The 230686-nt window shown below is 36.5% G+C and carries 207 protein-coding genes, 1 tRNA gene, 1 pseudogene, 1 riboswitch and 3 other annotated features (2 of these 213 cut by a window edge); of the genes and pseudogenes, 47 read left to right on the top strand and 162 right to left on the bottom strand.

Going from position 1 to position 230686, the window contains the following annotated elements:
- The 5 genes in view from IGK81_RS03200 to IGK81_RS03180 are tightly spaced (at most 17 nt apart) and all read right to left on the bottom strand, a layout consistent with a single transcriptional unit that may run on beyond the window.
- On the bottom strand, positions 1 to 187 hold the 5' end (the start) of the coding sequence (locus IGK81_RS03200; RefSeq protein WP_010719840.1) for an ABC transporter substrate-binding protein. 893 nt of this gene lie to the left of the window's left edge; only the first 187 of its 1080 coding nucleotides appear in the window; it begins with the start codon at positions 185 to 187; the stop codon falls past the left edge of the window.
- On the bottom strand, positions 184 to 1011 hold the full coding sequence (locus tag IGK81_RS03195) for an ABC transporter permease (protein ID WP_034699851.1): 828 nt from the start codon (positions 1009 to 1011) through the stop codon (positions 184 to 186). The genes IGK81_RS03200 and IGK81_RS03195 overlap by 4 nt, the downstream gene beginning before the upstream one ends.
- Positions 1011 to 1817, bottom strand: coding sequence for an ABC transporter permease (locus IGK81_RS03190; protein WP_010719842.1), 807 nt, complete (start codon positions 1815 to 1817; stop codon positions 1011 to 1013). The genes IGK81_RS03195 and IGK81_RS03190 overlap by 1 nt, the downstream gene beginning before the upstream one ends.
- A gap of 13 nt (positions 1818 to 1830) precedes the next feature.
- On the bottom strand, positions 1831 to 2916 hold the full coding sequence (locus IGK81_RS03185; protein ID WP_010719843.1) for an ABC transporter ATP-binding protein: 1086 nt from the start codon (positions 2914 to 2916) through the stop codon (positions 1831 to 1833).
- Positions 2917 to 2933: 17 nt separating this feature from the next.
- Positions 2934 to 3476 carry a helix-turn-helix domain-containing protein gene (locus IGK81_RS03180; protein ID WP_010719844.1) on the bottom strand — a complete coding sequence of 181 codons (543 nt, stop codon included), beginning with the start codon at positions 3474 to 3476 and terminating at the stop codon, positions 2934 to 2936.
- A 240-nt stretch (positions 3477 to 3716) separates the two neighbouring features.
- Between IGK81_RS03180 and IGK81_RS03175 the strand changes: the two genes are divergently transcribed.
- The 6 genes from IGK81_RS03175 to IGK81_RS03150 all read left to right on the top strand — a co-directional run bounded on the left by IGK81_RS03175 (position 3717) and on the right by IGK81_RS03150 (position 8731).
- Positions 3717 to 4706, top strand: a complete 990-nt coding sequence (locus IGK81_RS03175) for an acrylyl-CoA reductase family protein (RefSeq protein ID WP_034699798.1) — start codon at positions 3717 to 3719, stop codon at positions 4704 to 4706.
- Positions 4703 to 5449 carry a phosphopantothenate--cysteine ligase gene (locus IGK81_RS03170; protein ID WP_034699795.1) on the top strand — a complete coding sequence of 249 codons (747 nt, stop codon included), beginning with the start codon at positions 4703 to 4705 and terminating at the stop codon, positions 5447 to 5449. Before IGK81_RS03175 ends, IGK81_RS03170 begins: the two co-directional genes overlap by 4 nt.
- A gap of 85 nt (positions 5450 to 5534) precedes the next feature.
- Entirely contained in the window at positions 5535 to 6086 is a 552-nt protein-coding gene (coaC, locus tag IGK81_RS03165; RefSeq protein ID WP_010719847.1) for a phosphopantothenoylcysteine decarboxylase, read from the top strand.
- A gap of 16 nt (positions 6087 to 6102) precedes the next feature.
- Positions 6103 to 6735: an ECF transporter S component gene (locus tag IGK81_RS03160; protein ID WP_010719848.1), complete on the top strand. Its 633-nt coding sequence runs from the start codon at positions 6103 to 6105 to the stop codon at positions 6733 to 6735.
- A 361-nt stretch (positions 6736 to 7096) separates the two neighbouring features.
- On the top strand, positions 7097 to 7744 hold the full coding sequence (locus IGK81_RS03155) for an NAD(P)-binding oxidoreductase (RefSeq protein WP_034699794.1): 648 nt from the start codon (positions 7097 to 7099) through the stop codon (positions 7742 to 7744).
- A gap of 3 nt (positions 7745 to 7747) precedes the next feature.
- The gene (locus IGK81_RS03150; RefSeq protein WP_034699793.1) at positions 7748 to 8731 is read left to right on the top strand and encodes an NAD(P)H-quinone oxidoreductase; all 984 of its coding nucleotides are present in this window, start codon (positions 7748 to 7750) and stop codon (positions 8729 to 8731) included.
- 103 nt (positions 8732 to 8834) lie between these two features.
- Here IGK81_RS03150 and IGK81_RS03145 read toward each other — a convergent pair whose 3' ends face one another.
- Complete coding sequence (locus IGK81_RS03145) at positions 8835 to 9368, bottom strand: isoprenylcysteine carboxyl methyltransferase family protein (protein ID WP_034699792.1); 534 nt, start codon at positions 9366 to 9368, stop codon at positions 8835 to 8837.
- A gap of 210 nt (positions 9369 to 9578) precedes the next feature.
- Positions 9579 to 11090, bottom strand: a complete 1512-nt coding sequence (locus IGK81_RS03140) for a flavocytochrome c (RefSeq protein WP_010719853.1) — start codon at positions 11088 to 11090, stop codon at positions 9579 to 9581.
- A 237-nt stretch (positions 11091 to 11327) separates the two neighbouring features.
- Here IGK81_RS03140 and IGK81_RS03135 point away from each other — a divergent pair, with 237 nt between their 5' ends.
- Positions 11328 to 12167, top strand: coding sequence for a hypothetical protein (locus IGK81_RS03135; protein ID WP_034699789.1), 840 nt, complete (start codon positions 11328 to 11330; stop codon positions 12165 to 12167).
- 220 nt (positions 12168 to 12387) lie between these two features.
- On the opposite strand, the gene IGK81_RS03130 is transcribed toward IGK81_RS03135, so the two are convergent.
- From IGK81_RS03130 to IGK81_RS03115, 4 genes are all read right to left on the bottom strand, one after another.
- Positions 12388 to 12693 (bottom strand): bacteriocin immunity protein, encoded by a 306-nt coding sequence (locus IGK81_RS03130; protein ID WP_010738298.1) that lies wholly within the window; start codon positions 12691 to 12693, stop codon positions 12388 to 12390.
- 281 nt (positions 12694 to 12974) lie between these two features.
- Positions 12975 to 13559, bottom strand: coding sequence for a GNAT family N-acetyltransferase (locus tag IGK81_RS03125; RefSeq protein ID WP_412003956.1), 585 nt, complete (start codon positions 13557 to 13559; stop codon positions 12975 to 12977).
- Between the two features lie 107 nt (positions 13560 to 13666).
- Positions 13667 to 14587: a UDP-N-acetylmuramate dehydrogenase gene (murB, locus tag IGK81_RS03120; RefSeq protein ID WP_412003955.1), complete on the bottom strand. Its 921-nt coding sequence runs from the start codon at positions 14585 to 14587 to the stop codon at positions 13667 to 13669.
- A 71-nt stretch (positions 14588 to 14658) separates the two neighbouring features.
- Entirely contained in the window at positions 14659 to 15579 is a 921-nt protein-coding gene (locus IGK81_RS03115) for a Gfo/Idh/MocA family protein (protein WP_010738300.1), read from the bottom strand.
- 114 nt (positions 15580 to 15693) lie between these two features.
- Here IGK81_RS03115 and IGK81_RS03110 point away from each other — a divergent pair, with 114 nt between their 5' ends.
- The 4 genes from IGK81_RS03110 to IGK81_RS03095 all read left to right on the top strand — a co-directional run bounded on the left by IGK81_RS03110 (position 15694) and on the right by IGK81_RS03095 (position 18453).
- On the top strand, positions 15694 to 16446 hold the full coding sequence (locus IGK81_RS03110; protein ID WP_010738301.1) for an exodeoxyribonuclease III: 753 nt from the start codon (positions 15694 to 15696) through the stop codon (positions 16444 to 16446).
- 190 nt (positions 16447 to 16636) lie between these two features.
- Positions 16637 to 17170 (top strand): 3'-5' exonuclease, encoded by a 534-nt coding sequence (locus tag IGK81_RS03105; protein WP_010719861.1) that lies wholly within the window; start codon positions 16637 to 16639, stop codon positions 17168 to 17170.
- 196 nt (positions 17171 to 17366) lie between these two features.
- A complete protein-coding gene (locus IGK81_RS03100; protein WP_232622361.1) occupies positions 17367 to 17987 on the top strand; it encodes a hypothetical protein in 621 nt (206 codons plus the stop codon).
- Positions 17950 to 18453 (top strand): hypothetical protein, encoded by a 504-nt coding sequence (locus tag IGK81_RS03095; protein WP_232622360.1) that lies wholly within the window; start codon positions 17950 to 17952, stop codon positions 18451 to 18453. The genes IGK81_RS03100 and IGK81_RS03095 overlap by 38 nt, the downstream gene beginning before the upstream one ends.
- A 97-nt stretch (positions 18454 to 18550) precedes the next feature.
- On the opposite strand, the gene IGK81_RS03090 is transcribed toward IGK81_RS03095, so the two are convergent.
- From IGK81_RS03090 to IGK81_RS03075, 4 genes are all read right to left on the bottom strand, one after another.
- Positions 18551 to 19075 (bottom strand): GNAT family N-acetyltransferase, encoded by a 525-nt coding sequence (locus IGK81_RS03090; protein ID WP_034699781.1) that lies wholly within the window; start codon positions 19073 to 19075, stop codon positions 18551 to 18553.
- Positions 19068 to 19541 (bottom strand): tRNA (adenosine(37)-N6)-threonylcarbamoyltransferase complex ATPase subunit type 1 TsaE, encoded by a 474-nt coding sequence (tsaE, locus tag IGK81_RS03085; RefSeq protein ID WP_010738304.1) that lies wholly within the window; start codon positions 19539 to 19541, stop codon positions 19068 to 19070. Before tsaE ends, IGK81_RS03090 begins: the two co-directional genes overlap by 8 nt.
- A 257-nt stretch (positions 19542 to 19798) precedes the next feature.
- Positions 19799 to 20779: a phosphate acetyltransferase gene (gene pta, locus IGK81_RS03080; RefSeq protein WP_010719866.1), complete on the bottom strand. Its 981-nt coding sequence runs from the start codon at positions 20777 to 20779 to the stop codon at positions 19799 to 19801.
- A gap of 152 nt (positions 20780 to 20931) precedes the next feature.
- Positions 20932 to 21612, bottom strand: coding sequence for a uracil-DNA glycosylase (locus IGK81_RS03075; protein WP_010719867.1), 681 nt, complete (start codon positions 21610 to 21612; stop codon positions 20932 to 20934).
- A 124-nt stretch (positions 21613 to 21736) separates the two neighbouring features.
- Here IGK81_RS03075 and IGK81_RS03070 point away from each other — a divergent pair, with 124 nt between their 5' ends.
- Together IGK81_RS03070 and IGK81_RS03065 are read left to right on the top strand one after the other, a co-directional pair.
- Positions 21737 to 22606: a Cof-type HAD-IIB family hydrolase gene (locus IGK81_RS03070; RefSeq protein WP_034699778.1), complete on the top strand. Its 870-nt coding sequence runs from the start codon at positions 21737 to 21739 to the stop codon at positions 22604 to 22606.
- A 23-nt stretch (positions 22607 to 22629) separates the two neighbouring features.
- Positions 22630 to 23145, top strand: coding sequence for an LURP-one-related/scramblase family protein (locus tag IGK81_RS03065; RefSeq protein ID WP_010719869.1), 516 nt, complete (start codon positions 22630 to 22632; stop codon positions 23143 to 23145).
- Between the two features lie 165 nt (positions 23146 to 23310).
- Here IGK81_RS03065 and IGK81_RS03060 read toward each other — a convergent pair whose 3' ends face one another.
- The 5 genes from IGK81_RS03060 to gloA2 form a co-directional block, all read right to left on the bottom strand.
- On the bottom strand, positions 23311 to 25035 hold the full coding sequence (locus IGK81_RS03060) for a collagen-binding domain-containing protein (RefSeq protein WP_034699775.1): 1725 nt from the start codon (positions 25033 to 25035) through the stop codon (positions 23311 to 23313).
- A gap of 287 nt (positions 25036 to 25322) precedes the next feature.
- Positions 25323 to 25886 carry a GNAT family N-acetyltransferase gene (locus tag IGK81_RS03055; RefSeq protein ID WP_010719873.1) on the bottom strand — a complete coding sequence of 188 codons (564 nt, stop codon included), beginning with the start codon at positions 25884 to 25886 and terminating at the stop codon, positions 25323 to 25325.
- A gap of 52 nt (positions 25887 to 25938) precedes the next feature.
- On the bottom strand, positions 25939 to 26118 hold the full coding sequence (locus tag IGK81_RS03050; RefSeq protein ID WP_010738307.1) for a hypothetical protein: 180 nt from the start codon (positions 26116 to 26118) through the stop codon (positions 25939 to 25941).
- 77 nt (positions 26119 to 26195) lie between these two features.
- The gene (locus tag IGK81_RS03045) at positions 26196 to 26714 is read right to left on the bottom strand and encodes a hypothetical protein (protein WP_010719875.1); all 519 of its coding nucleotides are present in this window, start codon (positions 26712 to 26714) and stop codon (positions 26196 to 26198) included.
- A gap of 92 nt (positions 26715 to 26806) precedes the next feature.
- The gene (gene gloA2, locus IGK81_RS03040) at positions 26807 to 27187 is read right to left on the bottom strand and encodes an SMU1112c/YaeR family gloxylase I-like metalloprotein (protein ID WP_010719876.1); all 381 of its coding nucleotides are present in this window, start codon (positions 27185 to 27187) and stop codon (positions 26807 to 26809) included.
- A gap of 286 nt (positions 27188 to 27473) precedes the next feature.
- Between gloA2 and pnuC the strand changes: the two genes are divergently transcribed.
- A complete protein-coding gene (gene pnuC, locus IGK81_RS03035; RefSeq protein ID WP_010738309.1) occupies positions 27474 to 28232 on the top strand; it encodes a nicotinamide riboside transporter PnuC in 759 nt (252 codons plus the stop codon).
- A 153-nt stretch (positions 28233 to 28385) separates the two neighbouring features.
- Here pnuC and IGK81_RS03030 read toward each other — a convergent pair whose 3' ends face one another.
- From IGK81_RS03030 to IGK81_RS03015, 4 genes are all read right to left on the bottom strand, one after another.
- Positions 28386 to 29681 (bottom strand): hypothetical protein, encoded by a 1296-nt coding sequence (locus IGK81_RS03030; RefSeq protein WP_034699772.1) that lies wholly within the window; start codon positions 29679 to 29681, stop codon positions 28386 to 28388.
- Between the two features lie 90 nt (positions 29682 to 29771).
- A complete protein-coding gene (pcp, locus tag IGK81_RS03025; protein WP_010738311.1) occupies positions 29772 to 30416 on the bottom strand; it encodes a pyroglutamyl-peptidase I in 645 nt (214 codons plus the stop codon).
- Positions 30417 to 30471: 55 nt separating this feature from the next.
- Positions 30472 to 31416, bottom strand: a complete 945-nt coding sequence (locus IGK81_RS03020) for a DUF979 domain-containing protein (RefSeq protein ID WP_010719880.1) — start codon at positions 31414 to 31416, stop codon at positions 30472 to 30474.
- A 1-nt stretch (position 31417) separates the two neighbouring features.
- The gene (locus IGK81_RS03015; protein ID WP_010719881.1) at positions 31418 to 32104 is read right to left on the bottom strand and encodes a DUF969 domain-containing protein; all 687 of its coding nucleotides are present in this window, start codon (positions 32102 to 32104) and stop codon (positions 31418 to 31420) included.
- Positions 32105 to 32575: 471 nt separating this feature from the next.
- Between IGK81_RS03015 and IGK81_RS03010 the strand changes: the two genes are divergently transcribed.
- The gene (locus IGK81_RS03010) at positions 32576 to 32896 is read left to right on the top strand and encodes a DMT family transporter (RefSeq protein WP_010719882.1); all 321 of its coding nucleotides are present in this window, start codon (positions 32576 to 32578) and stop codon (positions 32894 to 32896) included.
- A gap of 162 nt (positions 32897 to 33058) precedes the next feature.
- Here IGK81_RS03010 and IGK81_RS03005 read toward each other — a convergent pair whose 3' ends face one another.
- Entirely contained in the window at positions 33059 to 34483 is a 1425-nt protein-coding gene (locus IGK81_RS03005) for a basic amino acid/polyamine antiporter (RefSeq protein WP_010738312.1), read from the bottom strand.
- Between the two features lie 208 nt (positions 34484 to 34691).
- Between IGK81_RS03005 and nrdI the strand changes: the two genes are divergently transcribed.
- A complete protein-coding gene (nrdI, locus tag IGK81_RS03000; RefSeq protein WP_034699770.1) occupies positions 34692 to 35141 on the top strand; it encodes a class Ib ribonucleoside-diphosphate reductase assembly flavoprotein NrdI in 450 nt (149 codons plus the stop codon).
- A gap of 556 nt (positions 35142 to 35697) precedes the next feature.
- Positions 35698 to 36171 carry a hypothetical protein gene (locus IGK81_RS02995; RefSeq protein ID WP_232622359.1) on the top strand — a complete coding sequence of 158 codons (474 nt, stop codon included), beginning with the start codon at positions 35698 to 35700 and terminating at the stop codon, positions 36169 to 36171.
- Positions 36172 to 36466: 295 nt separating this feature from the next.
- On the opposite strand, the gene IGK81_RS02990 is transcribed toward IGK81_RS02995, so the two are convergent.
- The 12 genes from IGK81_RS02990 to IGK81_RS02935 form a co-directional block, all read right to left on the bottom strand.
- On the bottom strand, positions 36467 to 38455 hold the full coding sequence (locus tag IGK81_RS02990; RefSeq protein ID WP_034699767.1) for a glucose PTS transporter subunit IIA: 1989 nt from the start codon (positions 38453 to 38455) through the stop codon (positions 36467 to 36469).
- Between the two features lie 13 nt (positions 38456 to 38468).
- Complete coding sequence (murQ, locus tag IGK81_RS02985) at positions 38469 to 39365, bottom strand: N-acetylmuramic acid 6-phosphate etherase (protein WP_010738315.1); 897 nt, start codon at positions 39363 to 39365, stop codon at positions 38469 to 38471.
- Positions 39352 to 40428: a DUF871 domain-containing protein gene (locus tag IGK81_RS02980; RefSeq protein ID WP_010719888.1), complete on the bottom strand. Its 1077-nt coding sequence runs from the start codon at positions 40426 to 40428 to the stop codon at positions 39352 to 39354. Before IGK81_RS02980 ends, murQ begins: the two co-directional genes overlap by 14 nt.
- Before the next feature lie 440 nt (positions 40429 to 40868).
- Positions 40869 to 41426, bottom strand: coding sequence for a histidine phosphatase family protein (locus tag IGK81_RS02975; RefSeq protein ID WP_010738316.1), 558 nt, complete (start codon positions 41424 to 41426; stop codon positions 40869 to 40871).
- Positions 41427 to 41512: 86 nt separating this feature from the next.
- Positions 41513 to 43009 (bottom strand): Lsa family ABC-F type ribosomal protection protein, encoded by a 1497-nt coding sequence (locus tag IGK81_RS02970; RefSeq protein ID WP_034699765.1) that lies wholly within the window; start codon positions 43007 to 43009, stop codon positions 41513 to 41515.
- Positions 43010 to 43358: 349 nt separating this feature from the next.
- Positions 43359 to 44480, bottom strand: coding sequence for a glycerate kinase family protein (locus tag IGK81_RS02965; RefSeq protein ID WP_034699763.1), 1122 nt, complete (start codon positions 44478 to 44480; stop codon positions 43359 to 43361).
- A 213-nt stretch (positions 44481 to 44693) separates the two neighbouring features.
- A complete protein-coding gene (locus tag IGK81_RS02960) occupies positions 44694 to 46139 on the bottom strand; it encodes a hypothetical protein (RefSeq protein WP_034699761.1) in 1446 nt (481 codons plus the stop codon).
- Between the two features lie 261 nt (positions 46140 to 46400).
- Positions 46401 to 47327 (bottom strand): glutaminase A, encoded by a 927-nt coding sequence (gene glsA / locus IGK81_RS02955; protein WP_034699759.1) that lies wholly within the window; start codon positions 47325 to 47327, stop codon positions 46401 to 46403.
- 22 nt (positions 47328 to 47349) lie between these two features.
- Entirely contained in the window at positions 47350 to 48780 is a 1431-nt protein-coding gene (locus IGK81_RS02950) for an amino acid permease (protein ID WP_010738322.1), read from the bottom strand.
- Positions 48781 to 48809: 29 nt separating this feature from the next.
- Entirely contained in the window at positions 48810 to 50018 is a 1209-nt protein-coding gene (locus IGK81_RS02945; protein WP_010738323.1) for an ammonium transporter, read from the bottom strand.
- A 403-nt stretch (positions 50019 to 50421) separates the two neighbouring features.
- On the bottom strand, positions 50422 to 51015 hold the full coding sequence (locus IGK81_RS02940) for a YczE/YyaS/YitT family protein (RefSeq protein ID WP_034699757.1): 594 nt from the start codon (positions 51013 to 51015) through the stop codon (positions 50422 to 50424).
- 269 nt (positions 51016 to 51284) lie between these two features.
- The gene (locus tag IGK81_RS02935) at positions 51285 to 52172 is read right to left on the bottom strand and encodes a hypothetical protein (protein ID WP_010738325.1); all 888 of its coding nucleotides are present in this window, start codon (positions 52170 to 52172) and stop codon (positions 51285 to 51287) included.
- Positions 52173 to 52520: 348 nt separating this feature from the next.
- Here IGK81_RS02935 and IGK81_RS02930 point away from each other — a divergent pair, with 348 nt between their 5' ends.
- Together IGK81_RS02930 and IGK81_RS02925 are read left to right on the top strand one after the other, a co-directional pair.
- Positions 52521 to 53858, top strand: coding sequence for an amino acid permease (locus IGK81_RS02930; protein ID WP_010719900.1), 1338 nt, complete (start codon positions 52521 to 52523; stop codon positions 53856 to 53858).
- A 131-nt stretch (positions 53859 to 53989) separates the two neighbouring features.
- Entirely contained in the window at positions 53990 to 54433 is a 444-nt protein-coding gene (locus IGK81_RS02925) for a DUF305 domain-containing protein (protein WP_034699754.1), read from the top strand.
- Positions 54434 to 54502: 69 nt separating this feature from the next.
- Here IGK81_RS02925 and nhaC read toward each other — a convergent pair whose 3' ends face one another.
- The 7 genes from nhaC to mgtA form a co-directional block, all read right to left on the bottom strand.
- Positions 54503 to 55915: a Na+/H+ antiporter NhaC gene (gene nhaC, locus IGK81_RS02920; protein WP_010738327.1), complete on the bottom strand. Its 1413-nt coding sequence runs from the start codon at positions 55913 to 55915 to the stop codon at positions 54503 to 54505.
- A gap of 373 nt (positions 55916 to 56288) precedes the next feature.
- On the bottom strand, positions 56289 to 57524 hold the full coding sequence (locus IGK81_RS02915) for a M20 family metallopeptidase (RefSeq protein WP_034699752.1): 1236 nt from the start codon (positions 57522 to 57524) through the stop codon (positions 56289 to 56291).
- 74 nt (positions 57525 to 57598) lie between these two features.
- The gene (locus tag IGK81_RS02910; RefSeq protein WP_034699750.1) at positions 57599 to 58435 is read right to left on the bottom strand and encodes a MetQ/NlpA family ABC transporter substrate-binding protein; all 837 of its coding nucleotides are present in this window, start codon (positions 58433 to 58435) and stop codon (positions 57599 to 57601) included.
- Positions 58436 to 58448: 13 nt separating this feature from the next.
- Positions 58449 to 59129: a methionine ABC transporter permease gene (locus IGK81_RS02905; RefSeq protein WP_034699748.1), complete on the bottom strand. Its 681-nt coding sequence runs from the start codon at positions 59127 to 59129 to the stop codon at positions 58449 to 58451.
- A 1-nt stretch (position 59130) separates the two neighbouring features.
- Positions 59131 to 60204 carry a methionine ABC transporter ATP-binding protein gene (locus IGK81_RS02900; RefSeq protein WP_034699746.1) on the bottom strand — a complete coding sequence of 358 codons (1074 nt, stop codon included), beginning with the start codon at positions 60202 to 60204 and terminating at the stop codon, positions 59131 to 59133.
- Positions 60205 to 60266: 62 nt separating this feature from the next.
- Positions 60267 to 60504, bottom strand: a binding site (T-box leader).
- A gap of 38 nt (positions 60505 to 60542) precedes the next feature.
- Positions 60543 to 60778: a binding site (T-box leader), on the bottom strand.
- 76 nt (positions 60779 to 60854) lie between these two features.
- Complete coding sequence (locus IGK81_RS02895; protein WP_034699744.1) at positions 60855 to 61526, bottom strand: HAD family hydrolase; 672 nt, start codon at positions 61524 to 61526, stop codon at positions 60855 to 60857.
- A 436-nt stretch (positions 61527 to 61962) separates the two neighbouring features.
- On the bottom strand, positions 61963 to 64611 hold the full coding sequence (gene mgtA, locus IGK81_RS02890) for a magnesium-translocating P-type ATPase (RefSeq protein ID WP_010738332.1): 2649 nt from the start codon (positions 64609 to 64611) through the stop codon (positions 61963 to 61965).
- A gap of 347 nt (positions 64612 to 64958) precedes the next feature.
- Positions 64959 to 65133: riboswitch (M-box (ykoK) riboswitch) on the bottom strand.
- A gap of 219 nt (positions 65134 to 65352) precedes the next feature.
- Between mgtA and ndk the strand changes: the two genes are divergently transcribed.
- The gene (gene ndk / locus IGK81_RS02885) at positions 65353 to 65778 is read left to right on the top strand and encodes a nucleoside-diphosphate kinase (RefSeq protein ID WP_431393467.1); all 426 of its coding nucleotides are present in this window, start codon (positions 65353 to 65355) and stop codon (positions 65776 to 65778) included.
- A 132-nt stretch (positions 65779 to 65910) separates the two neighbouring features.
- On the opposite strand, the gene IGK81_RS02880 is transcribed toward ndk, so the two are convergent.
- A complete protein-coding gene (locus IGK81_RS02880) occupies positions 65911 to 66822 on the bottom strand; it encodes a helix-turn-helix domain-containing protein (protein ID WP_034699742.1) in 912 nt (303 codons plus the stop codon).
- A gap of 502 nt (positions 66823 to 67324) precedes the next feature.
- Positions 67325 to 69400 (bottom strand): LTA synthase family protein, encoded by a 2076-nt coding sequence (locus IGK81_RS02875; RefSeq protein ID WP_034699739.1) that lies wholly within the window; start codon positions 69398 to 69400, stop codon positions 67325 to 67327.
- Positions 69401 to 69517: 117 nt separating this feature from the next.
- Between IGK81_RS02875 and IGK81_RS02870 the strand changes: the two genes are divergently transcribed.
- Positions 69518 to 69733: a hypothetical protein gene (locus tag IGK81_RS02870; RefSeq protein ID WP_010719914.1), complete on the top strand. Its 216-nt coding sequence runs from the start codon at positions 69518 to 69520 to the stop codon at positions 69731 to 69733.
- A gap of 63 nt (positions 69734 to 69796) precedes the next feature.
- Here IGK81_RS02870 and IGK81_RS02865 read toward each other — a convergent pair whose 3' ends face one another.
- From IGK81_RS02865 to IGK81_RS02830, 8 genes are all read right to left on the bottom strand, one after another.
- On the bottom strand, positions 69797 to 70432 hold the full coding sequence (locus tag IGK81_RS02865; protein ID WP_034699736.1) for a hypothetical protein: 636 nt from the start codon (positions 70430 to 70432) through the stop codon (positions 69797 to 69799).
- A gap of 405 nt (positions 70433 to 70837) precedes the next feature.
- The gene (locus IGK81_RS02860) at positions 70838 to 72388 is read right to left on the bottom strand and encodes a bifunctional metallophosphatase/5'-nucleotidase (RefSeq protein ID WP_034699735.1); all 1551 of its coding nucleotides are present in this window, start codon (positions 72386 to 72388) and stop codon (positions 70838 to 70840) included.
- A gap of 356 nt (positions 72389 to 72744) precedes the next feature.
- Positions 72745 to 74025, bottom strand: a complete 1281-nt coding sequence (locus tag IGK81_RS02855; RefSeq protein ID WP_034699732.1) for an extracellular solute-binding protein — start codon at positions 74023 to 74025, stop codon at positions 72745 to 72747.
- 24 nt (positions 74026 to 74049) lie between these two features.
- Positions 74050 to 75348: an MBL fold metallo-hydrolase gene (locus IGK81_RS02850; RefSeq protein ID WP_010738339.1), complete on the bottom strand. Its 1299-nt coding sequence runs from the start codon at positions 75346 to 75348 to the stop codon at positions 74050 to 74052.
- Entirely contained in the window at positions 75332 to 76150 is an 819-nt protein-coding gene (locus tag IGK81_RS02845; protein WP_010738340.1) for a carbohydrate ABC transporter permease, read from the bottom strand. The genes IGK81_RS02850 and IGK81_RS02845 overlap by 17 nt, the downstream gene beginning before the upstream one ends.
- Positions 76147 to 77034, bottom strand: a complete 888-nt coding sequence (locus IGK81_RS02840; RefSeq protein WP_010719920.1) for a carbohydrate ABC transporter permease — start codon at positions 77032 to 77034, stop codon at positions 76147 to 76149. The genes IGK81_RS02845 and IGK81_RS02840 overlap by 4 nt, the downstream gene beginning before the upstream one ends.
- A complete protein-coding gene (locus tag IGK81_RS02835) occupies positions 77034 to 78110 on the bottom strand; it encodes an ABC transporter ATP-binding protein (protein WP_010738341.1) in 1077 nt (358 codons plus the stop codon). The genes IGK81_RS02840 and IGK81_RS02835 overlap by 1 nt, the downstream gene beginning before the upstream one ends.
- A gap of 366 nt (positions 78111 to 78476) precedes the next feature.
- Positions 78477 to 79874: a glycoside hydrolase family 1 protein gene (locus IGK81_RS02830; protein ID WP_010738342.1), complete on the bottom strand. Its 1398-nt coding sequence runs from the start codon at positions 79872 to 79874 to the stop codon at positions 78477 to 78479.
- Between the two features lie 396 nt (positions 79875 to 80270).
- On the opposite strand from IGK81_RS02830, the gene IGK81_RS02825 reads away from it, so the two are divergent.
- Together IGK81_RS02825 and IGK81_RS02820 are read left to right on the top strand one after the other, a co-directional pair.
- Positions 80271 to 80696 (top strand): hypothetical protein, encoded by a 426-nt coding sequence (locus tag IGK81_RS02825; RefSeq protein ID WP_010719923.1) that lies wholly within the window; start codon positions 80271 to 80273, stop codon positions 80694 to 80696.
- A 250-nt stretch (positions 80697 to 80946) separates the two neighbouring features.
- Positions 80947 to 81129: a hypothetical protein gene (locus IGK81_RS02820; protein ID WP_010719924.1), complete on the top strand. Its 183-nt coding sequence runs from the start codon at positions 80947 to 80949 to the stop codon at positions 81127 to 81129.
- A 309-nt stretch (positions 81130 to 81438) separates the two neighbouring features.
- Here IGK81_RS02820 and IGK81_RS02815 read toward each other — a convergent pair whose 3' ends face one another.
- The 17 genes from IGK81_RS02815 to IGK81_RS02735 all read right to left on the bottom strand — a co-directional run bounded on the left by IGK81_RS02815 (position 81439) and on the right by IGK81_RS02735 (position 100503).
- Positions 81439 to 82143, bottom strand: a complete 705-nt coding sequence (locus tag IGK81_RS02815; RefSeq protein WP_010719925.1) for a deoxynucleoside kinase — start codon at positions 82141 to 82143, stop codon at positions 81439 to 81441.
- A 22-nt stretch (positions 82144 to 82165) separates the two neighbouring features.
- Positions 82166 to 82606, bottom strand: a complete 441-nt coding sequence (locus tag IGK81_RS02810; RefSeq protein ID WP_010719926.1) for a nucleoside 2-deoxyribosyltransferase — start codon at positions 82604 to 82606, stop codon at positions 82166 to 82168.
- Positions 82606 to 83181 (bottom strand): TIGR00730 family Rossman fold protein, encoded by a 576-nt coding sequence (locus tag IGK81_RS02805; RefSeq protein ID WP_010719927.1) that lies wholly within the window; start codon positions 83179 to 83181, stop codon positions 82606 to 82608. Before IGK81_RS02805 ends, IGK81_RS02810 begins: the two co-directional genes overlap by 1 nt.
- 1320 nt (positions 83182 to 84501) lie before the next feature.
- Positions 84502 to 85506 (bottom strand): sugar kinase, encoded by a 1005-nt coding sequence (locus IGK81_RS02800; RefSeq protein ID WP_034699846.1) that lies wholly within the window; start codon positions 85504 to 85506, stop codon positions 84502 to 84504.
- Between the two features lie 19 nt (positions 85507 to 85525).
- The gene (gene dagF, locus IGK81_RS02795; RefSeq protein WP_010738344.1) at positions 85526 to 86266 is read right to left on the bottom strand and encodes a 2-dehydro-3-deoxy-phosphogluconate aldolase; all 741 of its coding nucleotides are present in this window, start codon (positions 86264 to 86266) and stop codon (positions 85526 to 85528) included.
- A 20-nt stretch (positions 86267 to 86286) separates the two neighbouring features.
- Positions 86287 to 87393: a DgaE family pyridoxal phosphate-dependent ammonia lyase gene (locus IGK81_RS02790; RefSeq protein ID WP_010738345.1), complete on the bottom strand. Its 1107-nt coding sequence runs from the start codon at positions 87391 to 87393 to the stop codon at positions 86287 to 86289.
- Positions 87377 to 88489 (bottom strand): amidohydrolase/deacetylase family metallohydrolase, encoded by a 1113-nt coding sequence (locus IGK81_RS02785; protein ID WP_034699842.1) that lies wholly within the window; start codon positions 88487 to 88489, stop codon positions 87377 to 87379. The genes IGK81_RS02790 and IGK81_RS02785 overlap by 17 nt, the downstream gene beginning before the upstream one ends.
- Positions 88490 to 88497: 8 nt before the next feature.
- Positions 88498 to 89586, bottom strand: coding sequence for a DUF871 domain-containing protein (locus IGK81_RS02780; RefSeq protein ID WP_034699727.1), 1089 nt, complete (start codon positions 89584 to 89586; stop codon positions 88498 to 88500).
- A 22-nt stretch (positions 89587 to 89608) separates the two neighbouring features.
- Positions 89609 to 90943 (bottom strand): PTS sugar transporter subunit IIC, encoded by a 1335-nt coding sequence (locus IGK81_RS02775; RefSeq protein WP_034699724.1) that lies wholly within the window; start codon positions 90941 to 90943, stop codon positions 89609 to 89611.
- A 496-nt stretch (positions 90944 to 91439) separates the two neighbouring features.
- On the bottom strand, positions 91440 to 92141 hold the full coding sequence (locus IGK81_RS02770; protein ID WP_010719934.1) for a GntR family transcriptional regulator: 702 nt from the start codon (positions 92139 to 92141) through the stop codon (positions 91440 to 91442).
- A 240-nt stretch (positions 92142 to 92381) separates the two neighbouring features.
- The gene (locus tag IGK81_RS02765; protein WP_010719935.1) at positions 92382 to 93143 is read right to left on the bottom strand and encodes a formate/nitrite transporter family protein; all 762 of its coding nucleotides are present in this window, start codon (positions 93141 to 93143) and stop codon (positions 92382 to 92384) included.
- A 336-nt stretch (positions 93144 to 93479) separates the two neighbouring features.
- Positions 93480 to 94922: a glycoside hydrolase family 1 protein gene (locus IGK81_RS02760; protein WP_034699721.1), complete on the bottom strand. Its 1443-nt coding sequence runs from the start codon at positions 94920 to 94922 to the stop codon at positions 93480 to 93482.
- A 14-nt stretch (positions 94923 to 94936) separates the two neighbouring features.
- The gene (locus tag IGK81_RS02755) at positions 94937 to 96805 is read right to left on the bottom strand and encodes a beta-glucoside-specific PTS transporter subunit IIABC (RefSeq protein WP_034699718.1); all 1869 of its coding nucleotides are present in this window, start codon (positions 96803 to 96805) and stop codon (positions 94937 to 94939) included.
- Positions 96806 to 96925: 120 nt separating this feature from the next.
- On the bottom strand, positions 96926 to 97777 hold the full coding sequence (licT, locus tag IGK81_RS02750; protein WP_010738350.1) for a BglG family transcription antiterminator LicT: 852 nt from the start codon (positions 97775 to 97777) through the stop codon (positions 96926 to 96928).
- A gap of 259 nt (positions 97778 to 98036) precedes the next feature.
- Positions 98037 to 98759 carry a class A sortase gene (locus tag IGK81_RS02745; protein ID WP_010738352.1) on the bottom strand — a complete coding sequence of 241 codons (723 nt, stop codon included), beginning with the start codon at positions 98757 to 98759 and terminating at the stop codon, positions 98037 to 98039.
- A 51-nt stretch (positions 98760 to 98810) separates the two neighbouring features.
- Positions 98811 to 99137 (bottom strand): nucleotide pyrophosphohydrolase, encoded by a 327-nt coding sequence (locus tag IGK81_RS02740; RefSeq protein WP_010719940.1) that lies wholly within the window; start codon positions 99135 to 99137, stop codon positions 98811 to 98813.
- A gap of 172 nt (positions 99138 to 99309) precedes the next feature.
- A complete protein-coding gene (locus tag IGK81_RS02735) occupies positions 99310 to 100503 on the bottom strand; it encodes an MFS transporter (protein WP_034699715.1) in 1194 nt (397 codons plus the stop codon).
- A 344-nt stretch (positions 100504 to 100847) separates the two neighbouring features.
- On the opposite strand from IGK81_RS02735, the gene IGK81_RS02730 reads away from it, so the two are divergent.
- Positions 100848 to 101537: an N-acetylmannosamine-6-phosphate 2-epimerase gene (locus IGK81_RS02730; protein WP_034699713.1), complete on the top strand. Its 690-nt coding sequence runs from the start codon at positions 100848 to 100850 to the stop codon at positions 101535 to 101537.
- Positions 101538 to 101819: 282 nt separating this feature from the next.
- Here the strand turns inward: IGK81_RS02730 and IGK81_RS02725 are convergent, their stop codons facing one another.
- A complete protein-coding gene (locus tag IGK81_RS02725) occupies positions 101820 to 102704 on the bottom strand; it encodes a diacylglycerol/lipid kinase family protein (protein ID WP_034699710.1) in 885 nt (294 codons plus the stop codon).
- Between the two features lie 103 nt (positions 102705 to 102807).
- The gene (locus IGK81_RS02720; protein WP_438757486.1) at positions 102808 to 104799 is read right to left on the bottom strand and encodes a VWA domain-containing protein; all 1992 of its coding nucleotides are present in this window, start codon (positions 104797 to 104799) and stop codon (positions 102808 to 102810) included.
- Positions 104800 to 105004: 205 nt separating this feature from the next.
- Between IGK81_RS02720 and IGK81_RS02715 the strand changes: the two genes are divergently transcribed.
- A complete protein-coding gene (locus IGK81_RS02715; RefSeq protein ID WP_034699708.1) occupies positions 105005 to 106507 on the top strand; it encodes a helix-turn-helix domain-containing protein in 1503 nt (500 codons plus the stop codon).
- Between the two features lie 332 nt (positions 106508 to 106839).
- Here IGK81_RS02715 and IGK81_RS02710 read toward each other — a convergent pair whose 3' ends face one another.
- Both IGK81_RS02710 and IGK81_RS02705 read right to left on the bottom strand, forming a co-directional pair.
- On the bottom strand, positions 106840 to 108696 hold the full coding sequence (locus IGK81_RS02710; RefSeq protein WP_034699706.1) for an ABC transporter ATP-binding protein/permease: 1857 nt from the start codon (positions 108694 to 108696) through the stop codon (positions 106840 to 106842).
- Positions 108680 to 110656 carry an ABC transporter ATP-binding protein/permease gene (locus IGK81_RS02705; protein WP_034699703.1) on the bottom strand — a complete coding sequence of 659 codons (1977 nt, stop codon included), beginning with the start codon at positions 110654 to 110656 and terminating at the stop codon, positions 108680 to 108682. The genes IGK81_RS02710 and IGK81_RS02705 overlap by 17 nt, the downstream gene beginning before the upstream one ends.
- An 82-nt stretch (positions 110657 to 110738) precedes the next feature.
- On the opposite strand from IGK81_RS02705, the gene IGK81_RS02700 reads away from it, so the two are divergent.
- Positions 110739 to 111569, top strand: a complete 831-nt coding sequence (locus IGK81_RS02700; RefSeq protein ID WP_010719950.1) for a MerR family transcriptional regulator — start codon at positions 110739 to 110741, stop codon at positions 111567 to 111569.
- A 409-nt stretch (positions 111570 to 111978) separates the two neighbouring features.
- On the opposite strand, the gene aguA is transcribed toward IGK81_RS02700, so the two are convergent.
- The 3 genes from aguA to ptcA all read right to left on the bottom strand — a co-directional run bounded on the left by aguA (position 111979) and on the right by ptcA (position 115703).
- Entirely contained in the window at positions 111979 to 113076 is a 1098-nt protein-coding gene (gene aguA / locus IGK81_RS02695) for an agmatine deiminase (protein WP_034699699.1), read from the bottom strand.
- Positions 113030 to 114448 carry an APC family permease gene (locus IGK81_RS02690; RefSeq protein WP_034699696.1) on the bottom strand — a complete coding sequence of 473 codons (1419 nt, stop codon included), beginning with the start codon at positions 114446 to 114448 and terminating at the stop codon, positions 113030 to 113032. Before IGK81_RS02690 ends, aguA begins: the two co-directional genes overlap by 47 nt.
- A 235-nt stretch (positions 114449 to 114683) precedes the next feature.
- Positions 114684 to 115703, bottom strand: coding sequence for a putrescine carbamoyltransferase (gene ptcA, locus IGK81_RS02685; protein WP_034699693.1), 1020 nt, complete (start codon positions 115701 to 115703; stop codon positions 114684 to 114686).
- A gap of 271 nt (positions 115704 to 115974) precedes the next feature.
- Between ptcA and IGK81_RS02680 the strand changes: the two genes are divergently transcribed.
- Positions 115975 to 116910, top strand: coding sequence for a response regulator transcription factor (locus tag IGK81_RS02680; protein ID WP_438757482.1), 936 nt, complete (start codon positions 115975 to 115977; stop codon positions 116908 to 116910).
- A 368-nt stretch (positions 116911 to 117278) separates the two neighbouring features.
- Here IGK81_RS02680 and IGK81_RS02675 read toward each other — a convergent pair whose 3' ends face one another.
- The 15 genes and pseudogenes from IGK81_RS02675 to arsC all read right to left on the bottom strand — a co-directional run bounded on the left by IGK81_RS02675 (position 117279) and on the right by arsC (position 134144).
- Positions 117279 to 117683 (bottom strand): PTS sugar transporter subunit IIA, encoded by a 405-nt coding sequence (locus IGK81_RS02675; protein WP_010719955.1) that lies wholly within the window; start codon positions 117681 to 117683, stop codon positions 117279 to 117281.
- 37 nt (positions 117684 to 117720) lie between these two features.
- A complete protein-coding gene (locus tag IGK81_RS02670) occupies positions 117721 to 118530 on the bottom strand; it encodes a PTS system mannose/fructose/sorbose family transporter subunit IID (protein ID WP_010719956.1) in 810 nt (269 codons plus the stop codon).
- Positions 118517 to 119413: a PTS mannose/fructose/sorbose/N-acetylgalactosamine transporter subunit IIC gene (locus IGK81_RS02665; RefSeq protein ID WP_010719957.1), complete on the bottom strand. Its 897-nt coding sequence runs from the start codon at positions 119411 to 119413 to the stop codon at positions 118517 to 118519. The genes IGK81_RS02670 and IGK81_RS02665 overlap by 14 nt, the downstream gene beginning before the upstream one ends.
- A 12-nt stretch (positions 119414 to 119425) precedes the next feature.
- Entirely contained in the window at positions 119426 to 119905 is a 480-nt protein-coding gene (locus IGK81_RS02660; protein ID WP_010719958.1) for a PTS system mannose/fructose/N-acetylgalactosamine-transporter subunit IIB, read from the bottom strand.
- 3 nt (positions 119906 to 119908) lie between these two features.
- Positions 119909 to 121687 (bottom strand): glycoside hydrolase family 35 protein, encoded by a 1779-nt coding sequence (locus IGK81_RS02655; protein ID WP_034699684.1) that lies wholly within the window; start codon positions 121685 to 121687, stop codon positions 119909 to 119911.
- 834 nt (positions 121688 to 122521) lie between these two features.
- Complete coding sequence (locus tag IGK81_RS02650; RefSeq protein WP_034699681.1) at positions 122522 to 123460, bottom strand: hexose kinase; 939 nt, start codon at positions 123458 to 123460, stop codon at positions 122522 to 122524.
- Between the two features lie 11 nt (positions 123461 to 123471).
- A complete protein-coding gene (gene lacD, locus IGK81_RS02645; protein ID WP_010719961.1) occupies positions 123472 to 124479 on the bottom strand; it encodes a tagatose-bisphosphate aldolase in 1008 nt (335 codons plus the stop codon).
- Between the two features lie 22 nt (positions 124480 to 124501).
- On the bottom strand, positions 124502 to 125674 hold the full coding sequence (agaS, locus tag IGK81_RS02640) for an SIS domain-containing protein (RefSeq protein ID WP_034699678.1): 1173 nt from the start codon (positions 125672 to 125674) through the stop codon (positions 124502 to 124504).
- Positions 125675 to 125686: 12 nt separating this feature from the next.
- Positions 125687 to 126418, bottom strand: coding sequence for a GntR family transcriptional regulator (locus tag IGK81_RS02635; protein ID WP_010719963.1), 732 nt, complete (start codon positions 126416 to 126418; stop codon positions 125687 to 125689).
- 254 nt (positions 126419 to 126672) lie between these two features.
- A pseudogene (locus tag IGK81_RS02630) lies at positions 126673 to 126906 on the bottom strand (transposase); the annotation flags it as partial.
- A 301-nt stretch (positions 126907 to 127207) separates the two neighbouring features.
- A complete protein-coding gene (locus IGK81_RS02625; RefSeq protein ID WP_034699673.1) occupies positions 127208 to 130321 on the bottom strand; it encodes an AAA family ATPase in 3114 nt (1037 codons plus the stop codon).
- Positions 130311 to 130913 carry an ABC-three component system middle component 1 gene (locus IGK81_RS02620; protein WP_034699670.1) on the bottom strand — a complete coding sequence of 201 codons (603 nt, stop codon included), beginning with the start codon at positions 130911 to 130913 and terminating at the stop codon, positions 130311 to 130313. The genes IGK81_RS02625 and IGK81_RS02620 overlap by 11 nt, the downstream gene beginning before the upstream one ends.
- Before the next feature lie 15 nt (positions 130914 to 130928).
- Positions 130929 to 132200: an ABC-three component system protein gene (locus tag IGK81_RS02615; protein ID WP_232622358.1), complete on the bottom strand. Its 1272-nt coding sequence runs from the start codon at positions 132198 to 132200 to the stop codon at positions 130929 to 130931.
- 20 nt (positions 132201 to 132220) lie between these two features.
- Positions 132221 to 133285 carry a ComEC/Rec2 family competence protein gene (locus IGK81_RS02610; RefSeq protein WP_051641772.1) on the bottom strand — a complete coding sequence of 355 codons (1065 nt, stop codon included), beginning with the start codon at positions 133283 to 133285 and terminating at the stop codon, positions 132221 to 132223.
- A gap of 448 nt (positions 133286 to 133733) precedes the next feature.
- Positions 133734 to 134144: an arsenate reductase (thioredoxin) gene (gene arsC, locus IGK81_RS02605; protein WP_034699667.1), complete on the bottom strand. Its 411-nt coding sequence runs from the start codon at positions 134142 to 134144 to the stop codon at positions 133734 to 133736.
- Between the two features lie 523 nt (positions 134145 to 134667).
- On the opposite strand from arsC, the gene IGK81_RS02600 reads away from it, so the two are divergent.
- Together IGK81_RS02600 and IGK81_RS02595 are read left to right on the top strand one after the other, a co-directional pair.
- On the top strand, positions 134668 to 135363 hold the full coding sequence (locus IGK81_RS02600) for a hypothetical protein (RefSeq protein WP_010719970.1): 696 nt from the start codon (positions 134668 to 134670) through the stop codon (positions 135361 to 135363).
- Between the two features lie 408 nt (positions 135364 to 135771).
- Entirely contained in the window at positions 135772 to 136461 is a 690-nt protein-coding gene (locus IGK81_RS02595) for a hypothetical protein (protein WP_228011830.1), read from the top strand.
- Between the two features lie 559 nt (positions 136462 to 137020).
- Here the strand turns inward: IGK81_RS02595 and IGK81_RS02590 are convergent.
- Genes IGK81_RS02590 through IGK81_RS02580 form a run of 3 tightly spaced genes read right to left on the bottom strand, consistent with a single transcriptional unit; the run spans position 137021 to position 141111 of the window.
- Positions 137021 to 138799 carry a UvrD-helicase domain-containing protein gene (locus IGK81_RS02590; protein ID WP_181914822.1) on the bottom strand — a complete coding sequence of 593 codons (1779 nt, stop codon included), beginning with the start codon at positions 138797 to 138799 and terminating at the stop codon, positions 137021 to 137023.
- On the bottom strand, positions 138792 to 140846 hold the full coding sequence (locus tag IGK81_RS02585) for an ATP-dependent nuclease (RefSeq protein ID WP_181914821.1): 2055 nt from the start codon (positions 140844 to 140846) through the stop codon (positions 138792 to 138794). Before IGK81_RS02585 ends, IGK81_RS02590 begins: the two co-directional genes overlap by 8 nt.
- Positions 140847 to 140862: 16 nt before the next feature.
- Positions 140863 to 141111 carry a helix-turn-helix domain-containing protein gene (locus tag IGK81_RS02580; protein WP_181914820.1) on the bottom strand — a complete coding sequence of 83 codons (249 nt, stop codon included), beginning with the start codon at positions 141109 to 141111 and terminating at the stop codon, positions 140863 to 140865.
- Between the two features lie 93 nt (positions 141112 to 141204).
- Here IGK81_RS02580 and IGK81_RS02575 point away from each other — a divergent pair, with 93 nt between their 5' ends.
- From IGK81_RS02575 to IGK81_RS02565, 3 genes are all read left to right on the top strand, one after another.
- Positions 141205 to 141561 (top strand): hypothetical protein, encoded by a 357-nt coding sequence (locus tag IGK81_RS02575; RefSeq protein ID WP_181914819.1) that lies wholly within the window; start codon positions 141205 to 141207, stop codon positions 141559 to 141561.
- A 93-nt stretch (positions 141562 to 141654) separates the two neighbouring features.
- Positions 141655 to 142338, top strand: a complete 684-nt coding sequence (locus IGK81_RS02570) for a helix-turn-helix domain-containing protein (RefSeq protein ID WP_438718876.1) — start codon at positions 141655 to 141657, stop codon at positions 142336 to 142338.
- A complete protein-coding gene (locus IGK81_RS02565; protein WP_438718875.1) occupies positions 142329 to 143237 on the top strand; it encodes an IS3 family transposase in 909 nt (302 codons plus the stop codon). Before IGK81_RS02570 ends, IGK81_RS02565 begins: the two co-directional genes overlap by 10 nt.
- Positions 143238 to 143428: 191 nt before the next feature.
- Here the strand turns inward: IGK81_RS02565 and sufB are convergent, their stop codons facing one another.
- The 12 genes from sufB to IGK81_RS02505 all read right to left on the bottom strand — a co-directional run bounded on the left by sufB (position 143429) and on the right by IGK81_RS02505 (position 154958).
- A complete protein-coding gene (gene sufB, locus IGK81_RS02560) occupies positions 143429 to 144820 on the bottom strand; it encodes a Fe-S cluster assembly protein SufB (protein WP_034699640.1) in 1392 nt (463 codons plus the stop codon).
- Between the two features lie 4 nt (positions 144821 to 144824).
- The gene (gene sufU / locus IGK81_RS02555; RefSeq protein ID WP_034699638.1) at positions 144825 to 145295 is read right to left on the bottom strand and encodes a Fe-S cluster assembly sulfur transfer protein SufU; all 471 of its coding nucleotides are present in this window, start codon (positions 145293 to 145295) and stop codon (positions 144825 to 144827) included.
- Entirely contained in the window at positions 145282 to 146517 is a 1236-nt protein-coding gene (locus IGK81_RS02550) for a cysteine desulfurase (RefSeq protein WP_034699635.1), read from the bottom strand. The genes sufU and IGK81_RS02550 overlap by 14 nt, the downstream gene beginning before the upstream one ends.
- The gene (gene sufD / locus IGK81_RS02545) at positions 146514 to 147803 is read right to left on the bottom strand and encodes a Fe-S cluster assembly protein SufD (protein ID WP_034699632.1); all 1290 of its coding nucleotides are present in this window, start codon (positions 147801 to 147803) and stop codon (positions 146514 to 146516) included. The genes IGK81_RS02550 and sufD overlap by 4 nt, the downstream gene beginning before the upstream one ends.
- 13 nt (positions 147804 to 147816) lie before the next feature.
- Entirely contained in the window at positions 147817 to 148590 is a 774-nt protein-coding gene (gene sufC, locus IGK81_RS02540; RefSeq protein ID WP_010738387.1) for a Fe-S cluster assembly ATPase SufC, read from the bottom strand.
- Between the two features lie 456 nt (positions 148591 to 149046).
- On the bottom strand, positions 149047 to 149895 hold the full coding sequence (locus IGK81_RS02535; protein ID WP_010738388.1) for a MetQ/NlpA family ABC transporter substrate-binding protein: 849 nt from the start codon (positions 149893 to 149895) through the stop codon (positions 149047 to 149049).
- A gap of 23 nt (positions 149896 to 149918) precedes the next feature.
- Positions 149919 to 150605 carry a methionine ABC transporter permease gene (locus tag IGK81_RS02530; protein WP_010719980.1) on the bottom strand — a complete coding sequence of 229 codons (687 nt, stop codon included), beginning with the start codon at positions 150603 to 150605 and terminating at the stop codon, positions 149919 to 149921.
- Positions 150598 to 151632 (bottom strand): methionine ABC transporter ATP-binding protein, encoded by a 1035-nt coding sequence (locus IGK81_RS02525; RefSeq protein ID WP_010719981.1) that lies wholly within the window; start codon positions 151630 to 151632, stop codon positions 150598 to 150600. Before IGK81_RS02525 ends, IGK81_RS02530 begins: the two co-directional genes overlap by 8 nt.
- A 76-nt stretch (positions 151633 to 151708) precedes the next feature.
- Positions 151709 to 151978 (bottom strand) — a binding site (T-box leader).
- 88 nt (positions 151979 to 152066) lie between these two features.
- Positions 152067 to 152405, bottom strand: coding sequence for a glycine cleavage system protein H (locus IGK81_RS02520; protein WP_034699629.1), 339 nt, complete (start codon positions 152403 to 152405; stop codon positions 152067 to 152069).
- A 1-nt stretch (position 152406) separates the two neighbouring features.
- The gene (locus IGK81_RS02515) at positions 152407 to 152763 is read right to left on the bottom strand and encodes an arsenate reductase family protein (protein WP_010719983.1); all 357 of its coding nucleotides are present in this window, start codon (positions 152761 to 152763) and stop codon (positions 152407 to 152409) included.
- A 5-nt stretch (positions 152764 to 152768) separates the two neighbouring features.
- Entirely contained in the window at positions 152769 to 153965 is a 1197-nt protein-coding gene (locus tag IGK81_RS02510) for an FtsW/RodA/SpoVE family cell cycle protein (protein WP_034699627.1), read from the bottom strand.
- A 174-nt stretch (positions 153966 to 154139) separates the two neighbouring features.
- Positions 154140 to 154958 (bottom strand): LysR family transcriptional regulator, encoded by an 819-nt coding sequence (locus tag IGK81_RS02505; protein WP_010719985.1) that lies wholly within the window; start codon positions 154956 to 154958, stop codon positions 154140 to 154142.
- 318 nt (positions 154959 to 155276) lie between these two features.
- Between IGK81_RS02505 and IGK81_RS02500 the strand changes: the two genes are divergently transcribed.
- Positions 155277 to 156239, top strand: a complete 963-nt coding sequence (locus IGK81_RS02500) for a TDT family transporter (protein ID WP_034699625.1) — start codon at positions 155277 to 155279, stop codon at positions 156237 to 156239.
- 200 nt (positions 156240 to 156439) lie between these two features.
- Complete coding sequence (locus tag IGK81_RS02495; protein ID WP_034699623.1) at positions 156440 to 157480, top strand: YeiH family protein; 1041 nt, start codon at positions 156440 to 156442, stop codon at positions 157478 to 157480.
- Positions 157481 to 157625: 145 nt separating this feature from the next.
- On the opposite strand, the gene IGK81_RS02490 is transcribed toward IGK81_RS02495, so the two are convergent.
- Complete coding sequence (locus tag IGK81_RS02490; protein WP_034699824.1) at positions 157626 to 158111, bottom strand: methylated-DNA--[protein]-cysteine S-methyltransferase; 486 nt, start codon at positions 158109 to 158111, stop codon at positions 157626 to 157628.
- A 216-nt stretch (positions 158112 to 158327) separates the two neighbouring features.
- On the opposite strand from IGK81_RS02490, the gene IGK81_RS02485 reads away from it, so the two are divergent.
- On the top strand, positions 158328 to 159269 hold the full coding sequence (locus IGK81_RS02485) for a glycosyltransferase family 2 protein (protein WP_034699620.1): 942 nt from the start codon (positions 158328 to 158330) through the stop codon (positions 159267 to 159269).
- 226 nt (positions 159270 to 159495) lie between these two features.
- Here the strand turns inward: IGK81_RS02485 and IGK81_RS02480 are convergent, their stop codons facing one another.
- The 3 genes from IGK81_RS02480 to IGK81_RS02470 form a co-directional block, all read right to left on the bottom strand.
- The gene (locus IGK81_RS02480; protein WP_412003928.1) at positions 159496 to 160977 is read right to left on the bottom strand and encodes a helix-turn-helix domain-containing protein; all 1482 of its coding nucleotides are present in this window, start codon (positions 160975 to 160977) and stop codon (positions 159496 to 159498) included.
- 137 nt (positions 160978 to 161114) lie between these two features.
- Positions 161115 to 161510, bottom strand: coding sequence for a hypothetical protein (locus tag IGK81_RS02475; protein WP_034699615.1), 396 nt, complete (start codon positions 161508 to 161510; stop codon positions 161115 to 161117).
- 847 nt (positions 161511 to 162357) lie between these two features.
- A tRNA-Thr gene (locus IGK81_RS02470) sits at positions 162358 to 162430 on the bottom strand.
- Between the two features lie 119 nt (positions 162431 to 162549).
- Between IGK81_RS02470 and IGK81_RS02465 the strand changes: the two genes are divergently transcribed.
- Positions 162550 to 162792, top strand: coding sequence for a hypothetical protein (locus IGK81_RS02465; protein WP_010719992.1), 243 nt, complete (start codon positions 162550 to 162552; stop codon positions 162790 to 162792).
- A 392-nt stretch (positions 162793 to 163184) separates the two neighbouring features.
- Here IGK81_RS02465 and upp read toward each other — a convergent pair whose 3' ends face one another.
- From upp to IGK81_RS02430, 7 genes are all read right to left on the bottom strand, one after another.
- On the bottom strand, positions 163185 to 163814 hold the full coding sequence (upp, locus tag IGK81_RS02460; RefSeq protein WP_010719993.1) for a uracil phosphoribosyltransferase: 630 nt from the start codon (positions 163812 to 163814) through the stop codon (positions 163185 to 163187).
- A 234-nt stretch (positions 163815 to 164048) separates the two neighbouring features.
- Positions 164049 to 164996, bottom strand: a complete 948-nt coding sequence (locus IGK81_RS02455; protein WP_034699612.1) for an alpha/beta hydrolase — start codon at positions 164994 to 164996, stop codon at positions 164049 to 164051.
- Positions 164997 to 165528: 532 nt separating this feature from the next.
- Positions 165529 to 166773: a serine hydroxymethyltransferase gene (gene glyA, locus IGK81_RS02450; RefSeq protein WP_034699610.1), complete on the bottom strand. Its 1245-nt coding sequence runs from the start codon at positions 166771 to 166773 to the stop codon at positions 165529 to 165531.
- A 232-nt stretch (positions 166774 to 167005) separates the two neighbouring features.
- On the bottom strand, positions 167006 to 168037 hold the full coding sequence (locus IGK81_RS02445) for an L-threonylcarbamoyladenylate synthase (protein ID WP_034699608.1): 1032 nt from the start codon (positions 168035 to 168037) through the stop codon (positions 167006 to 167008).
- Between the two features lie 191 nt (positions 168038 to 168228).
- Positions 168229 to 169068 (bottom strand): peptide chain release factor N(5)-glutamine methyltransferase, encoded by an 840-nt coding sequence (gene prmC / locus IGK81_RS02440; protein WP_034699606.1) that lies wholly within the window; start codon positions 169066 to 169068, stop codon positions 168229 to 168231.
- Complete coding sequence (prfA, locus tag IGK81_RS02435) at positions 169061 to 170134, bottom strand: peptide chain release factor 1 (RefSeq protein WP_034699602.1); 1074 nt, start codon at positions 170132 to 170134, stop codon at positions 169061 to 169063. Before prfA ends, prmC begins: the two co-directional genes overlap by 8 nt.
- A gap of 2 nt (positions 170135 to 170136) precedes the next feature.
- Positions 170137 to 170721, bottom strand: a complete 585-nt coding sequence (locus IGK81_RS02430) for a thymidine kinase (RefSeq protein ID WP_010719999.1) — start codon at positions 170719 to 170721, stop codon at positions 170137 to 170139.
- Between the two features lie 233 nt (positions 170722 to 170954).
- Between IGK81_RS02430 and IGK81_RS02425 the strand changes: the two genes are divergently transcribed.
- Positions 170955 to 171551 (top strand): class I SAM-dependent methyltransferase, encoded by a 597-nt coding sequence (locus tag IGK81_RS02425; protein ID WP_034699599.1) that lies wholly within the window; start codon positions 170955 to 170957, stop codon positions 171549 to 171551.
- 140 nt (positions 171552 to 171691) lie between these two features.
- On the opposite strand, the gene lepB is transcribed toward IGK81_RS02425, so the two are convergent.
- From lepB to IGK81_RS02405, 4 genes are all read right to left on the bottom strand, one after another.
- Positions 171692 to 172261 (bottom strand): signal peptidase I, encoded by a 570-nt coding sequence (gene lepB, locus IGK81_RS02420; protein WP_010720001.1) that lies wholly within the window; start codon positions 172259 to 172261, stop codon positions 171692 to 171694.
- A 207-nt stretch (positions 172262 to 172468) separates the two neighbouring features.
- The gene (locus IGK81_RS02415) at positions 172469 to 173242 is read right to left on the bottom strand and encodes a DUF6681 family protein (RefSeq protein WP_010720002.1); all 774 of its coding nucleotides are present in this window, start codon (positions 173240 to 173242) and stop codon (positions 172469 to 172471) included.
- The gene (locus IGK81_RS02410) at positions 173239 to 173739 is read right to left on the bottom strand and encodes a hypothetical protein (protein WP_025480242.1); all 501 of its coding nucleotides are present in this window, start codon (positions 173737 to 173739) and stop codon (positions 173239 to 173241) included. The genes IGK81_RS02415 and IGK81_RS02410 overlap by 4 nt, the downstream gene beginning before the upstream one ends.
- 187 nt (positions 173740 to 173926) lie before the next feature.
- A complete protein-coding gene (locus IGK81_RS02405; protein ID WP_034699597.1) occupies positions 173927 to 174658 on the bottom strand; it encodes an epoxyqueuosine reductase QueH in 732 nt (243 codons plus the stop codon).
- 171 nt (positions 174659 to 174829) lie between these two features.
- On the opposite strand from IGK81_RS02405, the gene IGK81_RS02400 reads away from it, so the two are divergent.
- Positions 174830 to 176212: a TrkH family potassium uptake protein gene (locus IGK81_RS02400; protein ID WP_148282908.1), complete on the top strand. Its 1383-nt coding sequence runs from the start codon at positions 174830 to 174832 to the stop codon at positions 176210 to 176212.
- Between the two features lie 167 nt (positions 176213 to 176379).
- Here the strand turns inward: IGK81_RS02400 and IGK81_RS02395 are convergent, their stop codons facing one another.
- The gene (locus IGK81_RS02395; protein ID WP_034699594.1) at positions 176380 to 177042 is read right to left on the bottom strand and encodes a CPBP family intramembrane glutamic endopeptidase; all 663 of its coding nucleotides are present in this window, start codon (positions 177040 to 177042) and stop codon (positions 176380 to 176382) included.
- Positions 177043 to 177540: 498 nt separating this feature from the next.
- Between IGK81_RS02395 and IGK81_RS02390 the strand changes: the two genes are divergently transcribed.
- The 3 genes from IGK81_RS02390 (at position 177541) to IGK81_RS02380 (ending at position 180642) form a co-directional block, all read left to right on the top strand.
- A complete protein-coding gene (locus IGK81_RS02390; protein WP_412003929.1) occupies positions 177541 to 178383 on the top strand; it encodes a helix-turn-helix domain-containing protein in 843 nt (280 codons plus the stop codon).
- Between the two features lie 221 nt (positions 178384 to 178604).
- Positions 178605 to 179957: a Mur ligase family protein gene (locus IGK81_RS02385; RefSeq protein WP_010738405.1), complete on the top strand. Its 1353-nt coding sequence runs from the start codon at positions 178605 to 178607 to the stop codon at positions 179955 to 179957.
- A complete protein-coding gene (locus IGK81_RS02380; protein ID WP_034699589.1) occupies positions 179950 to 180642 on the top strand; it encodes a type 1 glutamine amidotransferase in 693 nt (230 codons plus the stop codon). Before IGK81_RS02385 ends, IGK81_RS02380 begins: the two co-directional genes overlap by 8 nt.
- A 400-nt stretch (positions 180643 to 181042) precedes the next feature.
- Here the strand turns inward: IGK81_RS02380 and IGK81_RS02375 are convergent, their stop codons facing one another.
- From IGK81_RS02375 to IGK81_RS02280, 20 genes are all read right to left on the bottom strand, one after another.
- Positions 181043 to 182095: a hypothetical protein gene (locus IGK81_RS02375; protein WP_010720010.1), complete on the bottom strand. Its 1053-nt coding sequence runs from the start codon at positions 182093 to 182095 to the stop codon at positions 181043 to 181045.
- 50 nt (positions 182096 to 182145) lie between these two features.
- Positions 182146 to 182646: a hypothetical protein gene (locus IGK81_RS02370; RefSeq protein ID WP_051641771.1), complete on the bottom strand. Its 501-nt coding sequence runs from the start codon at positions 182644 to 182646 to the stop codon at positions 182146 to 182148.
- Positions 182647 to 182687: 41 nt separating this feature from the next.
- The gene (locus tag IGK81_RS02365) at positions 182688 to 184598 is read right to left on the bottom strand and encodes a peptidoglycan amidohydrolase family protein (protein ID WP_034699585.1); all 1911 of its coding nucleotides are present in this window, start codon (positions 184596 to 184598) and stop codon (positions 182688 to 182690) included.
- Entirely contained in the window at positions 184591 to 187041 is a 2451-nt protein-coding gene (locus tag IGK81_RS02360; protein ID WP_051641770.1) for a VirB4-like conjugal transfer ATPase, CD1110 family, read from the bottom strand. Before IGK81_RS02360 ends, IGK81_RS02365 begins: the two co-directional genes overlap by 8 nt.
- Positions 186980 to 187357 carry a PrgI family protein gene (locus IGK81_RS02355; protein WP_010720014.1) on the bottom strand — a complete coding sequence of 126 codons (378 nt, stop codon included), beginning with the start codon at positions 187355 to 187357 and terminating at the stop codon, positions 186980 to 186982. Before IGK81_RS02355 ends, IGK81_RS02360 begins: the two co-directional genes overlap by 62 nt.
- A gap of 33 nt (positions 187358 to 187390) precedes the next feature.
- Positions 187391 to 188233 carry a hypothetical protein gene (locus IGK81_RS02350; protein WP_080704607.1) on the bottom strand — a complete coding sequence of 281 codons (843 nt, stop codon included), beginning with the start codon at positions 188231 to 188233 and terminating at the stop codon, positions 187391 to 187393.
- Between the two features lie 4 nt (positions 188234 to 188237).
- Positions 188238 to 188441 carry a hypothetical protein gene (locus IGK81_RS02345; RefSeq protein WP_010720016.1) on the bottom strand — a complete coding sequence of 68 codons (204 nt, stop codon included), beginning with the start codon at positions 188439 to 188441 and terminating at the stop codon, positions 188238 to 188240.
- 1 nt (position 188442) lies between these two features.
- Positions 188443 to 190140 carry an immunoglobulin-like domain-containing protein gene (locus tag IGK81_RS02340; RefSeq protein WP_034699580.1) on the bottom strand — a complete coding sequence of 566 codons (1698 nt, stop codon included), beginning with the start codon at positions 190138 to 190140 and terminating at the stop codon, positions 188443 to 188445.
- Between the two features lie 76 nt (positions 190141 to 190216).
- Positions 190217 to 193249, bottom strand: coding sequence for a SpaA isopeptide-forming pilin-related protein (locus IGK81_RS02335; RefSeq protein WP_412003931.1), 3033 nt, complete (start codon positions 193247 to 193249; stop codon positions 190217 to 190219).
- A 96-nt stretch (positions 193250 to 193345) separates the two neighbouring features.
- Positions 193346 to 193546 carry a hypothetical protein gene (locus tag IGK81_RS02330; protein ID WP_010720019.1) on the bottom strand — a complete coding sequence of 67 codons (201 nt, stop codon included), beginning with the start codon at positions 193544 to 193546 and terminating at the stop codon, positions 193346 to 193348.
- 339 nt (positions 193547 to 193885) lie between these two features.
- Positions 193886 to 194146 (bottom strand): hypothetical protein, encoded by a 261-nt coding sequence (locus tag IGK81_RS02325; protein ID WP_034699578.1) that lies wholly within the window; start codon positions 194144 to 194146, stop codon positions 193886 to 193888.
- A gap of 123 nt (positions 194147 to 194269) precedes the next feature.
- Positions 194270 to 195151, bottom strand: a complete 882-nt coding sequence (gene rbsU, locus IGK81_RS02320) for a ribose/proton symporter RbsU (RefSeq protein ID WP_010720021.1) — start codon at positions 195149 to 195151, stop codon at positions 194270 to 194272.
- Between the two features lie 23 nt (positions 195152 to 195174).
- Complete coding sequence (rbsD, locus tag IGK81_RS02315) at positions 195175 to 195570, bottom strand: D-ribose pyranase (RefSeq protein ID WP_010720022.1); 396 nt, start codon at positions 195568 to 195570, stop codon at positions 195175 to 195177.
- Positions 195571 to 195587: 17 nt separating this feature from the next.
- Positions 195588 to 196496 carry a ribokinase gene (rbsK, locus tag IGK81_RS02310; RefSeq protein ID WP_010738416.1) on the bottom strand — a complete coding sequence of 303 codons (909 nt, stop codon included), beginning with the start codon at positions 196494 to 196496 and terminating at the stop codon, positions 195588 to 195590.
- A gap of 321 nt (positions 196497 to 196817) precedes the next feature.
- Positions 196818 to 197777, bottom strand: coding sequence for a mannose-6-phosphate isomerase, class I (gene manA, locus IGK81_RS02305; protein ID WP_010720024.1), 960 nt, complete (start codon positions 197775 to 197777; stop codon positions 196818 to 196820).
- 38 nt (positions 197778 to 197815) lie between these two features.
- Positions 197816 to 198841, bottom strand: coding sequence for a serine hydrolase domain-containing protein (locus tag IGK81_RS02300; protein WP_010720025.1), 1026 nt, complete (start codon positions 198839 to 198841; stop codon positions 197816 to 197818).
- 470 nt (positions 198842 to 199311) lie between these two features.
- A complete protein-coding gene (locus IGK81_RS02295) occupies positions 199312 to 200160 on the bottom strand; it encodes a VOC family protein (RefSeq protein ID WP_034699576.1) in 849 nt (282 codons plus the stop codon).
- Positions 200161 to 200369: 209 nt separating this feature from the next.
- Positions 200370 to 202259 (bottom strand): ABC transporter ATP-binding protein, encoded by a 1890-nt coding sequence (locus tag IGK81_RS02290; protein ID WP_010738420.1) that lies wholly within the window; start codon positions 202257 to 202259, stop codon positions 200370 to 200372.
- Entirely contained in the window at positions 202256 to 203983 is a 1728-nt protein-coding gene (locus IGK81_RS02285) for an ABC transporter ATP-binding protein (protein ID WP_034699574.1), read from the bottom strand. Before IGK81_RS02285 ends, IGK81_RS02290 begins: the two co-directional genes overlap by 4 nt.
- 15 nt (positions 203984 to 203998) lie before the next feature.
- Positions 203999 to 204646 (bottom strand): TetR/AcrR family transcriptional regulator, encoded by a 648-nt coding sequence (locus IGK81_RS02280; protein WP_034699572.1) that lies wholly within the window; start codon positions 204644 to 204646, stop codon positions 203999 to 204001.
- A gap of 218 nt (positions 204647 to 204864) precedes the next feature.
- Here IGK81_RS02280 and IGK81_RS02275 point away from each other — a divergent pair, with 218 nt between their 5' ends.
- Positions 204865 to 205485 (top strand): NAD(P)H-dependent oxidoreductase, encoded by a 621-nt coding sequence (locus IGK81_RS02275; protein WP_010720030.1) that lies wholly within the window; start codon positions 204865 to 204867, stop codon positions 205483 to 205485.
- Positions 205486 to 205659: 174 nt separating this feature from the next.
- On the opposite strand, the gene IGK81_RS02270 is transcribed toward IGK81_RS02275, so the two are convergent.
- Both IGK81_RS02270 and IGK81_RS02265 read right to left on the bottom strand, forming a co-directional pair.
- Positions 205660 to 206814: an AI-2E family transporter gene (locus IGK81_RS02270; protein ID WP_034699570.1), complete on the bottom strand. Its 1155-nt coding sequence runs from the start codon at positions 206812 to 206814 to the stop codon at positions 205660 to 205662.
- Positions 206815 to 206822: 8 nt separating this feature from the next.
- Complete coding sequence (locus tag IGK81_RS02265; protein WP_034699568.1) at positions 206823 to 207176, bottom strand: PTS glucitol/sorbitol transporter subunit IIA; 354 nt, start codon at positions 207174 to 207176, stop codon at positions 206823 to 206825.
- Positions 207177 to 207311: 135 nt separating this feature from the next.
- Here IGK81_RS02265 and IGK81_RS02260 point away from each other — a divergent pair, with 135 nt between their 5' ends.
- A complete protein-coding gene (locus IGK81_RS02260; RefSeq protein WP_034699565.1) occupies positions 207312 to 208343 on the top strand; it encodes a lactonase family protein in 1032 nt (343 codons plus the stop codon).
- 1 nt (position 208344) lies between these two features.
- The gene (locus IGK81_RS02255; protein ID WP_010720034.1) at positions 208345 to 208506 is read left to right on the top strand and encodes a hypothetical protein; all 162 of its coding nucleotides are present in this window, start codon (positions 208345 to 208347) and stop codon (positions 208504 to 208506) included.
- Positions 208507 to 208908: 402 nt separating this feature from the next.
- Here the strand turns inward: IGK81_RS02255 and IGK81_RS02250 are convergent, their stop codons facing one another.
- The 6 genes from IGK81_RS02250 to IGK81_RS02225 form a co-directional block, all read right to left on the bottom strand.
- Entirely contained in the window at positions 208909 to 209343 is a 435-nt protein-coding gene (locus IGK81_RS02250) for a hypothetical protein (RefSeq protein ID WP_034699562.1), read from the bottom strand.
- Positions 209344 to 209436: 93 nt separating this feature from the next.
- Positions 209437 to 211287 carry an LTA synthase family protein gene (locus IGK81_RS02245; protein WP_374188439.1) on the bottom strand — a complete coding sequence of 617 codons (1851 nt, stop codon included), beginning with the start codon at positions 211285 to 211287 and terminating at the stop codon, positions 209437 to 209439.
- A gap of 620 nt (positions 211288 to 211907) precedes the next feature.
- Entirely contained in the window at positions 211908 to 212732 is an 825-nt protein-coding gene (gene nadE, locus IGK81_RS02240; protein ID WP_034699558.1) for an ammonia-dependent NAD(+) synthetase, read from the bottom strand.
- A gap of 12 nt (positions 212733 to 212744) precedes the next feature.
- Positions 212745 to 214217 carry a nicotinate phosphoribosyltransferase gene (locus tag IGK81_RS02235; protein WP_034699556.1) on the bottom strand — a complete coding sequence of 491 codons (1473 nt, stop codon included), beginning with the start codon at positions 214215 to 214217 and terminating at the stop codon, positions 212745 to 212747.
- A gap of 422 nt (positions 214218 to 214639) precedes the next feature.
- Positions 214640 to 215362, bottom strand: coding sequence for a hypothetical protein (locus IGK81_RS02230; protein ID WP_034699553.1), 723 nt, complete (start codon positions 215360 to 215362; stop codon positions 214640 to 214642).
- Between the two features lie 1061 nt (positions 215363 to 216423).
- Positions 216424 to 216792, bottom strand: coding sequence for a DUF1827 family protein (locus IGK81_RS02225; protein ID WP_034699551.1), 369 nt, complete (start codon positions 216790 to 216792; stop codon positions 216424 to 216426).
- A 197-nt stretch (positions 216793 to 216989) separates the two neighbouring features.
- Here IGK81_RS02225 and IGK81_RS02220 point away from each other — a divergent pair, with 197 nt between their 5' ends.
- Positions 216990 to 217748 carry a MerR family transcriptional regulator gene (locus tag IGK81_RS02220; protein ID WP_034699548.1) on the top strand — a complete coding sequence of 253 codons (759 nt, stop codon included), beginning with the start codon at positions 216990 to 216992 and terminating at the stop codon, positions 217746 to 217748.
- A 226-nt stretch (positions 217749 to 217974) separates the two neighbouring features.
- Here IGK81_RS02220 and IGK81_RS02215 read toward each other — a convergent pair whose 3' ends face one another.
- From IGK81_RS02215 to groES, 4 genes are all read right to left on the bottom strand, one after another.
- Positions 217975 to 218898, bottom strand: a complete 924-nt coding sequence (locus IGK81_RS02215; RefSeq protein ID WP_034699545.1) for a LacI family DNA-binding transcriptional regulator — start codon at positions 218896 to 218898, stop codon at positions 217975 to 217977.
- A 16-nt stretch (positions 218899 to 218914) separates the two neighbouring features.
- A complete protein-coding gene (locus IGK81_RS02210) occupies positions 218915 to 219187 on the bottom strand; it encodes a hypothetical protein (RefSeq protein ID WP_034699533.1) in 273 nt (90 codons plus the stop codon).
- Positions 219188 to 219920: 733 nt separating this feature from the next.
- A complete protein-coding gene (gene groL / locus IGK81_RS02205; RefSeq protein WP_010720044.1) occupies positions 219921 to 221546 on the bottom strand; it encodes a chaperonin GroEL in 1626 nt (541 codons plus the stop codon).
- Positions 221547 to 221585: 39 nt separating this feature from the next.
- Positions 221586 to 221870, bottom strand: a complete 285-nt coding sequence (gene groES, locus IGK81_RS02200) for a co-chaperone GroES (RefSeq protein WP_010738436.1) — start codon at positions 221868 to 221870, stop codon at positions 221586 to 221588.
- 238 nt (positions 221871 to 222108) lie between these two features.
- On the opposite strand from groES, the gene IGK81_RS02195 reads away from it, so the two are divergent.
- Entirely contained in the window at positions 222109 to 222780 is a 672-nt protein-coding gene (locus IGK81_RS02195; RefSeq protein ID WP_034699529.1) for a CPBP family intramembrane glutamic endopeptidase, read from the top strand.
- Between the two features lie 930 nt (positions 222781 to 223710).
- The gene (gene bacL2, locus IGK81_RS02190; RefSeq protein WP_034699527.1) at positions 223711 to 224319 is read left to right on the top strand and encodes a BacL2 family protein; all 609 of its coding nucleotides are present in this window, start codon (positions 223711 to 223713) and stop codon (positions 224317 to 224319) included.
- Between the two features lie 508 nt (positions 224320 to 224827).
- Here bacL2 and IGK81_RS02185 read toward each other — a convergent pair.
- The 6 genes from IGK81_RS02185 to yycF form a co-directional block, all read right to left on the bottom strand.
- Positions 224828 to 225307: a hypothetical protein gene (locus IGK81_RS02185; protein ID WP_431393406.1), complete on the bottom strand. Its 480-nt coding sequence runs from the start codon at positions 225305 to 225307 to the stop codon at positions 224828 to 224830.
- 241 nt (positions 225308 to 225548) lie between these two features.
- Positions 225549 to 226358: an MBL fold metallo-hydrolase gene (locus tag IGK81_RS02180; RefSeq protein WP_010720049.1), complete on the bottom strand. Its 810-nt coding sequence runs from the start codon at positions 226356 to 226358 to the stop codon at positions 225549 to 225551.
- A 50-nt stretch (positions 226359 to 226408) separates the two neighbouring features.
- On the bottom strand, positions 226409 to 227281 hold the full coding sequence (locus IGK81_RS02175; protein WP_034699525.1) for a two-component system regulatory protein YycI: 873 nt from the start codon (positions 227279 to 227281) through the stop codon (positions 226409 to 226411).
- Entirely contained in the window at positions 227282 to 228595 is a 1314-nt protein-coding gene (locus tag IGK81_RS02170) for a YycH family regulatory protein (protein WP_010720051.1), read from the bottom strand.
- A complete protein-coding gene (gene walK / locus IGK81_RS02165; RefSeq protein ID WP_010738440.1) occupies positions 228592 to 230427 on the bottom strand; it encodes a cell wall metabolism sensor histidine kinase WalK in 1836 nt (611 codons plus the stop codon). Before walK ends, IGK81_RS02170 begins: the two co-directional genes overlap by 4 nt.
- A 3-nt stretch (positions 230428 to 230430) precedes the next feature.
- Positions 230431 to 230686, bottom strand: the end of a protein-coding gene (gene yycF, locus IGK81_RS02160) for a response regulator YycF (RefSeq protein WP_010720053.1). Its footprint extends 449 nt past the window's final position; 256 of the gene's 705 nt are visible here — the last part of the coding sequence; the start codon falls outside the window, past its right edge; its stop codon occupies positions 230431 to 230433.

Genomic DNA, 230686 nt, shown 5'->3' with positions numbered 1-230686 from the left:
TGACCTTATACCCATATTCTTTTTCAAATTTTGTGATCAAGCTAGGATCAACGTAATCGCCCCAATTGTAGATCGTAACGATTTTTGCTCCACTCATTCCACTTGCTTGTTCTAATTGCCGTACACCAAAGAGCAAGATCAAGATGATCACAACGATACCCACAAACAGTGATTGTAATTTTTTCATCGTAAGCGTGCGACCTCCTCACGTCCTCGGCGATTTTTCCTCAGTTTTTTTGAACGATTTTCTTTACTAATGAAATAATAACCGATCACTAAAACCATCGAAAATAGGAACACTAATGCACTTAACGCATTGATTTCTAAACTGATTCCTTGACGAGCACGAGAATAGATTTCTACTGACAACGTAGTGAACCCATTCCCTGTTACGAAAAAGGTCACCGCAAAATCGTCTAATGAATAAGTAAATGCCATAAAGTAGCCTGCAATGATGCCCGGAGATAAGAATGGTAAAATAATATTTTTTACGACTTGAAAATTATTTGCACCAAGGTCTCTAGCGGCATCAACCATCGAATCATTCATTTCTTGTAATTTAGGTAATACCATCAATACAACGATTGGGATACTAAAAGCAATATGAGAAAGCAAAACACTTTGAAAACCTAATCCAAAGCCTAAAAAAGTAAAGAAAATCAAGAAACTGGCACCAATAATTACATCTGGTGAAACTAATAAAATATTATTCATACTTAGTAATGTCGTTCTTGCTTGTCGTTTTTTAGTATAGTAAATCCCCATTGCCCCAAACGTTCCGATAATCGTTGCGATCAGTGCCGATAAAAAGGCTAACATAAAAGTGTTCAATACAATAATGATCAATCGTGTATCTTCAAAAACTGCCTGATAATGGTCCCAAGTAAAACCGGTAAATTTGTTCATGGTACCACCGTCATTAAAGGAGTAAAAAATCAAATAAAAGATAGGCAAATATAATAGTAGAAAAACAATAAAGAGGTAAAGGTAAGACCACTTAAATTTTTTCATCATGCGCGGCCTCCCTTCTTCTTCTCACCTGTCAGCAACATCACAATAAACATTGCAATAATCAAAATAACTCCGATCGTCGAACCCATCCCCCAATTTTGAGTCACGAGAAAATGTTGTTCAATTGCTGTTCCTAAAGTGATCACACGATTTCCACCAATCAGTCGTGTCAACATGAACAATGACAGTGAAGGAATAAACACTGCTTGAATCCCACTTTTTACACCATTCAATGACAATGGGAATACTACTCGGCGAAATGTTTCAAAATTATTAGCTCCTAGATCACGGCTAGCACTGATTAATGACGGATTCATTTCTTCCAATGCATTAAATATCGGCATAATCATAAATGGAATCTCGATATAAGTTGCCACAAATAAAAAACTAAAATCGGTAAACAAAATTTGTCTTGGAGCAATCCCTAAAAATTCAAAAAATTGATTCACACTTCCATGGATACTAAAAATACCAATAAACGCATAAGCTTTTAGTAATAAATTCACCCATGTTGGTAAGATGATCAGCATCAACCACAACTGTTTATGTTTTAATTTAGTTAAAAAATAAGCAGTCGGATAGCTGATGATTAATGTAAAAAAGGTGATCAAAAAGGCATACCAAACAGAATTTAACGCCATGAAAAGATTCGTTCTAGACGTCAAAAAAGTAGCATAATTATTTAAAGTAAAGTGTCCATTCATATCAAAAAAAGATTGGTAAATGATCATCAAAACTGGTGCGATCACGAATAGACCAAGCCAGAGTACATAAGGAACAGAGTAGATTCTACGCATTGCTTTCATTGACTATTCCTCCTTACTCTTCATAACTATCAAGTCGTGCATCAAATTCTTCTTCTGATTCATTAAAACGCATGACATGGATATCTTCTGGATCAAAGGCTAGACCAACTTTGCTACCCTCTTTTGCTTTTTTCGTTGAATGAACCGTCCATTCATTTTGTTGCTCGTCGTAACAGACAATTTCATAGTGGACCCCACGAAACAGTTGCGTATCAACAGTCACAACCAGTTTTCCCTTATCAGGGGTAGTAATCGTTAAATCTTCAGGGCGCAAGACGACTTCAACTGGTTCATTGGGACGCATTCCACCATCAACACATTCAAATCGTTTGCCAACAAACTCTACAAGATTATCGTCGATCATCACACCATCAACGATATTGCTTTCACCCACAAAATCAGCCACAAAATGATTGATCGGTTCATCGTAGATATCGACAGGTGTTCCACTCTGCACGATTTTCCCCTTATTCATCACAAAGATTTCATCGCTCATTGCTAAAGCTTCTTCTTGGTCATGTGTCACAAAAATAAATGTAATTCCCAAACGTTGTTGCAACTCTCTTAATTCATACTGCATATCCGTTCGCAGCTTTAGATCCAGCGCAGACAGAGGTTCATCTAACAACAATACTTTGGGTTCATTAACGATAGCCCGCGCGATAGCCACACGTTGTCTTTGTCCACCAGACATTTCGCTAATTTCTCGATTTTCGTACCCAGGAAGTTGCACCATACGAAGTGCATCTTTGACTTTTTTCTCAATATCGACTTTATTCATTTTTTTGATTTTCAATCCAAAAGCGACATTGTCGAATACATTCATATGAGGAAATAAGGCGTAATCTTGGAAAACCGTATTTACTTGCCGTTTATTAGCTGGCACATCATTTAATCGTTTTCCCTCAAAATACATTTCGCCTTCAGTAGCATCTGTGAAACCAGCAATAATTCGTAAAATCGTTGTTTTTCCACAACCCGAAGGACCTAATAAGGTATAAAATTTCCCTTGTTCGATCTCGAAACTCACTTTTTTCAAAATCGTTTCATCATCATAGCGTTTGACCACCTGATCAAATGAAATAATTGGTTTTCCCACTTTTTAACCCCCTAAAATTACAAGTACGATTCAGTAGCGACAATCAATGCCCTCGTACGTTTTGATTGATGATTCTTCAATTGGTGGTGCTTTGTTGCTTGGTAATAGATCGATTGACCCGCTTTGGCAATATATCGTTCTTCACCTAAGCTTAACTCTAATTCCCCCTCTAACACAAAAATAAACGTTTCTGATAAAGAAGGTTCAAATAATTTATACTCTCCTGCTTCATTGAATGTCAGTAAAACAGGTTCCATTTCTTTTTCATTCGAATCAGAGACCAACCATTCAAGTTGATAACCATTTTCTTCATCTAAATAAACGGTATGATCTTCTTTAGAATAAACAACTTGTAGATTCACTGTTTCTTGATGAAAAAATTCTTCAGGGGAAACACCTAATACTTCAAGAATCGAAAAAAATGTTTCCATGGATGGCGAACTCAAGTCACGTTCTAATTGAGAGATATAGCCTTTTGATAAATCCGTACGTTCACCTAATTCTTCTTGTGTCAAATTTTTCTGGATACGTAAATTTCTTAACTTCTCACCTATTTCCATCTCATTCCTCCTCCATGAAGTTTTCTAATAGTAAACATCAAGTTTACTCTCACTCGTACTAGTATACAAATTTTGATCAAAAACACAACCCTTTTTATTTTAAATTTCACGAAAAACATCTTTTTTATTTGAAAGAATAAGTTTCACTTTTTTTAGTCACTAATCATCAGCGAATCACCATAAAATAGATTGATTTATGGTATGATAAAAGAAAAATTTTGAGAGGAGTTCTGTTTTTACATGAATAAATTTAAAGCGTTTCAAGTAAATAATGTTCCGCATTTTCATACTTCGATCATTGACCAGGAAATGCCTCTTTTATCAGCGAACGAAGTGTTGGTCAAAGTTGCTTATTCTGATGTTAACTATAAAGATGCACTAGCTAGTAGTGAATCTGGTGGTGTCATCCGCTCTTATCCTATGACACCTGGGATTGATCTTTCAGGAACCGTTGTCGAAAGTCGAGATGAACGTTTCAAAACAGATGATTCTGTTCTCCTAACTGGTTATGGCTTGGGCGTCACTCAACCTGGAGGCTATAGTCAGTACCAGAAAGTTTCTGGTGATTGGTTGATTCCACTTCCGAAAACCTTGTCACTTCGTCAGGCAATGGTATTAGGAACTGCTGGCTTTACTGCACTTTTATGCGTGAACGCCCTCATATCAAAAGGGATGAAATCGAGTGACCGTATTGTTGTAACTGGAGCATCTGGCGGAGTAGGCAGTACCGCTGTAGCAATTTTAAAAAAAATGGGTTTTACTTCGATCATCGCTCTTTCACGCAAAAAAGAATCGGTGGAATGGCTGAAAAAATTAGGGGCGAATGAAGTCCTATCCCCAAATGAATTTCTTCCTGAAAAGACAAAACCTTTAGGAAAGCAACAAATCGATTATGTCATTGATACGGTTGGTGGGGACTTATTGACCCAACTCCTTCCTTTGATCGCCTATGATGGTGCTGCGGCATTATGTGGAAATGCTGGAGGAATCAAATTGACCACTACTGTATTACCGTTTATTTTGCGCAATATCCAGTTGATCGGTATCGATTCAGTCAATGTTCCGCATGAAAAACGTTTCTCCTTATGGCAACAATTAGCTGATCTTGCTATTGCTGATGATCTTTTCGTTAAAGAAATCGCCTTGGAGGAATTGCCCGAAGTGATTCAAGGATTGTTAGCTGGGCAACATCAGGGAAGAACACTAGTTAATGTAGGTGAAATGAAATGAAGATATTGATTACGGCTGGTGGCACAAGCGAAAAAATTGATCAAGTCCGTTCAATCACAAATCATTCGACTGGGCAGTTAGGTAAAAAGATTGCTGAAACATTGGTAACTGATTCAACAGTAACGATCGACTATGTCACGACAAACAGTGCTGTCAAGCCAACGTCACAGGACAATATTCGCTTTCATCTAATCGAGTCCACTCAAGATTTATTTGAAACTTTGGAAAGATTACTGACAAGTGACTCTTATGATGCCATCATCCATAGTATGGCAGTGAGCGATTTCACTCCTGCTTTTAGCCTATCTGAAGAACAATTGGCACAGAGCATTGACCAAACACCGCTAACGCCAGAACACCTTTCTTCATGGTTCCGAGACCATGAAATAAATCCTAATAAAGCTGAAAAAATCTCTTCTGACACAGAACACTTGTTAATTGCCTTGAAAAAAACGCCTAAGATCATCAGCTATCTAAGAAAATGGCAACCAGAAGCAACCATCATCGGCTTTAAGTTATTAGTCGATGTTTCAAAAACAGAACTTTTAGCAGTCGCCAAAAAAAGCATCATGAAGAATCAGGTAGACTACATCCTTGCGAATGATCTGACACAAATCGACGGAACAAACCATCACGGCTATCTATTAGGGGCAGACGGAACAATCAAAGAAGCACAATCCAAGGAAGAAATTGCTAAATTATTAGCATCGGTTATAATAGAACCAGTTTCCTTTAACCAATGAAACGCTGAAAAGAATTCTCTGATTTATTTCTTAAAACACAAAAGTTAAGCTTGATTTTAGCAGGGAATGAAAGGAGTAAACAATTATGAAAAAAATTCTATTGGGGGTTACTGGCAGTATCTCTGCTTATAAAAGTGCGGATATTACCAATCAACTCGTGAAACTTGGCTACCAAGTAGACGTAATCATGACAGAAAGCAGCACTCACTTCATCACGCCACTTACGTTACAATCCTTATCAAAACGTGCCGTCCATACCGATGTCATGCAAGAAAAAGAGCCTTCAGTGATTAATCACATCGAACTGGCAAAACAAGCAGACTTGTTCTTGATTGCTCCTGCTACGGCTAATATTATCGGTAAATTAGCAAATGGATTAGCAGATGATCTGCTCTCAACAGTTGCAATGGCACTCCCTGCAGATACTCCGAAGTTGATTGCTCCTGCAATGAATACAAATATGTATCAACATCCGCTCAATCAAAGGAATTTAAATACGTTAAAATCAATCGGCTATCAAGAAATCGAGCCAAGAGAGTCGTTGTTGGCTTGTGGTGATTTTGGCAAAGGTGCTTTAGCTGATACCCAAATAATCATTGATCAAACGGTACAACTGATTAATGAAAGAAACGCTTAATATAAAAGGAGTCATTATGAAAAACACACGTACTTTTGCTTTGACTGCTATGTTTTTAGCAATCATGATTTTATTAGCGGTCACACCGCTTGGGTTTATTCCTATTGGTCCAATCAACGCTACGACCATGCATATCCCAGTGATCATTGCATCAATCGTTTTAGGCCCACGTTTAGGTGGCTTTCTAGGAGGGACATTCGGCTTGATTAGTATGATTCGTAGTACGGTCATTCAAACGCCTTTATCATTCGTCTTCTCCCCATTCATCCCAGTGATTGGCACAGACCACGGAAGTTTGAAAGCATTATTGATTGCTTTTATTCCAAGGATATTGATTGGTGTTGTTCCCTACTTTGTCTATAAAGGAATACTACGGCTAAGTAAAAACAAGTTTCAAGGTGTTTCTTTGTTTCTAGCAGGCTTAGCTGGTTCTTTCGTGAATACGATCCTAGTGATGAATATGATCTATTTCTTATTCCAACAAGATTATGCTCAAGTGGTCGGAAAAAGTATCCATGCGTTATATACTGCTATTTTAGCTGTTATCTTTACGAGTGGTGTTCCAGAAGGAATCATCGCTGGAATTGCTACAGTCGCTGTTGGTAGTGTCTTGCTTCGTTTGATGCATGCGACACCCCAACCTAAATAAGACAATTAGCTGATAGCGAACATGATCTTCTTTGAATCAAAACATCCATCCCAATTTTTGTTGAAATTGGTAGATGGATGTTTTTTACTTAAAAATCATCAATAGTATGAAAGCTTCTACTCCTTGGAGCAAGCCTGAATTTGTCCCATCTAAGTTCCCCATGCTGTTTATTATCCTATCCACGGCGTTCTCAGAGCTGACCTTCGGCAATAAGCCAGAATTTTTCAAAATATGTGAAGCTATTTTAAAAAATTCTTTCTTATTGTCTTCGGAGCTATCGATGCTTTCATAACCTCTTTCTCGCATTTTTTTTGTTTAGTGTTATGATTGATAGTGATTATTATAAGAAAGGATGATTAAAATGAAAATTTTTGTTGTAGGTGCTAATGGCCAAATTGGTCGGCATTTAATCAAAGACCTTGCAACTACTAGACATCAAGTGACAGCAGGTGTACGCGAGATTGCAACACAATCTTTAGTTAAAAAAGATAATGTCACTTATGTTTCTTTCGATCTGACTTGGACAATTGAAGAAATGGCAGATGCTTTTAAAGGTTGTGATCTCGTTATTTTTGTTGCGGGTTCGCAAGGGAAAAACTTATTGCAGATCGACTTAGACGGTGCGATCAAGACAATGATAGCGGCCGAATCAGCACATGTTTCTCGCTACTTTATGATTAGTGCTGTTTTTGCCGAGGATCGCAGCAAATGGCCAGATTCTATGATTGATTACTACATTACGAAACATTATGCTGATGAGTGGCTGAAACAACAAACAACTTTAGATTATGTAATCATCCAGCCAGTGTCATTGACAAATGAAGAAGTCACTACAGTCCAACTGGCAAAACCAACCGAAGCCACTGCTAAAACCGTCTCTCGTCAAACGGTAGCTGCTGTTCTGACAGCTTTAGTGGAACAACCAACTATAACTAAAACAACGCTAGTACTATCTGAAGGAACGCAGGAAATTTCAACTGCGTTGCAACAAATAGTCGAGGAGGAATAAAAAATGCGAGCCATCACGATCAAACATCCCGGTTCTGCCGAAGTACTACAAGAGATCGATGCACCAAAACCAATAGCGGAAAAAGGACAATTACTCATAAAAGTCCACACAGCGGCAATCAATCGAACGGACATCATGCGTCGAGAAACAACGAATCAACAGACTCCTTACCCGATTCTTGGCGTAGAAGTAGCTGGAGAAGTGGTTGAAAACCGAAGTGATAACCCAGCTTTTGTACCAGGTACAAGAGTATGTGGATTAGTCAATTTAGGCGGTTATGCCGAGTACGCAGTGATGCCAGCTGACCGTGCAATTCTACTGCCCGATACATTGGATAATATTGCAGCGGCTGGTATTGCAGAAGTTTTTCTAACAGCTTACCAAACACTCTATTGGCTAGGAAATTTACAAGAAGGTGAAACTGTTTTGATCCACGCTGGAGCGAGCGGTGTGGGAACGGCAGCCATCCAACTAGCAAAACAACTTACTAAGGCAACCGTCATCGTCACTGCTGGTTCATCAGAAAAACTAGCTTTTTGTCAAAAACTTGGTGCAGATGAACAGATCAATTACAAAACACAGGATTTTTCAACCGAAGTAGCAAGAATCACCAATGGAAAAGGTGTTGACGTGATCTTAGATTTCATCGGAGCTTCTTATTGGGAGAAAAATTTAGCTTCTATTGCTATTGATGGACGTTGGGTATTGATCGGAATGTTAGGTGGAACAATTGTACCAGAGATTGATTTAGCTACCTTGATCACCAAACGAATCCAATTAATCGGCACTTTGTTGACTCCTCGAAGTGATCAGTACAAAGCTCAATTGACTCAAGAATTTATGCAAGTAGTTGGACCTTATCTAGCTGACCAACGAGTCAAACCAATTATTGATCGTACCTTTACATTGGCGCAAGTCCAAGAAGCACATGAATATATGGAAGCGAATAAGAATATTGGAAAGATTATTTTGACGATAACAGAATAACCAACTTTTAAATGCAAATAGCAATCAAAAAATAAGCCGTAGAATCTCAAAAATAGGAGCAACTATTTTGGGATTCTACGGCTTTTTTTATTTAGCTAGTTTATTATGACTGCTTTATTTCTTTTTGTTTAATAGATGCAACTAATTGATTTTCCTTTTTTATTCGTAGATAGAGACAGAGACTATAAGGAAGAATAAAAATAATGAGTGTCACATAGGCGTGAAAAAGAAGCACGACTCCAATCAATTCAGGTAAAATATTTAAAAAATAATTGGGGTGCTTGACCCGTTGGAACAACCAATGTTCAATCAATTGATGATCTGGTTCAAAGATCAATTTCACTGACCAATATTTTCCTAATAATTTCATGACCCAAAAGAGCATGATAAACGAAAATAGGATGAGACAAAATCCAATCCAGCTGACCCAATTAATTTGTGTTTTTTGAATGCTTCCCTCAAAGAAAGCAGAAAAATAAAACAGCGTATGTAAGATAGCTAACCATTTCGTAGTTGTTTTTCCATACTCAATCGCTCCTTCATGTAATAATTGGTTCGCATGCTTACTTGAAATTTTTAATACATACAATCGTACGAATGCGATTATCAAAAAGAAATAATATAATTGTTGACTCATTCGTTTCACTCGTTTCTATTTTTATTTATTATCATCTGGAACGACCTGCAAAAGTCACTTATTTTCTATCAAATAATCATTTATTCAAAGTAAAGGAGTAGAACCATGATCGCATGTTCTTCACAGTTTGATAAAAGTATAGGAGAAAACTAACTTTTGACATGCTAGTTTTCTCCTAATTGACCGTCCATTTACTTTATATTTACGTTCTTAATTTTCACTGACGAATTTTGCTGCCTGTTGTCCAGCTTGTCGTCCAAAGATAATAATTTCAGCAACCGAATTACCACCAATCCGATTGTTCCCGTGTAGCCCCCCAGTTACTTCACCAGCAGCATACAAACCAGTGATCGGTTGATTTTCTTTATTCAACACTTCTGTCTTCGTATTGATTTTCACGCCACCCATTGTGTAGTGGATACCTGGTGCAATTTTAATCGCATAGTATTTGGGTTCTGTCAGCCCATTATCCATCGCTGTCGTCCGATTAAAAGCGTCATCCTTTTGAGCATCGACTGCTTTATTCCAGGATTCAAGTGTTTGAGCCAAATTGTCTGCAGGCACATTTACTTTTTCAGCTAATTCTGCCAGATCATCTCCTGAAGTCACGTAACCCTTTTGCTCATAGAAATCAATTGCTTTTGCTCGATCTCTTACTCCTTGATCAAAAATCAAATAAGCAGATTTTTCCGGTAAAGCTGTAATAGCTGCGGAAACTTTGTCTCTTGTATCTAATTCATTCACAAATCGTTGTCCTTCTTGGTTGACTAAAATAGCCCCCTCACCTCGAACAGCTTCACCAATCAAGACGCCTTCATCTTGTTGGACTGTTGGATGTATCTGGATTTTATCCATGTCAACCGTTTGACCACCTAATTTTTCAATCATCGTGATTCCATCACCGGTTGAGCCTACTTGGTTAGTAGTGACATAGCCTGCTAAATCAGGACGGTATTTTTCAATCACTTCTTGATTGGCACCATACCCGCCAGTTGTCACTACAATTGCGTTCCCTTTGATTTCCTTTGGCTCTTCGCCTTGGACTTGTACAGTCACCTCATTGACTTTACCACTATTTTCTTTGATATCAGTTACATCTGTATTCACAAAAATAGGAATTTTACGTTCATGTACATTTTTTAACAATCCGTCAACTAAGTAACCACCGATAGCTGAGCCATCTGAAGGTCGGTGTGTTCTTTTTTCACTCATTCCCCCAGTAATTGTTAAATTATCCAATTTGATTCCATTTTGATCCAACCAATCAATCGCAGCGGCTGAATGATCAACGAAGTAGTGGAGTAATTCTTGATCATTGGTGCCACCTCCGCCTTTTAATGTTTCTTCGTAGAACGCTTCATTGGAGTCATTGATTCCGTCAGCTTGTTGGAATTTAGTGGCTGATGCATTCATTCCACTTGAAGATTTTAAGGTATTCCCACCTGCTACTGGCATTTTTTCAAAGATGACTGGGTTCAATCCAGCATCTTTTGCTTCAATCGCTGCTGTCATCCCTGCTCCACCTGCACCAACAATGATAATATCATAAGAGTCTTTCATTTCAGCTGGGTTGGTATACGTTTGTTCCGATGCACCTGAAGATACCTCTGTTTTTTCAGATGATTTCGTGCTTGTCGTCGTTTTTTCTTTTGAATCTGCACTACAAGCTCCCATTGTTAAAACTGATGTAAAAACCACCAAACTTTTTAGCACTTTTTTCATTCTTTTCCTCCTAAATTTTAGTACTCCTTTATTTTAAGTGAAAAAATTCACAATTCCAACTATTTTTTTATTCTTTTTATCAATAAACAATGACTTTTTCATCTAGCATCTCTAGATAACTATTTTTGCTATTTTTTGTTGGCTGTTTTCTTATTCATTTAGGCGTTTTGGTACAAATAATTTTGGTTTGCGCTTTTACCCTAGTATAATCTTTACTATAGATAAAGGAGTTATTTTATGAACTATCTGAAAATGTTTTTTATGAATGGTACCAAAACCGCTGGAAGAATTACCCATGCGTTTTATATTCTTCTACGGGTCATCGTTGCAGTAATGTTAGTCGATCAAATTTTTCAGCAAAATATGGGGAATACTTTTCTCTTATTGCTAACTCTAGTTTTATTTGAAATTCCTTATCTTCTAGAAAAAATGTTAAAGATCGAAATCCCGAATATGTTAGAAATCATTATTATTTCATTCATTTTTAGTTCAACTGTTTTAGGAGAATTAAGTGACTTCTACGGGTATTTCTCAATGTGGGATACTATCTTACATGCTTTAACTGGTTTTTTAGCTGGTGGGGTTGGTTTTTCACTTGTCTACTTACTGAACAAAAACACGAAAACAATGAATCTAACACCATTATTGTTAGCTATCGTTTCATTTTGTTTTTCAATGACAGTCGGTGTGATGTGGGAATTTGTTGAATTTTCAGCTGATCATTTATTTCAACTGGACATGCAAAAAGATAGCCTTGTCCAACAAATCAATAGTGTGGAGTTAAGTAAAGATGGCAATACTGTCCACTCGATCCCTAATATCGAGCAAACCATCGTGGAATATAAAGATTCAGCTGGAAATACAGAAAAATATGTGATTTCTGGTGGTTATCTTGACATAGGGATTATTGACACGATGAAAGACCTATTCGTCAATTTCATTGGAGCCTTGACGTTTAGTATCTTTGGTTATCTTTATAGCCAGAATGATTATCGGAAGTTTACTTTTATCCGTAACTTCATCCCCAGAAAAAAGAGAGAATCACGAACTGAAAGAAGAAAAGCACCTTCGAAATAAACAAAATTTTATTATCAATTATTCTTTATGTGATTCTATCGATAACTTTAGAAACTAGTATAAGAAAAATTGTCTACTATTAAAAGCCTGGGGCAAGGACGTCCTAGGCTTTTTTGATGAGTATAAAAACAAATAAAGTGTGTTCAGGAATTGTACTACTTACACTTATTAAAGAGATCAGATAAACCAGCTAGCAGTGGTTCCACGCTTCAGGGGATATTTATTGAAAAAATGGACCAAAAGCGATAGGCGTCGAAGCTAATCCTCGACCTAATTCTTGTTCAAATCGCCCTATCGTAGAAATTTTTAAATAAAAAGCTGCGACTGGTGGTGTCAATTGACTCTTGATCGCTAAAGGGCGTAGTTGATATTCCAGATCTTTCATTACTCTTGGAAAATATTCTTGCTTTTCTAGTTTGTTTTTAGCCTCGATCAATGATACTCTTTCCCTTTCTTTGACTTCTTTATTAAGAATCAAGTCGTATAATTCCACTATAATTTGATTGATTTCTTCTGTTTTCTTCATGATATCGCTCCCTTTAATATCATTTGGCTCATCTTTCTCAAAGCTTTAATAAATATTAAATGTATTATAGTCTAGATTTACCTCTTCAGGTCATTCATTTCCTAAATAACTGTTTTCCATTCATAATTGTATCCTATAGTTATATATACATTCTTACATTTCAGCCTAAACCTATTTGAAATGAAACCAGTAGGTCGGAAAAAAGAAAGCCGAAATAACCATGATCACAGAAAATAGCTGATTCTACTTTCCATTATCACGGTTATTCCACAAAAAGAATGTTAGTCTTTTTTAGCTTTTATATTCAATTTTTCCAAAGTGTCCATTGCTAAGGGATACTCGCTATTCGGACGTCCATCAAAATTCTCAGCGATAATCATAAACCCTAGCTTTTGGTATAGTTGAATGGCAGGATGACTCCAAGTTTGCGTATGCAGATACACTGGTCCATGAGATGCCAGCTTTTGGAAAATACGCAATACTTCGATCGTTAATGCTTTGGCAATTCCTTTTCCTTGATACCTCGGATCTACTGCCAGCCAATGAAAAAGCGGATAGCTTCCATCCTTCCGTTTTTTGAACCAAGCGGTACAAGTCGCGATTTTTTCACCTGTATCAGTTACAACGAAAAGCATTCGTTGCTGAAGTTCTTCTTGATAAGGTAAAAAAGCTCTCTGAAAGTAAGCAAGTGCTTCTGTTTCTGTTGCGAACTCTCCGACTGATTGTTCGATTCTTGCCCATTCGGTTTCATCGCCTAGACGGTAGTACTCAAAATGATACCCAGTCGCTAAAGATTGCGTAGGGAGACTGTCACTTAATGGACGAGTCATCCAAATCTCGGCATAAGGAACATGTTTATCTAGCATGAGCTAACTTCCTTTCTAAACAGAATAGCTCTTTCTATCTGTTTTATCACAAAAGTTTGAACATCTCACTGTAGTCATTGATGGCTAGTTCATTCAACTAGCAATGGTTACATGCTTGCATCCACTGTTTTTGCTTCGCCAATGATCCGTACTTCTGTTTCCAAAGACACATCAAATTTTTCTTTGATCACTTCTTGGATATGCGCGATCAATTCTGTATAATCCGTAGCGGTCGCATGATCAATATTGACAATAAAGCCAGCATGTTTTTCAGAGATTTGAGCGCCACCCCATTTTAAGCCTTGTAATCCAGCTTCTTGGATCAATTGACCAGTAAAATGCCCCACAGGACGTTTGAATACACTCCCACAAGAAGGATATTCCAATGGTTGTTTCGATTGACGTAATTCAGTCAGCTCGTCCATCCGCCCTTTGATTACTTCATGCTCTCCTGCAGTTAATTGGAATCGTGCTTCTAAAACGACTGAATCCATTTCTTGGATTTTACTATGTCGATAAGAAAACGCCATTTCTTCGTTGGTTAGAGTTTTCAACGTACCATCTGCTAATAAAACATCCACTTCTGCTAATACGTCTTTGATTTCACCGCCATAGGCACCTGCATTCATATAAACAGCGCCTCCGATACTTCCAGGAATGCCACAAGCAAACTCAAACCCGGTTAAAGAAGTATCTAACGCCGCATAGGTCGTATCGATCAATTTTGCTCCAGCTTCAGCTGTGACCATCGTCCCAGAAACTCGGATTTGTTTCATCTCAGTCAACATGATCACCATGCCACGAATCCCACCATCTTGAACAATCAAATTACTGGCATTACCTAAAACCATCCAAGGTACATCATGGGTTCGGCAATAATCCACTACTTCTTTTACTTCATTTTGTGTTTTTGGGAAAACGAGAACATCCGCTGGACCGCCCGTTTTGGTAAACGTGTAATTCATCAATGGTTCATCAAACAATAGATTGAGTGCTGGTAAATTTTTAACTAAGTCTTCTTTATTCACTGAGGATTTTCCTTTCTATATCAAACATCCCCATTATTCTATCACGCTTAAAACAAACTTGCCAGTTTCCCTCACATTTGTTGTCTTGTATGTTTGCGTAGCATTTCTTCACAAAGTGCATGACTTTGCATGATCCCTTGTTGCTTCAATCCTTCCATTGAAGGTTTTTCTTTGCTAATCTCTGCGAAAAATGTTTGAACCATTGGCTCAAATCCGCGTTTGACTAACGTACTTTCCCAATCGCCAAATTTTTCTATTTCGATACCAGATGCTCGTTGGATCGTCATATCCGTTAATTCCGCCACTTCATAAGTACCACTTTTACTAGTGATCTGATAGTTCTCGCTATTTGCTCCACTTAAAAGATCCATTGTTAAAATTGCTGTTTGATGGGCTGTTTCCAATTGTAATACGGCAAATTCCAAAAATTCTTTTGTTTCACGGATCTGATATTTCGTACGCAAGATCGGTTCGTCCAAAAGATATACCGCCGTATCAACAAGATGTAAAAACAAATCATAGATCACAAATTCCGTTGTTTCCTGAGCGGCAATTCGATTTTTTTGTAACTGGATTAGCCGCTTCTCGGGGACTTGTTTCAAACGTTCGACCATTGGAGCAAAACGTCGATTGAATCCAACCATTAAGACAACTTGATTTTTATCTGCCAGTTCTTGTAATTCGTTGATTTCATTAAGGTCAACACTGAGTGGTTTATCGATATACACATGCACCTGATTTTCAAGACATTTTTTGGCTAATTCATAATGTACCTTTGTGGCTGCATGAATCATACAAGCCTTGATATCCTGAGACAGTAGTTCATCAATTGATTCATATAGATGGTCAAATCCATACATTTCATGGATTCGTTTTTTCGTTTCTTTGTTTCTAGTCGCAAAGTAGAAATCAATCTTTCCTTGATTTTTTGCATAAGTAGGTAAATACGCTTTTTCTGCAATATTACCCACACCAATCACACCAATTCGCATGTTCGTTCCTCCAATCCATTCATTACTCTTATCTTACACTATTTTTTAGTAAAATAAGGTACAATAGAACCACAAATGCTAATCTAAGATCCAAAAGAAAGGATGCGTATTTAATTGAAATTTATCTCCTGGAATGTGAATGGCCTACGTGCAATCGTCAATAAAAATTTTTTAGACGTCTTTCATGAATTAGATGCCGACTTTTTCTGTCTTCAAGAAACCAAACTACAAGCCGGTCAAATCGAATTAGACTTACCTGGCTATCATCAATATTGGAATTATGCAGAAAGAAAAGGCTATTCAGGCACAGCGATCTTTGCCAAAGAACCCGCACTAAATGTCTCTTATGGAATGGGCATTGATTTACATGATCAAGAAGGACGTTTGATCACACTTGAATACCCTGAATTCTTTCTAGTTACTTGTTATACACCTAATTCCCAAAATGAATTAAAACGCTTGGACTACCGTTTACAATGGGAAGAAGCCTTTTACCATTACTTAGAAGAACTAAAAAAACAAAAACCAGTCATTGTGTGTGGCGACTTAAACGTTGCCCACCAGGAAATTGATTTGAAAAATTGGAAAACCAATCAAAAAAATGCTGGCTTTACGATGGAAGAACGAACTGCCTTCTCACACTTGTTAGCAAATGGCTTTATTGATACCTTCCGCTATTTCTATCCTGAACAAACTGGTATTTATTCTTGGTGGAGTTATCGTTTCAATGCTAGAAAAAACAACGCAGGTTGGCGTATCGACTATTTCTTAACTAGTGACGAGTTGAAGCCACGCTTGATAGATGCAAAAATCCATACCTCGATTATGGGAAGCGATCATTGTCCCGTAGAACTAGACTTGAAATAATCTCATTGTTAGCCATCGTCATCCTAGGCAGGGCTGAATATTTTTATTAAAGAGAATGAAGAAAGATCAGCAAAGATGCTTCTTTTTTGAGCGTGGTCTTTCTTCATTTGATTGATTTTTTTACATATCCATCACTTTCTTTTCTTCACTTTTTATGTTAGTGTTTATTTTTTAAGGAGGTTTTATGCACATGAATTTTGTTGCAATGGACTTTGAAACAGCCAACCATCAATCCCACAGTGCTTGTTCATTAGCATTGGTTATGGTCCAAAATAGCCAAATTGTTGATGAATATTACACACTCATCCAGCCAGAAACACCTTTTTTCTGGAGAAATGTTCAAATTCACGGTATTCATCAAGAAGATGTTCGTACCGCACCCAAATTTCCTGAAGTTTGGCAAACGATTCAACATTATTTCCAAAAAAACCGCTTAGTCGTCGCTCATAACGCAGCTTTTGATACGAAAGTTCTAGCTGGTTGTTTAGATTATTACAATTTGCTCCAACCTCATTATTTATCTTTATGTACGGTAAAAACCAGTCGTCGTTTATTTCCAGAGATGCCAAATCATCGATTGAATACTGTCTGTGAAAATTTAAATATCACTTTAGCGAATCACCATGATGCATTAGAAGACAGTCGTGCCTGTGCAGAGATTTTACTTTATCAAGAAAAACACTTTGGAACAGATCCTTTGAAAAAATTAGTTACCCTAAAATGAGCTACTAAAAAACAGGTAGACAAAAAATCCATGGTTGCTTTTTACAGGTAACCATGGATTTTTTGATCGCCTTTTCTAACCTTTATCCCCTTCATTCCAACCATTCACCAATTTTTTCTGATTATTTGAAAAGATGTCCTCGATACAACGGTAAGATATGAGACACTATACTCAATAAAAGTGAAAGGAGTATCATATGCCATACGTTAATGAGTTACACCGTCTCTGTGACATCTGGGCACTTACCTTAGGCTTGAAAGATAATGTTAATTGGATATCAAGTGATGATAAAACCAATTATCCTTTATTACTTTCGATTTATATTGAAACATTGAAACAAGATCACGATAATTTTTTTATTGAAGCAACAAAAAAAGAGAAGTTCATCCAGTCCCTTGAACGAAGTAAGCAATTTTACACATTTGAACATGGTGAAGAACTATCAAATGTCCTTCAAACTATGAGGGATGATGACCCTACAGATTTCATGCTTCTCCCAATTCACTATCTTTTAAAAAAACCGAAGATCGATCTCAACATGGGAGTAATAGATGGCTTTCGCGCTTCTGGATTATTGATTTATAAAGCCCCTACTGGTTATAAAGCAGTAATAGTTGATAAAATGAGACCTATTGATGGACTTCCTGTCTCCTACGTCTTGATTCCGCCAGAAAATTTATCCTCTCTTTGCGAAAAACTACTTCTAAACAATCAAGTTAAAAAGTACACAAAAGCAGAATTACCAACTATCAAAAAAAGAGAAATATTAGAGACAATCATTGATCACTCTGTATCTAAAAAAACTACTTCCTCTTAATGTATATACTGGCTATCAAAAAGTAGCTAATGATACTACCCTTGCAATAAAAGCACCTATCAAAACAGCATTATTTCACTGTCAATACGATATATTTAAATTGAGGGATCCATACTATGAAAAAATCACTTGGAAAAATGTTAGTTCTAATCCTGAGACTAATTCCAATCCTACGATAACCGCTCGTAAATCTTTGTTAGCTACTATAAAAAAATTCAGTGGCGTCTCAAATTGTTTTGATCATTTATTTTCATGGTATTTAACAAAAAAGCAAAGAAAAGTCAACTATGACTATACCGTTGACTTTAACAAAGATCCCTTTATCAACCAAATTTTTACGGGAGAAATCAATGATCAATCATATTTCTATCAAAAAAAGCAACAGTGCATTACAGCTTCAAAGCACATCCAAAAATCTACTGTTTTTCGAAAAATAGAAATAAAAAATGCTAACCCTGTCCGATAAAGTACTAACGGGTCAAATAAACAAATGATTCAGAAAATCTATGTTGCACTCTTTAGATTTAGGAGGAATGAACTGACTATTCCTCCTAAATCTAAGATCAGTCAATCAATAAAGACATCCTATAGACATCCAAAAAGTCCCCATCATCTGTTCGGGCCCCTCTTTTCATAAGCGCTTCGATTTCAAAACCCATTTTTTGATACAAGTGAACCGCTCGTTCATTTCGAGTTTGCACATCTAGTTCTAGTCTAAAAAGTACACCATTTTCTTTCACCCAAATCAATACTTCTTCAAGCAACATCGTTCCTAATCCCAAACCCCAATAGTCCTTTAAGATGCTGATCCCAACCTCTCCCACATGAGAGATGCGGTATTGTTCGCCTGCTTTAACAGAAACAACCCCGATGATTTTTTGACCCATACAAGCTAAGAGTAAAAGATTATTGTTGCTGTCTTGTAGATATTCGATGGATAAAGCTAAGGCTTCAGGTGTTAGCTCCATTCCTTGTTCATCCATAACTAAAAAATCAGTTTCTTCCTCTACTTGTTGCATCATTGCTAATAATTCACTGGCATCATTTGGCTGAGCTTCTCGAATGGTCAATGAGATCTCTTCACTCATTGTTTTGTCTCCATTGTTCCACGATCCGCTGTTTGAAAGCTTCACTTTGCTCTCCATATGCTTGCAATTTCACATATCTATATTCTAAATCTGTATCACTTTTTTCTAAAATCAGTTCCAAATAGTCTTCTGGTAAGGCTTCTTCTAAAAGATTCCCCCATTCAATGACAGATAGACCCTCTCCTTCAAAATACTCATCTAAACCAAGATCCGCACCACTAGCTGCCACACGATAAATATCCATATGATAAAGTGGCAATCTACCTTGATCATATTCCCGAATAATTGTATAAGTGGGGCTCTTGATCATTTGTTCGATTCCTAATCCGCGAGCAATCCCTTTGGTCAGCGTTGTTTTTCCGGCTCCTAAGTCACCAGTTAATACTAAATTATCCCCAGGCAGTGCCACTTCACCGATGACTTTTGCCAATTCTTCTGTCTTATCTAAACCACTTAATTCAATCATTCTAACTTACTCCTTCATCTAGCCTTTTGTGACAGTATATCGTGGATGGAAAATTTTTTAAAGCAAAAAAAAGCTTGGGACAAAGGTCGTCCCGAGCTTTTTCATATGTGTCAAAATGAATAAATGATTTTCAATCATTAGCTCCTTGCAATAAGTCTAGATTTACCAAAACATGAAAACTGTTTCAAAAAATCAGCGCTTATACGCTCGGAGCTGATCGCTTCTTTCACGAACTCTTATTCATTGAGTCTTAGATCTTAATCTAATAATGTTTGGGCTGCAGTAATGATCGCTAATTTATACACATCTTCTTCGTTTGCTCCACGAGATAAATCAGAAACTGGTTTATTCAATCCTTGTAAGATCGGTCCGATCGCTTCAAAGTTACCAAAACGTTGAGCAATTTTGTAACCAATGTTTCCAGATTGCAATTCTGGGAAAACAAAGACAGTTGCTTGTCCAGCTACATCAGAATCAGGTGCTTTTAGTTGAGCCACTGAAGGAACATAAGAAGCATCAAATTGTAATTCGCCATCAATTACATATTGAGGCGCTAATTTTTTAGCAATTTTAGTTGCTTCGACCACTTTATCCACTTCTGGTGCTTTCGCAGATCCTTTAGTTGAAAAACTCATTAATGCTACTTTAGGATCAATATCGAATAATTCAGCAGTCTTTGCTGATTCTACAGCGATTTCTGCTAATTCTTGGGCATTGGGATTGACATTGATAGCACAATCTGAAAAGACATATTTTTCTTGGTCACGTCCACGTACCATAATCATCGCACCACTTGTTCGGCTGACGCCTGGTTTTGTTTTGATGATTTGTAACGCTGGACGAACAGTATCTCCAGTTGAGTGAATCGCACCAGAAACCATCCCGTCAGCAATTCCCATATATGTCAACATCGTACCAAAGTAATTGACATCTTTTAAGATGCTTTCTGCTTGTTCCTTGGATGCCTTTCCATTACGACGTTCCACAAAAGCTTCAACCATTTCATCCCATTTATCATAACGATTTGGATCAATGATCGTAAAACTTGAAGTTTTAATTCCACGAGCATGAGCAGCAGCTGTGATTTCTTCTTCGCTACCAATCAAAATAGGTTCCACTAATTCTTCCGCTTTCAAACGAGCTGCTGCACCTAAAATTCTTGCATCAGTTGCTTCAGGAAAAACGATTTTAATGCTGCGACGTACAATTTTGAATCTCAAACTATCAAACAATTCCACAAGATGACCTCCAGATATTTTCTATGTATCCATCATACACTATTCCTAAAAAAAAGAACAGTTTATTTTATCTGTATCAGTCAAAAAACCATTAGTAATGAAGTCTTTCACATAACATACAATCTGACATATAACAGGAAAACGCTGTCTTATTACACTGTTTCAGGTAATTGCCAATCGATCGGTGTTTCCCCTAATGCCATCAGTGCATCATTGGTCTTAGAAAAAGGTTTAGAGCCTAGGAATCCTCGATGAGCTGATAATGGACTAGGATGAGCAGATGTTAAAATGATATGCCGACTTTTATCAATCATTTTCATTTTTTCTTGAGCCGGTTTCCCCCATAAAATAAAAACGATTGGTTTTTCTCGTTCGTTTAATTTTTCAATGATTTTATCCGTCAATATTTCCCAACCTTTGCCACGATGTGAGTAAGCTTGACCTTCTCGGACCGTTAGTACCGTATTTAATAGTAAAACGCCTTGCTTAGCCCAAGAAACTAAATTGCCATGTTTGACCGGTGAAATACCTAAATCACTTTGCAATTCTTTATAGATATTGTTTAATGATGGTGGAATTTTAACCCCTGGTTGCACAGAAAAAGATAAGCCATGTGCTTGATTGACACCATGGTAAGGGTCTTGACCTAAAATCACAACCTTTACTTTTTCGTAAGGAGTCAATTCCAACGCTTCATAAATATGATACATATCTGGATGAATTTTCTGAGTCGTATATTCTTTTTTTAAAAAGTTTCTTAACTTTTGGTAGTATTCTTTTTCAAACTCATCTGTTAAAATCGTTTGCCAACTGTTATGAATGATTTCTTTCAATCGTTCCACCTCCAACAATCAGGATAACTCACAAATTCTTTCTTAACAAGGGGCAATCTTCGCACGCAGTGTCATCTGGATATGGTAAACTAAGAAGAAGAGAAAGAAAGGAACGATGAGAGTTATGATCAAATTAATCGCATCAGATATGGACGGTACTTTATTAGATGCCCATATGAGTATATCACCCGAAAATGCCGAAGCGATCCGCTTTGCCAATGATGCAGGGATTGAATTTATGGTTGCGACTGGTCGCAATTATCAAGAAGCACGTGCGGCTTTAGATGAAGTTGGCATTGATTGTGCCATGATTACGCTAAATGGTGCGCAAGTTTTCGACAAAACAGGAAACTCCTTGTTCACTGTTCCAATACCGACTCTAAAAACTGCAACTGTCTTAGATATCCTTGATCAAAATGAGATTTATTATGAAGTATCGACCAATCGAGGGCTTTATTCTGAAAGCCAAGCCAAAAGAATTGAAAGCTTTGCCTCAATGATTGGTAGTCATCTCCCCCATTTAACATATAAAATGGCGATTGCGATGGCTTCAGCCAACCTTGAACTTTTGCATATCAATTATGTTGATAGTATTCGTGACTTGCTCCAAGACGAAACATTAGAGGTATTAAAAGTGATTTGTTTCCATACGGAAGGTCCGCGAGTATTGGGTCCAGTTGGAAAAGAAATCAGCGAACTGGGTGACTTAGCTGTTACTTCGTCTGGTCAAAACAATATCGAGGTCAATCACAAAAATGCCCAAAAAGGAATTGCTGTGGCTCATGTCGCACATGACCGAGGAATCAAATTAGACGATGTCATGGCGATTGGGGATAATTTTAATGACGTTAGTATGTTACAAGTGGCTGGTGTTAGTTTTGCGATGGGAAATGCTGAAATCGAAGTCAAAGATTACGCAAAATTTGTCACTGATACTAACCTGGAGTCTGGGGTCGGCAAGGCAATCTTACGGGCAATTTCCGAAAATCTATAATTTTCGAGAAAAGAGGGAGAAAGATGTCAGAATTTTTCATTCAAGAAAAGCATCTCAGTCGTGTCACGAGGACTGTTGTTAAAAATGAATCTGGTAAATCCATCTTCTTAATGGTTGGTCGTTGGGGAACAAAAGGAGATGCTTTGTCTCTTTATGCAATGAACGGAAATCTTGTGGCACATATTAAACAAACGAGTCTAACTTTCGGAACCCGTTTTGAACTTTATAAGGATTTTAAAAAAGTAGGAACGATGCAAAAAATCTTTAACTGGCCCGGGGATTTTTACTATGTACGTCGTCTTCATTGGACAGTTCAAGGAGATATCTATAACCATCAATATCAAATCCATCATTTTAATCAACGAATCATGAAAATGGATAAAGCAACGCTTTTTTCTGGAGATTATTATGTACTTGATATTCCAATGGAAGAAAATGCGCCTATCTGTATCTGTATCGCAGCTGTATTAGACTACTGGTTATATCGTAAAAACCATGACAAAGATACACCTCTTTCTTACCGATTAGACACAAATTAACTTGCTCCTTCTTATAATCAGAATAACTTCAAGAAAAAATAAGCCATCCTCTAGGAAACAAGACCCGCTAGTCAGAGCAAACGAACTTAGCAGATACGCTTCATGTAGGAAGGCTTATTTTTAGTTGGCTCAGTCAAGCACTTGATGAGCCTTTATTTATTCTTCTTATTTATGCTTCTTTCTTCTCATAAATCCCACAATAACAACTAACACAATAATCATTCCACCAACAATTGCTAACCATTTATTGGAAGCACTATTTGTTTTTGGCAAAACTTGCGAATCTTGATCTTGAAAATCCATTGACCGCGATTCATCGGTTACGTTAGTTGTTTCATTTGTAGAACTGTTAAACTCATTTCTATCTAAATCAGTACCCTTCCCTTGTTGTGGGATGGTGCTATTCATTCCATTTGATTGATTAGTTTTATCATTATTATTAGGATACACCTGATTGGTATCCTCTCCGCTCATACTTGGATCAATATGAAATGGAGTTGGCGTGTCAGTATCACTATTACCATTTGTTGGGTTGCTACTGCTGTCACCACTTGTTGGGTTAGTACTACCGTCACTGCTTGTTGTGTCCGTACTGCTGTCACTGCTTGTCGTATCGGTATCACTGTCACCACTTGTTGGGTTAGTGCTACTGTCACTGCTTGTCATATCCGTACTACTATCACTGCTTGTCGTATCGGTATCACTGTCACCACTTGTTGGGTTAGTACTGCTATCACTGCTTGTTCTGTCGGTACTGCTATCACTACTTGTCGTATCCGTACTGCTGTCACTGCTTGTGGTATCGGTACTGCTATCACTGCTTGTTGTGTCGGTACTGCTGTCACTGCTTGTCGTGTCCGTACTGCTATCGCTTGATCCAGAATTATCTGGATTATCAGCAAGGAAAATTTCGTTAGGGTCCCAACGATTGGTTGCTGCATTTAGCGTAACATTTTTTCCGATGATTGTTCCATCCATATTTTGATTGGCTGTGACATCTGCTCGTGGCGCAATAATGGTACCTTGAAAAGGTGCATTTATCGCCAAGTTCGTTACATTACTTGGGAAATTCCATGAAATATTTGCGTCAGAAAAATCTTCCGTTTCATGATTTGCTCGATTATTGTAATGAATTTGTGACTGGATCGTGAAATCAGCTGGTGCATTGATGACATTCATAACCAAAATTTTATTTTCAGAATTTACAATATTCAGTGGTGTATTCATTGATAATACTGAAGCATCCACATTGATGATTACAACATCTGAACTTCCCATTCCTGTTACATCAATCGTTCGATTATTCATATCAGGAAAATCACTTGAAAGATAGGTTTTAGCAGGAGTAATCGACATCAAACTTTCCGAAGCTCCTTCTAATTTTGCAAATTCCGTGTCAAAATCAATATAAGTATTCCCAGGGCGATCTTGATAAAGTTCTGAAGCAGATAAATGGTCGATCCTTGAGCCATTCACCACTGCCCGATCATTTTCGATCCCTGTACTAATTGAAGAACCTACAACAAATTTATTTACTCGGTTACTATCTCCCGAAGTAAAGGATGAGCCAATCAAAGAATCAGTTGCTTGAACATAGTTAATTTCTAGTTGGAGGTCACCTGTGATGATATCTGTCCCAAAATTATTGTTTGCATCTAGCTCTTTTGTTGCAACATTACCATTTGTATGCGCGTTTATCGTCGTTTTTTCTTTTGCGAATATATGGAATTGAGAAGCAATCCCTAATATTCCATAATCACCAGTTAAATCATCATAGATGCTACCAGAATCTTGAGGCGTATAAGTTTCCGCTATTGCAGGTAGAGCAACAAAGAGATTTAAAAATAATAGCATAACACCAAATATATTCCCAATTTTACTTCTTAACATTTCAACGGTCCTTTCCTGTCTCCAAGCCCAGTGACGAGCGATAGAGCATATTTTAATACTTAAAAAAAGACCCGTCATTACAGAATAATTGAAAATAAATGAAAAATATTTTCATAAAAAAGAGATTATAACAACTATCATTTAATATATACAACTGACATTTATGAAAACAAAACAAAAAAAAGAGTGAAAAACCTTGTTTTCACTCAACATTTTATCAAATAATAGTTACAACAATTTAAATGTCTTTATTAAAAAATAATAAGTTTGATTTAATTAAGAAACCATTAAATTTCCTTTTGCATGTGATCATAAAGATGATCACTGATTTTCCTTTTACCTACTACTTTAAATCCGTGACGTTCATACAATCTTTTGGCGTTAGGATTCTGTTCATCTACACTTAAACCAATAACATTTCGCCCAGTTTTTTTAGCTAATTTAGGTAAAGCTTCAAGTAAGTGTGAACCTATTCCTTGTCCTCTAAAAGCTTCCGAAACGGAAATGGAATCCAAATACCATTCTTTAGGAAATGTTTCTTGATCTACAAATAATTGTTCCTTATCTGTAATTCCATGTTTTTCTAAAATTACTTCTAAGGGTTTATCGATAAATGGCTCTTCTTCATCTGTGTAGCCAAATGCTACACCAGCTATTTTGCCATCAATTTCTTCAACAATTCCTCTTGTATAACTGTAACGATAATCGGGATCCATAATGGCTTCTTCTAAGATTTCAATTGTTTTTTCTTTCCCATACTTTTGTAAAAAAGGTAATTCCATATCATTTAAAATAACTAAAATAAGCGGAGCAATCTCTTGAGCATCCTCTTTTTTTGCAAAACGAATCATTTCATTCTCTCCTTTTTTTCATTCTATCACTGAAAAATAAAGATCAAAAGAGTTATTTTAAATAATCCTCGATTTTTTGGGTAACAAAATAACCATGTGAAACGATGCGAGCAGCTTCTGTCCGGCAATAAGGACAAACGATCGGCATTTCTTTATCAACATGTTCAACTACATTGTTGACTTCTTCATAAGTAAACTTTTTCCCGCAATTTGGGCATTTCATCTTTTCCATAGCAATGACTTCCTTTCTTTTTTACACATTTAGCTTACTCTTATATTGTAAAAAAGAAAAATGATAGCTATTGATTTTTAGGCACGAATCAACAAAACAGATTCTTCATTATCCTCTGCTAATTTGATCTCATAGTATAATTTGTCGCTTTTCATTAGCAAAACCCAACTTCTTACTTTAGCATTGCGCTTTCCACTTTGTTTAACAGCTTCTTTCATTGCCTTTTGAGGAGATTTGCTTGAGTAGATCTTTTTGATGTCAAAGAATGGTTGGTTTTCAGCTAATTTACTCGAACGAACAGCTGGCTTTCCGGTTGTAGGATTGACAACAAGCGTTTGTTCAGAATCTACGAAAAGATATTGAAAGGTATTGTTTGTTTGTTGTTGGACATCCTCTTTTGGTACAAACTGAACCATTTGAACTTTTGTTTTATTTGTTTCTTTTTTAAAGATTCCCACTGCTTTTTTCAGTGAGATTTGATATTCTTGTTCACTAATATCATCATAACGAAACGTAGCAGTCAATAATCCTAACGAAGCCGTTAGCCCAATAAGTATGAGAATAGCTGACCCAAATAAAATTTTTTTCATCTTCATCAGTGTCTCCCTTTTCCTTTTTTTACTAGCATATCAAGATTTTTTATTAAAAAAAATCGAATGACAGAAAGAAAAAGTGACAATTTTGTTACTTATTCATGTAATTCTAACGGCAAGCCATCTGGATCAAAGAAAAAAGTCATTTTTTTCCCAGTAAATGTATCGATTCGAATTGGCTCAGTTTCGATCCCTTTTAAACGAAGCTCTTCAATGACAGATTCAATCTGTTCCACTTTAAAAGCCAGATGTCTTAATCCACATGCTTCTGGATAACTTGGACGTTTAGGCGCATTAGCTACCCCGAATATTTCTAATTCAGCTGTTCCAAGCTTTAAATCTAATTTATAATCTTCTCTTTCCGCACGATAATTTTCACGGATTACTTCAAAGCCTAACTTATCAACGTAAAATTCCCGTGATTTTTGATAGTCAGATACAATAATTGCGACATGATGGATAGCAGATAAATTCATTTTTTTACTCCTTTAATCTTTTATTCTTTTTCATATTTTAACATTTTCTTTGGTCAAAAGTTTTTTTATAAAGAAAAAAATGGAAAGTTCACCTACGTCGGTTGACTTCCCATTCTTTCATCAATTCAATGTAAAGTTTTCATGTTTCCAGAAAACAAAGCAAAAAGTATCATAACACATATTATTTTAAATTGAAAGACTAGAAATATTTTTTGAAAGTAATACAATAGGTTGTGTCAACAAATCGAACACATACTATATTTAGTGTTTAAAGGAGCTTTTATCAATGATAAATTATTTTCGCTTTTTAGCACACCAACTCAAAGGTTGGCCTCAACAAAATTACTATCTTTTCTTTTTTAGTCTTGGGTGTCAGATTATGACCCTTGTGAATAGCCCTATTACTTGGTTAGCGGTGATCACTTTTATCGGTACTACACTTGGTGTCTTGTGTATCTTATCAATCAATGCAGCGAAATCTGTTAATGGTATTTTAGGAATTTTATCAGCTATTTGTTTCATCATCGTTGGTTTTTCTGCTAAAAATTACTTGAGTATCGGCGAACAAATCGCCTATATGATCACCTTAGATATCCCTGTTTTATTAAGTAAAGAATGGAATCATAACATGGCAGCAAAAATCCGTAAGTTCAATGGAAAAACATGGTTAGTCGCAATTTTTGCTACAATCTTGGTTTATGCTATTTCAGGTTTCTTGATTGGGCGCTTAACAGACGATCCACGTCCTTGGATCGATGCTATTGCCTTTTCAATCAGTTTGACAGCTGGTGTGATCAGTTTCTTGCGTTACAATAACCAATATTATTGGTGGTTGGCTTCAGGATTAGCACAGATGGTTCTGTGGTACATCTCATTTAGACATGGTTCAGCTAGTTTAGCTATGTTTGTCAATAGTTCCGTTTACCTATTGAATGATGTCTTGGCTTTCACAGTTTCTCCTTGGTATAACCAAAAAGAACGTGAACGAATGCTAAAAATGGAAAAAGAATATGATCAAGAGCATGAAAAGAGTGTGCTGATTTAAGACCGTGCCATGATCATTTTGATCTGAATATAATCGACAGACTTCTGGTAAAGCATGTTTCGATGTTCCCTTTTTCTTGGTACTTATCTAAATAAGCTAGCTGCCGCCAACAATTGATTGGTGGTAGCTAGCTTATTTTTACCCTATCGACTTTCACAATAGTCTTTTTAATAATTGCTTAGTTTTTGAACTTTCTGTTTGCAAAACTTTTTCTAATTGTTGGAAATATTGTAACGCATGTTGCTGTTCTTTCGATAAGGAATAGTCATTTTCATTTAGTTCTGTTAAAATGGTCATCACTTTTTTCGTTTTCAACTCAACAGCAATTTTATCCCATACTTCCTCGGTGACTACCTTTTTCTGTGACACATTTTCGTTGACTATCACTGTTTGCTTCATTTCTTTTTCTTTTCGTAAGACCTTCAAGAAACCATTTCTCATGACTCTAGGAATACTATCAAAGAAGCCTTCTGTGAAACCATAACGACAATATTGCTGCCAGATGAAAAGATACACCTCGGATTGGATAAATCGCTGCTTGCGTGCATATTCGGTCATTTTACTCTGTTGTTCTGGAGTTTGTTGGCGTCCAGTTGCTCTTAATTGCTGGATGAATGTTTCAAAGAAGGTCAATGATAGTTGTTCACCCCCGTCAACAGCGATCAACGCCCAATCTTTTTGCAAAAAAGTTCGGTAATTCGTTAAAAAAGTCTCGACATCTTTCACTAATTCTTCTGAAAAATCTTCAAATAGTTCTTTCTTCCCACGAATTTTTTTAGGGGTTCCCTCTAATTGCGTTGCAATACGTGAGATCTCTTGTTTCAGCGCTTGATAATCAGCAAGATAAATTGGCATATCTGCTTCACGAAAATCCACAACCCTGGCAACTAGTTTTTGATCAGGCAAATAGGGATTTTTTAATTTTCGATTTTGGTAGAGCATAAAACAATATTCTTGCCATAAATCTTCTGGAAACGCCACGTTTTGCTGTTTCAGCCACAATAATTCGTCTAGTGCTAAATCGACTTTAGTCATCCCTTGATTGATAGATGTTGCGATTTGCGGGCTTACGTGTAAATGTTCAGCAAAGTGATTGATCCCTAAAGAAAGGCTCTTACCGGTCTTTGGTGAATGAACGATATATTGCACTTTTAATTCACGACCGCATTCGCAATATAATTTTTGTTGTCGCCGTTTGGTACGAAAAAAAGGATTGATTTTAAAATCGGAAAAGACCCAATCAGTCGCTGCTAAATAATTTTCTTCTAAAAATTGGGAATTGATCAAGTAGCGTCGATGTTGATCAACTAATTGACGTTGTTTCGTCGTCAACTTTTCATAGATTTCCCAACGCTGATTACTTGTATACTGTTTTGATATCTTAATTGGATAGACTTGATTGATTTCTTTGGGATACCATTCTTTAAATACCTTTTGCCAGTCGTTCATTACTTATGTTTCCTTTCAAAAAAAGAATCGACTGGTCTGATTCGACCAGTCGACACAATGATTTGTTTTTCACTACATTATTTGTAAAAATTAGTGAGTTGTTCCTGCATTGCCAGCAATGTCATGATCATTTGTTACGGCTGCTTCTACTGCATAAGTCAAAGAAGCGGCAATATCATCTAATGACATTGATGGTGTGCCTACTGGACGATCAATCACTTGATCAGGTGAAAATGGCACATGGATAAATCCGCCACGAATCGTCGGGAATTTTGTCTCAATCAAGTGAAGCAAACGATACATGATGTCGTTGCAAACAAAGGTACCAGCTGTATACGAAATGTAAGCAGGTAATCCATGTTCATGGACATTTTTTGTCATTGCTTTAATCGGTAAAGAAGTGAAATAAGCAGCTGGTCCATCTGGTTCTAACGCTGTATCAAAAGGTTGGTTTCCTTCGTTGTCAGCAATTCTAGCTTCTGCTAAATTGATTGCTACTCGTTCGAATGAAACAGCTGAACGTCCACCAGCTTGTCCAACACAGATGACGATTTCCGGTTGATGTTCTTCGATTGCTTTTTCCACAACTTGGCTACTTTTAGCAAAAACCGTTGGGACTTCCACTTTGATAATTTGTGCTCCAGCAATTTCATCAGGCATTTTTTTCACTGCTTCATAAGCAGGATTCACTTTATCTCCACCAAATGGATCAAAACCAGTTACTAGTACTTTCATTTTACATTCCTCCATTATTCTCAATATAAACTAACTATTATTATAGAGTTTTTTCTTATTTAAATAAAATCATATAAACGATTTGGAACACTAACATGAAGATCGCTACGAATAATTGGTTCTTGATTACGCCGTATTTGTCTTTCATCTCTAACATTGCCACAGGCACGACATTGAAGTTTGCAGCCATCGGTGTTAACAAGGTTCCACAGAACCCACAGGTCAGAGCAACCATTCCCACTAGTGCTGGATTTGCGCCGTGACTGAATACAAACGGTGCACCGATCCCTACAGTCATTACCGTAATCGCTGCAAAGGCGTTCCCCATAATCACCGTGAAGATAACCATACCCAATGCATAGATTATAATACCGACATTCACATTACCTTCGGGAACGATTTGCCCGACTGCATTAGAAATAACTGTCCCTACTCCTGCACTTGTAAAAACCGCTCCTAATGATGCCAAGAGCATTGGTAACATACTTAAAGGTCCTACTGTTCCTAGCATATCTGCAGCATCATCTAAGAAAGTAGTTGGTCGATTGTCTCGTGAGAAGAACATCATGATCACCATTGCGGCAAAAACACCGACACCAACACCAACTAATGCGCCAAGCTTAGTAAAGAGTGCGAACAAGATCGCAAAGATCCCAATACTCAATGCCGGAATAAAGATTTTCATTCCTAATTTATCAGACATTTTTTCCATGTATTGTTTAGAAGGTAAGCGACTTTCTCCTTTGCTGACTTTCTTTGCAATCGCTGGAACTGTCATGGCAAAAATCAAAAGACCGTTGACGATCGCAGGTAACCATCTTCCACCAGCAATTACGATTCCTAATACTGTCCAGAAAAAAGCAGAACCGTATCGATGAGGATTCGTTTTATCGTTAATGTTTCTGATTCCTGTATAAATCAGAACTAACCCCATGATGATATATAATATTTCTAATAATTTATCCCCTAATAAAATTTCAGGATCTGTAAAAAAGCTCATATTATTGCCCCTTTCCTGAATAATATTTTTTCGCTAATTTCTTTTCTCTTAAGTAGAAATAAATACTTGCAACAATCAGTGCAACGACAGCAACTGGTACTTCAACCAAAGCAAGTTGTCCTAGTGTCACTTCATAACCCAGACCTTTTAAAGTCGATTGAACTAACAACGCACCTGCTCCACCAACGAATAATACTTGACCAAAGAACCAACAAATATTTTCCATCGCAGAAGACATGCCTTTTAATTCTTCCTCATGTTGTGGATCAATTTCCAGGCCTTTTGATTCGACTGTTCCTAAAGCCATTGGCATGATGATTGGGCGAACAAAACCGGCAACTCCACCAAAGCTGACATTGAACGCTGCAAAGATCATACGGAAGACCCCATAGATATCAATGATCATCCCAGCTGATACTTTCTTAAAGCGCTTAATAAGCGAAGCTGCTGATTCTTTCAAACCATTACGTTCCAGTGTACCTGTTGCCAACATAATAATGATAAAAATAGCCATTCCTCGATTATTGACAAAACTTGTTCCTAAAGTTTCTAACATTCCTTCAATTCCTAAACCGCCTGTCAATGCGGTGACAATCAGTGCGACCATTACGATCAAAATTGAATCTAATTTTAGTGCAAAACCGATAATGACGATCAAGACACCTAAAAGACTAAGATAGTTCTCCATTTGACTTCCTCCTTAAAATTACAAGATATTTTTTTATTATAAATCAAAAAGCCATGAAAATATAGATAAAATCCAATTATCTCATTGTATTTTTTTAAAATTCAGTCAATTCAATAAAAAAATTAGAAAAATCACTTACGGTTGAAACAACTCGTTTACAGTTCAAATTTTTTGAGATCTTATTTTTGTTAACTAACAAATGAACAAAAAACAAACAAAAACGTGCTTCATTATCTAAAATAACACTTTAGCATAGGTGTTTTCCTCCAAAAAACGACTTCTAAATCGAATGGCCGATTCAAATTGGTTCACGTTTTAGCTTATCACTACCCTTATTTTTTATTTTGTGTTATCCTTTCAATTAACAAAATAATGACACAACTATCGCCGGGTAGTATTAAGAGGATAAGCATTCCATTAGGTCTTTGGAGGAATGCTACTCCTCTTTTTTGTGTAAATGGGGTGATTAATATGGCATGGTTTGAATTAATCTTAGCGGGAATCTTGGAAGTTTTTTGGTCTACGATGATGAAATGGAGTGATGGTTTTTCTAAATTGAATTATTCTTTCTACACAGTCATTGGCATGATCGCCAGCTTTTATCTCTTATCAAAGGCGATCAAACAGTTACCAATGAGTTTATCCTATCCTATTTGGACCGGAATCGGTGCCGTTGGTTCAGTGATCATTGGTGTCGTCTTGTTTCATGATAAACTGACATTAGCCACTTGGTTTTTCGTTGGCTTATTATTGATTAGTCTGGTCGGAATCAAAATAACCAGTGGACATTGATCCTACATTATCAGGAATGGTTGATCAGACCAAAATAATAGTAGGTGCATGAACACATCAAAAAAAGCCAGATAACCGGTTTTGTTAACGATTCTTTTATTAGAATCATGAATTACCGTTTATTTGGCTTTTTTAATGACTTAATTTAACATATTTGTGTATTTAAACATGTAAAACGCCTGTAGCAAATAGAATCATTGCTGTTAGTCCGATCATTGTGACACCGACTAATAAAAATTTATCTAAGTGAAGATGAGGGATTGGCTCATTTTGTTCTTTCCGGGCTCTTAAATAAAAGAAGATCCCAGGTAAGAAGAGTACTAACACTAACATCACTTCATTGAAAGCAACCACGAGCATTGCCCAGACTTGAAATGCACTGGCTAAAAAGCCAATAAAGAATTGCCCCCATTCTTTTCTTTGATAAGATAGTTTCATCTGATAAAGACCTAAGAATAACCAAGTAAAGAATATCGCTGCTGTCCCAAGTGTGTAAGCAAAATTATACGCACTATCCGTGAACAATAAAGAAAGTAAGAAAACATTAGTACAAATCGTCGTTAAGACAATAGCATATGTTGGCGCACCTTTTTTATTGACTTGACCCCAGCGTTTCGGTAATAAGTTAGCATCTGCCATATTCCTCATGGTTTCAATCGGTAAAATCGTCCAAGATAACCAGACACCGACAAGCGAAATGATCAAACCACCGTTGATCAAGATTGCTCCCCATTTTCCTACCATCATTTCAAACACATAGCCCATCGCTGGCTGTGTTTGGATTCCTTGCAATTCTTTCATTGACATTGTCCCATAAGGTAACATCGAAACTAAAACATAAATGATGATTAAACCAAAAATACCAAGGATCGTTGCTTTCCCTACATCTGATTTTTTCTTTGCACGAGAACCAACCACAGAAGCTCCTTCGATCCCAACAAACACCCATAACATCACCATGATACAGCTCAATATCTGACTAGAAAATGGCACGGGCTGGCCATTCGCACTCAATATGATATCACTAGAAAAATTATCGATAAATTGTTGCAGTGAAAAGGTACTGATTGCTACAACAATAAATAAAAATAGTGGGACAAGTTTACAGATCGTTACAATAGCGTTCACATAACTTGCATTTTCGACCCCACGATTGACTAGCCAAGCATATCCCCATAAAAACAAAGTGCTCATAACGATCGAAGCGATATTCTGACCTCCGTCGAATACTGGGAAAAAGTAACCTAAAGCACTCATTAGCAACGTAGCAAAGGCTACGTTCCCCAACCAACAAGTAAGCCAATAACCCCAACCACTGATAAATCCAGCAAAACGTCCGAAACCAGCTTCTGCATAGCTGAAAATACCACCTTCCAGCTCTGGACGTTTTTTATTGATATTATTGATTGATAACGAGAGCATCAACATAGCTGTTCCAACTAGCACCCAACTAAAAATAGCTGGGGCACCAGCCGATCCGGAGATGTCCGTCATAATACCAAATACGCCACCTCCTATCGCTGACCCAATCACTAAGGCCGCTAGTGGAAACAACCCTATTCCTTTGTTCTGTTGCTCTGTATCCATTTTAAGCATCCTCCAAAATAAACCGCTTTTACCAAAAGTATAACAAATCTTCACCTGTTTTACTTTATTCATAAAAATTCTAATAGAAATATAATTGTAACTATTTTTTTCTAATTATACAAGAATCTTGCATATTCATTTAGGGAAAACCTTTTCCAAAAATTGATAAAAAAATGCTATACTGGAGACAAGAATTGGAGGAAATGTAATGAACATTCTATATATATCGATCTCTGGAAACACACGAGCTTTCGCTAAAAAACTTGCTGAATATGCTGCGAACCAACATGAGTTAAATCCTCAATTACCAGAAATCACGCTAAAAGAAATTCATGAAAATAGTGACTTTCAACAAGAGAGTGAACCTTTCTTAACTTTTGTACCCACTTACTTAGATGGAGGAAATGGGTTAGATAACGGTGATACAGAAATTTTAACAGAAACCATGCGTGAATATCTGGAATACGAAGACAATCATACGCTTTGTCTGGGTGTCGTAGGGAGTGGAAACAAAAATTTTAATAATCAATATTGCTTAACCGCTAAACAATACGCCAGCCGATTTGGCTTCCCTTTCCTCGCCGACTATGAATTACGGGGAACCCCAGCAGATGTTGAGCGAGTATATCAAAAGTTAGTCGAAACAGCTAACCAATAATTTCTAAAAAATTCGATCAAAACAGAGAACAGAGAGGAAACTTAGTTGGTAAGTTTCCTCTCTATTTTTCTTTTTTAGGCTTTATACTCATTCAGTAATCCGCTTATCGAATATCCTTCATCCATCACTTGCGACTATTTTACATTACAATAGAAGTAAACTGTGTCACCTCCAACACTGTGATTTATTGTGTGAACTTGTTACGAAGCTCTGGCTAAGATAAAACACTCGTCATCCACATGATGCCCCATTCATAGACTTCCGTTATAAAAAGTTATCGTATCAGATTCTAATTCTATTTCAATGGATCTCCCCTTCATTTAGATTACTTTTGTCAGAAAAATTTGTTATCAAAAACTTAAACATAGACAGTTCGAAAGAGAATCACTAGTCAAAATGGAAGAAATAAAATTCCCCATACTCTTTTTAAAGCTATTCAGTTCAAATAATCTTAATATAACCAAGCATATTGCAAACGTTAACTTAACAGAACAAAAAGGAAAAGGTATAATAAAAATAGAAATATCCAGATTTTTTATATGTTATTTTATATTTTTTGACACTAGATTATAAACAAGGTGGTGAAAAAACATTAAAAAAAAAGAAATTTCTTGTTGTGTTATTTTCAATGTTTTATTTATTATTTTTAGGTGCTTGCAAGCAAAAGAATGATCCTGTGGTTTCTTTAGAAGAAGTCGATAAAGCAGTGATTTTTGTTAAAGATGACGAAGGAAAAGAAAAAAGTTGGAAAGCTACAGACCCCAATTTTTTAAAAACATTAATAGGAAACCTTAATGTTCTGTTTAATAAATCGGATCAACATGCTCAACGTTATGATATGAAACTGACATCAAAGCAAAAAAGATGCAACTATCAAATAAAGTTTTATAAAAACAATAATGTTGTACAAGAGATTCAGATTTCAAAAGTAAATAAGGTAACTATAGACAAAGAGGAATTCATGATTGGAAAAGAGAAAGAAAACGAACTAGATAGTTTGAAAAATCATTTATTACTTGTTGCTAAATAGATAGGCGATGTTGGGACAATCATCTACCAAAAATGAAATAAGCCTGATTTTACTTTTAGTACATACCATCAAAATCGGGCTTATTTTACTATTCTAGCCACTTTGTCTTCGTGTATTTCTTCTAATTTCTCCAATTGAACTTTTAGCTTGGTTCACCAGTGATTTATCGTCTTAAATGAATCAAACTGTTTCTCTTACAATTATTTTTCCCTCTTATTAATCATAGAAAAGAGCCTGAGACCGCACTTGGTCCCAGGCTCGAATTTTCTCTATTCTTTATCTGTTTTTACTTCGTTCAATTTTTTGTAGCTTCAACAGTCATGACCTTCGCTTTGGCTTTTGTCTCACCTGTTTTTTCTAAAACGAAATTTTTTACTTTCTCCATATTGGTAATTAAAACCATCATCGAAGTTTCTTTACCGGCAGCTTTGATTGCTGCTAAATCGACTTGAGCAACAAGTGTATCGGGTGTCACCAACTGACCTTCTGTTACCTTCACCTCAAATGGTGCACCACCAAGGTCAACTGTATTGATCCCCATGTGAAGTAACACTTCTAATCCGTTAGCGGTTGTGATGCCAATCGCGTGTTTAGTGGGGAACACTGAACTGATTGTTCCACTTACTGGTGAATAAATCTGCCCATTGATTGGCTCAACAAAGTAACCTTCTCCCATCATTTTTTGAGCAAATACGGGATCACTTGCCTTTTCAAGTGATTCAACTACTCCATCAACTACAGCAGCTAATGAAATTTCACTTGTGCTGACTGCTCCTGTATTTTCCGTCATTGGTGTCATTTCAGTTGTTGTTTCTTCAGCTAATTCTTCTTTCTCCAATTGCTCTTTAGGAATACCAAAGAAGAATGTTGCTAGGAAACCACCTGCGTAAGCAGCGAGTAGCCCTAAGACATACCCTAACCATTTTCCATCTGAAATCAATGGGATCAAAGCAGCACCAGAAGGCCCGATCGCAATAGCACCTACATTTCCAATCATCCCAACAACAGCACCACCAATACCACCACCGATACAAGCGGTAATGAACGGACGTCCTAACGGCAGTGTCACACCGTAGATCAATGGTTCACCGATTCCTAAGATTCCTACGGGTAACGCACCTTTGATCATTTCAGTCAATTCTTTATCTTTTTTACAACGAACCCACAATGCTAATGCTGCTCCGACTTGTCCGGCACCAGCCATCGCCAAAATAGGTAATAATAGTGTTTTTCCTGTTTCATCAATCATTTGGACATGGATCGGTGTTAAGATTTGATGCAATCCGAACATAACCATCGGTAAGAATAGTGTCCCCAAGACAAATCCTGAAAAGGCACCACCTACACCTAATACCCAGTTGATTCCGCCAACCATTCCATCTGAGATGAAACCAGCGAGTGGCATGATGAAGAAAATTTCGACTAAGCCAATAGCAATCAATGATAATGTAGGGGTAACAATAATATCAATGGAATCTGGTACAACTTTATGCAATTTTTTTTCAACGATTGCTAATAACCAGACAGCAAAAATAACTCCTAAAATCCCACCTTGACCTGCAGCTAATGCTTCACCAGTGAATAAGTTTTTAAGTGGCGCTTCTGGATTCATGCCTGTTAATAAGACTACCGCACCGATAACTCCACCAAGAGTTGGTGTTGCACCAAAAACTTGAGCTGCATTGATCCCTGTATAAATCACTAAGAAACTGAACATACCATTTTTTAGAATGTTCATGATATCAATGTATTGTTGCCAAGTTGCTGCATCTAATGTACCCGCTGTCACTAAGTTTGCTAGTACCGCAGCAATCCCTGCCACAATCCCAGTACCGACAAATGCTGGGATCATAGGGACGAAAATGTTCGAAATATCTTTCAAGATTGATTTGATTTTTGATGGTTTTTGTTTATTTTTTTGAGCAGCTTTCATCGCTTGCGCTCTCTCATTTACCAAATCTTTTCCTGAGGCTGACGACTTATCAGAAGTTCTATTTCCTGAAGAAATCTGTTCTCCTAATTTTACACCTGCTTGATCTACCATCGTTTGTGCTACTTTGTTCACTTTACCAGGACCGATGATCACTTGCAGTTGTTCGTCCTCAACAACGCCTAATACACCAGGTATCGCTTTCAATTTTGCAACATCGACAAGCTCATCATTAATGATCTTCATTCGAACACGGGTCATGCAGTGGACAATGCTTTCGACATTGCCCATTCCGCCTACACCAGCATAGATCCGCGTTGCTAGTTCTTCTAAAGTCAATTCATTTTTAGCCATTGGTTCTTCCCCCTCATAAGGTTCCCTTTACAAAGCCGTTTGCTTCAACTAATTTTTCTTCTGCTGTCGCTTTATCACTATTGGTTAAAATCATCACGATCGCTAATTTCACATTTTTATCTGCTTCATTAAAATACTTCTCAGCGGTTTGATAGTCAACCTCTGTTGCTTGCATAATGATTCGTTTTGAACGCTCAATCAATTTTTCGTTGGTCGGTTTCACATCGACCATCAAGTTATTGAACACTTTGCCAATCCCGATCATACTAATTGTTGAGATCATATTCAAAATCAATTTTTGTGCTGTACCAGATTTTAGACGAGTTGAACCGGTTAGAAACTCAGGTCCTGCATCAACTTCGATCGGATAATCGGCATGTTGACTGATTTCAGCATTTTTATTACAAGAAATTGTAGCAGTAGTCGCTCCGATTGTACGAGCATAATCTAAACCGCCAATCACATACGGTGTACGACCACTTGCGGCAATCCCGATGACCATATCATTTTCAGTTAATCCTAAGTTTACTAAATCTTCTTTCCCTAACTCTAAAGAGTCTTCTGCTCCTTCAACCGCAACTGTCATGGCTGCTTCACCACCAGCAATCAAGCCAATGACCATCTCAGGTTCTACACCAAATGTTGGTACACACTCTGCAGCATCTAGCACACCTAAACGGCCACTTGTACCGGCACCCATGTAGATCAATCGACCACCTTGTTGGAAAGATTTAATCGTCTGTTGGATCACTGGTTCGATGCTAGCCAATTCTTTTGAAACGGCTTCGGCTACTTTATGATCTTCTTGGTTCATTAGCTGAACTGCTTGGGTAACACTCATTTCATCAAGTCCAAATGTTTGTTGATTTCGTCGCTCTGTTGTTAGATTTTCTAAATTAATTTGCTTCATTTGTTTTTCCTTCTCTTCTAATTATTTTAAAATTTACCCCTGCACGGATTTGCTCAAGTAGCGGTAACTCGGCTTCGCTTATTTGAGCGACCCGATTCACTTTTTCATCTGCTGGTAAATCCTTTTTAGTAATTTGAATTTCCCCCATGTAACGAAGATATCGTTCATTATCTAAAGTAATCGTTCCTTTTGCTCGTTCTTTCGTATCACGAGGAGGAATTTGAGGGATGTTTCTAAACCGTGCATCTGCACTGCGGATAACATCTCTTGCCTCATCTTGCCGATTCATATGGTTTCCTAAAATATACTCGTAAAACTGGGCATCAATTACTTCAGCATGTAGTAAAATTGTTTGTTCTCTTTGATACATGGCAAATTGTTCTTGAACTTCTTCTGAAAGTCCGCCATCACCGATATAAATCAAATCTGTATCGCATGACATCAAATCTAGCGCAGCAGCTAAAGGATGGACATGTCGATGACTTTCTAAAGTAGGTAAACCTTGATATAACGGACCACGTAAGGCTTCGTCGCCTGCCACAAAACCTTGGATTGTAAAGCCTTGTTCTTTTAGCCAATGATTTTTTTCTTGATACCATTTCCGATCTAATCCGGTTTCGGGACGCGGATAGTAATTATGCCATGCTTCAAGTTGAGAAAAATCTGCATTAGCGACTTGTAATTCTGTGACATCTTGTGGAGTGATCGTGCTGGCGTTTAAACTGATTTTGATTTGATGGCTCCAATTCGCAATTTGTTCATTTGAAAGATGATAATCCATTCGTAACCCAGTAACGCCAATCTTTTTTAATGGCTCTAAATCTGCCATCGAAAACCCAGCATGTTTTAAAGCATCTCCAGAAATATCTACCATTAGATCCAATTGATTTTCTTTGGCACATTCGCCTAGTTCTGTTAACCGTTTTTTATATAAACTAGCATCATCTTCAGGAATATGCATAGAAGTAAATATCCCATCAAACCCATTCTTTGCCATCTTTTGGATATAAGCTTTTTTTTCTATCGTTAAAGCTTCATTCATAAAGATCGAAAAACCAAACATCTGTCTCCCCCTCACGCGATGTATCCGTATTCATTTCTATGAACAGAGTATACCTCTTGTGAAATAAAATTTCAACATTTTTATAAAAATAAATTAATTTTATTTCTAAAAGCGTTTTCGTTGATTGATAATGATAGGCGATTTCAAAGATTAATGGCTAATTATATAACTAAAGAAAGAACAACACACCGACTAAAAAGTGTTTCATGCGCTGAATGACAGAACAAAAATACGCATCAATCATTGGTTCATTCTGACCTCTATTTGATTTTATACAACTCATCAGTCCTTATTGACAAAAAGCCACGTAAATAAACGGAAGAATGACAAAAATAGCAAAAACTATTTTTGGATTCTTCCGCTTATCGGTTTCAGAAATCAACTATTTTTTTGATTCATGATACGAATGTTTGACTCCGCTGCTACCCGACAAAAATGAGTTAAGACTTTATGGTGTTCAGCTCATGTTTACTGGGAAAAGTAACTAATTCCGTATTTTCAACAAAAAAATCAAAGAATGTCTCATTTGGCATAGGATGGAAATAAGCGTTCATGATACGAATCAACGCATTATGACAAACTAATAGATAGACATTCTCTTCATCAGCAAGACATTCTTCGATCAATGGAACAACTCGAGCATAAACATCTAACACTGATTCACCATTTGGAAAACGCACCGCAAATTCTTGTCGTGCTTCTTGAAAGATTGTTTCATGACTTGGCATCCCGTCGTATTCCCCAAAATCCATTTCGATTAATCGTTCATCTACTTCCATTGGCAAGTGAAGTTTATCGGCAACGGCTTGCGCTGTATCTTTTGCACGTTGTAAAGGGGAATGGATAATCTTCGTGACTGGGATTTGTAATTCTGAAACTTTTTCAGCCAATTTCTCCGCTTGTTTTTGCCCTTTTTCTGTTAACGGGGCATCTGCTCTCCCGCAGACCCGTTCTGCTGCATTCCAAGTTGTCTCGCCATGTCTAGTTACATATAACATTATTCAACGCTCCTTTGTTTGTTCTGGCTCGATTGTAACATAACCAATGAACAAAACAAGTTTCACTACTTATTGATGACAATGAGTTATTTGAGTGAAATGAGTCGATCAGCTATTTTATTTAAGAAGACTTGGTCATGATCCACAACCAACATTGCAGGTTTAAACGATAAAATCAGTTGCTCCAACTGGACTTGATTGAAGACATCTAAATAGTTCAACGGTTCATCCCAAATATATAATTCCGCTTCTTGAGAAAGCGACTTGGCTAGTTCAACTTTTTTGCGTTGCCCCATACTCATCTGTTCAATTCGGTTATGAAAGACTTCTCTTTCCATCCCTAACTTGCGGAGATTATTTAAAAATGTTTGATAATCAACTTTTTGCTTTTCTGCAAATTCACTGAGCGTACCGCGATTATCTTCATAATTCTGACGCACGTAACTGATCGTTAGTTGATTAGGCTTATGGATCGTACCTGCAGTTATTCCATCAAAATCGTCTAAAAGATAATGGATGATCGTAGATTTCCCTATACCGTTTGCCCCTGTCAACGCCACACATTCGTTTTGGTCAATCGTAAAATTAACGGGCGAAAAAAGCAGCTGTTGATACCCCAGTTGTAAATTCTCCACAGTCAGCAATCGTTTATGATGTGTTTTTTTGACATTCATTGTCAAAGGCTCTACATATTCGATATCCTTCAATAATTTTTCTTTTTCCCCGATTTGCGTTTCCATCCGATTCACGATTGCTTTCGAGCGTTTCATCGTTCGAGCGGCATCCGCACCAATTGCACCACGATTCACTCTACGATTTTCAGTATCGATAAACCCAACGCTTTTTTTCGTCTTATCTCCCTCACGAGAGCGGGACCACTCTGCTTTTTCTGCTGCAGTTTTCTTCAAGCGCGTGACTTCTTTTTTGATTTTTTCATTTTGGGCAATCTCAAACTCATTTTTTAACTGCTTTTGCTCTTCATATACTGAAAAGTTCCCCTGATACAGTTCTAATTGGCTTTTTTCAATTGCTAATACATGATCGACCACTTCATCGATAAATCCGCGATCATGGCTGATCACGATAAATCCTTGATTTTTTTTCTGCAAGTAATTAGCTACTTGTTTTCTTCCGACTAAATCCAAATGATTCGTCGGCTCATCGATCAAAGGAAAATGCTGATCATCAACAAAAAGCAGTGCTAAGAGTACTTTTGTTTTTTCACCACCAGACAGTGTGTGAAATGGTCGCCATAAAATCTCTGGGTCAGTTTCCATTAATTGTAGTTCTCTTTCGATTTCCCAAAGTTCGACATCAGCTATCTCATTCAACGCATCATAAGTAAATTGTGCTTCTTCTCCAATTTCTTGAGGGAAATAGTTAAATTCTTGCTGATGGATAATCTGTCCTTGATAAGGTAGTTTATCTTGTAAAATGTTCAATAATGTCGTTTTTCCACGTCCATTCCGACCGATCAATCCTAATTTCCAAGTGGTATCAAAATTCAATGTAGCTTGATCAAATAAGGGTAGCACTTGATTGTCATAACCAAAAGTTAAATTTTTAATTTCTATCTTCGACATTTATATCCTCCTATAAAAAAGACCAGTCCTATTTTCAGAACTGGTCGCCAAAGAAGGGATACAAAAAGAGACCCCACCAATGAAAACTCGCCAATTCTGAAAATCTGCCTGCTATTTTTTATTGAGTAAGTGTTTTTCACATTAAATTCTGCGTGAGCAAGCTTCAACGGGCAATCGTTAGACCGTTTCTCTTCACTCAAACATCGTGATTAATGTAATTTATGCACTTTTCTCATTAATAAAATAGCCTTAATGCAGCTTTCAATCATTGACTTAGTTTTTCAATGGCAAGATCCCTCACTTCGTTTTATTTTTCATTAGGTTAACATAATTATTTTTAAACTGTCAACTAAGATAAATCATCTTCCACTAATCGGCTGAGATTATGTGTCATAATCGCTACTTTTTCGAGGGTTTCTTGACGATCTAAGGCTTTTTTCAATTCAATCGGTCCTAGCTGGATACTAAAAACACTTGGCAGAAATTCATCTAATCGTCCAAGATTTTTTTCGCGACTGCCACATAACGCAATAACTTTTTTCCCATGTTTCTTTGCCAGTTTAGCTACACCATATGGTACTTTCCCATTGATCGTCTGCTGATCGATTCGTCCCTCACCTGTGATCACGAGATCTGCTTGTTTGATGGCTTCTTCTAAACCAATCAGTTGAGAAACAAGTGAAAAACCAGAAACCATTTTACCACCGACAAGCAATAACGCTCCACCGATTCCACCAGCAGCCCCACTTCCAGAAACAGCATTTAAATCAATATTAGTCGTTTGTTTTATCTGTTCGGTTAAATTCGTTGCCTGTTTGTCAAGAAATGCTAAAGTTGTTTTTGTACCACCTTTTTGCTTACCGTAAATTTGAGCTGCTCCTTGTGGGCCACTGTAAAAACTTGTCACATCAGCAGCAACTAGCAATTGAACCTTTTTGAATTTTTCACGGCTTTTGCCCCACTCGATTCGTTTCGTCGTCAGCAGTGGATTTCCCTCTGTAGCCCCAACTAACTTGGCTCCTAGCGACTGCAACAGACCTAAGCCACCATCTGAACAGCCACTCCCACCTAATGTGACAATCACCTGATCAACCTCTTGTGTCAAAGCATCTTTCAAAAGTTCTCCCAAGCCAAAGCTAGAAGCTGATCGAATCGTTTGATCAGTTGGCTCCTTTAATAAATCAAGACCGATTACTTCAGTTGATTCAATCACTGCCAAGCGTTTTCCCGCATAAACCGTGAGTAAATATCTGCAACTCACTTTTCGAAAAAGCAGATCTACCCCTTCGATGACCCGCCATTGACCACCTAAAGCATGATAGATCGCCTCTGCTGTTCCTTCTCCTCCATCAGCAATCGGGCGATTGATTTTTTCTCCTTTTTTTGAAAACCAGCCGTTCAAAGCTGCTTGATTTAATTCAAACGATGAGGCACTTCCTTTAAATGAATCAATGGCTGCTAAGATCGTCATTGTCGTTCCTCCTCTGTACGTTGCTCTCATTACTAGTAAGACATGTTTCTCTTTTTTTGACAACCAATACAAGTTGAAAATTTGCAAAAAACAATACTCGGATGGAACTTAGAAACCATTGATGTTGTTTTCTAAAAACAGAAAAGTGACGTTCAAGAATTCACTTCCTTCTTGAACGCCCACTTTCGATTATTGCTATTTGATTCTTGCTGTTTATAAGTGCTTTTTATTTGAAACAACCGACCATGTGGTATTAAGATGCTCATATTTCCTGTTCAAAGAAATTGGTATCACCCTCGTGTTTTCAGTGTCAAATCCACATTGATATACAGTATAATCACAATACACGATTCTGTGCGTAAAATACAAGCATTCATCTGGTAATTCTTCTAACGAATGATAAATCATTGGATTCAATTCAGTATATTCATTCATTTCGGACATGAGTAGTTCACGATAAAAAATTTGCTTTACAACACTAGGAGCCACAATGAAAATTTCAGTAGGTTGTTCTTCTTTTTCGTCTGTAATCAATGTCATACTTTTGACAAATTTTCTGATCAAGTTGTGATTCCATCTTACTTTTGGATAGTATGTTTCCTTCCAATCATTGAGAATAACTATGATATCCTCATACAGTTTTTTTTCTGCAGTAGTTAATAAATAGATTTGATCAGGGAGAAATACTTGACCATCTGCCCAGATCGTACGAATAAACTGTAAAAATGATTTTTTTAAAATAAAATCATTTTTACAATTTTTGTCAATTCTAGTTACAATTTTTTCGATTAGCTCATGGAGACAAGGCGTGTTTTCAATGAAACTGGTATAAACAACTTCAAAATCTTTTTTCAATAATTCCATATTTTCGTTCGTATAATTTCGTGTGTTAAATAACGAAAAAATATAATACACGTCTTCTTGTATATCTAAATGTTCTTTTTGTTCAGCTAACCCTTGGCTAACAATATGAAATAAAGGCTTTTTTTCAGCTGACTTTTTATCTTCTTCATCAAAATAAAGAGGATATTCTTTACGTCCAATCGCTATTTCAATTCCTCGAACAATCAAAAATCTATCTTCCTCAGAATATCTTCGTTTGAAAAAATGTGTTTCGACAAAATCAATCAATTGGTGACAAGCATCTATTACTTGATGATTTTTATTTTCATACCCTTCCCAATTAATGTATCTCACTAAGGAAAGTAAAAGATTTCGCACGTCAAATTCAGGAATGATAATTTGTTTATTTCTTAAATAGGAATTAGCTTTAAAGAAATCTAAGACTGTCTTTTTGATCGTATAAACTTTACTTAAAGAGATAAACTCAAGATCTGATAATTCCGTACTAGTGAATTGCCCTCTAAAATAATAACTTAAAAATTTTAAAAAATACGATTGTCCATATAAAAACTGTGTTAACTCTGATAATTCAATACCATGTTTAAATATGACTCTATAGATATGCTTTTCTCGCTTAATGTCTTCGATACAATATTCTAAACATTCGGTGATACTTTCAAGATCGTGTAACACAGTAGGCATTGTCACACCTAACATTTTGGCAATATATTCGATATCTATTTCTTGAAATTCAAATAATTGCTCACAAAGATAGACTTTTCTCGAAATATTCCGCTCAATGTAATTTTCCAACATGCCTTTTTCGCTCCTCTAATTTATATATATACTTATTTAAACATATTACTTAAAACCCATTTTTTTATTTCCTTAAAAGGAAAACGTTTACAAAAACAAAATAAAAAAGTCTGAGCTGGGAAAAAGCTTCTTCCCAGCCCGAACAAACCAATCATTAACTATAAATAAATGACAGTGAAGCATTTTTTGCATCGAGTAAAAAAGATTCAACTAAGGAGGAATCTGTCTTTCATCATTCTGCTTAATACTTTCTCGCTAATTTTAGTCAAAAATATCAACATCGAGTTTTTCGACAACATCTTTTAAAAGTTGGATTCCGGCTGCGCTATTACCAAAAGCATCTAATGCTGGGCTGAAAACACCCATGCCATAATAATTAGGAACAGCTACCATTAGGCCCCCACCGACACCACTTTTAGCTGGAACACCGACATGAACAGAAAATTCCCCTGATTCATCGTACAATCCTGCAGTTGTCATAATTGATTTGACAATCGTTGCGCTTTCTTCTGTAATGATTTGTTGTCCACTCCAAGGAGCAATACCTTTATTCGCTAAGACAGCGCCTAACTTGGCAATCCCTTTAGCAGTCACATTTACTGAACATTGTTTAAAATACACATCGAGGATTTCTGATACATCTCCGTCGATCATTTGATTACCTTTCATGTAATAAGCCAAGGAGCGATTAATATCCCCAGTTCTTGATTCAGAACGATAGATTTCTTCGTTCAATGTAATTTGAGGATCATCACAAATTTCTTTCATAAAAGCTAAAATACGATTGAATTTGTCCTCTGGATCTTTTCCGGCAATCAAAGAAGTGGTTGCAATCGCACCAGCATTCACAAATGGATTCATTGGATGATGACGATGATTGAGTTCCATATTCAAAATCGAGTTAAAAGCAAAACCTGTTGGTTCTGTATTGATCGTTTGAAAGACTTTATCGATGCCATTATCTTGGATGGCTAATAATAATACGGGTACTTTTGACATGCTTTCAATCGCAAAACGAACTTGCGAATCACCCGCTTCGATTAATTGATTTTTCTTCAAATCATAAATTGCCATTCCTAATTGTTCCGGATTTACTTGCGCAAGCGCTGGGATATAATCTGCTACATGTCCTGTTTGATAGTAGTGGAAATTTTTCCCAATCAATTGTTCTAATTCTTTGACATCCATTTTAATAACCAGCTTTCAATTTTTATTTATTATTTGCATGTTGAAATTTATGACGACATGCATAAATCGTAAAAGGAATAACTGCAACAATGAGATATGAAATGACTAAAATCGTTTCATAGATTCCATGTTGTCCTGCAGCAATACTTGAAGGTGGTACAAAAGAAATACAAAAGGCAAATAGTGAAGTCAATAATCCTAAACAAGCGACAATAGTTTTGACAACTTTTCCACCTGGCACTTGATAAGCCCGTTCTAATGAATCATCTTTGTAAACTAATTTTAAATAGCCAATAAAAAACATAAAATACAGCATCAAATAGATAACTACTGTTAGTGACATAGCTGCAAGGAAGGATAAATTATTTCCGCCACCACTTAATGTAAAGACAGTTGCCCAAATGGATGCAACGATCCCATTAGCAATCATTAAGTTTGCCGGTACACCATAAGCATTTTCTTTCGCAAAATGTGCGGGTAATAAACCTTCTTCGGCAGCCACATGTAAGGCTTTAGATGGTGAAGTGACCCATGATGCAATTTCTCCAATAACCCCTAAGCACACTAAGATAGCAAGAATTTTTGCAATCCAAGCAAGACTGGGATCAATGTGTCGCAATAAAAATTCAAGAGATTGAATAACCCCTGTATTGAGTGATAATCCTTGTTGAGGAACAGTTGTTGCCACTGTCAATCCACCAAACGTATCCAAAATAATCGCTAATATAACTAATACGAACATCGCTAGTGGATAATTCTTTTTAGGATTTTCCATTTCATTTGCATGACTAGCAGAGGTTTCTACCCCCATATACGCTAAAATAAATGAAACAAAAACGACTAATGTTGGTAATTTTGAGAAATCAGGTATCAATGTTTTCATTGATAGTGTCGTTTGTAAGGGTGCGCCAGAAGCCACATAGTGGATACCTAATCCGAATAGAACTAGTGCTGGTAACAAGATCCCTGCAATAAACCCGATCCGAGCAATCAATGAAGTATATTTTGTCCCTCTTAATTGAGACAATAAAATAGCCCAAAAAATAATTAAAAGAATCGCTAATTTCAAAAACTTATTATTTTGAATCGCAGAGATTCCTGTTGCATAAGATAATGCTCCTGTCAGGAAATACAGCATCGTTAAGTAACCAACTGTGATTTCAAACCATTGGAAAAAGATAGCAGCAAATCCAAATCTTTTACCTAGCGTGCGACTTACCCAAGTGTAGACACCGCCTTTTTCCCAGCCTTTAACAGTTGCCATTTCAGCCGCACATAATGCTACCGGAATAAACCATAACAAACCGCCTAGCAACAGGAAGAAAACCAAACTAAAGCCCGATGTCGCAAATGTTGGGTACTCATAAAGTGAGACAACCATTGAGATCGTCATGGCTAAAAAGCCAAAAAATGTTAATTTCTTCGCAGGAATTTTCGCTTTGCTTTCTTGCATGAAACTTCCTCTTTTCTACTATATTTAATTTATTTATTTTCAAAAAACGTGAAATCTAATCCTTCTTCTTGTTCTTCTTTCGTCGTCGTGATGATCGTTAGACACATGATGCTCTTTAAGATACCTGCTGTGAGCGCATAAGCGTATAAGGCAACTAGACAAACACCGATGATTTGAACACCTAATAGGAACCAGCTGTGTGAATCAGAGAGCAAATGAGCATTTGTAGCAAAAAGCCCAATTAAGATGGTTCCAGTAAAACCACCCATGCCATGTACACCCCATACATCAAGTGCATCATCCCAATTTTTCTTCTTACGAAATGCAACAGCATACTGACAAACAATTCCGGCAATGATTCCGATGATGATGGCACTTCTTGGATTAATATAGCCTGCACACGGTGTAACTGTTGCAAGTCCAGCGACAGAACCAGTTAAAATGTCGACAAAATCAAAACCATTCCCTCTGATTTTCGCTAAGATCAACCACGTCATCATCGCAAATGCCAACGCAACAAAAGTTGAACCAAAAGCATTGACCGCTTGGTAATCTGCTCGGAGTGCCCCTCCAGCATTAAATCCAAACCAGCCAAACCAAAGAAGACCTGTTCCAATAGCTGCTGCCATCAAACTACTATGTCCTGATCGTTCAGAAGCAGGAATCTTTCTTTGTCCAAGTGTCAAAATACATGCCAGCGAGCCGAACCCTGCAGTCGTATGGATGACAGCACCACCAGCAAAATCTCGGAAGCCTAATTGTGCTAAAAATCCGCCTCCCCATATCCAGTGACAAACAGGGAAATAAATCAGAAGATTCCAAAAAATCAAAAGCAAAACATAACCTTTAAGATTCAATCTTCCAGCAAAGGCCCCCGTCATCAATGGAACGGTGATTACGATGAACATCAATTGATATAAAAAGAACATCAAAAAAGGAATCGTTGCTCCATGTAATAAATTAGGTGCGTTAGAGACATGCTTCATTAAAAAAAAGTCAGCTGGATTACCAATTAGTCCACCGATATCTCTACCGAAAGCTAATCCAAAACCACCAAATATCCACATCAAAGTTGTTATTCCTACTGAAAGAAACGACTGTGCCATAATGGTTGTTATGTTATTTTTCCGTGCCAGCCCGCCATAAAAAAATGCCAAGCCAGGAGTCATCAAGCAAACCATTGCGGTACATAAAATCATAAATGCTGTATCACCTGTATTGATAGGTAAATGATTCATTCGTTTTCACCTCTTTTCTATGGTTTGAGTATAAGAAATTTTAACATCTGTTTTTTGTTTATCTTTTTGCGTTTTGTATCGTCAAATCCGAAATAAACTAAAATATTGGTCTAATTACTTCTTAAAAGTCTTACCTTATTTAATATGTATCCGTTTTTTTAATCACTTTATCTAGCTGTCTGATGGATTTCCAGAGAAAATCCGCACAAAAATAATGCTGTTTTTTGTTTTTTTATTTTGTTATCGTTCAACTTTTTGAACAAAAATAAACTTTCTCTTTATTTTTTTCATTAAACTGAATCATTAGTAAACAAAACAAAAAAGAGTCTGGATATCAATCCGACTCTTTCTATGTAATACATATAAATATGATGTTCGATTTGCACAGAATTGCTTCACACGTTTAAACTCTATTCAATTGCTTTAGTGTTAATCCAAAGATTGGTCCAATCGCTAGTACACATAGAAGTGTTCCGATACCAATAGGGGCACCTAATAATACGCCTACAACGACCATTAGTGCATCTAAACCGATCCGAATAAAAGTTAAACTGAATCCCGTAAATTTATAAAGCAATTGAGTCAGTGCTTCTAGTGCGGCAGATCCTTTATTTGAAGAAACATATAATCCCGCTCCAACCCCAAATAAAATAGGAGCTAAAAGAACTGCCATGATCGAATAGCCAGTCATGTTAACTGAAAGTTTATTTAGCCATGGTTCAATCTGTCCAATCAGTAATCCCAATCCAAAACCATTGATTAAACTACCGATCCCTAATTCTTTTCGATTGAAGATAGCAACGATTCCTAACACTACTGCATTAAACAACAAACTAGCTACCCAAAAGGGAATATCGATCAACGTCAACATTCCTAATAAAAAAACACTGATCGTATCTGCGCCTTTATGTGTAGTGATCAATAATGTGATCGCTAATGCAATCATACTGGTCCCTAAAATCACTTGTATTATTTTTTTTCGTTCTAATCTATTCATTTTTCCTCCATCAAACCAAAAGATCCGCTTGTTGAACGATCAGATATTAAACAAATGACGATACATTTATTATATCTGATACGCCAACTAAACCTATGGAGCCTATTTTACTATTAAATAGGAAGAAATAACTATCAACTATTACGGCTACCACTGAAATAATTAACGTAAAAGGAAGCGATTTATCTGGTATAATGAGAAAAGGTTTACATCGTTAAAAGAACGACTGTTTTTCTAAAAATTTCCCCCGCTTTTTCACCCATACATTCTTAATCTTCTTTATGATACTCATATTTTTCAAAGTCTACTTTATCTAGCCATAAAAACCTTTGAGCCCAATTATTGACATCAAAAAAGTTTAAGATGTTCGGATCAACTGGCTGAAAAGGTGAATGCAGGAATTCCGGCAATTCATCCAAATTTCGTTCCTGAAGTAAAAAGATATTTTGAGGATTATAAAAATAGTAGCTTTTAATTGCTTCATTGTCAGTCACTAACTTTTTCTCAAAAAAACTAGATTCAAAAGTTCGTAAAGTGACTCCTTTTTGTCCTGCTCTCATGAGTTCTAAAATTCCTTGTGATTGTGCGGTCAATGCTAAATAATCTGCGTAAGAAAGATAATTCGCCTGCTCATTTCCTCGTGAAGGTAAAATATAATAATTGGTTGTAAGTCCACGTTGTTCAAATTCCTTGCGATAGCTCTCTGCTAGCTCCTTACGACCATTATCAGTGGCACCAAAAAACAAATCAGAAGTGACTTCCACCTGAGGAATCTTCATCTTTTTAGAATAAAATGAACTATTGTGGCGTAATCCAAGTTTTTGCGCCTCTATCCGGTCAAAATGGTATATTTCATCGACGGCCGATTCGTTTTGTGCTTGTTGAAGCATTCTAAAGTGTTCCTCTTCTTTCAAATGATTCCAAAAGTATAAAACGATTTTAGCTGTTGTATAAGGGCGGATCTTCGCAGCTATTTCCGTTTCGAATCCATAATCTAAAAAAACGATCAATTCATATTCTTTCAATTTGGGGTGGAAAAAATTAAAATACACTGGATCTAATAAATCTTTTCCCGAAATGACATCTAATGAATCAATCGAGGGTAAAAAATACAACGCTTTATCTTTTGCAACCAATAAGATAGGCAATTTTGACATTCTGGTTTCCTCACTTTCCTATGACCATTATGGTTCATTTGATTAATTCAATAGTAACATGAAAATTAGTGATTTTTTGCTATCATAATTTCTTCCCTTAGGAAAAGACAAACAAAACGCTCTCTTATTAGGGTTTGCTCCTACTATCAAGTTTTACGCTTACATAGGAAATTTATGACAAACATATGATGTTTTCATTAAAGTAGAAATTTTTATTTACAGAATTGTTGAAATTGTCAGATAATTTGCTATGATATAAAAAGTTATTTTTCTACTTAATATAGTTATCAATCATTTGACTGCGATTGTTTCGTCGTCAATAGTTTAGTCTTAGAAAAGGGGTTGCTTATGGAGAAAACTGAAACAAACAAACTAAAAAAACAACTAAGTTCCAGACACATCACGATGCTAGCACTGGGGGGTGCTATTGGTGCGGGACTATTTAAAGGAAGTGGCGAAGCTATTGGGATTGCCGGTCCTGGTGTCTTGATTGCTTTTTTGATTGGTGGGGCTGTTTTATTCATCGTAATGAATGGTCTTGGTAAATTAGTTTTAGATGACGGGGATACCCAGCATGGATTATCGGGGCTTGTTCGACCTTTTTTAGGTGCCCATTCTGCTGACTTTATCGACTGGGTTTACTATTCATTATGGACGATCAATATTATTGCCGAAGCTGTAGCGGCAGCATCCTTCTTACAATTATGGTTTCCAACGATTCCACCTTGGACCTTTGTCTTAATTCTAGCCGTGTTGACAACGTTGATTAATTTATATTCTGTGCGGTTATTTGCTGAAACTGAGTATTGGTTGGCATTTGCTAAAATCAGCGTAATCATATTGTTGATTATCTTCGGGATATACCTGGTAGGTCATCAAATGTTTGACATTGGGGTCTTTCCTACACTAAACAGCATTACAGATCATGGTGGCTTTGCCCCTCATGGTATGAAAGGAATCGTCAACTCGTTACTCGTAGTTATTTATTCTTATGGTGGTTCAGAATTGATTGCGATCACAGTAAGTGAAGCCGACAATCCCAAAAAAGCGATTCCTAAGGCAATTCGTGGAGTAATGGGACGAATCATTTCATTTTATATCATTCCATTGTTCTTGTTGTTAATCATTTTCCCTTGGGATACCTTGGCAAACTCATCTGCTAGCCCATTTGTGATGGTATTTGAAAAAATGCATATTCCATTTGCCGCTGATCTTGTAAACTTTGTGATCATCTTAGCGCTCTTTTCATCCATCAACTCAGGTGTATATGCTTCTTCACGTTTGCTGTATTTCCGTTTAAAAGACAAAAAAGGTGCAGCAAAAAAACTATCTGTTTTAAATAAACACCATGTTCCACAACGTTCCGTATTATTTTGCGCAAGTGTTTTATATTTAGGCGTTGTTCTTTCTTACTTTGTTGGTGACAAACTATTTGGCTATTTGGCTGGTTCTCTTTCCTACACTGTCTTAGTCATCTGGCTTATGATCAGTATTGCAGCCTTTATCCTTGCATTAAAGAAAGGTTCTCTTTTTGAAAAAGGGGTAAACTTATTAGCAATCGTAGTTTTAGGATTGATCTTTGTGGGAATCTTCTTCACTAATTCAATTGGTGTGACATTATTGACTGCCCTTCTTTACTTGGTGATTTTCTTTAGCTACCGCAAGAAAAATGATATCTTTGCTTAAAAGCCCTATAAATAGCTTGAGTTCCTTAAGCCAAAAACAAGCAACTAAGTTGTACCAAACAATTTAGTTGCTTGTTTTTTTGTAAGCTGAGAAGATAAAAGTTGGGGGAAAAATAAAAGGAGTGTTTTTAAATGAAAAAGTATTGGAAATTTTTATTAATGATTGGGGTATCGACCGTCATCATGTTTGGTATGATGTATTTGAATGTCTACTCGATCGATCATCTTTTCTTTAGTCGTACACGGGTGTTCATGGCATTGATGATGGGCGCTGTAATGGCGATCATCATGCTCTTATTTATGTGGAAAATGTATGAGAATAAAACATTGAACAAAATCATTTTAGGGGTAAGTGTCTTAGTATTTGCCGGTTCTTTGTTTATGGTCCGTAGTCAAACAACAGTCAGTGATGTCGCTTGGATGAAAGCCATGATCCCTCATCATTCGATTGCTATTTTAACCAGTAAACGTGCCAATTTGAAAGATCCTGAAGTCAAGAAATTAGCAAACGACATCATCGAAGCGCAAGAAAAAGAAATCGAACAAATGAAGAAGTTGATTGAAGAACAAAAATAAGTATATCGTAAAAAAACGCCCGAAACATTGCTGTTTTGAGCGTTTTTTTGATTCAAATATTCCGAGAGTTTATTCGTTTGTATCGATACCAAGCGTTCCATTCGGCTTTTCGTCTATTTTTTCGATCCCTAATCCAGTAAAGGCGCTAACCATTGAAAAAACTGGTGAGAGTAAACTGAAAAAGACAAATGGTAAGTATGTGAGGGTTGGAATCCCAAAGGTACTAGCTACAAAGCTGCCCGCAATTCCCCAAGGTACAAGGTAATTGATCACTGTGCCACCATCTTCTAACGTTCTACCTAAAACAGTTGGGTCAAACCCAGCTTTCTGGTAAGTTTCTTTGAACGCATTCCCAGGTAAGATAACTGATAAAAATTGTTCTCCAATAAAGAGATTGACACCAATACTTGTCATCAATGTGGTGAAAATCAATTTTGGTGTATTGGTCATTTTCTTAGAAACGACATCCATAACAGTTGAAATCAAACCGAATTCAATGAGTAATCCACCAAGTGATAATGTTAAAATGATCAAAGAAACAGTTGGCATCATACTTTCGATCCCACCACGACTAAGTAATGAATCAATTTGTTGATTGCCAGTAGTTGCAACGAATCCAGATTCAATCACTGTCGCTAAACTACTAAGAGAAGTTTGCGGATTCTGAATAAAGATCATCCCCACCGCCACAGCTATATTTAATAGAATAGTCAAGATAGCTGGTACTTTTTTCCAAGCACATAATAACATTAAGAACAAGGGAATCAACGACCAAAAAGAAATTGTAAAGTTTGCTTCCAGAATATCAGTGACTTCTCGGATAGCCGTTAGACTAGTTTCTCTATTTGTGTGTCCAAGAACCATGAACAAAAAGAAGGAAACGACAAAAGCTGGAACCGTAGACCACATCATATGTTTGATGTGCTTGAATAAATCGGCATCAACGATTGCTGCGGCTAGATTGGTTGACTCTGACAAAGGAGACATTTTATCTCCAAAAACAGCACCTGAAACAATTGATCCCACGACTAACGCTGGATTAATTCCTAATGTCGTACCAATACCGAAAAATGCGATCCCAATCGTTGACATGACAGTAAAAGCACTCCCTACTGCACTACCGACGATAGCACAAACAACAAATACAGAAGGAACAAACCACTTGACACTTATCAATTTAAAACCAATAACCATAAGTGTCGGGATAATTCCTGCTTGGATCCACACCGCAATCAGTGCGCCGACTAATATAAAGATAAAAATCGGAATGATTCCCGGTTTGATTCCATTGATAATTCCTTCATGTAACCACTCTGTTGGGTATCTTTTCACTACAGCGTAAAGCATGATCATTCCAATTGCTGCTAAGATCGTAATGTTTGGTGATAATTTTAATCCGACAACCCCAATTGCTATACTTGCCACAATCACCAATAAGACAAATACAGCTTCTTTAAAACTCGGTTTTCCTTTTTTCTTCATAATCATTCTCCTTTTTTAGTTAATCGAAGTACTAAAAAAGAATAGATATCGAATGACTCCGCCACAATTCATGGGCATTTCCCCCTCTAATCAAACAAAAAGAACTATTTTCAACTAAGGACGAATGACTCCGCGGTACCACCTTAATTAAAAACAGTTCTGTTTTTCACTTTGATTTAACTATTTAGTTTTTATTCCTTTTCATGTAATTCGACATTTCGGCTTGATCGGTTCGCAGCTACCACCGACTTTCTGAACAAAACACCTGAAACGCTACTATGTGAAAAGTTGACTTTCATGAAGTTTACCTTCTGCGAGATTTTTTGTCAATACAAAATGACTATTTTTTTTCAAATCATAAATCATTATTTATTTAAAAAGTCGAACCAGTTAACTGACTTTTTTCTAAAAGTTGTTGGTGTTCTTCCTGAATCTTTGTCAATAAAGCTGGTTGTTCGAATAAATCTAAAGCGGTAGCCGCTAATAGTTCTGCTGCAATGGCGATCGATGCCAACCCTTTTTCACTTTTTGCGGCTGCTTTAAACTCTTCCGAATGTCCAGCGATATACTCATCTGAAATCGAAATAGTTGGTTGAATCGTCGGAATCACTTGACTGACATTCCCTACATCAGAGGACCCTAAGCTGGTCTTTTCTGTTACATCGATTTCCGTTTCTGGAACTCCAGCTGCTTTTGCATGTGTAAAAAACAACTCATCGAAAGAAGGTGTCGGAATCATATGATCTACCGCATTTTGAAACAAACCAAATTCATAGCTTGTGCCCGTACTTAACGCAGCCCCTTTCACGATTTGTTCCACTTTTTTAAAGACTATATCTAATGTTTGGCGATTGCCAGCACGTAAATAAAAACGTCCTGAAGCATATTCAGGGATGACGTTAGCAGCAACTCCGCCGTTAGTGATGATCCCATGGATATTGACATCTTTAGGTAATTGTAATCGTAGTGCGTTGATACCATTAAAAACTTGGATCAGTGCTTCTAATGCGTTTACTCCCTTTTCGGGTGCTGCAGCAGCGTGAGAAGCAACTCCATAAAATTTGATATCAACTGGATCATTAGCTAGCGATTCGGTTGTTTTTCCGTAACGGTAAGCTGGATGAGCACATAAAGCAGCCGCCACATCGTCAAATAATCCCTCACGAACAAAGCTCCCTTTCGCTGAACCATTCTCTCCTCCTTCTTCCCCTGGTGTTCCATACACTCGGATCTCACCACCAATTTCGTCAATTTGTTTCTTAATGATACTCGCGGCTAATACGGAATACGTTCCAAAAAGATTATGTCCACACGCATGTCCAATTCCAGGAAGTGCATCAAATTCAGCTAAAAATGCAATCGTCGGACCTTGTTTATCTGAGCGATAGCTAGCAGCAAATCCTGTACGGTGTCCAGCGACCTCCTTTTCAACTGTAAAGCCTTCTTTTTCTAACTGGCGAATCAATGCAGCAGATGAATAAAATTCGTAATTGCTCACTTCTGGATGTTGATGGATATCCAAGGCAAGTGCTTGATATTCTGGTAATCTTTCTTGGATCGCTTCTTTCAATAAACTGGATCGATTCGTTGAAATAGTTGATGTAGTCATAAAAAAATTCCTCCTTGTATGCTGGCTTCCGATAAAAATTTCTAGTTCATTTGAGCTGTACTTTCTGATGATGCTCATTTACGACCAAAGGTTTTCCATGCTGGAACACTCGAACCTTTTGACGTTTCTTCAATGACTTTAGCAGTTGCTTCAGTTTGATAAGTATCAACGATTTTTTGATACGTACGGTTTGTTACATCTTCTTTTCGGGCAACAATGATGTTGACATAAGGGCGGGCACGATCATCCACTGGTTCTAAGAAAATTGCATCTTTCGTTGGTGTGAACCCTGCATCGACTGCTACCCCACTATTGATGACCGAAAGACTCACATCGTTTAGCGCACGTGCTGTTTGCGAAGCATCCAATTCTGTGAGCTTAAGTTTTTTATCGTTTTCTGTCACATCAGAAATCGTCGGAGTCTGTCCCTTCGATGGATCAACTTTGATCAGCCCCGCTGATTGAAGAAGAAGTAAAGCGCGTCCCCCATTGGTTACATCATTAGGGATGGCTACTTTTGCACCTTCTTTTACTTCCTCAATCTTTTTGATCGTATTGGAATAGATTCCTAATGGGGCATTTACGGTGTTTCCGATTGAAACTAGATTTGTGCCATGTTCTTCATTATAGTTATCTAAAAAGAACTGGTGTTGAAAGGCATTCAAATCAATTGAGCCATCAGCTAAGGCCGCATTTGGTTGATTATAATCGGTAAACTTTACATATTCTAATTCAATATTCTCCTTTTTTAGACGTGCTTTTACATCGTCCCAAACATCTGTATCTTCACCAATCACCCCTAATTTGACAGTTGTTTCTTTTGTTTTTGTATCTGCCTTTCCTTGACTACAGCCTGCCAACCAAAATAATGCGACGAATGTCACTACAGCAAATCGAATCACTTTTTTCATTTTTTCTCCTCCATTAATGTGATATTTTTTTAATTAGAAAATTACTGATAAATTGACTTAAAAACACCAATGCCAAAATCAATAATGTCGCAACAACCGTTACGTCTGTTTGAAATCGATTATAGCCCCGAGAAATAGCTAAATTTCCTAAACCACCAGCTCCTACAGCACCTGCCATTGCGGTTAAGCCAATAACATTGATGATCGTTAAAGCTGAGACACGAATGATACTAGGTAGTCCTTCCAGTAAATAAACACGAAAAATGATACCCAATGGACTCGTTCCCATTGCTTGTGCAGCTTCGATAACACCGGGATCAACTTCAAGCAAGGCATTTTCGATTTGTCGAGCAAAAAAAGGAACGATGCCGGCAATCAAAGGAACTAGTGCTGCCGTTGCTCCAATTGTTGTTCCGACAATAAAACGAGTCGTCAATGCAAGTAAAGAGAGTAAAATGATAAATGGAATGGATCGTACGATATTGATCACCTTATCAAAAAGTTCAAAACATAAGCGGTTTTCAATTAATCCTTTAGGGCGGGTAACGACTAAAACCACCCCTAATATAATGCCCAAGATTCCCCCAATCAAAGCAGACCAGAAAGTCATATATAGTGTTTGCTTTGTTGCTTCAATGAATTCATCTGGGATCAAATAAACATTTGGCAGATAGCTTTTGAGCCATTCGTTCATCTTAAACGCCTCCTTCAACGAGTTTGCTTCTTTCTTGTGTTTCATGTTTTTGTAAGAGATTGACTTTGACACCTAATTGGATCAAATAATCTAGAGCTTTTTGTTTTTGAATGCTATCTCCCGCTAAAGTTACCACCAAGCTACCTATCGGTGTTTCTTGCAGCCATTCGATATTGCCATAAAGAATGTTTGCTGTTACTTGGTATTTGCTATACAACTGGGCAATCAATGGTTCATTCGTTTGGCTCCCCACATAACTCAGTTCAACTAGCCATTTATCCGTAAGCTCTTCTGCAAAGCCTTGCTGTCCAGTAATCTTTTCCAATGCTTGATCTAAGTGAGTCGCTGTACGTATAAAATCTTTCGTTAGTTCTTCTTTTGGATGACTAAAAATTTGAACACTACTTCCACTTTCGATGATTCGTCCAGCTTCCATCACCGCCACTTTATTACAAATTTCTTTCACTACTTGCATTTCGTGGGTGATCAAGACGATCGTTAATCCTAATTGGCGATTTAATTTTTTGAGCAACGCTAGAATTTGATGAGTCGTTTTTGGATCAAGGGCACTCGTCGCTTCATCACAAAGCAATATTTTGGGATCATTTGCTAAAGCTCTCGCAATCGCTACTCGTTGTTTCTGTCCTCCAGATAATTGGTTGGGATAGGCAGAAGCTTTTTCCTTTAACCCTACTAAATCCAGTAAGTCACTTACTTTCTGACGACGTTCCTGTTTTGATTTCCCAGTATACTTTAAGGAGAAATCAACGTTGTCAAAAATTGTGCGACTTTCCATTAAGTTGAAATGTTGAAAAATCATACCAATCGTTTTCCGTTCTTTTCTTAATTCTTTTGGTGTGAGATCACCTAAATTCGTCTGTTGGATGATTACTTCCCCCTTCGTTGGTTTCTGTAAGAAATTCATCACACGAACTAATGTGCTTTTTCCTGCCCCAGAGTAGCCCACAATGCCATAGACATCTCCTTGAGCAACTGATAAATTCACTTCATTGACAGCTGGGATGTCTTTACCTTTTTGCTCAAAATGGACACTGATATTTTTTAACTCAATCATTCGTTCTCCTCCTTGTTGTATAATAAAAAAGGCATCCTCAAGAAAATGAACTCAATCATTTCCTTGAGGACGCCTTTTTGCGTGTTACCACCTCATATTCAAGCCACATTCACATGTCGCTCCTCTTCAAGTACAAACATACTCTAGCGAGATACCGGTCGCAGCCGTTACCGCCTCACAAAATGCTTGGGGTAAAATGCTCAGTAGCCATTTTCCAATCGTTCCTCTTTGCTTCTTCTCAGCTCCCGAAGCTCTCTGTTAAAAGATTTCCAACTGTACTTACTACATCATTGCAAAAAAATATATAAAAAAATCCTCTTACCAACAAAAAATGTTAGTAAAAGGACGACGAATCGTGGTACCACCTTTATTCGGAAGTTTCCTTCCCTCTAGCCAACGTCTCATTCCTGAGAGATTGGGGTTCAGTTTAACGGTTGAACGACGACCGAATTTATCTACTTATCGACAAATTATTCTCCAAGGCCATTTTCAACTTTGCGGATTTGACTCTTTTCACCAAACAGAGCCTCTCTAAGAAATCGTTCAAGTTTACTTTCCTTATCAACGAATAAACTTATTTAGTTGTTGCGAATAATTTACCGTACTCATAATTAAAAGTCAAGGAAGAAGTTTACAAAAAAATGATTGAATTATTTTGTTGTTTTTTTATCTAACATTTCAATAACAGTTCGTAAGTCGTTTCCTTCAGCAAGTAAATTTAATTTTTCTTTTTCTTCTGCTGTATAATTTCGTTCAAAACTAGTATCTGGAATTAAAACAACGCCCATCCCAGCTCGGGAAGCAGAAGTAGCTCCAACTAAAGAATCTTCCACTGCAAATGCTTCTGAAGCAACTAATTTTGTTCTTTCTAAAGCGGTTAAGTAAGGAACAGGTGAAGGCTTGTTTTCACTTACTTCATCACCGAATGTCATCGTATCAAAATAATTAGCCAAATCAAATTGGGCTAAGATATCAGTCGCTCTTTTAGTAACTGTCGTTGTTGCTAATCCAAGTCGTAAGTCTCGTTTTTTTAATTCAGCTAAAACTTCTTTCGCATAGGGTTTTAATTGTATCCCACCGTTATGAAGCTGTTGATAAAAATATTTTTCACGCTTGGCACGAACTTCTTGAACTTTTTCAGGGCTTCCAGCTGCTTTCACTAAAATGTCAAAACTTTGCTTCCAGTTTTTACCTCCCCAAGCATCTACTACTTCTTTGGGAATCGCTAAATCATACTGTTGGAATCCCCATAACCAACCATCACGATAAGTTTTCTCCGTGTCAACTAATAGTCCATCTAAATCAAATATTGCGCCTTTCATTTTTCACTATTCCTTTCAGAAAACAATATCCATAGTTTAGCATGTTTCATTGTTATTTGCACAGAACGAATCATATTTTCCTTTCATAATAAAATGAAAGGTGTAGAAAAAAATGAGTCCGAGGCACTTTTGAAGTGCCCCGAACTCATGATTAGAGGTGAGAACGGACGGGTAAACGGTGTTCATTCATCAACTCCTTGCAATAAGCCCGAATTTTTCAAAACATGAGAAGCTGTTTTAAAAAAATTCTTTCTTATTGTCTTCGGAGCTAACCGATGACTTCACAACCTCTTTTTCACGGTGTTCATTCATCAACTCCTTGCAATAAGCCTGAATTTTTCAAAACATGAGAAGCTGTTTCAAAAAATTCTTTCTTATTGACTTTGGAGCTACCCGATGACTTCACAACCTCTTTTTAAATGGTATTCATCAACCATTACAATAGTTCACCAAATTTTTTAATATAGAATTTTTTGACCATTGTCACTAATGTCAAGTAAGCTAAAATCGTTACGACTAACCAAGTCCAGTAAGTTCCTGGTAACGGCATCAAACCTAGTTCTGCACCAAAGCCTGTAAATGGCAGAATCGAACCTACAACGATTCCTAATGTCGTAATCGTAAACATCGCAAATGTCGCATTGCTTTGAATAAATGGAATCTTTGGTGTCCGTAGTGCGTGTAGGACTAATGTTTGTGACCATAATGATTCAACGAACCAACCTGCATGGAACAACGCAATAAATACGATCTTTTGTTGTGCATCTAATGTATGGAAATCTCCACCTACAACTGCTGGACAAATGATAAAGTACATCAATAAGTAGGTAGTGATATCAAAAATCGAACTCGTAGGTCCAAAATACACCATAAATTTCCCAATGCTTGATGCTTCCCATTTTTTAGGCTCATGTAGATATTCTTTATCCATTTTATCCCATGGAAGTGAGATACAAGACACATCGTAAATCAAATTCAAAAAGAGAATTTGCAGTGGCAACATTGGTAAAAATGGTAAGAATGTGCTGGCAACTAAGACAGAGAACATATTCCCAAAGTTTGAACTTGCAGTTGCCTTGATGTATTTCATGATGTTCCCAAATGTTTCTCGACCAGATAAAAGACCTCTTTCTAAAATCGTTAAATCTTTTTCTAGTAAGATCACATCGGCTGATTCTTTTGCGATATCTACTGCTGTATCAACCGAAATACCGATATCCGCTACTTTCATTGCCGGTGCATCATTGATACCATCACCTAAAAAGCCCACGGTATGGCCATTTTGCCGTAAAGCAGTCGTTAAACGAGCCTTTTGTTGAGGATTCAATTTAACAAATACTTCATGATTTTCAGCAACTTGTGCTAATTCGCGATCATCCATTTCTGAAATCTTTTCGCCAGTGATCAATTCATTAATTTCCAGACCCACTTGACGACAAACCGAACGAGTGACTAATTCATTATCACCAGTTAAGACTTTGACTGCGACACCATGATCTTTCAATGCTTTTAGTGCTTGTTTCGTCGTTTCTTTTGGAGGATCAAGGAAAGCAAGGTATCCAATCAATACCATATCTGATTCATCTTTCACTGAAAATTCGCCAACTACGCTTGGGTTTGTTTTTTGGGCCACTCCGATTACACGTAGACCATCTTCATTTAAATCTCTCACTTTTGCAAGAACTGATTCTCTTTTTTCATTGGTTAATGGACTAACGATCCCATCAATGTCGATGTAATTAGAGATACTCAACATCTCTTCGATCGCACCTTTGGTAATCATTTGTGTTTTACCTGCGGTGTCCTCTACAACGACACTCATCCGACGACGTTCAAAGTCAAATGGAATTTCATCCACTTTGCGGTAATTGATTTTATCGGTTGCTAATGTTTGTTTGGCTTCATCAATAATTGCTACATCCAACAGATTTTTTAATCCTGTTTGATAGTAACTATTTAAATACGCATGGCGTAAAACACGATCATCTTCTTTACCAGAACAATCCATGTGGTATTCTAAAATGATTTTATCTTGAGTCAATGTCCCAGTTTTATCCGTACATAACACGTCGATCGCACCAAAGTTTTGGATCGCATTCAAATTTTTGATGACCGTTCCTTTTTTCGCCATCACACTAGCACCTTTAACTAAGTTCGTAGTAACAATCATTGGTAACATTTCAGGTGTAAGACCGACTGCTACAGATAAACCGAATAGAAAAGCTTCCAGCCAATCCCCTTTAGTCAACCCATTGATAACGATAACTGTTGGTGCCATTAAAGCCATGAATTTGATCAATAACATGGATGTTTTATGAATACCAATTTCAAAGCTTGATTTGATCGGCTTTTCAGAGAGCGTTTGAGCCACATGTCCAAATAATGTTTCATTACCAACAGATACAATAATACCTTCAGCACTCCCGCTGATAACGTTACTTCCCATAAAAGCCAAATTTTCATAACTAGTTTCACTCAAAGTCTCATCATCGTAAACAATCGCTTGCTTTTCGACAGGGTAACTTTCACCAGTTAAGGCAGCTTGTGAAATAAATAAATCTTTGGCTGACAACAGGCGCATATCTGCAGGAATCATATCACCTGCTGATAATCGAACAAGGTCTCCACAAACGATTTCTTCCATTGGAATCTCAGTATAATCACCGTTACGTTTAACTGCTGCGGTTACTTTTACCAATGATTTTAATTTTTCTGCGGCTTGGTTAGAGCGAACAGATTGAACCAACGTCATCGTTCCACTGACGATGACCATCGTAAAGATGATAATTACTCCAAATAAATCTTTATCCCCAGGAGCGGCTAACACGTATTCTGTGATAAATGAAATCACTCCGAGTGCAATCAATACCAAGGTGAATGGTGTAATATAAGCTTTTAAAGCTTCTACAATAAAGGGTGTTTTCTTCCCATAAGAGATTGAATTTTCACCATATTTTTCTCTTGATTCTTCAATTTGTTCGTCTTTCATTCCTTGATCAGTCGAATGAAAGAAGTTCAATAATTCTTGTTTTGTCTTTCCTGCAAATGCAGCATACATTTTTTGTGTATCTCTCTTTTTTTCCATCTCATTTTTCTCCTTAGACCCAGTAAATATAAGCAACACTTATTTAAGCTGGGTTATTTTTAGTTAGTTGAGTAATGGAGAAAATGCTGTATTTAAAGGGGCTGAAAACAGATAGATAATAGCCTCAGCCAGCAATTTCTCTCGCATTATTTTCTTCGCAGGACTGTCATCCATTTGTTCTCATCTCCTTTAACTTGATAGAATTGTTCTTGTTTCTCTTTCGTTTTAAAAGCATCAACTTCCCAACGAAACCACCTCCATTTTTTGTTTGTTAGGATTGTTTCAACACAAAAAGACCTTTCATCAAAAATTCAGCGAAAGGTCGAAAAAGCACATAAAAAAAAGCTTCTTTGATCTCATCGTTGAGTTTTGACACTGTACAACGTAAAAAGCAATTCCTTGCTTTTAGCTACCTTATGAAAAGCCTTGTCTCGACAATTCCTGTTCTACCCATTGGCGTCTCTCGACGTTTTTGGGCAGTAGCCTGTGTTTGTATAGGAGCCTCACCTAACAAATCCTATTTAGTTTTCCTTCGTAAATATAACAACTTATGCACCGATTGTCAAACTTATTTTTTGCTTTTTCCAAACATTTATGGTAAATAAATTGTTTTTGATTGATGGGGTTAGAAAATTCTTATTGTACTTAATAGCTCGTATGTTGATCAGCTTTTTCACTTTGATTGTGGGTTTACTCAGACACCAGTATAATAAAGGTATAACAAAAAAAGGGGTGTATCAGATGGAACGTACATTGGTCATTATCAAACCGGATGGTGTCAGACGTCATTTAATTGGGCGGATCATCCAACGATTTGAAGAAAAAGGATTAGCAATTACTGAAATGAAGTTTGCAACAATGACAAAAGAACTCGCACAAGAGCATTATCATCACTTAAGTGGTCGGAGCTTTTTCGATGAATTGATTGATTATATGACCTCGGGACCAGTAGTCTATCTTGTTTTAGCTGGAGAGGATGTCATCGATATCGTCCGTAAGATGGTCGGTGCAACTAAAGCTGTAGATGCTGTTCCTGGAACGATTCGTGGAGATTATGCCTTACCTGGAACTGAAAATATCATTCATGCATCTGATTCAAGAGATGCTGCAACCAATGAAATCAATCGTTTTTTTCCCATTATTCGATACAAAAAAGCAAAAATCTGAGATCGTTCATCCTGAATGACCAAACAGATTTGCTCTTACTGATAGTTGAGTGAAAGAGCAGAAAAGTACCTGACAGTTCGTTTAGTCAATGATTGTTGCAAGGTCTTTTCTACTCTTATTCACTTGTCTTACTTATTCTTGTTCTATCTTGGCAATCTGTTCAAACAGCATTATTTTTTTCTCTTCTTCTTTTATCACTTCCAAGAGTTTCTCTTCAAGACGTTTGCGCTCTTTCTTGCCTAGGGTATATTCGATGACCGTAAAAAAAGTATTCAGCTCTTTTGAAAGTGGCTCACCTAAGGCTTGTGCAATCAGCTTTCTGTAGTATTCTGTCATCAAACTTTCATAAATGATTGTTGATTTTTCTTTGTGTGCCAAACTGCGAGACATATCGAGGTTGATACTACGCGCTTTTTTGAAACGTTTTTTATCGATATAATAAAGCGTGAGATTCATTAAAAATGTAAATAAATAGTCTTCATTCAAAGAATCGGTCATTTGTCGCATTCTTTTTTTGATTTTCAAGTAATGATTGTCTAGAAATGAATTACTGAAAATATAGGGATACTTGGAAAGAATGTCTAACTCAAAATGACCATATTCCCTGATTTTCATAAAGTATTCTTCAATCGTACGACACTCATATCCTAGAAATTCTAATTGCAACTCCATTTTTCCATTCGTCTGCCAAAACATCTGTAGATTTAACATTAAATAGTATAAATCAGCTGTTTTTTTATATTGCTTTCGGTTGTTGGCGATTTCCTTATAAGGATCAAAGTTCTCTTCTTGGATTTTATTTAAAAGATGCCGACTTTTCTTCGTTTTTTTGGGTTCTTCAAGCTGATTACGTAACCATTCATATTCGGCCAAAGAAATATTTAAGCGTTCCAAGAAGGCTTTTAGTGTACAAAAAGAGATCTTCTTTACGGTATGATTTTCGATTCCTACTAGAGATGTTTTAGAACAGATTCCCTTTGCTAACTGTGTTTGTGTCAACTTTCGATTCACTCGAAGTTGCTTGATTAATTCTCCATCATACATAATTGATCGTTACCAAAACCAATAACTGAGTGAGTGCCATGTACGAAACAGTTGATCTTTCATCCTTCTTGTAACACTTCTACAACACGTATCACATGACCGTTTGTATGATAAGAAATGTTTAGCCAAAGTGTTGAAAAATAAATTAGCTGCTTGGATCTGTGCTTCTATATGTACATGTTCGTTCATTGCCAGTTGTTGTTTTGATTAAACGTTTCCCCTCCTTGTTGTTTCTGATTTTTATTCTTCGGTCAACCTATAGCTGACAAGTTTATCCTATTTTCCTTTTCTATTTTTATTTGATTCAACTGAATTCAGCCATCATTTTTTACACCTATCCAAATTTCCTCGGATTTTTCACTTCCAAAAGAATCGCTGTAAAAAATTTGTTTCCTTCACTAATTACATACGCTAAAATAAAAAAGTTTACGAATTATATAAAAAAAACTTCCAAAAAAGTGAAAACAAATCGACTTTTTTGGAAGTTTTATCAACTATTCATTTAATTATTCTCATCTGTTTCTGCAGGGTAAAGGTTAGTCGTTGTTTTATTTCCATTTTTAGAATAAACACTCGTGGACTTGCTTCCTTTTTGTTTTTCAATGGTTTCATTTTTCTCTGCATCATTTTTATAATCATACTTTTTGGGATCAATCGTTTTAAAGTTATCTGGTACATAGAAACGTAATAGATTCTCTTGATTCAACTTATCAGATAAACTTAAAGCCGTTTTGACTTGATTCTGATCTTTTTCCACTTCTTTTTGGATACCAGCTTTTTTAGGATCAATGATTTCCCCTGTTTGGTTATTATAAGTTTTTCCATCTAAAACGGTATATTTAGGTGTCACAAAATTACCATTTCTAAAGGCAACCAACTGATCATGCTGTGGTGAAAGCAAATCTGTACCAAAATGGATATAGTCTTTATCATTGATTCCTACTAAGTGTAACAGGGTAGGTAACACATCAATTTCGCCACCATATTCATGATTGATCTCACCTTTTTTATAACCTGGAATGTGGAACATCAATGGCACTCGCTGCATTTGAGCATTATCAAAATCATCCCAAGTAGCAGGGTCTTTTCCTAAGGCTTTCGCCAAGTCTTTATTATCCGTATTGGATATTCCAAAATGATCTCCGTAGATGACAAACATCGAATTTTGATAGATACCGGATTTTTTCAAATACGTAAAGAATTGTTCCAACGATTGATCTAAATAATGAGCTGTCCGGACGTAATCATCTACTCTGCTATTGCCAGTCTTCAATGATGGGAAATTAAAATGTTTATCGTCTGTATAGTATGGCGTATGATTGGTTACCGAAAGAAACTTAGTATAGAACGGTTGTTGTAAATGTTCCAAATATTTAGCTGATTCTCTGAATAAGTCCTTATCTAAAATACCATATCCCAACGTTTCATCTGAACTATTGAAATAAGAACGATCAAAGAAGTTGTCATAGCCTAAATTTTTATACACATGATCTCGGTTCCAGAAGCTCCCGACATTCCCATGGAAAACCGCGCTCGTATAGCCTTGCTGTTGCGCCAAGATTGCTGGAGCAGCTTGGAACGTGTTATCTGAACCTAGCTCGGTAAACAAAGAACCTTGTGGTAAACCAAAAGTTCCCGTCTCTAACATATTTTCTGCATCACTTGTTTTTCCTTGCCCAACTTCATGGAAGAAATTATCAAAGCTGATCGTTGATTGATTCTTATAGATACTATTTAAGAATGGCGTTACTTCTTGACCATCTACCTTCATATTGATTAGAAATTGTTGGAAGCTTTCTAAATGCAAGACAATGATGTTTTTCCCTTTAGCCACGCCAAATGTTGCTGGATTGGGAGCAGCATAATGATTTTCGGTGTATTTTCTCACTTCTTCCACACCATTACTACTTGCATGCGCACGAACACTGCTTGTCATCCCTGTTTTGATAGCATCGTAAATAGTATAGGCATCGATTCCCAAATATTTGACGATGTAAGAACGGTCAAACGTCCGTTGCAACAATTGGGGACGATTTGCTTCACTAAGCGCTAAATTTCCTGAAAAAATCAACGCTGACAGACAAGTGACTGCGATCGCCACTGGTTTAGAGACTGCAGGACTTTTTACTGGTATTTTTTTAACAAACATCCAGATGATGAGTCCTACAAATACTAATATATCCAACCAATACAAAATGTCATGAGGTCTCATTAATGCAAAGGAACTTCCTGATAAACCTTGTGAAACTTTAGAAAAGCCTAGAATAGACTTTACGGTCACGAAATCTGTAAATTCTCGATAAAAAATAATATTCAAATAAAGCAAAAGCGTATTTAAAATATCAATGATTAAAAGAACAATCAATGCGGGTTTCAATTTTTTTATATATAATGCTAAACCAAAAAACAACAATGTCGTTGCAATTGGATTAATCCACAGAATAAAGTATTGGATGCTGCCTTCAACGCCCAATGAAAAATCAACGTAATAGGCAAAGATCGTTTTCAGCCAAAAGAAAAAACTAGCTGTCAAAACAATCAGCAAACGATTTTGGCACAATTTTTTCAAATGTGTCACAAGTATCACTTCTCTCTTTTATTTTTTTTTATTCTGCTCCTAAAAAATGAAAATTTCCTAAAAAAAGGGTTATTTTAAGATTTTTTTTAGAAATGAAGGGAGCAATTATGGATATCTATGCCAAAAAAAAGAACCCCTCAGACTAAATATGTCCATCTTGAGGAGTTTTTGTTAGCTGTTTTTGTTTTGGTCAACCTGAACTACAATAGTTCTAGTTATCGAATGAAGCAAGAACAATCAGTCAAAGATTCAGCAAAAAACAGTAACTTAGTAAAAACAAATGAACTTCCATCATTTCAAACGAATGACTATCATGCACCTTTCAGTACTTGAGCTGGAAAAGACGTGTTGCCCCATCTATTTCACAGTTTGCGTACTCTTACTAAAATACTCGTGTTACTTTGCCTTCTGTTGCTGACTTGCTTTGCTGTTTTTTGTGCTATTTTTAGTTGTACGACTCGATTGCGTCTTGGACTTACTTTGGGTCGTACTTTGAATTGTTTCCGAATGTTCAGAAGAACTTTCCTGAGTCGGCTCAACCTGAGTCGTATCAGAATTTTCTTTGACTTCTTTATTCATTTTTATCCAATCTTTCAGACGGGTACTAACAACCTCACGATTCACCTTATCTGAATAGCTGGTTATTACTTTTCCGTTCTTTAATCGAGCTAGTTTTTCTCCGTCATTGGTTAAAAGTAAGACGGTCAAATGTTTATCGTTGAATTGATATTGTCTTAACGAAATAGCACTTAAGACATCATCAATATTGATAAACTGATTACTTTCCTTGTCTTTTGGCAAATAAAGCTCTAATTCTCCCTTATCATAGTTGGCTACTATCTTGTAATCCTTCCACCAATAAGTAGAAAATTCTTTTTTAAATTTATCTACTGATTCTTTACTTGCAATGATTTTTTCTGTTTCTAGTTGAGCGATATCTGCTGTCATTTTTCCTGAAACTGCGGCTGATAAAAAAAGCAGTAAGAAAAAACCAACTAACCAAAAGAGAAGAAAAGGACGTTTTTTTCTCATACCTTTCTCCACTCCCATTCAAATTTGCCTATTCCATTATATACAAAAAATGAAGAGTAAAGACAAAAAAGTAAAAAAAGATATTAAATAACGAAAATTTTTTTATAAATAACCCATACTGATGGATCGTTTTATAAAAAAGGTTGTAACTAAATTTATAGTAAAGCAAATTTAGAACGTTTCTAAGAACATACTTTCACCAAAAAAACGTTATACGTACATTGAAAATAACCTGAAACTTACAACACTTGAGACTGTTAATCATTTACAACAATTACCTTTTGGATTAGTTTTGATAAACAATTTTGTTAATTGCATGCTTCGATTTATTTACCTTCGTTTTGGCTTGCTCTTTTCTTGAATAGACTTGAATAGACAGATTTCACTAATTTCTGTCCCCCTTGTTTACTTGATTACCCGAAAGTTATGATTTACTTCAGCATGAATTTGTTGATGTTTTCTTAAATAATCAGCAATCAGTTCAGTCATATCGATTTGGATTTCACGAATGATTTTATTGGCAGAGAACATGTGATAATTCCCACCACCGACCGCTCTGTACTGATTCATGACTACTTCCAGCTCTTCATCAGGATGGATCGGTTTGCCTGCTCTGGCTAATTTAGTGATCCTTTGCCCTACTGGTTGACGTAAATCGATCTCATAATCAATGCCCTCATACATGTCATAATTATAATACTGTGGTTTAGGTTCAATGAACGCAGGATTAAATACGATCTCGCCTGATTCTATTGCCAAGAAGTTTGCTGTTTGTTCTAAGGCATCTCTTAGATCCTGCCCTGTAATTTTAAGAACTGCTAAAGTATTAGGATAAATATAATTGGTAATAATTTCTCTCATTGTAATAGTTTCATTGAATCCTTGACCTTCATTGTTGAACAGAGCCGTTCCAGAAATCGATACTCCGCTGGCAGCCATTTGCACCCGATTAATAAACTCAATATAAGGATGTTCCACGATTCGTGCTTGCATCGGATCAGTGATTTTCATGTCTCCTTGTACCTCTCCCACTGGTTGATCAAGCCATGTTTGCAATTCATTTTCTGTTTTTTGAACAAGTGAAAGAATGTCTTCATCTGCCTCGTCAGTTACTAAGGAAATCAGTTCTGCTTTTCCGTCCGAAACACGATAACCATTAACCGTTCGTTCCAAGGATAATTCGATTTTACCTAAAAATTCGCCACGATAGCCCGGTTGGATAATCGGCACACTATTTACCTTCGCAGCAATCACTCGATGTTGGTGCCCAGTAATCAACGCATCCATCCCAGCTACTTCTTGAAGTAGTTGGAAGCCTTCATTTTCGCCAGTCAATGCTTCGGTGGGTTCGCCAGTCTCTAAATCTTTCTCGAATCCACCATGATAAGCTACAACCACTACATCTGCTAATTCTCTAAGTTTAGGTACATATTGTTTTGCTGCTTCAACTGCAGAAACAAATTGTAGGTCTTTAATTGTTTCAGGTTGTTCCCAATGAGGAATATATTGCGTGGTCAACCCTAAAATTGCCACTTTGATCCCTTGTTTTTCAATCATCACATAGGGCTGTCCAAAATAAGGATCGCCTTTGCTCGTTAAAATATTAGCAGATAAGACAGGATGATGATAACTAGCGATAGCTTGTTCTAAGTAAGATAAGCCATAATTAAATTCATGATTTCCTAATATACTAGCATCCACATCCATTTCATTTAAGACATTCGTTAATTCTGAGACGTGGTGATCTTGTTGTTTTGCTAAGTAGTAACTAAAAGGTGACCCCTGAATGAAGTCACCGTTATCAATGACATAAAGAGGGTCTGGGCTAGTTTCTCTGATTTGTTTTATCCTACTGGCAATTTTAGCATAGCCATAAGGTTGTTCTTGATCCGTCGCATAGTTCGTTGGATAGATATACCCATGGACGTCACTAGTTGCTAACAATGTTATTTTCATACTTGTCTCCCATTTCATGAGACTGAACCAAAACTTGCCTCAGTCTCTTTTAGTCTCTCTAAAAACGAATAAACGGCGTTCAAGAATCAACTCCTCAACAATAAGCGATGATTTTCTAAAATATGAGGAACTATTTTAAAAAATCCTCTCTTATCCGCTCGGAGCTAAACGCTTCTCTCACAACCTCTTGTTCACAGCGAGACAAAAGCAGCATCTTCGAAAAATAAGCCGAAATTGACCCAAAATTTGAGAAGAAAATTTCGGAAACTCCTTCTTATTTCTTGATGTTAAACACTTTTGTCTCAACCGCCTAAAGCAAACAAGCTAACGTTCTGAACGTTCTTTCGTTCGATTGTTTATTGATTCCAAGCATCTTCCAATTGAGGAACGGAATCTTTTATCAGTTTCTTCGTATCTTGATTCGTATTCGATAAAATGTTTTCCATGATCGAACGTACCTCATTATAAGCAGGATCTGCGTTTTCAATCACAGAGATCGAGAATAGATCAGAAGTAGCTGCTTCTAAATATTGTGGTACTTTTGTTTCTGTAGAATTCTTGTATTCATCACTTTCAAGAACCGATTCAACGATTGGCATATAACCAGTCATATTTGCCCAATACAGTTGGTTTTCCGGTTGTGCTAAAAATTTCATATATTCAAAAGCAGCTGTGCGTTTTTCAGCACTGGCACTACTGAACATATAGATATCCGTTCCTTGTTGCAAATTGATTTTTTCAGGACGTGGCGCAACGCCATACTCAAATTTTCCTTCAGTATCTTTTTTCACATAACCTTCTCCAGCAATCGAGCCAACAAACATTGCCACTTGTTCATTTGCAAAAGGACCTGACAAGTACTTATCCGATCCAGCAATTCGGAAATAACCATCTTTGACGCCCTCAGCATAGTAATCGATCACTTTTTGTGATTCTTTCCCATCTAAAGCTAAGTCTTTGTCAAAATCAACACCTTGATTTTTCATACCAATCGCATAGTAGTTATTCAATGAATCAAACCCAGCACCCACCACTTGCCCATCTGATTTTTCATAGATCGTTTTTGAAGCTTCTTTTAATTCTGCTAGTGTCGTCGGTACTTCAACGTCATATTGTTTTAATAGATCCGCATTGTAGAAAAGCATTTCCGTTGATTTGTTAAAAGGGATACCATATTGTTTGTCATCAATTTTAGCACCTTCTAATAATGAATCACGGATTTCTTCCTGATCTTTCCAGCCAATCGTATCATTTTCGATATAAGGGTCTAAATCGACTAACATCTCATCTTGAGCAGCATTCCATAGCCAACCTGGGTAAGCTTGAGTGATTGTCGGCAGATCCTTAGGTGAAGGTAATGTCGAATTGATTTTTGCTTGAAGATCCGAATATTGCGATTGATTTTGCAACTCTACCTTGATATTAGGATTTTCTTTCATGAAGTCATCTGTAAGTTTAGTTAATGCTTCTTCTTGCGCACCATTCATCGCATGCCAGAAGTTGATCGTTGTCTTTTCATTGATTTCTGTTACGATATCCTCACTTGAACTATCTACCTTTTCATTCTTTCCACAAGCACTTAACGCAAATACTGCTGCTGCAGCCACAAACACAGAAGCCCATTTTTTCATTTTCATCTTTTTTTTACTCTCCCTTTTCTCTTATAAAATAATTTGTTCGCCACGTTTTGGCAAAATTCTTTCTCCATAAGGATTGACTAATTTCTCAGGTTTTAACGTATGGATCGGCACTAACACTTTTGGTTGTATCTTGTCGATGATTTCAGCTAAATCAGCTGGAAATGCGTGTCCAGACAGCGATAATCGAACAAATTCAACTTGCTTTTCAGCTAAAATCTTTAAAAAGACAGCATATTGTGGATCAAAATCTCCCAATGGTTGGGCATCACTATGAATGTATAAACCTCCTCCTTGCAAGTTTTCTATATTATCAACGACTTGCCAAACAAAAGTTGTTTCATCGTTGCGTAAAACTTCGTAGGGATATTCTAATTCTGACTGAAGAATCGGAATGACTGGACTATCCGTTAAATAGTAATAGGGCACATCCATTCCTAGAACTTCTTTCATTAATGCAGCCATATTCGCTTCTAAAACCATCGTTCGCGGGGATTGTTTCACCAGCATTTCAAAGCGTTTAAGGTTTGCTGGGTACCCATTGAAAGTAATTTGACGATTAGGATATTGATCGACCAGTTCACAAAAGCGCTGAACTAGCTCTTCTTCCGTAGCAATTGGCGTTTGTTCGCTTATTTCTCGGTCAGGAAAACTGATGCTGACGCCTTCCATCATCAATAAGTCAGTCTGAAATGATTTTTGACAAAACGTTTCTGTCATTTGCCGGTCATATCCATGAAGACGCAAGTCACCAGTGTAAGTCAAGAATCGGTCAGGCGTTTTGATTAGTAAAGCAGCTGCACCATACGCATCATGATCGACTGGTAGTATCTCCACACTGATTTCTCCGATCTGGACAGTTTCATAAGGAGATAATCCATTCATTTCACGTACAAACCCTTCTTTTTCAAAAGGAGAAGGAATCAAGAAATCGTTGTTTCGATGAAGGGAATGTAAGATTTGCTTCGTTTCATTTAAAGTGTATAAAGGAATTGCTGGATCAAGATAATTGATCATTTTTGAATGATCCAAATGAGCGTGAGATAAGAAAACGGCTGTATGCTGATACGGCTCTCTTTCTCCTACTTGTATGTGCTGTACTTGATCAAACAGCCTTGGATCATATAATCCATTCAAGTCAGGAATCAATCGATGTTCAAGCAATGTATTTAAAGATTCATCAGCTAAGTCTAATTCTGGACGGTACTCTGTGCCAAAATCAAAAAAGATGTGTGAATCGTGGTAGGCAACTTCAATGATCGTTCCACCGATCGTTAAGATTCCACTATGGAAAGTAATCACTGTTTTATCCTTTGATTCCATTTTTCGCCACTCCTCGTATAATTTCTTTTCTAAAAATCAAATAAATAATCAAAATCGGGATAACTGTTAACGTCGCCGCCGCCATTTGTAAATGAACGTCACTCCCACTTTCAGAGGTAAAAGCGGCTAAACCATTATTTAACAGGCGGAATTTTTTCTCGTTCGTCACAAGCAGTGGCCATAAAAATGAATTCCAACTTGAAATAAACGTCAAGATACCCACCGTGACTAGTGCTGGTTTAGACATCGGCACTAAAATTTTCCAAATATACTCTAGATCACTGGCACCATCGATTTTAGCTGCTTTATAAAAGGTACTGGAAATACTCTTTAAATACCCGTTCAAATAATAAATATAAAAAATACTGGTCAAGAAAGGAATGATCAATGCACTATAGCTGTTTAGTAATCCCATTCGTGAAATCGTATTATAATTCGTAAAAATAATGGACTCATAAGGAACCATTAGTAATGAGATCATGATCCCGATAATCAATTTTTTAAAACGAAATTCCAGACTTGTTAACGCAAAAGCCGCTAAAACAGATGTGATGACTGTAGCGATCGTAGTTACTAACGAAACAAAGACGGTATTGAAGAAATAACGTAAAAATGGTGCTTTTGCAAATACCTCCGTATAATTTCCCCATTGAAATGATGTTGGCAGTAAGGTTGGCGGAATACTCGTTGCCTCACTATATGTCATCAACCCAGCTAAAATCATATAAATAAATGGAAAAATCGTTACGATCCCTAAAATTCCGATAAATAGCAATGAGAGTCCTGTAACAACTTTTTTCATCCTCTTCTCCCTACTTTCTTCAACAATTTATTTTGAATAAATGTGATCAGTAAAATGACGAGGAACAAAATGACCGTCGCCGCCATAGCGATCCCTGGTCGACCAGCGATGTGGAATTTATCGTAAATATAAAAGACCGCTGTCGTAGCACTTTTGGCGATCCCTGGCTGCCCACCAAACAAAGCATAGACTTGAGTATAGACTTTAAACGCTCCGATGATATTGACAGTCAACAAGAAGGTGATCGTTGGGATCAATTGAGGAAACGTGATCCGACTAAAAATCTCCCAAGCATCTGCTCCAAACATTCGAGCGATTTTATAATGCTCTTCGTCAATATTTCTTAAACCAGCCAATAAGATAATGATATTGAATGCGAGACTGGTCCAAACCCCAAAGATGATCAACGTTGTCATACTCATCGAAACATTATCTAACCAATTGATTGATTCAAATCCTAAAAAATTCAGCAAATAATTAATGAGCCCATAGGACCCGTTGAAAAAATAGCGAAAGACGATCCCGATAGCAATCGTACTTGTCACATAAGGCATGAAAAAAATCGTTTCAAAAAAAGTCTTATGTTTCACTTTTTCAAAAATCACCCAAGCGATTCCCAGTGAAAGGAGCAATGAAATAGGAACAACTGTAAAAGCAAACAATGCGGTGTTTCTTAATGCTTTGATAAAGACTGGGTCTGACAACACACGCTGATAATTCTCAATTCCTGCAAATTGTTGATTGATTAAGGAGCCTTTTTGAAAGCTCATCGCTAGTGAACGGAACAACGGATAGATACTGAACAAAACAATAATGACCAATGATGGCAGTAAGAAGAACCAAGCTTTCGGTTGATTTTCTGGATCATATGCTTTTTTGAACATTAGTACACCCGCTCCCCTTCTTCATCGAAAAGAAACATTTTATGGTACTGAAAATCAAAAGAGAGTACCGTATCTTCCTCGATGAGCTTTTCAATACTAACGATCGATTTCAGACGTTTCGCAGCGAGCGAAAAATTCAAAATCTGTTCACGTCCGATCAATTCAACTCCAGAAACTTGTACTTCGAACAATCCGTTAGTCGTTGGAAAAACGTCTTCTGGTCGAATCCCTAAGATATATTTTCCATCCACTAATGGTTTTCTTAATTGAGCGGATTCCAGTTTCGTCAGAGGAATTTGAAAATCCGTATGGCTGATTTTCCCTTCACGAACATTGACCTCGACCGGTAACGTATTGATGATCGGGTTACCGATAAAATTGGCAACAAACAGGTTAGCCGGGTCTAAGTATAAATTCTGCGGAATATCATTTTGTTGAATCACACCTTCATTCAGTAAAATGATTTTGTCACTAATCGAAAGTGCTTCTTCTTGATCATGCGTCACAAAAATCGTAGTGATTCCAACTTCTTTTACCAAACGACGGATTTCTTCTCGTATCTTTAATCGCAAGCGTGCATCCAAATTACTTAAGGGCTCGTCTAATAATAAAACTTCTGGTTTCTGGACTAAGGCTCGTGTAATAGCCACACGTTGTTGTTGTCCACCTGATAAAGTCCCTGGTTTTTTATCTTGGAGTTCTTCGATATTCGTTAGTTTCATATATTCCTGTGATATTTTTTTAGCTTCCGCTTTTTTGATTTTATTTTCGCCAACCGTCAATGGAAACATAATATTCTCAACCACAGTCATATGCGGGTATAAAGCATAATTTTGAAATACAAAACCAATATTCCGATCTTTCGGTTCCGTTCGTACCACCGACTCTCCACTAAAACGAATGTCCCCATGACTAGGGCTTAATAACCCCGCAATCAAATTCAAAATCGTTGATTTTCCACAACCACTAGGGCCAAGCAAACAAACCAAATCCCCTTTTTCGATTTGAAAATCAACAGACTTCAGTGCTTCAAACCCATTATCGAATACTTTCTTCAGATTGATAACCTCAATCATTTTTCATAGCCCCTCACGTAATAAAATTTCTTTTTACAAATGTTAATAATTTCTACCTTATAATCAATGCTAACGCTTCTATGTGTAGATTGATTTAATTCTGTGTAAATATCTTGAAAAGAAAACCATCTGCTCACACTTCCTCCAAAAAAAGATAACGTTCGTATTTTAATCATATAGAAACGGTTACAATTGATAAAAACTAAAAAAATCACTTAAAAAGCATACTTACTTTATAAAGATATCAAATAACATTCTTTATTTATATATATTCAAAAGCGTTTTCATTGTATTCTAATTTTTCAAACAAACAAAAATATTCCTCTTGACCGTTTATTAAACGGATCAAGAGGAACGTTGACTTTTTTATATTGTAAATTGGTTGGTATCAGATAGTTTTTTAAACCAGTGACCAGATTTTTTGATTGTCCGTTTACCATCATTCGCTAAATCAACGGAAATAAATCCATAACGATTTTTGTAAGCATTGGTCCACGACCAGTTATCCATACACGTCCACATATGATACCCCAAGCAATTAGCACCTTCTTCGATTGCTTGGTGAACATATTTTAGATGTTCTTGGACAAATTCAATGCGATAATCATCGTGGATCATCCCATCTTCTTCGATAAAACGTGCTTCATTTTCAACACCCATACCGTTTTCAGAAATGAAACAGTCAATATTACCATAATGGTCTCGAACATTGATTAAGATATCATAAATTCCCTTTTCATAAATTTCCCAACCACGATAAGGATTCATTTTACGATTTGGCATTTCATAATTATCAAAATAATCTTCTGGCATTGGTCCATTTTCATGATCAATCGGTGTTTCTTTTGCTTTGACTCTTCTTGGTTGGTAATAATTGATCCCTAATAAGTCAATGGTATTTTCTTTAATGATCGCTAAGTCATCTTCTTGCATCGCTGGTACCATGTCTAATTCTTTCACAATGGCGATCAATTCTGGTGGGAACTCACCTTTAACTGCTGGATCAAGAAACGAACGATTAAAAAAGGCATCAGCTAATTTAGCTGCTTTGACATCTTCTGGGTTGTTTTCATCCCGAGGATAGCTTGGTGTTAGATTCAAAATGATTCCGATTGAGCCATCTAATGCCATGGAATGATACGCTTTGACGGCTAATGCAGAAGCCAGCGCTTCATGATAGCCTACTTGGATCGCCTTTTTCATATCGGACTCTTCCGGGTAATGCCAACGGTAAAGATACCCAGCTTCAACTGGCACGATTGGCTCATTATGGGTAAACCATTTTTTGATTTTCGTCCCAAATAATTCAAAACAAATCTTAGCATACCTTTCATACGCTTCAACCGTTTCCCGATTGAGCCATCCGCCTTTTTCTTGCAAAGGCATCGGCATATCAAAATGATATAAATTCACAAATGGTTCAATGCCATTAGCGATCAATTCATCGAAATACGAATGGTAAAAATCAACAGCTTGTTGGTTCACTTCGCCAGTCCCTTCAGGAATCAGGCGACTCCATTGGATCGAAGTACGAAAACTATTGTGTCCAGTTTGTTTCATTAATTGAACGTCTTCTTTATACTTCGTGTACACTTGTGATGTCTTTTCAGGACCTACTTGATCAAAGAACTTTTCTGGTTCTTGGCTAAACCAATAATCAAAAATATTCTCTCCTTTACCATCGCCAGCAATACGACCTTCTGTTTGTGGGCCACTTGCGGCTGATCCCCACCAAAAATTACTTGGAAATTGATAATTTGTCATCCACTCACACCTTCTATTAAAGAGTTCAGTTTATTTGCTAAATAATACTTGTTCCCTACTCAATATAGCAAACGTTTACACCAGTTACAAGTTAATTTAGCAAACGTTTTATTTAGTTGAAACGACTCGTACACCCCTACTTCATTTGCTGTACTGAGCAAACCAGTCCTTTTGAAGGGGAGTTGACATCTGTAAAGAAATGAGATTGAATAGAAGAGACATAAACACCTTTTTTCAATGGAATAGACAAAAGCTAGTATTCCTAAATCTTATAATAGAAGCTATACTAATTTATTAGTCACAGTAAACGCAACGACAGAAACCCAGCCAACTTGGTTGACTAGAGGATTCACACCGTTTGTAGTTAAAGCTGTATCATACAATGGAGGAAATATTTTGAAGAAATTAGTCATCATGGTTCTTTCGCTTGTCAGCTGTTTTACTTTATCAGGATGCAGCCTATTCGGTGGATCTGGTAATTCAGCAGACCAAACGACAGATTCATCGACTCTACAAGCTGAAAAAGAGGATATCAGTAACAGTAACTATTCATTAAAAGTCCGCAAAGACATGAATTTAGTCAGTGGGCAAATCATTTTTAGCGATCATAAAATGGAATGGACACGTACCTATACAGGAACTGAAAAAGATACCGCAAGTACTTCTCAAGAAAAAACAGTACTCAATGATATCAAGATCAAGACCGAAGCAGACACTTATACCATCTCTGGTAAAGAAGATGGTAAAGAAGTATCCGTTACCTTCAAAAAGATCGGAAACTACCGAATCGAAGATCAGGATGGAAATATTTATAGTTTGTAAAAGACCTAAAAAGACCGACTTGACCTGATCAGTAAAGGAAAAACTTTTAGAACAGCTTTTATTTTTGAAAAAACTTGCAACTGTTCTGGCTGTTTTCTTGTCACTTCGTACAAAAAAACGAGAGCTGACATGGCTCACTCGCTAGGAATTAACTGAAATTAAGAGAAATTGTTAATTTCTCTTAATTTTTTTGTTTCTGCCATTTCTTTCTGGTATATTGGGTAAGCACAATGTGATAAAGGAGAAAAAAATGAGTATATTTGATAGTCATGATTATTGTACTTGTACAACCAGTAAAAATATTCATACCGAATTTAGTGATCAAGGAAGCTTAAGTATTTGCGATCACTGTCATAAAACTGTAAAAGATTCATTTAAGTCATTTGAATCCTATACGAAAGAAAGACATGCGGATGTTTTAACTGTTAAATAAAGTCTCGGCCTTATTTTGTATAAGTATGGCAGGATACCAATAGGTCAAAAGATTTGAAGATGTCAAAAGACACGTTCAAATCTTTTGATCTATTTTTACTATCTTTTTCACTTAGCCAAAAACAGCTTTTTCCTTGATAAATTGATTACTATCGAACTGTGTTCTTTCGAATCATGGCTTTTCAGGAACCGCTCTATCAAAAACAAGCTGGAAAACCTCCAAATCGTTTCGACTATCTTGGAGGTTTTCCAGCTTGTTTCTTAAAATGAACGATGTCATCATCTTTTTAAAATGGAACGTTATGACTGTTTACTGACCCAGTCCTTGTCCTTTTGCATGTTGATTCTCAGTAAAGTATTTCCCTGCCTCTACATCGCTTAATTCTGCTAATTTTTGTTGGATTTGTTCAATGACCTCTTTTGCATGTTCTGGCTTTTCAACAAAATCGAAGCGGTCACCATCGATTTGAATCTTCGGACAAACATCAAAATCTTCATACCATTGATCATAACGTTGATTTAAAGAGCGATAATAGTCATAAAGTGTCTCATCACTTTCCAGCTGTTCATAATCACGACCCCGTTTTTTGATGCGATCCAACATTGTATCCAAGGACACTTTGATATGAACCATCAAGTCTGGACGTTTCTTAGGAGCAACATCGTCTAACTCGTTAAGCATCGTATCCAATAAATTATCATATTGTTGCACTTCAATATCGGTCACTCGACCTAGATCTGCATTTAAATGAAATAGCAGGCTATCTTCATAGATCGAACGGTCTAACACGTTATCATCATCCACTAAAGCATTTTTCATCGCTAAAAATCGTTTATTCAAAAAGAAAATTTGCAATAAAAAAGCATACTGTTCTGGATTTGAATAAAAAAGTGGTAACACTTCATTATCCTCAACACTTTCATAAAATGGTTTTGAGTCGATTTCTTTCGCAAGCATATCTGTCAAACTGCTTTTTCCTGCACCAATCGTTCCTGAAATTAATATCACTGACATGCAATCCTTCCTCTTTCTATTTCTATAAGTACTCGCCTACGTATTTCGTTACTGGTAATGTTTTAAAATCGTAGTCACGTACTTCGTCAACTGTTTTTAAATAAGTATGCAAACTTTGAGTAATCATCAAATTAGTTGGAACAGTCTCTTCTTGGAAAACAATCATTGGTTTTTTCATCATTGTTGCTGCCCCTAATTCATAAGCTGTCCCTGGATCAATGATTTGATGTTCATAATCTAAAATAGCTACTACGTAATCAGCTGCTGTTAGTTCTGCCATATCTTTTTCATAAACTTCTTGTGCCCAACCTGCACTAAACATTTCATAATTACTTTCTTGATGATGTCTTGGTGAATAAAAACCAGTCACCGTTGGATTTTCTTCCAATGCTTTTTCGATACGAGCAACACGCTCAACTTGCTCCTCTGAAAAGAATGGACCTGCTAAATAAATTTGACTCATTAATTTGCCTCCTCTAATAATAGTTGTGTTTCACTTACTTCTGCGCGTAATAAATCGACTAGTTCTAATGGGTTATTTGAAAAAAAGACGTAATCCAGCCATTTGGCATCCATAAATTCTTCTTTGGCAAACGTTTCTAATAACGTCTTTAAACCTTCATAATATCCTCCGATATCTAAAATACCAATCGGTTTCTTCGCTGTTAAATCAATGGCCATCCAAGATAAAAGTTGAGAAAACTCTTCTAAGGTTCCCAATCCTCCAGGAAAGATCAAAACAGCATCTCCTTGTTCAAATAACAATACTTTTCGTTCGTCGATTGTCTCGGTAGGAATAAAAGTTGTTACATTTGTATTCGGTAACTCAGAATCAAAAAGCCCTGTTGGATAGATACCAGTGACTTTCCCATTGTTTTCTAGTAAAGTCTGACTGAAAACTCCCATGATACCCGATTCTGATCCACCATAAACCAGCTCAATCTCTTCTTGAGCCATATATTTTCCTAACGTTTGGGCAATAAATTTATAGCTTTCTTTATTACCAAAACGGGAGCCACAAAAAACTGTTAGTTTCAAAAAAACACATCCCAACTCAAAAGTCTAACTTCATTTTACACTTGTTTTTTTAAAATAAAAGACTAGATTTTGTGATTTTTTAGTGGTATATAATAAAACAAACACTATATCTAGTGTTTGTTGGCGAAAACTTTTTTAATCTTTTTTATTTTAAAAAAACATTAAATAACATAAATGTTTAAATTTGAAACGACTTTCTTAATTAAGAAAGCTTGCTTTCATCGTGTTCTGACAATAACATTCACTCATTTAACGAGAATCTAGCATCATTCTTTTCTCGAAAAAAATTTGATAAAATAATTGTTATGTTTCATTATCTGTAAATGTTTCGCTAAAAATTTTATGTACATGAACTCCCCAATCAAATGTTTTCTTGAATTGTTCTATTTTCTGATATTCATCACATTTTGACAACCAATAAGAAAGACCAACTTTTTATCTAATAGCAAAAAAATAAGCCAATACTTGAAAGATAATCTGCACTCCTTCAATATATCGGTTTTATCTCATGGTACGACGGCTCACTCAATTATTGTTCTGATCTTGAAAAACGATAGAAACAGCCAAATGCTTTTATTCTAAAACATGTGCTTTTTTATGTTCCTTGAAAAAGCCAAAACCAACATTGACACACTTTACTCGCCCAAGTAAACTCTCCCCTATTTGTTGCACTTGCTATCTTCATTTTACTCGTTATCCTCAGGTGTATGTTTTTGGATAAAAAAATGGACTGGACACATCGTATCCAATCCATTTATGGCACAGTAAATAAAACACATGTAATTCATCTATTTTTCTCATCAAAAAAGGTAGATTTCTCCTTTAAGATTCGATACAATAAACGAAGTTGATGGTTTCCATTGACTATGGCAAACTTGATTGGTCAATGTGGTTGACTTTTTCAAGACCTCTGTTTCTGGCTGCCACTAGAAATGGAGGTGCCTTTTTTATTCGGCTGTTTCTATCTGTTCCTTATAATACTGATCGCTTACGTGGTAGTCAAGAGAAAACGAAAACCTACAAAAAACTGTACTGTTTTTCTCCCAGATTTTTGTCAAAAATATTTCTCCTTCTTTTAGACCCTAAAAACAACAGAGAAAGTTAGCGATCTAAAACGACCGCTACAGTTGCAACTCTATTCAATCCTTTCTGGATTTTTACCTTCTGCTTGATAAACTCTTGGCTGATCTGCTATCTACTAAAAGCTAACTTTTAATATTTCAGACGATGTCAAAAAGTCTCGAAACACTGATTCCCATTTCAAGACTTTCTTAACGCTCCGATGCATTTTATTTCGTCCATTCATCGCAAGACTATTTCTTAGCGAATCAAATCGACATCTGGCGCATCTAGTAATTGTTGAACCTGTTTTCTAGTTGTGAGCGGAACATCTCCTTGGATTGCGTGAGCCAAACGAGCATTTCCTGTTGCAAACTCGACGGTTCTAGTCAATGACCAGTTGTCCGCATATCCTAATAATATCCCAGCCGCAAAAGCATCCCCTGCACCAATTCGGTCTAAAACAAATAACTCGTAAAAAGGTGTTTCAGCGTCTTCTGTGACGGTGATCAAATATCCTTTTAATTGTTTTCTTCCTTCATGGCTGGTTCGTTTCGTACCAGCAAACCATTCGATGTCATAATAAGCTAAAAAGGATTGGATATAGGCGATAGGATTTTTCGTTGAATCGCTTGTTCGCCATTCTAATAATTCCGTCAAATCACGGATCGAGCCAAATAAAATCGTACAATAAGGTAAAATTTCCTCATAGCGTTGTTTCAAGATGTTTCTTTGATCTTGTTCCTGGTTCAATGTTGGCCGAAAGTTGAAATCAAAACATACTTTTTTTCCCTGAGCATGTGCTTTCTTGGCAAGAGAAATCGCTGTTTCGGCACACTGATCAGACAAACTCAAACTGATCCCGCAAATATGCACAAGATCTACTGTTTCAATAAACGCCTGTAATTCATAGTCATTTTCTTGAGACAATCCAAAAGAACTATGTTTTCGATTTTGGTAAGTAACTTCAGTAGGACGAACACCATACCCCATTTCTGCGAAATAGGTACCGATATGTTGTTCTTGTTGGATTACATACTTCGTTTCAACACCGATACTTTTTAAGTTAGCTAATGCAGCACTGCCTAAGCGATTATCGGGCAGAGCCGTCAATAGATAACTCTCCATATCAAAATGAGCTAGATTACCAACTAGATTCACACCTGTTCCGGTATATGCCAGTCTTAATGTATGGGTTTGTTCTAGCATCAAGTGTTCTGGAGGTGTCAATCGCAACATCACTTCTCCGAATGCCCCAAATTTCATTTTCTCACCTTTTTTCATCTTAGCTGACAACTTTTTTCATGATTTGTAGTAATGTCCGGACATCCTCTGGCTTCGTATTGCCCGTTTCAGGGTCAATAATCGAGCTGTAGACATGAGGAATAATCTTTTTCACCTTGGCATCGACAGCGATTTGAAGGATCTCTTCAAAGTTGGTTAAATCAATTCCTCCTGTTGGTTCTAATGCAAAATCATAAGTGGCACAAGCTTGCGCTACCGCCTCATACTCTTTTTGATGTGCTAACCCTTTCATTGGAAAATACTTGATTGATGTTCCTCCCATATCTTGCAGTAAGCGAATCGCTGTTTCAATCGTGACTACGCCTGCTGTACCTTGAGAACTTAAAGGACCGGTTGCAATATTGACATACCCTTCTTTACCTGTTGGTGAAACTAATCCATTGACCACTGTTTCATTTTGACCTAACACAGCTCGTGAAGCACCCACTCCAGTAAATACTTGGTTCACATGTTGTGGTTGCAAGACTTTTGCCAAACGAGTCACCATTTGACTCTGGTTTGGATCACCTGCTCCCAAGCCAACTGATAGCGCATTATTCGTTGCTGCTTGATACTTTTTCATGTCAGCAATCGCTGCTTCGTCTGTTTTATAGTTTTTTGAAAGCACCCCTAACAAAATATGTCCTTCAGCTGCTTCATAACACTCCACCGCATTTTCAACAGAATTAGCTAAAACATTCAAACAAACTTGATCGTGTAAATAGTTAGGAATTCGTGACATTTTTTTCTCTCCTTTTTCACTCAAGATAATTTTGTTTCATTCATGATTTCTTGCAGGCGAACAATGATTTTTTGCATTTCTTCTTGATTGACCGAACGTATGTCAAATTCAATGATACCATGATTCGCTTGATAATCTCGTGTATAGACTGCTGGATTTTTTTCTTTTAGTGCCTGAATAACTGAATGTGCAGAACGATCACTGATTTTAACACTCGCTCGATAAATCTCTCGACCAGCTGGATCTTGAACAATAGTTGCTGACAAATGATCAATGTGATTCAACTCTTCAACAAATGGTTGTAAACGGTGCTTCATTGACTCACCAGATTCACTGCCATGTTCAAGATAATCGGTGACCGCTTGAGTAAACCCTAAAATATTCTCTTTACCGATTTTCATCGAACGACCGATCCCTTTTGATTGTAATCGCACCCATGGTATATAAGGATTCTTTCCAATCACCATTCCTGCACTTGGACCTTCGATCGCCTTTGCACCCGAATAGATCACTAGGTCCGCTCCTAGTTTAGTGTATTTGAATAAATCCTCTTCTGCTGCTGCATCAACAATCAACGGGATTTCATGTTTTTGGGCAACTGCTACTGCTTCTTCTACTGACAACATACTTTTTTGAACCGTATGGTGACTTTTGACATAAAGAATCGCTGCGGTATTTTCAGTGATACAGCTTTCAAGATGTTCAGTGCTACACATATTGGCATAACCTGCCTCGATTACTTGCCCCCCACCTTGTTGAATCATTAATTCAACGGATGTGCCGTAATCAACATTGTGTCCTTTGGGTAAAATAATTTCCTTTTTCTTGATAGTTGTTGAATAAGGATGATAAACATGAGTTAGACTTCCTTTGCCAATAACCGCTGCCACTGCTTGAACAATACCTGCAGAAGCACAAGAAACGATCTGAACATCCTCAACTGCTAAGAGATTCGCCAGGTAAGCACCCGTTTTTTCACTCAGGTCTGACATTTCAAAAAAATGTTCGCCGCCAAAGCGTTGCGCTGCCAAAACAGATTCCGATACTTTGGAAACACCTAAAATCGTCATCCGGCCTGAAGCATTGATCACTTCTTTTAAATTGAATTTATCATAACTTACACTCATAACTCTTTCCCCCAATAATTACGCTAACTGGTTTGATTTGTTGATCGATCACTTGCTGTTGTCCATTCGAGTCAGTAATCATCTTTTCTTGGTCAACAAATTCAAATATTGTAAAATCCGCATCAAAACCTACTTCTATCTGACCTTTCGTTCCTAAATGGAAATTTTTAGCCGGCACACAAGTTACCTTTTCTAAAATTTCTGACCAGGAATAGCCGATAAAATGCAATTTTTCCATCGTTGTCGCTAAATCGTAAACGGGGCCGTTCTTTCGATTACGAATATAGATATCCGTGCTAATAGAGTCCGCTTTGATTCCTTGGTCATAGGCTGCTTTTGCCACCTCAAAATTAAAACTGTCAGTGCCATGACCAATATCGAAAATCACCCCTTTGGCTAAGGCATCTTTGACAAACGGTTTAATCTGATGAGTTTCTTTCTCCATAATCCCGTTATCTTTCCCATTAAAACAATGGGTCAGGATATCGCCTTTTTCCAGAAGCTGTAAAATTTCTTCTAAATGTGGTGGGGCAGAGCCAATATGCACCATCAAAGGAATTTGATGATTCTCTTTTTGAATTTTTTTCGCCCATTCCAGCGGTGTCAATCCATTATTCCCAACCACGGTTTTGCTCATTCTGGCTTTGATTCCCACGATAAATTCTGGAAATTCAGTTAATTTTTCTTTGACCAAATCCGCCTGTATCTTGGTTAAATCAGCTAATTCATCTTGTTCTACGATGCCCCACTTTGAAATATTCAACAAGGCATATACATTGGTTTTAGCTTTTTTTGCTCGTTCATAAAATTGATGGATATTTTCGGCACCTGTTGTTCCTGCATCGATAACCGTTGTTACCCCTTTACTCACACCAATCTGGTCTGGGTAATCATAATATAAAGTCATTTCCTCAAAACAATGGACATGGTCATCGATCCAGCCAGCAGAAAGATAGTGCCCTGGCTGCAACGTTTGTTCTGTTTTTCCTTTTTCTGGGATACTTGTTGCGATTTTCTGGATTTTTCCATTATTGATCCCAATATCCATTGTTTCGCCAGTTAATCTACGAGCATTTCTGATCACTAAATCGAACATCACAACGCCTACTTTTCTATAAATTTGAACTTCGACCATGGGTGGATAAAATCTAGTAAGAGATGTTCTTCTGGTACAATTGCACCAACTTTATTTTTCCTTGCATCCCGATGTGGTTCTAAAACAATTTGAAGTTCATTTTTGTATTTGCCAAATGTATCATTTCCAATGACTACATCACCAATTTGAAATTCATTTTCATTGTCATGGGCTTCATTTTTTGCATCTTTATATTTTTTTCGAACTTCAGTGGAACGAATAACCTGTTCAGTGATATCTCCTCGACGAACATGTTGTTCTCCTAGTACAATTTGTCGTTCTACTTCATGAGCAGCTGTCTGCCACTCGATCGTAAATACTGTTTGATAGCGATCCATTTCTCCTAACATACGCAACTCTTCTTCAGATGCGTAGGCATTTCCAATAATGACATCATCGATCAACCCACTAGCAAACAAATGTTTTGCTGCTACATGGACCGGTAAATGACGGTGCATCTCTAACGTAGTCAACCCATCATTGATATCCCACGGTCCGATTGTTCCCACCTGAGAAGAAACAAAAGCAGCCGTTCGTAACCCTTGTTTTTTAAATCGTTGGCTGCAAGACTCAAAAAATCGGTAAGGTAAGCCTGTTCCTTCTTGAGGATAAAAATTATGACACCCATAGAGAAAGGGTTTATTTGCTTGATGAGACAAAATATTATCCAAATAAGCAACATCATTACTCATATTCAACTCAATCGCTAAATGATAAGGGTTATATGACAGCAAAGCTTCTTTTCCGCCGTCAAATCCTAAATCAAGACGGATTCCATCTGCACCAGTTTCGTGGAAAAAACTTAAGTCGTCATACGAAATGTCCAACTGTTCAAAAATGTTGGGAGCAACATCTAAAATCGTTTCAAATCCCAATTCTTTCGCAAAATGAATCAATTTTTGAAACTTTTGTTTTACGATCAGGGGATCTTCCGTTACTTCTAACATACTCATAAAAATACGGGTAAACCCATAACGTTGTGCTAATTGCAAATATTCCTGGTCTTTGATTGGATCACTATGATCTGGGTAAAGTGAAATCCCTAGTGCACGTTTCATAGCCACTAACCTCCATTTTTTATTATGCTTGTTCCTCGGTAACGCCCGTCACCATTGGTGCTTCTTCTTGCGCTTGTTCTTCTGCTTCACGAGCCAGTTGTTGTTTTTCGAATACTTTGAAGAACGGATAATAAATAGCCAATGTGATCAGGAAGTTAGCAATAACTAACACGCCAGCTGCTACGCTCCAGTTTGTACTCATCCAAGCGGCGATTGGCGAAGGAATAGCAAATGGTAACCGAGCCGTCATCATTGGGATGAGACCACTAACCGTTAAGACATATGACAAAGTAGTCGTTACTAACGGTGCAAGAATGAACGGAATCCCTAATACCGGGTTCATTACAATCGGTGCCCCGAAGATCATTGGTTCATTGATGTTGAATAGTCCTGGTAAAATCGATAATCGACCTAAACTCTTTAAATATTTTGATTTGGAGAACATGAATAAAACCACTAAAGCCAAGGTTGTTCCTGCGCCACCAATCCACACGTACCACTGTAAAAACTGTTCTGTAAAAATATTCGGCATATTATGAGCATTCGCACCAGCGTTGAAAGCATCAATGTTTTCAGCAATCGAAATATCCCAAAATGGGCGAATCACTGGTCCCATAATGGCTGGGCCATGAATCCCAAGAACCCAGAAAAAACAAATCAAGAAGACTGTTAATAAACCACCAAACAAACTATTCCCTGCAAGTATGCCTTTTAGCGGCATCAATAACTCACTTAAAAACCCATTCAGATCAAAACCAAGCATATGGCGGATCACCCAGAAGAAAATCAAAATCACCGCTCCAGGAATCAATGCAACAAAAGAGTTTGTCACTTCTGGTGGCACCCCATCAGGCATCTTGATTGTAATTTTCTTTTCAATGAAGAAACGATAAATCTCGACAGAAATAATTGCTGTAACAATGGCACCAAATAATGAACCTGATCCTAGATTCGCAATATTGATATAACGTCCTGCTGTGATTCCTTCCAAGTCTTCTACTACCTGTGTCGGTGGTGCTGCCACGATCAGAAAAGACATCAATGCTAATATACCAGCCGTCAAGGAATCAACTTTATAACTTTTTGCTAATGATGAAGCAATCCCAAATGTTGCGTATAATGCCAAAATCCCTATCGTATAACGAAAAGGAATATCCAAAATTTGCCGATAGGGTTCTATCACTGCTGCCACAGATTCAATCGGAATGTTCAGTAAAATCGTAAAAAATGAACCGACGATCGTTAGTGGCATCGTTGCAATAATTCCTTTTCTAATTGCCGTCATGTGCCTCTGTGTTCCAATTCGGTTAGCTACTGGCATAATCTTTTGTTCAATCAATCCTACAAACTTATCCATTGCCGCTCTCTCCTTTTATAACATTATAATGTTTATTAAAGTAATCGTACCATATTATGCTAACTTTGTAAACGATTTCTATAAATAGTAAAAATTTTTCTACTCTCTAAGGAAGCTTATCCTAAAAATACACAATCCTTCCCCCATCACAAGAAACCACCTGCGAATATCTTGACCCATGTATCTGATGGCTTCTGCGGTAATAACGGCGTGCCTTACAAAATATGAAAAGCTATTTTCTGGTGAGCCTTTAACCTGAGGCTTTTGCCTCCTGATAGACGGTGTTTAAAAGGTTGCTTCTGCGGTAATAACGAGCGTACTTACAAAATATGAAAAGCTATTTTCTGGTAAGCCTTTAACCTGAGGCTTTTACCTCCTGATAGACGGTGTTTGAACGATTGCTTCTGCGGTAATAACGGCGAGCCTTACAAAATATGAAAAGCTATTTTCTAAGGCTCGCCGTTATTACTTGAAGCAGAACATCGTTCAAACAACCTTATGTTTCATAGTCTATATGATAAGGATGCAGATTGGTCTCGTAAATTGCTTCTGAATATTCGATTGTTTTCCCCAAGTGAGTCTTTGATTGTCGCGTTCTTTTAATCGCGATCTCTGAGGTAGTTTTTAAAATTTCCCGTTCATCCTTTGTTAGAAACACAGCGGAAAAATCATCGGCAAAGGAGTCGATGGCATAACCTTTTTGGGTCAATAAACGATATAAAGACTCTTCATCAAATACTTTGCGCTTGATTTCTAACAAATCACTTGGCAGATAATGCGTAAAGTAAATATAAGGACGGTCGTTTAAGTAGTATAATCGCTTAAAACAGACAGCCGTTGAACCAAAAGAGGCAAATAATGGGTGATCTTTTTTTAAAGTGATTTTCTTTAATTCCAACGTTTCTTTGTGAACTGTATGTTGTGAGTTTTCTAGAATCTGTGTAAAACTTGCCGCTTTTGACAAACGATTGTATGGACGATTACTTACTACCGTCGTCCCTCGTCCGCTTTTCTTTTCGACATATTCATCTGTTGCTAATAATTCAATGGCCTTACGAACCGTGATCTTACTTACTTGAAACATTTCTTCTAATTCATTTTCTGTAGGCAACATGGTGCCGACAGGATACTTTCCTGAAAAGATATCTTCTTTGATCTTGTCTGCAACTTCTAGGTATAGTACACGTGTCCTTTTCATAACTTCACCTTTCGATTTTATTACTAGAATCATAGCACATAAAAAATAAAAAAAGAATATAAACGACATGGATTAGCTATGTTGGTGGATTGAGGATTAAGACAATAGTTCTTCTTTTTTATCTATAAAATTATAATAGGAAGAAATTATTTTATCAGTTACAAAAAACACCAAAGTAAGCAAAACGCAAACTTCGATGTTCTTATTAGTCTTCTAACTTATCGATCAACATGCTTATTTTCAATGATGCTTATAGCTTGCATAGTAAAACCCTGATACGAATATTGCACCGCCGACAATGTTACCGATATAAACTGGGATAAAATTCAAGAGAAATTCTGTCCAAGTTGCTTGTCCTTCAAAAATTGCGGCTGGGATCACAAAGCAGTTAGCCACACTATGCTGAAAGCCGATGGCAACAAAAATCATTACGGGGAACCAAATAGTCAATACTTTTCCAGCTGCATCTTTTGCTCCATAGGATAGCCATAATGCTAAGCCGACAAACCAGTTACAACCAATTCCCGAACCAAGTGCTTGCCACCAAGAAGCTTCAATCTTATGATCAGCAATATGGATGACTTGGTCCAAATAAACGCCTGAATGAGTCAATCCGACAAAGTGTCCAAAGAAATATGCAACAAAAATGGCACCCACGATATTAGCTAACGTGATAATTGTCCAATTTTTAACTAATTGTGAAAAAGTTACTTTTTTATCCATAAAAGCAATTGCAACCGCCATCATATTTCCAGTAATTAATTCCCCACCACCAAGCAGGATCACCAATAGTCCGATAGGAAACACAGCCGCCCCTACTAAACTAGTTAAACTCGCCAGTGATTCTGGAATCGAAGCTGAAACTCTGATGTAGGCTAAATAACCTAACGAGATCATTGCTCCTCCGATAAAACCTAGAATTAATTTCGCAAGAATTGGCTTTTGGATCTTTTTCGTTCCAAGATGGATACTGATATCCATAATTTCTTCTGGTGTATACATAGATGTTCAAACCCACACTTCCCATATTTTTTCAAAAACAATAGTGATTTATTTCACATTTTCATTTTAGATTATATCATCTTCCATTCCTAATCCCTATGATTATTTTAAAATAACCGATATTTTTTTATCATTCTATGACAGGGCACACAAGTGAGACTTTCCCACATCTCGTGATTTTTTTCTTTAGAACAACGAGAGTAAAATGAATCGCTCGATCAAATAGAAAAAAGACCATTTTCGACAGTGATTTGTCAAAAATGACCTTATTTTCTTTATCAGAAATGAACTATTCTTAATTTCTTAGTAAACAACGGTTCTATCATGAATACAGACTTACAGTTCTTCTCCATTGGTGGCGATGACTTTTTGATACCACTCAAAAGATTTTTTCTTTGAACGATTTTTGGTTCCGTTCCCTTCATCATCCAAATCAACATAGATAAATCCATAACGTTTACTCATTTCACCAGTCGAAGCACTTACCAGATCAATACATCCCCATGGCGTATATCCCATGAGTTCTACTCCATCAGCCACAGCTTCTCCCATTGCTTCGATATGCCGACGTAAGTAATCAATACGGTAATCGTCATTGATGCGCCCGTCTTCTTCTACCTTATCAATTGCGCCTAACCCATTTTCAACAATAAACAATGGTTTTTCGTAACGGTTGTACAACTCGTTTAATGCAATCCGTAACCCTTCTGGATCAATCTGCCATCCCCATTCACTGGCTTCTAAGAACGGATTTTTAACTCCACCTAAAAGATTACCGGCTGAGGCCGCTGCATCTGGGTCCGTTTCGTTGACTGCAGTAGACATATAATAGCTGAAACCGATATAGTCGACTGGATATGCTTGCAACAACTCAAAATCTTCAGTCGTTTGTTCTAATTTGGCACTATCTACGCCATATTTTTCATACGTGCGGTTTGTGTATGCCGGGTATTTGCCCCGTACTTGAACATCTGCACAGAAGAAATTGAATTCTTGGTTCTGGATCAATGTAGCTACTTGATTGATTGGATTAGCATCTATGCTATACGTCGTTGCATAGATAATCATACAACCCACTTGGCTATCCTCCCGTAATTCATGAGCGATTTTTACTGCTTTACTACTTGCTACAAATTGGTTATGCCATGCTTGGAAGATATTTTGATAATCAGCCGCACCATTACTTTTTACTAATCCTTGACTCAAAGCTGGAAAATGAAAAGCTGAATTGATCTCATTGAACGTCATCCAATATTTGACTTTATCGCTGAATCGTTCAAGCACCACTTTAGCAAAGCGTTCGTAAAAATCAATCAGTTCTCGGTTTTTCCACCCGCCATATTTTTTTGCTAGATTTAATGGCATCTCGTAATGGGAAATCGTGATCACAGGTTCAATCCCATATTTCAAACATTCATCAATCACTTCTTCATAAAACGTTAAACCTTTCTCATTCGGTGTTACTTCGTCTCCTTGAGGGAAAATCCGAGTCCAAGCAATGGAGAAACGATAACATTTAAAGCCCATTTCAGCAAAAAGCGCAATGTCTTCTTTAAACCGATAATAATGGTCGATCCCTTGATGGTTAGGATAGGTATATTTATCTGGTTGGATCGTCCAATCAAAGTCTTCACTGCCAATAACTGCAAATCGTTGTTTCCCCCCAGGCATCGCGTCAGCAACTGAGAGCCCTTTCCCATCTTGATCGTAAGCACCTTCTAATTGATTGGCAGCTGTAGCGCCACCCCATAAAAAATCTTTTGAAAACTTTGTAGTCATCTGCTATTTCCTCCTTATTTGACAATTGCTAGAAAATCTTCACTAGCAATCAGTTCTTCTTGATTTAATTCCAACACATCAGCAAAATGTTCCGTATTTGTAATAACGATTGGCGTGATCACACTGTATCCAGCGGCTTTAATCGCTTCAATATCAAATCGAACCAATAAATCACCAGCTTTTACTTGATCCCCTTGTTTTACAAAAGTCTCAAACCCTTGTCCTTCAAGCTCAACGGTATCCATACCGATATGCATCAAGATTTCAATCCCATCTTTCGTTGTTAAACCAACCGCATGACCTGTTGGGAAAATGGTCGTGATCTCCCCATCCGCTGGCGCAATCAATTCACCTTTTTCCGGATCAATCGCAAGCCCTTTTCCCATCGCTCCAGAAGAGAAAACTTTATCCGGAACATCAGATAATGGCAGGACTTTCCCGCTTAAAGGACTTTTTAGATTATGTCGAGCAGAACTAATCGTGTCACCTGCTGTTGTTTGTTGGTTTGTTTCTAGTTTTTCATCTTGGACGGTTTCATCAAATCCAACGATCAGCGTACCTACGAATGCTAAGACAAATGAAAGAGCTGTCGCAAGGATTGCCATGGTCACATTGGATTCAACTGCTTGGTTCGTACTAATAAACGTTGGGATCGTTAACAAGCTTACTAACCCGCTAGAGAAAGCTTTCACACCAGCAAAACCAATCATTGCGCCTCCGATACCGGCTGACAGACAAGCAACGACAAACGGTTTCTTTAACGGTAAAGTTACCCCATAAACAGTTGGTTCCGTAATGCCAAAAAGTGAGGTAATTGTAGATGAAATACCTAATGAACGAAGCTTAGTATCTTTGGTACGAATCGCCACTGCTAAGGCTGCACCACCTTGAGCTAAAACGGCTGGTAAAAGCATTGGAACCATGACGTCAAACCCATATTGTTCAATATTCAAGAACATGATCGGTACAAATCCCCAGTGCATCCCAAACATTACGAACACTTGCCATAAACTTCCCATAATCAAGCCCGCAACTAATGGACTAAAGCTGTAAATCGAATTAAATAGACTACCTAACCCATTACCGATAACTGTCCCGATTGGACCTAATAGTAAGAAAGTTAATGGCACCATCACCAATAAAACGATCATTGGTACAAAAATCATTTGTAAAAATTGTGGAATCACTTTTTTCACCAGCGGTTCAAATTTGCTTTGGACCCAAACAGCCAAAATGATCGGAATCACTGAAGATGTGTAACCTGATTGAGCTAACACGATTGGTAATCCAAAGAAATCCACTGCCCCTCCAGCTCCAGCTAGTTGCGTGATTGCTGGATAAACTAACGCCATAGCAATTGCCACAGATAAAAATTGGTTCGTTTTGAATTTTTTGGCTGCAGTAAAAGCTAACATCACTGGTAAAAAGGTAAAGACACCATCTGCGGCTGCAAATAGAATTTGGTAAGCCCCAGTATCCGCAGAAAGCCACCCTAACACCGTTGCCAAAGATAAAAATCCTTTTAAGATCCCTGCAGCTGCCATTGCGCCTAAAAATGGCGTGAAAATACTAGAAATAATATCAATCAAGCGATTCAAAGGATTTTTTGACTGATCCTCTGTTCCTGATTGATCTGTCAGACCTTGCTCATCAACGATTGCTTGGTAAACGTCAGCCACATTACTACCGATAACTACTTGGTACTGACCACCACTTTGTACTACTTGAATCACATCTGGATCCTGTTTTAACTTTTGTGTGTCTGCGACCGATTCATCTTTTAATTTGAAACGTAAACGTGTCGCACAATGTACTAAACTATTGACATTCTTTTCACCTCCGACTGCCTCCCATACTCTTTTACCAACTGCTTGATTATCCATCTTATTTTCCTTCTTTCTAGTTGATTTAATCAAATAAAAAACCTAGATTGAAAAAACGGTCACGAAAATTCGTGCCCTATTTTTCAATCTAGGTTTTGCCTGCTTTACCAGTAACAATCCTTAAGATTGGGTACTTTGTTTTTCACTCACTACACGTTGGATGTGAATCGTTAAATAGATTTGTTCTGCGACTCCCATTGGTTCCTGTTGCGTTTTTAAGAGATAGTCATTGATCCGTTCCGAACAGCGGAAGGCTTTTGGATATTTCCCTTGAACGAGCGCATAGAGAAATTCATCCTGCTCATCCGAACTTTCGCCTTTTAAATAGCGTTGTGTAAAAAATTGTAAATGGGTGATGATTCGTTGGTAATTCAACGATTCCTCGTCAAATGTCACACCAAAGAACTTACTAATAATGCTGAGAATATCTCTAACGATCGTCGTTGCAGTCATCGTGACTTGCATATCCCCATTTCCTTGTTGGCTATTCACTAAATGAAAAGCGATAAATCCTGCCTCGTCAATCGGTAGACTGACTCCAACTTTTCTCTGGATCAATTGCAATACTTCTTTGGCCACCAAGTATTCTTTCGGATAAAATTTCTTTGTTTCAAAAAGAAGCGGATTTGGTAACTGGATATTTTCGTTCGCTCGACAAATCGCATAATGGATATGATCGGTCAATGTCAAATAAATATTTGACGACAACGAAACGCCTAATCGTTCTTCCGCCACATCAACGATCTGTTTGACTAATTCTACTTCTTCTAATGGGACATCCGCCATCAGCTGTTGAAATTGATTGGTTGCTAAGGAATCTTTTAAAACAAATTCTTTTTGAACTGCTGTTTTATCAATCCTATCACCAGGTCTTTTTTGAAACGCGAGGCCTTTGCCCATACAGATAATCTCTTCACCTCGTTCGTTTTTTGAAATGACGACGTTATTATTTAAGACTTTTTCAATAACCATTTTCCCTCGCCCTCTCATAAAAAAAAATAAAAAAACCTAGAATCCCCCTGTACTTTAGGTTGAATTCTGGTTTTGCCTGCCGAACAGTAACAATCCATCGATTATCTGAACCAAGCATAGCACCCTTCTTTTATTTTTGCAAGCCTTTTCAACTTTTTTTTTTTTAGTAATTGTAAAAATGAGAAATTAAAAAACCGACGAAAACTATTAGCTGTTCGAGCGAACTAGCAATCGTCGGTTTTTCATTAACTATTTTCTTCTAAAATGTTCGTGTTTCCATATTGAATGCTGCCTTCATTTCTTTCGTCGCTTTTTTCATTGGTGTAACCTTCTCTAATTCACCTTGAACGACTAATCGAGTCACCGCATTCATATCTCCGCACGTAATCAACGTAACGAGCGATTTTCCTTCTTGGATATTTAACAGCTGGGTCTCCGTCGGTGCCACTTTTTCTTTAAAGGTTGCTTTATACGTATAGACATTTTCCAAATCTACCAAATAGATTTTATCTCCTAATGATAAATTTTCTAGTGGCGTGAATAATAGTTGTGGATTGCTCGAACGATGACTCGCTAAAGCATAATTTCCTTTTCCCATTTGCTGATTAGGATCTAGTGTCCCCGCACCATAAAGCAAGTTCGCATTATCTAAACCTCTAAAAATCGGGATATTGATTGCCACTGAAGGAACAGCAATACTACCAATAACTGGTAAGTCCGTTCGATTCAATTGGGCACGCAACACACTTTCCGTACTCATTGACTCCACTGCATCAAAATCAAAACTTGCCTCTTTTTCGTTGTTTTTCTTAATTTCATCTTTTGTCACATTGGCAATTGCGTATTTATCTCCGGTATTTTTAACAAAATAATCTTTGATCTGTTCATTAAAAATTAACGCTAATCCAACCAATAATAGTAAAAATAAGAAAAAATTGGCGATCCATCTTTTTACTCGACCTTTGCTTGGTTTTTCCTTCATTCACTTGCCTCCCTTATTTAGCTAAAATAAACGCAACCTGTAGTTTCACACTTAAAGTTCTGTATATTTCTTTCGTTGTCCTCGACTTGCTTCTACTGGATATTTCAATTTATTTTTTGCTAATTTTTCTTCAATAATTTCATCAAGATCCAACTGTAAATTGTCAGCCATCATGTAAGAATAGATCAAGACATCTGCCAGTTCTTCTTTGATCCGCTCTAATGAAGTTTCCTTCACTTCTTCTGGTTGCTTCCATTGAAAAAGCTCCAGTAATTCAGAAGCTTCTAAGGAAATAGAAATTGCAAGATCTTTTTCGTTATGAAATTGTCGCCAATTTCTTTCGTCTCTAAATTGATTGACTTTCGCCATACTATCCATGAACATTCACCTATTTCTTTATTCGATTACTAATAATCATACCATGTTTTTAATAGAAAATAAGTATATTTACCTAGATAAAATAAAATATACGTATTTATTTAACGATCTTTTTATAAAGCAAAATGATAACGAATGTTACTTATCCACTGATAACTTACACCAATGGATGTTATTCTTGTAAGCTGAATTTTAATTCTTTTACACCAGTAAGTGTCCACAAGACCACTAGACTGACAAGATAAATACTACTTAGAAAAATAATCACAGCAGATAATTGATAATGATCCATCAAAAAGCCAATAATGATCGAAGAAAATCCACCTACAGCTCTACCTAAATTCATAATAAAGTTATTGGCTGTTGCACGGATCTCAGTAGGATACAGGCTACTAATGATTGCACCATAGCCGCCATACATGCCATTGATAAAGTAACCAACAACCACCGCTGCTGCTACTAAACTCCATTGACTACGAGCTAAAACGAGTAAGAAGACCGAGAGCGCTGAACAAATCAAGAATAAAGTAAAGGCTGTTCTGGGACCTAATTTATCCATGATGATCCCAAAAGTCAACATACCTAATGACATCCCCACAATCGTACTCACCATCCATAAAGACGAACCTGAAACGGATAATCCTAGTTGTGCTTGCATGATCGAAGGTAACCAATTCATCAAACCAAAATAACCAGCAATTTGGACAGTCACCATAAGACTCAAGCCAATCGTCTGCCAAGTAAGTTGTTTCGTTTCAAATAGATTGCGTAACTTTGTCGCCTTTTTAGTTGCTTTCGCAGCTTGAAATGCCTCCGGTTCTTTTAAGCCATGTCGGATGACTAAAACTAATAATACAGGTAATACACCAATCACATATAACATGCGCCACCCGAGCCATGGAATGACGATTGCCGCCAAAATAGCAGCGAGAGCCGCGCCTACTTGGGCTCCAATACCAGCAATGGACGAAGCTCGTCCAATTTGTTTTTTTGAAAAAGTTTCAGAGATCAAAGACATACAAGCGCCATACTCGCCCCCAGCCCCGATTCCGGCAATAAACCGAAACAAGTAGACTAAATAAATCGTTGAAGAAAAATACATCAATAATGAAGCAATTGAAAATAAGATAACCGTTTGAGAGAACACCTTTACTCGACCATATTTATCCGCCATCAGACCAAAAAAAATACCTCCAACGAGCATCCCCAGATTAGTGATCGTCGCAATCATTCCCGCTTGCGTTCCACTAATATGAAAAGTTGCAATCATTGAAGATAAAGAAAAAGCTAGGAACATGATATCCATATTCTCTAATGCAATCCCTGATGATGTTGCTAATAAAACCTTCCGTTGATACTTCGTCATTTTTGTTACCCCTTTTCTTTCATTTTTACCCTAAATTGTTAAAATCATATATAAAAATTAAGAAAAAAGCAAGGACTTTTGTTTTTTTATGTCAATTCATTCACTCAACTGATCTACGCTGTTTTTGAGAACTATCACTTGCTCAATAATTACGAAATCGCTACACTTATTTTGTAATCAAAAAATAAAGCTTTTTTCTAAACCGCTTATTTGTCTGAGCAAGCAATTTATCTTAGATAACCGTTATCTAAGTAATCACTTTTTTGCTATCATTCGCATAGCCTTAGCTCTTTGCGAAACGTTTTTGTGAAACTGAAAAAAAAACTATAAAGGAGAAAATCAGAATGGACAAACAATTATTCTTAGAAAAAATTGCTGGTGGGCTGATCGTTTCCTGCCAAGCCTTACCTGGAGAACCTTTTTATACAGAAGAAGGTAGTTTGATGCCTTATTTTGCTTTAGCTGCTGAAAAAGCAGGAGCTGTTGGTATCCGTGCGAACTCAGTACGGGATATTATGGCGATCAAAGAAAAAGTGGCCCTGCCGATCATCGGTATCATTAAACGTGATTATCCTCCTGAAGCGCCATTTATCACAGCAACCATGCGTGAAGTTGATGAACTAGTAGCCACAGGGGTTGAAGTTATCGCTTTGGATTGTACTTTACGCAAACGCCACGATGGTCTGACCATCAATGAATTCATTGCTAGAGTCAAAGAAAAATATCCACAGCAATTATTGATGGCTGATATCGCCACTTTTGAAGAAGGAAAGAATGCTTACGAAGCAGGAGTTGATTTTGTGGGGACAACTTTAAGCGGCTATACAGAAGAAAGTGTGAAACAAGCTGGTCCTGATCTCCCACTCATCCAAGAACTGATCCAAGCTGATATATGCGTTATTGCAGAAGGTCGGATCCACACGCCACAACAAGCCAAACAAGTCAAAGATCTAGGCGTAGCTGGCATCGTTGTAGGTGGTGCGATCACACGCCCTCAAGAGATTGCTCAACGCTTTATCGAAGCATTAGATTAAGAGACTCCTTCATTTTTTCAGGAGAAATGCTTTTTCGTCCTTCTAACTAAATCAGCTAAATATAACTAACCAAAAACAGCCAGAACGAGACTGAGCCAAAATTTGCCTCAACCTCATCCTGGCTGTTTTTCAGTTCATTATTCCAACTTTATTCACAGCCTCTGTCTCACCAGATTCTCAGATCCGCTTAAAATCGACATCAGATGACAGGGGGACCTACTGTTCAAAACAAAGGATATGACTCAGATCAACAGTTATAGAAAGCTGATCCTCCCTGGTTTCTCAACAATAAATCATCAGATGTGAAGGAAGAACTTTTAGTGTGACAGGCAGCTTGACACCTTCATCGCCATCCACATTTGTTGCCAATTCTTGGTCTTCATCCAAAGCAATCTGGATCGTTTCACAGGTTTGATAAGCCAGATGATCGGTAGAAGAATCAACACCTTTTAACAAATCAGGCAATGTTTTTAACGTATCTAACAATGAAGTGTCTTTTAAATAAACCAAGTGCAATTTGCCATCATTTACTTTAGCATTAGGTATCAATGTTTCAAAACCACCAATTGAATTAGTTAATCCTACCAGCAATGTACTACTTTCAATTTGTTTTTCCTGCCCATCAATGACTAACTGGAATTTATAAGATTGGGTTCCAGCCAATTGCTTGATTCCTGAGATAAAGTAAGCAAACTTACCATATTTTGTTTTCTTTTCTGGATCTACATCATTGATTGACTCAGGAATGGTCCCGATCGCCACGACATTCATAAAATATTGGTCATTGATTTTCCCAATATCTAATGGTTGCAACGCATCCATTGAAAGATGAGCGATAGCTTCTTCGGGTTCTAACGGTATGCCTAAAGCACGGGCTAAGTCGTTGACTGTTCCTAACGGAATAAAACCAAAATTTGGACGATGTGCTTGTTCAGCGATCCCATTGATTCCTTCATTAACAGTACCATCTCCACCCATGACAAACACGCTGTGATACCTATCCACTGCTGCTTCTCGAGTAAAATTCTTGGCATCTCCAGCTTTTTTCGTATGAAGAACAACGACTTCATCAAACATCGTGGTTAACTTTTGATGGGCCAGTTTTTCATATTCTTGTGCTTGTTCTCCTCCAGAACTTGGATTAACGACCAACAACGCTTTTTTCATCCTGTTTCCCCCTTCGTTTCACAACATGACTTTGACTAAACTATAGCACAAAAAAACTCAGAACATCTAGTTTCAGACATTCTGAGCTACATCAGCTGATTGGCTATCTTATTTTACGAATCAAATAATAACCCACCGATCCGACGATCATCGTTCCCAGAAAGACCAGAATGGACGAGGAATGTTCATTTGTTTTTGGTAAATGTTCCGCTTCAGAATCAGTCGAAGATTCAGAAGCAATCTGGAGCATCGCCTCTTTTTTAGTTGTACTTGGTCCAGAGTTTCTTAAGTCGATGGCACTTGATTCGGTCATACTTGATTCTGTTGTGCTTGGTTCTGTTGTGCTTGGTTCGGTCGTTTTTTTCGTATTCGTGATCACAAAAGAATTGTCATTATTGGTTACGTTACTCTCAAATTCATCAGGTACATTCACTTCCGCTACTTGATAAGTAAAGTCTTCTCCTTGATTATTGTATTTTGGTAAGACCGCTTTTTCGTTTCCCACTGGCAGTTCCTTGATCGTCGCTTGATAATTATCTTGTTTTCTTAAAGAAAGCACCGCTGAACTTTGCCAACTCGTAGGATCAACGACCGAACTCCTGCGAATCACATAGTCAATAGTCTCTGGGATCTCGGATGCCGCTACATTTTTCCATTTTTTTGCTACTTGGATTGTGGTTGTCGGTGCCTTGATTGAAGGGATTGGAAAATCAAATAATTCACTTTCATTTGTTGGTGCTAACGTTGTCCGTCCATTACACAAATACCAAGTTTCGCCTTTAAAATGAGTATTTTCAGTGTTTAAACGAACTTGATAGGTACACGTAAGCCGTTCATTTTCCCCTAATGCAATATTTGCAATCGTAATCGTTTGGTTCGCTTCCGATACAACTACATCAGCCACTACATCATTGGCTTGTTCCCAATTTCCTTGTTCATTTTTTCGCCAACCGACTAATTGATAGGAACATTCATTAAACTCACCCGCTCCCTGGAGTAAAATGTCTTGCCCCATAGGATCAGTGATCGTACCATTAGGAATCGTTTTATCAATTTGGTTGGCAATCTCTGTTAAGGCAGAACCCAAACCGCTTAGATTTTCATCGGTTGTAAGGTATTGTTGCGGTTTAGAAGCTAAGTTTCGCCCAATATATTCCCCTCGAGCAGAAGGTGCTGTCGCTATCGAATAACAGGTAAAACCCGAATGCTTGAGAGAAACAATCGTTCCTAAGGTCGCATCTGTCACAACTGAACTACTAACAGAAATTGCATTGGGATCAGAAGGGTTACTGTTCGTCGTATAGTATTTGTCAGAATCAGTTTGAAAATCTTGAATATAACGATCGGTATGGTAGCCATTATAATCAATGATCTCTCCCTCATTTGGATACTCTTTCGCTCCTTGTACTGGAAGATAACTACGATTGGCACTATCATCACCAATATGAATAAATAATTTTTCCGCTTCTGGCCGACTTTTCTCCAATAATAACCGTTGCCCTGCTAATAATCCTTTTTGCATAAATGTTCCCGAATGTGACTCAGCGGTATATTTCAAGAAGTTCTCTAAGTCATTCATATTACTTGAAAAACCATTTGTTGAATAAACCTCTCGATTGTATGCTACGATCCCCACACGTATATTCCCATTAGCTAACGAATCCGCTAATTCATTGCCAAATTGTTGTAATCCGATTAAAGCATTGGTTAATTTTTCGCCAGTCATGGAGGAAGAATAATCGATCACCAAAACTAAATCAATCGGTGTTCCGATCTGGTTGCCTTTCACATCTAACGTGACATCAAATAACCCTTGTGTCTCGCTATCTTCTGTGACACTCTTTTTTAAATACGCTCGGTCAGCGTAATTAACATAATTTTCCTCGTCAAATACAGCTTCTGGTGCATGGCCATAATCATAATTATAGGTATTCCCTACTGCTGTTCCATTGGTTAAACGTTGTCCCGTAGAATCGGTATAAGCAAAATCAACCGTCTCCGCAAATGATTTTTGCATCCCTATTCCCAGTAAAATACTCATTAATCCTACGAATAAAATCACTATCTTGAAATAGCTGTCTTTTCTCGTTCCCATCATTTCTCTCCTTTTCTACCAACAGATTTCCCCATCCTTATTAAAACCCTAGAATTTTTTCAACAATTGCTAGTATAAATTTTCTGGAATCTTTTCTGAGCTAAAAAAATGTACATTTGGAATACATTAAAATCCTCTTTTTATGATAAGATGGCATCAAGTAACAGCTAAGAATCGAGGGAAATCTTTGGTTAGGAGTTTTTTTATGGAAATATTCAATGATTTTTTTGGAAATGATGTCAAAAAAGAAATCGAACTTTTGCATTTTTTATATCATCAAAAGCGCTTTGTAACGATTGAAGAAATGAGCCAAGCCCTCAATATGGATCGGCGTTCGATCTACAAATATTACGATGTTCTAAGCAATCATTCCCTAATGACAGATGAAAGTCGTGAACCAATTTTTCATACAAAACATGGTCTCGGCTATAAATTCACAGGAACCAAAACAGACTATAAAACGGTGATTCGTAAAATATTACAAGAAAATCCTTTTTTCAATTTATTTGAAACTTTATTGTTGGAAAATGAAGTGAATCTAGTCAAATTCGCCTACGAGAATTATTTATCCGAATCTACTGTACGAAAGCGAAGCTATGAACTAGAAACGCTACTACAGCCATTGGGGTTTACCGTAAAAAAAAATAAAGGAATGCTCTATTTAGTCGGTGATGAACCTCGTATTCGCTATTTTATGGTTGCTTTTTTTTGGAAAAATTTTTCTGGTCTTCACTGGCCATTTCCAGGTATTTCTCAACAAAAATGTGAAATGCTCGCCCGACACTTTTATGAAATCAATGAAATTCCTTTCAATGAGATTGAACTAAAAATTACTACTTATGTACTAGCCGTGACGATTATTCGGTTTAGAAAAGGCAAAAAAATAACAGCTGAAATGATCACTTTAGCTCCTGATCTACCGCCTAAAGACCAAGAAATCTTCCAACAATTGACGGATCAGCATTCATCACTCTTAAAAAAACTGACAGATGAGTTGAGTGAACACTTCTTACTCGAAACAATGGAGAGCCATTTTATTTTCTTGTGGCTACGATCAAATCTGGATCTCACTTTTTCTAAAGAGCAGTTAGCTGATTATTTTGCCATCCAAGAGGAAAGCGTTCAAAATCGTTCTTATTTGCAAGCAATCATCTATTTGTTACTGAAAGATACAGACTCTCAACAATTGTCTACCAGAAAAAAGAACTTGATTTTGCGAACGATTCTTTCTGGAATTTTGTCCGTCGAACTATTTGGAGAGACGATCCATACCTTGACCGGCTATAATCTACAGCACTATGTCTCGCAGAATTTTCCCAACCTTTTGATGCGTTCTGAACAATTGTTAGATCAAATTGATCTTTACTCATCCTCAGACAGTAAACGAAAAGGACTTGCGTTACATGTAGCGGTTGCTTGGACCTTGGTTTCACCACCATCCACCTTTATGAAAAAAATCAACCTTAAACTCGAAACAGATTTACCTTTGGCACTTTCTTTAACAATCAAAGAACGTATCGAGACTTCTTTTCAAAGCTACTACCATCTGGATATTCGCAGCCATTTTGAAAACGAAGACTATGATCTCTGCCTTAGTACCGCTCCTTTAACAGAAAGTTTTGAAACCGTCCCCGTTTTACTGATCAATGCCCAAGTCACATTAGCCGATCTGCTGGCAATCAAACAAGTACTTGAAGAGCTGGTGTAGTAAGAGCAGAAGAAATGGAATGTTCATTATTTGAACTGCGAATAACACTTCTTCGATCATATTTATACTTTTTCAATTCATAAAAATAGCCTAAGATTTGTGGGAAATAAAAGCAAAAAAACTGAGGTTGAGACAAAAGTGTTCAGCATCAAGAAATAAGAAGGAATTTCCGAAAATTGCTTCTCAAATTTTTGGTAAATTTCGGCTTATTTCCGAAGATGCTACTTTTGTATCACCGTTTATTCGTTTTTAGAGATACTAGAAGAGACTGAGACAACTTTTGTCTCAGTCCCAGACTCTTAGTCAGTACTATATTTCTAAAGTTAAAGATCTTATTTTTTTAAAGCCAGACTAGGTGATAGGTTGACCAATCGATAATTAACAAAACCAGTTATGCCAAAAACTAATCCAATATTTACTAACAACAAAAGCATCCCTAGTTGGAAATTAAACTCTAGATTATAACCAAAGTTCTGGCTATATACAGTATTAAAAATAAGAAGCCATATACTACTAAATAAGACGGATAGTAGACAAAATAGAACGGTTTCTCTTCTCAATATCTTAGAGATATTTCTGGTACTATATCCTAAGCAACTTAGTATACCAACTTCAGAATATCTAGTGATAGAAATTCGATAGATTATAATAAAACTAACAGAGATAAATAGGAGTAAAAGTAAATTGGATAATATGGTAAACAACTTTATAGTATCAGCAAAACTATTTTTAAAAGCACGAATGTCTTTTTCCTTAGTGTATATATCGTACCCCTTACTTTTCAGCAGGCGATGAATTTTGGGAATGTCCTCAAAATTTTTCACACTAAACGCTATAGCAGAAGCCTCACCTTTAGCTACTTCTTTATAAATTTTCTTTTCCAGCTTCGTACTCATTGTAAAGTTATCAAAAGTATCGTTTGAGATACCACTCACTTTCATTTTTATTTTATGTTTTTGTCCCTCCTTATCAAAGTATTCAAAGTCAACGTACTTTCCAACTAATTGATTAATATTCTTACTCAAAGACGAGGCAACACTTAAAGATAGACTGATTTCATTCCTATTATCTTTAGGCATGTCCCCATAAATCATCGAAAGATTGGAAGAAATCAACGTTGGCGATTTAGTATCTAAGTGTTTATTCTTATGATCATATTTAAGATGAATATTTTGGAGATTATATTGGTAATACACATCCTTAACGTTTGGTAATGTTTGTAAATAAGTAAGCCCTTCAGATAAAGGCTTTTTTGAAAAAGCAATTGATCCTTTACTATAGTAATCATTTTTTTCTTTAAATGACTGTATTTCATTTTTTATTGTATTTTTTATTCCTAACGTTGAAATAAAAGAGACCGTTCCTAATGAAATCAATACGATAGCAAGTAAATTTTTTAAAAAATGTATTCTAAAATTCCTGATTGCTATCCAAAAAAGTAATTTTGAGTTGAGTTTTGGGACAATCTCTTTAGCTTTTTTCGCTGTGAAAGTCTGACTTTCCTTACTATAGTCTAATTCATATCGCTCTTTTTCTTTAACTATTTCTATTGTATGATTTTTTAAACAGACTATTTCATCGGCGTACTTTGAAACTTTTTCACTATGTGTAATAACAATCACGGTTCGATTCCTTGCCAACCTTTTTAGTATCTTCATGACACCATCACTATTTAATTCATCTAAAGCAGCCGTTGGTTCATCTGCAAGAATTATTTTAGGATCGTTCATTAAGGCTCTCGCTATAGATGCTCTTTGTTTTTGACCACCGCTTAACTTATGGACCATTTGATTTGCCTTGTTTTTTAATCCCAGTTCCGTTAATAAATTCAATGCTTTTTCGATTTTCTCTTCTTTCGTTAGTTCAGAGTCTAAATGTGCCCCCATTATGACATTTTCAAGTACTGTATATCCATTTAAGAGATGATAATCTTGAAAAATAAATCCCACATTGTTGAATCTATAATTAGACAAGTTTTTATTTGAGAAATTTTTTTCCTTAAAACATAAATTTTCAATTTTCCCATCATAATCTATGTCTAAGCCTGCTATTAAATTTAATAATGTTGATTTACCAGCTCCACTATTCCCTAATACACAAGTTAACGTACCATCTTTAAATCGATAATTGGCATGTAGTAGTATATCCAAATCTTTGTACTTTTTACTGACATTATTTAAGTAAATCATTCGAATCACCTTGTTTCATTTTATGAGTAGGATTAGTTTTAAGAAATAATAAGTAGGATAGGATACTGATTATTATTGATTGGACAAATGGTAGCAACAATACCAAAACTAAGTTATTAGTAGATACTATATATATACTAAATAATTTTTGACTTAAAAGACTAAGCATTGGGAAAGTTATCAGAAATAGAAGAGAAGACATTATTCCAAGTATAAAGTATTCTGAAATGATTAAACTTAAAATATTTTTATTACTGAAACCATTGAATTTGAAAAAACGAAATTCACTTTTCTTTATATAAAAATTGAACAAAGCCAGAACAATACTAATTGTTAGTGACAATACAAAGAATATCAAACTGATGGTAACCCCTTGCTCCTCATTTTTCTTTCTCAATCGGAGCATATCTTCAATCATGCTAAAATCTCCAGAAGGTTGTAAACCTGATTGTTGTAGTTTATTCACGATAGGTAAAATATCATCTAATGTTTTTGCTCTTACGTTATAACTTATCGATTTCTCAATGCCTGCTTGTTGGCGCATTTTTTTGATAGCTTCTACACTAAACAACAACGGGCCATCCGTTAGTTTCCCGTCACGTCTTCCTAAAGTGCTGGTAATTGCTCCACCTTTAGGATTATTTTCAATGACTCCCACTACTTTTACATCATTTAATGAGACCTTTGATCCTGTAATTTCATTGCTTCCAATCTTTGGATTTACGTCTATAAGTCCTGTCATATTTAAGTTTTTCCCGATTACGTCGGTGGGTTTTAGACCTAGTAAATCCAGTAACCGTTTAGGAACAGCCACTTCTATTTCTCCAATTGAAGGGTATCTTCCAGCTATCAATTTCGTAATTGCAGGAAAGTTAAAGCTATCCTTCACTTCATAATTGTTAATCAAATCTCCTACGTTTAGTTTCAAATCACCCACTATTTCCAAGGGTGCCACAAAATCTACTCTGGGATCATCTTTTAATAAATCTACTGCTCCTGAAGTATCTTGTTTTAGAGAACCAGAAGGACCACCACCTGTCGATTCTTTTGACAAAGAAATATCTTTGATCGTCTCTCCTCTTTCTTTAACGAGACGGCTAAAATTATCATCTTGTTTTTCTTTTATTTCCCCACTCAAATTAATCAACATAAAAAAGGAAGAAAGTATGAGTAAAATAATCGTTAATATAGAATATATGGATGCGCCTTTTAGAATGTTAAAAGATTGAGAGATACAATTTTTTAAAGATAAATAAGGAGGTTTATTCAATCGATTGTTTTTCCCATCATCTTTTGAGTGTTGTTTACTTTGCCCTACTAATTTTAGTTGTCCTTGCTCCATGCTATAGACATTTGCGTCTTTTTCAATTAAACCTTTATCATGAGTGACTATTATCACTATTCTTTCTTTAGCGATTTTTTTTAGCTCCGTCATTATTTTATTAGCAGCTAAAAGATCTAATGCTTTAGTTGGTTCATCTGCTATGATTATTTCTGGATCTTTTACTAATGCTCTAGCTATCGCTACTCGTTGTTTTTGTCCGCCAGATAATTTTGCCACTTTCATTTTAGCTAATCCAGATATTCCTAGTTCCTCTAATACCTTTGCTACTTTCATTTTTCGTTCTGCTTTATTTAAGTTCGATAGGCTTAGAACTAAATCAATGTTACATTCTACACTTAAGTATTCTATCAATTGGTAATCTTGCCAGATAAAACCGATTGAATTGTAATAATAGTCGGATAGTTCTTTTTTCGTAAAACGTTTCATCGACTGATTGTTAAAATAAACATCTCCTTCAAAATTTTGATCCATACCACTAATGATATTTAATAGTGTTGTCTTCCCACTACCCGATGGACCGTAAATAAAATTGAGGCCTTTTTGGAAATCTCCTGATAAATGATTCAATACTATTTCATTTCCAAATACTTTTTTTATTTCGATTAAACTTAACATAAGAATCTCCTTTTATAACGAATTTGGGTTATTGCTCTGCTAGAATAAACTGTAACGTTACGTTACATTCAAGGAGGTAATTATGAATAATTATTTAACAATCAGTGAATTTGCAAAATACGTCAATTTAAGTAGAAGAACCTTAATTTATTATGATCAAATTGATTTATTCAAACCAAAAAAAATATCTACTCATGGTTATAGATATTATACTTGTGACCAATGCTTTGAATTAGACGTTATACTAACCTTGAAATTTCTTGATGTACCTTTAGAACAGATTAAATATTTTCTCGATAATCGAAACATGGATGACACGCTGACAGAATTTAAAAAGCGAAAAGAAATTTTAGATGAAAAAATCAATGACTTAAAACATATGCAGACGTTTTTAGAAAATTATATCGATCGGTATACAACATTGAAAAATATAAATTTTGATATAATTACTCATTCTTATAGAGAAGAAGAATCTTTTATTTGTTCTGATTTAATGCATTCTCATTACTACGACTCCATCGATTCTTTATCTAGTTATAGTGATTTTTATTTATCCTTAGATCAAAAAGATTTATTTAATGGCTATCCTATAAATTTTTTAGTAGAAGATTCTATTTTTTCTGACATTCAAAAAACTCCTTTTAGGTCACTAATTAAAATAAACAAGGAACAAAGTCATCTTTACGACGCAGAGAAAATTATAACCAGATCGAATGGAACATATGTCTCTTTCTTCATAGAGGATTCCAATTATAATAAGCAAGAAATCAATCAGAAACTACTGAACTATTTTCAAAAAAATAAATTTATTCCAGAAAGATTTTTTTGGAAAATATTATGGCAAGATGAAATTACTACCACGATTCCTGAAAAACGTGTATTTGAAATCTTGATACCTGTAAAAAAGAATTAATCGTTTACTGAAACTAAGAAAGTTCCTTATTTCCCCTTCTTAAAACAACCTCTTAAAAATGATTCGATTTGTATATATATGCATTATTGTTTTAAAATATACTTAAAAGGTACCTAGGAGATTTTTATGGGCTTGGGAAAACTATGAAAAGATCTCACCCACATCTGGCTTCCTCTAATGGTTGAATCACCAAGCTGATCGTCAGCTAATGATAGTTAATGAAACAAAAAAAAGAGATTGGGACAAAAGTTGTCTCAGTCTCTTCTAGTATCTCTAAAAACGAATAAACGGCCGTCATTGATCAGGTCAGTAATCGAATTTGCTGCTTTGGGCTTTGGTCAATTGTTCATGAGCAGCGTCGCCTAAAATTCCACCCAATGCGATGACAATTTTTGAGATAAGCCTCCACCTATCTTTGCGGTTGTTGTTGTGTGATACAGTGAATATTTCCACCACCGTATACGATCTCAACTGTATTTACGCCTACGACTTCTTTATCTGGAAAGAATTCTGCTATTTCCTCAAGTGCCAGCGCATCATTTTTATCTCCATACTGAGGAACGATCACACCGTTGTTCGTGATCAGAAAATTCATATAAGAAGCAATACAAATGTCGCCATCTTCACGTGGCATCGTTCCTTCTACGTAATCGATCTTGAAATCCCCATTGATCGTGACATTCTCTACTGGGCAACAAAGCTTATGAACTTTTAATTTGCGACCTTTGGCATCGGTCATTTCATTCAAACGCTTGTAAGCAGCTTGAGCCGCTTCATAAAATGGGCTGTTTTGATCTTCAGTATAGATACAAGCCACTTCTCCGGGACGAACAAAACATGCCACATCATCCACATGCCCATTGGTTTCTTCCGGATCGATCCCGTCACCTAACCAAAGTACTTTCTCACAGTTTAAGTAGTCACATAATTTTTGTTCGATCTCTTCTTTTGTCATATGAGGATTCCGACCTTCACTCAATAAACACATCTCAGTCGTTAAAACAGTGCCTTCTCCATCAACATGAAAGGAGCCCCCTTCTAAAATAAAATCCTCCGTTCGATACGAATCCACGTGCTCGATTTCACAGATCTTTTGTGCAATCAAATCGTCTTGATCCCAAGGGAAATACAAGCCATCGACTAATCCGCCCCAAGCATTGAATCCCCAGTCATTGCCTCGTAATTCACCATTGTCGTTGATGACAAAGCTAGGACCACAGTCACGAATCCAAGCATCGTTGTTCGACATTTCATAGACAGTGATGTCGGCAGGCAATTGACGACGGCAGTTTTGATATTGCTGTTGCGACACGACCACATTCATTGGCGTGAATTTGCTGATCGCTTTTGCAACTTCGGCAAATGCTTCTTGAGCCGGTTTGCCTCCATCACGCCAGTTATCCGGACGCTCTGGCCAAATCATCCATACTTTCTCTTGTGGTTCAAACTCTCCAGGCATTCTAAACCCGTCTTGTTTCGGTGTGGTCTTTTCGATTCGCTTTGCCATGATACAGCACTCCTTCTTTTTTGATTTTTTTGATCCAGATAATGATTTCACCAACGAGGGCAAATATAATTGCTCCAATCGTGATTGGTAATTGCTGACTCAGCGATTCAGCATCAAACTGCAAAGGAATCGCTGTGAAAATCAATGAGATCACGATCATGATCATCGGTAGTGCGACTAATACCTTCAAGAACAAGTCGCTGCCGCTCACCTTGAAAGGTCGAGGTGTTTCTGGATCGATTTTGCGCAATTTATAAAACGCAGGAAAAACAGGTACATATGATAGTAGGAACATTACTAGGTTCAACGAGAAAAATGCCCAAAATAAATCTTGATTTGGTAAAATTGGTGCGATGATGACAACGATAGAAGCAACAATACCATTCATAATCGCCGCACCAGTAGGCATGCCGTTTTTTTTGCTGCGTTTGGCAAATACTTTCGGCATATCGTCATTTTCGGCTGCATAACAAGCAGTATTGTTAACCCCTAACGACCAAGAAATCATATTGCCAAACAATGTCAGTAAGAATAAAAAGGCCATCGAAATAATGAACCAGCCGCCTGTTGATCCTGTCAATAACTTAAAACTATCCATCAATCCACTGCCTGTACTAATCTGATCCGTAGGAATTGCTACACCGATCCCGAATGCAGAAAAAATGTAAATGGCTGCAATCACCAGTCCACCGGCAATGATCGATTGAGGGATTTGCTTTTTAGGATTTTCCATATCATTCGCGAATGTACAAATCACTTCGAATCCTAATAAGTTAAAAATGATTACTGAAATAAAGGACAAACTCTTTAAATTGAAACTTGGTAGCATGGAAGAAAGAGTAAACTCATTCGCCACACCCTTAGTAAACGCAGTATAGAGACCTAAGCCACCGATCAAGATTGCCAGCAGCATTTTGATAACAGCTGCTCCATTCAAAATCCACACACTGTCACTGACCGGATAAAAACTGATCCAAACAATGATCCATATAAAGATCAGTTCGATCATGATAGCAGCAGCTGTTGAAAATTCGCTGCCTGTGATCGTCATCAATAAATCAGGGCAGACTACTGCTAGAGAAGCTAACCACAGTGGATAATTGATCCAGTAATACCAAGAAACGCGAGATCCCCAGCGATGTCCGAAGGCTTGTGTCACCCAATCATAGATACCTCCATCACCGATATAAGTTGTTCCTAACTCTGACGAGATCAATCCATAGGGCAAAAGGAATGCAATCAATAAAAAGATCCACCAAAAAAATTGTGAATTTCCGATTGCTGCTACCGGTGCAGCCGCTTCTGCCACAAATACAACACAAATAACAGATAATATAGCACTCATCAAACTAAATTTTTTCTTTTCTCCCATTGTTTTCTTCCTTTCCGGTACAAGGGAATAAGGTTGGACCAACGATTGAACGATTCTTGCAACCAGCGGACTCATCTCACATGAATCCTGGTGTGGCATAAAAGCTGCATTAATGTGAGATCAAGATTCTGCTAGAAAGAATCGATTTTCAGATCGTTAGCCCTCCTCTAGAACAGAGACAATCCTCACGCATCGTCATGATACGCAGATTATTTCCTTTCCTCATCTCTTGCGTCTAAAATGTTTCACCTAGCAAAGCTTCCAAGTCTTTTTTAGCCGCTGCTTTTTTGGTCTCATCGATTGGATTTTTTTCCGCATAATCCCGCATCAAGTACACTAAGAGACCGCGAATCGAAGTCAACCGATTTTCTGCTTCATCAAAACAGATCGAGTTCGGTCCATCCATGACTTCATCTGTGACTTCTTCCCCACGAGTGGCAGGCAAGCAGTGCATAAATTTCGCTTGTTCCCCAGCACGTTTCATCAGGTCCGTATTCACTTGGTATTTAGGATAAAAAATACGCATGCGTTCCTCTTCTGATAGTTCAGCTTCATACAGTCCATACCAGACGTCTGTATAAACAAAATCCGAACCTTCAATAACATCGATTTGATCGGATATCGTATAGGAGCCGCCAGAATCTTTGCAAATTGCGTCTAGTCGGGCGCGATGGTCTTCGTTTAACTGGAACCCTTCTGGTCCAAATTGAACGAATTCCATTCCCATTTTTGTTGCAATCAATCCTAAAGAGAAACAGACTTGTGTGGCATCTCCAATAAAGGAAACCTTGCAGTCTTCAATTTTTTTGCCTGCTGGAAGATGTTCGATCATGGTGCAAAGATCGCCAATTTCTTGCGTTGGGTGGTTGAAGTCAGACATACCGTTAATAACTGGGATCGTGGCATTCGTTGCTAAGTCATACACACTATGATGACGTTCCACACGAGCCATCAAAATATCAACTAAACGAGAAAGAACTCGGCTCGTGTCTTCTATCGTTTCATGACCACCCAATTGAATTTGCCCTGGTGCTAGATATTCTGCGTGCCCCCCTAATTGTGTCATTGCTGTTTCAAACGAAACCCGCGTTCTGGTAGAAGACTGTTGGAAGATCATCCCTAACACTTTGTTCTTTAGCAAAGGAGGATAAAAACCATTCTTGATGGCCGCTTTGATTTTCAATGACAGGTCAACAATTTGTTGAATCTCTTCCTTCATGTAATTTTCAGTTGTAATAAAATCTTTTTTTCCCATAATGAAACCCCCTAAGTAATTTGTTTGCTTTGCATCTTCACTTTAGGAAAAAAAGTGAGAGTTTACGATAAGCTATTGGTTGTAAACGTTATCATTGTCGATCTATACGTGCTACAGGCTGGTTTATTTTTGGATATAAACCATTTATTTTCCAAGGGTTTACAAAAGTTTAGAAGGAAGTTTATAGGAATTAAAAGTAAAGATAAAAAAATCGGTGTTATAATTAAAATAAGAAATTTGAGGTAAGGAAAAAAATGAAAGGGGATTCAATATGATAGCTATTTTTGTTTACAACATTCTATTGATCATTCTATATTCAATCACGATGACTTTTGCTATTTATGCTTATTTAAAAGAAAAAAACAACTTATTTCTCTGGATCAGTTTGTATTTGGCATTCTTCATTTTTGATAACACGATTATTTATATGACGGAGTTCCTCAATTCCTTTGCACAAAGTTATGATCAATCATTTATGAGTGCGCCAGCAGTTAAAACGATTATTTTTATGGGAAACGCCTTTTTTTCCATTTCTATTCTTGCCGAACTACAAAAAGAAAAACTTTCCCCTCTCCATTATGCTTTACTGCTTGCTTTGGCTGTTTGGATGATTACCATCCCACTGATGGATAATTCAGCCTTTAAAGTCTGGCTCTATTATCTGGGCAATCAACTCTTCCTGTTTTACCTAGGAATTTATTGTTGGCGAGGAACAAAAAAGGATGTACCTTTGCTGAACAAACACTATTTAAAGCAATTGATGTTCATCAATCTCTTCTTTAGTATTTTGATCATTATTGAAGATAGTTTCGTGATTTTCAATGTCGATCAATATAGCTCCTTAGTGACAAAAATTTATAATCGTAGTGTCTCAGAGGATATTTTTTCGATTGTTATATGTGTTTTATTACTGCACTTCTTTATCAAAAAATATCAACCTCAGAAAGAAAAAACACAAAAGCAAGACACCTCTCTCTTGATTCAAGACTTTTGTCAGGATCACCAGTTTACTCAACGAGAAACGGAAATTTTTATATTGCTACTGTCACATCGAACCAATCAGGAAATTGCTGACCAGCTCTTTCTCTCATTAGGAACGGTTAAAACTCATGTCCACAATATTTTTATTAAACTTGACATTAAAAAGCGCACGCAAATTATCCCCCTTTTTGAAAAGTATAAAGAAGCCATTGAGTCAACCGTTTAAAAAAGTCCTGAAAGTATCCCTTCCAAGTTCTCAGTCTGTAGACGAGTCTGGGACATTAATCAGAAAAAATCTAATTAATGTCCCACTTTTTTATGCGGTTAATCATAAAATAAAAAAATGGAGAATGAGACAAAAGCGGCATCTTCAAAAAATTTTGATGCTGAACACTTTTTTCTCAATCTTTCACCAATCATTCTAGAATTTCTCTTTGCCAACATCATTTGACAAAGGGTCTCTTTTTTGTCCAAAATTTTGAACAAAACTAGATAAAAAGACATTCCAAACTCAAATTACAAGTTTGAAATGTCTTTTATCTATAGTCTGATCAGAGAAATATTTCTTTGGCTTCATCACTCATATATTTTATCTTACTCATCTTCATCATCGTCATCACTGAAAATCCGTCCATTCACATAACAAATGTTACTTGTAGCAGATTCGATTAATGAAAGTTCTGTTCCAATTAATTGACTGTTAATGAAGTCAATCACCATTGGCATGTTCATGCCTGCGTATAAGTCAATTACTTGACCCTCGAGAATTATTTTTGAAACTACATTACACGGAGTGCCACCCATTAAATCTGCTAATACTACGAAATCATCTAAATTGGCAATTACTGTTTCAAACTTTTCACGAAAATCTTCCGCTGATTCAGAAGGAAGAAGGCTTACTGTGTGAATACTTTCCTGAGGCCCCATTATCATTTCTGTACTTTTTTTCAATTCTTCACAGAAAAGTCCATGACTAATTAAAACTAATTGTTTTCCCATTGAACCACTCCTCATCACTAATTGGAATCAGCCTGACTTATTTTGAAATCACGCCTAAAGCTGATAATGCTACACAAACCACTAATACTATGAAAATTGCCTTAGTAGAAGTCATATTCTTTTTGCCAAGCATCCAATAAATTGCTGCAACGATACCGGCTGGTAATAATCGTGGTAAAATCATATCCAGGTTGTTTTGCATGTTTAACGTCACATCACCAATACTTGGTGCCCAAGACAATTTTACATTAATCATGGTAGCGACCAACGCTCCAACCATGAAGACCCCTAACAAAGTTGCAGCATCTGTCAAGGCAGTTAAGCGATGTTGCATCGTGGTAACTAAAGAGATTCCTTCACGATAAGCAAATTCTAATTGTTTCCAACGGAAAATCATAACAGCGATTTGTGCGATAATCCAAATAAAAATTCCAGTTGGGTTGCCATTAATTGCCATATTGGCTGCTAAGGCTCCAAAAATTGTTGGAATTAACGCTGCGAAAATCGAATCACCAATTGCTGCAAAAGGCCCCATCAACCCAGCTTTTAAACCTGAGACAGTGTCTTTACCATCAATACCTTCCTTTTCCTCAATAGCCAAGTCAATCCCAGTAACGATAGTATTGAAGAAGTTTGATGTATTAAAGAATTGTGTATGAGTTTTCATCATTTCTTTTAATTCAGGAGAATTATCACCATAAAGCTTGCGTAATTGCGGCAGAATTGTATAAAGATAGCCTGATCCTTGCATCCGTTCATAGTTCCAGCCTAATTGGAAAGTAAACAAGCTTCTGCGATTGATCTGCTTAAAGTCTTCCTTCGTTAACTTATAATTAGATTTCGTCATCTTCAATCTCTCCTTCATCTGAATCATTCGATGTAACATCTTTAGGTGCTGGTGAATGTGGTATCAGCTGTCCATTTTTGTAACTGATGGCTGCTAAAGAAAATCCAACTAGTGCAATTGCTAACATTGGAAGTGAATTAAATATTCCTTCGAAATTCTTCACAACCCCTGCAACACCCGTTCCTAAAACCTGCATGTTAGTAAAGACGGTTCCTAGTAATGCCGTTAACGTAAATCCTAAAATTAGGTAAGGGAAATGCTTTTTAACTGGCAAGTAACGTAGTAGAATAGCAAAACCGACAGCTGGTAAAACTGCTCCAGCTACTGATAATCCATCGCCTAACCACTTCAAATCACCATTTAGCACGGCTACCACTTGTTCTACTAGTCCTCCTCCAAATGCTAATGCTAGAAAAACGGGAATCATACGAGAAAGTGACCAAGAGAGGGCTCCCATTAAGAAATTACGTTCGATCCCTTTGTAGTTCATATCTTCAACTAATTTATCAATGCGATGCGCAAAATACGTATTCGCAAAACGGGCTAATATATCTAATTGAATCATCAAGCTAGCTACTGGTACCGCAATTACGGCAATTGCTTGCTCTGGGTTCATTCCTAGCGCTACTGAGAAAGCTGTCGCTAAAATCGTTCCAGAGTTGGCATCAATTTTTGATGCACCCCCAAAGGTACCAACACCAAGTACAGTCAATTGCATACTACCACCAATAATAAGTCCTGCTTTTAGATCCCCCATCACTAGACCAGCAAATAATCCGGCAAAAACGGGTGCACTCAACGATGAATAAATTTGTAACTCATCTAAAATTTGATACCCTGCGTATAATGTTAATAATAAGATCTGCCACCATAAGATATCCATTTATTTATCCTCCTATTTCGCTAACAAAGCCATAAAATTTTCTGCTTTATCACTTGGAACCATCTGCGCTACTAAGCGAACACCTTTAGCCTGTAATTTGTTAAATACTTCTACATCTTGATCAACCACATTGATTGATTTAGTAATGGACCGTGTTTCATTCGTCTGTGACATATTCCCAACATTAATTTCTTCAATTGGGACTCCTAATTCTACCAACTTCAATAAACGATCCGGCTCCCGAGCAATAATCAATAATCGTTGAGAATCATATTTTCCTGCTAAAATATTATTAGCAGCTTTTTCAATCGGCAATACACTTAATTTAACTCCTGGTGGAGTTGCCAGCTTTAATCCACTTTTTTCAATATCATTTTTTGCAACTTCATCATCTACAACCATAATCCGTGTGATGTTCAACTTGGTTGTCCATAAGTTGGCTACTTGTCCATGAATTAAACGTCCATCAATTCTTACTCCGATAATACTCATTGTTTATCCTTCTTTCATTTCTTTATATAGTGGTGCTTTTACTAATTGGATCTCTGGTTGGAAAGTTCCTTCTGTTTCAAAAATCACTATTTCATTGTTTCCTTTTTTAAATAAGCTTTTCGGAATATATAACGAAAGTGTTGGCCCAACTTCCCAAAAACGTCCAATATTGGTCTGATTAACAAATACAACACCTTTCCCAAATTTTGATAGATCAATGAAGCTATCCTCCACTTCATCAAGTGTTACTTCATAGCGATAAAAACTTGGCTGGTTAGGATGCCATTCCTTTGAAAAATCAACCTTCTCACATGACTCTAGTGGTAAACAATACTGATTCCAATCAGTGATAAAATGTAGATCAGCCATGACCCCTGTACGAATTCCCTTTTTTTGTGTATCGGCTAATAATTTATGACCATAATTAACACGCCCCATATTTTCAATTAGAATATCTAATTGATTGTCTTCCTGAGGCATTGGAACAATGATATCTTCACCAATTTCTGTCTGATATTGTGTAGCTTGCAGTTTTTGATTTAAAAATAGTTGGCTACGGTCTCTTCCATCGATTACTCTCAGTCTTTCATGTTCTGCATCTTTTTTTATTGAGGTGCGATACAGAATATAACCTGTATTTTGTCCTAACGTTTCCATCGTTTCTGGATATTTCATTTTTACTGATTGACTAATTGTATCTAATGTTGAAAATAAGCTGACTTTATCAATTAATGGAATATCTTTCATTTCCATTGTGTCTTTTGTCAAAGGTTCCATTTGTTGGATATCAGGGAACGTTTCATGAATCATTGTCTGGATTGCATAATATTTTTCGGTTGGATTTCCTTGCTCGTCTAAGAGTGCTCCGTAATCATAAGAAGTAATCTGTGGCAAATCAATCACTCCTCTAGCTGAGCAACCATTCATAAATCCAAAATTTGTTCCTCCATGGAACATATACAGGTTAATACTTCCTCTCAGCACGACCTCTTTGATTGCCTCAGCTAATTCTTTTGCATCACGTTGTACAATCGGTTCCTTCCAACGATTAAACCAACCATCCCAAAATTCCATACACATTAAAGGCCATTTTTTCCCATGCTCATTGAAGAAAGCTTCCATTGAAGAAAAATTTTCTTCAGCCTTTGAACCAAAATTTCCAGTAACTAAAATATCTTCATCAATCATGCTGCCTGCTCTGAGTGTCGCACGCCATGGTCCATCCGAAGTGAAAAATGGCACTGTTATTCCTCTGTCCAACATTAAATCACGTATCGAACGTAAATAGTCTTTTTCTTCTCCATAAGAACCGTATTCATTCTCAATTTGAATCATTAAAATATTTCCACCATTTGTCAGCTGATGCGGCACGATTTTTTTTATTAAAACATCATAATAATCTGCCACATGGTTCAAATAAACGGTTTCATTTGTTCGGATCCGAGTTCCCTCATTAAGTAACCAAGCAGGAAAACCACCAAACTCCCATTCTGCACAAATATATGGAGATGGTCTAACAATCGCGTATAGTCCTAATTCCTCAGCAATGGACAAAAAATGTTCTAAGTCCAAAATTCCCTCAAAATGGAAATCACCTTTTTTAGGTTCATGTAGATTCCATGGTACATAAGTTTCAACTGTATTAAATCCCAATGCTTTCAGATTATATAACGAGTGATACCAATCGGCTGAATCCACTCTAAAATAGTGGATAGCTCCTGAGAGTATCTTAAAGGGCTTACCGTTTAGAAGAAAATCTTCTTTAATCTCAAATGTGTTCAAAAGCTCCCTCCTTAAATAAAAGCGTTTTCAATATATTGATATATCAAATAATTTGAAATAGAAAGTCAACCCTATCCAACATAACAGAACGTGTTAAAATCAAATTATACATACAAAACCAAAGACTCTAACGAAAAGTTTAATTCTTTGATGTTGTTTGAAGGGTTAATTTAGACATCCCAAAATGGCAATAAACTTTATACAGAAGCAGAATTAATATAAATTTTTAACGTAAGCTCTATTACAGTCATTCGCTCCCTGAATGAATAAAGGATGGATTCATAATTCGTCATCAAGGTCGTGACTCATTTGTTTCACGTAAAGAAAAACTGGTCTAGTTTTCTGACATTGAATTATTCACTATCAGTAATGATCAAGTCCAAGTTTTATCAATCGCTCGAGGGAATGATCCACACTATTTAAACAAGCTTAAACTGCCAGCCTTAGCATTTTATGATTACATCAGACATTTACGAAAAACTAAAAAACTGCATATATCTATCAGCAAACTTATTTGCCCGAACAATATGTGGATCCTAATTCTCAAGAATTGTGTTATTACAATTCCAGCTGTCAGCGCTTTAAACAAGACTACAATATCCACATGAATGAGGAATATTTTACGGAAACAAATAAAATTATATTTCCAACTCCTTTAAATGTTGCGAAATTATTAAAGATTCTTACCGATGAAACGACCGTTCTGCAAGTCCGAGTGACGAAACGTAGAGGTTCACAACAACTACTGGAGTACGTTGAATCCTACAAAAAATGGAACTTCTACCAAATTGAGTTGGTCTCAAAAAATCATTGATTTTATCTAGATCGATTTTTTCACTCAATCTTTTTTACAGTTATTTTTTCAATATGCGATTGAATATTCACCGGTGAAACATGACCTGTTTGTCCTTCTTGTGCATTAGCCATACCAGTAGCCATACAAAACTTCAAAAGTTCTATTTCATCCATTTCTTGTGATAGGCCGTAGGCAAATCCAGCGACTGTAGCATCTCCTGAACCAACTGGGTTGACTGCTTTTATCGTAGGGAGCGTAACTCGATAAAAACAATCTTTATGTTTTGCGAGAGCTCCAGCTTTTCCTAGAGAAACAATGATCCATTCAATACCTGCGAAGATAGGTTGAATCAATTCTTCCTGGACTTCTTCTAATCGATCAATCGAAAATGAATGTCTCAGTAGTGTCGATAATTCCTCAAGATTTGGTTTGATTAAAAATGGCTTCTGTTTGCCAGCTAAAACCTGATGCAAGCTTTCCCCAGAGGTATCGACAAGAACCTTTGCGGACTGCTCTTCTGTCAATTGGACCAACGTTTGGTAAAAATTTGATGGCAATCCTTTTGCAAGACTACCTGAGATTGTGACAATCTTTGCTTTTTTTATTAGCTCCTTGAAGTTTTCTAGGAAATTCTGCTGTTCTTCATAGGAAACTGTTGGTCCCGCTTCCAAAATCTCAGTTTGATTTCCTTCATGCAAAATAGCGATTGAATCTCGGCTTTCTTCTTTGATCTCTGTAAATTTCTGCTTAATACCGGCATGCTTTAATTCATCTGCAATAAACGCCCCATGAAACCCACCGAGAACTCCTGTAGCGAGTACATCCCCCTTTAGATCATGGATTACTCGGGTTACATTAAGTCCTTTTCCACCTGCTGTTTTACTAACTTGATCTGTTCGATTGACAGTATCCACATTCAAGGAAGCAAGCGGATAGGAAATATCAATTGACGGGTTCATCGTTACAGTTACTATCACGAGCTCTCCTCCTAGTTCACAGCTGCTTCTTTTTCAACTTGGACTTTGTCATACCAAGAACTGGCTGTTTGTGCCAAAACGTTGTTCAAGCTTTCGATATTTTCACGACCTTCACTTTTCAGCCAGGCACGAGCAGATTCCTCACCAGATTTGATAAACGGCTTCACACCATTTTTCCAAGTAGCTCTACCACAAAGCACACCATTAAAGGTCGAACCTGAATCTTTAGCAAAAAACAATGTTTGTTGGAATAGCTTCGTAGAAACACCGGCACTCAAGAAAATAAAAGGCAAATCTGTCGCTTGACTTTGTTCCAAGAAGTACTTTGCCGCCTCCTCTTTGGTATACGCTACTTCATCTGTACTGAAACCCTCTACAAAATTCATATTGACAGGAACTTCTACCTTTAAAACATCTACTTTGTACTGTGGTTTCGAAAATTCCTTCATCATGCTATTGACTTTATGCGGTTTTACTTTGGCATATTCAAGTGAATGAACATCTGAAATTTGGGTATCATATGATAGCAATTCTAAATAGAATGGCAAATCTTCTTCGGCACACTCGCTACCTAAACGTTCTACGAAGACATGCTTCTGATGATTGATTTCCGGATCTTCATCTACGTCATAATAAAGTAGAAACTTAATCGAATCGGCTCCTTGCTCTTTTAATCGTAAAACTGACCAATCTGCTAATAAATCAGGCAATCGTCCCGGTGTTGTTACATCATAGCCGGTTTTTTCATAGGCCAACAACAAACCAGCATCTTCATGTCGTGCACTTGCAGCAGGAAGACCATATTCTGGGTCCAATAAAATAGAAGATGCATAAGGGGTTAATTCACTAGAAACTAACTCCTTGAAACGCTCAATCTGTTCATCATTTAATTCTACATTTAAGGCTTTGATCATTTTTTTTAATGCTCCGCGTTGATCAATCGCTAAGGCACTGATAATACCATCTTTTGTCGATAAACGATCCATTGCTGCTTTTTTTCCTCTGGTTAATGTAATCATGGTTCTTCCTCCCAATTTATTTTTACTTATATTTGTGAATCGTTACACCTTTTACAACTCGGTTAACTGTTCCTGTTGGTGATGGTGTATCTGGTTTATTATTCACTTTAATCGATGATAACAAAGCGACTATTTGGGCAACCATGATATAGCTTAGTGCTAAATAGCCATCTGGCAATAATTCGGCCTCAGTTGTAAACTCGAATTTATCGCCAGTGAAATTCCGTTGCCCTGGTTGAGTAATGGCGAACACTCCGGAAGCGATTTCATCTCCACGCACTTCTTCTAAGACATCCAAGTCGTAATCACGCGTGTAAGGATTATTATTAACAAAACCGAACATGATTGTTTTTTGATTAATAAACGACTTTGGACCATGGCGAAAGCCCATTGATGAATCAAAGATGGTAGCAATTTTTCCGGCTGTCAATTCCAGAATCTTCAATTGCGCTTCCCTTGTTAATCCAGCTAGACTTCCTGAACCAACATAAACAATGCGTTCAAAATCAAGCTGAACGATTTTTTCAATTTCATTTACTCGGTTAATTACTTCATTTCCTAAATTACTTAAAACCTTCAGATATTGTTGTTTCTTCACTAATACTGTTTGATCGAATGTCAACAAAGCTCCTAAAGTCATGCAGGAAAAGCTACCAGTCATAGCAAAGCCACTATCATTGGAACGTGCTGGCATCAAGAATAAAAAACTATTGGAATCGGATTGACTAATTTGAGCTAGTTTTCCTTCTACAGCACACGTAATTGATAAATGATAGATCGTATCAACCACCTGATTTGCAATTTCAACTGCTGCCAAGCTTTCAGGACTGTTTCCACTCCTCGCAAATGATACAAGTAAAGTTGGTTCTTCTTTAATTAAATACTCTTCAGGTTCTGCGACAATATCAGTCGTTCCAATACTTTCAAAGCTAAATGCTTGGCGATCACCGTTCTTGCGCAAATAAGGAACTAACGTGTCTCCTACATATTGAGATGTTCCTGCACCAGTGAAGATTACACGTGTTCGCTGACCATTTGCCTTTTCTTTAACTATTGCAAGAAAATTATCTAATTCCTTTTGAACTGTTTGATAGTGATCAAGGGTTTCTTCCCAAAGTTCCGGCTGTTGGCGTATTTCGCGAGTCGTGATCTCAGCACCCAGCTGATCCAGTTTTTCTTTTCCTACTGTAAACATGTTTCGATTCTCCTAACTATTTCGAATATGGCGGATCTGATAATGAAATTGATCCGCACGGGCGACACTTAAAGTAAATTCGATAATTTCATTTTTCATATTATAGGTTTGACGTGCTAAATGAAGGACAGGTGCTCCTTCTGAGATTATCAGCTGTTTCGCATCTTCCTTTGAGGCAACACTTGCATATAGCTCTTCATCTGCCAATCGAACGGTCTGATTAAAATCCTCGGAAAACAGATCATATAGAGGTTTGCTTCTTAAAAGCTGATCATTTAATGATAAGAAAAATTTGACTGGCAAATAGGTATCTTCGATCATAAGCGGTTCCCGATCAGCTATCCGCAATCGACTTAATTTGAAGACTACTTCTCCTAATGAAAGATTCAATTGTTTTGCAATAAATTTGTCCGCTTCAATTTTTTCAAAAGCTAAGATCCGCGTCTCAGCAGTTCTACCTAAACTTTTCATTTGTTCAGTAAAGCTATAAGTTCCTGCTAAATCTGCTACGTTCTTTTTGATATCGGATACAAATGTTCCTTTTCCATGTCTCCGATAAATATAACCTGTATTTTCCAACTCTTTCAAAGCTAATCGAACCGTTGTCCGACTAACTCCGTATTGAGCAGTTAATTCTCGTTCAGAGGGTAATTTATCATGGGGTATCATGTTACTTTCCATCTGATTTTTAAGTAAATCTACCAACTGATGATACAAAGCTTTGTTTTTAAAAGAATTTCCCATAGGTTTCTCCTTCTTTTAAACTGGTTATAACCACAAACTAATGGTAAGATGGTTTTTTTATTTTTGTCAACAAACAATCTGGAAAAAATTCTACAACCGTCTTAAATCGTTGATTTAGCAATGATTATTTTATTGAAATAATAAAACTATCCATTTTTAAGAAATTGTTCCTAGCGAAAATAACAGTCATAAGTGCTTAAATCTGATACCAGTTGAAAAAAATAGGAAATAAAAACCTACTAATCTGAGTATCTTTATTTGCTTAAAAAAGTTTTACCGTGACGAATCAAAATTCGCCGTTTGAAATGATAAAAATTTCGTTTAAATACTTTGATAGGCTTGTTTAAACATCCTAGTGGTCCATTTGAGTAATTGTAGCAGAGGGCATTTCGGATCTGTGTCAGAAACTTTCTAAATGTTCGCAAAGTTGTCGTATAGGTTTCGGTTTCTCTGGTTAAATAGCCCCCAAATAGTGAATAATGTCTTTTCTATACCGTTTAAATCATAAAAAAGATATTGGCGAATTTCGCCAATATCAAAAAGTGTAGAGCCTAAAAAAGCTTCTGCTTTCGTATAGGTAGTACAACTCTCCATCCAATCTATATATTCTTCCTATCTGTATTTAATCTAGAAAAAAAGAATCAATCCCTTATTCGTTGGGATTGATTCTCTATCCGTCTCTTTTTTAACTTCTGTAGGCAATTTTTGTTTTATACTCTGAATCTTTCAGCTAACCTCAGCTCTCATCAAAGAGCTCCCTTATTCACTTTTTCTGACTAACTAAATTTGTTACAACTGATTCTCTGTATAATTCATTTCGATAAAACTGGCATTATGGTAATTGGCATCTAATTTTCTCTGACATAAGTCAAAAAACTGGCGGTTATGGGTGGAAAAGATGATCTGTGTTCCTAGCTTAAATGCAAGGATTCTTAATAGATCAATAAAGGATAATTCATTAAGACTATCTAAGTGTTGGATTGGATCATCCATGAAAATCGTATTCACTTTGTCTGTATTCTCTAGAGCGGTTCCTAGAAAAATACTTAAAGACAATATATTTACTTGGGCAGAACTTAGATATAAAATCGGGGCATCCTCTTCGTCCTCTGTTCGTTTGCACATAATATCCAGTCCTAATTTATCGGGATTTGCTTCATTGATTTTAAAACTAATCTTACGAAAATCAGGGTGAGGTTCGATCATTTGAAAAATCTGATTGACGGTATCTAAGTTAAATGTACTTTTGATTTGCTTTTTGATCTCGGTTAATTTACTGTCTTTTAATTCTTTTAGTTCTTGTACTTTTCTACTTAAGTGGTCATAGATTTTTTTTACTTTTGCTTGTTCGCTTCTTTTCTCTTCGATACCTGTTTCAGAGATAAAATCACTGGTAAGCCCAGATAGTTGACCCAACAGTTGATTTTTTTCATTTAATTTGTAAATAGCTGTAGTCAACTTTTGCTTATTTTTTTCCAATTCTTCTGGTGCAATGATTACTTGGTCAAACAGTTGATAAGATATCTTTTCGATATATTTCCTCCGTACAACGAGCTGCCGAATCTGCTCTGCTTGGATTCGTTGTTCTTCTACTAATTCTGTTTTACTTTTCCCATTTACTTGTTCTAGTCGTTGTTCTTTTTCAGCAATAAGCTTGGTTTCTTGTTCATTGATTTTTTCTAACTCGCGTTTACATTGCCTTTTAAAATCAGAGATAACAGAAATACCAAGTGCTTCATAAAACGCCTGTTCTTGCTGATAATATTGATACTGTTCGTTTCCTTTTAGATCATTTAAGCTTTTTTTTGCTTGTTGATAATGTAATTCGATCGTTTTGAGTGTATGAGTATTCTTGACATTCAGCTGTTCATTTTGATTGATTTTTTCTTTGATATTTTGGTATTCATTCGTTAATTTTACCAATTCCTCCTGTAGTGACTTTACTCTTTTCTGGGTTTCTTCAGCAATTTTTTCACAGTCAATCCCATATTTTTGGCTGTATTCATTTAACTTGTACCAGTGTTTCTCATTGGTTAAATACGCTTCTTCTTGTTGTTTTAATTTTAAGGTTACTTGTAACAGATCTTGGTCAAGTTGGTTGATTTCAGTTTCCTTAATCGTTATTTGTATCTGAATCTGTTGTTTTACTCCAGAAACTACATCAGTTAACCGCCTAGTTGATTCATCGATCATTCCTTCTAAGTGGCTGATTTCCTTCGTCAGTTGCTCAATCGGTAAAAGATCTGCCGTACTAGCTTCAATTTTTTGGATGATATGTTGAAATTCTTGATGATCATGGAGACATAATGGACAGACAGACGAAGACGTATCCGTTAAGATAGAATAACCTAATTTTTTCAACTGTTCTAACTGACTGCCCAGATCTTCTAAAGAGGAACGTTCCTTCTTCTTTTGTGCTAAACCAACTTCCAATTTTTTTCTTTCTTGCCAAATGTCATCAAGTTGGCTTATCTGTTCCAACAAAAATGAATAATCAGGATCTTTTGAATAGTCTTTTTGGCTTAACTGATGATCGTCTAAGTTTAGTAATGAAAACAATTTTGTCAACGTTAGCTTTATCTTACCTAACTTGGCTTCCAAATCTATTTTTTTCTTTTTCTGTTGTTTGATTTCATGATCAAGTAATTGTCTTTTCGCTTTAACATCGGAATAACTGTTTAATTCTTTGATTTCTGTTAATTGATTCGTCCGCAACGCTCGTTTATTTTGACACTCACTTAATGTTACTTCTTGCTCTTGATGCTCCTTTTGTAAAGTAATCAATGCTTGTTCACATTTTTTTCGTTGATTGATCCATTCATTGATTTCTCTATTACTGTTTTGTTCAGCCATTTCTAGTGCCTGAAAATCTGCTTCATGATTGATAAGAAAGTTACAACGCTTGAGATGGTTGCTCAAGTCTATTTTTTCGTCAAACAGTGCTTTCTTTTTTTCTTCGATTGTCTCAATTTCTGTCAAATGGGCTAACTTTTCGTTGACATCAGCAACCTGCTTTTCAGACCATTCGATCTGCTGCGGTATTTGTCGATACTCTTGGGTCATTGTGATTAAATTTTCTAGCTGTTGTCGCTCCTCTTCAAACTGGTTCAATTTTATTTGATTATTGCTTTTTAATTTGTTCGATTCGATATACAATTCTTGTAAACCTAATTGATTCTTTAACAATGGATCTTTTTTACTATTCTTTCCGTTTAACTTGGCATAATTTTCTTTTAGCTGGTTGATTGTTTGCCATATTTTTGCATTACTTTCGAGTTTTTCAATCTCTTTTGTTAGCTGATTCATTTTAGTTTCTTGTTGTCCTAATGCTTTATTCATTTCATTGACGAATAAGACTAGATTTTTATAATCCTCAGATACATTTTCTTTGTCCCAAAAATTACTTAAAGCATCATATCTTCCTTCGGCACTCTGTGATCGCAAAAAAGCATCGATTTGATTGTGTGTCAATAAATTTTTTTGTCGTAAAATCTTTAATTCTTTCGCTGTTAAATCAACCGTTTTTTTGGTCTCATTCCCTTCAACGTAATCCGTTGTTTGCTTTCCATTTAACTTTTTCGTTGTTAATGCATAAAAACTGCCATCATCAAATGCTAGTTCCACACTGCCCACTTCGGCTGAGGAATATTTGTTCTTTAAAATATACTTTCGCTCTTGGGAGGCGATATCACGGACATTTTTATTTTCATTCAGTCGACTGATTTCGCCAGTCAAGCTCCATTCGATGGCATCAAAAAAAGAGGTTTTTCCGGTTCCATTTGGCGCATACAAAACAATCAAATTTGATATTTCATTAAAAACAGGATTCACACAATCAAAATATTTTTGCCTTTCAAATGCTCGAAACGAATCAATTTTTATCCCTTTCAATTTAAGTCTCATCGGTTCCTTCCTTTACGTTAAGATTTGACAGCTCATGTTTTATATACTCTTGTATTCGTGCTTTTTTCTCTTTTTTAGCCATCGTTTTTAATTCTGCTAACAAATGGATGATTTTCTCATCATTTTGCCGCTCATTCTTAGCCAGTTTCTTTAATGGTTTTGTCTGTTCCAGATTCAATAATAATCTTTCTTGAATTTTATTTTTTTGTGCTTCTTTTTGTGCTTCTTTTTGTGCTTCTTTTTGCGCATCATTAGTACCAGATTCTCGAAAATTATCCACGATCACCTTTCTGGTTGCATACTTGTCTTGTTCAATACTGGCTTTGATTGGCTTCGCTACTTTGGCTTTGACAAAAAGAAAAAAATAAATATTCCATCGTTCAATCTTCCTTTTTAATTGACTTTGAAAACTGTAGGCAATCTGGTCGTTGATTTCTTCATAGTTGGCTAATAATTCATCTTGATTATCAAATATATAACAAAAAAAATGGAGTCGATACTTTTCGTTTGCTTGTTGGTACGTGTAACAGGTCAATCCCGTCGTTTTTTCTATTATTTCATACGTAGTGATTTCTTTTAATATCTCTACCATTGTTATCTACCTCCATTAGTTTGCAATTTCTTCAAACAAACGAGTTAACTCCTCTGGAAACCTCTGAGAAAACTCAACGGCTGTTAACCCTTTTGTGTCGTGTAAAATCTGATCAATTTCATTTTCGATATAATCGATATGAACAATAGGAAATAATTTTTTTTCATTGGGATTATCAATCGTTAACCGATCAGAAACTTCTGGATGATCGATGTTCACGACGATTCCCTCAATTTGTTCTCGCTTGGCAATACTCCCACCCCGAAATTTTCTCCTTTGATTAGTTACAAACAAAACATCTTGTTTATCTAGCTTGTCATAAAGTGTACTTCTAAATAAACTCCCAATGAAACGGTCAAGTGTTAGATGATTTGTAAATAATACATGGATACCAGCTCTTTCCTTTTCCTGAGTGAGTAATTTGAAACAATCATCAATCTCAAAAGCAATATTTGTTTGTAATAACTTGTAAAGCAATATCTCCAGCCAAGCGATCCACAAGAATTTATTGGTATAATCCTCATTTTTCTGAGAAGGAAGAAACAGATAATCACTTAACCGATTATGGATCAATTTAGGTGTTATGTCGGAAAAACATTCACGATAACATTTTTCAATCAGAAAAATCAGCTTATTTTCTTGTCCACCTACTTCTCGTAATTCATTTATGATAGATGTCAAATATTCACTAAAATCATTCAAGCAACGAGGTACCAGCATGATATCAAACTCTTCTAAAAAGAAAGCAACAATATGTGCGATATGAATCCCTTCAACAATTCCTTGTTGCCCCGCTGACTGAAGTTTCGTAATAATCCCAGTCAAATAACACTTACCTTCTCTTTCGACGTACACTCCTGATCCTGAGCAACCTCGCATGTTCTCATACTCCGTGTTGTTAGACGATCCTATTTCATTGTCCAGTACCAATTTAAAAATATCTGGCTTACTGATTTGAGTTGCCTTTCCTCGATAAGGAGTTCCACCGTCTTCTTTCATACACTCTGGATAACCATAAAATACGATTTCTTGCTTATTTTCTGGTTCCATTATAAGCAGTTCAGGATAACCTTTTTTTACCTTCACTTTGATAATCGATAAATCTAGACTATCTGAGCATCTTGGTGGTTCTAAGATTTCTAGTTCAGATTGGGTATAATCAAATAGTTTGAAGTCATTAATTGTTTCCCCAACCACACAATGTTTGGCGGTGATCACAAAACCCGTTTCACAATCCTGCTGATACAATAAACCTGAACCATAAGTATTGGTTCCTCTAATATTCACTGATAACTCTTCAAAATCATTCATATGTCAATCGTTAGTACCCTCTCATTCATTTTTTTCTTGATCAATTGAATCCCGTATTTTTTTATTTCTTCATTTGTAAATAACCCCTCACTCGCATCAGAATAATTAAAATAAAAATTGGTTGGTCGTTTTTTTGTGTAGTTGTGGTAAACAATCCTTGATAAGGCTTCTTTGTGCGGAAAACCATGACGATTCCCCTTATTTGAACTAATCAAATAATTTTCACATTCAATCTGTTTTAATAAATCGTCACTAGTATTCGCTTTACTCCCATGATGAGCCACTTTTACCAAGTCAAAATGCAGCTCTTTTTCCCCATATAGTTCTTTTAACTTCGCAGTGACAGTACTTGGATGAGCATCTGCTAACATCAACAGTCGTTTGCCTTCATACTCCAATATAAAGCTAATACTACTCCCATTTGCGACAGCGCGATCTTCTTGGAAAGCTTTTTTGATCAGTTCTTCTACGCTTCCCTGATGATTGACATTTCGACCGCTGATCAGTTGATCCCTGGTTTCTTTTTGAATTGCCTTTTCCCAATCTGTATATAATTTCCTTAGACTTGCTTCATCAGGTGTCAAAATCGTCATTTTTGCCCCATTGAGTAACTTGGGCTGACAAGAATTGTCAATAACTGTCATCTTTTCAATCATCAAATCCTCCAAATACCGATCGAAAGACTCCCCTTGTTTAAAACTAATCTCTGACTTTTCTTGAACGATCTCCAGTTGATCATCATAAACAACCTTTGTATCAAACTTTTGCGATAACAGCTTTCTAGAATTAAAAAACACTCGTTTAATGCATGACTTGTCAAAACTCGACTGAGAAAACAAACTCAAAAATCCCCGAATATGATCGGCATCAATATGTGTCAAAATCAGTAAGTCAATGCACTCGCCTTTCTGGCTAATTGTTGCAATTTCCTCTTTCAACTGCCTAACAACTTGTTGTCCTTGACCACCATCGACAAACAGATTCGTCCGTTGATCTTCTTCTCCATACTGAATAATCAAACAATCGCCATCATAAGCAGGTAAAGCTTTTACTGTAATCATTTCTCTTTCATTGCAGTCATATCCCTGCAATCTCCTCCTTCTTCTGCTACCTTTTCACTGATCTTGTTATTCTTTACTAACCAAAATCACACACAATAAACTCCTATTCATTTGTTATTGGCGTTAGAATTTAACTGACAAGAAGAGCTTTCAGTCCATTAGTTAATTGCGCGAAATACACTCTCTTCTTTCTTATCTTACTCCCCATAACATTGTTATTGTAAATAAATTTTGATTTTTAAACGCCAATCATTCTCATAATCAGAAATAATTGCTTGATTCATAACTCGCCAAATAATTGAGAAGGCGACAAAAAAATATCGCAAGCAAAAAAAGCCAGCAAGACCGTTTTAAGGCTTGCTGACTTCAATTCTTGATTGTTAAAATTTAGCACTATACAGACAAATGAAGCTCAAATGATCACTCAATTCCCAAAAAATACTGACTCTCACTGGTTCTTGAGTTCAATTACCATTGCTTTAATTCTATCTCTTGTTTTTCTAAAAGCTGATGCTATTTCTGCTTCGGTTCCAACTGCTTGTGCGGGGTCTGTTAAATCCCAATGAATGTGCTGAACACCTACAGGAATCGTCGGACATTTATCTTTTGCATCTCCACAAAGCGTAATAATCAAGTCTGCTTGTGTAAAATAATCCTGATCGATCAAATCAGACGTTTGGTTTGAAATATCAATTCCATCCTCAGCCATAACCTGAACCACTCGTGGATTCAGTCCATGAGTTTCAATACCTGCGCTTTTAATTTCCACATCCGAGGCAGATAATAATTGACGTGCATATCCTTCCGCCATTTGGCTACGACAAGAATTTCCCGTACATAAAAAATAAATTTTTTTCATTCTTATTTCTCCTCCTGGATATGAGCATTCAATATAGCTCGGTCATTATTTTATTCTCTAACTAAAAGCAAGCATACAGGAATTTTTGTAGGAAAGCATCAAAAAAGAGTGAAATGATTGAAAAGTTACGTCATCAATTATCAGTTTGGTATGTTTTGGCCATCAGTTCTGATCTTCTTTTTACCTGACAATTAATAAATGTCATTATCCATGGATCGTCTAAAATTGAAGAAAATTCATCATATTCGATGTCATGAATCATTTCCTAAAAGAATTTTTTTACTAACGAATGCTAAATGAACGCTTTGTTTTAAACGGCAGTTTGACGAACCTTATTCTATTGAAAGAAGCTAGAATAACCGTAGCTATTAGCACCCCACCCATAATTTCACTACATTTGGTTTTATACTAAAAAAATGAAATAAATTGATTGATTGGACACATTGAAACCTAAACTTGTTCCTTTAAACTTAAATTGTAAGCGAAGATCGTTTACATAAATTATATTAAAGGGAGGAATACCATGAAAAAAAAATTACCATTGGTCAGCCTATTGTTTGGTTTCATTGCTTTAATGTTTTTCTTACCACTAACCAAAACACACGCTGATGTCACCGTAACAAACGATTGTACAGATCCGTCACATTCATTTACAGCTTCCATTAACGCAGATAATGGAAAAGATGTCTCGTCAGACTACTACAAAGTAACAGTTGGACAAACAGAATCTTGGCGCAGAAATGATCCTAGAGGCCATATTTTAGCCATTGTTTATTTAGAACAACTTAGGACCTACTATACTCCAACTAACGCCGCCTACTCTTTTAAAGATGGAAAACTTTATTCCCAAGGTAGCACAACAGAAATCACTCCGTTAAAAGTTGAAACAAATTCGCTTGTTACGCGAAGTATGAACGTTAACATGATTAATCTTTCCACAAGTCTTACAACAGTATCGTTAAGTAAATGGAAAAGTGGCGGATCGACAGACTACTTTACGCTAAACCACCTTGATAGTGAAACTTGGAGCAGAAATGATGATCCAAGAGGCTTTTTAGTTTCAGTCCTATATAATAGCGGATTCTCAAAAGAATACATATATTATTTACCTAGCATACAATACCTAGGCTACAAAAATTTTCTGACAATCAGAAAAGATGCTATCTATGATTGGGATGAAACACAGAAATTAAAAGTAGTTAATGTGATTGACTACTAAGCATGAAGAACCATTAAAGCGATCAAATAATAACTAATGATGAGCCTAGGGAGAAAAGATGCCCTAGGCTTTTTCATTAAGTACAAAAATAAATAACCAGTGTTTTTGAAGTTAATCTTCACACAATAGAAATACCGTCGTATAAAGTATAAAAAACGTTTATAAAGGCTATCCGCTTATTCACTCATCTTACAGTACTTTTTCCAACCTCTTGCTAAATTTCAGCCAGCTCCTCCGATATTCAAGAACTGATCGATATCCCAAAGAAAATTCCACTATACTTGACTCTAAAATAAAAAAAATGAATAAAATAGTAAATTAGAATCATTGAAAAATAGTCTGCATCCTTTAGACTTAAATTGTAAGCGAAAACGTTTACGACTATATTATATTAACAGGAGGAATATCATGAAAAAAAAATCATCACTGGTCAGTTTATTAATAGGAATGGTCGCTTTAGCCATCTTTTTAATCCCGACCAAAGCAGCACATGCTGACATCACTGTAACAAACGATTGTACGGACTTTTCAAGTATTCAGGTTTCAGTTAGTGCAAATTCTACAGGAAAGGGTAACACCGACTACTTCAATATCACACCTGGTCAATCAGACTCTTGGAGTAGACTTTCTCGTAGTGGATTTATCTTGGCGATTGTCCATAACGGAATGCTTAGAACCTATTATACGCCAACAAGTGCTTCTTACTCTTATAAAGATGGTAGCCTTTATCAACGAAACAGCTCAACTGAAATCACACCACTGAAAAAAGTAGTCTACTCTGATACAAAAGGAACTAAAATTGTAAATATGGTCAATCTCTCTGATGGAACTGTTCAGGTTGCATTAAGCAAATGGAAAACTGGTGGATATGCAGATTACTTTGAACTTGCTCGTCCAGCTGTAGAGAGCTGGAGCAGAAACAATGATCCAAGAGGCTTTTTAGTTTCAATGAAAGCCAAAAGTGAAATGAATGAATACATATATTATTTACCTAGCATTGAATATATCGGTGGAAATTATTTAACTATTAAAAACCAAGCAATCCTTGATTGGGATGAAAGAACTCCATTAAAACTTGTAAATGTTATTAAATATTAATTTATAAGCAAATAAACCAAAAGAGACTGGGCCAAAAAATTGACGGCTCTATAATTTATGGGACTGAAGAATCAAAATTGATTCTTCAGCCCCATTTTCATTTTTGCTATAAAAAAACATATCGTTCTCTAGTATGATTAAATCACCATAAGATAAACAACTGAGAGGATGATATGCTCTATGAACGATTCTATCAAAAAGATGGCGAGATTAGTAGATAAAATATAGAGAAAGTAAAATAACAAAAAATGAGACAGAATGAGCTTCACTCTGACCCAAATTGGATTTTACACAACTTATCAGTCCTTATTGACAAAGATCCCTTAAAAATACAAATAAAAAAATACTCGAAACGCTTTAATATAAACGTTTCGAGCAATGAAATAGTTATTACCCCACAGACCCTTCCAATTAATTTATTGGTAATCAATAGGTTATAATGAGTATTAGATCAAAGAAATTGATGAGATTATTTTTGATCTTATATATATCGTAATCAAAAAGCACAAATAAAATAGCATTTAATTTGGCATTAAATTTTGAGGAGCTATTTCAAAAATCAGACTATTTCTATCCAGCTATTTTCTATCAATTTCATTTTATAATCCAAAGTAATATCTTTTTGTGGTATCGCAATAATAATAAGATATTTAGGTCTGCTCAAGGCTACGTAAGCTAATTTCAATATAGATTTAATTTTATCTTTATCTTGGTGACTATCATAATTAAACCTGCTGCCAATTAAAAATGGTTTAATTAAATGAAAAAAATCATTATTATTCGTACTACCATAATTTAAAGAAGAATCCATTATTAACATTGTAGATCGATGTGTCTCACCTTTAACTCCATGTATAGTATTTAATACATATTTTTCATTTTTATCTAAGCCTTCCATATTGTTTTTCTTTATATTATTAACTTGACAGATAATTTCTTTTGCAAGTTGTTTTACATCTACATTGGTCATCTCAACAATAATTCTACTTAGTATGTCCTCAACTTTAATTTTATTAACATTACTATAACTTAACTCTTTTAATAGAATTGAAGATAATTTACTTTTTTCTTTATCTTCTGTTAAAAATAATTTCATTTCACTCCTGCTTTTTTGGTATATCACAGAAAATTTATTCACCAAGTAGTTGAATAATGAATGATAATTATACTTTATAAACGTTTGCGATTTTTTTTCTTTAGTATATGAAGGAAAATATCTTTCTAGGTTAGCATGCATATCAGATACAATAACATCCTTTTTCTGACAATCTTTAAAGCTTTCATTGGTTTCTTCACACTTTTTGATTAGCTTTTTGTATTTTATAATCAGCTCCTCTTTAGATTCAAACACCAAAAAGTATGGACTGAGTGAGTCCACTATTTCTAAAGATCTAAAATGATCATAATTTTCCATACAAACATTTTTTACAACATTACAGATAGTAGTTCCGAATCTTGTGGTTTCTGCAATTTCTTTAACTTGAACGCCCATACTAACTTCAAAGTTAGGCGACCACGCATCTCTTGAATCTCTTTCATAAATTGAATACAAAGATTGATAAGGATCTCCATACTTTTGAAATTTAATATTTGTTTTACAAGTTAATTTATTTAATAGAGAATATTGCAAAACACTTGTATCTTGTGCTTCATCCAATATGATATAAGAAAATCTTTCCTCCAAGGCTTTGCTCAGTGGAATAATATGCCTATTTATATACCATTCAGATAATTCTAAACATTGGTGATTAGTCACAAAGCCGTTATAAAAAAGTCTTTCTAAACAATCATTGAGCTGACTTTGATAAGATGTTTTTGCATCATTTGTAAAATAAACACATCCTTTTTCATTTACTTTTAAGCAAACATTCTTTTTTTTCAAATTAGGAATGTTCCATTCGTCTTTATACCAATCAACACAGCTCCTAAAAATAGGTTCTAATTTCACTTTGTAATCTTCATCGTCTAATATTCTAATTTTTTGTCGCCCACTTAATATTTTAAATGCTTTGATGGAGAAAAAATAATTGAAGAATTCTTGTATTGTTCCAATGAAATTAGGGTACTCAACTGAGTTTATACCTACTTTTCTTAAACTTCCAATTACTTCTTCTACAGCAACATTAGTATGAGTAATCAAGCAAATTCCTTTATCCATATATTTTCTATTTAACAACAAATTTGCAATTTTTGCTGTTAAAACCGTGGTTTTACCTGAACCTGGCCCAGCAACAATATTATAGCTTCCATTTGATTGCAAAACTTCCTTCTGTTCTTGACTAAAATAACAATTTTCAGGTAAAAGAATCTTTTCAATGGAACTAAAATTATTATTCATTAATTTCTACCTCACTTTTTTGTCTCCCTGAGGCATGAATAATTGCACTTATTAAGTAATCAGTATATTGATCAGTCAAGATTTGTTCGCGTAACTCCCTTTTTTCTTCCTCTGATAAATTTAGTATTTTACTTGCTAGCCTTTGAGCAACTATTGCTTTCGATACTTGTTTATCATTAAGTCTCTTGAATAATAAATAAATAGCAGTACTTTTTTTCTCAGGATTTTTTAAATCAGCTTCTATAGAATCAATTGTTTTCTGTGTACTACTTCTAAACGGTTTTTTATATTGTGTCTCTAGGATCGAATCCTTTAATAGCTTCTGCAAAGGACTTTGTAACAAACAATATTCTAAAGTCCATTCTGGAGAAATAGAAATGTTTAAATTGGCATTGTATTTAGCATACTTCTCTTGTACACTTTTCATTTTTCTTTTTATTTCTTCTTTAATTGCTTTATCGCTAGGAGTTTGTTTCGTAATTTTAGTTAATTCCTTTCGAGAGACTGAATCTTCAATCTCAAAAGCTTCCATTAAAGATTCTATTGAAGTATATTCAGTTTCATTTCCGTCGTAATCTATAAGAGATTTCCCTATCAAAATTTCTACTTCTTGTATATTACCATTATTTATTTGATAAATTAATTTATCTTCATTTTCAAAATAAATTACAGGCCTAACATCCACGTCAGTCACCAAAGATATAGGTAAATTTATGCTGGGGCTATCGTTTGTAGAAAATAGTTTTATATATCTTTCAAATGAAGTTCCGCCTATATTTACCAAAGATATACCATACTGATGCAGAGGAAGTCCAATTAACTCTGCAATAGCAGGAATTAACAACATTTCTGAGTCTCCTTCTACCAATATAAGTCCTTTAGCAAAAAATAAATTGCTTTTTGTGGAGTCTAAAAACCTTTCTAAAAATTCATAATCCTCATTTTCCAATAACGTATATTGATGTGATAAAGGGTATGCATTACCGTTGTTTAGATAAATCAAATTTTTGGGACTTATCGAAGATACTAAATGAGTACTATGTGATGTTAGAATAAATTGTGTTGTCTCTCCTTTTTTAACTACTTGTTCAAGATATTTAACTAGCCTTATTTGTGCTTGAGTGTGTAGATGAGCTTCTAACTCCTCAATTAAAGTAACATGTGGTCCCACAGAGTTAATTGAGGCACTGTTATTTAGCAATAGTAGCTCAGTTGCAATAAATAGCAAATTCATATTTCCTAAACCAAGATTTATACTATTTGAATTTAAACTTAATTTATTCAATATTGACTTTAAATTTGCGGGTGTCACGGAAAAATCTGTATTAGCTTTACCACTATCTTTTACATCATAAAATTCAGATAAAATACTCTCTATATCACTTTTTATTGATTTTCCTTCCTCATATTCTTCTGAAAAATAACTTTCAATCTCGAAATTAGCCTTTTCCATAACACTCTCTAATGCATGTTTTTCTTCGGGTAATTGTTTAAAAGAAGAATGCGCTCTCAAAATTTGCGCAAGTCGTGATTTAAAACCTGGCCTGAGTTCACTATTAGCATCACGTAGAGGTTTTAAATAAGTTGCTCTTAGTAATGATCTAGCTCTACTATCTATTTTAGTTTCACAGTTCTTTTCGCCAGCTAATAATTGTCGTTCAATAAATTCTTGACCATTATCATTCTTCTTTTTAGTTACCTCCAATATTAACCTTAACTGATAATTTCCTTTTTCATTGAAAGAAAGCCATTCAAGAAATAGTCCTGCTTCATTAGTATCTAAATCATCAAAAATGCCTTCAATAAAAAAATTTTCACTAAAAAAACCTTCTGAGTTGCAATAAAAGTCTTCATCTTGAATTCTATCAAAGTCCTCACTAACGGTTCCTAATAATAATTTTATAGCATCAATAATAGCTGTTTTGCCAGAATCATTTTCGCCTACTATAACATTTAACCCAGGATGTAAATTAACTTCTAAATCATTCTTACTTGCATCCCCTCCAAACTTTCTGAAATTTTTTAAAGTTATTTTTTTTAAATACATTTCTCCACCCCAACGTTTATCTCATCATAAGACTATCATAATTTACATCTAACAACTCTTTTATACCAATTAATTGTTCTAACTTTATATGTTGCTTACCACTTTCAATTTTAACAAGTGTTTCTCTTGTAATCCCTACATTCATTAACTGTAGTTTTTTTACTAATTCAGTCTGTCCTATTCCTTTTTCCAATCTTATTCTCCTAATGTTACTGCCAATAATATTTTCATTATCTATAATCTTTTCTTCTCCCAAGACTAGCACACTTTCTGGACTAAAATAAGTCCTTTTTCATCTAATCTTAGTGGAAAATTATGGTATAACGGGACCAGTACAAGTCCACAAAAGAGATTTCATATGAATAATTCTTATACTAAAGTAATATTTTCAAAGATATTTCTGTCAATCATTATAGGCGTATTACCATTACAACACTCTCAAAGTTCTACTTTAGGAAAAATATTCTTATCTTACCTTGCTTTTTCTATTATTTATTTTTGTTTTGCAATTTCAAAAAATTATCTGATTACTTTAATATTACTTATACTGGTTATCTCTGGTTTTACTTATTTAAATGATTTATCTCAACAAGAAAGAATACCTGCATTCATTTCACAATACTTAATTATTGAAGTAATTTTAACACCTTTCATTTATGACTTTTATATTATTATTTGCCTTATTCTAGATAAGGTAAAATCACACAAATATTAATTTAAAAGATCACCAAAAAAACTCTGAGCAATTGATATGTTCCCCCTATATAGGACACTGAAATATAAAAGTCCTGTATAGGGGGGATTTTGTATGCCGAAAAGAAAGATGAAACTCACTCCAGAAAAACGAGTAGAACTAGTAGAAAGCTATTTGAATGGTGAAGACAGTATGACCAACCTAGCTCGCACTGCAAGCATTAGTTGGGCTGCTTTAAGTAACTGGGTTATGCTTTATGAGAATGGGGGTCCTACTGGCTTATTAGCAAGACGAAAGAATACACACTATACGATTGAAACAAAGATTCAGGCTGTAAATGATTACCTAAATGGTTTAGGGAGTCTGTCGGAAATTACTAAGAAATACGGACTAAGACAGTCTAAACAACTACGAAATTGGATAAAGATATATAATACTCATGGAAACTTCAAAACAGAAAGCGGTGGAAGTCAAATGAGTCAATCAAGAAAAACAACCTTCAAAGAACGGGTGGAAATTGTCCACTATTGTATTGTGCATGATCATAACTATGGCAAAACGGCTATCAAGTATCAGGTATCGTACCAACAAGTACGTAATTGGGTACTAAAATATAAGGAAATGGGCGAAGCCGGCTTAAAAGATCGCCGAGGACATCGAGCTGGAACAGAACCCAGTCGGACACCAGAAGAAGAAATGCGTGATCGACTGGCTGAACAAGAACGCAAAATTAAACTGTTAGAAATGGAAAATGACCTCTTAAAAAAAGTCAGGGAGTTAGAAAGGAAGTGGGACTAGACCTCATCCCTCATATCTTTGAATACCAAGCAATTAAGGAACTCCATGATCTCAAAAATTATTCGATAAAATTAATGTGCGATTTTTTACACGTCTCCAGATCAGCGTATTACCGTTGGTTAAAGCAACCAAAATCAGCTCAAACTATCTTTAACGAGCACCTGGCAGACCTAATAAGATACATCTATGAAGCAGATAACGACAAGGGGTATCGGAGAATCCGTGACGATTTGGTTCAAGACTTTGGTTTGCACGTCAATGACAAAAGAGTCTTGCGGATTTGTCGTAGTCTTCAAATTAAATCTACCGTCAAACACCAGCCAAGCGGAATTACTAAAGCGTCCAATAATCCTTATCATATTGCCAAGAACTATCTAAATAGAAATTTCCATGCAGATAAACCAAATGAAAAATGGCTAACTGATGTCAGTGAATTCAAGTACACTCTAGGAAACCAAGTTAAAAAAATTTATCTTAGTGCCATTCTGGACTTAGCAGATCGGCGTATTGTTTCTTTCGTCATTAGCGATAGAAATGATAACAAGTTGGTTTTTGATACCTTTGACGAAGCGATTCGACTTGAACCTGTGGCTCATCCGCTATTCCATAGCGATCGAGGGTTTCAGTACACCAGTAAAAACATGAGAAATAAAATCAAAAATCAAGGGATGAAACAAAGCATGTCTCGTGTAGCCCATTGTATTGATAATGGGCCTATGGAAGGGTTCTGGGGAACATTGAAACGTGAAAAATACTATCGTCGTAAATTTACAAGACGCGAAGATCTCGTATCGATGATCGAAGATTACATCAACTACTATAACAATGGCCGTTATCAACGATGCTTGAAATCCAAAACGCCATTACAAGTTCACCAACAGCTTTTAATGGCAGCGTAATAATCGTATCTCTTAGATGGGTGAAATGTCCTTTGTTTCGCACATCTAAGGGATACGCCAACCAAGCGCAGCCGAGGTTTGAACAATGAAAAACAAAAGAACTGTTTGCCACAAAATTAGCAAACAGCTCTCTAAAAATTTTATTATATTTCCGTGTCCACTTGACGGGGAGCCAACCATCTTTATTTTTATTATCCCACAGACCCTTCCATCTCATAACTGATCAAACGGTTGAGTTCGACTGCGTATTCCATTGGGAGTTCTTTGGTGAATGGTTCGACGAAGCCCATGACGATCATTTCGGTGGCTTCGGATTCGGATAGGCCTCGGCTCATAAGATAATAGAGTTGTTCTTCTGAGATTTTTGAGACTTTGGCTTCGTGTTCCAAAGAGACTTGGCTGTTGTGGATCTCGTTGAATGGGATCGTATCGGATTTTGAGTATTCGTCCATGATGATCGTGTCGCATTCAATGTGAGAGATGGAACCGGCGCTATTTTTAGCGAAGGTTACTTGTCCTCGATAATTAACTTCTCCACCGTCTTTTGAGATGGATTTAGAGACGATGGAGCTTGAAGTGTTTGGCGCGTTATGGATCATTTTCGCCCCAGTATCTTGGATTTGGTTTGCGCCAGCAAATGCGATGGAAAGCATCGTACCACGCGCACCTTTGCCGTCTAGGTAAACACTTGGATATTTCATCGTTGTTTTAGCTCCTAGGTTGCCGTCGATCCATTCGACTGTGGCACCTTCGTAAGCTTTGGCTCTTTTGGTTACTAAGTTATAGACATTGTCTGACCAGTTTTGGATCGTGGTATAGCGACAATAGGCGTCTTTTCGGGTGAAGATTTCAACGATCGCTGCATGAAGACTGTTACTTGAATACGTTGGTGCTGTACAGCCTTCGACATAATGGATGCTGGCTCCTTCGTCAACGATGATCAATGTTCGTTCAAATTGTCCGGTATTTTCGGCATTGATCCTAAAGTATGTTTGTAATGGAACGTCGACTTTTACCCCTTTAGGTACATAAATAAATGTTCCTCCTGACCAAACAGCTGAATTTAAAGCAGCAAGTTTGTTGTCAGTTGGTGGGACTAATTTGGAAAAGTATTCTTTGAATAACTCAGGATATTCTTTCAATGCAGAATCAGTATCGGTGAAGACGATCCCTAATTTTTCAAATTCGTCTTTCATGTTGTGGTAAACGACTTCTGATTCATATTGAGCAGAAGCACCTGCGAGGTATGCACGTTCTGCTTCAGGAATCCCGATTTTTTCAAAGGTTTCTTTGATTTTATCAGGTACATCTTCCCAATCTCGGGCGGGTTTATCACTTGGTTTTTGGTAATATTTTATGGCATTGAAGTCGATGTCTGACAGGTCTGGTCCCCACTTTTGCATGGGCATTTTATTGAATGTTTCCAAGGATTTCAAACGAAATTCTAACATCCATTCAGGTTCACCTTTGATTCGAGACATTTCTCGAACGACTTCTTCTGTTAAGCCTTCTCCTGTACTGAAAACTGGTTCCACATCATCGTGAAAACCAAATTTATATTCTTCTAATTCTGGTACACCCATGTTCTCACTCCTCTTCCTGATGCACGTGATGGAAGGTTGCAGTGCCGTTTTCTTCCATTGCTTTTTCTAAGGCTTTCCAGCCTAATGTGGCACATTTGATTCTTGCGGGAAATTTGGCTACGCCACTGAGCATTGCTGCATCGCCTAGTTGGTCGATGGCTTTGACTTCTTTTCCTTGGACTAATTGCGAGAAATCAGTGATCAATTGTTGTGCTTCTTCAACAGATTTTCCCATGACAGCATCGGTCATCATGGATGCGCTGGCTGTACTAATGGAACAACCGTTACCGTTGAATGCGATATTCTTGATGATTCCTTCTTTGACTTCGACTTGTAATTCGATGACATCGCCACAGGTCGGATTATTCAATTCGATTCGTCTGGTTGATTCAGTCAATGTACCTCGATGATGAGGATGCGAAGAATGATCAAGTATGACCTGGCGATAGAGATTATCTAGTTTAGAGAGTGCCATGTTGGAAAAACTCCTTCGTTGCAAGAATTGCTTCGACTAAACGATCTGCATCTTGTTTCGTATTATAAAAATAAAAGCTTGCTCGTGCAGTCGCCGAGACTTCTAAATAGTTCAATAAAGGTTGGGCACAATGATGACCTGCACGAACAGCGACACCTTCCATATCTAAAGCAGTAGCTACATCGTGAGGATGTAAGCCATCTAGATTAAAGGCGATGACCCCTGTACGAGTAGCGGGATCTTGTGGTCCATAAATGGTCAACCCATCGATTTGTTGTAGTTTAGGTAAGACATAGGCAATTAATTCTTTTTCATGATCATGGATATTGTCCAACCCAACGTTTTCGAGATAGTCAATCGCTTGACCTAGTGCGATGGCTCCAGCGATATTAGGTGTGCCGGCTTCGAATTTCCATGGAAGTTCTTTCCAAGTACTATCGTACAAGTCGACAAAGTCGATCATTTCGCCACCAAATTCGACTGGTTCCATTTGTTCTAACCATTTTCGTTTGCCATATAAGACTCCGATCCCAGTCGGTCCACACATTTTGTGTCCGCTAAACGCAAAGAAATCACAGTCTAATTCTTGGACGTTGATTGGCATATGGGGAGCGGATTGTGCGCCATCTACAACTAGTACCCCACCTTGCTCATGGACAAGTTTTCCTAGTTCTTTGACGGGATTGATCACACCTAAGACATTTGAAACATGAGCAATCGATACGATTTTTGTTTTGTTAGTGATCAATTGTTTTGCTTGTGTCATGTCTAAAAATCCGTCGGTAGTCAAGTCAATATATTTTAATGTTGCTCCTGTCTTTTTGGCTAATTGTTGCCAAGGAATGACATTGGAATGGTGTTCCATGTAAGAAAGTAAGATTTCATCCCCTGCTTGCAGAAACTGTTCACCAAAGCTGCGAGCGACCCAGTTCAAACTCGTAGTAGTGCCACGAGTAAATAGGACTTCAGCAGTTTCAGCTGCATGGATAAACTTTCTGACCTTTTCCCGAGCGCCTTCGTAGGCAAATGTTGCTCGTTCGGCTAAGGTATGGACTCCTCGATGCACATTGGCATTATCTTGTTCGTAGTATTTTTTTATTGCTTCAATTACTGCTGTTGGCTTTTGCGTAGTGGCTGCATTGTCTAAATAAACGAGCGGTTCATCATTGACTTCTTGAAATAATATTGGAAAATCTTCGCGAATGGTTTCTTTCAGAATCATACATTCAACTTCCCTTCAATAACCTCCACTAACTCTTTTCGGACTGCTTCTACTGGAATTGCTGTTAACACAGAGCCAAGGAAGCCTCGAATAACCAATCGTTCTGCTTCTTCTTTATGAAGACCACGGCTCATCAAATAATACATTTCTTCAGGATCGACCCGACCAACACTGGCAGCATGTCCTGCAGTGACTTCATTCTCATCAATAAGTAAGATCGGATTGGCATCTCCTCTTGCTTTATCTGAAAGCATCAATACTCGACTTTCTTGTTGGGCGTCGGCTCCTTTTGCGCCCTTTAAGATATGTCCGATCCCGTTGAAAGTCAACGTCCCTTTTTCTCGGATCACACCATGTTGTAAGATATGTCCGATCGTATGAGGTGCTTTGTTCGTGACACGCGTATCAATTCCTTGGATTTGTTTTCCTGAGCTAATGGCGACGATTTTCACTTCTGCATGGGCGCCTTCGCCAACTAAATCAGAATCAAAATCAGCAATTACATGTCCATCATTCATCACGCCGATTGCCCAATCTACAGAAGCATCACGTAAAATATGACCTCGGCGGTTGATATAAGAAGTGATATTTTCTCCTAATTGATCGACAGCTGAATATTTGATTTTTGCTCCAGCTTTAGCGATTACTTCGACAATGATATTACCAGAAGCTTTTTGGATTTTCTCTTTGGTCGTTTGGAATCGTTCCAAGTAAGAGAACTCACTATGTTCCTCTGCGACGATCAAGACATGTTTAAAGAAATGCTGTGCTAATTTGCCATCTTGGATGAATAAGCTCTCAATTGGCTCATTGATGACAACATTTTTAGGAACATATAAAAACACTCCGCTGTTCATGAAAGCAGCATGTAAAGCGGTCAATTGATCTTCATCCATTTTCACTGCTTTTTCCATATAGTATGGTTTGATTAAATCTGGATGCTCTTGGAGCGCTGTGAAGATATCTGTAAAGATCACGCCTTTTTCCATGAGTTCCACTGGTAATTGTTCAAAGATCGTATTTGTTCCTTCCTGCACCAACACAGGGTTATCTTTCATTACGTCAAACCCAGCTACATTTCCTGTCTCACTAAAGTGGTCTGTGAACTCATGGATATCGAATAATGGCCAGCGATGGAATTTTACACGATCGATCTGAGGAAGTGGTAATTGATTGGCTTTTTCTAACGCTGCTTGACGTAATTGGGTCATCCATTCAGGTTCCCCTTTGCTTAAAGAAAAATTGGTAACTGCGTCAAGTTGGTCGAGCCAGTTCGTTTCTTTCATTTTCCGCTCCTCCTTACGCTTCTTCTTCTTTATAGTCGATTCCTAGTTCTTTGCTGATGCCAGCATACCCTTCTGCTTCAAGTCGTTTTGCTAGATCTGCATTCCCAGTCATCACGACACGTCCTTCCATCATGATGTGGACGACATCCGGAGTGATATAATTCAATAATCGTTGGTAGTGGGTGATAATCAATGCGCCAAAGTTTTCGCTACGCATTTCATTGACCCCTTTTGCTACGACTTTCAATGCATCGATATCTAACCCAGAATCAATTTCATCTAAAATGGCAAAAGTTGGTTCTAACATCAATAATTGTAAGATTTCATTTCGTTTCTTTTCGCCACCAGAAAAGCCTTCATTCAAGTAACGTTCGGCCATTTCTTCTGGCATATTTAACAGCGCCATTTTTTCATCTAATTTTTTCAAGAAAGTCAAAACAGACATTTTATCGTCTTCATCACGTTTGGCATTGATCGCTGCACGCATAAATTCTGCATTCGTGATCCCAGGAATTTCGCTTGGGTATTGCATCGCTAAAAATAATCCTAGACGTGCCCGTTCATCGACCTCTAAATCTAAGATATTTTTTCCGTCAAATAAGATCTCGCCTTCAGTGACTTCATAGTTTGGATTCCCCATAATAGCGGCTGACAGCGTCGATTTCCCTGTTCCATTTGGTCCCATAATGGCATGGATCTCGCCTGTTTTCATCGTTAAGTTTACGCCTTTAAGAATTTCTTTCTCTTCAATTGAGACGTGTAAATTTTTTATTTCTAAGACAGACATGCAAATTCCCTCCAGATTCTGTTTCGTTCTCACTTATTTTAGACTAATTGAGAATAGATCGCAATGTTATAACCCACTAAAATCAAAACTTTTTTCACGAGTTATCATTAAATTAATATTACTAGATAATAATATTTATAAAGAAACTTCTGTTTTTAGCATTCATAGATCACTGGTTATGTTGTTTTGTTTTATGTAAAACGATAGGTAAACGTTGGCTTGCAGAATGATGTCAGTACGCATCTCTTGATTACCGCTTACCTGTTCTTAATAAATGCTTCTTGAAAAATGCCATAATAAAGAGAGTTCTCTATTGGTTACATAGCTAATTTATTCACTATTCACTCTACAAAAAAACATCAAAGCTAGTAAAATCAACTAACTTTGATGTTTCTGATGACTTGATTATTTTTTAGATGAACATTTGATTTTGTTCAACTCTATTTTTTGAAGTGCTTATTTAGCATCAGCTGCGACAGGTTTGACTGAACCGCCCCATTTGTCTTCGATCCATTTTTGAACGTCTTCACGGTGTAAGACTTCAAGTAATTTTTTGATTTTTTCGCTATTTTCATCACCTTTACGTGTGGCAATGATATTCACATATGGTGAGTTGTCTTCTTCTAATAAGACAGAATCTTTCAATGGATTCAAACCAGCACCATAAGCAAAGTTTGCATTGATCGCTACTAAGTCACCTTCATCATTTTGATAAGTAGAAGCTAATAAAGAAGGATCAATCGAATGATTGAATTTTAAGTTTTTAGGGTTTTCAGCGATGTCATCAAACGTAGCTGTTTCTAGATCTACGCCATCTTTTACCTTAACTAAGCCAGCATTTTGTAAAATAGTGATGATTCGTCCCCAGTCAGATTCTGAATTTGAAGTAATCACTGTTGCGCCGTCTTTTAAATCAGCAATGTCTTTGATTTTCTTTGAGTACAAGCCCATTGGTTCAATATGGACAGCACCCGCATTGACAAAATCATAGCCTTTTTCTTTGATTTCTTTATTTAGATAAGGAATATGTTGAAAATAATTGGCATCGATATCGCCTTCTGCTAAAGATTGATTTGGTAAAATGTAGTCATCGAATTTCACGATCTCTAAATTAATGCCTTCGTCTTTCAATAGCGGTTGGACGTGTTCCAAGATTTCTGCATGAGGTGTTGGTGATGCGCCTACTTTTAAAGTTGTATCGTCACTTTTTGATGAAGCACCTTTACTATCGCTATTATTGCCACAAGCTGCTAACCCTACAGTCAGCAAGACCGCTGCTGCAAATCCAAAAATTTTCTTTTTCATATCCTTTATCCTCCTATTTCTTCTTATCTTTTATCTGTTTTCTTTGTTAAAAAGTCCCCGATTCCTTGAACAATAAATACAATGACTAGTATCACTAACGTTGCCACAAATGTCACGGTCAGATTACCACGTTGGTAACCTTCTTGCCAAGCAAGACCTCCCAAACCACCAGCTCCGATCGCACCCGCCATCGCAGTAAAGCCGATCATCGAAATGGTAGTAACTGTCAATCCGGAGATCAGTGCAGGCACGCTTTCTGGTATCAAGACTTTCCAAATGATTTCCCAGTAGCTGGCACCCATCGCATCCGCCGCTTCTAAAACTCCAGGACTAACTTCACGAAAAGCAATTTCAACTAGACGAGCATAAAATGGGGCAGCTGAAAGTACCAAGGCAGGAATAGCAGCTTGCGCCCCTAGCATGGTTCCGACGATTGCTTTCGTGAAAGGAATGATCAAGACCATCAAGATCATAAATGGTGTAGATCGAAAGATATTACTAATAATCGAAACAATGCCATAAATGATTCGTGCATAAGGTTTATTTTTTCGTCCAATCGAATACAGGATCAAACCTAGGACTAAACCAATGATGGTCACTAATACCATGGACACCAACGTCATATAAAGCGTATCGATGAATGCTTGTTTCATCGTTTCCATGTTGATTTGACTAAAATCTAAATACGTTTCTGCAAAGCTTTTATCCACGGTGGATCACCTCCACTCCAACACCTTGTTCTTTAATAAACCGCTCTGCTTGATCCAATTCGTTCTCTGACCCAGTCATCAGTGTCGTTAAGGAACCAAAAGAACCTTCTGCTGTTTGTTTGATTTTACCGTAAACGACATTGATGTCGACGTTATACTGACGAATGGCTTGAGAGATGACTGGCTCGTTAGCATTTTTTTCGTTGAACACTAATGTCACTAATCGACCTTTTGGATTTTCTTTGATCAATTCAGCCAATAATTCTTTTGAGTCTGCTTCTGGTTCGATATCTTGTTGCACGAAACGTTTTGTTACTTCTTGTTTTGGATTTTTGAAGACTGTCAAAACATCGCCTTCTTCCACAACTTTTCCTCGTTCCATCACAGCTACCTTGTTACAGATTTTACGAATCACGTTCATTTCGTGCGTGATCAATACGATCGTTAAATGTAATTTCTTATTGATAGCTAATAAAAGATCCAATACTTCTTCAGTGGTTTGTGGATCTAGCGCACTGGTTGCTTCGTCACAAAGTAAGATCTCGGGATCGTTTGCTAACGCTCGAGCTATCCCAACTCTTTGTTTTTGTCCTCCTGAAAGTTGAGAAGGATAGGCATTTCCTCTACCCTCTAATCCGACTAATCCAAGCAATTCTTCCGCCCGTTCTTTGCGTTGGGCTTTAGGTACGCCTGCTAATTCTAATGGTAGTTGGATATTTTCTAAAACCGTCCGTGACCATAACAAATTGAAATGTTGGAAAATCATACCGATTTTTTTACGAAATGTTCTCAGTTCTTTATTTTTTAGTTTGGTAATCTCTTGGTCATTTACAACAACCGTTCCGCTAGTAGGTAGCTCTAATCCATTCAATAAACGGACAAGTGTACTTTTACCTGCTCCAGAATAGCCAACGATGCCGTAAATATCACCCTTTTCAACAGTTAATGAAACATCATTTACCGCTTGGATCGTTCCATTTTTGCCACCAAATGTTTTCTCAACATTGGTTAATTGGATCAATGACATATCGCTCACATCTTTCTTTTATTTTTTACATGGAGATCAAGTAGGAAACAAAAAAGCTTCCGCCCCCTTGCTTTAGCAAAAGGACGAAAGCTGAAACTTCCGTGTTACCACCTTGATTTGCTGCTATCTCACAATAACAACCTTTACCAGTACTTGGGTCATCGTTCTTTCATCATAATCATGCCCGTATACCGTTGTGCTGTAACGGGCACCCCCGTAGTAAGTTTGCAAGGCTCACCTACTCTGCTCTAAGACCATCTTCCATCTCATTTCCGTTACCCTTTTTCAGCAATCAGGGCTCTCTTTGAACGTCTGTGACATGTACTCTTCTTTTCAAAGCTTTATTTATGATTGTTCTGATTATAGCAGTTGGAAAATAACGTGTCAACATTTTACCGGTTACTTCTTTAAAATTTTCTGAAAATTGCTAACTCTTATAATTTCTCAAATTCTGTTGGATCGACTTCTTTAAAGCTTAAAAGCCAAGCATTCATTTCATCTTGATCATTTAAGACATTGATATCTTCATTGATTTTTTCATTCACGGAAGAAACCGTACCGCTTAACGGGCTAGCAAATTCACTGACCGCTTTTTCAGCTTCCACTTCGATCAAAGGCTCCCCGCTTTGATAAGACTGACCAGCTTTTGGCAAATTGGCAAATGTGATATCACCTAATTCTTTTTGTGCTTCATTAGTTAAACCGACACAATATTCTTTCCCATTAAATAAGATCCAAAGGTTATCTTTTTTCTTCAAGTGTTTCCCAGCCATTTTATATCAATACTCCTTCGTATATTTTTTCATTAAAACCGATTGCGACGAGTTGTTTGCCTTTGACGATCAGGGGACGTTTGATCAACATCCCATCACTTGAAAGAATGCGACTAGCTTCATTGATCGAAAAATCAGCCACTTGGTCTTTTAGCCCCATTTCCCGATACTTCATGCCACTCGTATTGAACAGACGACGTAATGGAATCTCATTATGTTCCAACCAGTCTGTGATCATTTCTTCCGATGGTGGACTAGCAATCATATCAATTACTTGATAATCAACATGATGCGCATCCAACCAAGCTTTCGCTTTTTTGCAAGTGGAACATTTCGGATACCAATAAAAACGATACAACAGTGTTACCTCCTAGAAGTTTTCGCAGGTGCCTCATTTTGATACCTCATGGATAATATCAAACCGATACCAATCATATTTCCAAGGATCGATGACCCACCTTGACTAATGAATGGCAGGGGAATCCCTGTTAATGGTAAGAGTCCAATATTAGCACCAATATTTTCAAATACATGGAACAAGAGCATCATGATCAAGCCGCTGGCGATATAAGCATAAAATTCATTGTTCGTATCAAAGCAGACACGAATCATACGATAAATCAAAATAAAATACAAGAAGATGACGAATGCGCCACCGATAAACCCAAAATTCTCACCAATCACGGTGAAAATCATATCTGATTCACGAACAGGTACATAGATATTACTTACATTAAATCCTTTACCTAATAATCCACCAGTTCCTATTGCAAGCAACCCTTGTGCTGGCTGATAGCTCATCCCAGTCGTGTCATGGAATGGATCAAGCCAAGAATCGATACGAGCAAACTGGTAAGATTTAAACCCGATTTTATATAATAAATCTCTTCCGCCTTCTGTGGTAACTAAAAAGATCGTCCCAGCACCGACAATCGCTGCCAAAGCAATTACGGGCACGATAATGCGCCAAGAGATACCAGACATTAAGAAAACTCCACCAAAAATTGCTAAGAATACCAGCATGGTCCCAAAATCATCTTGTGCCATAATCAAGGCTAAAACCGGGAGCGTCACAATCAACATCTTGGCGATCAACCAAAAATCTGATTTGAGCGTTCGTTCCTTCATCTGAGTATTATGTTTTGTCACGATCAGCGCCATCATTAAAATATAAGCAATTTTCATTAACTCTGCTGGCTGAAACGTCAAGGAACCAAAACTAAACCAGTTTTTGGAACCGGTCGACTGGGCGAGGTTGCGGTCATAAAACTTTAACAAGAGTCCCATTACAATTAGACCAAACCCATAGAGATAAGGTGTTAATTTCCAGATCCATTTGGAATTCAAATGCATAATCACGACAATAGCAATTGAGCCCACGATATACCAAATCGCTTGCATCCCAACACCTCTTACTACTGAAGGGTGGTTAGGATCATGACTCAGCGCGACATATAAAGAAAGCAATCCAATCAAACATAATAAGAAGACTGGTAATATGACGCCATAATCAATGCGATTATCACGATTATTATTAGAAGCTTTTATTTTTTTTTCCATGTTTCATCCCTTTTCTTAAAAACCATACTGTTCTATATTATAGCGGTCTAACGGCATAATTGAAAGCCAAAGCAAATACATTTGGGAAAACTTAAAATTATTCTTATCTAATCATCTGCCTTGCTGCTCTTCAGTCAGACCCATCATCGAGATAACAGATAACGTTCTGACGAATCATTTTTGATAGCGTTCATTATATCTCAAGATCTCTTTACCAATCGCTTGTAAATTCTCTGAAACTAAATTTGTTCGCTGGATCAAATAAAAATTTCGATGATACGCTAATTTCTCGGTTGGTATTTCTGGTGGCACCGCACGTTTTGATAAAATCGAACGTCCCACTCCTTCCTTTAAAAGAGCGGCAATGACTTCGTTACTTTTTACTAACAACTTTTTCCCATGGATATTTTTTTCTTCAAAATACCGTTGCGTATAATGAAAAACTCCAGAAGTTGTTTCTCGAACTAACCATAACTGACTGTCAGGATCCCCCGCAATCACTAGTTCATCCTCCATCAATGAAAACCTTTGAACACCAGAAGTTTCTAAAGGTTTTTCGATAAAACCAAAGTCAGCCTCGTGTTTTGCTACTTGTTCCAACGCATCATGAGAATTGGCATAGGCAATCACAAAATTAATTTTAGGATATTTCAAAAGCAAATCTTTCAACAATTTTGGTAACAGATAGACGGCAAAAGTGTGAGAAGCAACGATTCGGCAAACTTCTTCTTCATTTTGTTCATCTAGTAATTGTTGTTGTGTTTCTTGCCACTCCTCTAATAAAACTAACGCTCGTTCGTAGAGTAGATCTGCTTGTTTTGTCGGCTTCATTTCTTTCCGACCATTTCGCTCAAAGAGAATCACTCCTAATTCTCTTTCCAGCTGTTTGATTTGATTTGAAACAGCAGGTTGAGATAAGAAAAGTAATTCGGCTGTTCGAGAAAAATTTCTTGTTTCGTATACGACACGAAAAGTTGTTAACAATTTCAGCATGCGATCACTTCCATAATTTTTTATTATAGTAACTATATCAACTATTTGATTTAAATATATCACGAAATGACTATAATAGTAAATGTAACGCACAATATATGAGATTGAAAAGTAACGAATGTTTCGATCTCGCTCAGACATAAAAAGATCGTTACTTGTATTCTTAATGATCAGTCAGGGCTACCGATTTGTTTATTTCCCAATAAATAGTCATTCATAATTATTTATGCAACCTACTATCAACCTTTCCACCTGACTGATCATTTTGTTCTGAGCTTTAGACAACACACTCATCTTATGAAAAGGAGAATTCAATTAATGAAGAATTTTTTAAAACTTATTCCTGTCCCGATTTGTGGGCTCATTCTAGGTTTAGCTTCGCTAGGTAATCTGTTTAAAGAATATCATTGGATTCATCTAGGGAATATCATTGGTGGGATTAGTATGATTCTCATGATCCTAATGTTTAGCAAATTATTCCTGTTATTTGAACATACGAGACAAACATTACATGATCCAATCATTGCCTCGGTTTCACCGACTTTTACGATGTCATTAATGGTTATTTGTACTTACTTTGTACCATTTACGCACCTCTTACCAATCGTTCGGATCATCTGGCTTGGCGCTGTCCTTCTACAAGTGATTTTAGTTGTTTACTTTACTTACCATCATGTAATCAAAGCGGATTTATCACTGGAAGTCATTTATCCAAGTTGGTTCATTATTTATGTTGGTTTCGGGGTAATTACAGTAACTGCTGGAAACTTTTTCCCATTCATTGGCCAACTATTCTTTTGGCTATCTCTAGCTTGTTACGTTTTCTTATTGCCAATCATCATCCATCGGGTATTTTTCGTGAAAAACATGGCACATCCTACACTACCATTGATCACGATCGTTGCAGCTCCGGGATCGCTTTGTTTAACTGGCTATTTGAAAAATTTTGCGCAACCTTCCTTTTATTTAGTCGTTGCCTTATTTATCCTTTCGCAAACGTTATATTTTATCGTGCTATCTCTTTTACCACGATTACTTAAACTACATTTTTATCCAAGCTACGCTGCTTTTACCTTTCCACTAGTTATTTCTGCAACTGCTATGTTTTGTGCTGTAAATTACTTTCATTCATTAGGGATCGCTACTGGCTTTTTAACGGTCTTGAAACTGGTTGAATTAGTAATCGCTACTGGAATGGTGCTTTATGTATTAGGTCATTATATCCGCTTCTTGTTCAAAGAGCATGGAAACACAAATAAATATGTCCCTAAAGAAATTTAATTAAGATGTTATTCTTCTGTCTTTTTCAAATTTAGAAAAAGGCAGAAGATTTTTTGCGTTTTTAAACTTTGTCAATCAAAACGAATAGTGCTACTATTATCAAGGATATTCTTGAGTTCAGAGTCGTCGTCCTCTAAATACGAGTACCCGTTTTTCAACTCTGAAACATGTGCACAGATAATGAAAGGAATTTTTAGAACATGAATCTACAAGTAACCATTAATCAATTTAAAAATCAAGGCTCACGAAGAATCTTACCTGGATTACTTCTTGCTTTTTCAGTAGCAGTCATGAGCAAACTTCTCGCATTGTTGCTCCCACAGCTTGGTGCTGCCACGATCGCCATTTTATTAGGGATCTTGTTAGGTAATACTTTTTTCAAACAACCTTCTTTAGCCATTGGAACAAAATTCGCTGAAAGCAAATTATTGGAATGCTCCGTTTTCTTATTGGGAGCAACGGTTACGGCTCAAACGATTGCTCAAATCGGCATCAAAGGGATTGCCTTCGTCTTGTTGCAAATGAGTGTGACGATCGTCGGTGCCTATTGGATCGGCAAAAAATTGTTGTTTAGTGATACAGCTTCCTTGATGATGGCAGGAGGAAATGCTGTTTGCGGTTCTTCGGCTATTGCAGCGATCGCTCCAGTGATCCATGCTGAAGAGGAAGAAAAAGGACAGATCATTACATTAGTTAATTTATTAGGAACGATCATGATGCTTTCTTTACCTTTTCTTGGCTTACACTTATACGGAGATCACTTAATTGAAAAAAGTGCCCTTTTAGGTGGAACACTTCAATCTGTTGGACAAGTAGTCGCTGGCGCCAGTTTGCTTGATGCTTCAGTTGTTCAATTTGCCATGCTCTTTAAAATTTTAAGGATCATGATGTTAGTTGCTGTTGTCTATTTATTTGAAAAATTTATCCAAAAAAAGACAGCTTCTGCTGAAACGATTTCGTCTGACAGTTCCAAGAAAAGAAGATTCCCATTACCATGGTATGTTTTAGGCTTTTTAGTTTTCTGCTTGCTCAACAGCCTATTTACGCTCCCAACTTTTATCGACAAAGGGGCTCACTTTATTAGTAATTGGTTTGAAATCACTGCTTTAGCCGCAATTGGTTTACGTTTAGATTTCGCTAAATTCATGAAAGAAGGACCTCGATTCTTATCTTATGGTCTAGCAGTTGGTTTACTGCAAACTGTTGCTGCGCTGCTATTCATTTGGTTAACAACACTATAACTACCGGATGCCACTGGTATAAGCGGTCTGCCTTTGTTGGCTTCATAAAATTTTCCAGACTTAAAACCACCTCTTCGTCCCAAAATAGTCACTTCTATTTCAGGGCGAAGGGGTGGTTTTTAGGTCAAATAATTCCAGTTCTTTTTTATTCAGATAGTGCTTTTTCTAATACAAGTAGTTGACGTTTGATCAATAAGCCAGCTTCCGCATTTCCCATATACCCGGTTAATTGACCGTTTTGTCCAATCACTCGATGACATGGAATCACGATTGGTAATGGATTCATGCGATTCGCTTGTCCGATTGCTCGGACCGCTTTGGGATGATCAATGGTTTCTGCTATTTTTTTATATGTGCGTAATTCTCCATAAGGAATCTCTTGCAATGCTTGCCAAACCTTTTGTTGAAAAATCGTGCCTGTGTTAATTGATAACGGAAGTTGAAAGTCTTGCCGATTGCCCTCAAAGTACTCAGCCAATTGACGTTCTGTTTCAAGTAGGATTTCTTGTTTCTTTCCTTGATCCTGTGCACCATTTACCGCCATTTCTTCAATCGGATAAAACGAAACCTTCGTCAACCCATTCTGATCTGCATCTAACCATAGTTCTCCAATTGGCGTATTTATTTTCATTTTCATCGTCTAATCCTGAATGAACTAGACTTGCCCTCCTCTACCGTTCTACTATTTTATTTATCTTGTATTATTTTAGCTAAAAATGCAATTTAAAGTTTTATTAAGTGTCAGCTTAATGATAAACTAAAAATGATGATTACTTAAGTAACAGAAAATACAGTTTATTTACTATTCTGTTCGAACAAATAATATTTGCTTGAAAGGATTTATCATATGAAAATATCAATTGTTGTCCCTTGCTATAACGAAGAAAAGACTGTACCGCTTTTTTTCGATGAAGTAGAAAAATTCAAAGACGGACACGAGTTTGAATACTTGTTTATTGATGATGGCTCCTCAGATGGTACGCTACAAGCTATTAAAGCATTAGCGAGAAAATATGAATATGTGAGATTCGTTTCTTTTTCTCGAAATTTCGGAAAAGAAGCTGCCCTCTATGCGGGTTTACAAGCTTCGACCGGGGAGCTAATCACAGTAATGGACGTTGACTTACAAGATCCTCCAGAATTACTACCACTCATGATTGAAAAAATCACGACAACTGACATTGATTGCGTAGGAACGAGACGCTCAACAAGAGAAGGAGAACCAGTGATTCGGAGTTTCTTCGCTAAACGGTTCTATCAGTTGATCAATAAAATCAGTGACACAGAAATGGTAGATGGTGCAAGAGATTTCCGCTTGATGACTCGACAGATGGTTGATGCTGTTTTAGAGTTAACCGAGTACAATCGTTTTTCAAAAGGATTATTTAGTTGGGTCGGTTTCAAAACAGAGTATCTTTCCTTTGAAAACCGTGAACGAGTGGCTGGTGAAACCTCTTGGTCCTTTTGGAAATTATTCAATTATTCGATTGATGGAATCGTCAATTTTTCAGATGCACCACTAACGATCGCCTCTTTCACTGGCGCTCTTTCTTGTATTGGTTCGGGAATTGCTATTTTATTTATCATTGCACGAGCATTATTATTTGGTGACCCGACAGCCGGCTGGCCTTCAATGGTATCGATCTTTTTATTTATCGGCGGCATCCAATTACTATGCCTAGGGATCATTGGCAAATACATTGGTAAAATTTTCCTTGAAACCAAACAACGCCCCGTTTATATCATACGTGAAACAGAACAAACCATCGTTTCTCGTGAAAAAGAATAAATCGTGAATACTGACCGTTGTGAGAATAGCTATTTCTATTTCGAGATGTTCTCCCTTCGTGCCCAAGGTTGTCTCTATAAAAAAACACCTGAAATGAGCGTTTGATTTCAGGTGTTTTTTTATTTTTCTAGTTAGAAAATACATTACTTCTAAACACAACAATAACATTCCGATAAAGCTATTGAATAAATCTCTGTCACATTATAGGCAGGTAAAAGAAAAAAGACTAGGTGGTAGAGGAAACATTGGACGTTTCCTTTTGATTTACGACATTTTTTTCGCTGATGCATTGTTTAATTTGTTTAATTAGTTCTTGCCAATTATGATTGTTGGGCAATCGTTGCCATAAGATATGGGTACATTGAAGGTTTCCTAAATGAAAGTCAGAAATATAGATATCCGTTTTCGAAGAAATAACTTTTTCAATGACTATTTTTCCAGCTAAGGAATATTGGAGATGTTCTGCAATAAACTCTTCATACGCTTTTCCATAAGAAAAATCCAACGTAATATAAACAGCTTCTTCAACTGCTTCTAAGGGAAAATTTTCAATCAATTCCATCATATAGTACATGTATAAATCTGCTTTTTCTTCTTCATTAAGTAAAATAGAACGAGCTGTTTCCATAATGGTTTCATTGACTTTCTGATCAAATAAAGGATATTCTTCTCTTAAAAATTGAAAATTATGGATATTTCCAAAACGATGATGGATATCGGGCATAAATAACAACCGTTCATGTATCGGTTGCACATTTTTCAATAACACTTTAAACAGACGTTGATCAACAAAAGTTGAATCAGCAATACCTTTTAGCATACTTGAATAATTATTGTTAAAAATTGACAGTGTCGGATCTAGTTCAGAAAAATCTAGACAAGACTTCTTATCAATGATCCGATTAACATATAAATAGGCATACAAGACTGAAGCTTCTTTTACTGCTACTGTATCTGATATTTGGTACTCTGTCTTCAATTTTCCTGCAAGTTTTTGAACCAATATTGAGGTATGATCAACTTTGATCGTCAGATGTGCTTCATCCAAATACGCTTTTCTCTGAATCCGAAGCGCACTGATTGATAGAAATAAAGATAATTTATAACGTAAACTATTACGGATTCTAATTCTAAAAAATTGTTCGATCCAAAATACAAGCCGATCACTTTGGTTTTTTTGTTGCTCAGTAAAAGGGGAATCAATCCCATTCAAATTATGGAGAATGCCATACCCTACCGAGCGAATCTTCCATTCATTCCCTACTATCTTATTTTTCTTAATAATGAGATGATCTTTTTCTAACAATTTATTGATTCGTTTTTTATAAAGATATAAAGAAGAATTTGAAATGTAATGATCGGTCGTAAATTTATTAATCGGTCGGTTTGAAAACAGCAGGAAAATAAGCAGCTGATAAGTTAGCGAACTATTTAAATAGTGCTGACGTAATTTAAGAATGTTCTCATCACAAATAAAAGAATATACTTGAATAACGCCCCGCTTTACGACAAAAAAATCATTTAAGCATAATTTCTGTTCTAGCTCCATTTTCAACTCATGAATTAATTTACTTAATTTAAATTTAGATATACCTGTTTTCTGCGCTAAAAAAGAGATTTCTACTCTTTCACCAAGTTTTGTCTGAATAAGTTCCAAAAGTTTAATTTTCATTTTTGAGTTTTCATCTAGCAACTGAACGATATCCATTTCGCCATTCCTTTCTCTAATTACTTCCAGTAGATGAATTCAATACACTAGAAGTATGTTAATTATTCAGTTTTGCTCTTTTTCCAAAAGATCTGATAGTCTTCAAGAGCATTGAATCCTATTCCAAACATTTCGAATCAGAGGCTAGAAAGGTTCTTTTCGTTCGTTTTTGACAAACTTCGTTGTTTTATTTGTTGCTGTGTAGTTGGTTTTATTTGCTGTTTTATTTGCTGATGAACTTGATAAACGATCTGTTTTACTTCATTTTTATTTATATTTTGAGTTTCAACAAGCTCTTTATTTTGAAGTTGACTAGGAATTTTAGGCGCTTCATTTATCGTTATTTTATGGTAAACATAAGTAACTGGTTGATACTGATCATTCAATACATCCATACGCTCATCTGAAAACTTGCTCTCATCCAAAAGATTTCTTTCAAGTGTCGCTGCGTAAGCAAATGTTGTCCCGTTAGTAAGAACCTGACCAACAACTAACCCCATCACCAATACCTGATAAATTTTTTTCTTTTTCATTTTTCCCTCCTAATTTAAAATAAATTCAAATATATAATTAGAATAGAGTGTTTTTTATTGAATAAACACCAATTTTTTCCGTTTTTTTCTATTTTTTTCACTTTTAAAATAAAAAATAATAGTATTATGAAGGTTTGCTGATGTTTGCATATAAATATGAAAAATAAATAACTAATTTCAAGTGAATTTTTTTTGATCGTCAAATTTCTTCAACTTTTAAATCAGAAGGTCATGAAGCAAGATCATACAGACCATCGTTTATTTCAATATAAAAATACAACTACAGAACTAGTTCGCTATCATTAATAACGACAAATAAATAACCAATAAAAAAATCGGTATAACATTTTAAAAATTAGTAATCTATATTTACAGTGAAAAAAAAGGCGACTTAGATAGCAAAAAAAGGAATAATGTGCCAAATAATTGACTTGATTTAAGAAAAAAATCATTTCCTATCCGCTTTTTTCCTAACCATAATTTTACATTTATTAGAAATCCCACTTAGTTTTTTTATAAAAAAGAACGAAACCTCTAGTTGTGCCAAACTCCTTTAATTTTCAACAGTTTTATGAGTCCATCTGTTTTAGCACTTGGTGGCTGTCATTTGTTCAACAAAAAAACCTCAAAACTAGTAGAATCTACTAATTTTGATGTTTAAAAATTGGTTGAAGAACCAGATCTTGATGCTTCTTCTCAGTTATTGAATAGTAAAATAGATCCAGAATCGACATCCCCGTATCCGCTATTTTTAATGATGTTCCTTCCTCTTCTTTTCAAATTCCTTACGAAAAAAAGCAACGATCTCAAAATAAAAAATCTTTGAGATCGTTGCTTTTATAAATGATGCCAGCTGCAGGGATCGAACCTGTGACCTACGCGTTACGAGTGCGTTGCTCTACCAACTGAGCTAAGCTGGCGTTTCCATATGAAATTATATACGTATTTTAAAAATTTGTAAAGGCACAAGTGTAAATTTCGTTCTATTTCATGATTTTTTTCATAAAACGTGGTATAATTGATATGAAAGGCAGGTTTTATGAAAATGGCAACGTTTGGAAAATTTGATACAACTATCGTACCGTCAGAATTTGGGGAAAAATTTACGATCGACACTCACGTGACATTTATGATTCATGGAACACCGCAAACTGGAACAATTTCAAAACAACTGAAAAACTCGGCTGTGGTTGAAATTGACAAAACAGATGAAAATGCCAATTTAATGACGCAAAGCAAAGGTGTAATCATCATCAATTACAAAGAATTGAAGAAAATTTAACACTGACCATCTCTGCGTTTTTTGGGATGGTTTTTTTTATTTGAAAAATTTCATCAACTATCTAGGATCACTTATTCCATTCATGTCATCATAAATGTGCCTATTGTTCTCTCTAACTTAAAAACAGTTTTTTCTCACATCAATAAAGACTTATGAGATGTCAAAAACTATCCTCTATTCTTTTGCTGTTCCTCTTGTTCACTTAAGATTCCGGAAGACTCAATCCGTTTTTTCAAATTCCGTATATTCTTTGATCCATCTTCTTGCAGCTATTCTTTGAATAAACTACTTTCTATCAAAACCATGATAAATTACTAGAATTAATAACAAACAAAAAACCATAATAGAATAAGAAATCCTACTATGGTTTGGTGCCTTAGCGTTTATTATTTTTATTTCGTACCAAATAAACGGTCCCCTGCATCGCCTAGACCTGGAACGATGTAGCCGTGTTCATTCAATTTTTCATCTAATGCAGCTGTGTAGATGTCAATATCTGGATGTGCTTCTTGTAAAGCTTTTACACCCTCTGGAGCAGCTACTAGACAAACAAATTTGATATTTGAAGCGCCACGTTCTTTTAATGCATCGATCGCCATGATCGCTGAGCCACCTGTCGCTAACATTGGGTCAACAACAAATAATTGTCGTGCATCGATATCTTCAGGTAATTTTACGAAATATTCATGAGGTTCAAATGTTTCTTCGTCACGGTATAACCCGATATGTCCGACTTTCGCAGCTGGGATCAATTCTAAAATACCGTCAACCATCCCAATACCTGCTCGTAGAATCGGAATGATCGCTACTTTTTTACCAGATAACGTTTTTTGAGTTGTTTCTGTAATCGGTGTTTCGATTACGATATCTTCTAATGGCATGTCACGTGATACTTCATATGCCATCAACATAGCAATTTCGTCGACAACCTCACGGAAAACTTTTGTTCCACAGTCTTTGTCACGAATAATAGTTAGTTTATGTTGGATCAATGGATGGTCGATTACTTGGAATTTGCCCATTTTTCTGGTCTCCTTTGTTCTGTCGTTTCTTTTTAATTGTAAAACAAAAAGACCCAATTGACTAGTCAAACCAACAACTTTTCAAAAGAAAATAAAATAAATAAAACAACAGTAATCAAAAATAAAAAAAAGCAGTAAAAAATAACAAAAAAGCTTTAAACAATGAATTTTTTTGTTATTTTTACTGTCTTTTAGTCAGATTAATATTACATATATCTGGTTATATAAATAGGATCATCGATCCTTCTGTAACCACTGAGTCGCTAAAAGCATCGCTGCTCTGGTAGCATTGGTTTGGTCCAATGAATTGACCATCACAAAATCGTGGATCATCCCTTGAAAACGAACCTGGGTGACTGCCACACCTGCATCACGTAACTTCCGAGCATAAGCTTCTCCTTCGTCTCTTAAAACATCCGCTTCACCAGTTAAAATCAAAGCTGGTGGTAAGTCTGCCAACTCTTCAGAAGTCGCTCGTAATGGTGATGCTGTGATTTCTGACCGCTCTGAATCATCAGTTGTATATTGGTCCCAAAACCATTTCATTCCTTCTTTTGTTAAAAAATAGTTTTCGGCAAATTCTTGATAAGAATCAGTAGTGAAATTGGCATCCGTCACCGGATAAAACAAAAGTTGTTTTTGGATGGGCAACCCTTGGCGTTCTTTGGTTAAAATAGTCATTACAGTTGCCATATTACCTCCAACTGAATCGCCCGCTACCGCTAATTCAGATAAATCTAACCCTTTTGATTCCGCTAGTTCACTTAGCTTTTGTAAGACTGCATAGCTTTGTTCGATCGCTGTTGGATATTTTGCTTCCGGCGAGCGGCTGTACTCTGGAAAAACGACGACCGAGTTCGTGCGAACGGCTAATTCACGAATCAACTTGTCATGAGTTTGTGCGCTACCAAAAACCCAACCAGCTCCATGAATATAGAAAATCACTGGTAATTTATCAGTATTTCCTTCTGGACGGACAAAACGAACGTTGATGGACCCCCATTGACCAGTATCAACCGTTAAATCTTCAATGTCGACTGGTAGTTTATCAACGGGCGATTCTTGGACTTTTTCTAATAGCGCTCGTCCTTCTTCAGGTGGTAATTCGTAGATTCTTGGGTGGGGAGCATTTGCATCACTAAATTCGATTGCTGCTTTTTCTAATGAGATTCGTTCGGTCATCATGGTTCCTCCCTAGATTATAATAAAAAGCCAAATTACACCTCATATACTAGTGAGCCCCAATGAAAAAGTCAAAAAATCAGTTTGTTTGTTTTCTCTCAAACTCAGTCAACATAAGCATTCCCCATACGTCCCCCAGTACCTCCGTCTTAGTTTATCCCTTCATTAAAACAAAACCTCAACACTTCCATACCTAATCCATCTCAGTCCTATATCTCAGGCTATTTTAAATAGATCTCACCAATGTATTCGTGCTGCATCGATAGAAGAAAACTTTTGCCTAAATAAAACTAAAACACCCAAAAGAAGCGATTCCAACAACTTTCCCTTGAAAAAGTACCCACACACAATAAGCCATTTCAAAAAATAATCCAAAGAATTCCAAAAACAGGAGAAGCGATTTTGGATTCTTCGGATTATTTTTAATACACAGTAAATTTCAGCAAACTAAGAATTTTGAAACAGTTGCTTTTTTATGTCTGCTGATGGTACTTCTTGCGTTAAGCGACTCGTTTTGTAGTGATTATTCCTTTTATTTATTATATAAAGGATATTTTTCAGTCAATTCACGCACACCAGCTTTGACTTCAGCTAATTCGGCTTCATTCTCTTTGGCTTGTAAAGCTTTGACGATCAATTCCGCCACCTTCGCAGCATCTTCTTCTTTGAAGCCTCTTGTAGTAATTGCTGGAGTACCGATACGGATACCGCTAGTCTTGAACGGGCTAAGTGTTTCAAATGGAATTGAATTTTTGTTAACCGTAATATTCACACTATCTAAAATACTTTCGGCTTCTTTCCCGTTTAACTCTAATCCACGGACATCAATTAAAACTAAATGATTATCCGTTGCGCCAGAGACCACTCTTGTACCGATTGCTTGATTGAAGACTTTTGCCATCGCTTTGGCATTAGCAATAATCTGTTCACTGTATTCTTTAAATTCAGGTGTCAATGCTTCTTTGAATGCTGCTGCTTTCCCTGCAATGACATGCTCTAGTGGTCCACCTTGGATGCCAGGGAAAACTGCACTATTGATTTTTTTCGCTAATTCTTCATTATTGGTCAAAATCATACCACCACGTGGTCCACGTAATGTTTTATGAGTGGTTGTCGTAGTAATGTCCGCATAAGGGATTGGACTTGGATGGACACCAGCTGCAACTAAGCCAGCGATATGTGCCATATCAACCATTAATTTCGCACCTACTTCATCAGCGATTTCTCTAAATTTTTCAAAATCAATGATTCTACCATAGGCACTTGCTCCGGCAACGATCAATTTTGGTTGATGTTTTCTAGCTAAAATCCGCACAACATTGTAATCAATAACTTCTGTTGTTGGATCAACGCCATAGGCTACAAAATGGTACGTTTTTCCACTAAAGTTCACAGGAGAACCATGAGTCAAATGTCCACCTGCTGAAAGATCCATCCCTAAAATCGTGTCACCAGGTTCTACTAAAGCAAGATATGCTGCCGTGTTCGCTTGTGAACCAGAATGAGGTTGAACATTGACAAATTTTGCACCGAATAATTCTTTTGCACGATCGATCGCTAAACTTTCAACGATATCGACAAATTCACAGCCACCATAATAACGATGCCCAGGGTAACCTTCTGCATATTTATTTGTCAAGATACTTCCTTGAGCCGCCATCACTGCTTCAGAGACAAAATTTTCGGAAGCGATAAGTTCCAAATTATTTTCTTGTCTTTCTTCTTCTTTTGCGATTGCTGCCCATAAATCTGGGTCAAACGTTTTGTAGTCTACCACACACAACAGCTCCTTCTTATTGTTTACTAAGAAATCATGAATCAACTAGCAATCTAGGCACGATCAGCTAAAATCCTTAACTGGTCATTCATGATTGCTTTAAAATGTTCTTTCTTACGAATGATTGCTGATTCTTTCTCTTTTGAACATGATCTCTCAGTTTTATTCAAATTTATTCAAGTAGAGTTTACTTTATTGCATTGTATCATAATAAAGTATGGGTACAAGCTACCTACGTTCTTTTTTCAAAATATTTTTGTCCCGCTGATTTTTTTAAGCGATTCATATAAGCATTTCCCAGACCTTCTTCTGGAAATACTGCAACAAAGATCATATCAAGTCCAAGGTTCTTCTCATCTAACCCACGTAATCCTGCAAATAATCCTTTCGTAGCGGCTTCTACTGAATCATCAAAATACATGTAGACTGCTGCTACATCAAAACGAACAGCTTCAGCAATTTTAGGACCTGCAATTACTCCAACACGCAAATGTTCTTCTTTCGCCCATTTTACAGCGGCTTCCCAATCATTTTCTTGGACCATCATGACTTGCGTATCAGGCGAATAGTGCTTATATTTCATTCCTGGTGATTTAGGTGTTTCAGTACTTTGGACTAAATGACGATCAACGGCTACCTTTCCACCGATCACTTTTTCAAGCTGTTCTTTGGTCACCGCTCCTGGACGTAAAATCATGGGTTCACGCTCCGGATCACTGAGATCGATCACGGTTGATTCCACACCAATTCGGGTTGCACCATCATCAATGATCCCATTGATTTTTCCTTTTAAATCATGGTAGACATGTTCCGCAGTCGTTGGACTAGGTTTTCCCGAAGTATTCGCACTAGGACCAACAATTGGTATACCAGCTAATTGGATGACTTCAAGTGTTTTTTTGTTATCTGGCATACGAAAAGCAGCTGTGGATAACCCACCTGTTACAATAGGTGGTAAAGACCCTTTTTTGATCTCAAAAATAAGTGTTAAGGGACCTGGCCAGAAATGATTGACGATTTTTTCCGTTAAAGGATGAAAGTTATCCACAAATTGTTTTACTTGCTCAAACGATGAAACATGGACAATCAAAGGATTATCTTGTGGACGACCTTTGACCGAAAACACTTCGGTTACCGCTTCAGGCAAAAGTGCATTAGCGCCTAGTCCATAGACAGTTTCAGTTGGAAAAGCAACGAGTTCGCCACTTTTTAATGCTTGTGCTGCTTCTGATAATTGTTCTTCATGATAATAGTTTGTTTCCACAGTCTATCCACACCCTCATTTTTCAATATGCTTGATTTATTCTACTTTATCCTCATGTTATCAACAGAGTGTTGATAACTATTTTGTCAATAGTGGATAAGTATGTTGATAAGTCAATAACTCGTTTTCATCCTTGTAAAATCAATGTTTTTTTATGATAAAAAAACATAAAAAATATTTTTCATCCACAATCAGCTCATCAAAGAAACTATTCGTTCATTTCCAAATAAATCTTTATGAATACTTACTTGTTTATTGGGGAATGCCGTTTGAAAGATTTGTTTCACGATCTCCCCTTGGCTAAATCCTATTTCCAAAAATAGTTTTCCCTCTGGTTTCAAACATTGTTTTGCTTCTTTTGCTATTTTTTTATAGATGGCTAATCCTTCATCTTTGGCAAATAATGCCATTTTAGGTTCAAATGTCCGAACACTTTCATCCATCAATTCCCATTCATCGAAACGAATATACGGCGGGTTGGAAATAATGACGTCAAAGGTTTGATCACTGACCGGTGCCAGTGTATCTCCATGATAAAAATGGATCGCCAGTCCAGCTTGTTGCGCATTCTCTTTCGCTACTGAAAGAGCTGCTGGAGATAAGTCCACAGCCGAAACGTCCCAGTTCTTTCTTGCAGCTTTTAAACTGATCGCAATTGCCCCTGTTCCTGTTCCAATATCTATGACCTTCAAGTTTTGTTCTGACGTTTCTTGTAAACATCGTTCAACTAATTCTTCTGTTTCCGGTCTAGGGATCAAAGTGTCCTCTGTCACTTTTAAGCGGTGACCATAAAAGTCAGCATATCCCAACAAATATTGAGGCGGATAATTGTTCATCAAATGCTCCAGATCTTGTTCGATCATCTGTTGATCTTCGCTAGAAATGGGCTCATTCATCTGCAACAACCAATCAAGTTTTTGCCAACCTTTACGTTCAAGAAAAAGAAATTGGATACTATGACCTTCTTTTCCATGATCTTCTAAAAAAGAAGAAGCCCGTGATAGGACTTCTAAATACGTGGTCTTACCCATTTTGCATTTCTTCCAATTTTGATGTTTGGTCATACATGATCAACGCATCCACGATCTCATCCATTTTTCCAGCAAGGATTTGATCTAATTTTTGGATAGTTAAACCAATACGATGGTCTGTCACACGGTTTTGCGGGAAATTATACGTACGGATCCGCTCAGAGCGATCACCCGTTCCAACGGCTGATTTACGGTTTGCATCGTATTCACTTTGTGCTTCTTGTTGGATTTTATCATAGACACGGGCACGTAAAATCTTCATGGCTTTTTCACGGTTTTTCAGCTGTGAACGTTCATCTTGCATTGCTACCACGATTCCAGTAGGTAAATGAGTTAGACGAACTGCCGATGCTGTTTTATTGACGTGCTGACCGCCAGCCCCTGATGCATGATAGATATCTGTTCTGATATCTTTATCTTCAATATCGATTTCTACTTCTTCTGCTTCTGGCATGACCACAACGGTTGCTGTTGATGTGTGGATTCGTCCTTGTGATTCTGTAGATGGCACTCGTTGTACACGATGCGCACCACTTTCATATTTTAATTTTGAATAGACATTTTCTCCAGAGATCATCATGATGACTTCTTTATAGCCACCGATACCAGTAATACTTGCCTCCATCACTTCCGTTTTCCAACCTTGTGATTCTGCATATTTCTGATACATGTTGAATAAGTCACCAGCAAATAACGCTGCTTCATCTCCACCTGCTGCCCCGCGGATTTCCATGATGATGTTTTTATCATCGTTCGGGTCCTTTGGTAGTAATAAGATTTTGATTTTTTCTTCTAATTTTTCTTTTTCTTTTTTCAAATCAGATAATTCTTCTTTGGCCATTTCAGCCATTTCATCATCCAACTTTTCACCTAATAGCTCTTCTGTATCTTTGATCCCTTGTACGACATCTTTGTAACGACGGTAGACATCAACAGTTTCACGAGTGTTTGCTTCTTCTTTTGACAATTGCATAAAACGTTTCGTATCTGAAATTACTTCTGGATCGCTTAGTAGCTCGCCCAGTTCTTCATAACGGTCTTCAATTGCTTGTAATTGATCGTACATCTTTATTCTCCTTCTGTCATAATTGATGGTTCAAAATAGTGTTTCCGACAAACGGGGTAATAGGCTTCATTTCCACCAATTTGTACCTGATCCCCCTCGTAAACTGGTTGACCATCGATATAATGTAAATTCATGATTGCTTTCTTATGGCAGAACCAGCAGATCGTTTTCATCTCTTCGATTTTGTCTGCATAAAGCAATAGATATTTTGATCCTTCAAATAACTCATTTCTAAAATCATTCTTCAAACCAAATGCCATCACCGGAATGTTTAATTCATCAACAATTTTCGTAAACGCAATTACGTGTTTTTTCTTTAAAAATTGCGCCTCGTCGATCAATATACAATATGGCTTATCCTCCATTTGAAAAATGACATCAAAGACATCTGTTTCTTCAAAAATCGGCGTGGCTTCTCTTTTTAACCCAATACGACTAGAGACAACACCAACACCATCTCTGGTATCGATCCCACTTGTCATCAAGACAACTGGTTTATTCTGTTCTTCATAATTATGTGCGACTTTTAAGATCTCAATTGTCTTGCCGCTATTCATTGCGCCATACTTAAAAAATAGTTGTGCCATTTACTTGCTCACCTTCCAGTTTGTTCCTATGGTATTATACTTGATTTTCATTATTTTTTACAGTGAGAATTTTTCATCTGGTAAAAACGTTACTTTATATTAAAACACTCATACATTTAAAACAATAGCTGCGTGTCTTTCAATTCTTCAAGATCAACTAGTGATTTGGGAAACCAGATTTTTTTGCTATACTTAATAAAATTCATCTAACTTATGAAGTCAGGAGTGACCTTATGTCAGAAATCTTCAATCAAATCGCAAACCATTATGATACTCCCGAAAGAAAAGCACTAGCAAAAATTATTCAAGACGAACTAATTTCTCAACTACCTTCCTCCACCAAAGAACTGACTTTTATGGATTATGGCGGAGGTACCGGATTGGTTTCGTTAGCTTTAGCTGACCAATTCAAGCAACTTCTTCTAGTTGATTCCTCTGATGCGATGCTAACAATTGCTGAAGACAAAATTAAGACTAGCGGATTAACAAACGTCTCTTCGGTAACGTTCGATGCCACAACCGAATCCATCGATCAAAAAGTAGATCTTATTTTGATGTCATTAGTCCTACTGCATATTCCTGACACACGTTTGATCTTAGAAAAACTCTACCACATGCTTACGCCAAACGGTCAACTTTTGATCATTGATTTTGATCACAATGATGCGATCAACCATCCAAAAGTCCATAATGGGTTTGACCATGAAGCACTTATGGCTCTACTTGAACAAATTGGGTTTCATTCCACGAATATCTACACTTTTCACTCTGGTAAAAATTTATTCATGAACCAAGATGCTTCTTTGTTTTTTGCTAGCGGAAAAAAATAAAAAATAAGCCACAGAATCCTTAAAATAGGAAAAACTATTTCGGATTCTGTGGCTTATTTTCTGGGCTAGACAACTTGGTCATGACCACTATTGCCTGCATTTTTGCTCATGCTCTTTCTGATACCTGCTCAGAAAGAGACTTAAAAGATTTTGATTTCGTTCAAAGGCCAGTAACGGAAAACTACTTTTCCTTGAATCATGTCTGCATCCACCAAACCAAATATTCGGCTATCTTTAGAGATCAAACGATTATCTCCTAAAACTAAATATTTTCCTTTGGGCACGACATATTCAAAATCACTTGTGAAATGCTGCGAATTTTCAGCCTGTGCTTGGAAAGCTTCACTGTAAGAATATTCATTCTGCAATTTATCTTTCGCAAAATCTTTTTTAAACTCATTTAAATAAGACTCATTATATTTTTTACCATTAATCGTCAATTGATCATTTTCCATTTTCACGGTATCGCCCGGCATGCCAATGATTCGTTTAACGATCATTCGTTCTTCATCTCCAGGTTCTTTCGTCGTGATAATATCAAAGCGTTCATACTTTGAGATTTTCGACGAGATCAATCGTTGACCATCACTCAACGTCGGATCCATTGAATGTCCATTAACGGTAACTGGCGTAAATACATAGACCCGAGCTAATAAAATAGCTGCTAGTACTACGATCAAAATACCCCAATTTTTAAAAAATTCTTTCACAACATACCTCCCGCTTTACTTTTGTTTTCTCTTCGTATTATTCAATTGATTTTTTTATTGTTCTTTTTTATTTTACCTTTTTTAGAAAGTAAAGGAAAGAATAAGAATACATCACGTATAACTCTATTTTTTTCTTTTATTATTCAAAGGGAGATTCTGTCATTTTTCATCCACAATTTTCCAACCTGTCTTGATCAACGTGATCCATTAACTTCGTGAATGCTTTCTTCGTTGACTTCTACTGTAAACCATTGCTTCATTTTCTGGTTGTTCTTTTTTCACGATAAGTTTTAAACGATAAGGCTCATGATACCTTAAGCCTTCTTTGACGAAGTCACCACCTACAATAAACAACCCAACTGGTTCGAGCTTTTCATCCGCCGAATCCATAAGAATCGTTCCAACAGGGGCTAAATCCGAGTAGCTGCGCCCAATACTCAACTGATATTCTTTTTCTGCTACTTTTTTAACGTAATAATAAGGATAAAGTGTGTTACGATCCACAAGATAGCCATCCATTCTTCCTAGATCATTTGTTTTAATCTCACCATTCCCGATTAAATAACGCATGTTTTCAGCTAATCGCAATTGATAATCTTCATCATAAGAAACACTGACTTCTTTCGTGTTCACTTTGTCGATTGCACCGCTATTCAGCATCGCTTCTTCTGTTTGAATATTGAATGCTTCTTCCGGTAAATATTTGACAAACAATTGTGTCACATCCGCTTTGGTATTCTTATCCAGAAAGTAATAAAACACATTCAAAATGATAAAATACACTAACACTAAAAAGCCGATTCCATACAAGAAAAATTGTAAGTAATTTTGGTTTTGCCAAAGTCCATAAATAATCCGTAAAAGATACATCGTTGGGATCACACTTAAAATCGTATAGCCTCGATTTAAATATTTAGGACTAATATCTAAATAACCTAAAAACTTATGCACGCTATTGATAATATCTAATAAAATTGTCATTGTGAATCACCTGCTTGCTGATTATACACTTGTTTTCCATCTGTATTTTGGGTTGGCGTTACATTTTTCACGGTAGCCTCTCCACTATCTTGTCCTTCAGTACTTGGTGTCGTATTACTTGGTACTGTTGACGAACTTGAGCTTGGTTCTGTATGATTTCCTCCATTGATCGCATTCGTATCACTGGTTTCGGATGAACTGCTTCCTTGCTTGTCAGACTTTTCTTTCGAACTACTTGGTTGCTCTGTAGAATACGTATTTTCATTGGTTGAACTCGTATTTTCTTCCCATGTGCTCGATGAATCATTCGTCTGATCCAGTGTTGTCGACGTTTCATTAGATGTGGTCTCTGGTGTTGATGTTGGTGTTGTTTCTTCCACCGAACTTGAACTAGGGGTACGATAACTTGAGCTGTTGACAACACCGGTCGCAGTAGCAACGATTGTTGAAATAGTTAAGACTGCTATTGGTTTCAAAATAGGTGCTACTTTTCGCATCATATCTCTTCCTTTATGTTTTATTTTTCATCACTATTATTTTTTATGCTTGGTCTAAAATTCATTTTTCCACCAAACTGAATATTCGTTTTCAATCGAATCAATCGCTTTTATTTTGACACTTAATTATACTTAACATAAATTTCTTATTTTTTTCTTACGTTTTCTTGAAAATTTTATAATAGAGCTAATTAATTGAAATTTTTGAACTTGCTAAATAATCCTTTGCTTCTTGGTTTATTTTCTTTAAATCACAACCTTGCTGTTTAGCTGCAAAGACACAGCCACAGTAACACTGACGAAAAATGTCATACTCTTTACACATCTGGATCGATCGCTCGTATCCTTTATTTTTCTTAAAATCACTTGGTAAGTAATGAGTTCCATAAATTTTTTGGATATCCATCCCGATTTGGTTGATCAGAGCAGCATTTTTCTTGGGTGAGATCGTTAATGCACTCCCAAAATAATCATAACCAAGTTCTTGGGCTTTTTGTGCTACCAGGTCTAAACGCATATTAAAACAGGCACTACATCTTGCGCCACCTTCTTTTTCTTCCGTAAGGCCTTGCGTAATGACCATTTTATTAAACTCGCTGGGGCGGTACTCATCAACGATCAGCTGAACATGATGATTGGTTTGCTCGTTAAACTGATCAACAAATCGCTTTTGTTCATGGAGTCTTCTTAAATATTCATTTTTAGGATGGATATTAGAATTTGAAAAAAATAAAGTAACCTCTGCAAATTGGCACATAAATTCTAACGTATGTGTGCTGCAAGGAGCACAACAAGTATGGATTAATATTTTTGGTCGAGTTTCTTCTTGTTGCCATTGTTGGATCATTTTTTGTAGTACTCGATCATAATTTATTTTCTGGTTTTTCATTTTTTCAACAATTACCTTTGCATCAATCATTGGGAGACCTCGCTATTCTTCAATTCTTCCATAATTATATGCTATTTGATAGCAAATCAAAAGAAAACGTACATTTTGTTTAAGATTTCTTTGAGTATTATTTATAACCTCGGTATACTGAAAGAAACAACTTTTAAAAAGGAGGATAGTTTCTTGAAATTAACCCTTTTCATGCGGAAATTAAGACGTCGAAGCGAACGTTACGCTTCTAGTCATTTTTCTTCAATCCAAGTCATTGTTTTTTACTATCTTATTATGACCATTGTCTCTTTAGGATTGTTTTACATTCCTTTTTTTCGTGAACCAGATAGTCATGTACCTTTTATCGATATGCTTTTCATGGCGATCAGTACAATCAGTGTAACCGGATTGTCCACATTTGATATTAATTCGGCTTTTAATGATAACGGGGTAATCTTACTTGAAATACTATTCCAAGTAGGTGGATTAGGGATTATGATGATCTCTACTGCTTTTATTATCTTTTCTAAACGAAGAATCACGTTACGACAGCGACAACTGATCATGACGGATATGAATCAGCCACGATTATCTGGTATTGTTCGTTTGATTCGTATCACCTTTGTAATTTTGTTGTGGTTCCAAGTCCTTTTTGGCGCTTTCTTTTCCATTTATTTCTATTATCGAGGCTACTTTGATCATTGGCGGGATGCACTTTTCTATGGATTTTACCAATCGATTTCTGCTGTGACCAATTCGGGTTTCGATGTCACAGGAAACTCAATCGAGCCGTTTGCACATGACTATCTGTTCCTATTTGTTATCATGTTTTTGATTTTTATTGGTGGGATAGGATTTCCTGTTTTGATGGAATTTCGTGAATGGATTTTGTATAAACGCTCAAAAGCAAAATTACCGTTTCGCTTTTCCTTATTTACAAAATTAGCGGTTTTAGCCTTTATCATCTTATTTGTTGGTGGGACGCTGTTAATCTTTTTACTTGAAAAAGACCATCTTTTTCAAGATTCTAGTTTAAGTGTCAAGTGGATCAATTCTATGTTTTACTCTATGACTACTCGTAATGCTGGCTTACAAATCCATGATTTGGGTAATTTCCAAATCACTACATTGATCGTTTTTTCTTTATTAATGTTCATTGGATGTAGCCCCAGTTCGGTAGGTGGTGGGATTCGTACAACGACCGTAGCAATTATTGGTCTTTATCTCTACTCTTTCCTTAAAAGCGAAGACAACATCAATATTTTTGGTCGTCGAATCGATAATGATGATGTGCGTAAGTCAGTCGTTGTATTTATGTTATCTCTTGGTATGTGTTTTTTCTGTATCGTCTTTTTATCAGCTACAGAAAATCAGCCTTTAATTGCAATTATCGTTGAAGTAACTTCAGCCTTCGGAACCACTGGCTTATCCCTGGGAATTACTGGGAACTTGTCAGTAATTGGGAAAATCACGATCGCAGCTTTAATGTTTATCGGTCGTATCGGTATGTTGTATACTTTGATGTTATTTGTTCCAAAAGAAACACGAGATTTAGGCTACGAATACCCTACTGAAAAAATCATCATTGGGTAAAATTTCAGACAATCGACAAACCTTGAAAGGCTGAATCTGTATTTAGTATACAAAAATGCATCCTGTGTCGCTCTAATAAAAATAACCCAAAGTAGTCAGAAAATAGAAAAGCTATTTTCGGCCACTTCGGGTTATTTATTTGTACTGAAAGCTTTGTTCTTATTTGTCTAAGAGGATAATAAACTTCCTAAAACAAAAGCAATTAAATCAAAAGCATAATGCACTGCCCAACTAGTATTCAATGACTTTGTTTTTAAATAGGCTTGGTTAAACCAAAGTCTAATTCCTCCTTGAACTAAGATGACTTGCACAATCGTGAACAACGCTGAACTTCCTAGATAAGTTTCAAAATGAATCAGTCCAAAAATAATTGCTGTGAGCAATGATGCCACCTTAGTATTGATCCTCATTTTTTTACGTAAAGTATCAAAAATAGTGATCGAAAATAGTTCTTCTCCCAGTAAAGCAATTGGTAAAATAAATACAAAAAACCACCAAGGATTATCTTGCGCACTATTTGCTTTCGTCTGAATATCTAACAACTGTGCCAGTATTCCCATGATCATCGAAGCCAACATACCATAAATTTGTGAACCAACTAAAATCAGCAAGAATGTTTTTATCAATCGTTTAGGTGTACTAAATAATTGCCTCACACCAACAAAACCAAATACCAGTAAATAGCTTACTAAACCACTAATAACAAGAAAACTAAACTGAATATAATAAAAGTCAACCTGAGTCAACCCATAGAACCCTGCCCCTAATACTCCAAAAGCAATCATTATTCTAAGGACTTGATTATTTGGTTCTGTAATTCTTTTTGTCATATTTCTTGTTCCTCTTCCCTTAAATAATTATCATTTGTTCATTGATTAGTCGCTGACGACCCTTCACATGAGTATTGTTTACGTGTCTTTTATACTGCCCCATCTCCTCAAACAAGCCTTCATCATTGACAGATTTCCAATGATTTATCACGAATGTTTTCCTTTAATTTTCAATAGTATAATCATCTACGAATGAAAATTCTTTTATAGTCCTATATTTAAGACTTTTGGTACTTTGTATCTAAAAATAACCTGACCATAAACACAATAAATATGCGAATAATTAGTTTTTTTGAACCCCACTTAACCTTCATTCGTACTTATTTGTTATAAGAAACGTGTGGATAACACCCCTCGTCTAACTTTACTAATTTCTCTTTCTTTCAGTCGCTTTTCTGGTCACTTTTCCAAAAGTATCTTTCTTAGAATTTTGACAAATTTTTTGCTACTATTACTTCATTACATAAACACATAAAATAATTTTGATGGAGAGATACTATGGAGTATGGTCAGTTAATACGAAAAATCCGATTAGATAAAGGTTTTTCTCAAAAGGAAATCTATTCAGGCATCGTAACAAAATCTTATTGCATTGAATTTGAAAAAGGAAACCATGACTTGTCTTTCCGACTTTTAGCTCAAGTGTTGGAGCGATTGCTGGTAGATGTGGAAGAATTTATCTTTTTATATGACTATTATCACTCTTCTTCACAAAATTTATGGAAACAATATGAATTGGCTTCTAATACAAAGGACTTAGAAAAGCTCTTTGAGATCTATCAAACGACAACCGCTTCAAAAGATAAAAAAAGTCAGCTTCTAAACGCTTTAACTAAAATTGGCCATGATCAATTGAGCGACCATCAAATAGACAATGAGACCTTGGAGTTCCTTGTTGATTATTTAAAATCCATCGAAACATGGACACTACAAGAAATCAAAATTTATACCAACACCTTGAATTACTTTTCAGAAGAACAGCAACAAATTTTCTATAAAAATTCATTAAAAAAAATTCAGATCTATCAAGAATATCCCGCTGGTAAAAAAATTTATTTGACTTTGCTTCTTAATAGTTGCGGTCATTTTATTTCCTATGGGAATTTCTTTTTAGCAAAAGATGCGCTTAGTCATTTAAAGGAATTAACTACCAGAACTGAAGATACAATCTTTAAATTATATCGTATTTATTTTGAGAACATTCTGATTTACTGTACAGAAGAAAAAAGCACAAGTGAAACAATGATCCACTTTATTATCGAAACCTTAGACAAACTGGAGTATTCTTTTTTAAGCGAACAATGTACACTCTTTTTTCAGACGATCAAAAACAACTATTAATCCACTATAATTATTCCTAAAAAATCAACTGTTATCCGTTGGGGCTATTCTTAGACTAAACGAAACTTCAAATAAACAATCAAGCCTAGTACCAATCGTTGTTAGACAAGAGAATCGCAACCATTTCTTAAAAAAAAGAAAAGCAATTTAACCTTTTTTTGAACATATGGTATGATTAATTGAATTTACTCGTCGTTAAGACGTTTTATGGAGGTTACATAATGGGAGTACGCAGTCAATTTGCGATTGCTGTTGGTAAAACATCACAATGGGCATTAAAAACCTTCTTTAAAGGAGGATCAAGTTTACCGGGTAAACTTGCACTTAAAATCGACCCACACATTTTAGACAGTCTTGCAAAAGATTATCAAGTGGTTGTCGTTACTGGAACAAACGGAAAGACATTGACAACTGCTTTGACAGTTAATATATTACGGCAACAATTTGATGAAGTATTAACCAACCCAACTGGGGCAAATATGGTTCAAGGAATCGTTTCTACTTTTTTGCAAGCCAAACCTAAAAAAGGGCAAAAAAAATTCGCTGTTTTAGAAATCGATGAAGCAAGTTTGAGTAAAGTAACTGAATACATGAAGCCTGAACTATTTTTATTTACAAACATTTTCCGTGATCAAATGGATCGTTATGGAGAAATCTATACCACCTACAAAATGATTGTAGACGGAGCAGCGAAATCACCTGATGCCACAATTATCAGTAATGGAGATTCGCCAATCTTCAACTCTGTGGAAACAATCAATCCTCGCCAATATTATGGGTTTGATCATGAAGAAGACCATGAACAAATGGCTCATTATAATACGGATGGTGTGCTCTGTCCTAAATGTCATCATATTTTACATTACAAGATGATCACGTATGCAAATTTAGGGAAATACTATTGTCCAAACTGTGACTTTAAACGTCCTGAACTTGATTATCGTCTAACGGATATGTTGCGCATGGACAATGTCTCAGCTGATTTTACGATTGATGGTCATAACTATGGAATTGAAGTTGGCGGGATGTACAATGTCTACAACGCGTTAGCTGCCACAGCGGTAGCTGAATATTTTGGGGTAACCCCTGAAAAAATCAAGCAAGGCCTAGGATACGACGAAAAAATATTTGGTCGTCAAGAAATCATTGATATCAATGGTAAAAAATGTACACTCGTACTTGTTAAAAATCCTGTTGGGATCAATCAGGTCATCGATATGATTGGCTTAGCCCCTTATCCATTCTCATTAGTTGCTTTATTAAATGCAAACTATGCAGATGGAATTGACGTTAGTTGGATCTGGGACGGGAATTTTGAACATTTTGCTGATATGGATATTCCTGCAGTGATCGCTGGTGGGGATCGTCATACCGATATGTCGTTACGTCTAAAAGTTGCAGGAATCCCTGAAGATAAGATCATCGAAACAAAGGAACTGAATGAAGTCATTAAAAATATCAAACAATTACCGACCGAACACGTCTACATCCTAGCTACCTATACAGCAGTTCTTCAATTACGAAAAGAATTAGCGAATCAAGGATTTATCAAAGGAGGGATGAATCATGCCTAATTATGAATTGAATATCGCCCATCTCTACGGTAATTTGATGAATACTTATGGAGACAACGGCAATCTATTGATGCTTAAATATGTCGCTAAAAAATTAGGTGTGACCTGTCATACCGAAATTGTCAGTCTGCATGAACCATTTGAAGCAGATAAATATGATCTAGTCTTTTTTGGTGGCGGACAAGATTATGAGCAACTGATCATTTCAAAAGATATCCAAGAAAAAAAAGCAGCACTAACAAACTACATTGAAAATGATGGTGTGATGTTAGCTATCTGTGGCGGGTACCAATTCCTTGGACACTATTATGTGGGTGCCAATGGAGAAAAAATCCAAGGAATCAGTGCATTAGACCATTACACCTTAAGTCAAGAAAATAATCGTTTTATCGGCGATATCGTTATCTATAATGAAGAGTTTAATGAAACCTATTATGGTTTTGAAAACCACAATGGGCGGACATTCTTAGGGGAAGGCGAACGACCTTTAGGAAAAGTCGTTCAAGGTCACGGAAATAATGGTGAAGACCAATCCGAAGGCGTCATTTATAAAAATGTTTTTGGCTCTTATTTCCACGGACCGATTCTTGCCCGAAATGAGAATCTTGCGGAACGATTGATTCGTTTAGCACTTAAACAACGTTATGGAACAGAACTTGACTTACCAGTCGAATCTTTAGCATAAAACATAACTTTTGTTACCATAAATATTTGCTGGATTGTGATTGGAAATGAATCAATAGTAACAAGCGCAACACCACAACAGAAATAGCAAACTTTAATAATTGAGCCAAAGAATACGAAAATCACTGCTCTGATTTCTGGTATTCTTTGGCCTATTTTTGATCAAGTAATGATTATTACCTTGGGATACGATTGGAAAAGCAAATGACTTCACTGACGATAAGAAAGAATCGTTTGAAAAAACGAACTAACTTTTCTGCCGTTACCTCTTTTCATTAATACTTCAACACTATCTTTTAACTAATAATTTTAGCTAATTTGCCAATCAGTTTTTCTTTTTTATTATTTTATTCCCCTTAATTAGTTACCCTTCGACAAATAACAACTGAATCCAAGACCACTCATTCCCTATCATTGATATCTGATTGACCAATCATTTCTAATCGTTGTTCCCACAATAATTGATTTTCCGGATCTTCATTTTGCTGGTATAACTCAATAAAATCAATAATGATGGAAGCTTGTTCGATATAAGTTTGTAATATTTTTTTCACTTCTTCCTCTTGGATCAATTCTAAATGTTTCGTTGTTTCTGCAATCTTCTTCTGTTTTAAAAAAAACAGCCCTTTCTGTAAATAATTTTGGTCTAACTTTTTTGATAGTTCTTCACTTTCTAAATATTTATTTAATATCTCTGCTTCGGCCAATTGTTCTAATTCAATGTAAGCAAATGCAAGCATCACTTTTCTTTTGTCAGATAAATTTTCTGGGGACGTTTCAATAACTACTTCCCAATCTTTTTCAAAAAAAGCTAAATCAAATTGTGCATCTGCGGTGGGGTAATATTCATTGATCTCTTTCAACCATGTAAATTCTTGTTGCTCTGTCAAATAGTCGATCAATTCATGACGCTTTTCTGGATATTCCGTTGCTGCTTGAAGATAGGCTTGCGCTTCGATTAATTTTGCCCATTCCTGCTCCTCTGTCGTGGTAATTTCTTTTTGATCTACTTTCGTAATAAAGTGTGGCCACATTACGCTAATTCCTATGAAAAGACTGAAAACAATCACCACAATAAACCAGACCCTTTTGATCGTGGGAATCAAAGATAGTAATTTTCCTTTGGTTGATCTGCTAGGTTCACCATACTTAATTGCTTTTTTCGTGCGTATCGCTGCTTTACTTTTTGTCGTCTTCTTTTTACTTCGGACTATCTGATATTGCCCACTGATTATTTCTTCTATGGCATCCTTTAACGGAAATTGTAATTCCATTGAATGAAGAAGGTGATTTTTATGATTGTAAATCCGAATACGACAACTACCTATGCTTTTATTAAGGATCGTTTGTTTATTGACCTCTTCTAATAAAATGAGGGCCTCGAAAATCGGTAGACGTTCTTCTTCGATTTCTAGCCTTTTGACATGATCAATCAGTACAGTTTCTCTTGCCATGGATAGACATCCTTTTCATTTACCAAAAGTGATGGACATAACCGTTATTTTCATTCTGCGTATTCTTTCGATTCCTTTTCAGCTATCTCTAATGGTTGATACCTTTCCACCAAAAAGTGTTTTGTAGCTGAATCAAACTCATACCAAATTTGAAACAGCCCTTCATTCTCAAGCGTTTTAGTAGACTTACCTTCTTGATTCAAACTATCAATCGTCCTTGTGACGTTGGCAATCACTTCAATTTGTTGGTCATTCACGTGACGTATAAAATTCTTACTTTTTATAAAACGAGAATGACCAAAAAATTGTGGAAAAAAATCGCTTTGCTTTCTGCTTTCTTCTTCAGCAATTTTCGCTTGTTTTGCTAAAAATTTCTCATAATTCAAATAATTATCCCCGTACTCTGTGAAAGTAAAATACGAGCGTAAAAAATCATTGACCTGTTGTTCCGAGAAATGAGCAATAGGTATACGGTTATTTGCTTCTTGTTGTGTGTTCTTTTTACCAACAGTATATCCAATACTTACCGCTATACTGCTACTGATAACCAAACAAGCAATCGTTGTAAATAATTGATGTTTATTTCTGATTTTTACCCGCTCCCTACGATTCGATAAAAGTAAACTGGTGCCAGTTGTGGATCACCATAATACCCTGCAAATGGAGTAATGACGACATCACCATTTTGACTAAATCCTTTTTTCGTAGCGGGTGTACAGTGAATAATCGTTTTTCCACCAGCATCTAAAAAGAATCCTGTATGCCCAAAATCGCCCGACGAATTACCTTTTTCTCCCCAAATAAATAAGTCACCTGCTTGTACTTCGGAATAGTTGATCGGATAGAGAAGTTGTCCTTCCAAACCATAAAGTGTTTCTGTATTTCCCAACGGTACATTTAGTCCCATTTCATTCAACACCCAAATTACGTAAGACGAGCAATCGTGATAGGGAAATACGCCTCTTTGGTTTCCCTGAGAATAATACACACCTTTTTGATGAAGACTTTGTGCTTTAGCTAAAAGAGCCTCATGAAAGTCAGAGAATCGCTCCCACAGCAATCCCATCTCTTGCTTTCCACCCAATTGCACCATTAATTGTTTGATCGCAGGCACCCAATAACGATTGAGCCCCATGGGATCATTTGTCGCATCAATCGGGCAATAGACCGCTCCTAATTGTTCGACAGTTACTCGTTGCTGGTCAATAATCAGCTTTTTAAGTGTTCGACCAGTTGCTTCGATTCCTTCGTCTAACGTACGATATGAAATTAAACCTTGATCATTCATTAGACCAGCTGGGTTATTTTTTTCTAAGATTCCTTTACTAGTTCCCCAGGCACTTTCATGAATCATGATCGCCGCTAAGATCACCGGTGAGATGCCGTTTCTTTTTGCTTCTTGTAAAATTTTATCTGCTCGATCGCTAAACGCATGACACTTAAGCAGAATCAATTGCCGAAATGTCCATTCATCAAATGACGTGTTTTGATTACCAGAGTCTAATTGGAATGTTTCCGAATATGCTACTTCTTCAAAATAAAAACTTGGATTTACTGATTGTCCATTTTTGGAATATTCAATGGTTACTTCATTTTCTTTCTCTACAGTTCCAATCAATTCCCCCGAAACGACTTCTTGGTCATGATTGACTAATGGTGAAACATTCTTTAAGACAAGCTGTCGATTATTGAATTGGATCACGATTGACTGATCAGTCACAGTCGTTTTCCCAGCCATCGGAGCATATAATTCTATATTTTTCTCAGCTTGTAATTGGATTCCCCGAAATAGCTTTTTTTCTTGGCCATCGAGAAAGTAACCATATCTTTGATTGACCATTAATCGATGATCTTCCTTAAATGGCGATTGTAGTTCCATCAATTGACGATAACGACCAATCGTTGAACCAGCATTCAATCGTTCTTTCAATTCTTCTGTCCATTCAATGATCTGAGTAAAATATTTTGTTGTTAATGTTGCTTCGTTCCCTTTTGCATGAAGGGACCATAAGTTATCATGGATCTCATGGATTTTCGCTTTGATTACTGGATTTTCTAGTTCCACATTCTCATAACAAATACCCAAATAAGACAATACTTCATCAATATTAGAAACCAAATTCATATCTTGTGTCATTCCCATCTGTCCGTTGATTTTAATCATGTTATGCTGCTGACGAAGCACTCGATTTTTTTCAACATCCAAATGAGTCATGTACGTCCAAATATTTGTTAATTCAAATTCATTGATATTGGGTACACTCGAATAAATGACACTGGTTATCCCTATCGTCAGTAAGAATAGTAATACACAACTAAGAACCATGAGTGATCTAAAAAAATGCCATTTATTGGGCTGAACAGCTAAGAACTTACGACGCTTTTTTCTGAAGGGAACTAACATTTTATTTGTAACGCTCCGTTTTATCGATTGATTCAAGCTACTTGATAGAAAAATTTTCCGATACTCGTTGTCTCGTTTGTTCCAATTAGATTTATTCATCGGATTGTTCCTGTTTTCTTTTTATCCGTTCCTCGGGATCAGTCGTGATTAATTCATATAATCTTGTGGTTGAATCAACGGTATTAGAAAAAGGCACGATTGCATGACCTGCACGTATCAACCCTGCACCTTTTGGCGGATGGATCAAGTGTTTTTGTTGTTGAGTAGAAAGACGAAAAAGAGTAGAAAGTTCGTCCAGATCACTTTTAGCCTGTTTTAGCATAATGATAAATTCAGTGTTGCATAGCATCCTCCGTGCTTTATCTGAAAGCAGTAACGTCTCCACATTTTGCGTGATCCCTGTAGGAATTGCTCCCCACTTTCGGATACGACTCCATAATTCAAAAAAATAATTTTCACAGTAAGGATCATTTAGCATCAACTGCATTTCATCAATGTAAATCCACGTAGTGATCCCTCGATCCCGATTACGTACCACCCGATTCCATACTTGCTCTAAAACCACCATCATCCCAAATGTTTTTAACTGACTTCCTAACTCTTTGGTGTTGTAGATGATAAAACGCTTATTTAACTCAATATTTGTCGTATGGGAAAAAATCGCTAAAGAACCTTCAATATATAATTCTAAGTCTAATACTAGTGCCTGCGCTTCTTTTTCCGGCTGTTCTTTGAGCAACGTAAACCATTCCTTCGCTAATGTTGGCATTTGCTTGTCCTGAGAATGAAAATAGTTAAAATAAGTCAAGCGAGTCACACGATCAATGATGGAACGTTGTGCGGAATTCAAACCCGATTGTCCACCGACCAAAGCTTCAAATGCTGTTAACAAAAAGTCGGATTTTAATTTTACTGGATCAACTTCCCCACTTAAATCATCTGTGATATCCAATAGATTGATAAATGTATCGGTGTTTGGTGCAATTTTAACAATTTGCGCATCAAAAGTTTGCCCAATTAATGTATCTTCATCTTCAGGATCAATCGAGATGATTTCGTCTGTTGGATTTTTTAGTAGTGTAGTAATTTCTTCATATTTTTTGGCTACCCCTTTTCCTGAGCCTGAACTACCTAAAATCATTCCACTTGGGGTATTCAACCGTTTCCGATTGATCCGAACTACATTTTTCGTTAGCTCATTCATTCCATAGTATTTACCCTCCTCGTGGTCAAGTTCTTGCGCAGTAAATGGAATAAAGATAGCTGCACTTGCTGTAGTCAATGTTCGGCGGGTTGCTATCCAATTTTTTCCAAATGGAAGGACGGAGTTCATCCCTTCTAGTTGTAGATAATCCAAATAATGAAACCCACAACCATTTTTTCTGGCAATACTCAAAACTCGTTCGGCTATATCAGTCAATTTTTCTTTTGTGTTTGTTCTGAAATAGACAAAAACCGAAACGAAAAATAAATTCTGTCCTTCTTTTAACAAATCATCTAATAATAAATTAGCTTCATTGATACTATTGGTTAATTCATATGGAATACTTGTATAAGGATCGTAGCCTTTTTGAGTTGCTTTTCTTTGAGCAGCGACTTTGTCTCCTTCCATATAGGCTTTTTTTATTTGAACCAGATGATTGGCTTGCTCAGCCCCGACTGGATCAATGTGGATCGATAACGTGATTTCTTCGGGTATTTCCATCAATTCTGCCATGAGTTTATCTGACAATCTAGCTGGATAGTCTTTTAGGTAAAGAATCTGGGCATATTCCTCATTGATTTCAAAATAGTTTTTCTTTTTAAAATTAAAACTGGAAGGAGCAATCACAGCTTTTGTTGAAAGATGATTAAAGACTAAATCGGAATAGTTAAATTGAAAGTGTTCCGATGATTTCAACAACTGATTGACCAATTTTAGACGCTTTAAACCGTCTAATGGGTCAACCGTTGAGCCAATTTCTTCCAAATTTCCGATTAAATTCTTTTCGATTCGTCCCAATAATTGTTTTGCCTGCTCTAAGTGATTGGCTGGGGTACTGAAAGTCAAATAGTTTTCTTTTGTAAAACGATTCTCCCCTTCATTGATTTTTTGAAGAAGCATCTGATTGACTTCTTCACGATAGCTATCATGTTGATCGCCTTTACTCTCATAAAAAAGCTTATCCGTCATCTCATCAAGCTCAACTCTTTTTTTTAAGATCGTGATTGTTAAATGGATCGTATCATCAAGACTGTTCAATAGTTCGCCATATTTTTGGAAAATCAACAATTGTTCGTCTTGTTGAGCAATTTGATAATTCACATCTGAAAATCGAACACTTTTGGAATAATAATTAGGCACAATTTCACAAATGCCACTTTCAAACATTTTTTCATAACGCAACAAATCTTGGACATTACGCTTTGGCGCTAACTTTTTTTGATATTGCCCTCTTTTTTTCTTTTGTTTTTGCATCAAACGAATAAATTTTTTATTATTAGTTTCCGTACTCAACTTGTTTTCTTTCGGCACGCTTACTCCTTTGACCCACCATGGCATTTGAATACAACTCCTCTACAATAGGATAAGTATAATAATTCGCCAATTGAAAATAATTCCATCGAATCTGCACATACTTTTCTAAAGGTAAGTGATTAGGTGTCAGCCAGCCCACTGACAAGATAGGGGCACTGAGTACCATAAAAACGATCCCGATATCATCAATCGGATACTTCCAACTGACATAATTTAAAATGCCCAGAGGAACAATCAAAAGCAACGTTACAACAGCAGAGATAAATTGTCTTAACGAAACGCCAAAAAACAATTTTTCTTGGTAGGTTAAAATTTCTTTTCGAATTGGTACTTCAATCATCGATTTTATTTCCCTCCAGTTAAAAATGATTCTCTAGGCAGTTGCAAGAATGATTTTTGCCCATTTATTGGTATAAAATAAACTAGCACATAATGTTAGACAATTCCCTGATATCCCACTGATCACTGCAATCATTCCCTGTTTTTCATCGATTGAAAACACAGAATGTACGAGCAGTGGATAAAAACTTAATATAATAAATAAGAGAATCCCTTGCAGGGAGGAAGCACAAACTAATTTCAAAAAATTTTTACCAATCGAACTAACTTCTTCATTAAGAAACGTCACAAGAGGTAATGGAGAAATGCTAAAATACAAATAAATTTCAAAAAAACGCATGAAAATAACCAGTTTTGTTAGCACACTTGTTAGTACGGATAAAATCAACGGGATCAACAAAATAATTAACAACGTAAGTTTTTCAAAAAAGCCCCAATGGTAGATTCCCTCAATCAATGAAAGAACATCAACAGCCTTACTTCCACCTTCTCGAATCCCAATTTGACTGATACCATTACTGATTGTTGTACTAATTTCAACGATCATATGGATAAATATTGTTAAATGGCGCATGATCAACAGGCTTACTCCTAATTTAAGAAAGAGCGGGAGGAACAACTCCATGCCACCAAAACCGGAATAATTTCCATAAATTTTTTGTGCCATTTGTTGAAACTCCAGCAACAGTAAAAAGCCTAGTACAGAATAAGCAATTGGTTTGATCACTCCATTCCTAATTAACTCACTGTATTGATAGATATCAGGTAGATAGGTTTCTAGATTTTGTAGTAGCATATTCTTAGGGTCGTTTGAAAAATTTAATTGATCAGCAATTGTTTGTAGTAAAAATTTGATTGCACCGTCCAGCTTAGCCACTTCCTTAGATTGAAATAGTTGCTACCCAAGCGCCAGCTGCAACGATAACAGCCCCACCAACGATCTGAAAAAGAGCATTTTGCATTCCGGGACCATTATGTTCTTTGATAGCCGCGCCGAGTTGAATAATCCCCCATACAGTGAGCAGACTGCCAGAAGCAAGTACTCCTTTTGAAAACAACGACATCGCTTGCTCAAAATAGTCCATATTATTCTTTCTCCTTTTCTATCGCTTGTTGATTCATAACTGTTACTTGGTAACTAGCATGTACCCGCTCAAAAGAATCACTGATACTCAAACTGACAGTGTAAGTTCCTGGTTTGTTGACATCGACGTTTTCAGTCACTTCGACATCTGTTAAAGATAATGTTTCTTCTTTGTCGTAAACCTCAATTCCGGCTAGCGGATCAAACGCCTCTCCAATAGTTAGCACCTTATCGGCTATGCCTATAAATCGTGGTGGTTCATTGATGACCGTGATTTTCCCATAACCACTGGTTGTTTTGCCATTTGTATCAGTGACTTTAAGAGGAAGCAAATATTTTCTTAATTTAGATGTATCGATCCGATTCCATGCTGCTTCATCTATTTCAATATTTAATCGTTCTAACGGATCTTCTCGATCTGAAACAACCAGTTGTGCAAAATAATCTTCTTTCTTCAAAGCAGAGAAAACATTGACTTGAAGATCCGCCTGGATGATTTTAGGGGCTTCATTCGTTACTTGTACGAGAAGTCGTCTCTCCTCTGCATATTTTCCATATCGATCTTGCACATTGCCAATCCTAAAGAAATATTTTCCTTCTTTATTGGAATCGAAATTAGTTTCTAAGATATTGGTTTTAGTTAATGAGATATCTCCGTCTTCCCTATCCCAAGCTTTCACATAGTCGAAAATATTCAACTCTTGATTTATCTGATGGTCAATCCATTCGGGTATATGGATTACCGGTGCATCATTTTCAATTTTGATAAACGCTTTCGTTTTCGCTTGAGCCCCATGTCGATCATTGACAGAATAAAGCACCTCATAGCTTCCTTCTTTGTTGATATCTAGATTTGTTTCGACTTCAATCTTTGCAGTTAAATCCCCATCTTCTTGGTCCATTGCGGATACTCCTGCTAACAAATCAACTGGTACACCGATCTGCTGGTACATTGTCGTCTGCTTCAAGTTGATTTTCGGTAAGCTATTAACAAAAAAGTAGATGGTGGCATCTGTAAACATTCCTGCCGAGTCGGTGACACGGATCGTAAATTTTTGCTCGCCCAGCTTCGACGTGTCAATAAAATTATGTTTGACTGTGGGAAAAGCGTCGTTACCCGTAAGAATCTCAAAATAGTCTGTTGGTTCAAATTTACTGTATTGCTCAATGACCATGTAAGTGGATGCTAGTGAAATTTGTGGTCTCTGCCAAGTCGTTTGGTCACTCTCACGATTCTTTTCTTTTTCAACAGAAACTGGAGGGGCCTCATAGACTGGGGCTTGTTTACTATCCGCTCTTTCTTTTGAAGTTTCTAAAGTTGTGACTTCTGTTTTCTTTTTTTCTTTAGCAAAGGCAACGACTAATTGCGCTACCTCATGCTCTAGTTGTTGAAGTGGCAATTCTGTTCCCTCAGTTTTAGAACTAAAATAGTCAAATTGTTCCATGACTGCGATTGCCGGATCATGATCCTCTTCAAGAAAATAATGAGTGGGTATTTCTTCTTTTTCTATGTTTTTTGTATCAATGATATTTGCTACTTGTTTTTGTTTACTTGCTACTGGTTTTTCTTGATTGTGACTCAGGTAGATGCTAGTAATTCCTGTGATACTTCCACTGATAAAAAGGAACAAAAGTCCATATTTTATCCTGCCTAGATTCTTTTTCGATAACTGATCTACAACGATTGAACGTTTCACCATTCTTTAGACCATCCTTTCTTTTATTTTCTAAACACTTTGATCATACTTTTAGTAAAAATAAGCGAAATCAATTTTTTCACAACTTTACATGTTTCTGCTTTTTTTGAAGATAGAGATAACTGCTAACGATAATAATCAAGCTCAATCCAAGAAGAACCATCTCTAGCGAACGTCGTTCATTCGTTTTTGGCAATATGCTTTGCTTTAATAATAATTTTTCTTTTTTTAATGTAATTGTCTGATCTTTGTTCCTTAAATCATCCTCACGTCCTACTTCATTTTTTTGCTCTTCTTCGTAATATAAGACGTGGGACGCTGTTAATTGATCGCCATCTTTGAGGATATTTGCCTTCAACTCAAGAAATACTTCAAATGTATCTTCTTTGTTCTTTGGAGTGTAAGTTGATGTTGCTTCACTGACCACTTCTCCTGTTTTCGTATTCTTATATTGCGTAAAAACAGTATAAGTGTGTCCGATTTCGATTGCCTCGCCTTTGACCCACACCACATCTTTCAACTGATTATCTACTGTTGGATCAAGTGTTTTTTCGCCAGCAATATCGGTAAATAAAGAGGTCAACTCTAATGGTTCCCGTTCATTGTAGGCTTCAAGAACAAGTAACTCGCCGTCCTTTTCAACCGTGACAGAAAAATCCATTGGTTCTTCTAATGGCAAATAGCCTGCCAAAGGTTCCACTTCAACAAATTTATAGTTGCCATAAGGTAGTGCCTCTACATTGATTTTCCCTTCTTTATCAGTCAAATATTTTTCAACTAAGATTTCAGTCAATTCTCCATTTTCATCCGTTGCTATGTTGTATAAATGAAATGGGACATTTTCTAATGGTTGTTCATTCAACCGATCTCGTTTGATCAATTGGATATCTTGTCGAGCTAAGCGATTCGGAATTTCTAAACGAATCAAGGCATCCGCATTCTCTTTTGTGACACTAAAAATGAGTGGTTCTTCTAGTGGTACATATCCTTCTGGTGCTTTGATCTCATGGAGTTCATAGCGATCCACACCCCAAGGCAAACTTTCTGTGGTAATGATTTCGCCTTTGTCATTGGTTTCAAAAATATCGGTCTGTTCCGTGTCATTGGGTCGTACCATCGAAACAAATTTGCCTTCTCCTTCATTTGCCCAAGTATCAAAAATTTTGAACTGAGCGCCTGCGTAAGGTATGTTCTCGCCTGTTTCTTCATCCACTTTGATGATATGCAATCGAGATTCAATCACTTTATCTTCCAATAAAAAGAAATGGGTATAGCCGTCTTCCGTGATCGTCACTTCAAATGGTTCGATCAATAAATAGCCATCCACACCTTGGGTTTCTTCAATGGTATAAGTGTCATAAGGTAGATTCTCAAACTTGAAATACCCGTTCTTACCAGTGACTTGGATATATTCTTGTCCAGTGGTGTGAGAAGTAGCTGTCAGTTCAACGCCTTCTAAAGGTGGCTTTACCCCCTGTTGCTCTTTCGCCAGTCTGGCAATTACTTCAAAAACGGTTTGAGCAATCAAGGGGCGTGAACCAAACTTATAGCCTTCTACATTTCCTTTGATGACGCGATCAGTCACCGTTTTACTGTGAAGCGCTACGGTTTCATTTTGTCCAGCATACGTGAGATTAACGGTATGTTTTGTAGCATCCAAATTGTAGCCTTCTGGCGGTTCGATTTCCTGTAAGTAATAGGTTCCCAGCTTTAATCCTTTCACCTCTGCTTGTGCTACGCCATCGACATCTTGCATCGTTAGTTTACTAATAGAAGTCCCATTCTTATCGGTTAGCTCGTAAACAGCTCCTACCAATTGAGAAGCCCCTTGTGGTTTACTGCCTGTTTCTTCATCTTCTTTGATCACTTTGAGATTTGCTAGTTGCTCTTTATTATCTAAACTGATTGTGGTGGTCTCATTGGCTTTGATGGTCACTGTCTGAGGTGTGGCATTGAGGACATAGCCATTCGGTGCTTTGATTTCCTGGATCGTTACTTTTGTGTCGACTAACAAATCATTCCAGGCAGCATAGCCATCAGAACCTGTAGTGATTTCTTTGGTTTTTCCATCAGACGTAGTAAAACGAAAAACGGCACCTGCCAATGGTTGCTTGGTCGTTTCATCTACTTTGCGTACACGGGCATTGCCGTTTTTTAAAACAGTTATGGTTAAAGAAATTTTTCTATGTTCATTTAATCTGCCAACCATCATATTTTGGGTATATGGGTGTTGATAAATTAGCGGAACACCTTGAAAAGTAGAGGCAATATCATAGTCAAATTCAACTCGACTAGTCGCTTCTGCATTTTTGTTGGCAAGAATCGTTAATTGATTTCCTTTTTTAGAAATACTTAGTCCTTGTGAGACGAAAGATGGTAATGACTGATAATTACTAAAGGCATGGGTCGTGTCAGTTAAGGTGATACTTTCTCCAACTTTTAAGTTTATCGTTTGTTTGTCAAAAGAAGGTGATGTATAGAAATAATTGACATTTTTCATGACAGCAGATTTAAAGGTTTGATAGTCCGTCATCGAAAATACCCCTGAAATACTTAACGGTGTAATCCCTTGTTGTTCCCATGCCAAAATTTGAGTCATCAATTCTTTTTTCAACGTGTGGCCCGAAACCATCAGCCCGTAATACTTAATCAAAGAAATTTTTTTCATCTGTTCAGTATTTCGCTCAGCGACTGTATAGCCAGAGTTATTTCCAAGATTAAGTGCAGCACCTGGTTCTATGCACAAGGCAATTTCATTGTTGATCCGTTTACCGTACCAGCCATATTCACGTACACCGTTCGATAAGCGAATATCAATATTGGAGATATGAGCATTGGGGTCAACATAAATCGTTTGATTGTTTCGTTGGTGGGTTTGAGTTTCTCCTAAAGCAGCATGAATCGAGTGAGTGATGTAATTCGAAGGAGTTGTCGTATATAATTTGCCGTCTTCAGTTTGAATCAACTGATTCTCTTGAAGAAAACTTATCTTACGATCGTCTTGATCTGTATTTTCTAAATTTCCTGCTAAAACAACAAGTGGTCGGCAAAACGAAACGGATAATAAATGAATGATCAAAAATATGCGTACAACTAACTGGTATTTTTTCATCGAAATTCTCCTGTTTTTTGATAATAAACCTGCTTATCTACAAAAGTTCTCTCATAAACATAGAATTACTACTGACACTAAAAAACAAAATATTCGCTACTGAATCAAGCGAATCACATATTCATTTTTAGTGCGGTCATACCTTAAAACGCCACTTTTTTGTATCTGATTGATCAATTTTGCTTTGTCTCCATTTGTCCATCCATCTTGATGAACAAGCTGTTCATATTCACGCAAAGTAATCTGTTTTCTTTTACTACTACGCATAAAAGTTAATAATCGCTGGAGTTCTGTCATCAAGTTGTCACTCCTTAAAAATTTTAAGGCCACACCATTTTTAGGATAAATGGAAACCTGACTTTTTTAGGAAAAAGCCAACCCATATCCTCACGGTCCTCGGAAAAAATATTACGTAAGAAATTTTTCTTCAAACCATTAATCACAGTTATCGGTTCCGTCCTCCGTAAGAGATTCTAGTCATACTTTTGCTGTTAGCATGCCAACACTAACAGGACTGTCATTTAGTTGAGCATCGATAAAGATTGACAGCAAATCATCGTTATCAGTTAGATTGCTAACCAGTAATGATGCTCACATATAACGTTTTCAACGAACAAATATGTTTTTTTGCAACGACTAAACTTGCCAAGCTTTTACTTTCATTGGTCGTTCCACGTACTGTAAGTTTTGTTTTGTGTTCCTTCGTTTAGCAAAGATAAGACCGCCAGAAGAAACGGCTGTTTTTATTTGTGGATAAATCTTGTAGTCAGGTAATTCTTTTTTTGTCTCTTGATTGATAAACTGTCCATTCCCTAAATTAGCCCACGTAGAACCATCAAATAATCGAATCGTTAGTGCTTTACTTCGAATTGCTTTTTTTTTACAGATTCGTAACACGTAAATCCCTCCTCACTCTATAATTACGATTTATTTGCGATTCTTCCAAAAAAAATAAAAGACATTGATCAACTTAAGTCAATCAATGTCTTTCAGTTCAGCTTATTTTGTTTTGGGGAAGAGTTAGATCATTACAGTGATCGTAGCAGCAGCTAAAATCAAGACTAGTCCAATAACTGTAACAGTCATTTCTTTCTTGGTTTTCTTTTGTCCTAGGAACCAAATACCAGTCAGTGTCGCTAATACTACGGATGTTTGAGAAAGAATAAACCCTGTTGCTAACCCATTCATATCTGGTTGAGCTGAAATTAAATAAGTTAAAGCAGCGAAGGCAAAGAAAAATCCTGAAAAAATATGTTTATAAGAGACAACTTCGACAAACGCTGATTTTTCTTTAAAACTTAAAACAGCTGAATAAACAACAGCAACGATTACCATACCAATTGCTTGAGGTAAAAAGGCATGCATTCCATCAATTGAAGTTGCTTGAGGAGCTGCGGAATAAGCCCAGTAGCCGATTTCACCTACTGCTAACAAAAGGACCGCTTTTTTCAATAAGTTACTGCCTTCTGTATTTTTCTTTTCAGTCCAAACAGTCATCCAAGCACCTAAAATAATCAAAACTAAAGCAAAGGCACCCAAGACTTTCGCAGTAGCGCCTGGCCAATTTCCTAAAGCAAACACGCCCCACAATGAAGCCCCTAATAATTGAAAAGCAGTAGTAATAGGCATTGCACGAGAAGAACCAATCAAGGTAAAGGATTGGAATGTAATGATTTGGGCGATTGCCCAACCAACACCAGATAAGATTGAAAAAGTCAGGTCAGATCCTGTTGGTAACTCCATTCCTTTATATAAAGCAAAAACAATTGCAAAAATCAATGTTCCTAATGTTGAACCTAAAATTTGATTGACCGGACGTCCCCCGATCTTAGATGCGATCGTAGGATATAACCCCCAACCAAGTAGTGGGCCTAAGCCAATTAAAAGCGCGGTAGTATTCATGGTAGACTATTCCTCCTTCTTTTTTAAAAAACGACGCCGCTTTCTAAAATAATATTAGCATAAGGTGTCATTTCCCCTGTGCGAATAAACGCATGACACTGATTCAAATCAGCTTTCATTTTACTATGAGGGATAAAAGTAATAGGTGTTTCAGGTAGCCGTTGTTGAATTTCCGATAATACTTTAGGGTTTTCTGACTTGATTTCTTCAGCTAAATAAATACGTTGAACTTCTAACTCTTCAAGCACATTGTTCAAGACTTCCATAAAGCTTGGAATACCATTATCTACAGCCAAATCGATTTTTTCAGTTGTCATCGGCACGGGCATACCTGCATCACCGATACTTAATGTGTCAAAATGTCCCATTTGTGCGATTACACGAGAGATATCTGAATTGATTACTTTTGATTTTTTCATAATAAAAACGTCCTTTCTTAATTCAATTCTTGTTTATATGGAATAGAAGGTTGTGCGCCAAAACGTTGAACAGTCAAAGAAGAAGCTTTATTTCCATAGGTAATTGCTTCCTCTAAATTACTAAAATCAGTTGCTAACATGCTACTCATCGCACCAATGAATGTATCACCTGCAGCTGTCGTATCGACTGCATTCACTTTGAACGCTGGCACGATCCCATTTTTGCTGTTTTTAATCGAGTAAAATGCGCCTTTACTTCCGATCGTGATAATTACAACTTCGATTCCTAATTGATGTAAGTGAGCTGCAGCCTGTTTTAAGCTTTCTTCGTCCGTAATCGAAATCCCTGTTAAAATTTCTGTTTCTGTTTCATTAGGAATAATCATATCTGTTACTTTCAATAACTCTTCAGGCACATTTTCTAATGCTGGGGCAGGATTCAAAATTGTTTTTACCCCAACCTCTTTTGCTAGGTTAAAAGCTTCAATCGTACTTTCTACAGCGCTTTCAAACTGTGCAATGATAAAATCACTTTTTTCGATGATCGCTTTGTTTTGTCTAACTTGTTCTGGTGTAAACGCATTGTTCGCTCCGGCATGGATCATAATGCTATTTTCCCCAGCATCATCAACAATGATGTAAGCTTGACCAGTCGCTTGGTTTTCAAGAGTTGCTACACCTTGTAAATTGATTTCTTCTTGTTCTAAAAGCTCAGCCATTGTTTTGCCAGCTTCATCGGTACCAATCGCTCCAATAAAATGAGTAGTAGCTTCTGAACGTCTTGCAGCAACTGCTTGGTTTGCTCCTTTTCCTCCGCCAGCTGAAAATGTTTCTTTCGTGTGGATCGTTTCTCCTGGTTTAGGCATGTGTTTAACTCGGATGGTCCGATCTAAATTAATGCTACCGATAACTGTTACAGTGTTCATTCCTTCATCACTCCATATTACATATTAATTGAATCAAACGCCATTCATCAATAATTAAAACGTTTTAACTCTACACCGAAAATATACCACAGATTGAAAGCTATTTCAAGAACCTATTTTTCCTAATTTTTTATTAGCAATCAGCAGCTTCATTTTTACCAGCATTCTAAAACAAAAAAGCTGAACACTTGTGCTGACTTGCTTCAGTTAGATCTTGGTCTAACTTAAGACATTCACAACACAAGGCTCAGTTTTTTTATTTCACAACACTAATCAGAAAAAATAACCATCTGCAAAGTTAACTAATAAATCACTGATTCTTTATTTCGATGCTTTACCTGGTTCAGAGGCAATGATTGATAACTCTCCTTGAACCGTCCATTCTGTCACATCATTTGGTAAAATAAAACTTGCCCCTTTAGTTAATGGGTAAATTTTTTCATTAACAACTAACTCTCCTGCTCCATCGATTACTGTCGCTAATGTATAAGGTGCTTGTTTTTTAAATGATGTAATTCCTTTGATATCCCATTCATAAACATTAAAAAACTCGGTCTCTAAATACGTAACGATCGAAGAATTCCCTTTACGTACTTCTTTCATTTGAATCTGTGGCGTAATAGCTGGAACAGTTGTCACATCAATTGATTGTTGGATATGCAATTCACGCGTATTGCCATTGGCATCTTTACGGTCATAATCATATACACGATAAGTCGTGTCCGAGCTTTGTTGCGTTTCTAAAATCATGATCCCTTTACCAATTGCATGGATCGTTCCACTAGGGACATAGAAAAAGTCGCCTTTTTTAACTGGGACTTTTTTCAATAAGTCATCCCAACGACCCTCTTGGATCATCTCAGCAAGTTCTTCTCTTGTTTTTGCATGATGGCCATAAATGATTTCTGCTCCAGGTTCAGCATCAATGATATACCAACATTCTGTTTTTCCTAACTCACCTTCGTGCTTCATTCCATAAGCATCATCTGGATGGACTTGTACTGATAATTCATCTTCTGCATCTAAGATTTTAATTAATAATGGAAAGACAGGCTCAGTTGGGTTGCCAAACAATTCCTTGTGGTTTTGCCATAACTCGTCTAATTTTTGTCCTTGGTATTCACCGTTTTCAACGACACTTACACCATGTGGATGTGCGCTGATCGCCCAATCTTCACCGATTTTGTCATTAGGTATATCAAATCCAAATACTGATCTTAAACGGCTGCCTCCCCAAATCTTTTCTTGAAAAACTGGTTTTAAAAACATAGGTTCTTGCATAGTTCAAACTCCTCTCAATGTTCATAGTTATTATAGCATCATTTTTTTAATAACGCTTTCTCTTTCAAAAATTTTTCAACAATTTCATCACGACAACGAATATAAGCTTCACGATGATCCGTTGGATGGATACGGTTTGATAAGAAAATAAATGCTTCTTGTTCAATAATGTCAATTAGTAAGAACGTGCCCGTATAACCAGTATGAAAAAGAATTGGTTGCTGTTGTTCTAATCCTTTTTTTAAATCCCATCCTAAGGAACGATTGCCTTTTTTCGTTGGCGTATGATCTTGTAAAAGTGAGCGAATCGTTTGTTCTTCTAAAAAACGCCCATTTTCAGCTTTCCCTAAATTCAAATACATTTTTACAAAGGTAATACTGTCCTCTAAATCAAGAAACAACCCAGCATTTCCTGCATGCTCAGCGAGTACTCTCGCTTTAGGATCATGTGTAACGCCCCGCAAAACCTCACCTGAAGCGAGTTGTTGTGTGGGAACAATTCTTTTAGAAGGATAAGGTAAAAACGTACTGTGCATCATCCCTAAAGGCGCTAATACTTGTTCTTCAAATAATTCTGTGGCTGGCTCTTGGAAAATCTCTTCAAGCATCAATCCTAATAAAATCGTGCCTGCATCTGTATATTTCACTAATTTCCCTAACTGATCACCAGGTTGAAGCTTTAAATAGGCTTCGATCAGCTGTTCTTGAGAGAGTTGATCTCGATTAGGAATCCAAGTTTCAATATTTGATGTATGAGTCAGTAAATGTCGTATCGTGATTGTTTCATTTTCAAAAGCCGGTAAATAATGGTGTAACGGTTTGTCTAAGTCGATTTTACCATCTTCCCACAAGCGCAACACTAGACTGGTGGTAGCGATCACTTTTGTTAAAGAAGCCACATCAAATAATAGATCTGCTGTCATTGGTTGGGTTTCAGGTACGATCTGTGCATGACCTGCTGAAAAAGTTTCAACATGCTTATGCTTAATAAACGCACCAACAACACCAGGATAATAACCTTCTTCAAGTTTATTTAAAATCAACTGTTTCGTTTCTGGGTACATTTTATTCTCCTTCTCTGTCGAAGAAATCAATTTTTGTTCATCATGCTAAATCAAATCATATAGCTTTCTCCAAGAGGATGCAAGTAGATAAAGGTCGTGAAAGAAGCGATTAGCTCCGAGCGAATAAGAGAGGATTTTTTAAAATAGCTTCTCATATTTTAGAAAATCATCGCTTATTGCTGAGGAGTTGCTTCTTGAACGCCGTGGGTAAGGTCGTGAAAACATCGGTCAGCTCCAATGACAATAAGAAAATTTTTCAAATCAACTTTTCTTCCATCATCTTATATCTTAGAGAAACTTCTTTAGTTGAAGAGTTGTTTCTGGTATCTCTTTATATATTGAACAAAAAATCAGCTTTCGATTTCCGTTGTTGCTTGTGATGCGCTTTGCCAACAATGAACAAATGCAAAAGCCCCTAAACATCAAATCGTTAGGAGCTATTTCTACCTATTCAATTATTTGTCTTCGCTTTATTTTTTGGCTTTTTTTGTATCGATCACAAACCACCATTCGATACCAATCGCATCATAAATTGTTAACACAGTATGCCTTTGATCGATAAAGAAGTCAACTGCAGTTTCATTTAAATGCTGAATCAACTGTTCCATGCTTTCTTGATCAATCACGAATTTCAAGAAATCTAAACCTAATACTTCATGAGTCGGCAATGCTAATGCCTCACTATTTGCTTCTGAGATTCCTACATGGAAGTTCCCTTCATTTAAAACATGTAATCCGCTCTTTTCTTCCCGAACTTTTAGTCCCAGTAAATCACTTAAAAAACGGCGTTCTTCTTCGCTATCAAAAACGTTTAAATGGATTTTTTCAAAGTAAGAATTAGCGGATAATTTTTTGTAACGCTCTTCTGACTTACGTAATAATGACTCTTGATCCATTGCTTCTGGTTGATTTCGTTCTTGAACATTGTCCTCTTCGTGATAAATTTCTAATTCGTTACCTTCTGGATCCTTAAGTAAGATCCCCATGCGCCCTTGATCTTCTAACGCATCTTCAATTGGATAGTTTGTTTTACGGATACGGGAAAGGATATCAGCCATTTCTGCTACCGTTGGAATAATCAATGAAAAACGTTTCAGTTTTTTGATTTCCCCAATGTAATCATGCGCTCTAGGACTTTCTTCTAGCAATAGCATCTCACTATTTTGCTCTTGTGTCCCTAAAATAGCTAATTCATTTTCTTCCCGTTTCAAATCAAAACCGATCGTATTTTTGTAAAAATCAATCATTTTATCTCTATCTTTAACCCGGATTGCTACACTTTTTAGGTAAGTAGTAGACCCCAATTTAAATTCTTTCATTTTTCTTGCTCCCCTCTACGTCCAGCTTTATTTTAACGATGCTTCACATTTCTTTCAAGCAATAAATGGGTTTTTATTAAAAAAAATGTGAGAATTTTCGCATTTTCCACGCAATACTGCAATTATTTTTAAATAACATTCATTATAATAAATAAAACGCATGGAACGCTTCAGATGCTCTTTCCATGCGTTTTACTATTAATGAATTGTTAAGAAACAGCTTCTTCGGAAAACTGGCTGTTATATAAATCAGCATAAAATCCATCTTTTTCCATCAATTGATCATGATTTCCCGTTTCAACAATTGAACCATGGTTCATGACAATAATGTTATCAGCATCTCGAATGGTTGACAGACGGTGAGCTACTACAAAGCTTGTTCGATTTTCTAATAAACGATTCATCGCTTTTTGGATCAAAATCTCTGTCCGAGTATCCACACTAGAAGTTGCTTCATCAAGTATCAATACATCCGGATTAGCTAAAAATGCCCGAGCAATCGTGATTAACTGTCGTTGCCCTTGGGAGATGTTGCTGGCATCTTCATTTAATACCGTTTGATAACCTTCAGGCAGTTTGCGAACAAAGTCATCAACATGGGCAGCTTTGGCTGCTTCAATCACTTGTTCGTCAGTTGCATCATCGTTTCCGTATTTGATATTGTCGTAGATGCTACCTGTAAATAGCCATGTATCTTGCAGAACCATTGAAAATTGAGCACGTAAGTTATCTCGAGATAAATCTCTCGTATCTACCCCGTCATAACGGATACTTCCGCCAGAAACATCATAGAAACGTTCTAACAAGTTGATCAAGGTCGTTTTACCAGCACCAGTTGGACCAACAATTGCCACCATTTCTCCAGGTTTCACATCCAGATTAAAATCTGTCATCAATAGTTGATCTTTGGTATAACCGAATTGAACATTTTCAAAACGAACTTTATATGGTGTGTTCTCTTCAACAGGTAACCCAGATTTTTTATCAGACATTTCCTCTTCATCCAGCACTTCAAAAACCCGTTCCGCAGATGCAACAGTTGACTGGATCGTATTCATTAAACTTGCAAGTTGAGTAATCGGCTGTGAGAATTGTGTCGTATATTGTAAGAACGCTTGAACGTCCCCAAGTGTCATATTCCCATTTGCAACTTTGACCCCACCTAATACAGCAACAAATACATAGCCAAGATTTTTAACGAAGTTCATCAAAGGCATAATGATGGCAGAGATAAACTGCGCTTTCCACCCAGCAGCATATAACTTGTCGTTTTCTTCTTCAAAAACTTCTTGGTCTTTGGCTGTATGATTGAAAGTTTTGACGATCGTATGACCACCATAGGTTTCTTCTACTTGGTTGTTTAAGAGACCTAAACTTTTTTGTTGATCTGCAAAAAAGACTTGGGATTTGGGTGCAATGATCATCACGACGATCAAACTCAATGGAATCATCAGTAAAGCCACTAACGTCAATTGCCAACTAATAGAAAGCATCATAACGATGACACCGATCAAAGTAACTGCACTTGTTACAAACTGTGTTAAGTTTTGTTGAAGGGTACTGGCAATATTATCCATATCATTGATTGCACGAGACATGATGTCTCCATTTGTATGTGTATCATAATAAGAAATCGGTACACGATTCATTTTTGCTTCTAGATCATGACGTAACTCATAAACTGTTCGTTGCGATACTCGTGTCATAATAAATTGTTGCAAGAAATTGAATACTGCAGAAATCAAATACATCACAATAACCGTGGCGATGATTTGAGCAATTTTATCAAAATCAATTGGGAATTTAGAAATTTGTTGCCCCGCTTGCATTTGTTTTGCACCAGCCATCACCCCATTAAAAATCTCAGTAGTTGCTCTCCCTAATACTTTTGGTGTTTGGATCTGGAAAATGACTGCTGCGATCGCTAATACAAATACAGCAATGATCGCAACCGAGCGTTTTGACATATAGCCAAATAAACGTTTCACTGTGCCCCAAAAATTCTTTGGTTTTTCTCCTTTTGCCCCAATGTTTCGACCGGGTCCGTGACCGCCGCCAGGCATTGGTCGTTGAGAAGGTTTGGTCGTTCCTTTACTCATGCTAGATCCTCCTCTCTTAATTGTGAATGAACGATTTCCTGATAGGTTTCATTCGTTTTAAGAAGTTCATCGTGTGTGCCTTTGCCAACTAGTTTTCCTTCATCAAGGACTAAGATCATATCCGCATCCATTACTGTACTTACTCGTTGTGCAACTAAAACCGTAATACTTTCTTTCATATTTTGTTTTAAAGCTTGACGTAATTTTGCATCTGTTTTAAAGTCCAAAGCCGAGAAAGAATCATCAAATACATAAATGTCAGCTGGTTTGACTAATGCTCGAGCAATCGCCAAACGTTGTCTTTGCCCACCAGAAAAATTTCCTCCGCCTTGTTCAACATGACTGTCTAATCCCTCTTCCATTTCTGAAACGAAGTCTTTGGCTTGGGCGATTTCTAACGCTTTCCAAATCATTTCATCAGTAGCATCTGCTTTGCCGTACTGCATGTTTTCTCTGATCGTGCCAGAGAACAACATGGCTTTTTGTGGAACAAAGCCCATCAATTCACGCAAATTATACTGAGTCATATCGGTAATACTTACACCATCAATCTTGATTGTTCCTGATTCGACATCGTATAGTCGTGGGATAAGATTGACTAAAGTAGATTTACCCGAACCAGTTCCACCAATAATCGCAACAGTTTCGCCTGATTTTGCTGAAAAATCAATATCTTCTAATGCCAGCTTCTCAGCTCCATGGTACCGGTAGTTGACATGTTCAAATGAGATTGTGGCAGCTTTACCTGCAGGAGTCACCTCAGTTGGGTTCTCAGGATCTGAGATACCTACTTTTTCATCTAATACTTCATTGATCCGATCAGCAGAAGCTTGCGCTCGAGGGACCATGATAAAAATAGCTGAAAGCATCATAAAGCTAATTAAAATTTGCATAGCATACGTCATAAATGCAATTAGGTTTCCGACTTCTAACGTCATATCTGCTATGTAGTGTCCACCAAACCAAGTAATTGCTACGTTTGTTCCACTCATAATTAAGGTCATCATCGGCATCATCAATGCAACGATCGTGTTGACTTTAATTGCTGTATTTGTATAATCTTTGTTCGCTAAATCAAAACGATTTTCTTCAAAACGTGTCTTATCAAACGCTCGGATTACCCTTACCCCTGTTAATCCTTCACGAAACACTAGGTTCAAACGGTCTGTCTTCTTTTGCATGCTCTTGAATAGTGGTACCGCAAAAAACATGATTCCGCCGATCACCACTAGCATGATTGGAATAACTACTAAGAAAATTTTGGTTAATTGATGATCTTTTTGATAAGCAAGAAAACTTGCGCCAACCAATGTGATCGGTGCATTGATCATCATTCTTAAAAACATTTGCGTAACCATCTGGATTTGTGTCACATCATTAGTTGTACGGGTAATCAAGGATGCTGTACCATATTTGTCAAATGCATCTTTTGTTAAACTTTCAGATTTTTTATAAACATCGGTACGTAATTGCTTTCCTAATTTTTGTGACTCACGTGTAGCAAAAAAGGTATTTGCGATCGCTGCGATGATACTAATCAAAGAAAAACCGATCATAACAAAACCTGTTTGCCAAATATAATCAACATCACCTCGTGCTACACCTTTATCAATGATATTTGATGTGAGCGTCGGCAAATAAAGATCTGATAAAACTTGGATAACCATGAACAACGTGGCTGCAATAGCTGAAGTCAGTGAAATCCGTTTGACGATTTTTAGCATGTAATTCCCCTCTTTCTATTGATATACGCCGTCTTTCAACCATGATAGTTTTAATTTAAATTCTTTAATGGCATGATCCACGGAGTAATTTTCGTTTTTTGAAAATGATTTATAGGCATGAGCAATCGTAGTAAAGACGATATTCATGATCAATTGGATCAGTAGTTCCAGTTCATGATCATCGTTTACTTTCAGTGTCGTTCGATCAATCAATCCAATTAATTCTTTTGCCTCTTTTTGATGTTTTGCATGTGAATGACGCTGCTGATCATCTTTTGTATGTGGCACGACTTTACGAGAAGCACGATAGTCCAAGTTCATGAAAAGATTACGATAAAAAGAAGCATTTTCCCCGACTAAAATCTCCCGAATGATTTTAGTAAAATAAAGCTCGAATCCTTCGAATAAATCCCCATCGACATCTTTTATCAGTTGGAACATATCTTTTGAACTATCACGTCGAACAGTTTCAAAATAATAATAGTAAAGATCCTCTTTGTCTTCAAAATACTGATAAAAACTACCTCTAGGGATTTCTGCGATTTTCACGATATTTGCGATGGAAGCATCTTTTAATGGTACTCTGGAAAATTCAATCCTAGCTGCTTCTAATAAACGTTTCTGCTTTTCCTCTGGTAGATGAAAAAAAGTTTTCGTAGGCATCTTTTTCCTCCTTCCTAAAATGACACACTGTCACATGACACTATGTCATTATAACACCAAGAAGATGTTTTGCAATGCTTTTCCATATTTTTTTCATGAAAAGACTAAAAAAATTCATAATTAAAAATCGAACCTTAAAAAAACTTGATAGCCTTTTCTCTTTCAAGTAAACTAGCTATGTTAGTCAGATAACAAGTCAGCTTAAAGGAGAGAATATTATGGCATCAGTTTTAGTAGTAAAAGGGCACCCATTAACTGCACAGGAATCACGTTCAGTTAAAGCATTAACAACTTTTTTAACTAGTTACAAAGAAAATCATCCGGAAGATGAAGTGACTGTTTTAGAGCTTTATCGTGATGATATCCCAGAAATCGATGAAGAATTACTTTCAGGATGGGAAGCACTTCGGGCAGGTGCTGAGTTCTCTACTTTGTCTGAAAGTCAACAACAAAAAATTGCTCGTTTCAATGAATTGACCGACCAATTTCTTGCTGCAGACAAGATCGTTATTGCAAATGCTTTATGGAACTTGAATATCCCAACAAAATTAAAAGCTTGGTTTGACACCGTCAATGTCGCTGGCAAGACATTCCGTTATACTGAAAACGGACCAGAAGGATTAGTTTCTGGTAAAAAAGCTTTGCACATCCAATCCAACGGAGGCATTTATAACGGTCAAGACTTCGCTTCTCAATATGTCAAAGGCATCTTAAACTTTGTCGGTATCGATCAAGTGGATCAATTATTTATTGAAGGTATCGACTATACCCCTGACCGTGCAGAAGAATTGATGCAATCAGCTTTAGATAAAGCTGCAGCATTTGGTCAAACGTTCTAATAAAAGCTACTTGCAGGTTTACTATAAAGTTAGTCCCTTACTAACTTTGATTGTTGCATAGCGAGTACCTAAAAATTTATTAAAAAAATTAAAAAAAACGAAGAATCTCGAAAATAGTTAAACTATTTTCGCTTTCTTCGTTTTTTTAGTCATGTGTTTTTAGTGCACAATTGGTTAGTCACTTTGTTTTTCTTCATATAAACTAGAGATAGTTGTATACCATTCAAAAACATGTGAGATGACCACTTTTGCTGCAGCATATACTGGAATACCTAAAATCACACCGACGATTCCAAACAGCTTCCCAGAAGTTAATAAAACTAATAAGATCGTGACCGGATGGATCGCCAATTGATTCCCTAAGACTAATGGAGAAATCAATCGTCCTTCAATCGTTTGTTCTAAAGCAAATACGATCAATACTTTGATCAACATGATCGGTCCCGCCACGATTCCTAAGAATACGGCCGGAATCATTGCTAAAAATGAGCCTAGATAGGGAATCAAATTTAAAAAACCGGCAATGATCCCTAAGGTGACTGCATAATCGAGTCCAATGATCGCAAATCCAATCATAAACATGATCGCTACTGCAAAAGCCACAGTCAATTGTCCACGGATATAAGAAGAAACTTGATCGTTCATTTCACTTAATACTTTCAAAGTTGGTTTTCGCATACGTGTTGGTAGGAAATTCACAAAATAAGGGGCAAGTTGCTTGCCATCTTTCAATAAATAGAAAAGGATAAACGGCATAGTTAGCAAAGCAACAATAATCGTAGCAACTGCTCCCACAAAACTTCCTAAACTTTGAACCGTACTTTTTGAAATATCTTGGAGCATATCCCCCGCTGAACTCATGAACTTATCGCCAGTAGCTTCCAATTGTTCCCTAAATTGGTTGAATAGAGGATCTCTTAGTATTTCTGTCAACTTATTATCGATCGTATCCACATATTGAGGAAAATGATTGATAAAACTCACGGTTTGCTCTTGGATTTTAGGAATGATTACCACTGTTCCCCAAGCAATCAGTGCCACGACTAATACAAATAACCCGATGATGCTATAGAGTCTTGGAACTTGGCGCTTTTCCAAATAGTCAACAACTGGATTCATCAAATAATACAAAATTGCCGCTAAAATAATGGGTAAGCCAACGATCGCCAGGAATTGCCAGATCGGGGCAAATAGATAGGACACCTTAGTAAATAAAAAAACGATCAATAAGATCAAAAGTACTATTAATAACGCAGTAACGACTTGATTATTTAAAAACCATCGCCAAAACCAAGAGACTGGTTTTGATCGCTTGTTTTTTCCTTCCATAATCTCACCTACTTGTATTTGATTTGTGTACCGACATGAATCTCAGGTAACTGATGTGGTGTTAAGTAAAGACCGTTCACAATACTATTTTCCTCAGAATAATGATCAAAAATCAGCGTAACATGCCCTACTGTGTTTAAATTTTCATTTGCCAATCTTCCCACATGTTCAATCTGATATTCTTGTTGATCAAAAAAAAGTGAATCCCCTTTTTTTAATGAAAATTTTTCGGTAGAAGTAATCTTTTGGATCACTGAATAGTTACGTAGTGTAGTTGTTGCTGTTCGATCAAATAAAATCAAGATCGGTTCTTGTTCACTTACTGCATTTTCTCCGATTTCTTTGATGGTTGCATGAATCATTTTATTCTCTCCTTTGTTACAAATTCTGTCGCTCACTCTATATTCAGTATAACATATTCTCATTGTTTAACTCTCCTGTTTGAAATGTGCTAAAATAAACAAGGAACCTATTTCATACATTCTAGGAGGGATAAAATGAAAGAAAAAATCATTTTAGGGACGTACACAAGACGTGTGAGTGAAGGAATTTATACCATTGAATTAGATACAGAAAAAGCAGAAGTCTCAGGATTGAAGCTAGCTGTAAAAGAAAATAGTCCAACTTACTTAGCAAAAAGTGAAGCTGGTAATCTTTATAACGTCACAAGTCTGGACGGTTTAGGTGGGATCGGGGCTTACGATCAAGAATTCCATTTTTTGAATGCGGTAACAGAATCAGGCGCTCCTTTATGTTACGTTGCAGTTGATGAATCTCGTCAATTAGTATATGGTGCTAATTATCATAAAGGTGAAGTCAATGTTTATCGTATTCTAGACGATGGAGGTCTCGAAGCAACTGATGCCGTTTTTCATCAAGAAGCAACTGGTCCTCATAAAAATCAAGACCATGCACATGTCCATTATACTGATTTAACTCCAGACAACCGCTTAGTGGTTTGTGACCTAGGAACGGATCGGGTCTATACGTACGATGTATCTGATCAAGGAAAATTAACTATAGTTTCTGAATTTGTGGCAGAACCTGGAACTGGTCCCCGCCACCTTGTCTTCCATCCTGCAAATGAAACAATTGCTTACCTATTTGGTGAACTTGATAGTACTGTTCGTGTGCTTTCGTATAATAAATCCCAAGGCAGCTTTAAAGAAAAACAAAAAATTAGTACACTACCAGATGATTTTCAAGGAGAAAATGGTGGTGCTGCAATTCGTATTTCAGATGATGGTCGATTTGTATATGCTTCCAATCGTGGCCATAACTCAATTGCAGTCTTTGCAGTTTCTGAAAAGGATCAACTGTTGGAATGTATCCAAATTATTTCTACTGAAGGCGATTTCCCTAGAGATTTCGCTTTAGATCCGACGAACGACTATGTCTTATCTGCCAATCAAAATACCGATAATCTTACGCTTTTCGCGCGAAATAAAGAGACTGGTTTACTAGAATTACGCCAAAAAGACATCTATGCACCAGAATGTGTCTGTGTTTATTTTGAAAAGGAGCAGTAACATGAACAAAGATGAAGTATTGGATCGATTACGGGAAGAGTTAGAAATTCCTTTTTTCCAAGGAAAGTTAGAAGAAAAAGAATATAGTGAAGCAGATTATCAAAAATTAAAACAAGATTTACTTCAATATTTTGATGATTATGTCAGAAATGTTGAAAATTAAATAAGTGATCGGAAAAGCGTTACTTGATTTGATCATGACGAAAACTCGAAACAAGTTTTTCACGTTTCGAGTTTTTTTGCTTAGTGCTGAAACTCCGCCGGGTATATTATTTGTTCATCTGAACTACATTGTTTTCGGTGAACGATTTGTTGAGAGCAGCCTCTATAAGTTGAACTTGAATATGGAGGGATTGAGTTGAACTGAGACAAACGATCGGTAAATAGCAAAAACCGTCAAGTTGGTTAGGCTTGACGGTAAAAGTGAATTATTCGATCGAGTAATTCAAAATTGTTGTTGGTATAGGTTACTTTCATATAATAAGTGATTGACTGATTTTTATCATAAAAAACATATGATAATTAAATTAAAACACTCTATTTTTCAATGAAACTTTATACTGTTTTATTTTTTCAACAATAAATTTGTCATTTTTTGGATGGCTGAAGAAATATTTTCTGTCGCTTGATCCTGTTTTTCTTCAGAAGCATCAAATAAGTCATGGTCAACTCCAGACTCTGGTTGGATACTTTGAGTCATTTCTTCACAACCAGCCACGTAGGAAGTATAGGCTTTTTCAAAACTTTTATGAATACCCATTACTTTTGCTGGTGGTCGCAACTGACTGATTTTTTTCAATATCACACGATATTTTTTTGTTCCTTCTTCAAACAAATGAACGATTTCAGCTAACTCTTCTTGAGACAAGTCTTCTGTTTTTTTCTGATCAATCGCTTCTCTGATCACTTGATATTTTGGATGCATCTGTTCACCGATCTCTTCCGTCTCTTTGACCATTCGATCGACTGATTGTACATAATAACCAATATTTGGTAACATTCTTTCTCCTACTTTCGATTTTATTTCTCTTTTATTTTACCTTTTTTTAGCACAATTGAATAGGCTTTCTACCCAGAGTAATAAAGTCATATGTTATTTTTCAAAAAAATTTGTTTGCAAACTGTATTTTTCTCCAGAAACAATATCATATTGAATCATCTCATAAGCTTGATAAAGTTCTGCTTGTTTTTTGTTTAATTGTGCTTCCCGATGCCATTGCCCCTCTTGGTAGTATAGTTCTCGCTCAAATGCTGGTAATTCATTTTGAAGTGCCAACAATAATTGATAAAAACCAGTTGTCTGTTGATTAGTCTGATTCATCAAGTCAGCAGCAAAATAAAAGGGACTTGTAACAGGAGCTTCGTTTTTTTCTAATTCTCCTTGACTATCAAACATCAAAAACTGTGTTTCGTGTAAGGTGTGTTTCTCATTACTATTTTGAATGGTGTCAGAATAGATCCCTGGTAAATGATCTCCCCAGAAAACAACTAGTGTTCTTCTTGATAACTTCTTCAGTTCTTCCGTGAACGCTTTTAAGGATTGGCTACTATACGAAATATCTTGAAGATAATTTTCTAAACTACTTATCCCACTATTATCCTCTGTTTTGGCTGTATATTCGAGCTGCTGATATTTTCCATCATAAGGCATATGGGTTTGCATCGTCACAAGATGGATAAATTGGGGTGTATCGTCCTCTTTTAAAAGATCCATCACTTCTTGATAAGCAGAAGCATCAGAAATGTAGGGATTATCTTCAATGGTGTCTGTATACGTCATCGTATTTTCACTAATAAATTCATCAAAACCTAAAACCTCGTAAACATCTTTTCTTTTGTACATCGAGGTGTTATAAGGATGGATCGCAGTCGTATGATAATTTTGATCTTTCAATGTTGAAACGATCGAAGGTAATTGATTCATTTTGGGTACTAGCATTGTGTAGGGTGTTGTTAATTGAGCATTGAATAGTCCCATTGAAAAACCAGTTAATGCTTCAAATTCGATATTGGCTGTTCCCCCACCATAATTTTGAGAAAGCATCTGACCGCTATAAGTCTGATCAGCCACCGCATAATAATCTGCCAAAGGATCACCGGTAATTTCCACCCCATTCAAACGACTAGGATCTGAAAAACTTTCGCTCATCACATAAATGATATTCGGTTGTTCTTCTGAGGCAGTTTTATTTTTTTCATCTGCCAGTTTTTGATAGTGTGATGTAATTTCCTTGATTTTTTCTTCAGAGTACCCTTTTGGTTTTTCCATTGGATCGATTTTTAAATTGTATAAGAAACCACCAATAAAACCTGTATTATAATAATTCATCTTTTGACTATAAGGAATCCACAAAGCCGTTTTGTTATATGCTTTACGTAATAAATTATTTGGGTTATTGAAATGACTAATATAAATAAGCGCAAAGATCGTAGTAAATAATGTGATCACTCGGATGGCTTGAAATTTCTTGTCTTTCTTAAAACTCCGATAGATAGCCCAGCAACCACCTGCTACCACTAATAGGATCATTCCTGCTAATAGATAAAACGAGGTTGTGCCTGTCATATCTTTTAATAAACCAAACTCTTTGATCATCTTTAGGTCGTCGGGATAAATCGGTTCTTGTCGATAGGTCATTTTTAAGTAGTTTGCGTAACCTAATATTCCAATGCCAACAAGATAAAAGAATGTTCCAAAGAGAAAAGAACCTAATACTGCCACTAAAAAAAGTAAGATCATTAATAACACTAAACAAGCTAATAAAAATTTTTCCGTATGCCACGAAAAAGCAAATTTTACAGCTAGATCAAAAGAAAGATCGTTTTGACACCATTGTAAATACAAATTGCTTAGTCCAACGACAAAAACGATACTTATCGCCACTAATGTATATTTTAACCAATTTTTCTGTTTGACAGACAATTGATTGAAACTATCTTTTATATGTCTTTTCAAATGGATACTCCTTTAATTCATTTATTATTCGATACCGCTTTCCTTATTTTAATGATTTCCAGATAACAAGTAAAGAACTGTCTGCAAACCCTTATCTTTTTTTATTCGTTGTCCGATTTGATTGCTCACAAATTGTCGACTGCTCAATATCGTATTGTAAAAGCATAACAATAGTATGCAAGTAGCGACTTATAAAAAAGGCGTTAAAAAAATCCATGTGAAAGAAGTCTACTGACATAACTTTAATTTTTAACACAAGATGTTTAAACAATTTATTACAGCTACTAAAAAAATCCTCCATGCGTTTATAATCTTAATTAATAGTACTTCATTGACGTACTACTACAGAATAGAACTGAAACCCAATGAATAGCTATTTTTAATCTTTTGTCTTAAATCTTGAAAAAGAACATGCGGTTCATATTCTCTTGATAATAGAAATAACCCGCTATATCCAGAAAATGCGAGAAGCTGTTTTCGGATATAGCAGGTTATTTTTCCATCTGAACTTTACTATGACAACCTTATTTTTTACTAAATGACGAGTTCATTAAAAACAAGCAATGTTACTTCATTCATTGGTGTGATCTTCAACAAAGTTTTTAGGCTTATTTCCAAAAATCATCTAACACTGAGATAGGTAAGTGTCGTTTATGCTGAGTTTTATTCCACCAAGCTTCAATTTTTTGTTTGGCATCTGTTGGAACTTCTTTACCTTCTAAATAATCATCAATCTCAGTGTAAGTAACACCTAAAGCAACCTCATCGGCGATCAACGGCTTGCCATCTTCCAAATCAGCTGTTGGGATTTTGGTATAAAGTTTCTCAGGTGCCCCTAGTTCTTGTAATAATTGTTTTCCTTGACGTTTGTCCAAGCGGAATAATGGTAACAAATCGGCGCCACCGTCGCCATACTTTGTAAAGAAACCAGTAATATTTTCAGCTGCATGATCCGTTCCCAGGACTGCTCCTGCATGCCCACCTGCAATTGCATACTGTGTGATCATCCGTTGACGAGCTTTGATATTTCCTTTATTGAAGTCACTGACTTCGATCCCCGCAGCGGCTAATTCAGCAACTTGCGCATCGACAGCAGGTTTGATATTCACTCGTAGGCGAACGTCAGGCTGGATAAATTCAACTGCAGCTTTCGCATCCTCTTCGTCTACTTGTTCGCCATAAGGTAAGCGTACAGCGATAAATTGATAACGATCGTCTTGTGTTTCTTCACGCATTTCTTCCATTGCTAATTGAGCCAAACGTCCCGCTAACGTAGAATCTTGTCCCCCACTGATTCCTAAAACAAAAGTTTTTAAGAAAGGATATTTCTTTAAATAAGCTTTCATGAAATCAATACTAGTTCGAATCTCACCTTGTGGATCAATGGTTGGTTTGACACCTAATTCTTGGATAATCTCTTCTTGTAAGCTCATTCTTTTTCCTCCTTAATATTCATTGTATAAAGTAGCTACGTTTTTCTTCATCCGTTCCATCGTAGCCATCTTATGATTCCAACAATCTGTCGATAAATCAACTGGGTATTTTTGTGGGTTAAGGTCACGTTTGTACTCTTCCCACAGTGAATCAAGGTTATCACGTGTATATGCTTTGATTTCATCTAAAGTTGGTAATTCATAGACCCGTTCGCCCTTCACGAAAATATCTTGTAAGATAGGTCGAGCGGTAAAGTCACGCACCGTTTTATTGATAAAGGTATGCACAGGATGAAACATAAAAATCTCTGCTTCCTCTCTAGGATCTTCCTCCCAAAGCGTAACGTAGTCTCCTTCTGATTTGCCATCAAAATTGCGAGTGATTCGCCACACTTGCTTCTTGCCAGGAGTTGTTACTTTTTCTGCATTGCTGGAAAGCTTGATTGTATCGATCATTTTGCCCTCTTTATCTTCAATTGAAACCAATTTGAAGACTGCACCAAGCGCAGGTTGGTCATAGGCTGTAATCAATTTCGTTCCTACACCCCAAACGTCGATTTTAGCTTTTTGCATTTTTAAATTTAAAATCGTTGCTTCATCTAAATCATTTGAAGCATAAATTTTAGCCTCAGTGAAACCAGCAGCATCTAATTGTTCACGAACACGCTTCGAAATATACGCCATGTCGCCACTATCGATACGAACCCCAAGGAAATTGATTTTATTGCCTAATTCTTTTGCTACACGGATCGCACTAGGCACACCAGATTTCAAGGTATCGTAAGTATCAACTAAGAACACACAGTCTTTATGAGTTTTCGCATAAGCCATAAACGCTTCATAATCATTTCCATAAGATTGAACAAGTGCATGCGCATGCGTCCCACTTGCAGGAATCCCAAAGATTTTCCCAGCTCTGACATTACTAGTAGCATCTGCTCCACCGATGTAAGCAGCTCGAGTTCCCCAAACAGCAGCATCCAATTCTTGCGCTCTTCTAGTACCAAATTCTAACAATGGATCATCGCCGATCACTGATTTGATTCTTGCTGCCTTCGTAGCGATCAACGTTTGAAAGTTCACCATATTCAGTAGGGCTGTTTCAATCAATTGACAATGTGCTAACGGACCTTCCACTTGGATCAACGGTTCATTGGCAAACACTAATTCACCTTCACGCGCCGAGCGGACAGTAGCTTTAAATTTAAATTCTTTTAAGTATGTTAAAAAACCTTCTGGGTAGATGTCCATTTTGCGTAAGTATTCAATGTCTGACTCACTAAACGTCAAATTTTCTAAGTATTCCACAAGACGTTCTAATCCTGCAAACACGGCATACCCATGGTTAAATGGCATATCACGGAAATAGCATTCAAAAACAGCGTGGAGATCCGCACGACCTAATTCCCAGTACGTTTGCATCATGTTGATTTGGTATAAATCAGTATGCAACGTCAAACTGTCATCTGGGTAAATTTTATTCATCTTTATATTACTCCTCTTGGCAAGTTTTCATTTCTTATCCATTATAACAAAAAAACGCTAGAGTAGAAGAAATCTTGATTATTTTCTGAAAAAGGACAAATGAAAATAAATTTATAACCCAGAACAATAATGAACCAACCTCAAAAAATTTAGACTAAAAAGTGACCTTTTTGGGGGTCGACTTTTTTATGGTTACAGACAATTTTGAAGTGAAATTAAAAGTTGTCCAATCTTCCATGATTTTTCCGAAAAAACTGAATTTAATCACCGCTTCTCTCATAAAAGACTACAGACATTAGGCTGTTCGCCCTCCGTACAGTGCAGAGGACAAACAGCCTATGTCAATTTTTTTACTTCCCACTTTTAGGTGTCGTGCCTATAGGAATATTTAAAGAAGTGAAAGGTTATAAACTTTCTATTTTTTATAAATGAACAGATAGTGCTAATAAACTTTCCGCCTTCTTGCATAAATTACTTAAATGAACGATGTCGCATTTTCCTACAGCCTTAAGAATCAGCGTTCTAGCTTCTTTGATCGTTTCAGTTGTTGTGTTTGGAGATAATGTGGTATATGTATTGTCGGTAAATAAATGGTTTACAGCCTCTACAGCATTTTGGACAGCTGAATCTACTGAATTAGTACTTTCTAATAACAAGCTTTCCGCCTTCTTGCATAAATTACTTAAATGAACGATGTCACATTTTCCTACGGCCTTAAGAATCAACGTTCTAGCTTCTTTGATCGTTTCAGTTGTTGTGTTTGGAGATAATGTGGTGTATGTATTGTCGGTAAATAAATTGTTTACAGCCTCTACAGCATTTTGGACAGCTGAATCTACTGAATTGGTACTTTCTAATAACAAGCTTTCCGCCTTCTTGCATAAATTACTTAAATGAACGATGTCACATTTTCCTGCGGCCTTAAGAATCAGCGTTCTAGCTTCTTTGATCGTTTCAGTTGTTGTGTTTGGAGATAATGTGGTATATGTATTGTCGGTAAATAAATTGTTTACAGCCTCTACAGAGTTTCGGACAGTTGAATCTGAGACAGTTACTTGTTGAGCTGCGTTAACGGTCATGGTATTTATTGTCCCAGCACTAATGCACAAAAACGAGGTAAATAATAATAGTTTACTATATTTCATCAAATCAATCCTTTTATATTTTATTTTTTATCATGACATCCTAAAGTTCATATTCTCTAACCATTAATAAATGTCGGTATTGATTTTTCTCCAAGTAATCGGATGATTATGTTTATTCTATAATAGATGTCTGAATGGGTTTAAATTTGATCATCATCTAAATAAATCATCCTTGGATTCAATAGAGATCTAATAATACATAGTTACATAAACTTAATTTTCTTTTCCTAAATAAAAATATTACACTTTGCGCTTTCTTATATATTTAACGACCTCCCTTTATCTATAGTAATAAGATTTATGTAACGTATCTCCCGACACTTAGCATTATATACTGATAAAGAGGTACCATCATAAATTTTTTTTTATATTTTAATAAGTATTAGGAAAGAGTTATAGTTTGATGTTGGAATTGTTGTAATAAACTAGATAAAAAGTGAAGGAAAATCGAGGATTTATATTATGCCAAGAGATTCAGTTGATAAAGTAAGTAAAATTGTTGCCGTCAACCTAATGATCGAAGAATAATTTTTTGTGAAAGAAGTTAGCCTGTAGCTAAAAAAACAGGCTCACCGCTTGTATCGTTGGATTCAAGAAGTTAAAAAATATAAAGCAAGTGCGTTTCTTAGAAAAGGGAACGCACTTTTTGATGCTCATGATGACATGAAGAAGTTAGAACAAGAAAAGCATTACTTAAGAGAGGAACGAAACTTATAAAAAAGTTCCTAGTTTTTTTGAAGTCAAACAAGCGTCCGATTTCCAGTTCAAAAAAACAGAAAGAAGTTTTCTTCTTTCTGTTGAATTTATCCTAAGATTTCTCGTTACCAACCTCGTGGGACAAAGAGACTCAATTCAGAGACATCACCTCAAACTCAGATGGAAATATTTAAATGTATTAAAACTTACTACAATACTAAATGGATGCATTTTGCCCTTGGCCATCCATCCCTAGAGACCTTGAAAAAATTTTTTCTCTTGTTCTCTGAACCAAGTATCTAGTTTTTCTTAACAGCTCCAATTTTGAGACCGGTACACAACTTACTCATTTGCAGAAGACTGTTTTATTTTTCCTCCACTGAACGACCTACTTTCTGTTCAACAATCACGATATCTTTATTTGGTCGTTTGAATTGGACACCTGCTCGTTCTAAGTCTTGTTTTACACCAATATGGACCTTGACGTCTTCACGTTCTGCTTTCAAAATACGACGGATTGCAAAATCAATTTCTTGCTTGGTGATTTTTTTCTTCGTATTAATCATCAATAATTGGGATTTTTCATACGTATCAATGTATAAAATCTGTGTTCGATCAAGCGAATAAAGTTTATAGTATTTGATGGCTTTACTACTAAAGAAAAAATCTACTACTTTAGGATAAAACGTCTTAATATTTAAATTACTTGTAACTGGCGTTTCGATTAATTTCATCTTATTCCTCTTTTCTATTATTATTTATAACAAGCGCTCAACAAAGGAATCGCTTTCAACATGACATATTTAAAGCAGAAAAATTCGTTTTTCTACTTTACTTATTATAACATAAAAATAAACACAAAAAAATATTCAAAATTTCTTGACCTTCTAGTTACGTCAAGGAATAAGATCATTCTATAAGGAGGTTAAGCATGGAATATACTATAAAAAAAATGGCAGAAATTTCTGGTGTTAGTCCTCGTACCCTGCGTTTTTACGATCAGATTCACTTACTGAAACCATCACGGGTGACTGAGTCTGGCTATCGGATCTACACTAGCCAAGAAGTTGACCGACTACAACAGATTTTGTTTTATCGCTCCCTTGATTTTAAGTTAGAACAAATTGCAGAAATTTTAGATAATCCAGCTTTCGATCATCGACAAGCGTTGATCCAACATCAAGAAATGTTACAAGAAAAAAGAAAACAGCTCGACACACTATTAATGACTATTCAACATACATTGGAGAGTTACGAAGGAGGAAAACCGATGAAAGATCATGAGAAATTTGAAGGATTTAAAAAACAAAAAATAATGGAAAATGAAACAAACTATGGACAAGAAATACGAGAAAAATATGGAGACGACACCGTTGAGAAAGCAAATAAAAAATGGCAAAATATGTCTGAAGAAAAATTTGAAGAAATGCAGTCTTTAGAAAAACAACTCTTAGCTGATTTGACAGCTTATTTACAATCAGACTCTGATCAAAAACTAGCATTGAAACTATTTGAAGAACACAAAAAATGGCTTACTTTTAGCTGGCCTTCTTATAGTTCCGAAGCTCATCGTGGCTTAGGCTTATTGTATATCTCTGATGAACGATTCACCGCTTACTATGATGAGCGTTGTGGAAACGGAGCTGCCCAAGCATTGAATACGATCATTCAAACATACGCGGTTGAATAAGTTGTCTTTGAGTGGACGTTCATTTTAGGAAATAAGTAGCGAAGATCTCACTTTATGATCCTTCCTGTCAGAATGCAGACACTACATTCTTTCATAATCCATTGACGTCAAAAAGAAACCGAAGCAATCACAAAAATAGGAGAAACTATTTTTGGCTATTCGGTTTCTTTTTTAGGTTTTTGCGTTACTTCGATCTACTTTTGATTCCGCATTAAAACCATTTCGACTATCGCACAATAAATCGATAAGGAATTTTGATTTGATCTTTTTTTTCTTCGATAAAAAGTAGAAAGGCCGTTTCTCCACACTCTCTTAAGCCATGGTCAATCGTAGAAAAAGACATTAGCTCACTGATCAACAGATTATCACGACCAACAAGACGGTTTTTACTTTCTAAGATGGAGCTTTGCAATATACCGGCAGCAACTGTATCTGAATTAGTGAAGACACCATCTACCTTTTTTTCTTTAAAATACGTCGATGCATTCACCCCTTGTTCATAGTCAATACAGTTCCAAAAAACATTTTCCTCTTTGAAATCGGGAAATATTTTTTTACAAAGTTCCAACGTCACTTTTGTATTAAAACTAAGACGACCACTTCTTCCTAAAGTAACGCCAAGCTTTTCCACGCCCTGTTTTTTTAAATACAATAATGCTTCAGTAATAGATTGTTCACGATCGATAAACACGCAACCAGCTTCTGTTTCTTTTATTTCTTCACAAAAAATGATTGGCCCATACTTTTGATAAGAGAGCAATACATCTAAATTGTTGGCACGAGAAGTAACGATCAAACCATCAAATCGTTTACCTGCAAATTCTTCTAAATACATTCTCTCTCTTTCTGCCTGATAATTTGTTGGTAACAAGGTCACCTGATAATCTTCGTTGAAGGCGACTTCAATGATCCCACTAAGCAATTGATCGAAATAAGGATGATCCGTATAAGGCAGAATAACACCAATATTTTTTGTTTTTCCATAACTGAGCTGTCTGGCACTTGCATTAGGAACATACGATAACTCATTAATGACGGATAGAATCTTGGCACGTTTTGTTTCGTCAACATAAGGATGATTATTGATCACCCGTGAAACGGTAGAGACAGAATAGCCCGTCAGTTTTGCAATATCTCTGATGTTTGTCATGCTTTACTAAAACCACCTATGCAAAAAGATTTTCTTGTAAATAGTCTACCACAGCATGCCCACATTCAAAAAATTGATAGAACGTTCCATCATATTCAAAGCTAATACGTTGCCCACCCAGATACGTATCTTTTGCCAATCCACTAATTTCATCTAAAGGAATTTTTTTCATTACCGTTTTATTTAACCCTTGAGGACTAGACAATTCAAGCACTGTTTCTTTAAATTCAACAAAAGCATAAAAATAGTCATTCGTAGCGCCATTGGTCGTTTTGATATAAGTATTCATCAGTAATTCCTCCTTTTTGATGAATTGAGTATAGCTTATGAAACGCGTCTCATAGCAAGATCTTTGCTTCACCTTCTAAAAAAACGAGCAATACGATACATACTCTTGTCTTTAAATCTTTAAACTTATCTTTGAATCTTTAATTAAAAAGTAGAACTTTATTTTAAATATCTAGAAAAATAAGTTCGGGTTCCTCGTTAAAAATCTGCTACTATGCATTTAAAACAGTAACTGAGAGGAGTTTTTCAATTGTATAAAAAGCAAAAAAAAGCAGGTATACTGAAAAGAATAATGAGACTAATAAAGTATAAAATAAAGACCATACTACAACGCAGAAGATTAGTAAAAATAATGAGAAGAAAACATCGAATAAACGAACGAATGTCTAACCTAGTAAACATTAAAGAATACTGCCTAGTAGAGAAACCTATGCCATTAAAAAGTACAAAGGAAAATAATCACTCCATGTTGTCTAAGAATGAGAATCTGAAAAACATGAAGAATATAAAGAAGAAAAAAGACAAAAATAGTAGCACATCAAGATCCTCTAACTTCATTTATATTGGTCTTTCTAACAATAGAGATAGTTCTAGAGCCTAAGCAACTATCCACATCGAATGGTTGATTAACTAAATATCCTTTAATAGTTTTGCCCCTTTTTTGCTCCTTTTATTCAAAACAAGACAAAAAAAGAAGAAAGAATCCTTTAAAAATAAGGATTCTTTCTTAATGACTACATCATGCCGCCCATCATTGATGGATCCATTGCTGGCGCTGCAGGTGCTGCTGGTTCTGGTTTGTCAGCAACTACTGCTTCAGTTGTTAATAATAGAGCTGAAACAGATGCAGCATTTTGTAATGCTGAACGAGTAACTTTGGTTGGATCAACAATCCCTGCTTCAACCATATTTACCCATTCGCCTGTTGCAGCATTGAAACCTGTTCCTAATTCAACATTTTTCAATTTATCAACGATGACTGAACCTTCATATCCCGCATTTTCTGCGATTTGACGAATTGGTTCTTCTAAGGCACGAACAACGATTTTCACACCTGTTGCAACGTCCCCTTGAGCTTCAACTGCTGAAACTTTGCTGATGACATTCACTAATGCTGTACCACCACCAGAAACCATACCTTCTTCAACGGCAGCACGAGTTGCATTCAACGCATCTTCAATTCGTAATTTCAATTCTTTTAATTCTGTTTCAGTTGCTGCACCAACTTTGACCACTGCAACCCCACCAGCAAGTTTTGCTAAGCGTTCTTGTAATTTTTCACGGTCAAAATCTGATGTTGTTTCAGCAATTTGGTTTTTGATCAATTGAACACGTGCTTCAATGGCTGTTTTATCGCCAGAGCCTTCAACGATTGTTGTGTTGTCTTTGTCTACCACAACTTTTGAAGCATTTCCTAGGTTTTCGATTGTTGCATCTTTCAATTCTAATCCTAAGTCGTCCGTAATCACTGTTCCGCCTGTTAGGATAGCGATATCTTCAAGCATTGCTTTACGACGATCACCGAAACCAGGTGCTTTCACTGCAACAACGTTAAATGTCCCACGGATTTTGTTCAAGACTAATGTTGGTAAAGCTTCTCCATCCACATCGTCAGCGATGATCAATAGCGGACGAGATTGTTGTAAGATTTGTTCTAATAAAGGCAAGATGTCTTGGATATTAGAAATCTTCTTATCTGTGATCAAAATGTATGGATTTTCTAAAACAGCTTCCATTTTGTCATTGTCAGTCACCATGTATTGTGACAAGTAACCACGATCAAATTGCATACCTTCAACAACATCTAATTCGGTTTCGATTCCTTTTGATTCTTCAATAGTAATAACACCATCATTGCCGACTTTTTCCATTGCATCAGCAATCAAATGTCCCACTTTTTCTGAACCAGAAGAAACAGCTGCAACTTGAGCAATTGCTTCTTTAGAATCTACGACTGTTGAAATGTTGTGCAATTCTTCAACAGCTGCTTTGGTTGCCAATTCGATCCCACGACGAATACCTAAAGGATTTGCCCCAGCTGTTACGTTTTTTAATCCTTCACGAACAATTGCTTGGGTTAACACAGTAGCGGTTGTTGTTCCGTCACCTGCGATATCATTGGTTTTAGAAGCCACTTCAGAAACTAATTTTGCACCCATGTTTTCAAAGTGATCTTCCAATTCGATTTCTTTTGCAATTGTTACGCCATCATTAGTAATCAATGGTGAACCGTATGATTTTTCTAATACAACATTACGACCTTTTGGACCTAATGTTACTTTTACTGTATCAGCTAATTTATCAACTCCACGTAGCATTGCTGCGCGTGCATCTTCTGCAAATTTCAATTCTTTTGCCATGTCTATTCACCTCATCAAATTTTTTTCGTACTTTTTTATTTATTCAACGATCGCCATGATATCTTTTCCTGCAACGATCAAATATTCTTTTCCTTCAAATTTTACTTCTGTACCGGCATATTTTTCAAACATCACTTGGTCGCCCGCTTTTACAGCAGCAGGAACTTTTTCTCCGTTTTCCAATAAACGGCCTTCACCGACTGCAACAACTGTTCCTGTTTGTGGCTTTTCTTTAGCGGATGAAGCTAAAACAATTCCTCCAACAGTTGTTTCTTCTTCTTTTGCGACTTCGATAATGACGCGATCACCTAATGGTTTTAACACGATAAATCCCTCCGATAACTCTTTTTTTGGATTCGTTAGCACTCTTACACATCGAGTGCTAACCTACATTTTTAATAATACTCATACTTTGATTTTTTTGCAAGCTTTTTAAATGAAAGTACACTAATTTTATCCGTAACCGTTAGAAGTCCCTTAGTAATAGCCTCTAAATTGATCTATGTTATAATTAATTTCTATTCTTGCAGTCTACTTCTGCCTATCTTTAAGGAGGTATTTTATGTCATTAAAAAAATATAGTTTCGCTAGTATCTTTTGCTATGGACTCATTTTTCTTTCCCCATTGATCCTTTCATCTATCGGAATCATCCATACTGTTACTGGTGTGATTACAGCAACGACGATTGCCTATATCATAGGAGCAGTTGTTTTAGCTTTCTTTTATTTCAAGCAAAATGAACCACTACCACTAGAAGCAGCCATTCCTAGTGCTTCGACGCCAAAAATCATCTTATATGGGTTTGTTGGGATTTTCATTGCTTTGATCTTACAGGCGCTTGCAGTGACGTTGGAAACTCTTTTATTTGGTAACAGCGCTCCTTCTGAGAATACACAAAATATTATTCAAATGATTCTTGAAGCTCCAGCCTTTTTAATAGCTACCACAGTTGCTGGTCCAGTCATGGAAGAATTCGTCTTTCGTCGCAGCATCTTAGGTATCGTTGGCAAATATACAAACTTTTGGATCGGGGCAATCGTTAGTTCCTTATTGTTTGCTTTTGCCCATAATGATGGTCACTTACTGATCTACTTTTTCTTAGGTTTTTTCTTTAGTCTACAATACAAAGCAACGGGAAGAATCTGGACCTCGATGATCACACATGTGGGAATGAATACATTGGTGGTAGTGGTGCAGATCGCCGTACAAAAGGGCTGGATCGCTGCTTCATGAGCTGCCAACTAACACCAATCTAAAGACTCGCCTTATACTATCTACTGACCAGCAACTCTTAGTCGCTGGTCTTTTTTTGCGTTCTTTCCGATCCTAGCTCATTCTCTTAACAAATTTTTCCTTCGTAGTTATGAAAAAGATCGATTTATTTAGAGCTATTCATTATGTTTTATCCGCTAGCTACTAGCAGTTTCCATTTATCGTGACACTCACCATTTCCTCTTTTAACCTTCTCAAAACACTTTGATGTTCTTCTCTAATAGCACTCTTATTTTAAATACGACAGAAAACAGCAGTCATTGCCATTTGGATTATTTTCAGATCCTATTAAAATCATGTTCATCTAGATCTAACTATAAACATTGAATTAGATTGGTTCATAGAAAAAATTTAACCACATCGACATCGTCTTATAAGCGCCCACAAGAGTTATCAACTTTGCACTAAACCAACTCGTTCCCCTTCTCCTCCAACTAAAGTGTCTTTCCTTTCGTTTTACAAAAATACGCAGTATGAGAGAAAAACAGCCTAACAAAAATGCGATTAAAAAACACTTTATTTATAAAAAGATAAATACAAAAGTGATTTTAAAACAATTAATATTGTTTTGTTTTTGTTATTAAATGAGGAACTTGCTAATTCATTACATACTTTAATTAATTTTATCAATCATTACTACTTACGAATGCACCATCTCTTAGAAAAATCATTTAAAGAAAGACATCTCCTTTATATCAGACTGACTGCTGTCATTCACGATTTTATAAAGAATAAAACAAAAATAAAATTTTTTATTAAAAAACTGCTGTTTTTATTATATATCTATCAGACTATCATTTATTTAACTTTTACAAAAAAGTTATTTTATATGTCACAAAATAACATTTTTAGGAACGTATCTTTCAAAAAATAAAGGTAGTGTGTTGCGAAATGAATATCTGGCAAATGATTGATGACTTATTGAAGAAATATTATCTGACGAATGATAAAGATATCTTAGATTTAATCATTTTAGATTTAGACCCTTATATAAAATCTTGTGCGCATCGTTTTGTATTTAAAGCACAATCTAACGGAGTATTTATTCCTTTTGAAGACTTCTACAGTAACCTTTGTTTAGCAATTTGGGAAGGCATTGAAGATTTCAAGAGTATCTCAGGCTCCACGTTTAAAAATGTTACGTTGCGAAGGATTTATATTGCTGAAAAGAAGACTTGGAAACAATATAAAAAATCCGGAAGTAAGGTCTTCAATAAAGATGGGATTACTTATGACGTGACAAGATGGGAAAACATCGAATCGCTACATCATTCTAAAAATTGCACAGTTAAAAGTGCCGAACGTTCGATCGAGGAAAAACTTCTAATAGAAAATTTTAAAAAACAGGACTTTTTTAGAGGTACCTTCATCGAACTGCTTTATCACGGTTATTCTTGTAAAGAAATTTGTCTCCTTTTAGGAATCAGTAAGACTTACGATGCAAAAACCAGAAAAAAATGTCAACGAATCAAAGAATCATTCTTGAAATATATTGCCTAATCACTATGTTTTTCTTTCCCTATTCATCTACTTTGAAAAATAGCAAAGCATTTCAATGGTATGTCTATCGTCAATGTGGATCACATCTGATTATGTTTCCAACTTTGAGTAGTATCGTTATCCCGGATGGAGAGTACAAAAAGGTGAAACATTTGGAACGATTCAATAATTTTTCTAAAATAAACTTTTAGCTTGTTTCAACTTTTTGATTATGTAAAAGTAAGTGATACACCTATTAGGCGTAATAAAAATTTTCAATCTTTTCACTAATACAATAATAATGGGAAGCTAGTTTCACTTTGTATCTGTCTGTTTTGAGCAATGTCCCTCTTGCCTAGTCTTCTCTATTATATTTTTCATTTACGGTCTAACTATACTTGATCTTTGAATAGCTGTTTTAGCATTTGTCAAAAAATGCCGAAGGGACTGGGACAAAACTTGTCTCAATCTCCTTCGGCTAATTTTTTCGGAAAGGATCCTGTTAATCACAACTATTTTTCCTTATTTATTATTGACCATTCAGCACTTGTTTTAAACTAGTTTGGATCAACTGCGTATCTGCTGGATTGTCCAATTCCAATTGGCTAGCTTTGGCGTTTGCGGCAGCAGACGGTGTTTGAACAGATTGTTTCACCTTAGGATCTGTTAACGAGTTGATATATTCAGATTGTTCTTGCCACGCCTGCTTGATTAAACGATAGTATTCATCTGTTTTCTCGCTTTCATTAGCAATCGTTTCAGTAGTAGTTGAAGAATCCTTTATTTCTTGCACATTTGAATCCTCTGCAGGATTATTTCCCGTCGATTCTACATTACTAATAGGTTGATTCTCTTTTTCCTTGGTGGTACTATTTTGTGAATTTTCTGTAGAAGTCTTGGTGATCTGCGTGGAAGTCTGATCCTTGCTGGAAGAGGTACGATCAACTCCTGAGTTTGAACACCCCGCCAACAATAACAACCCTAAAATAATAAAATAACTATTTTTCATAAACACATCTCTATTAAACAAACATTTATATTTAATTAAATATAATAAAAAATCACTATCAATAACCAATGAACAATATATCTTATCTAAAATTTAAACTATTATAGCCTTATTGAAAGTACACCCCGTTGTTAATAAAACGTAACTGAATGAGACAAAAATCCTCTCTGCTTTAAATGAACAAAAAAAACACTCAAAACAAGTTGTTTGAGCGTTTTTGGGGTTATATAGTTGACTACGGCTAAATCGAAAATAACTCCGTTGCTTCTGAGGGATCGGTATCATAAATATCAAATTCATAACCGACACCTAGATCTTTTTCTTTTAGGACATTCTCCATCGTCAAGTGAGCTAGTTCTTTTAGATTGTTTTCTTTACTCAAGTGACCAAGGTAGATACGTTTGGTACGATCACCAATAACATCTGTCATGACTAAGGCGCCATCTTCATTGGATAAGTGCCCCCGATCACCTAAGATCCGTTGCTTTAAATTCCAAGGATAAGGGCCCATCCGCAACATCTCTAAATCATGGTTACTTTCCATCAAATAGCCATCTGCATTTTTGATGATTCCTCGCATATGATCACTGCAATAACCTGTATCAGTTAACATCACAAATGAACGGTTTTCTTTATGGAAACGATAAAATTGCGGAGCTGCAGCATCGTGAGAAACGCCAAAGCTTTCAATATCTAGATCCCCAAATGTTTGCACCTTCCCCATTTCAAACAAATGCTTTTGTTCAATAGGAACATTCCCAATTAATGGAGACATTGCTTCCCATGTTTTTTCATTGGCAAACACATCTAAATGATATTTCCTTGCAAGTACCCCTACTCCATGAATATGATCACGATGTTCGTGAGTGACTAAAATCCCGTCTAATTGGTCAGGTGTCCGATCAATTTGTGCCAACAAAGAAGTAATTTTTTTCCCGCTGAGACCAGCATCTACCAAGAGCCTTTTTTTATCACTTTCGATATAAAGTGAATTTCCAGAGCTTCCACTGGCTAGGATACTGATTTTAAAAGCTGGTTTTTCTTCAGCCATTTGACTACTTCCCTTCTTACTTTGTAAACTTTTTTCATTATACTACTTTTTTAATGATCTTCCACCTTTGGAATCGTATTATTTGTTACAATCGTATTACTAAATGCATTGACCGACTCTACTTGGGTCGATTTATCAGGCGTTTCTATCGCCACATACCAGACTGGAACATACACATTCTTTTCTCGCACTTTCAAAATACAAGAGTAAGCAAGCTGCCTCCAAAGGATTTTTGAACCTCGAGAAATCTTATTATTTACATACAATGTTTTGATTGCATCTTCTTCTGTGTGTAATTCTGTTTTTTCCCGTAATTGTTCAATATCGGATAAATGTGTCTGAGTGTACTTCGTGACCATGTAACTTTTATCTTGTTTATTCAGTGAAAACACAATTTTAGCTGTATCATCATAAAAAGGTAGGCCATCATATTTTTGACTTGCTTGTACTTCTGGCGTTGCGCTGTCTAGATCAGAAAAATTCTTCATATAAACATAATCGCTACCAAAGAGTACATTGTTTTTTTTGTTTAAAAAGCTATTCACTGAACTTCCCATTTTATCAGGATCAAAAATACTATTTTCTGATTCTGTCTCAGATAAAGTTTTTGTTAAGACATTGTCATTGAAAACAATCCCACTACTCAACAGTCCTTTTTTACTTGTCCCATGACGTTGACTATCCAGTTCCTTACTAAGGTCCGTTTCCTCCGCACTTAAATAATACCCTTGTCTACTTTCTGAAGAGATTTTACCAGTATAAGAAATGTCATCACTAGAAAGTCGTTGTTGAATGGATTCGGTTTGTCCTGATCGGATCACATTATTTTCTTGGCTGATCGTTTCTTGATAACTTCTAAATAAAAAAACATTTAACCCTAAAAAAGCAACGAAAAAAATCCATTCAATTTTTTTGAAATCCATTTAATTCGCCTCCGTTTCAGGTAATCGTCCAAGCAAATCATTGACAGCGTACCATTGACCTTGGTATTTTACATACCACTCAGGTAATAAATCGACGACTCGATTCGTTTCCTTGATATTTTGCCACGTGTAGCCAACAATCAACGACTCGATTTTTTCTTTGTCTGCCCCTTTATCCAAAAGACTCTGGATGACTTTTTCTGTTTGTGGCAATTCAACTTCTTCATCAGATGGAATCGGTACTTGGATCGTATTCAAGCTGGTTTGGATCTTCACTTGTGAATCTACTTGATCCGCTCCAATTTCAATCTCAACTTTCCCTTTACTGTCTGAACCAAATACAGGAAATCCTTCTACAAATATTCGATAATCGATCTGATTGTTCTCTCGATCAAAATAACGCATATTTCCTAATGAATTGCCTAATTTACTAATATATGGAAAACTTTGTGAGAAAATATTCGCTGTGACGTTGTCTTGTCCGATTTCTCCCCGAAAATCAACGATTTGTGTTTCTGAATGAATCCTCATCGTCTCATTTCCATCATAAAAAAGCAGTTCATTGCTCTCATTATTTGTTTTGACCTCATCTGGTTTTTGGAAAAAGGCATTTCTAAACAAAGTATATGGTTGTTGTGACAGGATATAACTATATTTTTTTAATTTGATTTTATCTTTCGTTTCATATTGTGTCTCAACAATCGAAGGCGTTTTTTCCATCTCTGTCCACGTACTATCGGTTGCCTTTAATTCTTTTTCCAACTCTTTCCAATCAACTGAAAGATTCGATTCGTAAATGGAATCCGTCTCAAAATCAAGGAATCGCACTTTGTTCTCATTTTTATCAAACTGGATACGCATAAAGTAAATAGAATCTGTCCGATTAGGAAGCGCTGAAAAATCCAAACTTAGATGAAAGGCTTCTTTATACTCACTAAGTAGCAGCGGCGCATTATAAGTAAGCTCAATGCCTTCTTGAATAGTTTTTAGCTTGTCAAATTTCTCTTTATCGCCATTGACGATTTCTGTTACTCTGCCAAATCGAGCGCCCTCGATGACTGTTTGGAGGCGAGAAACAAGATTTTCACTATTTGTTTCCTTTATTTGTCCTGAATGCAACCAAGTCACATGTAATGGAAGAAAAACTTCAGATGCTTTTCGGTAGTTTTGTGAATCGATCATCTGTGAATTGGATTCGTCAAAATTAACCGAGGTTTTACCTGCTGGACTTAGCCAAATGGCATATGAGAGGTAGATACTTAAAGCAATCATTAGGAGTAATCCTATTCGAATAACTTTTTCAGAAATTTTCATTCCCACCATTCCTCCTCATATGGTTCATATGGCAACGAGATATAGAAGGTTGATCCTTTTCCTTCTTTACTCTCTGCCCAGATTGCGCCACGGTGGGCTTTGACTACTTCTCTAGAGATAGCCAATCCTAACCCCGTTCCACCTTGGGCTCTCGCACGCGCTTTATCCACGCGGTAAAATCGTTCAAATACCCGATTCAAATCTTTTTTAGGAATCCCAAGTCCTTGGTCAGTAATACTTAAAATCACATTATTGTGTGTTTCCAACAAACGACATGTGATCATTCCACCGTCTGGAGAATATTTGATCGCATTATTCATAATATTATCAATCACTTGGATTACTTTATCGGTATCAATCTCTACCCAAAGATCTCTTTGGGTAAATTCCCGTTTAATCGTATAGTTCTTTTCTTGGTTACCCACCATCATATCAAAGCGGTCAAGAACAAAATTGACTAATTCATTAAAATTGACGTACTCTAACTGTAATTGTGTATTTCCTGTATCCATTCGCGAAAGATTCAACAGGTCATTGATCATGCGGATCATTCGATCTGTTTCATCTAACGTTACTTTTAGGAAATTAGGAGCAACTTCTTCATCTTTCCAAGCTCCCTCACTTAAAGCTTCAATATAACTACGCATACTTGTCAACGGTGTGCGAAGTTCATGAGACACGTTCGAGACAAATTCACGACGTTCTCTTTCTGTTTTTTCTTGTTCTGTTACATCATGCAATACGGCTACCAATCCACTAATAAAACCTGATTCTCTGCGGATCATGGAGAAATCTACTCGTAAAATCATTTGGTCGCTTTCCATTAATCCAGTTGAACGATCAAGTACCATTTCATTTGGGTCTTCTAGCAGTTTACGTAATGTATATTCTTCTTCAATATCTAACAAAGTCAAAATCGACTGACCGATTGCATCTTCATTTTTGACATCCAATAAAGAAACAGCCATATCGTTGATCGTAATGACTTTACCTCTTCGATCGGTCGCAATGACACCATCTGTCATATGTGACAGGACGCTATCTAACCGATTCCTTTCCGCTTCCATCGTGTCTTGAGCTTCTTCGATTCTTTCAGCCAGCTGGTTGAATGTATCCGCCAGTTGCCCTAATTCATCTTGTCCATGGACTTTAACTTTACGACTATAATCTCCCCGAGCAATCCTAATCGCTTGCTCTCGCATCTCGCCAATTGGCTGAGTGATCGACCGTGCGACTAAGACTGATACGACCATGGAGATCAGGGCTGCGATCAACGAAGCTGTGAAGAATATAATCGCAGTATTATTGATTTCAGAATATTTTTGCTCAATATTACTTTTGACGTAAAGAGCCCCGATAACGGCATCGCCGGTCGGGGACAGGATCGGTTGAATATTGATATTCACTCGCTTATCGTCACTATCTAATGCGACATACCTTTTTGTTGTGAAATCATTGATATCTACATAATCGTTTTTCTTACCGATTGAGCTTTGATCACTAACATCCGTTGTCCCACGTATAATCCCTTTTTCATCAATAACTCGAATCTCTAAAATGTCACTCGAGGCATTGTTTTCAATGAATCGTTTGATATTGGCATTGACTTCTTCAATGTCTGCGTTGTCTTTACGATTTAATTCGGGACTGATCGTGGTCGCTAAAGATTCAACTGTTTGATTCATATCTTTGATAAATGTATTGATTGTTGAACGCTCTAACCCTCGGATAAAGTAGGCACCAATAATCTCAATCGAAATCAGTAAGATCAAAATAAACGTGATCGCAATTTTGAAATTGACTGATCGAAAAAAGCGCACTTTTCCTTTCATCAATTACTCCTGTTCTTGGTTACGTAAATAGTAACCAACACCTCGCCGTGTCACTAAATAATTAGGATGACTTGGATTATCTTCAATTTTTTCGCGTAGACGTCTCACGGTTACATCTACAGTTCGCACATCACCAAAGTAATCATAGCCCCACACGGTTTGCAGCAAATGCTCTCGTGTCATCACTTGTCCGATGTGTTTTGCTAAGTAAAAAAGCAATTCAAATTCACGATGCGTTAGTTCAATTGTTTCGCCTCGT

This window comes from Enterococcus sp. DIV0703, assembly GCF_051711065.1.
GTDB classification, from domain to species: domain Bacteria; phylum Bacillota; class Bacilli; order Lactobacillales; family Enterococcaceae; genus Enterococcus_B; species Enterococcus_B hirae.
Note: the sequence above shows the minus strand (reverse complement) of the source record. Positions and strands in the feature narration are given on the sequence as shown.

Bases quoted from the DNA above. Each gene is read 5' to 3' on its own strand.
- IGK81_RS03050 (WP_010738307.1), bottom strand. From the start codon at position 26,118: ATGGAAAAGATGAAATGCCCAAATTGCGGGAAAAAGTTTACTTATGAA.
- IGK81_RS02770 (WP_010719934.1), bottom strand. From the start codon at position 92,141: ATGAAAAGGACACGTGTACTATACCTAGAAGTTGCAGACAAGATCAAA.
- IGK81_RS02335 (WP_412003931.1), bottom strand. From the start codon at position 193,249: ATGAAAAAATACCAGTTAGTTGTACGCATATTTTTGATCATTCATTTA.
- IGK81_RS02780 (WP_034699727.1), bottom strand. From the start codon at position 89,586: ATGAAACGTGCACTAGGGATTTCACTTTACCCAGATCATAGTGATCCA.
- IGK81_RS02970 (WP_034699765.1), bottom strand. From the start codon at position 43,009: ATGTCGAAGATAGAAATTAAAAATTTAACTTTTGGTTATGACAATCAA.
- prmC (WP_034699606.1), bottom strand. From the start codon at position 169,068: ATGGGTAAGACCACGTATTTAGAAGTCCTATCACGGGCTTCTTCTTTT.
- IGK81_RS02725 (WP_034699710.1), bottom strand. From the start codon at position 102,704: ATGAAAAAAGCGTTGTTGGTCGTTAATCCAAGTTCTGGAGGAGAACAA.
- IGK81_RS02840 (WP_010719920.1), bottom strand. From the start codon at position 77,034: ATGTTCAAAAAAGCATATGATCCAGAAAATCAACCGAAAGCTTGGTTC.
- IGK81_RS02330 (WP_010720019.1), bottom strand. From the start codon at position 193,546: ATGACAGAACTCCAGCGATTATTAACTTTTATGCGTAGTAGTAAAAGA.
- IGK81_RS02520 (WP_034699629.1), bottom strand. From the start codon at position 152,405: ATGGCTGGGAAACACTTGAAGAAAAAAGATAACCTTTGGATCTTATTT.
- gloA2 (WP_010719876.1), bottom strand. From the start codon at position 27,187: ATGAATTTATCTGCTATCCATCATGTCGCAATTATTGTATCTGACTAT.
- IGK81_RS02945 (WP_010738323.1), bottom strand. From the start codon at position 50,018: ATGAATCATTTACCTATCAATACAGGTGATACAGCATTTATGATTTTA.
- IGK81_RS02280 (WP_034699572.1), bottom strand. From the start codon at position 204,646: ATGCCTACGAAAACTTTTTTTCATCTACCAGAGGAAAAGCAGAAACGT.
- IGK81_RS02635 (WP_010719963.1), bottom strand. From the start codon at position 126,418: ATGGGAAATTCTTTTAAAAACAAAGCTTTGTATCATCAGTTGGTAGAT.
- IGK81_RS03130 (WP_010738298.1), bottom strand. From the start codon at position 12,693: ATGAAGAAAACAGAAGAAATCAATCAAATTATAGTGGAATTATACGAC.
- sufU (WP_034699638.1), bottom strand. From the start codon at position 145,295: ATGGCACTCTCTAAACTAGATAATCTCTATCGCCAGGTCATACTTGAT.
- IGK81_RS02430 (WP_010719999.1), bottom strand. From the start codon at position 170,721: ATGGCACAACTATTTTTTAAGTATGGCGCAATGAATAGCGGCAAGACA.
- IGK81_RS02425 (WP_034699599.1), top strand. From the start codon at position 170,955: ATGTCAGAAATCTTCAATCAAATCGCAAACCATTATGATACTCCCGAA.
- IGK81_RS02400 (WP_148282908.1), top strand. From the start codon at position 174,830: ATGCGGAAATTAAGACGTCGAAGCGAACGTTACGCTTCTAGTCATTTT.
- IGK81_RS02820 (WP_010719924.1), top strand. From the start codon at position 80,947: ATGAGTATATTTGATAGTCATGATTATTGTACTTGTACAACCAGTAAA.
- IGK81_RS02960 (WP_034699761.1), bottom strand. From the start codon at position 46,139: ATGTTGGAAAATTACATTGAGCGGAATATTTCGAGAAAAGTCTATCTT.
- IGK81_RS02185 (WP_431393406.1), bottom strand. From the start codon at position 225,307: ATGAAAAATAGTTATTTTATTATTTTAGGGTTGTTATTGTTGGCGGGG.
- arsC (WP_034699667.1), bottom strand. From the start codon at position 134,144: ATGAAAAAAATTTATTTTTTATGTACGGGAAATTCTTGTCGTAGCCAA.
- agaS (WP_034699678.1), bottom strand. From the start codon at position 125,674: ATGTTTACAGTAGGAAAAGAAAAACTGGATCAGCTGGGTGCTGAGATC.
- IGK81_RS02910 (WP_034699750.1), bottom strand. From the start codon at position 58,435: ATGAAAAAAGTGATTCGATTTGCTGTAGTGACATTCGTCGCATTATTT.
- IGK81_RS02385 (WP_010738405.1), top strand. From the start codon at position 178,605: ATGGGAGTACGCAGTCAATTTGCGATTGCTGTTGGTAAAACATCACAA.
- IGK81_RS03045 (WP_010719875.1), bottom strand. From the start codon at position 26,714: ATGAAGATGAAAAAAATTTTATTTGGGTCAGCTATTCTCATACTTATT.
- IGK81_RS02745 (WP_010738352.1), bottom strand. From the start codon at position 98,759: ATGAAGGAAAAACCAAGCAAAGGTCGAGTAAAAAGATGGATCGCCAAT.
- IGK81_RS02680 (WP_438757482.1), top strand. From the start codon at position 115,975: ATGATAGCTATTTTTGTTTACAACATTCTATTGATCATTCTATATTCA.
- IGK81_RS02235 (WP_034699556.1), bottom strand. From the start codon at position 214,217: ATGAATAAAATTTACCCAGATGACAGTTTGACGTTGCATACTGATTTA.
- IGK81_RS02675 (WP_010719955.1), bottom strand. From the start codon at position 117,683: ATGGGAAAACAATTAGTTTTAATTAGTCATGGACTTTTCTGTGAAGAA.
- IGK81_RS03190 (WP_010719842.1), bottom strand. From the start codon at position 1,817: ATGAAAGCAATGCGTAGAATCTACTCTGTTCCTTATGTACTCTGGCTT.
- IGK81_RS02830 (WP_010738342.1), bottom strand. From the start codon at position 79,874: ATGACAAATTATCAATTTCCAAGTAATTTTTGGTGGGGATCAGCCGCA.
- IGK81_RS02925 (WP_034699754.1), top strand. From the start codon at position 53,990: ATGAAAAAGTATTGGAAATTTTTATTAATGATTGGGGTATCGACCGTC.
- IGK81_RS02865 (WP_034699736.1), bottom strand. From the start codon at position 70,432: ATGAGAAAAAAACGTCCTTTTCTTCTCTTTTGGTTAGTTGGTTTTTTC.
- IGK81_RS02275 (WP_010720030.1), top strand. From the start codon at position 204,865: ATGGCATCAGTTTTAGTAGTAAAAGGGCACCCATTAACTGCACAGGAA.
- ptcA (WP_034699693.1), bottom strand. From the start codon at position 115,703: ATGGGAAAAAAAGATTTTATTACAACTGAAAATTACATGAAGGAAGAG.
- IGK81_RS02210 (WP_034699533.1), bottom strand. From the start codon at position 219,187: ATGAATACTTATATCAAAACGACCAATGGCGCTACGAATGACTATTTT.
- IGK81_RS02510 (WP_034699627.1), bottom strand. From the start codon at position 153,965: ATGGAAAAAAAAATAAAAGCTTCTAATAATAATCGTGATAATCGCATT.
- IGK81_RS02215 (WP_034699545.1), bottom strand. From the start codon at position 218,898: ATGACAAACATCAGAGATATTGCAAAACTGACGGGCTATTCTGTCTCT.
- IGK81_RS02575 (WP_181914819.1), top strand. From the start codon at position 141,205: ATGAATAATTCTTATACTAAAGTAATATTTTCAAAGATATTTCTGTCA.
- IGK81_RS02595 (WP_228011830.1), top strand. From the start codon at position 135,772: ATGAAAAAAAAATCATCACTGGTCAGTTTATTAATAGGAATGGTCGCT.
- IGK81_RS03155 (WP_034699794.1), top strand. From the start codon at position 7,097: ATGAAAATTTTTGTTGTAGGTGCTAATGGCCAAATTGGTCGGCATTTA.
- IGK81_RS02660 (WP_010719958.1), bottom strand. From the start codon at position 119,905: ATGAGTATTATCGGAGTAAGAATTGATGGACGTTTAATTCATGGACAA.
- IGK81_RS02705 (WP_034699703.1), bottom strand. From the start codon at position 110,656: ATGTTAAGTTTAATCGAAATAAAAAAAGTATTTGGAAATGAAATAGTA.
- IGK81_RS02625 (WP_034699673.1), bottom strand. From the start codon at position 130,321: ATGAGACTTAAATTGAAAGGGATAAAAATTGATTCGTTTCGAGCATTT.
- IGK81_RS02670 (WP_010719956.1), bottom strand. From the start codon at position 118,530: ATGACGAAATCTAATTATAAGTTAACGAAGGAAGACTTTAAGCAGATC.
- IGK81_RS02290 (WP_010738420.1), bottom strand. From the start codon at position 202,259: ATGAGTAAAGGAACGACCAAACCTTCTCAACGACCAATGCCTGGCGGC.
- IGK81_RS02900 (WP_034699746.1), bottom strand. From the start codon at position 60,204: ATGATTGAGTTAAAAAATATCAGTGTCCATTTTGAGCAAAAAGGTAAA.
- IGK81_RS03055 (WP_010719873.1), bottom strand. From the start codon at position 25,886: ATGATTCGTTTTGCAAAAAAAGAGGATGCTCAAGAGATTGCTCCGCTT.
- IGK81_RS02610 (WP_051641772.1), bottom strand. From the start codon at position 133,285: ATGATTACAGTAAAAGCTTTACCTGCTTATGATGGCGATTGTTTGATT.
- IGK81_RS02980 (WP_010719888.1), bottom strand. From the start codon at position 40,428: ATGTTTGGTTTTTCGATCTTTATGAATGAAGCTTTAACGATAGAAAAA.
- IGK81_RS03195 (WP_034699851.1), bottom strand. From the start codon at position 1,011: ATGAAAAAATTTAAGTGGTCTTACCTTTACCTCTTTATTGTTTTTCTA.
- IGK81_RS03030 (WP_034699772.1), bottom strand. From the start codon at position 29,681: ATGAACGACTGGCAAAAGGTATTTAAAGAATGGTATCCCAAAGAAATC.
- IGK81_RS02360 (WP_051641770.1), bottom strand. From the start codon at position 187,041: ATGCCATGGTGGGTCAAAGGAGTAAGCGTGCCGAAAGAAAACAAGTTG.
- IGK81_RS02930 (WP_010719900.1), top strand. From the start codon at position 52,521: ATGGAGAAAACTGAAACAAACAAACTAAAAAAACAACTAAGTTCCAGA.
- IGK81_RS02285 (WP_034699574.1), bottom strand. From the start codon at position 203,983: ATGCTAAAAATCGTCAAACGGATTTCACTGACTTCAGCTATTGCAGCC.
- IGK81_RS02340 (WP_034699580.1), bottom strand. From the start codon at position 190,140: ATGGTGAAACGTTCAATCGTTGTAGATCAGTTATCGAAAAAGAATCTA.
- IGK81_RS02255 (WP_010720034.1), top strand. From the start codon at position 208,345: ATGAACAAAGATGAAGTATTGGATCGATTACGGGAAGAGTTAGAAATT.
- coaC (WP_010719847.1), top strand. From the start codon at position 5,535: ATGAAAAAAATTCTATTGGGGGTTACTGGCAGTATCTCTGCTTATAAA.
- sufD (WP_034699632.1), bottom strand. From the start codon at position 147,803: ATGAAAGAAACGAACTGGCTCGACCAACTTGACGCAGTTACCAATTTT.
- tsaE (WP_010738304.1), bottom strand. From the start codon at position 19,541: ATGATTGAATTAAGTGGTTTAGATAAGACAGAAGAATTGGCAAAAGTC.
- IGK81_RS02990 (WP_034699767.1), bottom strand. From the start codon at position 38,455: ATGGCTAAAAATGAATTGACTTTAGAAGAACTAGCAACGCGGATCTAT.
- IGK81_RS02870 (WP_010719914.1), top strand. From the start codon at position 69,518: ATGCCAAAAAAAAGAACCCCTCAGACTAAATATGTCCATCTTGAGGAG.
- IGK81_RS02600 (WP_010719970.1), top strand. From the start codon at position 134,668: ATGAAAAAAAAATTACCATTGGTCAGCCTATTGTTTGGTTTCATTGCT.
- IGK81_RS02465 (WP_010719992.1), top strand. From the start codon at position 162,550: ATGAAAATGGCAACGTTTGGAAAATTTGATACAACTATCGTACCGTCA.
- IGK81_RS03065 (WP_010719869.1), top strand. From the start codon at position 22,630: ATGTCAGAATTTTTCATTCAAGAAAAGCATCTCAGTCGTGTCACGAGG.
- pnuC (WP_010738309.1), top strand. From the start codon at position 27,474: ATGATAAATTATTTTCGCTTTTTAGCACACCAACTCAAAGGTTGGCCT.
- nhaC (WP_010738327.1), bottom strand. From the start codon at position 55,915: ATGAAGAAAAAAGGAAAACCGAGTTTTAAAGAAGCTGTATTTGTCTTA.
- IGK81_RS03140 (WP_010719853.1), bottom strand. From the start codon at position 11,090: ATGAAAAAAGTGCTAAAAAGTTTGGTGGTTTTTACATCAGTTTTAACA.
- IGK81_RS02880 (WP_034699742.1), bottom strand. From the start codon at position 66,822: ATGTATGATGGAGAATTAATCAAGCAACTTCGAGTGAATCGAAAGTTG.
- IGK81_RS02415 (WP_010720002.1), bottom strand. From the start codon at position 173,242: ATGACAATTTTATTAGATATTATCAATAGCGTGCATAAGTTTTTAGGT.
- IGK81_RS03060 (WP_034699775.1), bottom strand. From the start codon at position 25,035: ATGTTAAGAAGTAAAATTGGGAATATATTTGGTGTTATGCTATTATTT.
- IGK81_RS02710 (WP_034699706.1), bottom strand. From the start codon at position 108,696: ATGATTTACTTAAATAATGTCAGTAAAAAGTACAAAGATTTGGATATA.
- IGK81_RS03105 (WP_010719861.1), top strand. From the start codon at position 16,637: ATGAATTTTGTTGCAATGGACTTTGAAACAGCCAACCATCAATCCCAC.
- IGK81_RS02740 (WP_010719940.1), bottom strand. From the start codon at position 99,137: ATGGATAGTATGGCGAAAGTCAATCAATTTAGAGACGAAAGAAATTGG.
- IGK81_RS02395 (WP_034699594.1), bottom strand. From the start codon at position 177,042: ATGACAAAAAGAATTACAGAACCAAATAATCAAGTCCTTAGAATAATG.
- mgtA (WP_010738332.1), bottom strand. From the start codon at position 64,611: ATGGAAAAAAAGAGAGATACACAAAAAATGTATGCTGCATTTGCAGGA.
- groL (WP_010720044.1), bottom strand. From the start codon at position 221,546: ATGGCAAAAGAATTGAAATTTGCAGAAGATGCACGCGCAGCAATGCTA.
- IGK81_RS02230 (WP_034699553.1), bottom strand. From the start codon at position 215,362: ATGAAATATAGTAAACTATTATTATTTACCTCGTTTTTGTGCATTAGT.
- IGK81_RS02940 (WP_034699757.1), bottom strand. From the start codon at position 51,015: ATGAATAGATTAGAACGAAAAAAAATAATACAAGTGATTTTAGGGACC.
- IGK81_RS02525 (WP_010719981.1), bottom strand. From the start codon at position 151,632: ATGTCATTGATCCAATTAACCAATGTTGAGAAAACATTTGGTGGCAAA.
- IGK81_RS02895 (WP_034699744.1), bottom strand. From the start codon at position 61,526: ATGAAAGGCGCAATATTTGATTTAGATGGACTATTAGTTGACACGGAG.
- IGK81_RS02935 (WP_010738325.1), bottom strand. From the start codon at position 52,172: ATGTCAAAATTGCCTATCTTATTGGTTGCAAAAGATAAAGCGTTGTAT.
- IGK81_RS03070 (WP_034699778.1), top strand. From the start codon at position 21,737: ATGATCAAATTAATCGCATCAGATATGGACGGTACTTTATTAGATGCC.
- IGK81_RS02665 (WP_010719957.1), bottom strand. From the start codon at position 119,413: ATGGATATCTTATGGTGGCAGATCTTATTATTAACATTATACGCAGGG.
- IGK81_RS02810 (WP_010719926.1), bottom strand. From the start codon at position 82,606: ATGAGTCAAATTTATTTAGCAGGTCCATTCTTTTCAGAGGAGCAAGTT.
- IGK81_RS02535 (WP_010738388.1), bottom strand. From the start codon at position 149,895: ATGAAAAAGAAAATTTTTGGATTTGCAGCAGCGGTCTTGCTGACTGTA.
- IGK81_RS02355 (WP_010720014.1), bottom strand. From the start codon at position 187,357: ATGATTGAAGTACCAATTCGAAAAGAAATTTTAACCTACCAAGAAAAA.
- IGK81_RS02855 (WP_034699732.1), bottom strand. From the start codon at position 74,025: ATGAAAATGAAAAAATGGGCTTCTGTGTTTGTGGCTGCAGCAGCAGTA.
- IGK81_RS02505 (WP_010719985.1), bottom strand. From the start codon at position 154,958: ATGCTGAAATTGTTAACAACTTTTCGTGTCGTATACGAAACAAGAAAT.
- IGK81_RS02480 (WP_412003928.1), bottom strand. From the start codon at position 160,977: ATGGATATCGTTCAGTTGCTAGATGAAAACTCAAAAATGAAAATTAAA.
- IGK81_RS02195 (WP_034699529.1), top strand. From the start codon at position 222,109: ATGTCATTAAAAAAATATAGTTTCGCTAGTATCTTTTGCTATGGACTC.
- IGK81_RS02495 (WP_034699623.1), top strand. From the start codon at position 156,440: ATGAATCTACAAGTAACCATTAATCAATTTAAAAATCAAGGCTCACGA.
- rbsU (WP_010720021.1), bottom strand. From the start codon at position 195,151: ATGAATACTACCGCGCTTTTAATTGGCTTAGGCCCACTACTTGGTTGG.
- IGK81_RS02730 (WP_034699713.1), top strand. From the start codon at position 100,848: ATGGACAAACAATTATTCTTAGAAAAAATTGCTGGTGGGCTGATCGTT.
- IGK81_RS02620 (WP_034699670.1), bottom strand. From the start codon at position 130,913: ATGGTAGAGATATTAAAAGAAATCACTACGTATGAAATAATAGAAAAA.
- IGK81_RS02975 (WP_010738316.1), bottom strand. From the start codon at position 41,426: ATGTTATATGTAACTAGACATGGCGAGACAACTTGGAATGCAGCAGAA.
- IGK81_RS03170 (WP_034699795.1), top strand. From the start codon at position 4,703: ATGAAGATATTGATTACGGCTGGTGGCACAAGCGAAAAAATTGATCAA.
- IGK81_RS03005 (WP_010738312.1), bottom strand. From the start codon at position 34,483: ATGGATACAGAGCAACAGAACAAAGGAATAGGGTTGTTTCCACTAGCG.
- IGK81_RS02765 (WP_010719935.1), bottom strand. From the start codon at position 93,143: ATGTATACACCAGAAGAAATTATGGATATCAGTATCCATCTTGGAACG.
- IGK81_RS02455 (WP_034699612.1), bottom strand. From the start codon at position 164,996: ATGACCGAACGAATCTCATTAGAAAAAGCAGCAATCGAATTTAGTGAT.
- IGK81_RS02715 (WP_034699708.1), top strand. From the start codon at position 105,005: ATGGAAATATTCAATGATTTTTTTGGAAATGATGTCAAAAAAGAAATC.
- nrdI (WP_034699770.1), top strand. From the start codon at position 34,692: ATGAACATTCTATATATATCGATCTCTGGAAACACACGAGCTTTCGCT.
- IGK81_RS03135 (WP_034699789.1), top strand. From the start codon at position 11,328: ATGAACTATCTGAAAATGTTTTTTATGAATGGTACCAAAACCGCTGGA.
- IGK81_RS02835 (WP_010738341.1), bottom strand. From the start codon at position 78,110: ATGATTGAGGTTATCAATCTGAAGAAAGTATTCGATAATGGGTTTGAA.
- IGK81_RS03100 (WP_232622361.1), top strand. From the start codon at position 17,367: ATGCCATACGTTAATGAGTTACACCGTCTCTGTGACATCTGGGCACTT.
- IGK81_RS02550 (WP_034699635.1), bottom strand. From the start codon at position 146,517: ATGATTCTGAAAGAAACCATTCGCGAAGATTTTCCAATATTATTTCAA.
- sufB (WP_034699640.1), bottom strand. From the start codon at position 144,820: ATGGGTGTACCAGAATTAGAAGAATATAAATTTGGTTTTCACGATGAT.
- IGK81_RS02590 (WP_181914822.1), bottom strand. From the start codon at position 138,799: ATGAATAATAATTTTAGTTCCATTGAAAAGATTCTTTTACCTGAAAAT.
- sufC (WP_010738387.1), bottom strand. From the start codon at position 148,590: ATGTCTGTCTTAGAAATAAAAAATTTACACGTCTCAATTGAAGAGAAA.
- IGK81_RS02905 (WP_034699748.1), bottom strand. From the start codon at position 59,129: ATGAACGAATGGCTCAAAAGCTATCTGCCAAATGTTTATTTGATCCCA.
- IGK81_RS02375 (WP_010720010.1), bottom strand. From the start codon at position 182,095: ATGGCAAGAGAAACTGTACTGATTGATCATGTCAAAAGGCTAGAAATC.
- IGK81_RS02270 (WP_034699570.1), bottom strand. From the start codon at position 206,814: ATGGAAGGAAAAAACAAGCGATCAAAACCAGTCTCTTGGTTTTGGCGA.
- IGK81_RS02265 (WP_034699568.1), bottom strand. From the start codon at position 207,176: ATGATTCATGCAACCATCAAAGAAATCGGAGAAAATGCAGTAAGTGAA.
- walK (WP_010738440.1), bottom strand. From the start codon at position 230,427: ATGAAAGGAAAAGTGCGCTTTTTTCGATCAGTCAATTTCAAAATTGCG.
- IGK81_RS02260 (WP_034699565.1), top strand. From the start codon at position 207,312: ATGAAAGAAAAAATCATTTTAGGGACGTACACAAGACGTGTGAGTGAA.
- pcp (WP_010738311.1), bottom strand. From the start codon at position 30,416: ATGAAAGTACTAGTAACTGGTTTTGATCCATTTGGTGGAGATAAAGTG.
- IGK81_RS02300 (WP_010720025.1), bottom strand. From the start codon at position 198,841: ATGTACCCAGAAACGAAACAGTTGATTTTAAATAAACTTGAAGAAGGT.
- IGK81_RS02170 (WP_010720051.1), bottom strand. From the start codon at position 228,595: ATGAAAATTTCTGAAAAAGTTATTCGAATAGGATTACTCCTAATGATT.
- IGK81_RS02845 (WP_010738340.1), bottom strand. From the start codon at position 76,150: ATGAAAAAAGTTGTTACAGGACTCTCATTGCTATTTATCGGAATTTTA.
- upp (WP_010719993.1), bottom strand. From the start codon at position 163,814: ATGGGCAAATTCCAAGTAATCGACCATCCATTGATCCAACATAAACTA.
- IGK81_RS02570 (WP_438718876.1), top strand. From the start codon at position 141,655: ATGCCGAAAAGAAAGATGAAACTCACTCCAGAAAAACGAGTAGAACTA.
- IGK81_RS03010 (WP_010719882.1), top strand. From the start codon at position 32,576: ATGGCATGGTTTGAATTAATCTTAGCGGGAATCTTGGAAGTTTTTTGG.
- IGK81_RS02250 (WP_034699562.1), bottom strand. From the start codon at position 209,343: ATGTTACCAAATATTGGTTATTATGTACAATCAGTCGATCGAATGGTC.
- IGK81_RS02850 (WP_010738339.1), bottom strand. From the start codon at position 75,348: ATGGAATCAAAGGATAAAACAGTGATTACTTTCCATAGTGGAATCTTA.
- IGK81_RS02490 (WP_034699824.1), bottom strand. From the start codon at position 158,111: ATGAAAATAAATACGCCAATTGGAGAACTATGGTTAGATGCAGATCAG.
- IGK81_RS02755 (WP_034699718.1), bottom strand. From the start codon at position 96,805: ATGGATAATCAAGCAGTTGGTAAAAGAGTATGGGAGGCAGTCGGAGGT.
- ndk (WP_431393467.1), top strand. From the start codon at position 65,353: ATGGAACGTACATTGGTCATTATCAAACCGGATGGTGTCAGACGTCAT.
- manA (WP_010720024.1), bottom strand. From the start codon at position 197,777: ATGCAAGAACCTATGTTTTTAAAACCAGTTTTTCAAGAAAAGATTTGG.
- IGK81_RS02965 (WP_034699763.1), bottom strand. From the start codon at position 44,480: ATGACGATCTTAGCAGCCATTGATTCATTTAAAGGAAGTGCCTCATCG.
- IGK81_RS02380 (WP_034699589.1), top strand. From the start codon at position 179,950: ATGCCTAATTATGAATTGAATATCGCCCATCTCTACGGTAATTTGATG.
- IGK81_RS03145 (WP_034699792.1), bottom strand. From the start codon at position 9,368: ATGAGTCAACAATTATATTATTTCTTTTTGATAATCGCATTCGTACGA.
- rbsD (WP_010720022.1), bottom strand. From the start codon at position 195,570: ATGAAAAAATCAAAAGTAATCAATTCAGATATCTCTCGTGTAATCGCA.
- IGK81_RS03015 (WP_010719881.1), bottom strand. From the start codon at position 32,104: ATGGAGAACTATCTTAGTCTTTTAGGTGTCTTGATCGTCATTATCGGT.
- IGK81_RS02690 (WP_034699696.1), bottom strand. From the start codon at position 114,448: ATGGGAGAAAAGAAAAAATTTAGTTTGATGAGTGCTATATTATCTGTT.
- IGK81_RS02220 (WP_034699548.1), top strand. From the start codon at position 216,990: ATGGAATATACTATAAAAAAAATGGCAGAAATTTCTGGTGTTAGTCCT.
- IGK81_RS02790 (WP_010738345.1), bottom strand. From the start codon at position 87,393: ATGAGTGTAAGTTATGATAAATTCAATTTAAAAGAAGTGATCAATGCT.
- IGK81_RS02410 (WP_025480242.1), bottom strand. From the start codon at position 173,739: ATGCGAAAAGTAGCACCTATTTTGAAACCAATAGCAGTCTTAACTATT.
- glsA (WP_034699759.1), bottom strand. From the start codon at position 47,327: ATGGATGTCAAAGAATTAGAACAATTGATTGGGAAAAATTTCCACTAC.
- IGK81_RS03150 (WP_034699793.1), top strand. From the start codon at position 7,748: ATGCGAGCCATCACGATCAAACATCCCGGTTCTGCCGAAGTACTACAA.
- IGK81_RS02475 (WP_034699615.1), bottom strand. From the start codon at position 161,510: ATGAAAAAGAAAAAAATTTATCAGGTATTGGTGATGGGGTTAGTTGTT.
- IGK81_RS02175 (WP_034699525.1), bottom strand. From the start codon at position 227,281: ATGGATTTCAAAAAAATTGAATGGATTTTTTTCGTTGCTTTTTTAGGG.
- IGK81_RS02390 (WP_412003929.1), top strand. From the start codon at position 177,541: ATGGAGTATGGTCAGTTAATACGAAAAATCCGATTAGATAAAGGTTTT.
- IGK81_RS02345 (WP_010720016.1), bottom strand. From the start codon at position 188,441: ATGGACTATTTTGAGCAAGCGATGTCGTTGTTTTCAAAAGGAGTACTT.
- IGK81_RS03175 (WP_034699798.1), top strand. From the start codon at position 3,717: ATGAATAAATTTAAAGCGTTTCAAGTAAATAATGTTCCGCATTTTCAT.
- IGK81_RS03020 (WP_010719880.1), bottom strand. From the start codon at position 31,416: ATGAGCTTTTTTACAGATCCTGAAATTTTATTAGGGGATAAATTATTA.
- IGK81_RS02760 (WP_034699721.1), bottom strand. From the start codon at position 94,922: ATGACTACAAAGTTTTCAAAAGATTTTTTATGGGGTGGCGCTACAGCT.
- bacL2 (WP_034699527.1), top strand. From the start codon at position 223,711: ATGAATATCTGGCAAATGATTGATGACTTATTGAAGAAATATTATCTG.
- IGK81_RS02735 (WP_034699715.1), bottom strand. From the start codon at position 100,503: ATGACGAAGTATCAACGGAAGGTTTTATTAGCAACATCATCAGGGATT.
- IGK81_RS02775 (WP_034699724.1), bottom strand. From the start codon at position 90,943: ATGGATAAGTTTGTAGGATTGATTGAACAAAAGATTATGCCAGTAGCT.
- aguA (WP_034699699.1), bottom strand. From the start codon at position 113,076: ATGGCAAAGCGAATCGAAAAGACCACACCGAAACAAGACGGGTTTAGA.
- IGK81_RS02915 (WP_034699752.1), bottom strand. From the start codon at position 57,524: ATGACTACATCAACTATTTCAACGAATCGATCCAGTTTATTGAAAGAA.
- dagF (WP_010738344.1), bottom strand. From the start codon at position 86,266: ATGTCACGAATTCCTAACTATTTACACGATCAAGTTTGTTTGAATGTT.
- prfA (WP_034699602.1), bottom strand. From the start codon at position 170,134: ATGTACGATCAATTACAAGCAATTGAAGACCGTTATGAAGAACTGGGC.
- IGK81_RS02585 (WP_181914821.1), bottom strand. From the start codon at position 140,846: ATGTATTTAAAAAAAATAACTTTAAAAAATTTCAGAAAGTTTGGAGGG.
- IGK81_RS02785 (WP_034699842.1), bottom strand. From the start codon at position 88,489: ATGTTCGATTTAGTGATCAGAAATGCTCGTAGATTAACTGGCGAAACA.
- IGK81_RS02950 (WP_010738322.1), bottom strand. From the start codon at position 48,780: ATGCAAGAAAGCAAAGCGAAAATTCCTGCGAAGAAATTAACATTTTTT.
- IGK81_RS02405 (WP_034699597.1), bottom strand. From the start codon at position 174,658: ATGATTGATGCAAAGGTAATTGTTGAAAAAATGAAAAACCAGAAAATA.
- IGK81_RS03090 (WP_034699781.1), bottom strand. From the start codon at position 19,075: ATGAGTGAAGAGATCTCATTGACCATTCGAGAAGCTCAGCCAAATGAT.
- licT (WP_010738350.1), bottom strand. From the start codon at position 97,777: ATGGTTATTGAAAAAGTCTTAAATAATAACGTCGTCATTTCAAAAAAC.
- lacD (WP_010719961.1), bottom strand. From the start codon at position 124,479: ATGATTACATTAACCAGAGGAAAAAAAGCAGCAATGGATCGTTTATCG.
- IGK81_RS02720 (WP_438757486.1), bottom strand. From the start codon at position 104,799: ATGGGAACGAGAAAAGACAGCTATTTCAAGATAGTGATTTTATTCGTA.
- murQ (WP_010738315.1), bottom strand. From the start codon at position 39,365: ATGAAGCAAATTAATTTAGAAAATCTAACAACAGAGCGACGAAATCAA.
- IGK81_RS03160 (WP_010719848.1), top strand. From the start codon at position 6,103: ATGAAAAACACACGTACTTTTGCTTTGACTGCTATGTTTTTAGCAATC.
- IGK81_RS03180 (WP_010719844.1), bottom strand. From the start codon at position 3,476: ATGGAAATAGGTGAGAAGTTAAGAAATTTACGTATCCAGAAAAATTTG.
- IGK81_RS02500 (WP_034699625.1), top strand. From the start codon at position 155,277: ATGAAGAATTTTTTAAAACTTATTCCTGTCCCGATTTGTGGGCTCATT.
- IGK81_RS02365 (WP_034699585.1), bottom strand. From the start codon at position 184,598: ATGAATAAATCTAATTGGAACAAACGAGACAACGAGTATCGGAAAATT.
- IGK81_RS02295 (WP_034699576.1), bottom strand. From the start codon at position 200,160: ATGAAAGAATTTAAATTGGGGTCTACTACTTACCTAAAAAGTGTAGCA.
- IGK81_RS02815 (WP_010719925.1), bottom strand. From the start codon at position 82,143: ATGTCAGTGATATTAATTTCAGGAACGATTGGTGCAGGAAAAAGCAGT.
- IGK81_RS02180 (WP_010720049.1), bottom strand. From the start codon at position 226,358: ATGGCTGAAGAAAAACCAGCTTTTAAAATCAGTATCCTAGCCAGTGGA.
- IGK81_RS02485 (WP_034699620.1), top strand. From the start codon at position 158,328: ATGAAAATATCAATTGTTGTCCCTTGCTATAACGAAGAAAAGACTGTA.
- IGK81_RS02225 (WP_034699551.1), bottom strand. From the start codon at position 216,792: ATGAAATTAATCGAAACGCCAGTTACAAGTAATTTAAATATTAAGACG.
- IGK81_RS02700 (WP_010719950.1), top strand. From the start codon at position 110,739: ATGAATAATTATTTAACAATCAGTGAATTTGCAAAATACGTCAATTTA.
- IGK81_RS02860 (WP_034699735.1), bottom strand. From the start codon at position 72,388: ATGAAAATAACATTGTTAGCAACTAGTGACGTCCATGGGTATATCTAT.
- rbsK (WP_010738416.1), bottom strand. From the start codon at position 196,496: ATGAACACTGTAACAGTTATCGGTAGCATTAATTTAGATCGGACCATC.
- IGK81_RS03125 (WP_412003956.1), bottom strand. From the start codon at position 13,559: ATGCTAGATAAACATGTTCCTTATGCCGAGATTTGGATGACTCGTCCA.
- IGK81_RS02800 (WP_034699846.1), bottom strand. From the start codon at position 85,506: ATGAAATTTGGGGCATTCGGAGAAGTGATGTTGCGATTGACACCTCCA.
- IGK81_RS03115 (WP_010738300.1), bottom strand. From the start codon at position 15,579: ATGCGAATTGGTGTGATTGGTGTGGGTAATATTGCAGAAAAAGCGTAT.
- nadE (WP_034699558.1), bottom strand. From the start codon at position 212,732: ATGAGCTTACAAGAAGAGATTATCCAAGAATTAGGTGTCAAACCAACC.